The 230,686-nt window shown below is 33.5% G+C and carries 194 protein-coding genes, 4 tRNA genes and 1 pseudogene; 120 read left to right on the top strand and 79 right to left on the bottom strand.

The window, feature by feature from the left end; translation table 11 throughout:
• The first annotated feature begins 249 nt into the window (after nucleotides 1-249).
• Together RT99_RS03860 and RT99_RS03855 are read left to right on the top strand one after the other, a co-directional pair.
• Entirely contained in the window at nucleotides 250-1,746 is a 1,497-nt protein-coding gene (locus RT99_RS03860; protein WP_042563405.1) for an MFS transporter, read from the top strand.
• Between the two features lie 11 nt (nucleotides 1,747-1,757).
• Complete coding sequence (locus tag RT99_RS03855; protein WP_042563404.1) at nucleotides 1,758-1,982, top strand: DUF6814 family protein; 225 nt, start codon at nucleotides 1,758-1,760, stop codon at nucleotides 1,980-1,982.
• A gap of 76 nt (nucleotides 1,983-2,058) precedes the next feature.
• Here the strand turns inward: RT99_RS03855 and RT99_RS03850 are convergent, their stop codons facing one another.
• From RT99_RS03850 to RT99_RS03835, 4 genes are all read right to left on the bottom strand, one after another.
• Entirely contained in the window at nucleotides 2,059-4,935 is a 2,877-nt protein-coding gene (locus tag RT99_RS03850; RefSeq protein WP_042563403.1) for an alpha-amylase family glycosyl hydrolase, read from the bottom strand.
• Between the two features lie 76 nt (nucleotides 4,936-5,011).
• Entirely contained in the window at nucleotides 5,012-5,833 is an 822-nt protein-coding gene (locus RT99_RS24570) for a SusE domain-containing protein (protein ID WP_052483536.1), read from the bottom strand.
• Between the two features lie 17 nt (nucleotides 5,834-5,850).
• The gene (locus tag RT99_RS03840) at nucleotides 5,851-7,476 is read right to left on the bottom strand and encodes a RagB/SusD family nutrient uptake outer membrane protein (protein ID WP_042563402.1); all 1,626 of its coding nucleotides are present in this window, start codon (nucleotides 7,474-7,476) and stop codon (nucleotides 5,851-5,853) included.
• Nucleotides 7,477-7,512: 36 nt separating this feature from the next.
• On the bottom strand, nucleotides 7,513-10,488 hold the full coding sequence (locus tag RT99_RS03835; RefSeq protein ID WP_042563401.1) for a TonB-dependent receptor: 2,976 nt from the start codon (nucleotides 10,486-10,488) through the stop codon (nucleotides 7,513-7,515).
• 234 nt (nucleotides 10,489-10,722) lie between these two features.
• Here RT99_RS03835 and RT99_RS03830 point away from each other — a divergent pair, with 234 nt between their 5' ends.
• The 12 genes from RT99_RS03830 (at nucleotide 10,723) to RT99_RS03775 (ending at nucleotide 26,934) form a co-directional block, all read left to right on the top strand.
• A complete protein-coding gene (locus RT99_RS03830) occupies nucleotides 10,723-11,754 on the top strand; it encodes a LacI family DNA-binding transcriptional regulator (protein ID WP_042563400.1) in 1,032 nt (343 codons plus the stop codon).
• A 179-nt stretch (nucleotides 11,755-11,933) separates the two neighbouring features.
• On the top strand, nucleotides 11,934-13,286 hold the full coding sequence (locus RT99_RS03825; RefSeq protein ID WP_042563399.1) for an MFS transporter: 1,353 nt from the start codon (nucleotides 11,934-11,936) through the stop codon (nucleotides 13,284-13,286).
• A 21-nt stretch (nucleotides 13,287-13,307) separates the two neighbouring features.
• Complete coding sequence (gene pgmB, locus RT99_RS03820) at nucleotides 13,308-13,961, top strand: beta-phosphoglucomutase (protein WP_042563398.1); 654 nt, start codon at nucleotides 13,308-13,310, stop codon at nucleotides 13,959-13,961.
• Nucleotides 13,962-14,205: 244 nt separating this feature from the next.
• Nucleotides 14,206-16,509, top strand: a complete 2,304-nt coding sequence (locus tag RT99_RS03815) for a glycoside hydrolase family 65 protein (protein WP_042563397.1) — start codon at nucleotides 14,206-14,208, stop codon at nucleotides 16,507-16,509.
• A 23-nt stretch (nucleotides 16,510-16,532) separates the two neighbouring features.
• Nucleotides 16,533-18,647 carry a glycoside hydrolase family 97 protein gene (locus tag RT99_RS03810; RefSeq protein ID WP_042563396.1) on the top strand — a complete coding sequence of 705 codons (2,115 nt, stop codon included), beginning with the start codon at nucleotides 16,533-16,535 and terminating at the stop codon, nucleotides 18,645-18,647.
• A gap of 175 nt (nucleotides 18,648-18,822) precedes the next feature.
• Complete coding sequence (locus RT99_RS03805; protein ID WP_052483534.1) at nucleotides 18,823-19,530, top strand: prolyl oligopeptidase family serine peptidase; 708 nt, start codon at nucleotides 18,823-18,825, stop codon at nucleotides 19,528-19,530.
• A 4-nt stretch (nucleotides 19,531-19,534) separates the two neighbouring features.
• Nucleotides 19,535-21,406, top strand: a complete 1,872-nt coding sequence (locus tag RT99_RS03800; protein WP_042563424.1) for a glycoside hydrolase family 13 protein — start codon at nucleotides 19,535-19,537, stop codon at nucleotides 21,404-21,406.
• 247 nt (nucleotides 21,407-21,653) lie between these two features.
• On the top strand, nucleotides 21,654-23,243 hold the full coding sequence (locus RT99_RS03795; RefSeq protein ID WP_082036908.1) for an alpha-amylase family glycosyl hydrolase: 1,590 nt from the start codon (nucleotides 21,654-21,656) through the stop codon (nucleotides 23,241-23,243).
• A gap of 225 nt (nucleotides 23,244-23,468) precedes the next feature.
• Entirely contained in the window at nucleotides 23,469-24,146 is a 678-nt protein-coding gene (locus tag RT99_RS03790; RefSeq protein ID WP_042563395.1) for a glycerophosphodiester phosphodiesterase family protein, read from the top strand.
• 84 nt (nucleotides 24,147-24,230) lie between these two features.
• Complete coding sequence (locus RT99_RS03785) at nucleotides 24,231-25,439, top strand: NAD(P)/FAD-dependent oxidoreductase (protein WP_042563394.1); 1,209 nt, start codon at nucleotides 24,231-24,233, stop codon at nucleotides 25,437-25,439.
• Nucleotides 25,440-25,445: 6 nt separating this feature from the next.
• Nucleotides 25,446-26,093 carry an HAD family hydrolase gene (locus RT99_RS03780; protein ID WP_042563393.1) on the top strand — a complete coding sequence of 216 codons (648 nt, stop codon included), beginning with the start codon at nucleotides 25,446-25,448 and terminating at the stop codon, nucleotides 26,091-26,093.
• Between the two features lie 94 nt (nucleotides 26,094-26,187).
• Complete coding sequence (locus tag RT99_RS03775) at nucleotides 26,188-26,934, top strand: hypothetical protein (protein ID WP_042563392.1); 747 nt, start codon at nucleotides 26,188-26,190, stop codon at nucleotides 26,932-26,934.
• A 3-nt stretch (nucleotides 26,935-26,937) separates the two neighbouring features.
• On the opposite strand, the gene RT99_RS03770 is transcribed toward RT99_RS03775, so the two are convergent.
• The gene (locus RT99_RS03770) at nucleotides 26,938-27,414 is read right to left on the bottom strand and encodes a TspO/MBR family protein (protein ID WP_042563391.1); all 477 of its coding nucleotides are present in this window, start codon (nucleotides 27,412-27,414) and stop codon (nucleotides 26,938-26,940) included.
• Nucleotides 27,415-27,556: 142 nt separating this feature from the next.
• On the opposite strand from RT99_RS03770, the gene RT99_RS03765 reads away from it, so the two are divergent.
• The 7 genes from RT99_RS03765 to RT99_RS03735 all read left to right on the top strand — a co-directional run bounded on the left by RT99_RS03765 (nucleotide 27,557) and on the right by RT99_RS03735 (nucleotide 33,094).
• On the top strand, nucleotides 27,557-28,672 hold the full coding sequence (locus RT99_RS03765) for a diphosphomevalonate/mevalonate 3,5-bisphosphate decarboxylase family protein (protein ID WP_042563390.1): 1,116 nt from the start codon (nucleotides 27,557-27,559) through the stop codon (nucleotides 28,670-28,672).
• Nucleotides 28,673-28,702: 30 nt separating this feature from the next.
• Nucleotides 28,703-28,924, top strand: coding sequence for a hypothetical protein (locus RT99_RS03760; protein ID WP_042563389.1), 222 nt, complete (start codon nucleotides 28,703-28,705; stop codon nucleotides 28,922-28,924).
• The gene (locus tag RT99_RS03755) at nucleotides 28,921-29,226 is read left to right on the top strand and encodes a type II toxin-antitoxin system RelE/ParE family toxin (RefSeq protein WP_042563388.1); all 306 of its coding nucleotides are present in this window, start codon (nucleotides 28,921-28,923) and stop codon (nucleotides 29,224-29,226) included. Before RT99_RS03760 ends, RT99_RS03755 begins: the two co-directional genes overlap by 4 nt.
• A 2-nt stretch (nucleotides 29,227-29,228) precedes the next feature.
• Complete coding sequence (locus RT99_RS03750) at nucleotides 29,229-30,167, top strand: mevalonate kinase (RefSeq protein ID WP_042563387.1); 939 nt, start codon at nucleotides 29,229-29,231, stop codon at nucleotides 30,165-30,167.
• A 74-nt stretch (nucleotides 30,168-30,241) separates the two neighbouring features.
• Complete coding sequence (locus RT99_RS03745) at nucleotides 30,242-30,832, top strand: DUF502 domain-containing protein (RefSeq protein WP_042563386.1); 591 nt, start codon at nucleotides 30,242-30,244, stop codon at nucleotides 30,830-30,832.
• 63 nt (nucleotides 30,833-30,895) lie between these two features.
• Nucleotides 30,896-31,852 carry a geranylgeranylglycerol-phosphate geranylgeranyltransferase gene (locus RT99_RS03740; protein ID WP_042563385.1) on the top strand — a complete coding sequence of 319 codons (957 nt, stop codon included), beginning with the start codon at nucleotides 30,896-30,898 and terminating at the stop codon, nucleotides 31,850-31,852.
• A gap of 333 nt (nucleotides 31,853-32,185) precedes the next feature.
• Complete coding sequence (locus tag RT99_RS03735) at nucleotides 32,186-33,094, top strand: pseudouridine synthase (RefSeq protein ID WP_042563384.1); 909 nt, start codon at nucleotides 32,186-32,188, stop codon at nucleotides 33,092-33,094.
• Nucleotides 33,095-33,173: 79 nt separating this feature from the next.
• On the opposite strand, the gene RT99_RS03730 is transcribed toward RT99_RS03735, so the two are convergent.
• Nucleotides 33,174-33,770: a DUF937 domain-containing protein gene (locus RT99_RS03730; protein WP_042563383.1), complete on the bottom strand. Its 597-nt coding sequence runs from the start codon at nucleotides 33,768-33,770 to the stop codon at nucleotides 33,174-33,176.
• Nucleotides 33,771-34,048: 278 nt separating this feature from the next.
• The gene (locus tag RT99_RS03725) at nucleotides 34,049-34,549 is read right to left on the bottom strand and encodes a DUF456 domain-containing protein (RefSeq protein WP_042563382.1); all 501 of its coding nucleotides are present in this window, start codon (nucleotides 34,547-34,549) and stop codon (nucleotides 34,049-34,051) included.
• Nucleotides 34,550-34,622: 73 nt separating this feature from the next.
• Between RT99_RS03725 and RT99_RS03720 the strand changes: the two genes are divergently transcribed.
• Nucleotides 34,623-34,979, top strand: coding sequence for a hypothetical protein (locus RT99_RS03720; protein ID WP_124020494.1), 357 nt, complete (start codon nucleotides 34,623-34,625; stop codon nucleotides 34,977-34,979).
• 44 nt (nucleotides 34,980-35,023) lie between these two features.
• Nucleotides 35,024-35,512, top strand: coding sequence for a hypothetical protein (locus RT99_RS03715; protein WP_042563380.1), 489 nt, complete (start codon nucleotides 35,024-35,026; stop codon nucleotides 35,510-35,512).
• Between the two features lie 3 nt (nucleotides 35,513-35,515).
• On the opposite strand, the gene RT99_RS03710 is transcribed toward RT99_RS03715, so the two are convergent.
• Nucleotides 35,516-36,619: a glycosyltransferase gene (locus RT99_RS03710; RefSeq protein WP_042563379.1), complete on the bottom strand. Its 1,104-nt coding sequence runs from the start codon at nucleotides 36,617-36,619 to the stop codon at nucleotides 35,516-35,518.
• Nucleotides 36,616-37,542 (bottom strand): lysylphosphatidylglycerol synthase domain-containing protein, encoded by a 927-nt coding sequence (locus RT99_RS03705; RefSeq protein ID WP_042563378.1) that lies wholly within the window; start codon nucleotides 37,540-37,542, stop codon nucleotides 36,616-36,618. Before RT99_RS03705 ends, RT99_RS03710 begins: the two co-directional genes overlap by 4 nt.
• Nucleotides 37,543-37,653: 111 nt before the next feature.
• Between RT99_RS03705 and ruvC the strand changes: the two genes are divergently transcribed.
• The 9 genes from ruvC (at nucleotide 37,654) to RT99_RS03660 (ending at nucleotide 45,569) form a co-directional block, all read left to right on the top strand.
• Nucleotides 37,654-38,208 (top strand): crossover junction endodeoxyribonuclease RuvC, encoded by a 555-nt coding sequence (gene ruvC, locus RT99_RS03700; RefSeq protein ID WP_026982724.1) that lies wholly within the window; start codon nucleotides 37,654-37,656, stop codon nucleotides 38,206-38,208.
• Between the two features lie 39 nt (nucleotides 38,209-38,247).
• Complete coding sequence (locus RT99_RS03695; RefSeq protein ID WP_042563377.1) at nucleotides 38,248-40,428, top strand: P-loop NTPase fold protein; 2,181 nt, start codon at nucleotides 38,248-38,250, stop codon at nucleotides 40,426-40,428.
• A gap of 19 nt (nucleotides 40,429-40,447) precedes the next feature.
• The gene (hemW, locus tag RT99_RS03690) at nucleotides 40,448-41,605 is read left to right on the top strand and encodes a radical SAM family heme chaperone HemW (RefSeq protein WP_042563376.1); all 1,158 of its coding nucleotides are present in this window, start codon (nucleotides 40,448-40,450) and stop codon (nucleotides 41,603-41,605) included.
• Nucleotides 41,606-41,678: 73 nt separating this feature from the next.
• Complete coding sequence (locus tag RT99_RS03685) at nucleotides 41,679-42,464, top strand: cyclase family protein (protein ID WP_042563375.1); 786 nt, start codon at nucleotides 41,679-41,681, stop codon at nucleotides 42,462-42,464.
• Between the two features lie 64 nt (nucleotides 42,465-42,528).
• Complete coding sequence (locus RT99_RS03680; RefSeq protein WP_042563374.1) at nucleotides 42,529-43,587, top strand: DUF4421 family protein; 1,059 nt, start codon at nucleotides 42,529-42,531, stop codon at nucleotides 43,585-43,587.
• Between the two features lie 94 nt (nucleotides 43,588-43,681).
• Nucleotides 43,682-44,086 carry a GNAT family N-acetyltransferase gene (locus RT99_RS03675; protein ID WP_042563373.1) on the top strand — a complete coding sequence of 135 codons (405 nt, stop codon included), beginning with the start codon at nucleotides 43,682-43,684 and terminating at the stop codon, nucleotides 44,084-44,086.
• Nucleotides 44,083-44,433 (top strand): DUF4260 domain-containing protein, encoded by a 351-nt coding sequence (locus RT99_RS03670; protein WP_042563372.1) that lies wholly within the window; start codon nucleotides 44,083-44,085, stop codon nucleotides 44,431-44,433. The genes RT99_RS03675 and RT99_RS03670 overlap by 4 nt, the downstream gene beginning before the upstream one ends.
• A gap of 7 nt (nucleotides 44,434-44,440) precedes the next feature.
• Nucleotides 44,441-44,812: an MmcQ/YjbR family DNA-binding protein gene (locus RT99_RS03665; RefSeq protein WP_042563371.1), complete on the top strand. Its 372-nt coding sequence runs from the start codon at nucleotides 44,441-44,443 to the stop codon at nucleotides 44,810-44,812.
• Nucleotides 44,813-44,861: 49 nt separating this feature from the next.
• Complete coding sequence (locus RT99_RS03660; protein WP_042563370.1) at nucleotides 44,862-45,569, top strand: PH domain-containing protein; 708 nt, start codon at nucleotides 44,862-44,864, stop codon at nucleotides 45,567-45,569.
• Nucleotides 45,570-45,691: 122 nt separating this feature from the next.
• Here RT99_RS03660 and RT99_RS03655 read toward each other — a convergent pair whose 3' ends face one another.
• Nucleotides 45,692-46,792, bottom strand: a complete 1,101-nt coding sequence (locus tag RT99_RS03655; RefSeq protein ID WP_042563369.1) for a DUF4407 domain-containing protein — start codon at nucleotides 46,790-46,792, stop codon at nucleotides 45,692-45,694.
• A 231-nt stretch (nucleotides 46,793-47,023) separates the two neighbouring features.
• Between RT99_RS03655 and RT99_RS03650 the strand changes: the two genes are divergently transcribed.
• Complete coding sequence (locus RT99_RS03650) at nucleotides 47,024-49,834, top strand: TonB-dependent receptor (RefSeq protein WP_042563368.1); 2,811 nt, start codon at nucleotides 47,024-47,026, stop codon at nucleotides 49,832-49,834.
• 73 nt (nucleotides 49,835-49,907) lie between these two features.
• Nucleotides 49,908-50,963 (top strand): phytase, encoded by a 1,056-nt coding sequence (locus RT99_RS03645; protein ID WP_042563367.1) that lies wholly within the window; start codon nucleotides 49,908-49,910, stop codon nucleotides 50,961-50,963.
• Nucleotides 50,964-51,087: 124 nt separating this feature from the next.
• On the opposite strand, the gene pckA is transcribed toward RT99_RS03645, so the two are convergent.
• Together pckA and RT99_RS03635 are read right to left on the bottom strand one after the other, a co-directional pair.
• Nucleotides 51,088-52,692 (bottom strand): phosphoenolpyruvate carboxykinase (ATP), encoded by a 1,605-nt coding sequence (gene pckA, locus RT99_RS03640; RefSeq protein ID WP_042563366.1) that lies wholly within the window; start codon nucleotides 52,690-52,692, stop codon nucleotides 51,088-51,090.
• 204 nt (nucleotides 52,693-52,896) lie between these two features.
• Nucleotides 52,897-53,283 (bottom strand): DUF423 domain-containing protein, encoded by a 387-nt coding sequence (locus RT99_RS03635; RefSeq protein WP_042563365.1) that lies wholly within the window; start codon nucleotides 53,281-53,283, stop codon nucleotides 52,897-52,899.
• 193 nt (nucleotides 53,284-53,476) lie between these two features.
• Between RT99_RS03635 and RT99_RS03630 the strand changes: the two genes are divergently transcribed.
• Nucleotides 53,477-54,841, top strand: coding sequence for a saccharopine dehydrogenase family protein (locus tag RT99_RS03630; RefSeq protein WP_042563364.1), 1,365 nt, complete (start codon nucleotides 53,477-53,479; stop codon nucleotides 54,839-54,841).
• A 183-nt stretch (nucleotides 54,842-55,024) separates the two neighbouring features.
• Here the strand turns inward: RT99_RS03630 and RT99_RS03625 are convergent, their stop codons facing one another.
• From RT99_RS03625 to RT99_RS03605, 5 genes are all read right to left on the bottom strand, one after another.
• Complete coding sequence (locus tag RT99_RS03625; RefSeq protein WP_042563363.1) at nucleotides 55,025-56,251, bottom strand: M56 family metallopeptidase; 1,227 nt, start codon at nucleotides 56,249-56,251, stop codon at nucleotides 55,025-55,027.
• On the bottom strand, nucleotides 56,248-56,622 hold the full coding sequence (locus RT99_RS03620; RefSeq protein WP_042563362.1) for a BlaI/MecI/CopY family transcriptional regulator: 375 nt from the start codon (nucleotides 56,620-56,622) through the stop codon (nucleotides 56,248-56,250). The genes RT99_RS03625 and RT99_RS03620 overlap by 4 nt, the downstream gene beginning before the upstream one ends.
• Nucleotides 56,622-57,581 (bottom strand): DUF6624 domain-containing protein, encoded by a 960-nt coding sequence (locus RT99_RS03615; RefSeq protein ID WP_042563361.1) that lies wholly within the window; start codon nucleotides 57,579-57,581, stop codon nucleotides 56,622-56,624. The genes RT99_RS03620 and RT99_RS03615 overlap by 1 nt, the downstream gene beginning before the upstream one ends.
• 20 nt (nucleotides 57,582-57,601) lie before the next feature.
• Nucleotides 57,602-58,024 (bottom strand): hypothetical protein, encoded by a 423-nt coding sequence (locus RT99_RS03610; protein ID WP_042563360.1) that lies wholly within the window; start codon nucleotides 58,022-58,024, stop codon nucleotides 57,602-57,604.
• A gap of 496 nt (nucleotides 58,025-58,520) precedes the next feature.
• Nucleotides 58,521-59,909 carry a dipeptidase gene (locus RT99_RS03605; RefSeq protein ID WP_042563359.1) on the bottom strand — a complete coding sequence of 463 codons (1,389 nt, stop codon included), beginning with the start codon at nucleotides 59,907-59,909 and terminating at the stop codon, nucleotides 58,521-58,523.
• A 109-nt stretch (nucleotides 59,910-60,018) separates the two neighbouring features.
• Here RT99_RS03605 and RT99_RS03600 point away from each other — a divergent pair.
• Nucleotides 60,019-60,100 (top strand) — tRNA-Leu (locus RT99_RS03600).
• Nucleotides 60,101-60,362: 262 nt separating this feature from the next.
• Here RT99_RS03600 and RT99_RS03595 read toward each other — a convergent pair.
• The 12 genes and pseudogenes from RT99_RS03595 to RT99_RS03540 form a co-directional block, all read right to left on the bottom strand.
• On the bottom strand, nucleotides 60,363-60,596 hold the full coding sequence (locus RT99_RS03595) for a hypothetical protein (protein WP_042563358.1): 234 nt from the start codon (nucleotides 60,594-60,596) through the stop codon (nucleotides 60,363-60,365).
• Nucleotides 60,597-60,987: 391 nt separating this feature from the next.
• Nucleotides 60,988-61,515: pseudogene (locus RT99_RS03590) on the bottom strand (HAD family hydrolase); the annotation flags it as partial.
• Between the two features lie 285 nt (nucleotides 61,516-61,800).
• Nucleotides 61,801-63,384: an MFS transporter gene (locus RT99_RS03585; protein ID WP_042563356.1), complete on the bottom strand. Its 1,584-nt coding sequence runs from the start codon at nucleotides 63,382-63,384 to the stop codon at nucleotides 61,801-61,803.
• Nucleotide 63,385: 1 nt separating this feature from the next.
• A complete protein-coding gene (locus RT99_RS03580; protein ID WP_042563355.1) occupies nucleotides 63,386-64,438 on the bottom strand; it encodes an HlyD family secretion protein in 1,053 nt (350 codons plus the stop codon).
• A 98-nt stretch (nucleotides 64,439-64,536) separates the two neighbouring features.
• Nucleotides 64,537-65,892, bottom strand: coding sequence for a TolC family protein (locus RT99_RS03575; RefSeq protein ID WP_042563354.1), 1,356 nt, complete (start codon nucleotides 65,890-65,892; stop codon nucleotides 64,537-64,539).
• 266 nt (nucleotides 65,893-66,158) lie between these two features.
• On the bottom strand, nucleotides 66,159-66,980 hold the full coding sequence (locus tag RT99_RS03570; RefSeq protein ID WP_042563421.1) for an AraC family transcriptional regulator: 822 nt from the start codon (nucleotides 66,978-66,980) through the stop codon (nucleotides 66,159-66,161).
• Between the two features lie 178 nt (nucleotides 66,981-67,158).
• Nucleotides 67,159-67,232, bottom strand: a tRNA-Asp gene (locus RT99_RS03565).
• Nucleotides 67,233-67,808: 576 nt separating this feature from the next.
• A tRNA-Asp gene (locus tag RT99_RS03560) sits at nucleotides 67,809-67,882 on the bottom strand.
• 86 nt (nucleotides 67,883-67,968) lie between these two features.
• Nucleotides 67,969-68,895 carry a DUF58 domain-containing protein gene (locus RT99_RS03555; RefSeq protein WP_042563353.1) on the bottom strand — a complete coding sequence of 309 codons (927 nt, stop codon included), beginning with the start codon at nucleotides 68,893-68,895 and terminating at the stop codon, nucleotides 67,969-67,971.
• On the bottom strand, nucleotides 68,892-71,465 hold the full coding sequence (locus RT99_RS03550; RefSeq protein ID WP_042563352.1) for a M1 family aminopeptidase: 2,574 nt from the start codon (nucleotides 71,463-71,465) through the stop codon (nucleotides 68,892-68,894). Before RT99_RS03550 ends, RT99_RS03555 begins: the two co-directional genes overlap by 4 nt.
• A 208-nt stretch (nucleotides 71,466-71,673) precedes the next feature.
• The gene (locus tag RT99_RS03545; RefSeq protein ID WP_042563351.1) at nucleotides 71,674-72,267 is read right to left on the bottom strand and encodes a DUF4082 domain-containing protein; all 594 of its coding nucleotides are present in this window, start codon (nucleotides 72,265-72,267) and stop codon (nucleotides 71,674-71,676) included.
• 69 nt (nucleotides 72,268-72,336) lie between these two features.
• Nucleotides 72,337-72,882: a hypothetical protein gene (locus tag RT99_RS03540; protein WP_052483532.1), complete on the bottom strand. Its 546-nt coding sequence runs from the start codon at nucleotides 72,880-72,882 to the stop codon at nucleotides 72,337-72,339.
• Nucleotides 72,883-73,086: 204 nt separating this feature from the next.
• On the opposite strand from RT99_RS03540, the gene RT99_RS03535 reads away from it, so the two are divergent.
• Complete coding sequence (locus tag RT99_RS03535) at nucleotides 73,087-73,794, top strand: LytTR family DNA-binding domain-containing protein (RefSeq protein WP_042563350.1); 708 nt, start codon at nucleotides 73,087-73,089, stop codon at nucleotides 73,792-73,794.
• Entirely contained in the window at nucleotides 73,791-75,872 is a 2,082-nt protein-coding gene (locus tag RT99_RS24565) for an ATP-binding protein (protein ID WP_052483530.1), read from the top strand. The genes RT99_RS03535 and RT99_RS24565 overlap by 4 nt, the downstream gene beginning before the upstream one ends.
• Nucleotides 75,873-76,145: 273 nt before the next feature.
• Here the strand turns inward: RT99_RS24565 and trxA are convergent, their stop codons facing one another.
• Nucleotides 76,146-76,463, bottom strand: coding sequence for a thioredoxin (gene trxA, locus RT99_RS03525; RefSeq protein WP_042563349.1), 318 nt, complete (start codon nucleotides 76,461-76,463; stop codon nucleotides 76,146-76,148).
• A 245-nt stretch (nucleotides 76,464-76,708) separates the two neighbouring features.
• Between trxA and RT99_RS03520 the strand changes: the two genes are divergently transcribed.
• From RT99_RS03520 to RT99_RS03500, 5 genes are all read left to right on the top strand, one after another.
• Entirely contained in the window at nucleotides 76,709-79,168 is a 2,460-nt protein-coding gene (locus RT99_RS03520) for an AsmA-like C-terminal region-containing protein (protein WP_042563348.1), read from the top strand.
• 271 nt (nucleotides 79,169-79,439) lie between these two features.
• On the top strand, nucleotides 79,440-80,513 hold the full coding sequence (locus RT99_RS03515; protein ID WP_042563347.1) for a DNA cytosine methyltransferase: 1,074 nt from the start codon (nucleotides 79,440-79,442) through the stop codon (nucleotides 80,511-80,513).
• Complete coding sequence (locus tag RT99_RS03510; RefSeq protein ID WP_042563346.1) at nucleotides 80,500-83,370, top strand: ATP-binding protein; 2,871 nt, start codon at nucleotides 80,500-80,502, stop codon at nucleotides 83,368-83,370. The genes RT99_RS03515 and RT99_RS03510 overlap by 14 nt, the downstream gene beginning before the upstream one ends.
• Before the next feature lie 10 nt (nucleotides 83,371-83,380).
• The gene (locus tag RT99_RS03505; RefSeq protein WP_131494894.1) at nucleotides 83,381-85,090 is read left to right on the top strand and encodes a response regulator receiver domain; all 1,710 of its coding nucleotides are present in this window, start codon (nucleotides 83,381-83,383) and stop codon (nucleotides 85,088-85,090) included.
• A gap of 133 nt (nucleotides 85,091-85,223) precedes the next feature.
• Nucleotides 85,224-86,882 (top strand): hypothetical protein, encoded by a 1,659-nt coding sequence (locus RT99_RS03500; protein ID WP_042563344.1) that lies wholly within the window; start codon nucleotides 85,224-85,226, stop codon nucleotides 86,880-86,882.
• Here RT99_RS03500 and RT99_RS24560 read toward each other — a convergent pair.
• Entirely contained in the window at nucleotides 86,826-87,878 is a 1,053-nt protein-coding gene (locus RT99_RS24560) for an HNH endonuclease (RefSeq protein ID WP_052483525.1), read from the bottom strand. The genes RT99_RS03500 and RT99_RS24560 overlap by 57 nt on opposite strands.
• 60 nt (nucleotides 87,879-87,938) lie before the next feature.
• On the opposite strand from RT99_RS24560, the gene RT99_RS03490 reads away from it, so the two are divergent.
• Nucleotides 87,939-88,361, top strand: coding sequence for a very short patch repair endonuclease (locus RT99_RS03490; RefSeq protein ID WP_042563417.1), 423 nt, complete (start codon nucleotides 87,939-87,941; stop codon nucleotides 88,359-88,361).
• A 48-nt stretch (nucleotides 88,362-88,409) separates the two neighbouring features.
• On the opposite strand, the gene RT99_RS03485 is transcribed toward RT99_RS03490, so the two are convergent.
• A complete protein-coding gene (locus tag RT99_RS03485) occupies nucleotides 88,410-88,643 on the bottom strand; it encodes a hypothetical protein (protein ID WP_042563343.1) in 234 nt (77 codons plus the stop codon).
• 512 nt (nucleotides 88,644-89,155) lie between these two features.
• On the opposite strand from RT99_RS03485, the gene RT99_RS03480 reads away from it, so the two are divergent.
• Nucleotides 89,156-89,470 carry an HPF/RaiA family ribosome-associated protein gene (locus RT99_RS03480; RefSeq protein ID WP_042563342.1) on the top strand — a complete coding sequence of 105 codons (315 nt, stop codon included), beginning with the start codon at nucleotides 89,156-89,158 and terminating at the stop codon, nucleotides 89,468-89,470.
• A gap of 289 nt (nucleotides 89,471-89,759) precedes the next feature.
• On the opposite strand, the gene RT99_RS03475 is transcribed toward RT99_RS03480, so the two are convergent.
• Nucleotides 89,760-90,428 (bottom strand): hypothetical protein, encoded by a 669-nt coding sequence (locus RT99_RS03475; protein ID WP_042563341.1) that lies wholly within the window; start codon nucleotides 90,426-90,428, stop codon nucleotides 89,760-89,762.
• 313 nt (nucleotides 90,429-90,741) lie between these two features.
• On the opposite strand from RT99_RS03475, the gene RT99_RS03470 reads away from it, so the two are divergent.
• The 5 genes from RT99_RS03470 to RT99_RS03450 all read left to right on the top strand — a co-directional run bounded on the left by RT99_RS03470 (nucleotide 90,742) and on the right by RT99_RS03450 (nucleotide 94,901).
• Nucleotides 90,742-91,233, top strand: coding sequence for a nuclear transport factor 2 family protein (locus tag RT99_RS03470; protein WP_042563340.1), 492 nt, complete (start codon nucleotides 90,742-90,744; stop codon nucleotides 91,231-91,233).
• Between the two features lie 262 nt (nucleotides 91,234-91,495).
• Nucleotides 91,496-92,878 carry an ammonium transporter gene (locus RT99_RS03465; RefSeq protein ID WP_042563339.1) on the top strand — a complete coding sequence of 461 codons (1,383 nt, stop codon included), beginning with the start codon at nucleotides 91,496-91,498 and terminating at the stop codon, nucleotides 92,876-92,878.
• Nucleotides 92,879-93,046: 168 nt separating this feature from the next.
• Nucleotides 93,047-93,724, top strand: coding sequence for a tRNA (guanosine(46)-N7)-methyltransferase TrmB (trmB, locus tag RT99_RS03460; protein ID WP_042563416.1), 678 nt, complete (start codon nucleotides 93,047-93,049; stop codon nucleotides 93,722-93,724).
• Nucleotides 93,725-93,766: 42 nt separating this feature from the next.
• Complete coding sequence (locus tag RT99_RS03455; protein ID WP_042563338.1) at nucleotides 93,767-94,405, top strand: LysE family transporter; 639 nt, start codon at nucleotides 93,767-93,769, stop codon at nucleotides 94,403-94,405.
• Nucleotides 94,406-94,571: 166 nt separating this feature from the next.
• Nucleotides 94,572-94,901, top strand: coding sequence for an MGMT family protein (locus tag RT99_RS03450; protein ID WP_042563337.1), 330 nt, complete (start codon nucleotides 94,572-94,574; stop codon nucleotides 94,899-94,901).
• 234 nt (nucleotides 94,902-95,135) lie between these two features.
• On the opposite strand, the gene RT99_RS03445 is transcribed toward RT99_RS03450, so the two are convergent.
• Both RT99_RS03445 and RT99_RS03440 read right to left on the bottom strand, forming a co-directional pair.
• A complete protein-coding gene (locus tag RT99_RS03445; RefSeq protein ID WP_042563336.1) occupies nucleotides 95,136-96,461 on the bottom strand; it encodes a PAS domain-containing sensor histidine kinase in 1,326 nt (441 codons plus the stop codon).
• A gap of 134 nt (nucleotides 96,462-96,595) precedes the next feature.
• A complete protein-coding gene (locus tag RT99_RS03440; RefSeq protein ID WP_042563335.1) occupies nucleotides 96,596-97,942 on the bottom strand; it encodes a sigma-54 dependent transcriptional regulator in 1,347 nt (448 codons plus the stop codon).
• 156 nt (nucleotides 97,943-98,098) lie between these two features.
• On the opposite strand from RT99_RS03440, the gene RT99_RS03435 reads away from it, so the two are divergent.
• The 3 genes from RT99_RS03435 to RT99_RS03425 all read left to right on the top strand — a co-directional run bounded on the left by RT99_RS03435 (nucleotide 98,099) and on the right by RT99_RS03425 (nucleotide 102,704).
• Nucleotides 98,099-99,349, top strand: a complete 1,251-nt coding sequence (locus RT99_RS03435; RefSeq protein ID WP_042563334.1) for an efflux RND transporter periplasmic adaptor subunit — start codon at nucleotides 98,099-98,101, stop codon at nucleotides 99,347-99,349.
• Nucleotides 99,350-99,453: 104 nt separating this feature from the next.
• Nucleotides 99,454-100,161, top strand: coding sequence for an ABC transporter ATP-binding protein (locus RT99_RS03430; protein WP_042563333.1), 708 nt, complete (start codon nucleotides 99,454-99,456; stop codon nucleotides 100,159-100,161).
• Between the two features lie 104 nt (nucleotides 100,162-100,265).
• A complete protein-coding gene (locus tag RT99_RS03425) occupies nucleotides 100,266-102,704 on the top strand; it encodes an ABC transporter permease (RefSeq protein ID WP_042563332.1) in 2,439 nt (812 codons plus the stop codon).
• An 87-nt stretch (nucleotides 102,705-102,791) separates the two neighbouring features.
• Here the strand turns inward: RT99_RS03425 and RT99_RS03420 are convergent, their stop codons facing one another.
• Nucleotides 102,792-104,414 carry a murein L,D-transpeptidase gene (locus RT99_RS03420; protein WP_042563331.1) on the bottom strand — a complete coding sequence of 541 codons (1,623 nt, stop codon included), beginning with the start codon at nucleotides 104,412-104,414 and terminating at the stop codon, nucleotides 102,792-102,794.
• Nucleotides 104,415-104,838: 424 nt separating this feature from the next.
• Here RT99_RS03420 and RT99_RS03415 point away from each other — a divergent pair, with 424 nt between their 5' ends.
• From RT99_RS03415 to RT99_RS03400, 4 genes are all read left to right on the top strand, one after another.
• Nucleotides 104,839-105,966, top strand: a complete 1,128-nt coding sequence (locus RT99_RS03415) for an Mrp/NBP35 family ATP-binding protein (RefSeq protein ID WP_042563330.1) — start codon at nucleotides 104,839-104,841, stop codon at nucleotides 105,964-105,966.
• Nucleotides 105,967-106,077: 111 nt separating this feature from the next.
• Nucleotides 106,078-106,317, top strand: coding sequence for a NifU family protein (locus tag RT99_RS03410; RefSeq protein ID WP_026982674.1), 240 nt, complete (start codon nucleotides 106,078-106,080; stop codon nucleotides 106,315-106,317).
• 213 nt (nucleotides 106,318-106,530) lie between these two features.
• Complete coding sequence (locus tag RT99_RS03405) at nucleotides 106,531-107,016, top strand: hypothetical protein (protein WP_042563329.1); 486 nt, start codon at nucleotides 106,531-106,533, stop codon at nucleotides 107,014-107,016.
• A 63-nt stretch (nucleotides 107,017-107,079) separates the two neighbouring features.
• Nucleotides 107,080-107,397, top strand: coding sequence for a 2Fe-2S iron-sulfur cluster-binding protein (locus tag RT99_RS03400; protein ID WP_042563328.1), 318 nt, complete (start codon nucleotides 107,080-107,082; stop codon nucleotides 107,395-107,397).
• A gap of 284 nt (nucleotides 107,398-107,681) precedes the next feature.
• On the opposite strand, the gene RT99_RS03395 is transcribed toward RT99_RS03400, so the two are convergent.
• The 3 genes from RT99_RS03395 to RT99_RS03385 all read right to left on the bottom strand — a co-directional run bounded on the left by RT99_RS03395 (nucleotide 107,682) and on the right by RT99_RS03385 (nucleotide 111,761).
• Nucleotides 107,682-108,671: an aspartate-semialdehyde dehydrogenase gene (locus RT99_RS03395; RefSeq protein WP_042563415.1), complete on the bottom strand. Its 990-nt coding sequence runs from the start codon at nucleotides 108,669-108,671 to the stop codon at nucleotides 107,682-107,684.
• Between the two features lie 173 nt (nucleotides 108,672-108,844).
• Nucleotides 108,845-109,225, bottom strand: a complete 381-nt coding sequence (gene mscL / locus RT99_RS03390; protein ID WP_042563327.1) for a large conductance mechanosensitive channel protein MscL — start codon at nucleotides 109,223-109,225, stop codon at nucleotides 108,845-108,847.
• Nucleotides 109,226-109,292: 67 nt separating this feature from the next.
• Nucleotides 109,293-111,761 carry a bifunctional UDP-N-acetylmuramoyl-tripeptide:D-alanyl-D-alanine ligase/alanine racemase gene (locus tag RT99_RS03385; protein WP_042563414.1) on the bottom strand — a complete coding sequence of 823 codons (2,469 nt, stop codon included), beginning with the start codon at nucleotides 111,759-111,761 and terminating at the stop codon, nucleotides 109,293-109,295.
• Nucleotides 111,762-112,333: 572 nt separating this feature from the next.
• Here RT99_RS03385 and RT99_RS03380 point away from each other — a divergent pair.
• Complete coding sequence (locus tag RT99_RS03380; protein ID WP_042563326.1) at nucleotides 112,334-112,939, top strand: hypothetical protein; 606 nt, start codon at nucleotides 112,334-112,336, stop codon at nucleotides 112,937-112,939.
• On the opposite strand, the gene RT99_RS03375 is transcribed toward RT99_RS03380, so the two are convergent.
• Entirely contained in the window at nucleotides 112,934-113,668 is a 735-nt protein-coding gene (locus RT99_RS03375) for a porin family protein (RefSeq protein WP_371197934.1), read from the bottom strand. The two genes, RT99_RS03380 and RT99_RS03375, sit on opposite strands and share 6 nt — an antisense overlap.
• A gap of 192 nt (nucleotides 113,669-113,860) precedes the next feature.
• Between RT99_RS03375 and RT99_RS03370 the strand changes: the two genes are divergently transcribed.
• The 4 genes from RT99_RS03370 to RT99_RS03355 all read left to right on the top strand — a co-directional run bounded on the left by RT99_RS03370 (nucleotide 113,861) and on the right by RT99_RS03355 (nucleotide 120,152).
• A complete protein-coding gene (locus RT99_RS03370) occupies nucleotides 113,861-114,214 on the top strand; it encodes a hypothetical protein (RefSeq protein ID WP_042563325.1) in 354 nt (117 codons plus the stop codon).
• Nucleotides 114,215-114,366: 152 nt separating this feature from the next.
• Nucleotides 114,367-116,574 (top strand): TonB-dependent receptor, encoded by a 2,208-nt coding sequence (locus tag RT99_RS03365; protein WP_042563324.1) that lies wholly within the window; start codon nucleotides 114,367-114,369, stop codon nucleotides 116,572-116,574.
• Nucleotides 116,575-116,801: 227 nt separating this feature from the next.
• Nucleotides 116,802-118,910: a prolyl oligopeptidase family protein gene (locus RT99_RS03360; RefSeq protein ID WP_042563323.1), complete on the top strand. Its 2,109-nt coding sequence runs from the start codon at nucleotides 116,802-116,804 to the stop codon at nucleotides 118,908-118,910.
• Nucleotides 118,911-119,159: 249 nt separating this feature from the next.
• Entirely contained in the window at nucleotides 119,160-120,152 is a 993-nt protein-coding gene (locus tag RT99_RS03355; RefSeq protein WP_042563322.1) for a Gfo/Idh/MocA family protein, read from the top strand.
• 288 nt (nucleotides 120,153-120,440) lie between these two features.
• On the opposite strand, the gene RT99_RS03350 is transcribed toward RT99_RS03355, so the two are convergent.
• Together RT99_RS03350 and dnaE are read right to left on the bottom strand one after the other, a co-directional pair.
• Nucleotides 120,441-121,373: an outer membrane beta-barrel protein gene (locus RT99_RS03350; RefSeq protein ID WP_042563321.1), complete on the bottom strand. Its 933-nt coding sequence runs from the start codon at nucleotides 121,371-121,373 to the stop codon at nucleotides 120,441-120,443.
• A 178-nt stretch (nucleotides 121,374-121,551) separates the two neighbouring features.
• Nucleotides 121,552-126,096, bottom strand: coding sequence for a DNA polymerase III subunit alpha (dnaE, locus tag RT99_RS03345; protein WP_042563320.1), 4,545 nt, complete (start codon nucleotides 126,094-126,096; stop codon nucleotides 121,552-121,554).
• A gap of 328 nt (nucleotides 126,097-126,424) precedes the next feature.
• On the opposite strand from dnaE, the gene RT99_RS03340 reads away from it, so the two are divergent.
• The 6 genes from RT99_RS03340 to leuB all read left to right on the top strand — a co-directional run bounded on the left by RT99_RS03340 (nucleotide 126,425) and on the right by leuB (nucleotide 133,755).
• Nucleotides 126,425-127,228, top strand: a complete 804-nt coding sequence (locus RT99_RS03340) for an SDR family oxidoreductase (RefSeq protein WP_042563319.1) — start codon at nucleotides 126,425-126,427, stop codon at nucleotides 127,226-127,228.
• Between the two features lie 71 nt (nucleotides 127,229-127,299).
• Nucleotides 127,300-128,220, top strand: a complete 921-nt coding sequence (locus tag RT99_RS03335; RefSeq protein ID WP_042563318.1) for an AraC family transcriptional regulator — start codon at nucleotides 127,300-127,302, stop codon at nucleotides 128,218-128,220.
• Between the two features lie 526 nt (nucleotides 128,221-128,746).
• On the top strand, nucleotides 128,747-130,141 hold the full coding sequence (leuC, locus tag RT99_RS03330) for a 3-isopropylmalate dehydratase large subunit (protein ID WP_042563317.1): 1,395 nt from the start codon (nucleotides 128,747-128,749) through the stop codon (nucleotides 130,139-130,141).
• A gap of 162 nt (nucleotides 130,142-130,303) precedes the next feature.
• Entirely contained in the window at nucleotides 130,304-130,900 is a 597-nt protein-coding gene (leuD, locus tag RT99_RS03325) for a 3-isopropylmalate dehydratase small subunit (RefSeq protein WP_042563316.1), read from the top strand.
• 115 nt (nucleotides 130,901-131,015) lie between these two features.
• On the top strand, nucleotides 131,016-132,536 hold the full coding sequence (locus RT99_RS03320; protein WP_042563315.1) for an alpha-isopropylmalate synthase regulatory domain-containing protein: 1,521 nt from the start codon (nucleotides 131,016-131,018) through the stop codon (nucleotides 132,534-132,536).
• Between the two features lie 157 nt (nucleotides 132,537-132,693).
• On the top strand, nucleotides 132,694-133,755 hold the full coding sequence (gene leuB, locus RT99_RS03315) for a 3-isopropylmalate dehydrogenase (RefSeq protein ID WP_042563314.1): 1,062 nt from the start codon (nucleotides 132,694-132,696) through the stop codon (nucleotides 133,753-133,755).
• A gap of 139 nt (nucleotides 133,756-133,894) precedes the next feature.
• Here the strand turns inward: leuB and RT99_RS03310 are convergent, their stop codons facing one another.
• Entirely contained in the window at nucleotides 133,895-134,254 is a 360-nt protein-coding gene (locus RT99_RS03310) for an RNA-binding protein (RefSeq protein ID WP_026982652.1), read from the bottom strand.
• Nucleotides 134,255-134,403: 149 nt separating this feature from the next.
• Nucleotides 134,404-134,880 (bottom strand): DUF6252 family protein, encoded by a 477-nt coding sequence (locus RT99_RS03305; protein ID WP_042563313.1) that lies wholly within the window; start codon nucleotides 134,878-134,880, stop codon nucleotides 134,404-134,406.
• A gap of 194 nt (nucleotides 134,881-135,074) precedes the next feature.
• On the opposite strand from RT99_RS03305, the gene RT99_RS03300 reads away from it, so the two are divergent.
• The 4 genes from RT99_RS03300 (at nucleotide 135,075) to RT99_RS03285 (ending at nucleotide 137,525) form a co-directional block, all read left to right on the top strand.
• Nucleotides 135,075-135,647, top strand: a complete 573-nt coding sequence (locus tag RT99_RS03300) for a 30S ribosomal protein S16 (RefSeq protein WP_042563312.1) — start codon at nucleotides 135,075-135,077, stop codon at nucleotides 135,645-135,647.
• Between the two features lie 15 nt (nucleotides 135,648-135,662).
• Nucleotides 135,663-136,187 (top strand): ribosome maturation factor RimM, encoded by a 525-nt coding sequence (gene rimM / locus RT99_RS03295; RefSeq protein ID WP_042563311.1) that lies wholly within the window; start codon nucleotides 135,663-135,665, stop codon nucleotides 136,185-136,187.
• Between the two features lie 137 nt (nucleotides 136,188-136,324).
• Nucleotides 136,325-136,675, top strand: coding sequence for a four helix bundle protein (locus RT99_RS03290; protein ID WP_042563310.1), 351 nt, complete (start codon nucleotides 136,325-136,327; stop codon nucleotides 136,673-136,675).
• 142 nt (nucleotides 136,676-136,817) lie between these two features.
• A complete protein-coding gene (locus tag RT99_RS03285) occupies nucleotides 136,818-137,525 on the top strand; it encodes a tRNA1(Val) (adenine(37)-N6)-methyltransferase (RefSeq protein ID WP_042563412.1) in 708 nt (235 codons plus the stop codon).
• Nucleotides 137,526-137,573: 48 nt separating this feature from the next.
• On the opposite strand, the gene RT99_RS03280 is transcribed toward RT99_RS03285, so the two are convergent.
• The 10 genes from RT99_RS03280 to RT99_RS03235 form a co-directional block, all read right to left on the bottom strand.
• The gene (locus RT99_RS03280; RefSeq protein WP_042563309.1) at nucleotides 137,574-139,217 is read right to left on the bottom strand and encodes a S41 family peptidase; all 1,644 of its coding nucleotides are present in this window, start codon (nucleotides 139,215-139,217) and stop codon (nucleotides 137,574-137,576) included.
• A 43-nt stretch (nucleotides 139,218-139,260) separates the two neighbouring features.
• Nucleotides 139,261-140,550: an HlyD family secretion protein gene (locus tag RT99_RS03275; RefSeq protein WP_042563308.1), complete on the bottom strand. Its 1,290-nt coding sequence runs from the start codon at nucleotides 140,548-140,550 to the stop codon at nucleotides 139,261-139,263.
• A 2-nt stretch (nucleotides 140,551-140,552) separates the two neighbouring features.
• Complete coding sequence (locus RT99_RS03270) at nucleotides 140,553-142,745, bottom strand: peptidase domain-containing ABC transporter (RefSeq protein WP_042563307.1); 2,193 nt, start codon at nucleotides 142,743-142,745, stop codon at nucleotides 140,553-140,555.
• Between the two features lie 232 nt (nucleotides 142,746-142,977).
• Nucleotides 142,978-143,157 carry a hypothetical protein gene (locus RT99_RS03265; protein ID WP_042563306.1) on the bottom strand — a complete coding sequence of 60 codons (180 nt, stop codon included), beginning with the start codon at nucleotides 143,155-143,157 and terminating at the stop codon, nucleotides 142,978-142,980.
• A 367-nt stretch (nucleotides 143,158-143,524) separates the two neighbouring features.
• The gene (locus RT99_RS03260) at nucleotides 143,525-143,716 is read right to left on the bottom strand and encodes a hypothetical protein (protein WP_042563305.1); all 192 of its coding nucleotides are present in this window, start codon (nucleotides 143,714-143,716) and stop codon (nucleotides 143,525-143,527) included.
• 14 nt (nucleotides 143,717-143,730) lie between these two features.
• Nucleotides 143,731-143,979, bottom strand: coding sequence for a hypothetical protein (locus RT99_RS03255; protein WP_131494893.1), 249 nt, complete (start codon nucleotides 143,977-143,979; stop codon nucleotides 143,731-143,733).
• Between the two features lie 29 nt (nucleotides 143,980-144,008).
• Complete coding sequence (locus RT99_RS03250) at nucleotides 144,009-144,227, bottom strand: hypothetical protein (RefSeq protein WP_042563303.1); 219 nt, start codon at nucleotides 144,225-144,227, stop codon at nucleotides 144,009-144,011.
• A 39-nt stretch (nucleotides 144,228-144,266) separates the two neighbouring features.
• Nucleotides 144,267-144,446, bottom strand: a complete 180-nt coding sequence (locus RT99_RS03245; RefSeq protein WP_042563302.1) for a hypothetical protein — start codon at nucleotides 144,444-144,446, stop codon at nucleotides 144,267-144,269.
• Nucleotides 144,447-144,498: 52 nt separating this feature from the next.
• A complete protein-coding gene (locus RT99_RS03240) occupies nucleotides 144,499-144,696 on the bottom strand; it encodes a hypothetical protein (RefSeq protein ID WP_042563301.1) in 198 nt (65 codons plus the stop codon).
• Nucleotides 144,697-144,786: 90 nt separating this feature from the next.
• Nucleotides 144,787-146,340 carry a vitamin K epoxide reductase family protein gene (locus RT99_RS03235; protein WP_042563300.1) on the bottom strand — a complete coding sequence of 518 codons (1,554 nt, stop codon included), beginning with the start codon at nucleotides 146,338-146,340 and terminating at the stop codon, nucleotides 144,787-144,789.
• Nucleotides 146,341-146,600: 260 nt separating this feature from the next.
• Here RT99_RS03235 and RT99_RS25105 point away from each other — a divergent pair, with 260 nt between their 5' ends.
• Nucleotides 146,601-146,744, top strand: coding sequence for an rSAM-modified peptide (locus tag RT99_RS25105; RefSeq protein WP_117614791.1), 144 nt, complete (start codon nucleotides 146,601-146,603; stop codon nucleotides 146,742-146,744).
• A 58-nt stretch (nucleotides 146,745-146,802) separates the two neighbouring features.
• A complete protein-coding gene (locus tag RT99_RS25100) occupies nucleotides 146,803-146,937 on the top strand; it encodes an rSAM-modified peptide (protein WP_117614790.1) in 135 nt (44 codons plus the stop codon).
• Between the two features lie 10 nt (nucleotides 146,938-146,947).
• Here RT99_RS25100 and RT99_RS25900 read toward each other — a convergent pair whose 3' ends face one another.
• A complete protein-coding gene (locus RT99_RS25900; RefSeq protein WP_371197935.1) occupies nucleotides 146,948-147,355 on the bottom strand; it encodes a helix-turn-helix domain-containing protein in 408 nt (135 codons plus the stop codon).
• Nucleotides 147,356-148,865: 1,510 nt separating this feature from the next.
• Between RT99_RS25900 and RT99_RS03225 the strand changes: the two genes are divergently transcribed.
• The 6 genes from RT99_RS03225 to RT99_RS03200 all read left to right on the top strand — a co-directional run bounded on the left by RT99_RS03225 (nucleotide 148,866) and on the right by RT99_RS03200 (nucleotide 154,191).
• A complete protein-coding gene (locus RT99_RS03225; protein WP_042563298.1) occupies nucleotides 148,866-150,044 on the top strand; it encodes an acyl-CoA dehydrogenase family protein in 1,179 nt (392 codons plus the stop codon).
• Between the two features lie 86 nt (nucleotides 150,045-150,130).
• Nucleotides 150,131-150,913: a DUF3050 domain-containing protein gene (locus tag RT99_RS03220; protein ID WP_042563297.1), complete on the top strand. Its 783-nt coding sequence runs from the start codon at nucleotides 150,131-150,133 to the stop codon at nucleotides 150,911-150,913.
• Nucleotides 150,914-150,976: 63 nt separating this feature from the next.
• A complete protein-coding gene (locus RT99_RS03215; protein ID WP_042563296.1) occupies nucleotides 150,977-151,717 on the top strand; it encodes an SGNH/GDSL hydrolase family protein in 741 nt (246 codons plus the stop codon).
• 34 nt (nucleotides 151,718-151,751) lie between these two features.
• On the top strand, nucleotides 151,752-152,576 hold the full coding sequence (locus tag RT99_RS03210) for a helix-turn-helix domain-containing protein (protein ID WP_042563411.1): 825 nt from the start codon (nucleotides 151,752-151,754) through the stop codon (nucleotides 152,574-152,576).
• 69 nt (nucleotides 152,577-152,645) lie between these two features.
• Nucleotides 152,646-153,605, top strand: coding sequence for a nitrilase family protein (locus RT99_RS03205; RefSeq protein ID WP_042563295.1), 960 nt, complete (start codon nucleotides 152,646-152,648; stop codon nucleotides 153,603-153,605).
• A gap of 79 nt (nucleotides 153,606-153,684) precedes the next feature.
• The gene (locus tag RT99_RS03200; RefSeq protein WP_042563294.1) at nucleotides 153,685-154,191 is read left to right on the top strand and encodes a GNAT family N-acetyltransferase; all 507 of its coding nucleotides are present in this window, start codon (nucleotides 153,685-153,687) and stop codon (nucleotides 154,189-154,191) included.
• Nucleotides 154,192-154,262: 71 nt separating this feature from the next.
• On the opposite strand, the gene RT99_RS03195 is transcribed toward RT99_RS03200, so the two are convergent.
• Together RT99_RS03195 and RT99_RS03190 are read right to left on the bottom strand one after the other, a co-directional pair.
• Nucleotides 154,263-154,349, bottom strand: a tRNA-Ser gene (locus RT99_RS03195).
• A gap of 59 nt (nucleotides 154,350-154,408) precedes the next feature.
• Nucleotides 154,409-155,284, bottom strand: a complete 876-nt coding sequence (locus tag RT99_RS03190) for a LysR substrate-binding domain-containing protein (RefSeq protein WP_042563293.1) — start codon at nucleotides 155,282-155,284, stop codon at nucleotides 154,409-154,411.
• A 90-nt stretch (nucleotides 155,285-155,374) separates the two neighbouring features.
• On the opposite strand from RT99_RS03190, the gene RT99_RS03185 reads away from it, so the two are divergent.
• A complete protein-coding gene (locus RT99_RS03185) occupies nucleotides 155,375-156,607 on the top strand; it encodes an MFS transporter (RefSeq protein WP_042563292.1) in 1,233 nt (410 codons plus the stop codon).
• Nucleotides 156,608-156,825: 218 nt separating this feature from the next.
• Here the strand turns inward: RT99_RS03185 and RT99_RS03180 are convergent, their stop codons facing one another.
• From RT99_RS03180 to RT99_RS03155, 6 genes are all read right to left on the bottom strand, one after another.
• Nucleotides 156,826-157,857, bottom strand: a complete 1,032-nt coding sequence (locus tag RT99_RS03180) for an asparaginase (protein WP_042563291.1) — start codon at nucleotides 157,855-157,857, stop codon at nucleotides 156,826-156,828.
• Nucleotides 157,847-158,983: a 1-acyl-sn-glycerol-3-phosphate acyltransferase gene (locus tag RT99_RS03175; RefSeq protein ID WP_042563290.1), complete on the bottom strand. Its 1,137-nt coding sequence runs from the start codon at nucleotides 158,981-158,983 to the stop codon at nucleotides 157,847-157,849. The genes RT99_RS03180 and RT99_RS03175 overlap by 11 nt, the downstream gene beginning before the upstream one ends.
• A gap of 61 nt (nucleotides 158,984-159,044) precedes the next feature.
• Entirely contained in the window at nucleotides 159,045-159,824 is a 780-nt protein-coding gene (locus tag RT99_RS03170) for a TatD family hydrolase (RefSeq protein ID WP_042563289.1), read from the bottom strand.
• Nucleotides 159,825-160,097: 273 nt separating this feature from the next.
• A complete protein-coding gene (locus RT99_RS03165; RefSeq protein ID WP_042563288.1) occupies nucleotides 160,098-161,750 on the bottom strand; it encodes a S41 family peptidase in 1,653 nt (550 codons plus the stop codon).
• A gap of 120 nt (nucleotides 161,751-161,870) precedes the next feature.
• Complete coding sequence (locus RT99_RS03160; RefSeq protein ID WP_042563287.1) at nucleotides 161,871-162,590, bottom strand: hypothetical protein; 720 nt, start codon at nucleotides 162,588-162,590, stop codon at nucleotides 161,871-161,873.
• Between the two features lie 2 nt (nucleotides 162,591-162,592).
• On the bottom strand, nucleotides 162,593-163,177 hold the full coding sequence (locus RT99_RS03155) for an RNA polymerase sigma factor (protein ID WP_042563286.1): 585 nt from the start codon (nucleotides 163,175-163,177) through the stop codon (nucleotides 162,593-162,595).
• A 130-nt stretch (nucleotides 163,178-163,307) separates the two neighbouring features.
• On the opposite strand from RT99_RS03155, the gene RT99_RS03150 reads away from it, so the two are divergent.
• The 7 genes from RT99_RS03150 (at nucleotide 163,308) to RT99_RS03120 (ending at nucleotide 175,574) form a co-directional block, all read left to right on the top strand.
• The gene (locus RT99_RS03150; RefSeq protein WP_042563285.1) at nucleotides 163,308-163,607 is read left to right on the top strand and encodes a hypothetical protein; all 300 of its coding nucleotides are present in this window, start codon (nucleotides 163,308-163,310) and stop codon (nucleotides 163,605-163,607) included.
• A gap of 67 nt (nucleotides 163,608-163,674) precedes the next feature.
• Nucleotides 163,675-164,259 carry a hypothetical protein gene (locus RT99_RS03145; protein ID WP_042563284.1) on the top strand — a complete coding sequence of 195 codons (585 nt, stop codon included), beginning with the start codon at nucleotides 163,675-163,677 and terminating at the stop codon, nucleotides 164,257-164,259.
• Nucleotides 164,260-164,441: 182 nt separating this feature from the next.
• Entirely contained in the window at nucleotides 164,442-165,431 is a 990-nt protein-coding gene (locus RT99_RS03140; RefSeq protein ID WP_042563283.1) for a hypothetical protein, read from the top strand.
• 186 nt (nucleotides 165,432-165,617) lie between these two features.
• Nucleotides 165,618-167,570, top strand: a complete 1,953-nt coding sequence (locus RT99_RS03135; protein ID WP_042563282.1) for a PKD domain-containing protein — start codon at nucleotides 165,618-165,620, stop codon at nucleotides 167,568-167,570.
• 141 nt (nucleotides 167,571-167,711) lie between these two features.
• Nucleotides 167,712-170,378 (top strand): CHAT domain-containing protein, encoded by a 2,667-nt coding sequence (locus tag RT99_RS03130; protein ID WP_042563281.1) that lies wholly within the window; start codon nucleotides 167,712-167,714, stop codon nucleotides 170,376-170,378.
• Nucleotides 170,330-170,767 carry a retropepsin-like aspartic protease gene (locus RT99_RS03125; protein WP_042563280.1) on the top strand — a complete coding sequence of 146 codons (438 nt, stop codon included), beginning with the start codon at nucleotides 170,330-170,332 and terminating at the stop codon, nucleotides 170,765-170,767. Before RT99_RS03130 ends, RT99_RS03125 begins: the two co-directional genes overlap by 49 nt.
• Before the next feature lie 160 nt (nucleotides 170,768-170,927).
• Nucleotides 170,928-175,574: a T9SS type A sorting domain-containing protein gene (locus RT99_RS03120; protein WP_042563279.1), complete on the top strand. Its 4,647-nt coding sequence runs from the start codon at nucleotides 170,928-170,930 to the stop codon at nucleotides 175,572-175,574.
• A 153-nt stretch (nucleotides 175,575-175,727) separates the two neighbouring features.
• Here RT99_RS03120 and RT99_RS03115 read toward each other — a convergent pair whose 3' ends face one another.
• The 5 genes from RT99_RS03115 to RT99_RS03095 all read right to left on the bottom strand — a co-directional run bounded on the left by RT99_RS03115 (nucleotide 175,728) and on the right by RT99_RS03095 (nucleotide 182,625).
• Nucleotides 175,728-178,904, bottom strand: a complete 3,177-nt coding sequence (locus tag RT99_RS03115) for an efflux RND transporter permease subunit (protein WP_042563278.1) — start codon at nucleotides 178,902-178,904, stop codon at nucleotides 175,728-175,730.
• A gap of 71 nt (nucleotides 178,905-178,975) precedes the next feature.
• A complete protein-coding gene (locus RT99_RS03110) occupies nucleotides 178,976-180,043 on the bottom strand; it encodes an efflux RND transporter periplasmic adaptor subunit (protein ID WP_042563277.1) in 1,068 nt (355 codons plus the stop codon).
• Between the two features lie 9 nt (nucleotides 180,044-180,052).
• On the bottom strand, nucleotides 180,053-181,387 hold the full coding sequence (locus tag RT99_RS03105) for a TolC family protein (RefSeq protein ID WP_042563276.1): 1,335 nt from the start codon (nucleotides 181,385-181,387) through the stop codon (nucleotides 180,053-180,055).
• A 10-nt stretch (nucleotides 181,388-181,397) separates the two neighbouring features.
• A complete protein-coding gene (locus RT99_RS03100) occupies nucleotides 181,398-181,997 on the bottom strand; it encodes a TetR/AcrR family transcriptional regulator (RefSeq protein ID WP_042563275.1) in 600 nt (199 codons plus the stop codon).
• A 106-nt stretch (nucleotides 181,998-182,103) separates the two neighbouring features.
• Nucleotides 182,104-182,625 carry a YceI family protein gene (locus RT99_RS03095; protein ID WP_042563274.1) on the bottom strand — a complete coding sequence of 174 codons (522 nt, stop codon included), beginning with the start codon at nucleotides 182,623-182,625 and terminating at the stop codon, nucleotides 182,104-182,106.
• 269 nt (nucleotides 182,626-182,894) lie between these two features.
• On the opposite strand from RT99_RS03095, the gene RT99_RS03090 reads away from it, so the two are divergent.
• A complete protein-coding gene (locus RT99_RS03090; protein WP_042563273.1) occupies nucleotides 182,895-183,869 on the top strand; it encodes a polyprenyl synthetase family protein in 975 nt (324 codons plus the stop codon).
• A 152-nt stretch (nucleotides 183,870-184,021) separates the two neighbouring features.
• On the opposite strand, the gene RT99_RS03085 is transcribed toward RT99_RS03090, so the two are convergent.
• The 3 genes from RT99_RS03085 to RT99_RS03075 all read right to left on the bottom strand — a co-directional run bounded on the left by RT99_RS03085 (nucleotide 184,022) and on the right by RT99_RS03075 (nucleotide 189,831).
• Nucleotides 184,022-185,890 (bottom strand): alpha,alpha-trehalase, encoded by a 1,869-nt coding sequence (locus RT99_RS03085; protein WP_042563272.1) that lies wholly within the window; start codon nucleotides 185,888-185,890, stop codon nucleotides 184,022-184,024.
• Nucleotides 185,880-187,100: a sugar MFS transporter gene (locus RT99_RS03080; RefSeq protein WP_042563271.1), complete on the bottom strand. Its 1,221-nt coding sequence runs from the start codon at nucleotides 187,098-187,100 to the stop codon at nucleotides 185,880-185,882. The genes RT99_RS03085 and RT99_RS03080 overlap by 11 nt, the downstream gene beginning before the upstream one ends.
• Nucleotides 187,101-187,191: 91 nt before the next feature.
• Nucleotides 187,192-189,831: a TonB-dependent receptor gene (locus tag RT99_RS03075; protein ID WP_042563270.1), complete on the bottom strand. Its 2,640-nt coding sequence runs from the start codon at nucleotides 189,829-189,831 to the stop codon at nucleotides 187,192-187,194.
• A gap of 165 nt (nucleotides 189,832-189,996) precedes the next feature.
• On the opposite strand from RT99_RS03075, the gene RT99_RS03070 reads away from it, so the two are divergent.
• Both RT99_RS03070 and RT99_RS03065 read left to right on the top strand, forming a co-directional pair.
• The gene (locus RT99_RS03070; protein ID WP_042563269.1) at nucleotides 189,997-191,022 is read left to right on the top strand and encodes a LacI family DNA-binding transcriptional regulator; all 1,026 of its coding nucleotides are present in this window, start codon (nucleotides 189,997-189,999) and stop codon (nucleotides 191,020-191,022) included.
• Between the two features lie 40 nt (nucleotides 191,023-191,062).
• Nucleotides 191,063-191,416: a hypothetical protein gene (locus RT99_RS03065; RefSeq protein WP_042563268.1), complete on the top strand. Its 354-nt coding sequence runs from the start codon at nucleotides 191,063-191,065 to the stop codon at nucleotides 191,414-191,416.
• A 32-nt stretch (nucleotides 191,417-191,448) separates the two neighbouring features.
• On the opposite strand, the gene RT99_RS03060 is transcribed toward RT99_RS03065, so the two are convergent.
• Nucleotides 191,449-191,961, bottom strand: coding sequence for a hypothetical protein (locus RT99_RS03060; RefSeq protein ID WP_042563267.1), 513 nt, complete (start codon nucleotides 191,959-191,961; stop codon nucleotides 191,449-191,451).
• A 66-nt stretch (nucleotides 191,962-192,027) separates the two neighbouring features.
• Nucleotides 192,028-192,579, bottom strand: a complete 552-nt coding sequence (locus RT99_RS03055) for a hypothetical protein (protein ID WP_052483523.1) — start codon at nucleotides 192,577-192,579, stop codon at nucleotides 192,028-192,030.
• 117 nt (nucleotides 192,580-192,696) lie between these two features.
• On the opposite strand from RT99_RS03055, the gene RT99_RS03050 reads away from it, so the two are divergent.
• From RT99_RS03050 to RT99_RS03025, 6 genes are all read left to right on the top strand, one after another.
• Nucleotides 192,697-195,471, top strand: coding sequence for a 2-oxoglutarate dehydrogenase E1 component (locus tag RT99_RS03050; protein ID WP_042563266.1), 2,775 nt, complete (start codon nucleotides 192,697-192,699; stop codon nucleotides 195,469-195,471).
• Between the two features lie 82 nt (nucleotides 195,472-195,553).
• Complete coding sequence (gene odhB, locus RT99_RS03045; protein WP_042563265.1) at nucleotides 195,554-196,795, top strand: 2-oxoglutarate dehydrogenase complex dihydrolipoyllysine-residue succinyltransferase; 1,242 nt, start codon at nucleotides 195,554-195,556, stop codon at nucleotides 196,793-196,795.
• Between the two features lie 192 nt (nucleotides 196,796-196,987).
• A complete protein-coding gene (locus RT99_RS03040) occupies nucleotides 196,988-197,320 on the top strand; it encodes a hypothetical protein (protein ID WP_042563264.1) in 333 nt (110 codons plus the stop codon).
• Between the two features lie 15 nt (nucleotides 197,321-197,335).
• Nucleotides 197,336-197,638 (top strand): hypothetical protein, encoded by a 303-nt coding sequence (locus RT99_RS03035; RefSeq protein ID WP_042563263.1) that lies wholly within the window; start codon nucleotides 197,336-197,338, stop codon nucleotides 197,636-197,638.
• Between the two features lies 1 nt (nucleotide 197,639).
• Nucleotides 197,640-199,193: a PepSY domain-containing protein gene (locus RT99_RS03030; RefSeq protein WP_042563262.1), complete on the top strand. Its 1,554-nt coding sequence runs from the start codon at nucleotides 197,640-197,642 to the stop codon at nucleotides 199,191-199,193.
• A 61-nt stretch (nucleotides 199,194-199,254) separates the two neighbouring features.
• Nucleotides 199,255-200,370 carry a PepSY domain-containing protein gene (locus tag RT99_RS03025; protein WP_042563261.1) on the top strand — a complete coding sequence of 372 codons (1,116 nt, stop codon included), beginning with the start codon at nucleotides 199,255-199,257 and terminating at the stop codon, nucleotides 200,368-200,370.
• Nucleotides 200,371-200,664: 294 nt separating this feature from the next.
• Here RT99_RS03025 and RT99_RS03020 read toward each other — a convergent pair whose 3' ends face one another.
• The gene (locus tag RT99_RS03020) at nucleotides 200,665-201,012 is read right to left on the bottom strand and encodes a toxin-antitoxin system YwqK family antitoxin (protein WP_042563260.1); all 348 of its coding nucleotides are present in this window, start codon (nucleotides 201,010-201,012) and stop codon (nucleotides 200,665-200,667) included.
• A gap of 209 nt (nucleotides 201,013-201,221) precedes the next feature.
• A complete protein-coding gene (locus RT99_RS03015; RefSeq protein WP_042563259.1) occupies nucleotides 201,222-202,217 on the bottom strand; it encodes a TlpA disulfide reductase family protein in 996 nt (331 codons plus the stop codon).
• A gap of 157 nt (nucleotides 202,218-202,374) precedes the next feature.
• Between RT99_RS03015 and aspS the strand changes: the two genes are divergently transcribed.
• The 18 genes from aspS to RT99_RS02925 all read left to right on the top strand — a co-directional run bounded on the left by aspS (nucleotide 202,375) and on the right by RT99_RS02925 (nucleotide 222,615).
• Complete coding sequence (aspS, locus tag RT99_RS03010; protein WP_042563258.1) at nucleotides 202,375-204,126, top strand: aspartate--tRNA ligase; 1,752 nt, start codon at nucleotides 202,375-202,377, stop codon at nucleotides 204,124-204,126.
• A gap of 361 nt (nucleotides 204,127-204,487) precedes the next feature.
• Nucleotides 204,488-204,682 carry a cold-shock protein gene (locus RT99_RS03005; protein ID WP_007137066.1) on the top strand — a complete coding sequence of 65 codons (195 nt, stop codon included), beginning with the start codon at nucleotides 204,488-204,490 and terminating at the stop codon, nucleotides 204,680-204,682.
• A 244-nt stretch (nucleotides 204,683-204,926) separates the two neighbouring features.
• A complete protein-coding gene (locus tag RT99_RS03000; protein WP_042563257.1) occupies nucleotides 204,927-205,292 on the top strand; it encodes an NADH-quinone oxidoreductase subunit A in 366 nt (121 codons plus the stop codon).
• A gap of 162 nt (nucleotides 205,293-205,454) precedes the next feature.
• Nucleotides 205,455-206,003 carry an NADH-quinone oxidoreductase subunit B gene (locus RT99_RS02995; RefSeq protein ID WP_042563256.1) on the top strand — a complete coding sequence of 183 codons (549 nt, stop codon included), beginning with the start codon at nucleotides 205,455-205,457 and terminating at the stop codon, nucleotides 206,001-206,003.
• A gap of 1 nt (nucleotide 206,004) precedes the next feature.
• A complete protein-coding gene (locus RT99_RS02990; RefSeq protein ID WP_042563255.1) occupies nucleotides 206,005-206,526 on the top strand; it encodes an NADH-quinone oxidoreductase subunit C in 522 nt (173 codons plus the stop codon).
• Nucleotides 206,527-206,551: 25 nt separating this feature from the next.
• Nucleotides 206,552-207,790 carry an NADH-quinone oxidoreductase subunit D gene (locus RT99_RS02985; RefSeq protein ID WP_042563254.1) on the top strand — a complete coding sequence of 413 codons (1,239 nt, stop codon included), beginning with the start codon at nucleotides 206,552-206,554 and terminating at the stop codon, nucleotides 207,788-207,790.
• Between the two features lie 171 nt (nucleotides 207,791-207,961).
• The gene (locus RT99_RS02980) at nucleotides 207,962-208,492 is read left to right on the top strand and encodes an NAD(P)H-dependent oxidoreductase subunit E (RefSeq protein ID WP_026982598.1); all 531 of its coding nucleotides are present in this window, start codon (nucleotides 207,962-207,964) and stop codon (nucleotides 208,490-208,492) included.
• A gap of 1 nt (nucleotide 208,493) precedes the next feature.
• Nucleotides 208,494-209,864: an NADH-quinone oxidoreductase subunit NuoF gene (gene nuoF, locus RT99_RS02975; RefSeq protein ID WP_042563253.1), complete on the top strand. Its 1,371-nt coding sequence runs from the start codon at nucleotides 208,494-208,496 to the stop codon at nucleotides 209,862-209,864.
• A gap of 92 nt (nucleotides 209,865-209,956) precedes the next feature.
• Complete coding sequence (locus RT99_RS02970; RefSeq protein ID WP_042563252.1) at nucleotides 209,957-210,988, top strand: 2Fe-2S iron-sulfur cluster-binding protein; 1,032 nt, start codon at nucleotides 209,957-209,959, stop codon at nucleotides 210,986-210,988.
• On the top strand, nucleotides 210,988-212,046 hold the full coding sequence (nuoH, locus tag RT99_RS02965) for an NADH-quinone oxidoreductase subunit NuoH (RefSeq protein ID WP_207384878.1): 1,059 nt from the start codon (nucleotides 210,988-210,990) through the stop codon (nucleotides 212,044-212,046). Before RT99_RS02970 ends, nuoH begins: the two co-directional genes overlap by 1 nt.
• Before the next feature lie 88 nt (nucleotides 212,047-212,134).
• A complete protein-coding gene (locus RT99_RS02960) occupies nucleotides 212,135-212,680 on the top strand; it encodes an NADH-quinone oxidoreductase subunit I (RefSeq protein ID WP_042563251.1) in 546 nt (181 codons plus the stop codon).
• Nucleotides 212,681-213,220, top strand: a complete 540-nt coding sequence (locus RT99_RS02955) for an NADH-quinone oxidoreductase subunit J (RefSeq protein ID WP_042563250.1) — start codon at nucleotides 212,681-212,683, stop codon at nucleotides 213,218-213,220.
• On the top strand, nucleotides 213,220-213,540 hold the full coding sequence (gene nuoK, locus RT99_RS02950) for an NADH-quinone oxidoreductase subunit NuoK (protein WP_026982591.1): 321 nt from the start codon (nucleotides 213,220-213,222) through the stop codon (nucleotides 213,538-213,540). The genes RT99_RS02955 and nuoK overlap by 1 nt, the downstream gene beginning before the upstream one ends.
• Before the next feature lie 6 nt (nucleotides 213,541-213,546).
• Complete coding sequence (nuoL, locus tag RT99_RS02945) at nucleotides 213,547-215,430, top strand: NADH-quinone oxidoreductase subunit L (RefSeq protein WP_042563408.1); 1,884 nt, start codon at nucleotides 213,547-213,549, stop codon at nucleotides 215,428-215,430.
• Between the two features lie 10 nt (nucleotides 215,431-215,440).
• Complete coding sequence (locus RT99_RS02940) at nucleotides 215,441-216,880, top strand: NuoM family protein (protein WP_042563249.1); 1,440 nt, start codon at nucleotides 215,441-215,443, stop codon at nucleotides 216,878-216,880.
• A gap of 64 nt (nucleotides 216,881-216,944) precedes the next feature.
• The gene (locus RT99_RS02935; protein ID WP_042563248.1) at nucleotides 216,945-218,336 is read left to right on the top strand and encodes an NADH-quinone oxidoreductase subunit N; all 1,392 of its coding nucleotides are present in this window, start codon (nucleotides 216,945-216,947) and stop codon (nucleotides 218,334-218,336) included.
• A gap of 163 nt (nucleotides 218,337-218,499) precedes the next feature.
• Nucleotides 218,500-219,273 (top strand): Bax inhibitor-1/YccA family protein, encoded by a 774-nt coding sequence (locus RT99_RS02930; RefSeq protein WP_042563247.1) that lies wholly within the window; start codon nucleotides 218,500-218,502, stop codon nucleotides 219,271-219,273.
• Between the two features lie 582 nt (nucleotides 219,274-219,855).
• Nucleotides 219,856-222,615 (top strand): T9SS type A sorting domain-containing protein, encoded by a 2,760-nt coding sequence (locus tag RT99_RS02925; protein ID WP_042563246.1) that lies wholly within the window; start codon nucleotides 219,856-219,858, stop codon nucleotides 222,613-222,615.
• A 68-nt stretch (nucleotides 222,616-222,683) separates the two neighbouring features.
• Here RT99_RS02925 and RT99_RS02920 read toward each other — a convergent pair whose 3' ends face one another.
• Nucleotides 222,684-224,237, bottom strand: coding sequence for an aldehyde dehydrogenase family protein (locus RT99_RS02920; RefSeq protein WP_042563407.1), 1,554 nt, complete (start codon nucleotides 224,235-224,237; stop codon nucleotides 222,684-222,686).
• 181 nt (nucleotides 224,238-224,418) lie between these two features.
• Here RT99_RS02920 and RT99_RS02915 point away from each other — a divergent pair, with 181 nt between their 5' ends.
• Nucleotides 224,419-225,378, top strand: coding sequence for an MBL fold metallo-hydrolase (locus RT99_RS02915; protein WP_042563245.1), 960 nt, complete (start codon nucleotides 224,419-224,421; stop codon nucleotides 225,376-225,378).
• A gap of 45 nt (nucleotides 225,379-225,423) precedes the next feature.
• Nucleotides 225,424-225,714 (top strand): type II toxin-antitoxin system RelE/ParE family toxin, encoded by a 291-nt coding sequence (locus RT99_RS02910; RefSeq protein WP_042563244.1) that lies wholly within the window; start codon nucleotides 225,424-225,426, stop codon nucleotides 225,712-225,714.
• A 3-nt stretch (nucleotides 225,715-225,717) separates the two neighbouring features.
• Here the strand turns inward: RT99_RS02910 and RT99_RS02905 are convergent, their stop codons facing one another.
• The 3 genes from RT99_RS02905 to RT99_RS02895 all read right to left on the bottom strand — a co-directional run bounded on the left by RT99_RS02905 (nucleotide 225,718) and on the right by RT99_RS02895 (nucleotide 227,962).
• Entirely contained in the window at nucleotides 225,718-226,029 is a 312-nt protein-coding gene (locus RT99_RS02905) for a hypothetical protein (protein WP_042563243.1), read from the bottom strand.
• Nucleotides 226,030-226,194: 165 nt separating this feature from the next.
• Entirely contained in the window at nucleotides 226,195-226,734 is a 540-nt protein-coding gene (locus tag RT99_RS02900) for a 3-hydroxyanthranilate 3,4-dioxygenase (protein WP_042563242.1), read from the bottom strand.
• 121 nt (nucleotides 226,735-226,855) lie between these two features.
• Nucleotides 226,856-227,962, bottom strand: coding sequence for an endonuclease (locus RT99_RS02895; RefSeq protein ID WP_042563406.1), 1,107 nt, complete (start codon nucleotides 227,960-227,962; stop codon nucleotides 226,856-226,858).
• A gap of 132 nt (nucleotides 227,963-228,094) precedes the next feature.
• Here RT99_RS02895 and RT99_RS02890 point away from each other — a divergent pair, with 132 nt between their 5' ends.
• The 3 genes from RT99_RS02890 to RT99_RS02880 form a co-directional block, all read left to right on the top strand.
• Nucleotides 228,095-229,171, top strand: a complete 1,077-nt coding sequence (locus RT99_RS02890) for a serine hydrolase (RefSeq protein WP_042563241.1) — start codon at nucleotides 228,095-228,097, stop codon at nucleotides 229,169-229,171.
• Nucleotides 229,172-229,334: 163 nt separating this feature from the next.
• Nucleotides 229,335-230,234 (top strand): LD-carboxypeptidase, encoded by a 900-nt coding sequence (locus tag RT99_RS02885; protein WP_042563240.1) that lies wholly within the window; start codon nucleotides 229,335-229,337, stop codon nucleotides 230,232-230,234.
• A gap of 84 nt (nucleotides 230,235-230,318) precedes the next feature.
• A partial coding sequence (locus tag RT99_RS02880) for a YraN family protein (protein WP_042563239.1) occupies nucleotides 230,319-230,686 on the top strand: 368 nt, incomplete at its 3' end.

Genomic DNA, 230,686 nt, shown 5'->3' with positions numbered 1-230,686 from the left:
AATTATCAAAGCTTTGCGAACCTTTGCTTTTATATGAGCTTAATAAAATCTTTGCGAACTTTGCGCTTTTTCTTTGCGCCTTAGCGGTAAAAAACACCCCAATTTGTAAACTTTCAATTACCAAAAAGTGTAAATTAAACAATTATATGATTTTGTTAAAAAAGTATCAATTAAATAAAAAAATATCTTTTATATTCGTAAAATAATACTTTATACTTTTCTTTACTAATAAGAACACAAGAGCTATTTATGGGTAAAACTTCTACAAAAGGCATTTGGAAAGTAATTTCTGCCTCATCAATGGGTACAATGATTGAATGGTATGACTTCTACATTTTTGGAAGTTTAGCTGTTGTAATTTCAACAAAATTCTTTCCAAGCGATAATCCAACTGCAGCTTTTTTATCTACATTGGCCACTTTTGCGGCAGGATTTGTAGTTCGCCCGTTTGGAGCATTGTTCTTCGGAAGACTTGGTGATATTATTGGTAGAAAATATACTTTTATGGCTACCTTATTATTGATGGGTGGTTCTACTTTTTTAATAGGCTGTATTCCAAGTTATGAAACGATCGGTTTTCTAGCCCCTTTATTGGTTTTAATTCTTCGTTTATTACAGGGTCTCGCACTTGGAGGAGAATACGGTGGTGCCGCGACGTATGTAGCAGAACACGCTCCCGCCGGACAAAAAGGATATTGGACATCATGGATTCAAACCACGGCTACAGTTGGTTTATTCATTTCATTAATGGTAATTCTGGCTACAAAAAATGTGCTTTCGGCTGAAGATTTTGATTCTTGGGGATGGCGCGTACCTTTTTGGGTTTCGATCGTAATGGTTGGAGTTTCGTATTTAATTCGAAAAAATATGGATGAATCTCCTGTATTTGCAAAAGCTAAAAAAGAAGGTACAACCAGTACAAATCCTCTAAAAGAGAGTTTTGGAAACCGATATAATTTAAAATTTGTCTTATTGGCTTTATTTGGCGCCACAATGGGACAAGGTGTTGTTTGGTACACCGGACAGTTTTACGCAATGAGTTTCATGAAAACGGTAATGAATGTTGATTCCTCACAGGTTGATGAATTACTTGGAATTGCCTTATTATTAGGAACTCCGTTTTTTATTGTTTTTGGATGGCTTAGCGATAAAATAGGACGAAAATATATTATGATGGGCGGAATGCTGATTGCTGTTTTATTATATAGGCCTATCTATAAAATGATGTACGAAACAACCGATTTAAAAAATAAAACTGAAATTGTACAGAAAACGAAACAAGTTGTTGAAACCAGTAAAATCAATGATTCTATAGTTACAAATCAAAAAAAATATACTGACGGCACAACCTTAACAGAGAAAAAAACGTATACTAAAAACAAAAAAGAAGCTCAGGTTAATACATCAATTAGTATCAATACAAATGACGAATGGACTTTGATTTTTTTAATTTTCGTTCAGGTTTTATTTGTTACGATGGTGTATGGACCAATTGCGGCATTTTTAGTAGAAATGTTTCCAACGAAAATCAGGTATACTTCGATGTCTCTTCCTTATCATGTAGGAAACGGAATTTTTGGAGGTTTGCTTCCGGCAATTTCAACCTATTTTGTAACGCATTCTAAAGAGGCAGGAAAACCGGAATTTTATCTTGACGGTCTTTGGTATCCTATTATAATTGCTTCGATATGCTTTGTAATTGGAATGGTATATATTGATAATAAAAACAAAACGAATCACCTTTAATATAAATAATTATGAATGCAATCAAACAAATTTTAGGTGTTTTATGGGTTATTTTAGCTGTGGCTGCAGCTTATTTTTGTGTCTTTGAATTTGGCTTACCCAAACTATTATCAGACAAACAAGACGATTTAGTCTTTGGAATCATCATTTTATTTATTCTGACACCTTTAATTGTTTTAGGTCTGGGAACTTTTGGTTATTTTGCCGTAATTGGCGAATACAATGAAAAGAAATGAAAGAAAAATAAAAGGGTTGCCTGTTTCCAGACAACCCTTTCGCATTACTAACAAAACCAAAATCTTGTTGTGAAATTTATTTTTTAATAAACTTCATCACCTGGATTTTACCATTTTGATCAAAAGCTTTTACCACATACAGTCCCGCTTTTAAATCGCTTACACCAAATTGAAAATCAATATTTCCATTAGGCACAAAACTTTTTACCAATTGCCCGGATATTGCGTAAACCTGAACTTTTGCTGCAGCAATATTTAAGGTAAAATAATTAGAAACCGGATTTGGATATAATCTCACAACATTTCCTTTTTCGAAATTTTCTATGGCCAGGCTGGCTTCTTTATTTCCATAAATTCTATATTCGCCGGCAGGTAAATTTAGGGTTGCGTTTACATCTGTAACTTCTATAGCGCTATTATCCATTAAATTATACCATGTTCCTGTGTATTGAAAACCTGTTGCAACATTTTGAGCCACAACATCAAAATTGGCAATGATTAAAACATCTTTTAATTGTGTGGAAGGTAAATTACTGTTGTTGATTTTTATATTTACAGATAACGAATTTACGCTTGCTATTGTTGGTGTTCCTAAAAATACCGGCTCGGTCGTTTTAAGGGTTATCATTTTTGCCCAATCGTTGTAAATTTTATTCCGATTTGAATTTCCTAACCAATTATTTGCCCATTGCGGTTGTGGTTTTGTATCTAATTTACAATCTCCGGAAATTGCATCGAAATCATTATTTACAGAATTATCATTGCAGGTAAAAATGGAGTTTTCCCAGCCTAATTCTCCAAAATGCCAGATCATTTTTGGCCCGGGAACTAATAGCGAAACTGCTCCAATGGCGGACATTCTTGATAAAGCTGTATTTAGATCTTTTACATTATATGTTCCGCTTGAAGCTCCGTATTGTACATTTTTATACATCAGGCGTTCTTCATCATGACTTTCGGCATAACCCATTAATCGGTTTGCCACAAAACCGTGATTCGAACTCGCCATTCTTGAAATATCACTTTCAGATGCATATCCCATAGACAATTGATTATAAGGCCCGGTCATTTTGCCCCACATCATAACTCCTTTGCTTGGCGTTTCGGTAATTTTATAATTGGCCCATTCTTTCTCTTCTGTATCACTTCCTAAATGTTCAAAAATAGTATAATGTGTAGGATCAAGACTCCATGAATAATCAGCATATTTCTTTAATATATCTACCCTGTCCTGCTGATAACTATCTGTACAACCACCATCAGAAGCTGTACAATTTTGGGTAAATCCTTTGGTTAAATCCCAACGGAAACCGTCAATTTTGTATTCTTCAATCCATTGTTTGATTACGCGATTTACATAATTCTGCGTTTTTAAGGATTGATGATTAAAATCTTCACCCACATTATAAGCATGTTTGGCAACGGTATTAAAATAAGGATTCTCCTCCGTTGGCGAACCAAACCCATCTCCATCAGGATCGTTCATCCACATTCTTACCATCGGGTTTCTTCCAAAAGCATGATTTAAGGCAACATCAAGAATAACCGCAATTCCGTTTTGATGATATAAATCAATGAGTTCTTTTAATTTATCCGATGTTCCGTAGAATTTATCCAACGCCATATGGAAAGAAGTATTATAACCCCAGCTTTCATTGCCTTCAAACTCCATTACCGGCATTAATTCGATTGCATTTATTTTTAGGCTTTTAAAATATTCAATTCGATCAATTAAACTCTGATAATTTCTGGCTGCATCAAAATCACGAACCAAAACTTCATACACTACTAATTTCTCTTTTTCGGGTTTTGTAAAATTCGTAACCTGCCAATTGTATGGGGTTTGCCCTGTTTTTAAAACAGAAACTTCAAAATTTTGTCCTGCAGGATAAACTGGCATATTGGGATATGAAGTTGCAGGAATCCACGGATCATCATAAGGTGACAAAACCAAAGTTGAATAAGGATCTGCTGTTTTTACTAATGAAGGCGAATTGGTAAGCGGTGTCGCATCAACCACCCAATATTGATAGGTGTTATTTTCACCGGAAATTAATCCTGTTAATTCCAACCAAAATTTACCCGAATCGAGATCTTTTTTCATGGCATACACCGATGAAGGCTGCCAGTTATTAAAACTTCCGGCAACGTAAACAAAATCTTTTAAAGGTGCATCCAGAACCAAGGTTGCTTTTGTTGCATCACCCGAATTGTAATTAATTCCATCAACTAAACCAATTGGCATTGTCTGAGAAATTGTATTGGGATTTACAACAACCGCAAACTTTTTGACTATTGTTGTCGCTCCCTGAACAATACTCAGCTCATAACTTTGATTACTCAATATATTGGTATGATTAAACGAATAAGAAGATGTACTCGCATTTGTATCGATTGTAGTTCCGTTTGCTTTAAGCGTATAGCTTGCTGCTCCGTTTGTGTTGGATGCGGTAATATTAAAATTTGCACCTGAAGTTATAATTGTAGTACTATTTTCAGATGGTGCAGTTAAAGTTGCCTGAAAAGAACCAACTTTAATAAAAAAATCTGAACAAGATGGCACTTGCTTTAATGTCTGAGAACCATTTGCATTTCTAAAAACCAGACCCATTTTTGTAGCATCTGTTTGTTGCGTTGCAGTAAGTCCAAAATAGATACTTGGCGTAATGGTAATACTCCACGTGCCATTTCCATTGTCGTTCATTAAGCCAATTCCGTCATCATCTCCCCAATTTCCTTTTGCAGTTGCCCAGGGATTAGCTTCTGTTCCAATTCCTGAATGCATATATACTTTTGAAGGATTGGTACCCATTTCATTACAAGTTGGTGATGCAAACGAAGCCGTAATTGTTATCGGTTCATTTACCTGAAATATAGCAGGAGACACTGTTATTTGCTGAGCATTGGCAGTGACAAAAAGCAGATATAAACATACTAGTATAATTTTTTTCATAATGTGGTTTTGGTTTAGTTAGTATTATAAAAAAAGGCTATCATAGAGATAGCCTTTTCAGTATGTACATTAAAAATTAATCTAATGTTATTGTTTTTGCAACGTTGTCAATTTTAAAAACTCTAAGTCCGGTTGCTCCGGTATATTTGAAGTTTTTATCTCCATCATTTGCATTTTCTAATTCTGAATCGATAGTATAACCTGCGTTAGCATAATATTCAAAGTTGTGACTATTATCTGAACCCCAGTTGCCTCCACTTGTAAAGTCATTAGATAAAAATTCTCTAAAAGCTTCTCCATTTTTAAGAACAAGACTAACCTCATAGATCTTTGATTGTCCGGCAACTAGTGGAAATTCAGTTTCAGCATCTCCATCCCATGACCATCCACCAGGAGTAGCACCTCCTACTAACCAGTGCGAACTAGCTAGTGGCGCATGATAAGGAGTTGCTTTAAAAGTAACTGAGTTAGAATATTGCGGAAGTCCATCTGCACCTATCACAGCTTTAATACGAAGATCAACATTGTTTACTTCTTTCTCGATAAAACCTCCATTAACTAAAGCAGAATTTAATTCCTCTACAGTTAGTTCCTGCGAAACTGCAGTAGTATTAGTTACCGTCACTGGGCTCTTAAAATTAGTTCCTGCTTTTGCAATTTGAATCGTATAGTTTACTACTACAGTACTTCCTGCATAAGTTGCTTTGTTCCAAGTAACAGTTGTAGCAATTTCTTTCTCCGTTTCTTTTGAAAGGACAATACTAAAATCAGATTGTGGTGTTAACAATACCGGAGCAGTTCCTACCCCAATAACAGGTCTGTTTTCTACATCATCAGCATTACACGAGACCGCTAATACACCAATAAATGCAATTAAAATTTTATATATATTTTTCATTTTAATGTTTTATAAAATTAGTATCCAGTGTTTTGCTCTAATGTTGGGTTTGCCTGAATGTTTCTTGCAGGAATTGGCATTAAGTCTCTGTATGACTCTGTAGCATTACCATTGATAGAACCACCTTTCCATTGCCAGATTTTTGATGCTCCTGTAAATTTTCCAAAACGAATTAAATCAGTTCTTCTTTTACATTCCCAAAATAATTCTCTTCCTCTTTCATCTAAAATAAAATCAAGAGTTAATTGAGGAAGTGTAACCGCCTGAGCATTTGCTCTGGTTCTAATTTGATTGATATAACCTAAAGCAGTATTAATGTTTCCAGTAGTAGCTCCTCTAAGAGTTGCTTCTGCATACATCAAATAAGCATCAGTTAATCTAAACATTGGGAAATCGATATCCGGAATATCATTTCTTTGTGCTGCAGAACCATCTGAATTTATATTAATGTATTTTGTAACAGCATAACCGTCTGTAAAAGTCCCTACATTATTAATGTTTTTTGATTGACCATCTGTATAAAATGTTCCTCTATTATCTGCTGTTGCAGTTTCATCTGGAAAAAGGTCTACAAACTCTCTACGAGTTCTGATTCCCTGCCATCCACCATCCATACCTCTGGACGCAGCATTCATGCTACCTCCAATAGAAGCGTGCATAATAAAACTCATTCCTCCACCAGTAGCTCTAATAGCGTTACCATCTCCAACAATTGGGAAAATAAATTCGCTTTGAGCACCATTTCTATTATTATCTGCAGAGAACAAATAACGGTAAGGAACATTTGCAAAAGTATAACCAGAATTAATAACTTCAGAACACATTGTAGCTGCTTCGTTATTTCTGTCTACTCCTGTATATACTTTAGAATTTAAATAAATTTGTGCCAATAAAAATTTAGCAGCCGTTTTATCTACTCTACCATATTCATTTGTTTTTGAAGCAGCTAAACTATTGTCTAAGTCTTTTAATTCTGACTCAACAAAAGCGAAAACTTCTGCTCTTGATTTTTGTACCGGATAGAAGAATCCAACAGGATCATTTTCTGTCGTGATTGGCACATTTCCAAACAAGTCCATTAAGTTATAATAAGAAAACGCTCTTAAAAAACGAGCTTCAGCTCTAAAAGTAGCAATTTCAGCTTTTAAACTTGCATCAACACCTCTTTCTGTTAATTTCTCATCAGTAGTTTGTCTTAAAAACTCATTGGCAACACTAATGTGGTAAAATGCTCTTGAAAATGTTCCTTCTAAAAATTCATTAGCAGGAGCCCATGTTTGAGCATTTATTGTTGGTAAAGTACCATCTGCCCAAGCAATAATAGCTTCATCTGTAGAAAATTCCTGAGTTACAAAAAGCAATCTTAAGTAACTGCTAAAGTCACCACCAAGTCCTGAAATATCAGGGTTTCTTCCAGGTATCGTAGCATCTCCATCTCCATCATTACCTCCAACATACAAACCTGCGTATAATTTTGCTAATACTTGTTTGTACGATGCCGGATCCTGAAAAAAGGTTTCTGATAAAAATTCATCATCGTCTTTTGGGGTCACGTTTAAATCGTCCGTACACGAAGTAAGCGTCATACTTATTCCTAAAATGAATAGGAAAAAATAAGATATATATTTAAATGATATTTTCATTTTGTTTATTTTTAAATTTTTGATTTCAGTCTACTATTAGAAATTGGCATTAACTCCAAACAAGAACGTTCTTGCTCTTGGGTAAACATTATTATCAATTCCGTTGAATTTCTCAGGATCTAATCCATCATATTTCGTAAGAATGAAAACATTTTGAACACCAGCTGTAAATCTTAAAGAAGCAGCTTTGATAATTGTTTTATCAAAAGTGTATCCAAGTGTAACGTTATCTAATTTGATAAAAGAAGCATCTTTTACAAAATAATCAGACAAGTAACGTTGTGTTCCGTTATCTTCATAAGTAAAACCAGTATTAAAATAATCTGAACTCACGTTTGACAAATCTGTTTGTCTTCTTAAACCTGCATCAGAATATCCTAAATTAGAACTTACGTTGTCAAAAATCTTATTTCCAACACTTGCTCTCCAGTTCATTGTAAAATCAAACTTTTTGTAGTTTAAAGTAGAGAACAAACCGAAAGTGTAATCCGGAGCAGTTTTACCAGCTCTGTAACGGTCACCTGCATCAAGTTTTCCATCTGCATTTCTATCTACATAAGCACCTGCAATTGGTCTTTTGTTTGCATCATATAATTGTTCGTATACAAAAAATGAATTTGGCGCATATCCTACTGAGTTAATCTGGATTTTATTTCCATTTCCACCAGCAATATTATCACCCGTTAAATAACCTTGAAAACCTGGAACTGTAGTTCCTAATTCTGATATCTCCTGATCAATGTAAGTCGTATTGAAAGCTACATTCCAAGTCAAATTATCATTTTTAACAATATCAGAAGCAATACTAAACTCAACCCCTTTTGTTCTTACACTACCAATATTAAAGAAACCTTGATTTCTAATATTTGCACCATCAGGAACCGCAATATCTGCTAATAAATCTGTCGATTTTTTATCAAAGTAGTTAATTGTTCCAGTAATTCTGTCACTGAAAAATCCATAATCAATACCAACGTTAGTCTCAGCTAATTCTTCCCATTTAATATCAGGGTTATAACCTTCCGGTCTCGCTGTTGAATAAACAGTATTACCAAAAACATATTGAGAATTGATTGTTCCTATTGTTACTCTACGTAAATAATCATATTGAGCAGAGATATCCTGTTGACCAGTAGTACCGTAACCAACTCTTAATTTTAAAGTCGAAAAAGTAGCGTTATCTTTCAAGAAAGCTTCTTCAGATAAATTCCATGCAAAAGCAGCTCCACCAAAATTACCCCATCTGTTATCTTCAGAAAAACGAGAAGTTCCGTCTCTTCTATAATTTAAAGTCAATAAATATCTACTGTCATACCCTAAATTCAAACGTCCAAAAAACGATTGTAAATTAACATCCGGCTCAGTAGTAACATCTTCATTAGGATTTGGTTGTCTGGTTTCTCCTGATTGATATTTCTCTCTTTGAAACAATTGGTAGTTATAACCAGCCGTTGCATCAATTTTAATTTTTCCTAAATCTTTAGTATAATTAAAATAAGCATTTAAGTTTTTATTTTGAAGTGCATCTGTATAACTAGAATAGTTTCCTAAGTTTACATAACCTGCCTCAGTAAAAGGCTTTGGCTGATATCCTAAAGCACTTTGTGTACTTACTTCAGTATATCCGCTACTGTCAAATCTATCAATACCTGCTTCTACAACAGCTCTTAAATCTTCAAAGAAATGAAGTTTATAGTCTAATCTAACATTACCCCATTTTCTTGTAGAAGTAGCTCTTCTGTTATCCTGGTTTAACCTTGCTACAGGGTTTCTTGCAGGCAATAATGGTAAGTTTCCACTAGGTTCAAGCCATTCATAATATCCTCCGTAACGAGAACCCGTTTCGTAAACAGATTGTGTAGGATCAAATCCGATAGCACTTCCAATTACAGCACCTTCATCCTGAAATTGGTTTTTACCGAAAGATAAATTTCCGCTAATATCAATTTTTAAATGATTATCAAATAAAACCGGATTTAACGATAACGATGTCGTAGTTCTTTCAAAAGAAGTGTTTCTTAGGATTCCAGGGTTATCAACATTACCAACAGATAAACGTACAGGCAATTTGTTAAACAAAGAACCGCTTACAGAGATATTATTGTTAGTTGTTAAAGCAGTATGAAAAATTTCATCTTGCCAGTTTGTATTTGCAGTACCCAATAAAGCTTGTTGCGCCGGAGTACCTTTTGTATTTACCAATTCACGATATTGGTCTGCATTCATTACATCAACAGTATTCGCAACAGTATTGATACCAACCTGAGAACTAAAGTTAACTTTTACACCACCTTTTGTTCCTTTTTTAGTTGTAATAACAATTACACCATTTGCAGCTCTTGACCCATAGATTGCAGCAGCAGAAGCATCTTTAAGAACTGTAAAAGACTCAATATCATTAGGATCAATTGTAGATAAAATACTTGTAGAACCTTCTGGTTTAGTATTACTTAACGGAAGACCGTCTAGTACAATTAAAGGCTCATTTGAAGCATTTAATGAAGATCCTCCACGAATTCTGATATCCGCTTTTGCTCCAGGCGCTCCTCCACCAGTTACATTAACACCCGAAATACGACCGCTAATTAAACTCTCCGGAGTTACGTTAATTCCTTTATTAAATTCTTTAGCAGAAATTTGAGATACAGATCCTGTCGCATCTTTTTTCTTAACAGTACCGTAACCTACTTGTACAACAACTTCCTTAAGTTGGTTGGTATCTTCTTCTAAAGAAACGTTTAGTGTTTTTTGTCCGGTGAAATCAATCGTTTGCGTTTTATATCCAATAAAAGATACCACAATTTTGTTTCCACTTTTAACATTTGACAATTGGTAATTACCGTCAAATCCAGTTGATGCCCCGCTTGGTGCACCTTGTACATTTACATTTACTCCCGGTATTGGCTGTCCTGTAGTTTTATCTACAACAGTTCCGCTTAAAGTACTTTGAGCTAGTACAGTAAATGGCAACAAGAGGAATAAAAATAACAACTTTTTGTAAATTGTTTTCATACTTTTTGTTTAAATTAGTTTGAGTTTGTGATTGTTAGTTAAGTTTTTAATTTTACTTCGAATTTCAAAATTAGGAATTTATTAACATGAACAACCAGAACCAATTTTTATTGAGTTACGAAAACGTGGTAGTGTTGAAAACTTTCTATATTTTGTAATCTTTTCAGTCAAAAAATGATAAATCAGAAAATAAAAGATACCTTTATTAATAATTAGATTTTTTTCAATAATACGATGAAACGCAAAATCACCTTAAAACAGATTGCAAAGGAACTCGACGTCTCTATTTCAACTGTCTCAAAATCATTACGAAACAGTCTTGAAATTGGCGAAGAAACACGCTTAAAAGTGCAGGCTTTTGCAAAGTTTTACAATTACAAACCAAACAATATTGCCCTTAGTTTAAAAAACCGAAAAACCAAAAGTATTGGTATTATCATTCCGGAAATTGTACATTATTTTTTCTCTACCGTAATTAACGGAATTGAGCAGGTTGCCAACGAAAATGGTTATAGCGTTGTGATCTGTTTATCTGATGATTCTTTTGACAAAGAAGTCCTAAATATGGAGATGTTGGCAAACGGAAGCATCGATGGTTTTATCATGTCTCTTTCTAAAGAAACTCAATACAAAGGTGATTTTCACCACATTACAGAAGTTATAAATCAAGGAATGCCGGTTGTAATGTTCGATCGCGTTACTAATGATATTTTGTGCGATAAGGTTATTATTGATGATAAAGCAGCAGCTTATGAAGCCGTTCAGAGTTTGATTGATAACGGAAGAAAAAAGATCGCTCTTGTTACAACCGTCGATTATGTAAGTGTTGGAAAATTAAGAACCGATGGTTACGAAAAAGCCTTATTAGACAACGGGTTACCATTCAACGAAGATTTAATCATTAAAATTGAAGACGTAGATACTTGCGAAATAACCATTTCTGAACTTCTGCATGCAAGAGCATTTGATGCTGTTTTTGCAGTAAATGAGCTTTTTGCAGTAACAATTATCAAAACTGCATCAAAGATGGGATTAAAAGTTCCCGAAGATTTAGCTGTAATTGCATTTACGGACGGAATCATCTCAAAATATTCAACGCCAAGTATTACAACTGTAAGCCAAAGTGGTGAAAAAATGGGAAATAAAGCAGCTAAAATGCTGATCGAAAGACTGGAAGCAGAACACGACGATGACGAAGAAGAAAACGAAAATTATACTACTGAAGTTATAGAAACACATCTTATAAAAAGAGAATCTACTGACTAAATTTCTTAAAATCAACATATTCCAAAGCCATAATTAATTTTTATGGCTTTTTTGTTAGCATATATCTAAAAATAATTTATACTTTTACGCCCGTCAAGGCTTTTACTTTTACTTCGAAAAAAACAGTAAGTTTTGATAAGCAAAGCGCTTATCGTCTAATTAATTTTTTAATTACGATAATGGAAAAGCGTAAATTAAGTTTCTGGGAAATTTGGAACATGAGTTTCGGTTTCTTGGGAATACAAATGGGGTTTGCACTTCAAAATGCAAATGCCAGCAGAATTCTTCAAATTTTTGGTGCCGACGTACATGAACTTTCATGGTTCTGGATTATTGCTCCTCTTATGGGATTAATAGTGCAGCCCGTTATTGGTCATTACAGTGATAAAACCTGGAGCAAATTCGGAAGACGAAAACCATTTTTTCTGGTTGGCGCAATCCTGGCTTCGGTTGGATTAATTTTAATGCCGCAGGCTAATATTTTCATTTCTGTTTTACCCGCTTTATGGGTTGGAGCCGGAATGTTAATGATCATGGATGCTTCTTTCAACATTGCCATGGAACCATTCCGTGCTTTGGTTGGTGACAATTTAAGAACAGATCAGCGTACAGCAGGTTTCAGCATTCAAACTTCATTAATTGGTTTTGGAGCCGTAATTGGTTCGGCTTTGCCTTATGTTTTAACCAACTATTTTGACATTTCAAACAATGCCGTTCCCGGAAGTATTCCATTAAACCTGAAATTATCATTTATCATTGGTGCAGCCGTTTTAATTGGTTCTATTTTGGTAACACTTTTTACAACAAAAGAATATACTCCTGAAGAATTAGCTAATTTTGAAGATCCGCAAAGTGAAGTGGATATTCCTTCTGAAGAAAAATCAAAACTTACAGACATTTTTACAGACTTTGCAAAAATGCCAACAACAATGCGTCAGCTAAGTTGGGTACAATTTTTCTCCTGGTTTGGATTATTTGGTATGTGGGTTTTTACAACTCCCGCCATTGCACATCATATTTACGGATTGCCTTTAAGCGACACTTCAAGTCAGCAATATCAGGATGCCGGAGACTGGGTCGGAATTTTGTTTGGAGTTTACAATTTAGTTTCTGCTATCATCGCATTGTTTTTCCTGCCATACATCGCAAAAAAAATCGGACGAAAATCAACTCATGCACTTTCATTAATCATTGGAGGAATCGGATTAATTTCCATTTACTTCATGCCAAATGAAGACTGGGTTGTATTACCCATGATTTTAATTGGAGTTGCCTGGGCTAGTATTCTGGCGATGCCTTACGCGATTCTTGCAGGATCGATTGCTCCTAAAAAAATGGGAGTTTACATGGGAATCTTCAACTTCTTTGTTGTAATTCCTCAAATTGTAAACGCATTAATTGGCGGTCCAATTGTAAAATATCTTTACAATGGCGATGCGATTTATGCCTTAATTACAAGTGGAGTTAGTTTTTTAATTGCTGCTCTTTTAGTTTACAAAGTAAAAGATGTAGACGATACTATTCAAAAATAATAAAGAAGAATTTTTCATATAATGAACAAAAAAGCTTTCATATTCGACCTTGATGGCGTAATTGTCGATACTGCTAAATACCACTTTTTGGCATGGCAGAAAATCGCTCAGTCGTTAAATATAAATTTTACACATGAAAACAACGAACTTTTAAAAGGCGTGAGCCGTGTTCGTTCGTTGGATATAATTCTTGAATTAGGAAACGTTCAGGCTTCTCAGGAAGACAAAGACAAATGGCTAATTCAAAAAAACGAAGATTATTTATCTTATTTAGTTGACATGGACGAAAGCGAGATTCTTCCCGGAGTTTTTAAAATTCTTCAGCTATTAAAAGAAAAAAATCAGGGAATTGCGTTGGGTTCTGCGAGTAAAAATGCCCGACCAATTCTGGAGAAAACAGGAATTCTTTCGTATTTCGATGTTATTGTTGACGGAAACGATGTTACCAATGCAAAACCGGATCCGGAAGTTTTCTTAAAAGCGGCTCAATTATTAAACATTGACCCAAAAGATTCAATTGTATTTGAAGATTCAGTTGCCGGAATCCAGGCAGCAAACATAGCAGAAATGATAAGTGTAGGAATTGGTGAGGAAACAATTTTACATGAAGCTGATTATATTTTTAAAGATTTCACCGAAATCGATTCACAGTTTATCGAGAAACTAATTAATTAGAAAATGTGCCAATTTGATAATTAGATAATTTACATAAATCTGAATTATTTAATTATCAAATAGAAATCATCAACTGATATTTTAAAAATAAAATCATCTAATTAAAAAGTAAAATAGTACAACAACAAGCAATTAAGGATAGAATTAAATTAGAAGTAGCCAAAGACAAGTAATTATCTCATTTTCTAATTGACACATTTTCTAATTACCCTAATTAATTGCCACATTATCTAATTAAGAAATAATGAATCAAGATTATATAAAACCAGACAATTGGTCTATCATAGAAGAAGGATTTGATGTAGAAAGAGTCAAATCGTCTGAAAGTCTTTTTAGTATCGGGAACGGTGCAATGGGACAACGCGCTAATTTTGAAGAAACATACTCTGGAGAAACTTTTCAGGGAAGTTATATTGCCGGAATTTATTATCCGGATAAAACCAAAGTGGGTTGGTGGAAAAACGGATATCCAAAATATTTTGCGAAAGTATTAAACGCGCCAAACTGGATTGGTATCGATGTTCAAATCAACGAAGAAAATCTTGATTTAAACAATTGCACCGAGGTTAGAAATTTCCGCAGAGAATTGAATATGAAAGAAGGATGGTACAATCGTTCTTTTGAAGCAACATTAAAAAACGGAACCGAAATTGCCGTAAACGTTCGTCGTTTTCTTTCTTTGGATTTGGATGAAGCCGGAATTATCAAATTTGAAATTACGCCTTTAAACAAAGACGCCAAAATTGTTTACAAACCTTATATTGATGCCGGAGTTACCAATGAAGACGCCAATTGGGAAGAAAAATTCTGGGAACCGCTTGAAGTAAAAAAATCAAATAGTGAAGCTTTTGTAACCGCTCAGACATTCAAAACGCATTTTAAAGTTACGACTTTCATGCACAATACGATTCTTGCAAACGGAGAAAATGTAAATATTTCACCTTCTACAATCGATTCAACTTCAGATAAAGTTCAGTTTACTTACGGAACAATTATCGCAAAAGGACAAACCTCAGCCATTCAAAAAATTGGGGGATATACCGTTTCTTTAAACCACGAAAATACTTTGGCTGCAGCCGAAAAAACAATAAAAGCTGCCCTTAATTTAGGATACGATGCTTTACTTCAAAATCAAATTGATGCCTGGGCAAAAATCTGGGAAATGTCGGACATTACAATTGATGGCGATGTAAAAGCACAACAGGGAATCCGTTTCAACATCTTCCAATTAAACCAAACTTATTTAGGAAAAGATTCTCGTTTGAATATTGGACCAAAAGGTTTTACCGGAGAAAAATACGGTGGATCTACTTATTGGGATACCGAAGCGTATTGTATTCCGTTTTACATGGCAACTAAAGATCAGCAAGTTGCAAGAAACCTATTAACTTACAGATTCAATCAATTGGACAAAGCGATTGAAAATGCCAAAGATAATTTAGGTTTCAAAAATGGCGCGGCTTTGTATCCAATGGTGACCATGAATGGAGAAGAATGCCACAACGAATGGGAAATCACACACGAAGAAATTCACCGAAACGGAGCGATTGCTTTTGCGATTTATAACTATTACCGTTTTACAGGAGATTACTCTTATATTCCTGAAAAAGGTTTAGAAGTTTTAATCGGAATTGCACGTTTCTGGCACCAAAGAGCTTCTTTCTCTAAAGAAAAAAATCAATACGTAATTCTTGGCGTTACAGGTCCAAACGAATACGAGAACAATATCAACAATAATTTTTACACCAATTATATTGCAAAATGGTGTATTGATTATGCAGCTGAACAAATTAAAAAAGTAGCTGTAGAATATCCTTCAGATCACAAACGCATCTTAGAAAAAGTTAGCCTTTCGGCGAATGAAATTCAGGAATGGAAAAAAGTGGCCGATAATATGTATTTCCCAACTTCAAAAGAATTAGGGATTTATTTGCAGCAAGATGGCTTTTTAGACAAAGATTTAGTTCCCGTAAAAGACTTAGATAAAGCACAAAGACCAATCAATCAAAAATGGTCTTGGGATCGTGTATTGCGTTCGCCTTATATTAAACAAGCCGATGTTTTGCAGTGTTTTTATTTCTTCGAAGATCATTTTTCGAAAGAAGAATTACAACGCAATTTTGAGTTTTATGAATCATTTACGGTTCATGAAAGTTCACTTTCGCCTTGCGTACACTCGATTCAGGCTGCCGTTTTAGACAAAATGGATATGGCATATACGTTCTATTTAAGAACTTCTCGTCTTGATCTTGATGATTATAATAAAGAAGTTGAAGAAGGCTGTCACATCACGTCAATGGCCGGAACATGGATGAGCATTGTAGAAGGTTTTGGCGGAATGCGTGTTAAAAATGACCAGCTTCATTTTTCGCCAAAAATTCCAAAAGAATGGAAAGGTTACTCTTTTAAAATTAATTTCAGAAACCAAATTTTAAAAGTAGCTGTGAATCATGACGAAACAACATTTACTGTAGACGGCGATCAAGATTTAACAATTGTAGTTAACGGAAATCCTGTAATTGCAAGTAAATTTGTACAAATAAATTAAATTACCCTTAAAACTTAAAAAACATGAAAAACTTATTTTTCGCAAGTTTAATCTTGTTTGCATTTAGCTCGATCGCAAATGCACAGCAATTAAAATCACCCGAAGGAAAGTTCGTAATGGAATTTTCGCTGCAAAACGACGGAACTCCAACTTATAATTTAAAATATAAAAATAAAGAAGTTGTAAAAACCAGTAAATTAGGTCTTGAACTTAAAGATGATAAAAAATCTTTATTGAATGACTTTACGATTGTTGATACAAAAACTTCAACCTTTGATGAAACCTGGAAACCAGTTTGGGGAGAAGTTGATAATATTAGAAATCATTATAATGAATTGGCTGTTACTTTAAACCAAAAAGGAACAGAAAGACAAATCGTAATTCGTTTCCGTTTATTTGATGACGGTTTAGGATTTAGATATGAATTTCCTGCTCAAAAAAATCTGACTTATTTTATTATTAAAGAAGAAAGATCTCAATTTGCCATGACTGGAGATCACACCGCTTTCTGGATTCCGGGAGATTATGATACTCAGGAATACGATTATACAAAATCGAAATTATCTGAAATTAGAGGTTTATCTGAAAAAGCATATACAGCAAACGTTTCACAAAAAAACTTTTCGCCAACAGGAGTTCAGACTTCTTTGATGTTAAAAACAAATGATGGAATATACATCAATTTACACGAAGCGGCTTTGATCAATTATTCTTGTATGCACCTGAACTTAGATGATAAAAACATGACTTTTACTTCTTGGTTAACGCCAGATGCAAAAGGAGACAAAGGATACATGCAGGCTCCAAGTCATTCTCCTTGGAGAACGATTATGGTTAGCGATGATGCTAGAGAAATCTTAGCTTCAAAAATGACTTACAACTTAAACGATCCATCAAAAATTGAAAATACTTCGTGGATTAAACCCGTAAAATACATCGGTGTTTGGTGGGAAATGATTACAGGAAAAAGCTCTTGGTCATACACAAACGATTTTCCAACAGTTCAATTGGGAGTTTCTGATTTCTCAAAAGCAAAACCAAGCGGAACGCACGGAGCGACAAATACTAACGTAAAAAAATACATTGATTTTGCTGCTGCAAATGGCTTCGACGCTGTTTTGGTTGAAGGATGGAACGAAGGCTGGGAAGACTGGTTTGGGCATTCAAAAGATTATGTTTTTGATTTCGTAACGCCTTACCCTGATTTTGATGTAAAAGGTTTACATGCATACGCAAAATCTAAAGGTGTAAAAATCATTATGCACCACGAAACTTCAGGTTCTGTTCGTAACTACGAACGTCATATGGACAAAGCATATCAATTCATGAAAGACAACGGATATGATGCTGTAAAAAGCGGTTATGTTGGAGATATTTTACCTCGCGGTGAAAATCATTACGATCAATGGATTGTAAACCATTATCAATATGCTATCGAAAAAGCTGCTGATTACAAAATTATGGTGAATGCTCACGAAGCCGTTCGCCCAACAGGAATTGCAAGAACATACCCTAACTTAATTGGTAACGAAGCAGCAAGAGGAACAGAATATCAAGCTTTTGGAGGTTCTAAACCAAATCACGTTACCGTTTTACCATTTACACGTTTAATTGGAGGTCCAATGGATTATACTCCGGGAATTTTCGAAATGGACATCAGCAAAATGAATCCTGAAAATACCTCGCATGTAAATAGTACAATTGCAAACCAATTAGCATTATATGTTACCATGTACAGTCCGTTGCAAATGGCGGCTGATACTCCGGAGAACTATAACCGTTTTCCAGATGCATTCCAATTCATTAAAGATGTGGCTGTAGACTGGTCAGAAAGTAAATATATTGAAGCTGAACCAGGCGATTTTATCACTGTTGCCCGTAAAGCAAAAGGAACAAACAACTGGTTTGTTGGAAACGTAAACGGAGAAACTCCACGTACATCAAACATCGATTTCAGTTTCCTTGAAAAAGGTAAAAAATACACAGCTACAATTTATGCTGATGCAAAAGATGCGCATTACAAAACAAATCCGCAAGCTTATACTATCAAGAAAATTGCTGTAACAAACAAATCAAAATTATCGCAGTTATCTGCTCCGGGCGGAGGTTATGCGATCAGTATTATCGAAACCAAATAATTTTCTAAAAAGACAGGCAATTTTCCCCGAGATTGCTTGTCTTTTTTTTAATCTGATATATTTATCCTGCAAGGTTTCCAAAACCTTGTAGGTTTAAACTTTTCTCAAATATACCTACAAGGTTTTGTCCCGAAGCTTCGGGATTGCAGGAAATCAAATTATAAAACCGATTAGAATGAATAATTATAAGCTAAAATTTTTGATTCTTTTAATCGTATTTTCAGGAATTAATATTTATTCTCAAACAAAGGCTGTTGCAAAATATAATTATCTCTTGTATTTGCCTAAAGACTATTCAAAAGAAACAAAAAAATACCCGCTTGTAATTTATCTTCATGGCGGAGGACAAAAAGGCAACGATCTAAACAAATTAAAGGCTTATGGATTGCCTTATCTTGTTGAAAAAGGAGAAAATTTTGACTTTATAATTGCTTCTCCTCAATGTCCTGACAATAAATACTGGTCAACAGAAAATTGGTTCAAAACTTTATATGCTGATTTATCAGCAAAATATAGAATCGATACCAGCCGAATTTATATTACAGGAATTAGCATGGGCGGCTATGGTACATACATTACTGCTCTGGATTTTCCTGATGTTTTTGCTGCAATTGTGCCTCTTTGTGGAGGAATTAATGATAGCGATTTATCAAGAATCTGTAATTTGAGTAAAATTCCTATTTGGGCATTTCACGGAACTGCTGATGATAAAATTTCAATTACCGAAACTGAAAGAATCGTCAAAGGTCTTGAATCATGTGAAAACAAAAACAATTTCAAGTTTACTCGTTTAGAAAATGAGGGTCACGGAATTGAATATCTATATGAGAAAAATCCAGAAATATATAAATGGATGCTCAAACAAAAGAAATCAAAAAAATAAAATTATGAAAAACCACAAAATATCACTTATACATCATTCAATCTATACATTAATCTTAATGGTCTTGTTGTTTTCTGCTTCCGCGAAAGCGCAAATCCAAAAAGTAGAACCGCCGTTTTGGTACGCCGGAATGAAAAATCCGGAGTTGCAGATTATGTTCTACGGAAAAAACATTGCTCAATACGAAGCTTCGGTTTCAAACAATGTCGTGATCAAAAATGTAGAAAAAACGGAAAATCCAAATTACCTTTTCGTAACAATTGATACGCAAAACCTAAAAGCTTCTGAATTGGTTTTCTCTTTCAAAACCAAAAATAAAGTTGCATTTACGCAGAAATATTCGCTTAAAGAAAGAAGAGCAAACTCAGCAGACAGAAAAAGTTACGATGCATCGGATATGATTTACTTAATTATGCCGGATCGTTTTGCTAACGGAAATCCGAAAAACGACAGCGATGCCAATTTAACAGAAAAAGGAAATCGCCAGGATCCAAGCGGACGTCACGGCGGTGATATTGAAGGAATTATCAAAAACTTAGATTATATTTCGTCTCTTGGCGCAACTACAATCTGGAGCACGCCTTTATGCGAAGACAATGATAAGCAGCATTCATACCACACTTACGGACAATCTGATGTTTACAAAATTGATCCGCGTTACGGAACTAACGACGATTACGCTCGTTTATCTGCAGAAATGCACAAAAAGAACATGAAACTGGTTATGGATTATGTAACCAATCACTGGGGAATTACGCACTGGATGATGAAAGATATTCCAACTAAAACATGGTTCAATCAGTTCGAAAACTTCACACAAACACATCACAGACGTGAAGTTATTACAGATATTCACGCTTCAAAAACAGATCAGGAAGTTTGTGTTGATGGCTGGTTCGTGCCTTCAATGCCGGACTTGAATTTGAGAAATCCTTTGGTAGCAAAATACTTGACCCAAAACGCAATTTGGTGGATAGAATTCGCCAATCTTGACGGATTTAGAGTAGATACTTATAACTATTCTGATGCAACGGCGATGGCAAATTGGGCAAAATCACTTACAACTGAATATCCGAATTTTAATATTGTGGGCGAAATCTGGATGCACAATCAGGCGAATTTGGCTTATTGGCAAAAAGACAGTAAAATTGGTGCGATCGAAAACTACAATTCGAATTTGCCAAGTGTAATGGATTTTACGCTTCAAAGTCAAGTGGTTTCTGCATTTAGTGAAAGTGAAGGAACCTGGGATAACGGAATGATTAAATTCTACAATAATTTTGCAATGGATTATCTGTATCCAAATACCAACAACATTTTAGTTTTTGCTGAAAATCACGATACAGATCGTATGAATGATAAGTTTAAATACGATTTTGCAAAATACAAACTGGCAATGACTTTATTGGCTACAGTTCGCGGAATTCCACAATTGTATTATGGTTCAGAAATTGGAATGGGCGGTGACAAAAGCAAAGGAGATGCAGACATTCGTCAGGATTTTCCAGGAGGATGGGCAGGTGATAAAAACAATGCGCTAACCGCAGCTGGAAGAACTCCTGAACAAGCAAAATATTTTGATTTTACATCGAAATTATTCAACTGGAGAAAATCAAACGAAGCCGTTCACTTCGGAAAAATGACTCATTATATTCCAGAAAATAACACCTATGTGTATTTCAGATATACAGATACTAAAACGGTGATGGTGGTTTTTAATAATAATGCTACAGCCCAAACTATTAAAACCAATCGTTTCAAAGAAAACATCAAAAACTTTAAGTCAGGGAAAGATATTTTGACTGGAAAAGCATTCGATTTAAGTTCTGAAATTACTTTAGAACCAAAATCGGCTTTAGTTTTAGAATTGGAATAAAACATCAAAGATTTTTTCACACAACGCATATCGTAGAGACGCACAGCAGTGCGTCTTTTTTTATGTTCAAAGAGACCTGACAGGTTTTAAAAACCTGTCAGGTCTAACAACGGTAAAATCTAACACAATATATTTCCGCCACGAATTCACGAATTATTCTTTTATAAATTCGTGAATTCATGGCGGTTTTTTCATTTATATGATTTCCTTTCTTTATCTTTAATATTCTCGCTCAAAATTAATTTTAATGAATAACGAAAATACTTCTAAACCGCCTTTCGTTTGGGAAGGAGCAAATATTTATTTTTTACTTACCGATCGTTTTTACAATGGAAATCCATCAAATGATTTAAACTTCAACCGAATCAAAACTCCGGGAAAATTACGTGGTTTTGAAGGTGGCGATATCATCGGAATTATAAAAAAAATCGACGAAGGTTATTTTGATAAATTGGGAATAAATGCCATTTGGCTTACGCCGATTGTAGAACAAATTCACGATGGCGTTGACGAAGGAACCGGGCTGAGTTATGGTTTTCACGGTTATTGGGCAAGAGACTGGACGGCGTTAGATCCTAACTTCGGAACAAAAGAAGATTTGGCAAATCTGGTTAAAAAAGCACACGAAAAAGGCATTAGAATTATGCTTGACGGTGTTATTAATCACACCGGACCTGTAACAGCAGAAGACCCGATGTGGCCGGAAGACTGGGTTAGAACTGGAATTGTCTGCGATTATAAATCATTCGAAAACACAACGATGTGCACTTTAGTCGATAATCTTCCGGACGTAAGAACCGAAAGCAATCAGGAAGTGGAACTGCCTTCTTTTTTAATCGAAAAATGGAAAAATGAAGGTCGTTATGAAAAAGAAATTACCTCGTTAAATGAATTCTTCAAAAGAACAAATTACCCAAGAACTCCAAAATATTACATCATAAAGTGGTTAACCGATTATATTCTGGAATTTGGAATTGACGGTTACAGAGCTGATACTGTAAAACATACAGATGAAGATATTTGGGTTGATTTTAGAAAAGAATGTGATTACGCATTTGAAACCTGGAAAAAACATCATCCGCTTGAAGTTTTAGATCAGAATCCGTTTTATACGATTGCTGAAGTTTATGGTTATGAAATAAGCAGCGGACTGGATTATGATTTTGGAGATCGAAAAGTAAACTATTTCGAAAATGGTTTTAACTGCATGATTAATTTTGAATTTAAACTCGATGCTCAAAACGATTATGAAGTTATATTTTCAAAATATTCAGCAAAACTTCAAAATGAATTAAAAGGTTTTAGCGTTCTGAATTACGTATCATCCCACGACGATCCCACTCCATTTGATGGAAATCGAAACAGAACTTTTGAAGCGGGAACCAAATTATTGCTCTCTCCGGGAATTTCTCAGGTTTATTATGGTGATGAAACAGGTCGTTCTCTTGTAATTGAAGGTACGGAAGGTGACGCCACTTTACGATCTTTCATGAATTGGGAAGATGTTGAGAATAATTCTGAAACTCAGAGAATACTTTGGCATTGGCAAAAACTAGGACAATTCCGCAGAAATCATCCTGCGGTTGGAGCAGGAATACACAATATGATTTCAGATAAACCGTATATTTTTTCAAGAAATTTTACTAAAGTTAATTATAAAGACAACGTTGTAATTGGTTTAGATTTAGGAACTGGTAGAAAAGAGCTTCCGGTTAATTCTGTTTTTGAAGATGGAACTAAATTAAAAGACGCTTTTTCAGGACAAGAAACAGAAGTTCAAAACGGAAAAGCAATCATCGATTCTGAATACGGTCTTGTTTTGTTAGAACTTGCTTAAAAGCAATGAAACAAAATCGCAAAGTTTGTCACGCAGATTTTGCAGATCTAAGCAGATTTAAATTTTAAAAATTATCTGCGTGAATCTGCTTAAATCTTTTTAAAATCTGCGTGAAAAAAAATCATTGTAATCTGTGAAATCTGTGGCGAACTTTTTTTATATAAATCCTTGCGCACTTTGCGTAAATCTTTGCGACCTTTGCGGTTAAACTTACTCACAAAGAAAATGCTAAAAATAGCACATCGCGGCGCCAAAGGATACGAACCAGAGAACACTTTACAGGCTTTTCAAAAGGCATTAGACTTAAATGCTGATGGAATAGAACTCGATGTTCATTTAAGTTCCGACGGACATATAATCGTAATTCACGACGAAACCATCGACAGAACAACCAATGGAAAAGGTTTTGTAAATACTTTATCTTTAAGCGAATTAAAATCGTTTTTGATTGCGGATCAACTTGAAATTCCAACGTTAAACGAAGTTTTTGATTTAGTGGACAAAAAATGCCTCATCAATATTGAATTGAAAGGCATAGGAACTCCTCATAAAGTTGTTGCTTTAATTGAAGAATATATTTCGGATAAAAACTGGAATTATGAGCATTTTATTATTTCAAGTTTTGACTGGAATATGTTGCAGGAAGTTCACAATTTAAATCCAAATATTGCAATTGGAGTTTTAACAGAAGAAAATATCGATACAGCTTTGGCTTTCGCCGAAAAAATAAAAGCGCGTGCCATTCATCCGGATTATCAATTATTGAATCAGGAAAATACTAAGGAAATACAAAAGAAAGGATTTCTGGTTTTGCCGTGGACAGTAGATTCTGATGAAGACATTCAAAAAATAAAAAGCTATAATGTAGACGGAATTATTAGTGATTTCCCGGATAAAATATAAAGTTTAAAATAGCCACGAATTCACGAATTTTTTCTGAAAGATTGTCAAAAAAATAATTCGTGAATTCGTGGCAAACCAAATAATATGATTCAAAATTTCGACATAATTATTGTTGGCGGAGGCGCTGCAGGATTTTTCACGGCGATTAATATTGCGGAGAAAAATCCAAAACTAAAAATTGCCATTTTAGAAAGAGGAAAAGAAGTACTTTCTAAAGTCCGCGTTTCCGGCGGTGGACGCTGCAACGTTACACACGCTTGTTTTGAACCTAATGAATTGGTTAAATTTTATCCCAGAGGCGAAAAAGAACTTCGTGGCCCGTTTCATCAATTTTGTTCTGGTGATACAATTGAATGGTTTGAAAAACATGGTGTTGAATTAAAAATAGAAGATGACGGGAGAATGTTTCCTGTTTCTAATTCTTCTCAAACCATTATTGATTGTTTCTTAAAAGCAACCGAAAAACTCGGCATAAAAGTCTTAACGGGACAAAGTGTACAATCAATCTACAAAGCAGAAAATCATTGGAAAATTGATACACAAAACGATAAATTTATTGTAGAAAAATTAGTTATGGCGACAGGAAGCAATCCTAAAATTTGGGAAATGCTTCAGGAAAAAGGGCATGCGATTATTAGCCCCGTTCCTTCCCTATTTACTTTCAATATTAAAGATCCTCGCATAAAAGAATTGCCCGGCGTTGCGGCACAAGTTACCGTTAACGTAAAAGATACCAAACTCGAATCGACCGGACCTTTATTAATCACGCATTGGGGAATGAGCGGACCTGCGATTCTAAAACTTTCGGCTTGGGGAGCGCGTATTTTACACGATAAAAATTATCAGTTTACGATTTTCGTCAATTGGTTAAATGATGTTGATACCGAAGATGCCGAAAAAATCCTAAAAGACTTAAAACAGGAACATGCGAAAAAAGCAGTTTCCAAAAAATCACCTTTCGATTTCCCAAATCGTTTGTGGGAAAGTCTGGTTTTAGCTTCGGGAATTGAAATCGAAACAAAATGGGCCGATTTATCTAAAATTCAATTACAGAATTTAGCTTCTCAATTGACAAAAGCAAAATTTCAGGTAAACGGAAAAAGTACTTTTAAAGAAGAATTTGTTACCGCAGGCGGAATCGATTTAAAAGAAATCAACTTTAAAACCATGGAAAGCAAATTACATCAGAATCTATATTTTGCCGGAGAAATTGTAAATATAGATGCCATTACGGGAGGTTTTAATTTTCAAAATGCCTGGACAAGCGGGTTTATTTTGGCTAATAACATATAATATAGAATGAGATTTAAAGGAATTATTTTTGATTTAGACGGAACCTTAGTTAATTCATTAGAAGACATTTCAGATGCCATGAATACTGTACTTACAGGTTTAAATTATCCCACTCATACTTATGATACTTATCAATATTTCATAGGAAGCGGTTTGCGAAATTTGGTCAGCAAAGCGCTACCTGTATCAAACAATTCAGATGAACAAATTGAAATTTGTTTTGATTGTATGATCAACGAATATCGCGAAGTTTGTACTATAAAAACAAAACCATACGAAGGCATTATAACGTTACTGGATAATTTGGTTTCAAGAAATATTAAATTAGCGGTCTTTTCAAACAAAGCAGACGAACTTACCAAAAAAATAGCCGCAGAAATATTTCCTAATTATTTTGACGCTGCCGTTGGTTTAAGTACTGAAGAGCTTAAAAAACCGAATCCGTTTGAAGCTTTAGAAATAAGCAAAACCTGGAATTTAAAACCCGAAGAAATTCTTTTTGTTGGAGATTCAGATATTGATATGCAAACAGCAATAAATGCAAATATGTTTGCTGTTGGAGTTTCCTGGGGTTATCGAACAGAAGAGGAATTAATTGGCAACGGTGCGAAAGTGGTAATAAATAAACCATCAGAATTAATTGAGATATTATAAATACATATACAAACCGAATTAACAAGAATTTACAGGTTTGCTAAGTTTTCCTTAAGACGATTCTAATAATTTTACTTCAACTAAAAACCATTAGATGAAAGTAAAGTTACTTACTATAATTTCTTTTTTGACTTACCAATTTTCCATTTCCCAAACAGAAAAATTACTACACGGAAGAGTCTTTTCCAACAATTATCCACTTGATAAAGTAGAAGTTATAAATAAAACAGCCAAAACAAGTACCAGAACAAATAAAATGGGAGAATTTTCGATTGTTGTTCAGGCAAAAGATAGTTTATTGTTTTTCGCAAAAGATTACTTTTTTACACGATTGAAAATATCACAGGAAAATATTGAACAAAACAATATTACCGTCAATATGAATATAAAAGCGGAGGAATTAAATGAAGTTGTAGTAACAAATATAAAATTTGATAAAATAAACACTTCTCAACAAGATATTGACGATATAAAATTTGATAAAGACAATAGATCATTGCAAAAATATACCGGTGTTTACGACGGAACTATTGCAAATGGAATGGACTTTACCAGAATGGGAACCGGACTTATAAATTTATTTAAAAAAGATAAAGAAGAAGTCAAAAAGAAAACTAAGGAAACTGTTTTCAAAAAACTTATAGCAGCATCAATTCCTCGTGATTATTTTACCAAAGATCTAAAATTAAAACCCGAAGAAGTTGATTTATTTATTGAGTTCTGTGACGCCGACCCAAGATCAGCGAAACTTATAGAAAACAACAATATCCTAACTACAATGGATTTTTTGTATGCTAAAAATGAAATGTTTAAGAAATTAAAAACAGAATCTAAAAACTAAATCTTATCTATTCAACCACCAAATACTGGCATTCAAAATTGCTGCAAAAGCAACCCAAGCTAAATACGGAATCAATAAATAACCGGCAATTTTATTGATTTTAATAAATTTCAGATACGTTTCATAAATCATCAGCCATAAAAGCGCGATTTCGATTAAAGCCAACATTGGATTTTTAAGTCCGAAGAAAAGATATGACCAAATAGCATTCAATGTCAATTGAATCAAAAAGAAAGCTAATGCCTTTTTTACAGTTTCGTTTTGTTCTTTAATTTTGTCCCAAACTAGTCCCACAGCAACCGCCATTAAAATATAAAGCAATGTCCACATTGGCATGAAAATCCAATTTGGCGGATTAAAAATTGGTTTTACAATTGTTGGATACCAAGTTTCAACACTTGGTCTTGTAACCACGCTTGCAGAATATCCTACCAGTAAACAAACGATTAAAGCTATGGCGATTTTGACAGTTTTGTTCATTCTAATTTATTTTTCATCAAAAATAGTTAAAAGATATTTGAAACCATATAGTTCATTTTAGTTTGAACCTTACTTACATTTTCTTATATAACTTATATGGTGAAATAGTATAAAAACTATCTTTGCCAAAATTTTATAATTCATGTTTACAGCAACTGATTTTATTCCTAAAAAATATACTTCGACAATCGAAAACGGAAATTTTGAATGGAGCGCTCCCAGCAATATTGCATTAGTGAAATATTGGGGCAAAAAAGACAATCAAATTCCGGCAAATCCTTCAGTAAGTTTTACTTTGAATAATTGTAAAACGATTACGAAATTGGGTTTTGAAAAGAAAAGCATTTCTCCCGAAGTTTCGGGACCGCTCAGTGTGACAGATAATGGTTTTTCTTTTGATTTACTTTTTGAAGGAAAACCAAAAGAGGATTTTAAACCAAAAATTCAGAAGTTTTTGGAAAGAGTTGAAGTTTATTTACCATTTTTAAAGGATTATCATTTTACGATTGATACACAAAACACGTTTCCTCATAGTTCAGGAATCGCTTCTTCGGCTTCTGGAATGGCAGCTTTGGCAATGAATTTCATGAGCTTGGAGAAAGCATTAAATCCGGAAATGACAGAGGAATATTTTTACCAAAAAGCATCATTTTTAGCTCGTTTAGGATCTGGAAGTGCTTGCCGAAGTGTAAAAGGAAATGTGGTAGTTTGGGGAAATCAGGCCAACATTCAAGGAAGTACTGATTTATATGGAGTTGAATTTCCGTACGCAATTCATGACAACTTCAAGAATTATCAGGATACTATTTTATTGGTTGATAAAGGCGAAAAACAAGTCTCAAGTACCGTAGGACATGATTTAATGCACAATCACCCCTACGCAGAAAAACGTTTTGCTCAGGCGCATGAAAATCTGGATCAGTTAATTGCCATTTTTGAAAGTGGAAATCTAGGAGAATTCATTAAAGTTGTCGAAAGCGAAGCTTTGACTTTACATGCCATGATGATGACATCTATGCCGTATTTTATTTTGATGAAACCAAATACTTTGCAAATCATAAATGCGATTTGGAAATTTAGAAATGAAACCAAAATTCCGGTTTGTTTTACACTTGATGCAGGAGCAAATGTTCACGTTTTATATCCCGAAAACGTTAGCGAAAAAGTACTTCAATTTATTCAGGACGAATTAGTTGTATTTTGTCAGAATGGTCAGTACATTTGCGACGAAATTGGAAGCGGTGCAATGAAGCAATAATTTTTGTATCTTTAATTAAAATTTTATGTTATGGACATTCAATTAGAGAAACTCAATGCAATGAATATGTTGAAGGAAACTAATGATCCTGCACTTATTATGGCTGTTGCAAGATTGCTAAGACAGGAGAAAAATGATTGGTGGGATGATTTGACAGAAGCCCAGAAAGAAGATGTCGCTCAAAGTGAATTAGAATTTGAAAGAGGAGAATTTAAAAGCTTTGAAGATGTGATGAAAAAATATAAGGAGTGAATCTTAAAATAAATATTTCAAAAACAGCTGAAGAGAATTTAGATGCTGTTTTAAATTTTATTGAAGCAAGATGGTCTAAAAAATCGAAAGAAATGTTTCTTGTGAAATTTCAAAAAGCAATTTCAATAATTAGCATGAATCCAGAAGTTTTTCCAAAATCATCAATAAATAAAAAATATCGAAAATGTGTCGTAACAAAACAATCAAGTCTCTTGTATAGTTTTGGTTCAAATGAAATTAGAATTCATTCCATTTTCGACACACGACAAGACCCAAATAAAATTAAGAAAGACATAAAATAAATATGAAAGGACCATTATTTTACTCAAAAATATTACTCTTTGGAGAATACGGAATTATTCGCGACTCTAAAGGACTTTCTATTCCTTATAATTTTTACAATGGTGCGTTGAAGAAAACCGAAGATCCTTCGGCAGAAGCAATAGCATCAAATGCAAGTTTAAAACGTTTTGTAACTTATCTTGAAACTTTGCAGACAGAACAGCCTGAATTGGTTTCTTTTGATTTGGCAAGTCTAAAAAATGATGTTGAAACAGGCATGTATTTCGATTCAAGTATTCCGCAAGGATACGGAGTTGGCAGCAGTGGTGCTCTTGTTGCGGCTATTTATGATAAATATGCTACTCAAAAAATAACAGTTTTAGAGAATTTAACTCGTGAAAAACTGTTACAGCTAAAAAATATATTTTCTCAAATGGAGAGCTTTTTTCACGGAAAAAGTTCTGGTTTAGATCCTTTAAACAGCTATTTGAGTATCCCAATTTTAATAAATTCTAAAGATAATATTGAAGCAACCGGAATTCCGACTCAAAGTTTTGACGGAAAAGGGGCTGTGTTTTTATTAGACTCCGGAATTGTTGGCGAAACAGCACCAATGGTAAACATTTTTATGGAAAACCTAAAAGACAAAGGGTTCCGTACGATGCTTAAAAACCAATTTGTAAAATATACGGATGCCTGCGTAGAGAACTTTTTGCATGGCGACATGAAATCATTGTTTACCAATACAAAAAAACTTTCTAAAGTCGTTTTAAATAATTTTAAACCAATGATTCCTGAACAATTTCACGGAATCTGGCAAAACGGAATTGATACAAACGACTATTATCTGAAACTTTGTGGCTCTGGCGGCGGTGGTTATATTCTGGGCTTTACAGAAGATTTAGAACGTGCCAAAGCTTCTTTGAAAGATTACAAATTAGAAGTTGTTTATCAATTCTAAAGTATAAATCACTTTAAAAAATTACGCTTATTTGAATATCCTTTTCTAAATTATCACGCTAAAAGTTATTTAATATGAAAAGTATTTTAAAAATTATTAAAGCAACTTTTTTAGGAGGAATTGTATTTTTAGCACCGTTAATTTTATTGCTTATTCTTTTAGAAAAAGGATTTGGTATTATTCAAAAAATTACAAATCCGATTGTTAGTCATTTTCCAAAAGTAAAAGTTTTAGGATTGGCAATAGAAGAAATTGTCGCGATTTTAATTATTGTAATTATTTGTTTTGCTGCTGGTTTGGTTGCTAAAACTACCTACGCACAAAAATTGATTCACAGATTAGAAAACGGAATTTTAAGCTTTGTTCCCGGTTATTCGTTCATGAAAAAAATGAATGAAAACATAATGGGATTTGAATCCAACGAGGATTTAAAAGTCATTTTAGTTCCTACAGATGCAGGCTTGCAATTTGCATTTTTGATTGAACAGATAGATGAAAACAACTCTGTCGTATTTATTCCCGATGCTCCAAATCCGTGGAGTGGTTCTGTGGTTTTTGTAGAAAAAAAAGACATTAAAGAAGTTGGAATCTCACAAAAACAAGCTTTAGCCTGTATTAGAAAATTAGGCTACGGATCTAAGGAATTATTAAAAAATAAACTTTGACCACCTGTTTCCTACGGTAAAAAATCTTAAATTAGACCCCAATTCCAAAATTTAAATCAAAAAATGTTAAGCAGACAGCACAAACTTTTAGTAATGAAAATTGTTGGTCTGTTCTCTGTAGTAAGAGGTTACAACATTCCTATTATTGTCCTGGCACAATATTTATCGGCGATCTTTATATTGGCTCCGGAAAAAAGAGCCCTGGATATTTTACTAGATTTCAACTTGTTTTTAATTGTTTTTGCTTCCGCGGTTACGATTGCTTCCGGCTATATTATTAATAATTTTTACGACAGTCAAAAAGATCTAATCAACAGGCCAAACAAATCTATGCTGGATAGATTGGTGAGCCAGAAAACAAAATTATCGGTTTATTTTAGCTTGAATTTCCTGGCGGTATTAATGGCCTTAATTGTTTCATGGCGGGCTTTTTTATTTTTTTCGGCTTATATTTTCCTGATTTGGTTTTACTCTCATAAAATAAAAAAATACGTGATTATTGGTAACCTAACTTCGGCTTTGCTGGCTGTTGTACCTTTTTTTGCGATTTTATTGTACTTCTATAACAAAATTTTATTTGAAGAAATCGAAAATCACATGAGTCATTTTGCAGTAATTTCGGCACATGCCATGTTTTTGTTTTTGCTGTTGCTAATTCGCGAAATGATCAAAGATCTGGAAAACCTAAAAGGTGATTTGGCAAACGATTATCAAACGATTCCGATATTGTATAACGAAACAGTTTCAAAACAAATTATTACGGTTTTAACTTTTATGACCGTAGTTCCGGTTTATGTTTTGGTTAATATTTATGATGTGGGTTATATGGATATTTACTTTTATATCTGTTTTATTGCCTTGTTGTTTTTTCTGATTTATTTATGGAAATCAAACTCTAAGGAACAATATTTACTGCTTCATAATGTTTTAAAATTCCTGATTGTTTCGGGTGTTTTTTGCATTGTTTTAATTAATCCTAGTGTTTTGTGGCATGGGAAGAATTTGATTTCACGATTTTAGGATTTTAAATGGCACGCGGATGATGCGGATTTAGGCAGATATACGCGGATTTTTTTTAAACTTTGTGAATCTCTGTGAAATTCTTGGCGCAACTTTGTGGAATAAAATGTTCAAAAGAAGCCAAATGCTTGAAATTAGCCCCGATTGCAGCGGAAATCCTTTTATGGCGGGGTTCGCCATAAAAGATTGAAGTGAAAAGCGGGAAACCATGCCTGAAAAAAAGCCAATTGTGCTGCTTCTATAACTTCAATTAAAAATAGCTATTAATCTAAGAACAATGAACTTAGGATTATTTAGCAAGAATAAACTATCTTTGCACAAATTACAGAATTTATGAACAATAAGGAAGGCAATAATAAAAGAGGCGGATCGAGACCAAATAGCTCAAGATCAAACTCTAGCAAGCCAAAACCTCCTATGGCGAAACGTGCGCAAGGGCCAAAAAAAGTGAAACCTGCTGTTAAGGCTGCTGAAGAAGAAAAGGCAGAAAAAATCAAAAAACAGAATCAGGCTCCGAAAAGACAAAAAGCAGCAGACGAAATTCGTTTGAACAAATACATCTCTAATTCAGGTGTTTGTTCACGTCGTGATGCCGATATATATATCCAGTCTGGAAACGTTAAAGTAAATGGCGTTCCGGTTACTGAAATGGGTTATTTAGTAAAATTAAACGATGTTGTAAATTTTGACGGCGTTACTTTGACTCCTGAAAAGAAGGAATATATCTTGTTGAACAAACCTAAAAACTTTACAACTGCTCTTGATGAAGGTCAGGAATATCGTAACGTTCTGGAACTTGTACGTGGTTCTACTACGGCAAAAATTGCTCCGATTGGAAGAATGGACAAGAACACAACTGGTTTATTATTATTTACAAACGATACGGATATGATTCGTAAATTTACTTTACCGAGTCAAAAATCGTCTAAAATTTACCAGGTTTCGTTAGACAAAAATTTAAAATTTGAAGATTTAGAAAAAATCAGCAAAGGTTTAGTTCTTGACGGACATCGTGTGTTTGTTGAAGAGGTTAGTTATATTGATAATGAACCTAAAAGCGAAATTGGCTTAAAACTGCGTTCATCAAATGTAAAAGTGGTTCGAGCTATTTTCGAAAACTTTGACTATGATGTTTTACGTATCGATCGTGTATCATTTGCTGGCTTAACCAAAAAGAATTTACCAAGAGGTAACTGGCGTTTTTTGACCGAGCAAGAAATTATAAATTTGAAGAACGTCTAAGAAACGCTTCAAATTAGGCAATATAAATCCTGTTTTACTTTTGTAAAATGGGATTTTTTTATTTGGGTGATGAAATATTCTAGAAAAAATTATGTCCAAAAAGTGTAAAAACAGATCTTCCCATTGCCTGGTTTTTTTCTTCAACTGTTTCATGGCAAGAGAATCCAAGGATGATTTTTATTCCTGGCTGAATACTGTTTAGAATATCACGTTTTTGATCTTCTAACAATAATTTCAGATTTTTAATTAATTGTGAATTGTTTTTAAGATAAGAAACAACTAATAACGCAGAAAAATTAAGGATTTCGCGTGCTGTTTCACTTTTAATTCCTACTTCGTTTGAGATCATTTCAGAAATTCTTCCTTTTTTATTGCTGAAAATTTCTTTAAGCAACTCGTTTCCTTCGATTCTGTAACAATCATCTACTGATAAAATTCTTCCTGAAGTAAAGTCAACTTCTCCGTAAAATGTTGAATTATCTTCTAATAGTGTGACTATGTTTTTATAAAAACCCGACTCCTCGGCTTTATTGTATAATCCCATTAGAACGGTTCCGATTGAAACATCAATTCCCTTTATTAAGAGGGCATCATTTTCGAAATAAAACTTATTTAATTTAGAAACAACATTAGAAGAAATAAAACGTCTAAGTTCAATTTGTAGGTTAGGAGTCATATGTTTAGTTTTAAAATTATTTAAATCCATTCAAAATAATCGACTAAGTGGGGCTTTTCATCGTTTATCGTGATAAAAATATAAAATATTTTAACATTTCCAAAAAATAAGTTAAAAATGAAGAACGTTTTTTTAACGCTTTTTTTGGCGAAATTCTAAAAGTCTCAATGAACATAACCCTTTCGTTATCAAAAAGAAATAAAAAATATAAATTAAAAAAATGTTATTTTTTAAAAAATACTAAAAATATAGGAAAAATATTAACATAAATTTGACGATTAAAACAATAAAAATCTGTTTTGCCAAACTATATTTAAAAAAACGCCAAGAAAAATAATACAAAAGAGAAAATTAATGAAGCTTGAGGCCAAAAAACCCAATAACGAACCTGTTGCCGCTTTTATTGCACGAGTATGATTTTTAGAATCGTAAATCATTTCTCCAATAAAAGCACCAACAAAAGGCCCAATTATAACTCCAAATGGTATAGGAGCTATGATTCCAACAATCAATCCGATGTTTGTTCCCCAGACTCCATATGAACTTCCGCCAAACTTTTTTGTGCCTCGCGCCGGAATAACATAATCTAAAACTGTAATTATTATTGTAATTAAAAGTGTTATCCCTAAAACCCAATAATTATTTTCGACAGCTTTTGTAAGGTACAATAATAACAAACCAACCCAACAACTGGAAAGTCCCGGTAAAAAAGGTAGAAAACTACCAAAAACACCAACAATTACGCATACAAAACCGAGTATTAACAATAGTAAATCCATTTATTTTTTTGTAAATTTGCCCGTAAACCGTCAGAAAAATTAGACAATGTACAGTGTTTTTAAATTATTTTTTATGTGCACTTTGATCTTTATGATCAATAATAATGCCTATGCGCAAAATAAAAAACTGTCTGTTGACGATCAATTACTTCAGGACAGTATATATAAAAGTAATAAGAAAAAGGTTTTAAATTTCTCGATGAAAGAATTTGATTCTCTTTTTTTTGAATATTTTTCCAGTAAAAATAATCCCGACTTAGTTTTAAGTAAAACAGAATTCTATACTTATACTGTTCAAATTGCTACTTTTTCTGATCGATTGGCGAAGTTATATCCTGACCAAAAAGAAGTTGCAGAACAAAACAAAGAAAAATGGCTTTCTGAAAGCTATGAAGAATATTTAGATTATAAAGCTAACCAAAAAAAATAATCGTATTTTTATAAATATAATTAGTTCAATACAATATCATAATCTTGAAGCAGTTCCCATTTTTTATAATCCTACTATTTATTAGTTCTTGTCAATACTTTGAGAAGCAGATTCCGTCTGAAAAAGAATTACTTCAAAAAGAGCTAAAATCTATCAATTGGAAAGAAGTTGACGAATTCCCATCGGTTGTCGATTGTGAAAAAGTAAACGACAAAAAACTGCGCCAACAATGCTTTTTTGAAGTAATGGCACAGCTAATTCAGGAAAAATTAGATATTGATACACTTTCTATTTTATATCCTGAACTTGATACCATTGAGGTGAAAGTAACTATATTTCCTAACTCTTCAATGAAATTTGAACCTCAGTTTACTAAAGATTCAGTAGCATATGATACAATTAAAATTGATAGTATTTTACAGGCTCGTTTGGTTGATTTTCCAAAAGTAAATCCTGCTATAAAACGAGGAGTTCCGGTAAAAACACAATTGATTTTGCCTATAATTATTAAGGCGAAAGAAGAAAAAAAATAGTTTTTATTTCACAAATCGTCGATCTTTCCATTCATAAGAACCAAACAAACTATACAAAGCTACGCACGTGCTGAAAAAAGGATAGAATAAACTACTCAAAAACAAATAGCGCAATCTTGTATTTGTTAAAAACTGGTTTGTTAGGTAAAGCAAAACAAAGTCAATAATAAATTTAGGGAAAACAAATAAAACTAAAAGTTGCCAGGACCAGATTCCGAAAATCAAGAATATAAATCCAATAACAAAACTTAGATTTCCAAAGAAAACGATTAATCCTAAAGATTTCCCGAAAATGCTTTGATAGGAACTTGTTTTTGCTGCCCAACGTACCCTTTGATGAAACAGGGATTTCCAGTTTTCAGTTGGTTTGGTTAAAACGATTGCTTCTTTAGCTTTTAAATAATGAACTTCATCAGGAAATAAATCTGCGGCTTTCTGCAGTAAAAAAACATCATCGCCACTTGCAATTTTATTATTTCCATCAAATCCATTTAGTTTTTCGAACAATGATTTTGTGTAAGCAAGATTGGCTCCGTTACACATAAATGCTTTTTTAATTCCGAAACTTCCAATTGTGGCTCCTTGTAAACTCGTTAAATCCAATTGCTGAAAATGGTGCAGAAATGAATTTTCGCATTGATAAGAAACGGCTCCTGCCAACATGGAAACATTGTTTTCCTGAATATAATTATCAAAAGTTAAAAGCCAATTTTCAGGCACAATACAATCGGCATCGGTCGTAATAACCCAATTGGTTTTTACGTGCTGCATGGCTGTTGAAATCGCATCTTTTTTAGGTGAATTTGAAATTCTTATATTGTCAATTAAACTAACGTGAAATCTGAAACCTGAAACCTGAAACTTTTTATTAGAACTATCATCCACCAAAATAACTTCGAACAAATTATTTGGATAACTTAGTTTTGCGAAACTATCTAAAAGTTTGGGTAAATTCTTTTCTTCATTCCTGAAAGGAACTATAATTGTAAAACTGGTTTTTGGTTTAAAATCTGTTTTCTGATATTTTTTTATTCGTGTAAAACCATAAACAAGTAAACTGATACTTATTATATAAATTTTTAATATGACAAATAAAATTAAACTCATTCTACCCTTTTAGTTTTGAAATTCAACACATAATAACTTCCTAAAACAACAGGCAAAACTACATTTAAAAACCACATCAACGTACTTATAAAAACGACAATCCATTCGTTTACGTTTAAAATTCCGAAGAAATAAACGGCTACACTTCCTTTTACAGCAAAGTCCAAAAATTGAAAAGTAGGTAATGATGAGGCCAAAAAATAAACAACCGCAATTGTTGCAATTAAAGTAAAATAAGGCAAATCTACATCAAAAGCCAAAAACAAAAAGTAATATTGATGCGAGAAAACCAAATAACGCAATATGCCTAAAAAGATATTTCTTTGATGAATTGGTTTGGGAATTTCATTGATTTTATGAATCAATTTTTCAATGGAATATCCTTTGATTTTAATCTTTTTAAAGAGTACAGAAAATAGAATAAAGAAAAAAGATATTGCGATTATTCCCAAAACCCATTTCCAATATCCGAGAAATAGCAAGCCAATTGTTCCAAATAAAACCGTTAAAATCATCTGGATTCCGTTGCAGATTAAGTTCAGGAAAACTACTCTTTTTGCTTCTGATTTTGGGTAATACAATGCTTTTCCTGCGTACTCTCCTACTCCGTTTGGCGTAAAAATTCCGGCTGTAAGCGCAGCGAGAACTTGTTTTGTAGCTTCGCCTAATGAAATATAATGAATGACTTTGGCCAGATTTTGCCATTTTAAAATTTCGAAATATCGATTTAAAACACTCAAAAGCAATATAAATCCAATTCCTAAAACTGACTGATTTTTACGAAACAGTGTAATGAATTTTTGCCAGTCGAGTTTGTCGTTATTCGCCAACTGATTATAAATAAAGTAAAATGCGCCACCTACAATCAAAAGTTTGACCAGAAGAACAAGGAATTGCTTAGCTTTGTGAGGAATTGAAATCATGCTGCAAAAGTAATCAATTTGAAAATGTGGCAATTTGAAAATTAGAAAATGAATTATAGCATTTTTCTAGCAACTTTCGAACTTGAAACCTGAAACCTGAAACAAAATCACTTGACAAAAGAACGCATCATATTAGGCATCGACCCGGGAACTACAATCATGGGTTTTGGATTGATTAAAGTAATCAATAAAAAAATGGAGTTTTTGCAGCTTAACGAGTTGCAATTGTCCAAATACGATAATCATTACCAAAAACTGAAAATCATTTTTGAGCGTACCATCGAATTAATCGAAACGCATCATCCGGATGAAATTGCGATTGAAGCGCCTTTCTTTGGTAAAAATGTGCAATCGATGTTAAAGTTGGGGCGCGCACAAGGTGTAGCAATGGCAGCTGGACTTTCGAGAGATATTCCGATTACAGAATATGAACCTAAAAAAATAAAAATGGCGATTACCGGAAACGGAAATGCCAGTAAAGAACAGGTTGCCAAAATGTTGCAACAGCTTTTAGGATTGAAAGAATTACCTAAAAACCTCGATTCAACAGATGGTCTGGCAGCAGCGGTTTGTCACTTTTTTAATTCAGGAAAAATCGTAGCAGGAAAAAGTTATTCGGGTTGGGATGCTTTTGTGAAACAAAATGAGGATAAAGTGAGGAAATAGTGGTCAGTGATCAGTTTTATTAATCAGTTAAAATAAATTATGCCAAATAACATCCACTTTTTAGATGATAATCCAATAAACAAACCTGAACAAGATTTATTTAATTTTAAATTTTATGCGGAAAAAGTTCAAAAACTGATACAATTAAATTCTAGCAATCCTGATCCTATTACTATAGGAATTTATGGAAAATGGGGTGAAGGTAAAACATCATTCTTAAATTTAATCGAAGATAAAATTGATCATTTTGAAAAAAGGGACGAAGATAAAGAGTATCTGAAATTTCATTTCAATCCTTGGAGATATTCTAGTGAAGATGAGATGTTATTTGATTTTTTTGATGCTTTATCCAAAAAATTCTACGTACAAGAAAACACAAATCTTCAAGAAGTTGGTAAATGGATTTCAAAATATAGTAAATATTTAAAAGCTGTAAAAATATCTGCAACCGTTGGTCTTCCTAAAATTTTTAATAGTAAAGTTTCATTTGATATTAGTGAGATCTTTCAAGCTTTAGGAGAAGATTTGGAGGGAGACAAATTGACGATTGATTCATTAAAAAATAAAGTTAATGAAACTATAAAAACTGCAAAATTCAAAGTTGTTGTATTTATTGATGATTTAGATAGGCTAGATAAAGAAGAAATTTATACCATTTTAAAATTAATTAAACTAAATGCCAATTTTAGCAATTTCATATTTATTGTTAACATTGATAGCAACCATGTAGCTAAGGCAATTAAAGATCGATACGGAAATGACATTGAAGACGGTCATCATTTTTTGGAAAAAATTATTAACATTCCAATTCATCTACCAAAAATAGAAGATGCTGATTTAAAAGAATTCTTTAGAAAAAAACTTCATCAAGTAAAGGGTAATTTAAATTTAAAGAATAATGAAAAAATTGACGAAGTTTTTAAGGAGATCGATATGGAATTTTCTTCTAATTTCTTTAACTCACCAAGAGAAATAATAAGAACTTTAAATAGTTTTTTTCTTGGGGCATTTGCTATAGGAGATGAAGTAAATTTGAGAGATTTATTTTGGATAGAGTATCTTAAAATTAAAAATGGAGATTGCTATAGCTTTATAAAAAATTATCAAAGTAAATCGACATTTCAATCATTTGATACAACTATCGACTTTAATGATGAGTATGATTCAAATGAAAAACCTAACGGTAGTAGAAAATATATTCTAGAGAATTTCAAAAATGTTAATCATATTGTTAACTTTCTATTTCCTGTATTTAGCGGTCAATTTTCAGTTTTTGAGCAAAAGCCTAATTTAGATTTATTAGATAGAGAATCAAGAATTAATACATTAGGGCATTTTGAAAAGTATTTTTCATTTCATAATATTAGAAAAATATCCGTAATGAAACTTAATGAAATTGAAAAACTAATTAGTCAAAGTAATTCCGAAGGTTTAATTTCATTGTTTAAAGATTTATTTTTAGGTGAAAATCAACATTACAAAATACTTTATAGAATTGAATTGATAATCAAAGAATTGGAAAACAAAAATGAACGCAATTTTTTCTACTCATTTTTATTTAACAATTTTGAAATTATCCCTGATTCACAAATTGATATGTATGGTCTAGATTATCGATTAAGATTAATTGAATTAATAGCATCAACATTAGATAAAGATGTTATTAACGATAATACTGATGTTTCATTATCGCTAGCTGAAAATTTAGATGTTTATCAATTGTCACATTTTACCAGAAAATTCAATGAAAATAAATCGTTTAAAGAATCTTTAAAAAAACTCATTTCATCTAAAGCTGAAACTACTTTTAGGGTTGATAATCCAGTATATATAAATCCACATAATAATTCTAACAAAATGATCATGCATTATTGGAAATTAGGAAATGAGGAAAAATACAATAACCATATCAAATCAACAATAATTAATGAAGAAAACATTAAACTTTTAATAAGAAATTTTCCAAGTTTTTGGAATAATTCTTATTTCGGACCTCTTGAGAAAGAAAATTACGAGTATATGAAAAAACTGATTGATGTTGATTTTATTTATAAAAAATTACAAGAATTCAATCCTGATTTAGTAGATAGAATTAATCCTGATACTTATGAATTTACAGATGTTGAAGTTAATAGTGAAGAACAAAATCTCGAACAATTTATTTTTTGGTATAAAAAAGAGGAACAGGAAAAAAAGAAAAATCTATTATTGATTAAATAAGAATTAGTTAAAACTAAAAATGTCAGGTATCTATATCCATATTCCTTTTTGTAAGCAGGCTTGCCACTATTGCGACTTTCATTTTTCGACTTCGATGAAAAAGAAAGACGAAATGGTTTTGGCTTTAGCCAAAGAAATTGGCATGCGCAAAAATGAGTTTAATCTTCTTGATTCCGCTCAAAGTGACAATCAAATTGAAACCATTTACTTTGGTGGTGGAACGCCTTCTGTTTTGTCAAATGAAGAAATCAACTTTTTAATTGCTGAAGTTTATAAAAACTATACTGTTGTCGAAAATCCGGAAATTACGCTAGAAGCAAATCCGGATGATTTGTCTTCAGAACGAATTTTCGAATTATCAAAAAGCCAAATAAACCGCTTGAGTATTGGAATTCAGTCTTTTTATGAAGATGACTTGCAGCTGATGAACCGTGCGCATAATTCGGCGGAAGCCATACATTGTTTAAAAGAGGCCACTAAATATTTTGACAATATTTCGCTCGATTTGATTTACGGAATTCCTGGAATGAGCGACGAAATGTGGAAACAAAATATTGAAACAGCTTTGAGTTTTGGTATTCCGCATATTTCGAGTTATGCTTTGACGGTTGAACCGAAAACGGCTTTAAGAAAACTAATCGATACCGGAAAAATTGCTGAACCACAAGACGAAGTAGCTTCGAATCATTTTCTGATTTTGGTGGAAACGCTTCAAAAGAATGGGTTTATTCATTATGAATTATCGAATTTTGGAAAAGAAAATTATTTCTCTAAAAATAATTCGGCGTATTGGCTGGGCAAAAAATATATAGGCATTGGCCCTTCGGCACATAGTTATGACGGTGAAAAAAGAGGGTGGAATATTGCCAATAATTCGCTTTATCTAAAATCAATTCAGGAAAATATTTTACCAATTGAAACCGAAATTCTATCGAAATCTGATCGCTATAATGAATATATTATGACAGGATTACGAACTATTTGGGGCGTTTCATTAGACAGAATTGAAAAAGAATTTGGTTTGGAATATCTGGATTATCTAAAAAAACAAGTTCAGAAATTCTTAAATGATGATTTGGTTTTCATCGAAAACTACATTCTAAAACCAACGGCAAAAGGAAAATTTTTAACGGATGGAATTGCTTCAGATTTATTTTATCTAAATTTGGAAGAATAAAATTTGCCACAAAGACACAAAGACGCAAATAAACTTTGTGACTTAGCGCCTTTGCGGCATAAAACCTTAATTTGTGTTAGCAAAAATCAACAACTTCGAAATCGACTTATCAAAACCAATTGATATTTCAATCCCATTAACAAATACAAACGAAAACCCAATTGCCTGGTATATTGAAAAACCGGTTATTGAGCCCGTTGTTTTTGGAGATTGGATCGGAAAGGTTTCTGAAGGGAAATCATCAACTAATTTCAATAACATTTTCTTCAATCCGCATGGGCATGGCACGCACACGGAATGTCTGGGACATATTACGAATGATTTTTATAGCATTAATCAGTCTTTAAAACAGTTTTTCTTTTTTGCAAAACTGATTACAGTTGAACCTGAAAAAACCGGAGATGATTTGGTGATTACAAAAGAACAAATTTTGACTGCGCTCAATGGAATAAGCGTTTCGACTCCGCTTAGCATGACAAACGGGGCTTTAATAATTAGAACGCTCCCAAACCAAAAAGATAAAAAGTCAAGAAAATATTCGAATACAAATCCTCCATATTTGTCTGAAGAAGCGGCAAATTTTATCCGCGAAAGCGAAATTCAGCATTTATTAATCGATTTGCCAAGTGTTGACAAAGAACATGACGAAGGAAAATTATTGGCACACAAAGCTTTTTGGAACGTAAAAGACACGCACAACTTAAATAATGACGCACGTTTTGAAGCCACAATTACAGAAATGATTTTTGTGCCGAATGAAATTAAAGATGGAGATTATCTGCTAAACTTACAAATCGCTTCTTTTGAAAACGATGCAAGTCCGAGTAAACCTGTTTTGTATTCGATCGCAAACTTTTGATAATTAGTTGATAATTGATTTTTAAATTAGTAGCTTTATAATTACTAATGCTTAATTATCTGCATTGAAAACAGCCACGAAACAAAGTTTAGATTTAATGAATCAGAATGCATTTTTTGCATGTGTATTTCTGCTTTTTGTTTTCAGCTCTCCAAAATTATTCAGCCAGAATAAACCTGAAAAAGATACCGCCAATTTTATTTATTATCCCGATAAAATAATGGTTCGCGCAAATGTAAGCACTCAAAATGATGCTTATTTACTGACCAATAAAAACGGTCCGAATCTGGATTTAGAAACCAACAATAGTTACAAACTTTTTTTAAGTATCGATTATAAATTTATTGGTTTTAGTTATGGTTTTTATCCGAAGTTTTTTGGTGGAAATAAAGATGAAGACTTAAAAGGAAAATCTTCTTTCTCTGATTATAATTTTCGTTTCTTTTTAGGAAGATGGCTTCAAACGGCTCAGTTTAGTAAAACGAGAGGTTATTACGTCGAAAACATGTCTGAATTTGACCCGAATTGGGTTGAAGGAAAAGATCCGTATATTCAGTTTCCGGATTTTAAAACCGTGCAATACGGAATGTCAACATCCTATCTTTTTAATCCAAAATTCTCTCTTAAAAGTATAACTTCGTTTACCGAATGGCAAAAAAAGAGTGCCGGAAGTTTTATTCCGTCGCTGATTTACAGCTATAACAGAATTATTTCGAAATTCGACAATCTTAATGGAAAACAAAAAGAATTCGATGTTAGATTAGCCGCAGGATATTATTATAACTTCATTATTCACAAAAACTTTTATATTGCTCCACATTTATCACCTTCGATTGGTGTGAAATTTTTACATGACAAAAGTATTGATTCGGGAGTTGAGACTATTGAAAAGGATACATACTTTACCCGAAACATTGAAGGAGGCATTAAAATAGGCTATAACAGCAATCGGATACTTTGTGGCGCAAGTTTAAACTTCGACGACAGTTCGTATAATCAGGATAAAACAACGGTAATTACAAATGGTAAAGTCTATGGATTATTGTATTTTGGCTACCGTTTTGATGCACCTGATTTTGTTAGTAAACCGATTGAAAAAATTGACGAAAAAATTAAAATGTAATAAAATAGCGGCTAAGGTTCTAAGATACTAAGAAGCTAAGTTTTTTTTAGCACATCAGAACCTAATTATAGATTAATGAAATGCAAAAATTACCATGAATCAGATTACCGTTTCGACAGATAAAACAAAACTTAATGTTCCGTTTATACAAAACTTTCTAAAAGATATTTATTGGGCTGCCGGCCGAACTATCCAGGAAGTGCAGATTACAATTGATGCTTCGGTTTGTTTTGGAATTTATTTAGATGACAATCAAATTGGTTTTGCACGTGTCATTACAGATTACGTGGTTTTTGGTTACGTAATGGATGTTTTCATTACAGAAGAGCATCGCGGTAAAGGTTATTCGTCTGTTTTAATTGAAAAAATGATGAACGAACCACTTTTAAAAGACATTAAAATTTGGCGTCTGGCAACAACTGATGCTCATTTTTTATACGAGAAATTTGGTTTTAAACCTTTAGAACATCCTGAAAAAATGATGGAAAAGAAACTATGAAAACAGTTATTAAATTAGAAGAAGTTGGTTTATTTATTCTCGGAATCTATTTGTTTAGTCTTCTGGATTATCAATGGTGGTGGTTTTTAGTTTTGATTCTCGCACCCGATTTTTCGATGCTGGGTTACGTTTTTAATAATAAAACAGGAGCCTTTATGTATAATATATTTCATCACAGAGGAATTGCAGTTTTAATTTATTTAACAGGCTGTTATCTAAAATTAGCATCATTGCAACTTGTTGGTGTAATCTTATTTTCGCATTCGGCAATGGATCGAATGTTTGGTTATGGATTGAAATATGAACAAGGTTTTAAATACACTCATTTAGGTGAAATTGGTAAATAAATAGAATATGAATTTAGAGACGTTTTATGAATATTGTCTTTCTAAAAAAGGCACAACAGAACATTTTCCGTTTGATGAAGACACTTTGGTTTTTAAAGTTGGCGGAAAAATATTTGCTCTATCTTCCTTATCACAATGGGAGAAAAATGAGCAGGCAGTCAATTTAAAATGTGATCCTGAACGTGCTCAGGAATTGCGAGCCGAATATGATGAGATAAAACCAGGCTTTCATATGAGTAAAGTACATTGGAATACGATTGCTTTAAACGCAAATTTATCGACCGCTTTTGTAAAAGAACTCATTGATCATTCGTATGAATTGGTTTTCAAAAGTTTGACGAAGAAAATTCAGAATGAAATTATTGAATTAGAAAATTAGGCATTACATTTGCAGCGTAAGACAACAAAACTTAGCAATTTATCACCCCATGAAAGAACAATTTAAAAAATTTCTAAACGAAGAACAAGACCCAAAAGCGATTGAAAAAATCACTTCAAAACTCAACGATTTGTTGATGAAAGGTGAAGAAGTTGGATATATTGCGGTTCAAAAAAAACCGGCAATTACTGTTTTTCCTGATAGTATTGTATTAACAAACAAACGAATCATTATTTGTAAGCCTAAAAATTTAGGTCTTTCAATGGATTTTACAGATTACACTTGGGATGATATTGCGGGTGCTTTTGTAAAAGAAAATATTTTAGGTTCTGAATTCTCATTTAACACGAATACAGACTTGTCTATTTCAATTGATTATATTCCGAAAATTCAGGCTCGAAAAATATATACTTACGCAAAAGAACAATTGGATTTACTTAAAAATCCCGTGGTTATTTCTGCTCCAACTATAGAAACTGCCTCATCTGCAGAACCGGAAATCGAAGATACAATTGAGGAAGTAGAAACAGAAGAAGTTACAAATTACGCCGAAATTATGCCGGCAACAACACCTTCTTATACAGAAACTTACGAGCCAATTCAGCCTCAGGCTCCAACAGGAGATCGTAAATTAAGTGAATTATCAAAAGAAGAACTTTTTGATAAATTACAGAATTATAAAAAACTATTGGACAACGGATTAATCATGCAAGGTGAATATGATGCGTTCAAAAAAGAGATATTGAGCTATATGTAAAATTTTCTAACCGAAAGGTTCGCAAAAGATTTACGCAAAGCACACTAAGAAAAGCATAAAAAAAACCATCAGCCAAACTGATGGTTTTTTCTTTTATAGACTTTGCGAACCTTGCGGTTAACCTAAAACGTCGCTTTTTGTTTTTCTACAAAATTATGCGCTTGTAATTCTAGTAATTCCGTTGCTTTTTTGCGTTGCAGATCGTACAGGTTTTTGTCTCCGGAAATATCAGCATACACTTTATCGTGCATTTCGGCGCTGGTTTTTACTAATAATTCACGCTGGTATTTATTTTGTGCCAAAGTCGCTTTCATTGCGGTTTCGGCTTCTTCTTGTTTAAAATCAAATTCGCCTTTTGGAGCTAGTAATTTTGCAATAATCGGAGAAGTTTCAATCGCCAAAAACAGCAGCATAATAAAAAACGAAGGTAGCCAAGGCAATTTATTCAACGCATTTATTCTGGCCATTAAACCTTCAAAACCTTCAATAATAGGCTGTGTTTGCAATACTTTTTTATCTAAATCGGCCTGCAGTTGTTTTCCTGTTTTTTCTTTCTCAGCAATTTTAGCTTCGTTAGTTGTTTTTAAAGTGGCTAATTCTTTTAAAGATGCGTCGTGCTTTTCGCGTTTTTCCTTATAAACCGGACCTTTACCCAATTTTTTTGTTCCCGTAGTTCCTTCGGCTTCGGTAATATAAGTTGAATAAAGTGCGTTTACTTCTTTCTCTTTCGTCAGAATATCGGCTTTTAAAGAAACAATTTCAGCTTTATTTTTATCTAAATCAGATTTGAAATAATTGCCAACTTGTTTTTTGTTCGCCAATTCCATTTCGTTTTTTTCCTTCAATAAAACAGTATTGATTTCTTTTTCGAAAATTTTAATCTCCAAAGGTTTAGAAATTACAATTGCAATAATAATCGCCAGTATAATTCTGGGAGTCGCCTGCAGGAATTCATCCATGAAACGATCTCTTTTTTTAATTGTCGAAACAATAAACCGGTCTAAATTAAAGATTAGTAAACTCCATACAAACCCAAAAATTAAAGCAGGATAAATAGAGTCAAAAACAGTAAAAAGTGCATAAGCACTGGCAAGAAAAGCCATAACGGCAGTAAAAAAAACGGTGGCCCCAATACCAACATATTTGGTTTGCTCGCCTTCTGAGCAGCCTTCGAGTACATCTCTGTCGGCTCCGGAACAAAGGATAAAAAATTGTTTTAACATGATTGATGATTTTTGATTGTGATTGATAAGGCAAATTTAACGCCAAAAATTTAATTCTCATGTAAATAGTTGATTTGTTTTTAGTTGTAAATCAATTATTTGAAGTTTAGATGTTATTTAAAGATTAATAAGATTCTGTTTTGAAGGATTAATCATAACATTATATTAATTTTTTCCAATGGTTTTAGTAATACAAAGGTTCTAGTTTCGCAGCAAAACAAACCAAACACAATGAAAAATTTTTATTTAGTAGTAACATTCTTTGTATTAACCTTGTCAGGTTATGCTCAAAAGGCCATAATATCCGGAAAGGTTTTAGATGCCGATGACAAATTACCTTTGCCAGGAGCAATGATTCAAATTGTTGGTGACAACAAATACACGGTTTCAGATTACAACGGCCGATTTGAATTGCTTAACATTAATATAGGAACTTATCAGGTTACCGTAAAATATATTGGATATACACCAATAACACACGAAATTACGGTTGAACAAGGCAAAAACAACGTTCTTGATTTTGCACTTAAAACTTCAGGAACAGAGTTGAATGAGGTTGTTGTTGGAGACATCTTAAAAGGTCAGGCCAAAGCATTAAATCAACAAAAAAACAGCAAAAATATTGGAAACGTAATTTCATCAGATCAGGTGGGGCGGTTTCCTGATGCCAACGTTGGTGACGCTTTAAAACGTGTTCCGGGTATCACGATGCAAAATGATCAGGGTGAAGCGCGTAATATTATTATCAGAGGTTTGGCTCCCTCCCTGAACTCTGTGACTTTAAATGGAGACCGAATTCCATCTGCAGAAGGAGATAACAGAAATGTACAAATGGACTTGATTCCTTCTGATATGATTTCGACTATCGAAGTAAACAAAACGCTAACTTCAGATATGGATGCTGACGCGATTGGAGGTTCTGTAAATTTAGTAACAAGAGCGACTCCAAACGGAGAAAGAATTTCTGCAACGCTTGCGGGAGGTTTTATGCCAATTCGCGAACATGCAACTTATACAGCAGGTTTGGTTTACGGAAATCGTTTTTTTGATAATAAATTAGGTGCAGTTTTTAGCGGATCATATAATAATGTAAATTATGGTTCTGATGATGTAGAGAACGAATGGGTAAAAGACGATTTTGGAAATGAATTTGTTCAGGCTTCTGAAATTAGAAAATATGATGTACAGCGTATTCGCCGTAGCGGTTCTGTGGCTTTGGATTATAAATTTGATGAAAACAATACCATTTTTGCCAATGCCATTTATAACTGGAGAGATGACAGAGAAAACCGTTTTAGAACAACTTATGACGATATTGAAGCCATTTATGATGGTGAAAATATTACCGGTTTTGAAGGTCGTGTAAAACGCCAGACAAAAGGCGGAGTTGACAACAGCAGAAACAAAAACAGAAGATTAGAAGACCAAAGAGTTCAGAATTATTCTATTCGCGGAGAGCATTTAATCAACTCAAAATTAGATTTAGACTGGTCTGCCAATTATGCAAAAGCCAGAGAATATCGCCCAGGAGAGCGTTATATCGAATACCGTCAGACAGGTTTGGAAATGTCTCAGGATTTATCTGATTTGAGATTTCCTTTGGTTACACCAACCGGAGAAGCGGTTGATCAATTCGAATTTAATTCGGTTACAGAAAATACAGATGAAACTAGCGAAAGTGAATTTGGTGCAAAGGTAAATATCCGTTTTCCATTCTCAATTATTGCTACAGAAAAAGGAAGAATCAGAACCGGCCTTCGTTTGAGAATGAAGGAAAAAGAAAGAAACAATAACTTCTTTTCTTATGAACCCGTAAACGGCGGAATGGATTTATTATCTGAAGTTCCAACTAGCTTTTATGATGGAAAAAACTTCAATCCGGGAAGTAAATATGTTCCAGGAACTTTTGCTTCGGCAAGTTTTTTAGGAAGTCTTGATTTGAATAATTCAGCATTATTTGATAAAGAAGCAGATCCTGCAGAATTTTTAGCAGTAAATTATAATGCCAAAGAAAACATTTATGCAGCTTATGTAAGATGGGATCAGGATTTTAACGATAAACTTTCGATGGTGTTAGGTGTTCGTGTAGAGAATACGCACATCGATTACACCGGAAATCGCGTTTTGGATGAAGAAGAATTAGAGAGCAAAATCAATACTACAAATGCTTATACCAATGTATTGCCAAGTATTTCATTTCAATATAATGCCACAAAAGATTTAGTTTTAAGAGCAGCTGCCACTACAGCTTTGTCAAGACCAAACTATTATGCACTTGCGCCTTACGTAAACAATATTGCTGCTGATAAAGAAATTACAGCAGGAAACCCGGATCTTGATGCAACGTACTCTTACAATTATGATTTCATGGCCGAGAATTATTTCAAATCTGTTGGATTAATTTCCGGAGGTGTTTTCTACAAAAGATTAAATGATTTCATCTACAATTATAGTGACAATCAATATACTGATGCAAAATTTGCTGCAGATTTTCCTAATCAGGCAAACCCAATTCCGGCTGGCGAAAACTGGTCGTTTGTACAGTCAAGAAACGGAGATGTAGTTGATGTTTACGGATTTGAAGTTGCTTTTCAACGTCAGTTAGATTTCTTGCCGGGGAAATTTTTGAAAGGTTTTGGTATTTATTTGAATTATACTTACACCAAATCGAAAGCAAAAGGAATTGCCGATGAAGACGGAAATGAAAGAAACGACATTAGTCTTCCGGGTACAACGCCACATATGTTTAACGGATCATTATCTTGGGAAAACAAACGTTTTTCTGCCAGAATTTCAACCAATTTCACTTCTGATTATTTAGATGAATTAGGTTCAGAATCATACAAAGACAGTTATTATGACAAACAATTTTTCTTAGATGCCAATGCTTCTTATAAAATTACGTCGCACCTTCGCATCTTTGCCGAAGCCAACAATTTAACCAACCAACCATTACGTTACTACCAAGGTGTAGAAGCGCATACTAAACAAGCAGAATTCTATCAGGCGAGATATAATTTCGGTTTGAAGTTTGACTTGTAATAATCAATTTATAAAATTCTTAAATTAGACAGGACTTAACGGTTCTGTCTAATTTTATTAAATGAAAATCATAATGAAACATAAATCTATACTCGCTTTTTTCCTTTTAAGCACTTTATTAATAGCCTGTAAAGACGATAAATTAGCACCCGTTGCCGCAAATGCTGTAAAACCAACAGCCGTTACGGAAGCTTTACCACACGACACAGATGATCCTTCAATCTGGATTCACCCAACAGACGCTACAAAAAGCATAATTGTGGGAACAGATAAAGATACAGACGGCGGTTTGTATGCTTTTGATTTGAATGGAAAAATCCTTAAAAAATCAATCCCTTTAAAAAGACCAAATAATGTTGATATTGCTTACGGTTTACTAATTGATGGAAAAAAAGTAGACGTTGCCGTTACAACAGAACGTGAAAGCAACAAAATCAGAATTTTTAGTTTACCTGATTTAAACCCAATTGACAATGGCGGAATTACTGTTTTTGAAGGTGAAGAATTACGTGACCCAATGGGAATTGCGTTGTACACACGCCCGAGCGATAAAAAGATTTTTGCTATTGTGGGAAGAAAATCAGGACCTTCAGGAAGTTATTTATGGCAATATGAACTTTCTGGCGCTGGAAAATTTGCAACAGCAAAAGTGGTTAGAAAATTTGGCGCTTACAGCGGAAAAAAAGAAATCGAAGCCATTGCTGTTGATAACGAATTAGGAACTGTTTTGTATTGCGACGAACAATTCGGAATCAGAAAATACAAAGCTGATCCTGCTTTAAATGATAATAAAGAATTGGTTCTTTTTGGAAAAACAGGTTTTAAAGCAGACAACGAAGGAATCGCGATTTACAAAAAAACAGATTCTACCGGATATATTTTAGTCTCTAACCAACAGGCGAATACCTTTATGGTTTACCCAAGAGAAGGTGCAAAAGGAAATCCTAACGAATATCCTCTATTAGCAGAAATCCCTACATCAACTATAGAATGTGATGGTGCCGATGTGACAAGTATAAACTTAGGAGGAAAATACAAAAACGGACTTTTCGTAGCCATGAGCAACGGAATGACTTTCCATTATTATGCCTGGGATTTAATGCAAAAACGTATCGACGGGAAGAAATAAGTTGTCTTTTGTTTCAGGTTTCAAGTTTCAAGTTTCAGGTTCAAACTAAAACTTGAAACTTGAAACAAACAAAAAAGCTGTTCATCACTGAACAGCTTTTTTTAGTTTGAATTAGTAATCTTCCTTATTCTGTTTTAGGCGCACCCGCTAAAATTTCAGCGTTGGCGAACTCTTCAAATTTGGCAAAATTCGCTTTGAATTTCTGCGCCAATTCGATTGCTTTTTTATCGTATAACTCAGGATCTTCCCAAGTATTTCTCGGATTTAAAATTTCACTTGGAACATTCGGGCAAGATTGTGGTTTTGCAATTCCAAATACTGCGTGATTTTCGAACGCTACATTATCAAGTTCACCTTTTAATGCAGCTGTAATCATGGCGCGAGTATATTTTAGTTTCATACGCGTTCCTGTTCCGTATGCACCACCTGTCCAGCCAGTGTTGATTAACCAAACTTTTACATCTGCATCTTTCATTTTTTTAGTTAGCATTTCAGCATAACGAGTTGGGTGCAAAGGCATAAATGGTGCTCCAAAACATGCTGAAAAGTTAGGTTGTGGTTCTGTAACTCCCGCTTCAGTTCCGGCAACTTTTGCAGTATAACCTGAAATAAAATGGTAAGCTGCCTGACCTGGAGTCAATTTTGAAATTGGAGGCAAAATTCCGAAAGAATCTGCCGTTAAGAAAAATATATTTTTAGGATTATGTCCTATAGATCCCGGTTGAATATTATCAATATGTGTTATTGGATAACTTACACGCGTATTTTGAGTGATAGAAACATCATCATAATCTACTTCGTTTGTTCCTGCTTTAAAAACTACATTTTCTAAAAGAGCTCCTTTTTTGATCGCTCTAAAAATGTCTGGTTCATTTTCTTCAGATAAGTTAATCACTTTCGCATAACAACCACCTTCAAAGTTGAAAACAGTATTTTCGGCAGTCCAGCCGTGTTCGTCATCACCAATTAATTTACGATCAGGATCTGCAGATAAAGTCGTTTTTCCTGTTCCTGACAATCCGAAGAAAATCGCAGTATCTCCATCTTCACCAACATTGGCGCTGCAGTGCATTGGCAATGTATTTTCGAAAACCGGTAAAATAAAGTTTAATGCAGAGAAAATTCCTTTTTTCATTTCTCCAGTATAACCCGTTCCTCCAATTAAGGCTACTTTTTTAGTAAAATCTAAAATAGCAAAATTCGACTGACGTGTTCCGTCTACAGCAGGATCTGCCATAAAACTTGGCGCACAAATTACGGTCCATTCTGGTGTAAAGTTGGCTAATTCAGAATCTTCTGGTCTTAAAAACATATTGTAACAAAACAAATTAGACCAGGCCGTTTCTGTAACTACACGAACATTCAATCTATAATTTGGATCTGCACAAACGTATGCATCACGAACAAATACTTCTTTATTCGATAAAAATTGAGTTACCTTATTATATAATTTTTCAAAAGCTTCTGATGAAAACGGAATATTTACATTTCCCCACCAAACTTTATCTTCTGTTATGCTGTCTTTTACGATAAAACGATCTTGCGGAGACCGTCCTGTAAATTCACCCGTATTAATTGCCAGCGCTCCTGTAGAGTTCTCAACACCTTGTCCTGATTGCACTGTAATTGCATGCAATTCGTCTGCAGATAATTGATAGTGAATCTTGGCATTTTCAATTCCTAGTCCAGAAAGCGAAATCGATTGCGTGAAAAGTGTGTTAGTGTCCATAAATTTGTAGTTGTGTATATTATTTTTTTATTGCACAAACATATTTTACTTTGAACTTTAAGCAGTTAGCCTAAAGATATTGAATTGTTATATTTTTTATCAATATTGATAAAAAGCAATAAAAACTCACATAAGTAATGTTTTATGTTATTTATGAGACAAAATTAAAGATTAATTTTTAGATAGAATTTTTTATTCGGTATTTTATGATTTTTGCCTCAAAATACTAACAAATAATCCCAACCAAGCAAGAATTAATAAAAATCCACCCAAAGGTGTTGCGAATACGATAATTTTAGAATCGAAAACTGTAAGATTTTTTGTAGCTAATAAATAGATAGATCCGCTAAATAAAATTACACCGGCAACGGCTAAATTATAGATGGTTTTTATCGTTTTTTGAGAAAGTTCTTTTCTTGTAGAAAGAAAAAACAAAAAGAAAGCATGGTACATTTGATAACGAACTCCAGTTTCGAAAGTCACCAATTGCTCGACAGATAAATATTTCTTAAGCAAATGCGCTCCAAAAGCGCCTAAAATAATAGCTAACATTCCTATAAAAGCACCAGTAAGGATAATTTTTCTTTTCATATTTTTCTATACTTTCAATTTACATACAAAAATACTTCAAACTATTGGAAAAGCTTTTCTACTTTCTGAAAATGTTTTCACGAAAAAGAATTCTTTAGTATTTTATCTGAAATAAAAAAGATTTCATTTTTTTGAATTAATTTGATTGTTATATTTATAACAATTTAATATATTTGTGTTATAAATATAAAACATGAGAAGCATTTTAATTTTTGGAGCCGGAAGGTCAGCCTCTTCATTGATACGGTATTTGTTATCAAAATCAGAAAGTGAAAACCTGCATTTGGTTGTAGCTGATTTATCTTTGGCTTTGGCCGAAAAAAAGACACAAAATCATCCCAATGCAACTCCAATTGCTTTAAATATTTTTGATACCGAACAAAGAAAAGCGGCCATAGAAAAAGCATCAATCGTTATTTCGATGTTGCCGGCTCATTTACATATTGAAATTGCAAAAGATTGTTTAGAGTTTAAAAAACACCTTGTAACGGCATCATACATTAGCGATGCCATGCAATCATTAAACGAAGAAGCTATAAAGAATAATTTAATTTTCATGAACGAAATTGGTCTTGATCCTGGAATCGATCACATGAGTGCCATGAAAGTTATTGACGAAATTAGAGCAAAGGGCGGTAAAATGCTACTTTTTGAATCTTTTTGCGGCGGTTTAGTGGCTCCGGAATCAGACAACAATCTTTGGAATTATAAATTTACCTGGGCGCCTAGAAATGTAGTTTTAGCAGGACAAGGCGGCGCGGCCAAATTTGTTCAGGAAGGCACTTATAAATACATCCCGTACGGAACTTTATTTCGCAGAACTGAATTTCTTGAAGTCGAAGATTACGGAAAATTTGAGGCTTATTCCAATCGTGATTCTCTAAAATACAGATCAATTTATGGTTTAGATGATATTCTGACTTTATACAGAGGAACCATCCGAAGAGTTGGTTTTTCGAAAGCCTGGAATATGTTTGTACAATTGGGCATGACGGATGATAGTTACATCATGGAAGATTCTGAAAACATGAGTTATCGCCAGTTTACAAACTCTTTTTTGCCGTATCATCCAACAGATTCTGTTGAAATTAAAACACGATTGATCCTAAAAATCGATCAGGACGATATTATGTGGGATAAACTTTTGGAATTGGATTTATTTAATCCTGACAAAAAAGTAAATCTTCCCAATGCAACTCCGGCTCAAATATTAGAAAAAATACTTTCAGACAGCTGGGCACTTGAACCAGATGATAAAGATATGATTGTAATGTACCATAAATTCGGTTATGAATTAAATGGCGAGAAAAAACAAATCGATTCAAAAATGGTTTGTATTGGAGACGATCAAACATACACCGCAATGGCAAAAACGGTTGGATTGCCTGTTGCAATGGCAACTTTACTGATTTTGAATGGAAAAATCACAACTCCCGGCGTACAGCTTCCTATAAATAAAGAAGTGTATTTGCCTATTTTAAAAGAATTAGAAGGGTATGGCGTTATTTTTAACGAACAAACCATGCCTTATTTCGGCTATAATCCTGATCTATTTTAGTGATGGCTTAGTTTTTTTTTGAGAATTTTTTTTTAGTTTTTAATTGATCCGCTTCCTTTTTAAGAAAGCGGATTTTTTTGTTAAAGCCGCAAAGGTCCATAGCAACAAAGGTTCAAAGGTTTCATGAAATAGCTAAAAACTTTGTCGCTCTGCACCTTTGAATCTTTGAACCTTCCTAAAAAACTATTTATCTGTTTGCACTGTTATTGGCATAGTGTACAAAACACGCGCTGGCTTTCCATTTATAGAACCCGGAATCCATTTTGGAGAAAGTTTTATGGTACGAATTGCTTCATTTCCTATACCGTAGCCCAAATCTTTCACAATTTTAAATTCAGATAAACTTCCATCTCTTTCTACCATAAATTCGATTATAGCTTTACCTTCTAATTTCTGTTTTAAAGCTTCTGCAGGTATTTTAAAATTCATGCCTACAAGTTTATAAAACGCATCAATTCCGCCCGGATATTCTGGTTGCTTTTCAATCGAATCGTTTATGCCTTTCACTATCAGTTTGTCATAATCTGATTTGTCTTTCACCTTCTGCGCAATAGTTTCTGAACTGAAAACAAACAATGATAATACACAAACAATACTTACAATCAATACTTTAAACGTCATTTTAAATCGGGATTCTTTTTTATTCATCATAATAAGGCGTTTTTTGGTTATTAAATAATTAAGATTACTGGCTAATGCTATCGTATTTTTATTGGAAGCAAAATTCAATAGCAGCTTTTGATACCTTGTAACCGACTCAAATTGAGTATTAACCTCTTCATCAGCTAAAAATTCATGATTCAGTTTTATTGCTTTTTTGAATAAAATTATAAGCGGGTTAAACCAAAAAACAATTTGTAAAACTTCTATAAAAAGAATATCCAAAGTATGTTTTTGTTTTAAATGTGCTTTTTCGTGCGCTATTAATTCTAATGGAATTTTACCGGTTTCAAATTCTTCTTTATTGATAAAAACTGAATTCCAAAATGAATGCGGTAATGTAGGTTCTTCTATTAAAACTACTTCTACGTCATTCAATAATTGCTTGCTATTGATTTTAGTTTTATTATAAAAAGAATACAAGTTCACAAAAAACTGAACCGTAAATAACAATACAACAATGAGGTAAATTATACTTAAAACAGAAATCATAAGCTGTTCTGAATTATCATTATTTAAAACTACGTTGCTGGTTCTAATGACAACTCCATCGAGTTGAATTACAGATAATGTATTCCCCAACAAAGGTCTAACCGAAATTAATTGCAACGGAATTACAAAACTAAAAACCAAACTCAACAACAAATAAGCGCGATTAAAACGAAACATTTTTTCGTTTTCAAGCCATAATTTATACACTGCATAAAAAATCAAAAGCAGCATTCCTGATTTTAAAAGATAATTTATCATTTTTTCTTTTTTTGAATTTGCGAATCGATTATTTTTTTGAGTTCTTCTAATTCTGAAGTAGACAAATTGGTTTCTGTAGTAAAAAATGAAGCAAATTGCGATGCCGAATTATTAAAGAAATTGCTAATTAAACCGTTTACATGTTTGGAGAAATAAACAGTTTTTTTTACTAAAGGATAATATTCCCGAGAATTTCCGAATTCATTATACGCTACGAATTTCTTGTCGATCATTCGTTTTAAAAGCGTTGCAACGGTTGTTGTTGCCGGTTTTGGTTCCGGATACGCTTCGAGTAAATCTTTCATAAAAGCTTTTTCAAGCTTCCAAAGATGCTCCATTAATTGTTCTTCTGAGTTTGATAATTGTGTCATTATTTAATGTTTTCAAGTTTTTCAGTTTCAGGCAATTCCTTTTTATAAGCTTCTAAATTCCAGTCAATATTCATTTTTGCCGCATATTCAGCCATAGTACCAAGCCCAACTTCAGCACGTCTCTTATCTACATTATCCGGATCTATCATCGGCGATATGTATAATTTATTAGTCGTTTTATTTTTCGAAGACTGGCTTCCATAAATTTGTCTTCTTCCTTCTCTTAAGGCTACTCTATCTTCCAGGTATGCCAGATTTCCTGGATTTGCATTACCTTTCTTAACAGCCTCTCGCATCATTGGCAAATATTTTTGCTGATATTTTAAATCAGAATGTTGTATAACCAAAAACAAGGTTTGATTGGCCTGTGCTCCAACAACATCTTTTCCAACCCAGCCTTTTTCACCTAAAATCTTTATGACCTTAATGAGATTAATGCTGTCTTTTTTTCTCATTAATTTGCCAATGCTGTCGATTTTCTTTTTATCCGAATTAGGGTCTTTATAAATTTTCATAAAATCTCCACGAATACCCTGATCCTCTGTATAAATATCCAAAAGTTCTTTTTGCAGCGGTTTATCATAATTAGCACTCAGAATATCCATTCTCTTCTGAAGTTTATCAATTGTCACTTTCCACTCTTTTTTATCATGCAAAGCTTTTAAATCACTATCGATTTTTATATGAGCAATGTTTTCATAACCATTATCAATTGCTAAATCCAGCCACTTAAAAGCTTTATCTTCATCATTGCTTAAAGCTGCAGCGCACGCACCATTATATAAATCTGAAGATGATTTGTGTTCAATTTTAAATGCCTTTTCATAATAACCAACAGATCCTTTATAATCTTTCGCTTTATAACAATCATCACCTTTTGCTACAAATTCTTTATAGGTTTGAGACTGCATCAATCCAATATTCATAGTAATAAAAAAGAAAGCAATTAGTTTTTTCATAGGTTTAAATCGATTAGTGGTTATTTTATTTTTTGTTCCGAGATTAATTCACCGTTATTATACTTTTTGATTTCGGTTAGTTTTCCTTTATCTGAATAAAATTTCCAATCTCCAAAATAAAACCAATGCATTTCTACAGAATTAGATTCTAATTTTGTTTTTCCCTTAGATTGTACTTTTCCGTTTTCATAATAATATTTAACCGTGCAAATTCCGTTTTTGTATTTTTCGATTTTATAGATTTTCCCGTTTATGTAAGATTTCCATTTTTTTACGGGTTTATCGTGTTTGTAATATTCAAATGATTTGTATTGAATACCGTCTTGTGTATAATCATCAATCCAAACACCTTCTTTTTTCTTGTCAATCTTTTGATTAATTGGCTTGCTTTTGCAATTTGAAAGCATCATTCCAAAAAACAGTACGATTAGAAATTGTTTCATTTGAATATTTAACTCTACAGTTATAGTCGTTGTTCTACAAATGTAGAGATTAATTTTTAATATGCAAGAAAAAAGAAACAAAGTTGCAGAGGTACAAAGGAACACAGATGGAAATCGGCTAGTTTTTTTGAATTGCCCCCAGCTTTAGCCGGGTTTATAATAAATGCAAAAAAATGGCTTTAGCCAAATAATTATGTTTTAGGAACTAAAAAATTTCGGCTAAAGCCAATTACTTTCTATAAATAAACCCCTATCTAAAGCTAGGGGCTATTCAATTTTGATGCTAAAAACCTTTGTAGCTTTGAGCCTCTGGACCTTTGAGCCTCTCTTTGCGCGTTAGGGATAGGAGCGGTATCCTTTTTTGTGGCAGAAAAAGCCACAAAAAAGATATAGCGGATAGCCCGACCGAAGGGAACGCCCATAAAAAAATCCGCTCATTGCTGAACGGATTTAATATTGGAAAATCTTTGTGCCCTAGTGCCTTCGTGGCAAACTCTTACTTACTTAATTCTACAAAATACTTGTAAAACAACGGAATAGTCTCAATTCCTTTTAAGTAATTGAAGATTCCGAAATGTTCGTTTGGCGAGTGAATCGCATCTGAATCTAAACCAAAGCCCATTAAAATGGTTTTACTTTTTAATTCTTTTTCGAACAAAGCCACAATCGGAATACTTCCGCCTGAACGAACTGGAATTGCAGGAACTCCAAACGTTTCTGTGTATGCTTTGTTTGCCGCCTGATACCCAATACTGTCAATTGGCGTTACATAACCCTGGCCTCCGTGATGTGGCGTTACTTTTACGGTAACTCCTGCCGGTGCAATGCTTGTGAAATGTTTCGTGAAAAGATCTGTAATTTCATGCCAATCCTGATTTGGAACCAAACGCATCGAGATTTTAGCAAATGCTTTACTCGCAATAACCGTTTTTGCTCCTTCACCCTGATATCCGCCCCAGATTCCGTTTACGTCTAATGTTGGACGAATCGAGTTGCGTTCGTTGGTTACATATCCTTTTTCACCATAAACATCGTTTAGGTTTAAGGCATTTTTATATTTTTCTAAGCTAAAAGGCGCTTTTGCCATTTCGGCTCTTTCTTCTGTTGATAATTCCTGAACTTTGTCGTAGAATCCCGGAATTGTAATATGATTGTCTTCGTCATGAAGTGAAGCGATCATTTTGGCCAAAACATTAATTGGGTTCGCCACTGCTCCACCGTATAAACCTGAATGTAAATCACGATTTGGACCTGTAACTTCAACCTCAACATAACTCAATCCGCGTAAACCTGTCGTGATAGATGGTTGTTGGTTAGAAATCATTCCGGTATCTGAAATTAAAATAACGTCGTTTTTCAGTTTTTCCTGATTGCGTTCTACAAACCAGGCCAAACTTGCAGAACCTACTTCTTCTTCACCTTCGATCATAAATTTTACGTTACAAGGCAACGTATTGCTTTGCACCATATATTCTAAGGCTTTTACGTGCATGTACATTTGTCCTTTGTCGTCACAGGCTCCACGGGCGAAGATTGCGCCTTCAGGATGAATTTCTGTTTTTTTAATAACCGGCTCAAAAGGTGGCGATGTCCATAATTCGATTGGATCTGGCGGTTGAACATCATAATGACCGTAAACAAGAACTGTTGGTAAATTTGGGTCGATTATTTTCTCTCCATAAATAATTGGATAGCCCGGAGTATCGCAAATTTCGACTAAATCGCAGCCTGCTTTTGATAAACTTTCTTTTACGGCCTCGGCAGTATCGATAACATCTTGTGAATATGCAGTGTCGGCACTTACCGACGGAATCTTTAATAATTCGATCAATTCGTTGATAAACCGATCTTTATGTTGTTGAACGTACGACTTAATATTTTCCATTTAAATTATTTTTATAGAAATTCAAAAATACAAAAAAGAGAATTAATATTTTTTTTCAAAAAATGCTTTGAAATTTAGAAGTTATGATTATCTTTGCACCCACAATTGAGCGGATATGGTGAAATTGGTAGACATGCCAGACTTAGGATCTGGTGCCGCAAGGCGTGTAGGTTCGAGTCCTATTATCCGCACGAAAAAAGCTTCTGAGAAATCAGAAGCTTTTTTGTTTTTGGGATCTCGTCGAATTTAACTACGAATGATGGATTAAAATCCATCCCTACAATATGATCCGTTCCTCCGGAACTCTTTATAAAATTCCATAGGAATGATTTATTTTCTAGCCAGGGATTTTAATCCCTTGAAACACAAGCTAACCCCAATATTATTAAACCCGACAGGTTTTAAAAACCTGTCGGGTTTAACGCAAAACTTGTGATCAATAACTAACGGATTTCACTCCACATCCAAATAAGGATCTAAAACCTCAGCTAATTTATTCAGCCAATAAAAATTATCTTCGAGATTGTTGAATTCAGTTTCTACAGTTTCGCAACCTCTCATGGCGCATAAAGAAAGAACATAATTTACTTGTCGAATTGTCTTTGCCATATCTTCAGAATCAATTGTCTTTCTGAAAAAATCTATTAATCTGGTTTCGGTTTCTTTTGAAAAGCTGTTTTCACTCATAATTTCAATTTTTATATTACAAAAATCATGAGATTTACTTTTCAATTGAACCCATATATGAGTTCAATTTTATTTTAATTTTTCTTATACAGAATCAAATTTCGGCTAAAGCCTTTTTTCTTTCAAAACATAAAAAAAACCTCCAGCTAAAGCAGGAGGCAATTCACTTAGCACAAAAAAACCTTTGTCAAAGTTTGAAACTTTGACAAAAGTTTCTCATATTTTAAATGAACTTATATCTCTTATATGGTTTAAAATTTTAGCTATTCAATAATTCTAAAACTTTATCAACATTAACTTCACTATAATCATTTATGTAAAAACTACATGGTGGCAATTGCTCTTTTGTATGCGTACTCAAAACGCCAACCACTTTCATTCCTGCATTTAAGCCCGCTGTAACGCCCGAAAAAGAATCTTCGAAAACAATACAATCAGACGGAGAAATACCTACACGTTTGGCAGATTCCAGATAAACTTCGGGATTTGGTTTATGAGCTTTCACGTCTTCGCTAGACATCATAGAATCCATTTTATCACCTATTTTTAATGTGCTTATAATCAAATCCAGATTCGCACGCGGCGCCGAAGTTGCAACGGCTGTTTTAAAACCACGAGATTTCAATTCGTTTAAAAACTCCAAATAATGCGGAATCGTTTCGACTTTGTCTTTATACACTTCACGAAACATGGCTTCTTTTTCGTCTTCCAATAAGGTAAGTTCCTCTCCGGCAATAGAACGTTTGAAGAAATGCGTCATAATATAACCGTTATGTTTTCCGTACATATGTTCCTCAAACTCTTCGTTTGTATACGGAATTTCATATTTATTAAAAAATGCCTCGAAAGCCTTTACATGATGCGGATTCGTGTGACAAATAACGCCATCCATATCAAAAATAACACATTGCTGTTTCATTATATATTTTGTTTTTAACGGTTCGCAAGATACTTAATTTCCGCAGAGTTGCACGGAGGTTTTTCGCGGAGATTCGCTAAGATTTATTTTTGAATCTCGCAATCCCGATAGCTATCGGGAGCAGAGTCGCAAAGTTTTTTATTTATTGCCACAGATTAAAAAGATTTTTCACGCAGATTTAGCAGATTACGCAGATTATTGATGCTTTTAAAAAATCAGCCAAATCTGCTAAATCTGCGTGAATCAAAAATCTTTGCGACTCTGCGCCTTTGCGCGATTAATTTTCTACCCTATCCAAATCTTGCTCTTAACCAAAGTCATCGTTTGTCTTAAATGCTGATTACACGCAATCAAAATAATCAAAATCACCAAACCATACCCAACGATGGTATAAATTTCCATATCGGCCAATAAAGTCGATTGTTTGGTAACGGTGCTAAAAAGTTTTTTTAACGCCAAAGTATTAGAATCATCAGCTGAATATCCTTTTGCCATAAAACTTTGTGCTGTTGTGGCTATGGTTTCCTGCGCTTCGGGATTTTCGCCGGTCACAAACTGACTTAGCTTTAAAAAGTGTTTTTTATTTAAAAATACCATGGCATTCTGCATCACACAAAACCCAATTGTGCTTCCCCAAAAACGTCCAGAAACACCAACAATCCCGGAAGAAACCGCCATTTTTGCCGGAACTGACGATGTGGTAAACAAAATCAACGGAACAAATAAAAATCCAACACCAATGCCTTGTAAAACATACGGAATAATAATATCTGATAAAGCTACATCTGGCACAAAAAGAAACGTAAACCAAAAGTGAAACAACGCAATTAGCGAAAAACCAATGATAAAAATAATTTTGGTCGAAACCGATTTCATCAGAAAATAAGCGGCGAGAATCAGACCAATTACATTTCCTAATCCGTTGATATATTGTACGCCCGCAACGCGCGACGGATCCCAATTCCAAATAGAAAACATTGCCGAATGACAAAGACTCAACGTTGCTCTGCTGATGTAAAAAAGGAAGAACAATAAAAACCCGATACGCAAATTGGCATATTTAAAAACTTCGAAATTAAAGGTTGGTCTTTTTACCAAAAGTTCTTTAAAAATGAATAATCCGCCCGTAATCAAAGCAATCATCAGCATTAAAACCATTTGAGAAGACTCGAACCAATATTTTTTTTCGGCATAAACAAAAAAGTAAGCACCACAGAGAATTGCCGTTAGAACCAAAATATAACTCATCCAATCGATTTGATACAGCGGAATTTTCTTTGTAATTCTATGTCCGCGAAAAGTTACCAAGATCAAAAAAACATTCAAAACCTGAAGTCCGCCCGAAACATACAGCATGTATTTCCAATCGTAATGATCCAGAAACCAAACGGCAATATTCATGATAAATGGCGTTGATAATAATAACGAACCATAATAAAAGGAGAAACCAATTATTATAGCGTTTTTAGAATGAAACTGCTCAATCAATAATTGTCTGATCGTAATTACCGGAAGCGCCATTAAAATTCCCTCGAGAACGCGCAGTAATAAAAACACATAAAAATTAGTAATATACGCCGATGAAACAATCGTAATTCCGATTAAGGAATACACCGCCATCAGGTAATTTTTTGCAGGGAAAAAACTCGAAAATCGGCTTTCTATTAAAATCGTGGCCAGCAAAGTTCCGTACGTTACGCACATCGCAAACTGCAAATCTTCGGGCTCAATATCCAGAAAACTAGCCGCGTACGTTACGTTTGAAGTATAAACTCCCAATAAAATCATGGAATGCAACAAACAGACAAACAAAATAATAATGATTGCCCATTTTGGAACCCAGGATTTAAAAATACTTTTATCTTCCATTTTATTGGTGTTCTGCGATAACCGTGATGTTCATTCCGGCTCTTAAAAAATCGGCTTGTTTATCGGTTTCTTTCAACTGAATTCGAACCGGAATTCTTTGTTCGATTTTTACAAAGTTTCCTGTTGCATTATCCGGAGGCAATAACGAAAATCTCGCGCCACTTGCCGGAGATAATGATTTAATAACTCCCGTAAATTCTTTATTATTTACAGCATCGGCCTGAATTTTTACTTCCTGACCAACGGTTAAATACTGCAATTGTGTTTCTTTAAAATTGGCCGTAATCCATTTTTCTTTACTTACTATAGAAAGCAGCGATTGCCCTTCTTTTACCATTTGTCCCGGCTGCAAGATTCTTTTCCCAACCCAGCCGTCGTAAGGGGCGGTAATTATAGTATATGAAAGAAATAATGCCGCATTATCTGCCACAGCTTGTTTCGATTCTATAATCGTTTGCGCCGTAGGAACATTGGCCTGCGCTTGCGAAGTACTTAAATTAGAAGACTGAATTCGGTCCTGCATTTCTTTATAATGCGCTTGCGCCGATTCGTAATCTGCCTTAAATTTTTCTAATTGCTGAGACGTTGCCGCTTCCTCTTTTACCAAAGCCTGATAACGCTCGTATTCTAATTTTGTTTTCCAAAGATTGGTTTTTGCCGCCGCCAATTGCGATTCGCCAATAACTGTTGAAATTGCCGTAGTCGCCACATTTTTTTGAGCCACAACACTGCTTTGTTTCGCACTTTGAACATCGGCAAGAGCCACATTCAGTTTTGATTTGTATTCTCGATTATCAATTACAACCAAAGTATCGCCTTTGTGCACAAACTGATTTTCTTCAAAACGAACTTCCTGAACATAACCTGTAATTCGCGACATAATTGGCGTTACATATTGTTCTACCTGCGCATCATTGGTTTCTTCGTGATTGCTATTAAACACATAAAACCAAATTCCTAAAATGATTCCGCTTATTATAAGCGTACACGCAATAATTGTTATTATGATATGAAACGTTCTGTTTCTTCTAGTTTCATTCTTTATCTTAACCATAAAATCTATATCTTTTGTTGTCTATTTTCTATTCTCTAAATTCTATTCTCTTACCTCTTTCTTTTAACTTCTTTCTTCTTGCCTCTAAATTCTAAACTCTAACTCTGAGGCATAATCCCAGCCGTATGAAGCAATTCGTAATGTTTTAGAATCGCATCAAGTCGTGTAGAAATTTTATTGTATTTTGCCTGAAGCAATGCATTATCGGCATCCACCATTTCGGTAATTAAAACCAATTGGTTTAGGTATTTCAGTTTTACGATTCGGTAATTTTCATTCGCCAAATCCAAAGCTTTATCCACAACCACAAATTTTTCAAGGATTTCCTGATATTGTGTATGCTCCTTAAACAGCTTATCCTGAATTTCATCTTTTATAATTTCAGACTGCATTTTCTGCCATTCGATTTCTGTACTGGCTTGTTGTACTTTGGTTTTGTTTTTATACAAAGCCGAAATATCAAAATGTGCTTCAATACCAATTTGCCCTAAAGTGTACAAATACGGGTTTGGCGGGAAGAATTTGTAATTTGGATAATAAAAACCATAATTTCCAAAGAAGTTTACCGTAGGCAGATAGTTTCCTTTAACTAACTTTAGTTCTGTTTTTTTGATGTTTAATTCCTGGCTCGCCATTCGCATCTCTTCATTCTGAAAAGCTTTTTCCAAATAAAAATCATACGGATCTAAGCCATTCAATTCATCCATATTCGCTGTTGTATCGATGGTAATTTCTTCTGTTTCCGGAAGCTGAATCAACGTTTTTAAATCGTGAAGGGCGATTTTTATGTTTTTAGAATTTGTCAGCGAATTTAATTCACGGTCCGAAAGCTGTAATTCAGCTCTAATAACTTCGTTTTTGGTTATTGTTCCGTGTTTTTGCAATGATTGCACTTCTTTTAATCGGCTTTTTTCTTCTTTGATATTTTCTTCAAAAATTTTCTGAAGTTCCATCATTTTATAAATCGCCAGATAATTCGCCACCACTTCAAGCTCGATATCATTTTCGGTTTTTTCCGTTTTTATTTTGGCGATTTCACTTTCCTGATTGGCAATTTTGATGGCATTATTGATTTTATTTCCAGCATAAATTGGCATTTTAAAGCTTGAATTAACCTGATAAATTTCAGGAATTGCCTTTGTTACTTCTTTGCCATTCAAAAAACCATTGCCTTTAAATTCGGTAATATTGGTAATTCTGGAATATTCGCCGTTTAATTCGATATCCGGCAAACGGAGTTCTTTTCTTTCTTTGATATTTTGCTCTGAAAGCGTAGTCTCTAATTGAGATCTAAGGATTTTTTTATTGTTTTCTTTCGCCAGTTTCAACGCTTCATTTAACGAAACGGCATGAATTTCCTGAGCCTGTAAACTATTAAATGTCAATACAATTAGAAATAGCAACACGATTTTGAGAAAACAATCTTCTGTAGAATTTGTTATTTTAAGGAACATGAATATATAAATATTTTGATACTGCAAAGTTCCTGCATTTTTCTCGTGACTGATAATTCCAAAAAGTCAATAACATATTCATTTCGGACAAGAATATTTGTTTTGATTGCCCACAGATTTTACGGATTTAGACAGATGTGCACGGATTATTTTTAGTAAATAAAATCATCAAGTAGGTTTTTGGCTTCAGACAATCGCATGATTTTTAAACAAAACCTGTGTAGATCCGCTCAAACCCGTCAAATCCGTGTGCCATTATTCACTTTCTATTTTTTCCTCAAAACATCCTCTCCATTTAAATAATCCGAAGGACGTTGACCGAGGATTTTAAAGAAAGTATTACTAAATGTCGGTACGCTGCTATAGCCAACTTCCTGCGCAACTTCTTTAACCGAAAGTTTTCTGTCAAGCAAAAGTTCAATCGCTTTCAAAATTCTGCGAATAGTATAATATTGGATGAAAGACATTTTAAGATCTTTTTGAAACAAGCGATACAAAGAGCGTTCGCTATAACCAAATTCATGCGCCACATCGGCAAACAGAATTGTTTCTCCAAGATTATTTTCAATATGTCGCAGGATTTTACCCAAACGCGGGTCTTTTGGTAAAGGCAATTCAAGTGGTAAATTGGTCAGGCATATTTGAGGAAGAATCGCTTTTATCGCTTTTGCAATCACAAAATTCGGACTTCCTTTCTTCAAATCGCCATTCCATTGATTGGTAAAAAGCATCATTTGAAGCAGTAAATTATTCACCGGATAAATACCTTCGTTTTGATAAAATTCATCTTCATTTTTTTCAACCGGAAAATACAAATTTCGCATCATCACATTTTCAGATTTTGGATGAATGCTGTGTGCCACATTCGCCGGAATCCAGATAAAATGCCGTGCCGGCAAGAAATAGGTTTTGGTTTCTGTAGTTACAAAAACAACATCGCCTTCGGCATACAGCATTTGTGCTTTATCATGTTTGTGTGTCGGAACCAACAATTCTCCCATCAAATCATGATGACAGTAAATGCTTTTTTTATCGGCATCTACTTTTTTGATGTAATACTTGTCTACTTTAAAAGTTGATTGTTCCATTGAAAAAATTTCTTGGGATATATAAATGTAGGGAAATTTAAATTCCAAATAAAAAATTCCAAACTCAAACTGAATATGTTTCATTGGAATTTGGAATTTAAAAAGATTGGAATTTATTTTAGAAAACTTTCTAAAACAAAAAAGCCTTTCCGTTAAGAAAGGCTTCTCCCAATATTTGCGGTCTGGACGGGACTCGAACCCGCGACCCCATGCGTGACAGGCATGTATTCTAACCAACTGAACTACCAAACCAACTGCGTTATTGTGACTGCAAAAATACAATAGAACTTTGATTCTGCAAGGGTTTTTACGAATAAAAATTGATAAAATTTTAAAAGGTTAAATCCCAATATTTTATCCCGAGACTTCGGGACCAAATTCCAATTAAATGCGCAGATCTTTGTCAAATTCACGAACTTTGACAAAGATTTTTCATACAAAAATATTCATCACCTTGCTAAACATAGCCCGTGGTTGAAACCACAGGCTATGTTTAAATCCAATTCAATAAATCATTATAAGCGCAAAGGTTCGCAAAGCTATGAATAAACTTTGCGAACCTTTGCGTTCCCGATAGCTATCGGGATAGCGCTCTTCGCGGTTAAACCAAACAAAGAATATAAAATTGGAATTGGGAATTTAAAATTTTGGAATTTACCAAATAGCTATAAATCAAAAAAGCCATCCACAAAAGTGGAAAGCTTTTCATTGGTCTAACTACTAAACCAGCTACGAGTTACAAATTCGTAGCAAAACAACACAACTAATCTTAGATACCGTATTTGGGCAAAAAAGCCTTTCCGTTAAGAAAGGCTTTTCCCAATATTGCGGTCTGGACGGGACTCGAACCCGCGACCCCATGCGTGACAGGCATGTATTCTAACCAACTGAACTACCAAACCTCTGCGTTATTGCGGTTGCAAAGATAGTACAGAATTTCATTTCTGCAAGTGTTTTGATAAAAAAAATTAAATATATTTTTAATTCCTTAGCCAAAGTTTTGTTTTTCAACTAAATATGTAGTCAATATTTTTTCAAAATTGTCGCCCACATTTACCGGAACGTACTTAATTTGGTTCTTCGCGCAGGTTAAAGCGAGTTCTTTAAAATAACTTTCTGCCCTTTTTTCATATTCTGCTTTTACATTATCGGCAAAAATAGATACTTCTTCGCCAGATTCTAAGTCAATGAACTTTCTTGGCGTGTTATCAAAATCAAATTTTAACTCTGTTGCATTATCAACAACATGAAACAAAATCACTCTGTGTTTGTTGTGTTTTAAATGTTGTAAAGCATTAAATAACTTCTCATCATCTTCTGACTGAAACATATCTGTAAACAAAATAATCATCGAACGACGATGCATTTTCTCTGCAATTTGATGCAAATACGTAATCGTATCGGTGGTTTTTTTGACTTTTGGCTGTTCTAATAATTGTTCTAATTTATTGAGCAGCATTCTATGATGACGATCGCTTCCTTTTTCGGGAGCGTAATATTCGTAATTATCTGAGAAAACGCTTAAACCAACGGCATCGCGTTGTTTCTTTAAAATATTCATCAAAACTGCCGAAGCCAAAACGGCAAAACCAATCTTTTTTTCATAAAAAGGCTGATTCGATTTTAGTTCCGGATAATGCATCGACGACGAATTATCGACAATAATATGACAGCGCATATTGGTTTCTTCCTCAAAACGTTTGGTATACAAACGATCTGTTTTGGCAAACAATTTCCAGTCGATATGTTTGGTGCTTTCTCCTGCATTATAGACTTTATGCTCGGCAAATTCGGCAGAAAATCCATGAAACGGACTTTTATGCATTCCGGATATAAAACCTTCCACAACCTGATTTGCCAGCATTTCGAGATGCTGAAAACTCGAGACTTTCTCTATTTCCGTTTCAATTTTCATTCGGTTTCTTTTTTAATATTTTGGGCGCGATACAAAGCGTCTGTCGCCTGAAATAATTTTCGTTTTAATATCGGACTAAAATTAGGGTTTTCTTTTAAGAATTGCTGTACTTCATCAAAAGCATATTTCGAAGAATAACGACCAATGGTTCCACTTAGCCAGTCTTTCGGAAAAAATATATCTCCGGTTCGCTGAATTTCATCGGTCAAATCCAAACAAAATCTCAAATGTTTTTGAGCGCTTTCCTGACGCAAAGGGTGAAAAACATTTCCTAAAGCAGATGAAACCCACGATTCTTTTTCTCTGTTTTTCTCTTCTTTTAAAGATTGAATAAAAGCATCACGAACAGATTCTTCTTTTGATAATGAAGGTAATAAAAACTCAAATCGCTTTTGCCTGTCCGGATTTGTGATTGCTGCTTTCGCTTTATTCAGGATTTCATCTGCTTTTTCATGCTTAAAGATAGCCAAATTCATAGCGATATTGGTATAATCGTCTTCGTTTAATTTCAAATTTGCGATCACAATTTCCTTATTCCAAATCTGATATAATTTGGCTTTCGCCGGATCTGAATACGCAATTGAGCTAAATAAATTAAACAAAGTCTTTTTAATATTCCCCGTTAAATTGGTCTGTAAACGATTGTAAACTAAATCTTCAAATTGTTTTTGAGTGGCGTTTTGTTGTTTTTCAGTTAGAAATCTCCAAAAAATACTGCTTGCATTATTTGTCAGTATTTTTAAAACTAATTCGTTCTCTTCGAGTTGAATTCCTTTTAAAAAACAATCAAAAGCTTTAGTTGGTGCAATATTTCCCTTTAAGGTATTTTCATAAAGATTACTATAACTCGATGCTCTTGCAACCTCATCTTTTAAGTTTGAAATAAAGTTTAAATTATTCCCGTCAAGCGGAAAAACACCGTAACCAAAACCATTATAATTGTAAATAATACTCAATGGTTTTTCAAGTCCGATTGCCTCTTTTAAGATCGTTTTTTTATCCTTTATGGCAACATCAATTACTTTTACATTATCAGCATAAATCAACCCTATTTGAAAAACCTGCGGCCAGATATTATTCGATTTATCTTCGGCTTGTTGATTGATTTCGAACTTTTTGATTCGGTTTTTAGCATCATATTCTACTTTATCCGAAAAAATCGCTCTTCCTGATTTATTCACCCAAACTTCACTCCATTTTTTCATATCGAGCGGTGTTTCAGCATCCAGAATTTCTACAAGATTATTCCAGTCAGCATTGTCATTGGCGTATTTTTTAATGTATTTTTCAATTCCTTTCTGGAAAGCTTCCTTGCCCATTGTAGCTTCTAATTGACGCATCATTATTGGCGCTTTGTTGTAAATAATGCTTCCGTAAAGCGATCCGGCGTCTTTTAAATTGTCTAAATGTTGTCTTATCGGATGTGTACCCAAAGAACGATCTTCGGCGAAAGCCCCTGAATAATGCGTTGTAAAAAACTGCAGATTATGATTGATTTTCGGGAAAATCGGATTCATGATTTTGTCTGCCATAAAATTCGCAAACACTTCTTTCATCCAGACATCATCAAACCATTTCATGGTCACTAAATCGCCAAACCACATGTGCGAAGTTTCGTGAGCGATTAATTTGGCACGGCTTAATTTTAATTCGTCTGTCGCGGTATTGTCTAAAAACAAAGCCGATTCTTTGTACTGAATAGCTCCAACATGCTCCATTCCGCCATATTGAAATTCAGGAATCGACGCAAAATCCAGCTTCTGAAACGGAAACGGATAATTAGTATATTTTTCTAAGAATTCTAAAGATTGTTGGTGTAATTTAAAAATAGTATCGGTACTTGTCTGAAGTTTTTCGGGATTGTTTTCGCGATACAGCATTGTCATTTCTCGATTACCAGGCTTTTGAGTAACACTTTTGAATTTCCCGGCAACAAAGGAGAACAAATACGTACTCATTTTATCTGATTCATTAAAAGTGTAATTGACAAAATCACCTTTTTCAGATTTGTTTTTTACATCGGCCCCAGCCAAAACTGACCAATCTTTTGGAACTTGTAAAGCCATATTATAAGTCGCCTTAATATCCGGCTGATCTAAACACGGAAACAACGTACTTGCGCGATCCGGAACTAGTAAAGTATATAAATAATCATCGTTTCGGTTTAATGATAAATTACCGGCGATAAATGAAATTGCAATTTTATTTTTCCCTAAAATCAAACTTTCAACAGGAATAATAATATGCCCTTTTTCGTGTAAAACGGTAATACTTTTTCCGTTTGCTTCAATTGATTTTATGTTCTGTGTTTTCTCCTTAAAATCCAAATACAAAGGCTGACTTATATCTGATAAAGTCAAATGCAGCTTCATTTCCGATTTAATATCTTCATTTTTTTGATATGGAATTTCGAATAATAAATCATAAGAAACATCCGAGATTTGATGTTTTCTAAAAATAGCCAATTGTTCTGAAACGCCATTTTCTAAATGAACGCCTTCTTTTTGTTTTTGAGAAAAACCAATTGTTACAATCGTAAAAATGCAAAGAAAGTTATAGAAGATTTTCATTTTTAAAGGAATATAAGATTCGTTAAAAATAAAAAAAAGGTTTGGGTTTAGAAGGTTTTCTTTTAATCTGTTTCAAAAAATCGCCATGAATTCACCAATTATTTTTCATTATAAAGATCAAATAAAAAAATTCGTGAATTCGTGGCAAAAAAAAAGCCCGACTAACGCCAAGCCTTTTCAAAACTTACTAAATCAAACTATTCCAAAATTATTCTGTTTGCTGAAATTTAAATGTCATGTCTCCAGCGTAATACGTGTTACGTGCATTCGTTGGGAAAAGCGTTTCTGTAGCAGTGCTTGAGATATATGCATAACCTGTAATGGTAATATTTCCGGCTACGATAGGATAAGTTGCTGCAGATCCGTCGGCTTTTGTTCTGTTGATCCAGTCATCGCTGTTTACCGTAAAAAAGTACTCTTTGTCTTTGGTAAGCGAGATTGGTGTAATCGTTTTTTCGACTGTAACATTGGCGGTAGCTACATTTACCATTTCAGATTTGATCACTGTTTTAGTCGCTGCATCCCACAAAGTCACTCTCAACGTTGAATTCACATCCGGAATTTTCACAATAATAGCATTGATTTTTCCGGTTACAGTTGGTTTAAAGCTGAAACCGTATTCATAAATTCCTGCATTTTTTTGATCTGCTGCTTTCTGATAAAATCCTGAGGTCGACATATAAGCCTCAAGCGGATTTTCGGAATCATACATAACCGGATCTGGTTTATCATTATCACTGCTGCATGAAACTGCAAAAATTGAGATTGTAAAAAGAGTTAAAATGGTTTTTAAAGTTTTCATAATAATAGTATTTTAAAAATTGTATTGAATTGGTTTTATTGGTTTAAAAGCTAAATGATGCCTTTTTGGTTATTGCTGAATATTAAAATGCGCGCAAACTTCTTCATAACTCATTTTAGAATAATCCACTTTTGCCATTTTTGATGTCGCAGCTGCAACACCTCCGGGAATCAAAATATATCTCCATGTAAGCGATGTTGGAATATTTACAGTTCCTCCCTGATCATGTCTAAATCTGAAAAGTTTGATTTTTTTTAGCGTAGAAACAGCTGTAATTGTATTTACAAATCCACCTGCTGTTGATGTATAAGGCAATGAAAATGTACCAGATCCAAAAGACACATAAACTAATACAGTTCCTTTTGAAAGTATATCATCTGTTAATTGTGGTACATTAAGTGTTGTAGACATTCCCGAAGTACCATCTACCGTTTCTGCAACTGCAGTTGGGGCAGTTAACCATGCGCTGTAAATAACATTTGCCGTTCCGGTTGCGCCCGTTGCTCCGGGTTGTCCATCAACTCCATTAATTCCGTCGGTTCCGTCATCACTGCTGCATGAAATTGTAAAAAGGGCAAGTAATAAAAGAGTAAAAATGGTTTTAAAAATTCTCATAATAATTTGGTTTTAAAAAATTCATTAAATAGTTCTTATTTAGGTCAATAACATTATTTTTGTAAAAGTCAGCCGAGTAACAAATTTGTTTATTTTTGGCTGATGAATTATTTACAGGACAAATTTGCGTGATTAAAACAGGCCTGAAAACAGCTAATAGACAGACGACATTTTAAATAGACAGACGACGTAAAATCAACTTAAATGACCAACAAATACACTTGTATTATTATCGATGACGACGAAATTGACAGGCTAACGGTGATTTCGTTTGCCAAGAAATTTCCCATTCTGGATATTTTAGGTGTTTTTGAATCGGCTGAAGAGGCACTTTCGATTATCGAAAAAGAAAAAATCGATGTTTTGTTTCTGGATATTGATATGCCGGGTTTAAGCGGCATTGAGTTTCGAAAAAAAGCGCTCGAAATTCCGGTTTGTATTTTTATCACCGCACATCCGGAACATGCCGTTGAAAGTTTTGAAATTGAAACGCTCGACTTTATCGTAAAACCTTTAAAACTGGATCGCTTTGCACAAACTGTAAGCCGCATTGAAGAATTTATAGAAATCAAACTCAAAGCGTCTCTTTTTGAAGCAAGTATTGGCGGCGATACCATTTATATTAAGGAAGGTCACGAACAAACGAAAGTAAAGCTTCATGAAATTTTATATCTCGAAGCATTAAAAGATTATACCTTAATTATTACCGATAAAAAAAGACACTGCGTTTTATCGAGTATCGGAAATCTTCTGAAAGAAAATCATTTTCAGTCTTTTATTAGAATTCACAGAAGTTTTGCGGTTCAGAAACAGTTTATCCAAAAAATAAATTCTTCTGAAATTCTTCTTAATAATAACATTACAATTCCTGTTGGCAGAAGCTATAAAGACAATCTAAACCTTTTGGCATGAAACGAATAGGGATTTTGTTTTTGTATTTTATTACTTTCTCTGTTTTGGCACAACAAGAACCCAATTTATCCCGCTATAAAACCATTCCCGAAAAGCTGCAGGCACAATTAAATTACACGCGCGATATCTTGAATTTAGATGAATATTCTAAAGTTATATCCAGTACACAAAAAGGCATTAATCTCTCTCAAAACCATCCGGCTTATTTAAGTAAATTCTATTTTTTTAGAGGAATGGCTTATGAATTCAATAACAACCAATATCAGGAAGCATTGGTTAACTATGAATTAGCCTGGAAATATGCTAAAAAAGCAAGGCATCTCAAGAACGAAACTTCTGCTTTAATGCGGCTTAATTACATCTATTATGCATTAAATGATACCACAAAAAGAAAATCTTTGGTACTCTATATCAAAAATGTAGTTGACACCACAAAAAGCGTTTACACAAAAGCCGTTTTATATGGAAGTCTGGGAGAATATTATTTAGATTATGCTCAATACGAAACGTTTATTGGATATCAGTTAAAAGCGATAATTTACAAAAAACAAATTCCAAAAAGCGTTGCAAACGACGAGAATATTGGAGTTTCTTACTGCCAGATTGCAAGTGCCTATATCAAAATGAAACAATTTGATAAGGCAATTGAATATTTAAAATATTCTAAACCTTATATAAAAACGTCTGCGTATATAATGGCTTTTTGCAGCAATTATTATATTCAGTGTTTTGTAGCCGAAAAAAAAATAGACAGCATTCAAAAATATTACAAATTAATCTACAGCTATCCTTCAGAAAAAGACTCTTTATTTCTCAATTTAAGTTTTGCAAACCGAAGCATGTCTGAATATTACGTAGATAAACACCAGCTAAATACAGCCCATAATTATGCTAAAAAAGCAGTTTTATTAGGCAAAAAATCAAATGATGATGACATAATTATGGAAGCCAATACCGTTTTAGGAAGAGTTTTATATGAAAAACGGGATTACAAAAAAGCAATCGAAATCCTGAAATCGGCCTCAAAAAACGCTTTGACTTATGATAAGGAATCATATGTTATGATCAATAAAAAATTATCTGAAAGTTACGCTGCACTTGGACTTTGGCAAAAAGCCTACCAATACAACGAAATCTACAGCAAATATAATGACGAAATGATGCAGGAATCAGCTAAACAGAATATTGCCAACGCCGAGGCTCGTTATCAAAACAAAACCAAAGGACAGGAAATTAAAAATCTTTCGGCTCAAAATACCATTAAAAACATTCAGATTGCCGATGCTAAAAAACAACGTATCTATTTAATTTCAGGAATGATTTTGGTTGGAATTATCGGATTGTTGCTTTTTCTACAAAACCAAAATAGAAAGAAAACCAACCAGAAATTACAGCTTTTAAATAAGGAACTCGACGAAGCCAATAAAATCAAGGCGCGCTTTTTTGGCATTTTGAATCATGATTTACGAAGTCCGGTTTCGAATTTGATTCACTTTTTACATCTTCAAAAAGAAAGTCCGGAATTAATTGACGAAGCTACCGCTTTACGAATGCAGACCAAAGTGATTTCCGGAGCCGAAAATCTGTTGTCATCCATGGAAGATATTTTGTTGTGGAGCAAAGGACAAATGGAAAGCTTTAAACCTCATCTTCAAAAAATAGAAGTTGCCGCTTTATTCGAAGAAACAAAAAAGCATTTTGCAAGTGTAGAAAACATTCAGCTTTTATTCGAAAATATGGAAAATAGTATTATAAATACCGATGAAAATTACCTAAAAACCATTATTAGAAACCTAACCGGAAATGCCATAAAAGCATTAGCAAAAACCTCCAACGGGAAAATAATCTGGAAAGCCTGGCACGAAAACAACCAAACCTATCTTTCGATTACAGATAATGGCACGGGCGGAACTCAGGAACAATTCAAAGCGCTTTACGACGATTCACAAGTCATCGGAATCAAATCTGGTCTCGGATTGCATTTAATTCGGGATTTGGCTACAGCCATAAACTGCAAAATCGAAGTTTGCTCAAAACCGGATTTAGGAACTACTTTTACGATTAAATTTTGCCACTAATTACACGAATTTTCACGAATTAAAATAATCAAATTTTTGCAACGAATTTAAAAGATTTTTTCACGCAGATTTGGCAGATTTAAGCAGATTTAATTTTGATATTACTCATATATAAATCTGTGTAAATCTGCTTAAATCTTTTAAAATCTGCGTGAAAAATTTAAGCACAATTAAAATAAATAATTTGTGAAATTTGTGGCAAAAAAAACTTTATTCCAATAAAAAAGGCTTGACTTTCGTCAAACCTCTTTTATATAAATCATAATCTTACGATTACAACAAAGCGTCTAAACTATCAGAGTAAGTTTGTTTCGGAGCAACTCCTACTTGTTTACCTACTACTTCACCGTTATGAAAAACCAAAACGGTAGGTATGTTACGCACACCATATTTTGCAGCAAATTCCTGGTTAGCATCTACATCTACTTTACCAACCACTACTTTACCTGCATATTCTTCGCTGATTTGGTCAATAATTGGACCAACCATTCTACAAGGACCGCACCATGCTGCCCAAAAGTCAACCATTACTGGTTTATCTGATTTTAAAACTACTTCGTCAAAAGTAGCATCTGTTATTGCTAATGCCATAATATCTATCGTTTTTAAATTTATCGTCTGATTAACTTAAGTATCAAACTAGAGTACAAATTTAAAAATTAAAAACCAATCAAACACCATTACCAAATTAGTTTTCATTATAAATGCATTGTCATTTATTATATTAATCCCATGTTTTAAAATTGTGAGATTTAACTTAAACTACAGAATGACGTATTTTAAAAATAACGTCAGTTTTTTATGCTATCTTTAATGTTCCGGAAACTTCATTTATTATGAAAGCACTTTTACACCACATAAAAAGCTTTTTACAATCCTCTCATTTTAAGATATATGCCAAACGATTTGGCTTTTTTATTTTAGGATGCATTGCGTTTGTGATTATTGCATCGGGCGCATTATCGTTTTATTTTAATCAAAATAAAACCGAAATCATTGCTAAAATCAACACAAAAATTAATGAAAACATAAATGGGAAATTTCATGTTGGCGATTTTCAATATAAATTTTTAACCGGTTTTCCGAATTTTACTTTGGCTTTAAAAGATGTCGAAATCAAAGACAATCAATGGCATATTCACAAACATACTTTATTGAAAGCCAAAGAAATCGAAGTCCGTTTAAATGTTTGGAGTTTACTGCAAAACGAAATCAACATTCATAAAATGCTCATTAACGACGCCGATATTTATGTGTATAAAGCCGAAAACGGATATTCGAATGCTAATCTTTTTAAACCCAAGAAGAAAAAATCGGCAGGAGATAAATCTGATACCGAAACCAGCATTGATCAAATCGACCTCAACGACGTTCATTTTACATTAGACAATCACGTTGGACATAAATTGTTTGATTTTGAAATCGAAAGTTTAAAATCGAAAGTTGATTTTGACGGAGACAACTGGGAAACCGATGTTTACCTGAGAACCAATATTGAAAGTCTGGCTTTTAATACCGTTCACGGCAGTTTTGCGAAACAAAAAATTCTCGAAGGCACATTTAATGTTTCTTATTCTGATGAAAAAGAAAAGATTGACGTTGTCACCAAAAACCTGAAAATCGGAACTGACTCTTTTGACATTATTGCTTTTTTTAATCTTACTGAAGGAAAAGCCCTTTTCGGAATCAATATTTCAACAACAATTTTATGGCAAAATGCATCCAATTTATTATCGGCAAACATTAGTTCGAAACTTAACCGATTTGATTTGAAAGAAGAAATCGATGTGAATTGCGACATTAAAGGCGATTTTAATCAGGAAGGCGATCCGAAAATTGTCGTTCAGGCCGAAGTAAAAAATAACGAACTCAGTATTCCCGATGGATTAATTACCGATTGTGGTTTTAAAGGCATTTTTACCAATAATTTCAAGCCAAAAGACGGTTTTAACGACGCCAATTCGGCCGTTATTTTAACCCGATTTTCGGGTAAATACAAAAATATTCCGCTTACAATTCCGCAGGCTGTGATTAATAATTTAGAAAAACCACTGGCAACCGGAATTGTAAATTCTGATTTCGATATTGAGAACCTCAACGAAGAAGACACCGAAAAATGGATTCATTTTACCGAAGGTCACGCTTCGGCCAACTTAAAATTTCAGTTTGATATAGTCGATTTATACATTACAAAACCGCGATTTATTGGCAATGTAAACGTAAAAGATGTTTCTTTTCATTTTATTCCGAAGAATCTTCACGCCGAAAAAGTAAACGTTCAGCTCGACTTTACCGAAAAAGCGTTATTGATTAAAAAAATCGCTTACAAACACAACAAAAACATCATTTATCTGGAAGGCAAAATCGATAATTTCCTGAATTTATATTACGACGCTCCCGAAAAAATGATTGTAAACTGGGATATTTATTGCCCAAATATCGACTTAAAACAGTTTTTGGGTGTTTTGGCGAGTTCTCAAAAAAAGAAAGTCACGGCCAAAAAAGCCACCATGTCTGACCAATTGCGAAACGCTATCGAAAAATGCGTGGTAGACATCAACATCAAAGCCGATAAAATAAACTACAATAAACTGACCGCCACAAACACAAAAGCCGAAATCCAGATGATCGATTCGCACCTTGTAATTAAAAACGGTTCACTGCAAACTTCCGGCGGGAGCATTACTTTTAATACTACAATTTCGCCAAATGGCAAGAACTATAATTTTGTCTCCAACGCGCAGGTAAATCGTGTTGATATTGCGAGTTTTTTAAAGTCTTTCAACAATTTCGGAATCACCTCTTTTAGTCCCAAAAACATAAAAGGCAGATTGAGCAGTCACGCCAATGTGAGTGGTTTCATAAACAGTCGGGGTGAATTACTGACCAATTCGATGCACGGAAAACTCGATTTTAAGGTAACTCAGGGCGCTTTACTCAATTTTGAACCGATTGTAAAAGTGGGCAAATTTGCTTTTCCGTTTCGCGATGTTCAGAATATAACCTTCAGCGATTTGTCCGGAAACCTCAACATGCGCGGCGAGCAAATCGATATCAACAACCTACTGATCAGTTCTAATGTGCTAAACTTAGACATTAACGGAATTTATTCTTTTGGCCGAGGCACCAATCTCGCCCTCACCATCCCACTCCGAAACTCTAAAAACGACGCCAAACTTGCCAGTCAGGAAGAACGCGACGCCGTTCGCGATCGCGGGATTGTGCTGCATTTGGTTGCGGTCGATGATGAAGGGAAAATGAAAATTAAGTGGGGGAAGAAGGGGAAGGAGAAATAAAGTTCTTTTTATAATAAAAACACGTATATATACTCTACTATGTTTTTTTATTTATTGATATACTTGCCTATATTAATTTTAATGTATTATGGTTTTCCATAAAATGTAATTAGTTAATAAAGTATATTTGTTTTTGAATTGTATATTAAAACAATTTGAGAGAAAAATTTTACTAATATTGCAAATGAAACGAATATTCTAAATAGAGAAGTATTTCGTTCTAATAATTGCAAAAGCACTTGAAGTAAACATTCAGGAACTATTTTTAATTATGGAAAATAAAACTAATACTTTAAAAGCAGTAGACTTTTTTTGTGGCGGCGGCGGTATGAGTTATGGAATGTTAGAGGCAGGTATAAATGTTCTAGCAGGAATTGATAATGAAGAAAATTGTAGAAGGACCTATGATGCAAATATTGGTGAAAATAAGTTTATTAATGCTGATGTTTTTAATCTAAAGGAAGATGAGCTTGAAGCAAAATTAAATTTAAATAAGAATGATGATGATTTAATTTTGATTGGTTGCAGTCCTTGTCAATTTTGGAGTATCATAAATACTAACAGAAATAAATCTACAAAATCCGCAAATCTTTTAATTGAATTCGCAAGATTTGTAAAATACTTTAATCCAGGATATGTCGTAGTAGAAAATGTCCCAGGTGTTCTTAGAAAGAAAAATGAAAGTGGTTTAGAAGATTTTATAATTTGGTTAGAGAAAAACAACTATGTAGTTCATTTTGAAGTTCATAATGTCTCTGATTACGGAGTTCCACAAAGTAGAAAAAGATTCACCCTAATCGCAAATCGAGTAACTACAGAAAAGATAAATCCAATAAAGAAAGAAGGAAAAAAAGTTACTGTTAGAGATGTTATAGGAGAATCAAATGGTTTTGCTAAAATTAATGATGGCCATAAAGACAATACAGAATTTATTCATACAGTTCCAACTGTCTCTAAACTCAATAAAAGGAGATTAGAGAAAATTAAAAAAGACGGCGGTGACAGACTTGGTTTTGCAAATGATCCAGAATTACAGTTGCCATGTTTTATAGGAAAAGATCACTGGTTCAAAGATACTTTCGGTCGTTTATGGTGGGACAAACCCTCACCTACAATAACTACAAAGTTTTTCAGTATATCAAACGGTCGTTTTGCACATCCCGAAGAAAACAGAGCTTTATCTTTACGTGAAGGAGCAACATTACAGTCATTTCCAAAAAATTACAAATTTCACGGTTCAAGTACTGCTGCTATTGCCAGATTAATTGGTAATGCAGTTCCTCCAAAATACGCAAAATGTATTGGAGAATCAATAACAAAAAATCATCTAAATGGCAAAATTTAGAGCAAAAGCAAGAGCTGTAGAATTATTAGGTAAGGGACAAATTGCAGATCTACCTACTGCAATTTCAGAATTATGGAAAAACGGTTATGATGCTTATGCAAAAAACCTAATTTGTAAACTATTCTTAGATACTTATAAAGATAATGAAAAACCAATTTTTTTACTTTCTGATGATGGCTTCGGGATGTCTGAAATCGATATTGACAACAAATGGTTTGTCTTAGGAACAGATTCTAAAGCAAGAAATCAAAAAATACAGGAAGAATTTGGATTAAATAGAAGAACTCCTATGGGAGAAAAAGGTATTGGTCGACTTTCAGTATCTTTTTTAGGATCACAAATGTTAATGATTTCAAAGAAAAAAGGAGAAAAGGCAAATGCTTTATTAATGGATTGGAGAATTTTAGATAATTATGATTTTTTTCTCGAAGATTTAAATATACCTATGTTCTCTTTTAATAGTGTAGATTCATTTAAAGCCAATATTGAAAAAGCCAATATCGAATTTGAATTAAATTTAGAAGAAAATAAATGGAAAGAACAAATTAAGCTCAGAAGTAAAATTCTTGAAGATTGGAAAACTTTAAAAATTCCTAATTTTATTAATGATGAAATTGTTCAGGTTTTTTGCGAAGATGAGTACCATGGAACTTCTTTTTTAATTTTCACACCCCACGAACAACTATTAGAACTTTCCGATAAGGATAGAATTACTTTACAAAAAGACAATTCTCTAACTTATTTAAGAGCCTCTTTGAGTGGGCTACACAATGACCTAAAAGACAAAAATAAAGATTTCACAACAAACTTTCTAATTTATGACGCTACAGGAAAATATGATTTAATCGATGATTTTTTCACAAAGGAAGAAATGCGTGATGCAGATCATTGGCTTAATGGTGAGTTTGATGAAAATGGTTTTTTTAGTGGAGAAATTAAAGTCTTTAACAAAAGAGAAAAATATATTTTCAAACCAAACAGACCACCCGGAAAAACGGCATATGGCCCTTTTAGTATTGAATGGGGATCATTTGAAGGAGAACAAAGAAGCTCCACTTTAAATTCAGAAGAATATACAATAATTAATAAAAAATTAGAAGCTTTTGGCGGATTGTATATTTATCGTGATGATTTTAGAGTTCTACCTTACGGCAGAACAGAACATGACTTTCTAGAATTTGAAAAGAGAAGATCCTTAAGCGCTGGTACTTATTTCTTTAGCCATAGAAGATTCATTGGTTATATAGATCTTCAGAGAGAAAAAAACCCAAATCTAATAGACAAAGCGGGAAGGGAAGGTTTTATTCAAAACAAAGCGTATAGAGAATTTAAAGAAGATTTGATTGAATTTTTTACTGATATCGCAAAACGTTACATGCGTGCTGGAAAAGATGAGAAATTTGACACATTTAGAGAGAATCAGCTGGGCGAAATTAACGCTAAGCATCTAAAGCAACAACAAGCTGCTAAAAAGAAAAATTCAAAAACAAAAAAAGCATTTCTCGAAAATTTAAAAAACAACACTTCTGTAATTGATAATTTAGGTATTGAAATTGAAAACCTAGAAATAGAATTGAGAGATGAAATTTCTAAGATTGAGATCAATTACAACAATTATAATGGTTTACTTGAAAAATTAGACCTAAAAAAAAGTGAATTACGAAGTATTAAAATCCAAAAGCCTCAGGGAGCAAAAATAACAAATAGACAAGAGCAAGAATATTTAGATTATCAAAAAAAATATTACGCTACAGATTCTAAAGTTCAAACATGTATAGAATTAGTTGACAAAACTAGAGATAGAATTAATGTCGAAAACCTAAAGCTAGAATACAATGATAAATTTCGCTCTCACATCAGGTATTTAGAGAAGCAATTTTCTAATTTTCAATCTATATCAAAAGATTCTTTTAATAGAATCGACCGATTATTAATTGAAGAAAAAGAATCTCAAATAAATTCATTTGTACAACAATCGGAATCTTATAAATTAATTGACTCTGATAAAAAAAATGACATTTCATCAAAAATTATTAGTCTTAATATTTTAATTGATGAACAGAAAAAAACAATTGAAAATTCATTTGAAGGATTTATTAAACATATCTCAAATTTACAAATTGATGTTGATGATGATTTTCTTAGAGGCTGGTATGAAGAACAAAATGAAAAACTTGAAGCTAAATTAGAAGATTATGAAGAATTAGCACAACTTGGAATGTCTATCGAAATAATAGATCACCAATTTAATGTTATGTATTCTCAAATGAACGATGCAGTCAATGAAATTGAAAAATATTCTAAAAGAAATCTAGGTATTGAATATAGTTTTAAACAACTAAAAAGTGCTTTCCAGCATTTAGAAGGAAACTATAAACTATTAAAGCCTTTATATAGAACAAGTAGAAGAACTAAAGAAATCATATCTGGGTTTCAAATTCAAAAATATGTACAGGAATTTTTTGAAAATGAATTTAAAAGATATAGAATTGATTTTGAAATTGATGATGCATTTAAAGAATATGAATTTTTCTCATATGACTCAATTGTAAAGCCTACGTTCCTTAATATTATAAACAACGCAAATTACTGGCTTATTCCATCTTCTGAAAGAAAGATAAAAATAGAACTTATTAATGAAGAAATACGAATTATGAATTCAGGTGAAAAAATAGATGATTCACAACTTGAAGATATTTTCAGTTTATTCTATACTAGAAAAAGAGATGGAAGAGGAATAGGTTTATACCTTGCCAAAAAAAATTTAAATGCTATAGGTTATGATATATATGCAACGAATGATAAAGACTATAACAAACTTAAAGGAGCATGTTTTGTTATTTCTAAATCTAAATAATATTGAAAATATGATGAAAAATATAGATCCGTCAAATGAAAAAAAAAATATAGAACCAGTTGCTCAAATGGCTTCAGTATCTCATAATTTCAGTGTAGTAGCTAATAGAGTTATCAAAAATTCAATTAGAAGCGCTATCTGTATTGATGATAATTATTTAGCACCATATGCCGATAAAAATCAACAATTTAATGAGGAAGACCCTAAAAAATTATATCATTCTTTTAGAAAGAACGGAAATTGCGATCTTGATATATATCAATTTGAAAATATTGAAAAATGGGCTGAATATGATTACATGACACATAATAAAGATCTAATGGTATTAGATTGGGAATTGGATCAAACAGGAATAAAATATGAAAGCACTTTAAAAATTCTTGATAAAATAATTCCAACAAAAAGGATTCCATTTATTGTAATATACACACATACTGAAGATCTAAATTCAGTATCAAAGGTTTTATGTCAAAAGTATAATCATTTTTCCGAAAATGATTATAATACTTTGGTGAATTCTTTAAAAGAAAAACTTAAAAATCTCTCGGACGAAGCTGAAGATATAGAACACTTTTTAGAAGAAGAGGAAGAATCATTTTATACTTTTTTTAAGTTTTACAGCAAGCGACAGGAAACTTTGAATGATATATTTAAAAATTTATCTTCTTTTTTACAATATGAAGATGTTAGAAAATTAGAAAATAAAGTACATAATATATTCAAAGAAAAATATAATACAAAAACACCTATAGAATCTTTATTAATCATGTCTCAAATCATATTAAGCAATAAGATTAAAGATGATTCTTATCGAACAAAAAACATCCGAATAGAAATAGAGAAAGATTGTTTTTTGATTAACGGGGTTATTGTATTAATTATACATAAGAAAAATGACTCCGATGGAGTTAATCCTGAAGATCTATTTAGCGTATTTAGTGAAGTCCTTTCATCAAATCCGCATAGTATTATAAATTTATTAGGACTAGAACTTAAGGACAAGCTAAGAGAAGATTTTTCTATGATTGGAACAAAATTTAATATGATTAATAAAAAAGCGTTTCTTTATCATGCTAACAATTATAAAATTAAAAATGGTGATGATTTTATTTTTGATAAAATTTCATTTCAAAACTTTGTTATTCAATCTTGGATGAATGAACTTACTCAATATAATTTAGATTTAGAACTCGAGTCGACTAATCTTTTAGAAGATTTATTAGAAGAAATTGATGTTGATATTGATTTGCAAGAAAAACTTGTACAATATGCATCTATGGTTTCGTGTGTTAACCTCGATAAACGCAAAAGTAAAAAATTAATTTTTGGAGACATTTTTAAATCTAACGGTAAATATTATTTATGCATAACTCCTCTTTGTGATTGTTTGAATCCTAGCAAAATTAATAATCAATTTTATTTTGTTACTGGTGAAAAAGTAAATAATAAAACATCATTGGAAGAAGCTGAAAAAGGCTATTATTCATTTCTAAAAAACGATGATAATTATATTGCCATTGAATGGAAATGCAAACCATTTACTTCTTACATCTCTGATGATAAAAATAATATAGAAAATATCAACTTAAGCTATATGGGGGAAGATAAAAACTTAATCCATTGTACTATTCTTAAAGAAAACTACACCCAGAGAATTGCAAATCAATCATTTGGATATGGCTACAGAGTTGGTGTTGATTTTCCTCATCTTAAATCATAATTCCCAATATTAGTTAAAAACAACTTCTTACAATCAGAAAGTCCATTATAATCTATTATTTTATAAAAATAATTTTTAATTATGTTTAGTATTCCAGTGAGAGATAGATTTTGATTTTTTTGAAAAATAATAAATGAAAGCACTAGAATCTTCTTTAGACAAAGAATTAAATACTTTAGACTCTCTTTTAGACAAAACTATTAGTATAGATGCATTGATAGATTTCGTTAGAACTCTAGACTTTGTTTATATAATATCCTATCCTGATAAAATCAAATGGGATATGTATATGAATTATGGATTTCCTCTTATCTTATTTAAAGCATATCAAAAGTTAGATTTAAATATTGATTCAATCCCCCTAAAATATGTAGAGCAACACCAAATCGATTACTGTTTCAATAATTTAAAATATTATGGACAGTATAGATGTGTTGAGAGATATTTGCAAATGTCGTATCTTAATTTAGTTGCAATCTCAACAATTGATCCTAATAATCATTTTGTTGAAGTCGATATCAAAACCGGTATGGCCGATAGATATGAACTTCTAAAAATAGAACAGTTTTTCGAAATGATGAAAGGAGTCGTTAAAGAAAGACAAAAACATATTACACAGCGTACAAAACGTATACAAAACCAGTTCAGAAAAAAAATATATTTAACAACTCATAAACTGTTAGGGTATGATACAAATCCTGAAATTGATAAATTTTACAGTGACAAAGGCTTTATAAGATTAGTTACTTCTCAAATTTATGATGATTTCGACGAAAATTTTGAATTCGGAAAAATACCTTATAGACAACATTTAAATATCATTGAGGAACTAATGGGAGTAGCATTAAAACATATTGATGCGTGTGTATATCTGTCAAAAAAAGAATCTCTAAATCCAATTAATTTATTTTCAGGATGTTTTTCCATGGAAGAAATGGCCATTAGTTACTCGAATTACTTAGACATTCCACTAAAAAATGTTACAGAGATTTTTGACCTTTTAACTATAACGAAAGATAATATTGATATTTATCTTAAAACCGATAAAGCTTTTTCGCCTCCATTTATCAAAATTGGTAATAAACATGTAATGCGTTCACTTAAAGGTATCCTCCATCATCCCGTGCAATTTTTACATAAATCACTGCAAAATAAATATCCTAATGAATATCAAAAAGGATTACTTGAACGCGAAGCTTTATTTAGAGATCAACTCTATTCATTATTTCAAGATCAAAGAATAATAAAAATTGATCGTAGCGTAAGAATTAAATTAAAAGCTGCAGGAATAGAAACAGATATTGACGCCGTGTTATTTGATACGAAAACGCAAAATCTAGCTTTAATTCAATTAAAATGGCAAGACAAATATTCAACAGATCTTAAAGAAAGAAACTCCAAAGCAAATAATTTTTATAACAAAGCAAACGAATGGGTTGAAAAAATGATCCGTTGGCAAGAATTAACATCTCAAAAACAAATCTTGAATGCTCTTGGTATAATTGATTACGGTTCTTTTAATGAATGTTATATATTTGTAATCGGTAGATATAATACACATTTTCCAGAAAAGACTCCAGACAAAAGGGCTACTTGGGGTTCTTGGTATCACATTTTTGATTTAAATTGGAGATTTAAAACAGATTTCGATGATCCAATAAGAGAATTACAGTTTAAACTACAATTTGATTCACCGCTAAACAAAAAATCTAAAATTCCTGACGAAGAAATCAATTTACGTACTTTTAATATGAAGTTTAAACAAAAAGTCGTTCTCTATAATATTACTTAATTTAAATTTCTCCCATCTCAAATTTAATGCTTCTTTACTCGGTCTTTTATCTTCAAATATTAATTGTAAATATTTGTTTTCCAAAACTTGATAACCATCTTTTTTAATGGTCTCACTCAAATATATTCTTAATTCATTCGGTTCAATCCCAATCAAATCTAAATCAAAAAGAGTATGAATATCGGTTCTAAGCAGCAAACCATTTGTAGCATGATTATCTTTTTCACCTTTGTAAGGATTAATATGAGCTGCTTCTAATATATCGAGTATTTCGCAACCTGTAACAACGCATTTATTACCGTACATTTCCCTTACTGCATCTCTAAATTTCTTTTGACCTCTTCGCTGCACAATAGACTGATATACTTTTGCTCTTTCATCATTTTCACTTGGAACATAATCATCAGATAAAATTTCACTTAAATAATTTTCAGAATCTTCTGCATCCGGATAGCTCAACTCTGATTTTAATTGTTGAAGTTCAGCTGGAAAATAATCTTCAAAAAAAGATTCAGATAAACTTTGCATCGACATATTTCTGTTGTAGTTTTTATGAAAATATGGTCTTAGTTTATTTACCGGAACTTTTATATTTGGAAGAATAAAAGTATTACTATAAAAAGCTTCATATCTTACAACTTCGATAGTTTCTGAAATAGGGGCTTCAAATTCATGCCCTTGATTGCATCTATATTTTGGTAACTTTGTTTTCCTTTCTTCATAATTTGTGTTTCCACAAACTGGGCATCTTCTTCTGTCTTTAGTAGAATTATATAAAATGATCCTTGATATTTTAGCTAATCCTAAAACTTCTTTTTTATTTACAATTGCGACAATATCACCAGTTTTAATTTGCTTATGATTTGGAACAAAATCATCATAAACATATTTACTTTTAAATTCATCTGCATAACCGTCATTACTTTTGTATGACTGTTCTTCATCTGAAACTGATTTTAAAGCCCAATACGATGTGGTATTTTCTTTCTTAGGCATTTGTTTGTTTTAAGTAAAAATAAGTTTTATATTTTTATCTCTGTTGATTATCTTTATAACATGGACAAATTAACTCCAGAACAAAGATCCAAAAACATGAAAGCTGTTCGAAGCACAAACACCAAAGAAGAAGTTCGTTTGGCAAAAGCATTATGGAATCTAGGTTACAGATATAGAAAAAACAATAAAACAGTTTTTGGCAAACCGGACATTACTTTCAAACAATTAAAAATTGCCGTTTTTGTAGATTCAGAATTCTTCCACGGAAAAAACTGGGAAACTTGTAAAAAACCACAAACCAATCCTGAATTCTGGATCAAAAAAATCGAACGAAATATGCAAAGAGATATAGAAGTCAATGCCTATTTAGAATCTCAAAACTGGAAGATTCTTCGTTTCTGGAGTAATGATATCAAAAAGAATTTGGATTCGTGTATTCTTGAAATTGAAAAAGCAATACACGAAAAACAAATCAAAAAATAAAAAAAGCCACTTCTACAGTGGCTTTTCCATTAAATATCAAAATCTTAACTATTCAACATCCAAATAAGGATTTAAAATCTCGGCTAATTCATTAAGCCAGAAGTAACCTTCTTCAACTGATTTTTGATCGATTTGCAGCGTTTCGCATTCTCGCATTAACGACATCGCGAGAAGGTAATTTACTCTTCGAATTGCTTTTGCGAAACTTTCGGGGTCAGTTGCCTGGTTGAAAAATTCGTTTAACCGTAATTCTGTTTCTTTTGAAAGGGAGTTTACACTCATAATCTTAAAGTTTAGGGAAATATAAAACCCGAACGGGTTAGCTGTCCTACGCCTTTAAGAGCGTTGCAGTTGTTTCCAATACCGCCAGCATACCGCACGGGCAAAAGTTTTGTCAAGTTCATAATCTTAAAGTTTAGGACTGCAAAGATACCAAAAAACGTGGGGTTTCGGCATTGATTGAAAAAGTTAATTCTTAGTTTATTTGCTTATTGTTGCATGGGCTTCTCCCGTCCCGAAACTTCGGGATCGAGGACGCTCAGCCTGACAATATTGTGAAACTTCCAATTCAAGCAGGCGGAAAAATCACAAATAAAAAAAATCTGTTTTTATCCGCGTTTTCACGAAGTGAATCCGTTAAATCTGCGTTCCATAATAACATTTCGACATCTGTCAAGTCTAACAAAAAATACGATCAATTTTTCGCAAAAAAATTTCATAATGTTTTATTAACTCACTTGGCTTTTCAACCTAAATAAAATAGCTTTGAGAATAATCATTAAATATAAACCAATATGAAGATTCAAATCAATACCGACAAAAACATTGAAGGACACGAAAGATTAGCCGCTTATTTTTCTGAAGAATTAGAAAAAGGCTTAACTCGTTTTGAAGAAAAAATAACCCGCGTTGAAGTACATTTCGGAGATGAAAACGGAGAGAAATTCAGCCTTAACGATAAAAAATGTGTAATCGAAGTGCGTACTGCAAAATTACAGCCCTTAACGGTTACAGAACACGCCGATACTATAGAAAAAGCCTTTAGCGGCGCTTTGGCAAAAGCAAAAAAATCATTGACTACTACTTTCGAAAAAATGAAAGAACACTAAATATGTCCTGAACGTTTTTTTTAACCATATAAGCTATATAAGTTCATATAAAGTTTGTGGTTATATAACAAGCCGGTAAATTTTTAAACCATATAAGTAAATCATATGAGTTCATTTAATTTAGTAGCGCATAACGCAAAACTAATTTGAACTTATATGACTTACATATATGGTTTGTTTTTTTTATATAGCAGGCTTAACACAAAACTAACCTGAACTTTAATTTTTTATTCCGCAAAGCTTACCACAAAGTTTATATGAACTTATATAACTTATATGGTAAAAAAAATTAAGATTTTGGCAGAGGCGCTCCTACTGCGATATCGCAACGGTGTCCGGGTTGTCCGTGAGCCGGATTCATTCCTTCGGCTACAGTTGGGGTTTCGGTACTTAATAAAGCCGGAACATTATTGTTTGCTGGCGGTGTAACGGTAAAACTTTGCGAAGTGCTTCCGCTTTGAGCTGTATTTGTTGTCGTTTGTTTTGCTGCAACTGGCGAATTTAAAGGTGATCCAACCGGAATATCACATCTGTGTCCGGGTTGTCCGTGCGACGGATTCATTCCCTTTCCTACTTTTACAGGTGCTGCAGTTGTTGTTGTAGTCGTAACCATCTTTTGTTGCTGAGTCGGGTTTACCTGAACGGTTTGCGTTGGCTGAGCCGTTGCCGTTTGCCCTTGCGTTGGAGCCGAATTTAATGGCGCGCCAACAGCAATATCACATCTATGTCCGGGTTGTCCATGTGCAGGATTTAGTCCGGCATTAGAACTCAAAACGGTATTTGGATTCGTTTGAACCGGAGTTTGAACAACCGAATTTACTTTTGTGGTATCCTTCATCAATCCTAATTTTACTAATTCTGATGTTGGTGTATTTTCCTGAGGTTCTAATTCTTTTTTGCAAGAAGTAAAAAGTATTGAAGTAAGAACTAACGAACTGATAAGTATTTTTGAATTCATGATTGTAGATTTTAAAAGCCCTCAAATATAGTGGTTTTTGACGTTTCACCATATAAGTTATATAAGATAATTTAAGTTTGTGTTTTGTGTTTAATCTCGCAAAGTCGCAGAAGCGCAAAGTTTTTGTTTCACGCAGATTATGCAGATTTGAGCAGATTTTTTTTAATTAAAATCATTTGCAAAAAAATCTGCGCATATCTGCTTAAATCTTTTTAAAATCTGCGTGAAATAATTTACAGCAAAAAACTTTGCGCTTCTGCGACTTTGCGAGATTATTATAATATTTGCTAACTTTAACCAAAACAAACTTTATATGAAAAAATCAATCCTGCTTCTATTATTCGTTACCGCTTTTACAAATGCGCAAAACGTTGAAAAAGACAAAATCAATCAAACACTAGACGCCTGGCACAAAGCCGCTGCCGATGTAAAATTCGACGCTTATTTTTCTGCTTTAAGCGAAGATGCGATTTATATAGGTACTGATGCAACAGAAAACTGGACCAAAAAAGAATTTCAGGTTTGGGCAAAACCATTTTTCGACAAAGGAACAACGTGGAATTTTACGGCTCTTGAACGTCATATCTTTTTTGATAATTCGGGAAAAATTGCCTGGTTTGATGAATTGTTAAATACACAAATGAAAATCTGTCGCGGATCTGGTGTTTTAGTAAAAGTGGGGAAAGAATGGAAAATTCAGCATTATATTTTATCCATGACAATTCCGAATGATGAAGTTGACGCTGTAACTAAAATAAAATCTCCGGTTGAAGATGTTTTAATTGACAAGCTTAAGAAAAAATAAACAATTTTAGCGTTTCTTATTATAATCCTAACTTTTCTAGCGTTTTACAAAACCCAATATCAAATTAATTATAATATAATTGACAATTTTAGTTGTAAATTAGAAGTTCAAAATAAGATTGTCTCAAAAAAAGAGATCGAATTTTACAAAATCAACTAAAATAAACATCAAGCCTCTATTTTTTGAGCCCTAAAAATCTAAATATTGATTTTTTTTTAACTTTGACCCCAAAAAAAATAGGGTTCAATAAAGTATTTGAAAAATGAAAATAGAAAAACGCTGGGTCATCTCCTTTATTATTATAAGTATTGTTTGTATTACAGGTGCATTTTGGCCAACAGTTACCGAAAATAGCTATGTAGCATCAGAATTTGGAACAACAGATCATATAGTTCCTGCCGATGTTGCCTGGATGTTAACTTCGTGCTGTCTGGTTTTAATTATGACGCCGGGGTTATCCTTTTTTTATGGCGGAATGGTAGGTCGAAAAAATGTGATTTCGACCATGTTGCAAAGTTTCATTTGTTTGGGCGTTGTTACGCTTTTATGGGTTGTAGTTGCTTTTAGTCTGGCTTTTGGAGAACCCGTTGGTTTTGGGTCCGGAGATCATTTTTATAGTTTCTTCGGGAACCCGACAACTTTTGCTTTTATGGATTATGTGGGAGTTTTGCCTCATAAACAATTGGCAAACACGATTCCGTTTATGTTATTTGCATTGTTCCAAATGAAATTCGCGATTATTGCTCCGGCCATTATTACGGGTTCGTTTGCAGAACGCGTTCGATTTATCTCTTATTTACTTTTCATTAGTTTATTCACGATTTTCATATATGCGCCTTTGTGCCACTCTGTTTGGTATCCAACAGGCGTTTTAGGAAGTTATTTTGGCGTAAAAGATTTCGCCGGAGGAACGGTAGTGCACATGAGTTCAGGATTTGCTGCTTTGGCAGGAGTTCTCGTTTTAGGAAAAAGAAAAAACAGCGATCATATACCAACCAATATTCCGTTTGTATTATTAGGAACCGGAATGTTATGGTTTGGATGGTTTGGTTTCAACGCCGGATCTGCGCTTGCCGCGAATGGAACGGCAGCAATGGCTTTTGCTACAACAACAACTTCATCGGCTGCAGCCATGTTAACGTGGGTTTTCTTTGATCGAATGAACGGCAGAAAAGTTTCGGCTCTTGGCGCTTGTATTGGTGCTGTTGTTGGTCTTGTTGCCATAACGCCTGCTGCAGGTTTTGTATCGGTTCCGGAAAGTATGTTTTTCGGATTCGTCACAGCTTTGGTTTCAAACTCAGTTGTAAATTGTCGTTTATCTAAAAGATTTGATGATACGCTTGACGTTTTTGCCTGTCACGGTGTTGGCGGAATTATGGGAATGATCTTAACTGCGATTTTCGCTCACGGTGAAGATGCGAGTTTACTTCACGGTGGCTGGAACGTATTTGCACATCATATGATGGCTTTAGTTTTGGTTTCGATATTTACTTTCTTTGGTGCTTATTTCTTGTTTAAAGTGACGAATTTCATTATTCCTCTTCGAGTTTCAGAAGAAAACGAACATATTGGATTGGATTTATCTCAACACGATGAAACACTCGATCCAAAATTGAAACCAATTACGGAAGCGCATTACGGGTAATCATATTTTATTCGCCACGAATTCACGAATTTTATTTACAGTATGGGCAAATTAAAAATTCGTGAATTCGTGGCTAAAATAAAAATATAGCGACTAAAAATTTTAAAAGCTAATTCAGCTATTTTCATTCGTTTATATTCCTTAATTTTGCCGAAAATTTTTGTACAAGTGGGAAGTAAAAATAAACTAAAAAGATTCAGAGAAAACGAAACATTTGAAAACGTTTTTCAACCAACAAGAGAAGAAGTTGTAGGCGATTTAATGCCTTTAAAAGGAAAATGGAATTCTGATTTCTTTAAAAATGACAATCCTTTAGTTTTAGAATTAGGATGTGGAAAAGGAGAATATTCTGTTGGTTTAGCAGAAAGATATCCAAACAAAAATTTTATCGGAATTGACATCAAAGGCGCGCGTTTCTGGAGAGGAGCCAAAACTGCCGTTGAAACCGGACTGCACAATGTTGCTTTTATTCGAACTCAAATCGAATTGATCGATCATATTTTCAACGAGAATGAAGTAGACGAAATCTGGATTACTTTTCCGGATCCGCAAATTAAATACAAGAGAACAAAACACAGAATGACAAATTCTGAATTTTTGAAATTGTATAAAAAAATCCTTAAAAAAGATGGTGTTGTAAACCTTAAAACCGACAGCGAATTTATGCACGGTTATACGCTGGGATTGCTTCACGGAGAAGGACATGAAGTTTTATATGCAAATCATAATGTGTACACAAATGAAGGAAGTCCGGAAGAAGTTACTGCTTTTCAAACATTTTATGAAAAACAATATTTAGAAATTAATAAGGCAATTACGTATATTCGCTTCAAAATTAAAGATTAATTTAATTTTGAAAACAAATTTACGAACATATTAAACAACTGAATGGCCTTACTTACTCCATTACTTTCAGGTTTTATTGCCGCTTTCATTGGAATTATTCCGCCTGGTTTGATTAACATGACGGCAGCCAAAATAAATTTGAAAGAAGGAAAAAAGAATGCCTTGTGGTTTGTTATTGGTGCTGTTTTAGTCATATTTTTTCAGGTTTTTGTAGCGGTTTTATTTGCGCAGGTAATTGATAACCGACCAGATGTTGTAACTTTATTACGCGAGGTTGGTTTTGTAATTTTTGCTTTTTTAACGATTTACTTTTTATTTCTTGCCAAAGAACCAAAAACCAAAAAAAAATCGAAGATTAAAAAAAGCAGTAAAAAAAGCCGTTTCTTTTTAGGAATGTTACTTTCGGGATTGAATTTTTTCCCGATTCCGTATTACGTTGTCGTGAGCATTACTTTGGCTTCGTACCATCTTTTTGTGTTTGAAAACAACATTATTTTTACTTTTGTTTTAGGATCTGTTTTAGGGTCTTTCGCAGCTCTTTACAGCTATGTTGCTTTCTTTGGAAGAATCGAGAAGAAAACCGATTATCTAATGCGCAACATGAATACTATTATTGGAAGCATTACAGGTTTAATTGCCGTCGTAACACTTTTTAATATTCTGAATTACTATTTCGGATAACTACAGATTAAAATTAAAAATTTAGGTTTTATAAAAATTGAACCATTAAGAGATTAAGAAAAATTAAGTTTCGCTTTGTAACTTCACTTTCTTAATTACCTTTTAGATAAAATTTAAGTTTCTACTTAATGAAATTTAATGTCTTAATGGTAAATAATTTAAACTTATGGCTGAGGATAATTTTTTTGAAAAAGTTTATGCGATTGCTAGACAAATTCCGTACGGAAAGGTTACTTCTTATGGCGCTATTGCAAAAGCTTTAGGAACCGCACGCTCTGCCCGAATGGTCGGCTGGGCCATGAACGCCTGCCATAATATGGACGATGTTCCTGCACATCGCGTTGTCAATAGAAAAGGACTTCTTACTGGGAAACATCATTTTGACGGAACCAATTTAATGCAGCAGCTTTTGGAAAACGAGGGCATTGAAGTTATCGATAATCAAATTATAGATTTTGAGAAACATTTTTGGCAGCCGGAAATTTCTACCATATAAGTAATATAAGTTCATTTTAAACAAGGTTTTCGTGTACGTGTTGTTTGTCATCCCGAGGAACGAGGGATCTCCACAAGTAGCTCGATAAAGATTGGCGATTTTGTTTGCGGAGTTTCTTGCGGAGTTTCTTGCGGAGTTTCTTGCGGAGATCCCTCGTTCCTCGGGATGACAAGATTGTGTTGAAACTTTGACAAAGGGTTAAATGAACTTATATCACTTATATGGTGAAAAAAATCAAATCAGGCAAATCACAAAACTCGTTTTATCTTCATCCGTTTGGTAGCTTAAATAACCTCCGTGTGCTTCGATGATGTTTTTAGAAAGCGTTAATCCAATTCCGGCGCCATCTTTTCTGGTGGTGAAAAATGGCAAAAATACCTTATCCCGAATTTCAGAATCGATTCCTTTTCCGTTGTCTGAGATTGTGATAAAAAAACGGTTGTTTTCTGTATAACTTGACAGAAACATTTTCTTTTCCTGTTTTTCTTTCAATGCATAAATACTGTTCGTAATCAAATTGATAATAACCTGTTCCATTTGGTTTTTATCAATTAAAATCGAACGCGAACTGTTGATATCATTTACCAATTCGATATTCTCAGCTTTTAAAATCGGATTCATGATTCGTAAACAATCTCCAAAAAGAGCATTTATTGGCGTCATTACTTTTGTTGGCGTTGGCAGCATGGCGAGTTTTCGGTAATTTTCGACAAAAACCTGCAAATGATCGCTTCGGTTTATGATAGTCGAAATACTGCTTTTAATATCGTCAAAATCATCTTCTTCGAGTTTTTCCTGATCGACAATCTGGAGTAAATTCTGCGAAAGCGCACGTATTGGCGTTAAGGAATTCATTAATTCGTGCGAAATAATCTTCATCAAATTGATCCAGGCTTCTTTTTCCTTTTTTTCAATTACACGCTGAATACTATCCAATAAAATGATGAAATATTCTTTGTTATAGGTTTTTGTAAGAGAGGTTTGCAAAATAAAAGTCTGCACATCCTGTTCTTCAATTTTAATCGAAATCGCCGATTTTAGTTCTGAAAATTCTGTTTTTTCAATTTCGCTGCAAAGCGATGGCAGATAATTTTTAAGGTATTTCCAATGACTCACTTTTGGAACTTTGAATAAATCTGAAAAACAATCGTTCATCAAAAAAATATTCCACTCTTCATTGTCTTTTTCGAGAATTAAAACGCCTGTTTCTATATTATTTAAAATCGATTGGTAAACAATTTCTTTTGATGTTTGTTCCTGTTGCTGCACTTTTAAACTTTCATATAAAAAATACATACTTTTAAAATTTTCGTTTTTATTTTCTTCCGGGAAATTGGTCGAAAAATCGTTTTGAAGCATCGAGAGCAATGTTCTGTCGTAAAAAAGCAATTGATTTTTGACATAAAAATACATTTCAAAAAGCATTACTAGGGCAAAAAGCCCAATCAAAATAGCATTGTAATAAAACATTTTATAAATTAAAAACACACAAATGAAAAAGAGAATCATAACAAATAAGATTCTCACAAACAAGGCGTTATAAAACTTCCAATTTTTCATATTTTATTTTTTATTGCCACAGATTAAAGGATTAAAAATAATTTCAAATAAAAAATCTGCTTAAATCTGCAAAATCTGCGTGAAAAACAAATTTTAAAAATCATTTCAATCCTTTAATCTGTGGCAAAAAACTATTATGTGTTTTTTAAATCGTATTTCTCAATTCTTCGATACAAAGCGGCTCTTGATAAACCTAGTTCTTCGGCGGTTTTGCTGATATTTCCGTGGTGTTTGAATAATGCTTTTTCGATGGCGGTTTTTTCCATTTCTGATAACGGATTTTCGTCGTTTTCCTGAATTTCTTCAAAATCAAGAATATCCAGATCCTGCACAGAAATCGTATTATTATCGGCCAAAATCAAAGCGCGTTCGATCTTATTTTCCATTTCGCGGATATTTCCTTTCCACGGATATTTTTCTAAATATGGCGCAACATTATCCTCAAAATGCCAATCGGTTTGATTGTATTTTTCAGCAATTTGCTCTAAGATAAAATCTGCCATTGGTACAATATCATCTTTTCGCTCACGCAATGACGGCAAATGAATTTCCATTGTATTAATTCGATACAACAAATCTTCACGAAAGGTTTTATTTTTTACCTCAGCTTTAATATCGCTGTTTGTTGCTGCAATAATGCGAACATTCAACGGTCTGGCTTTGCTTTCGCCCAAACGTGTTACGGTTTTGGTTTGTAAAACATGCAATAGTTTTGATTGCAAATGCAACGGAATATTTCCTATTTCATCCAAAAAAATAGTGCCGTTTTGTGCGGTTTCAAATCTTCCTGGTGTATCTGTTTTTGCATCTGTAAATGCGCCTTTGACATAACCAAAAAGTTCGCTTTCGAATAAATTATCACTCAAAGAACCCAAATCTACATGCACAAAAGGCTGATTTTTTCGTTCTGAATTTTGATGAATAAACTCCGAAAAAACATATTTTCCTGTTCCGTTTTCTCCCAAAATCAAAACATTGGCGTCTGTTCTGGCTACTTTTTCTGCCATAGAATAAGCTTGTTTTATTTTGGTGGAAGTTCCGGTAAAATAACGTTTTTCTGCTTTTTCAATTATTGTCTTCTTGGTATTCTTTCTGCTTTCGGCGACAGCCTTATCAATAGTTTCGAGTAATTTTTCGTTGTGCCACGGTTTTAAAACATAATCAAAAGCGCCAATTTTTATACCTTCAACTGCGGTATCAATTTTACCAAAAGCAGTCATTAAAATCACAATGGTTTGCGGCGAAAGTGTTTTTATTTCTTTTAGCCAATGAATTCCTTCGCGCCCGTCTTCAAAACCAATTCGGTAATTCATGTCTAACAAAACCACGTTTATTTCATTTTCATTTAAAATAGAAATAATCTTTTTGGGACTATTCGCTGTAAAAATGGTTTCAAAATGTTTTTTGAGAATCATTTTTGCCGAAAAAAGAATTTCTTCCTGATCGTCAACAACTAATATTTGGGCTTGTTTTTTTCGCATGTTGTCTTTTTTGTCCGATTTTGAACGGTCAACTGTTCATTATCGAACACTATTTTTTTGATTGTTTTTTAAAGCCTCTTTAAAATCAATGCTTTACAAATAATACTTTTTGTGGCACAATATTTCCCTATTGATTATCAGTAAATTATTTAAAAAATGGACAAGGTAATTCCTCGTAAAAATAGAAAATTTAGGTATCTGACAATAGCAATTGCTGTTTTTTTAGTTTTGGCTGTGATCGTCTTTTTTTCTTTTAGCACTAAAAGAAGTTTAAATGTAAAAGCAGAAGAACTTACGGTTCAAAAAATTGAAAAAGAATTTTTTGAAGATTTTGTGGTTTTTCAGGCCAAAGTAGAACCTTTGAATGTAATGCTTGTAAATGTTACAGAAGGTGGTTCTGTAAAAGAAATTTTTGTAGAAAATGGTGCCATGGTAACTAAAGGGCAATCGCTGGCTCGTTTGTATAATCCGAATACGGAACTGAATTATCTGACTCAGGAAACAGCTATTATCGAGCAAATCAACAACTTGAATACCGGAAAACTGAACATTAGAAATCAGGAACTGAACTTAACCAAAGACTGGGTTTTGATAGAACACGATTATAATGACGCCAAAAGATTGTACGACATGAACTCGAAATTGTTTGCTAAAGATGTGATTTCGAAAAATGACTGGAATACTTTTAAAGAAAGTTTACGTTTTCAGGAAGAACGCAAAAAAACGATTCAGCAAAGTATTCAAAAAGAAAAACAATCTAATCAATTGCAAATTTCTCAAATCAACCGTTCTATTCAGACAATGGAAATGAGTTTGGATATTTTGAGAAATAACAAAAAGAATTTTTTGATTACTGCTCCGGAATCTGGTCGATTAACATCATTTGAACCTGTTTTGGGAAAAACATTCCAGGCGGGAGAAAGCATCGGGAAAATCGACTCTAAACAAGGTTATAAACTGATAGCCGAAGTAGATGAATTTTATTTGGAAAAATTAAGAGAAGGCTTAAAAGGACAGGTAGAATTTAAAGGAAAAATACTTGAAGTTTTGGTTACTAAAGTAATTCCGGAAGTAAAAAGCGGTCATTTTACAGTAGAACTGGCTTTTACATCAAAAGAAAACATCACTTTGCAAGACGGACTTAGTTTTGGCGTAAAGTTGATTTTATCGGAGAAAAACAAAACGTTGGTTGTTCCTAAAGGAAGCTTTAATCAGGAAACCGCCGGAAAATGGATTTTTGTTGTAAAAGGCAATAAAGCGGAAAGAAGAAATATAAAATTAGGACGAGAAAATCCTTCGTATTATGAAATTCTTGAAGGTTTAAAAGAAGGCGAATCTGTGATTACTTCATCGTATTCTGATTATAAAGATATTGAAGAATTGTCGATTAGTAATACGCAGCAATAGTTTTCAGTCACAGGCACAATTCATAATTAATAATTCACAACTAACAATTAATAATACGTTTCAATCATCAATCAAAAAACAATAACATTAAAACCTTAAAAAATATGATAACCATTCAAAATTTAACCAAAGTTTTTAGAACTGAAGAAGTAGAAACTTCTGCTTTAAGCGGGATTTCTTTAGAAATTAAAAAAGGAGATTTTTTAACGATCATGGGGCCTTCAGGTTGTGGAAAATCTACTTTATTAAATATCATTGGGCTTCTTGACAGTGCTACTGACGGAAATTATAAATTATTAGACCAGGAAATGGTGGGTTTAAAAGAAAAAGGAAGAGCTAATGTTCGAAAAGAAAATATCGGATTCATTTTTCAGAATTTTAATCTAATCGATGAACTTTCTGTTTATGACAATATTGAATTGCCTTTGCTTTACAATAATGTAAAAGCATCTGACAGAAAACAAAAAATTGAAGCGATTGCTGAGAAACTGAATATTTCACACCGATTAAAACATTATCCGCAACAGCTTTCGGGAGGACAGCAACAACGTGTTGCGGTTGCAAGAGCTTTGGTAAACGACCCGAAAATTATTCTTGCCGATGAACCTACAGGAAATCTGGATAGTAAAAATGGTAATGAAGTAATGGAACTTTTAACGGATTTGCATGCTAAAGGTGCCACAATTTTGATGGTAACGCACTCTGATTATGATGCTTCGTTTTCGCAAAAAACAATTCATATGAAAGATGGTGTAATATTCTCTGAAAAACTAAACCAGAGAAATGTAGATGTTTTTATGGACGCTAAATAATTATAAAATGATCAAATTTATTGTAACCGCAATCGTAATTCTGGTGGGATTTGTTTGCAAAGTATTGTCAATTATCTAACTAACCGTTTCTAAAATAATAAACTATGATTTTTAACTGGTTTAAAATATTTATATATCATTTAAGGCAAAACAAATTGTTTTCGTTTTTAAATGTTTTGGGATTAAGCATTGGGATTGCCGGAGTAATTTTTGCCATTTTATATTGGAATAATGAAAATGCATACGACCAATGGAATCCTGAAAAAGAGAATTCTTATCAGGTTCTAAACAAAATTGGCGGCACCGGAAATACATGGGCATCCAATTCAATACCTTTTGGAGAAACCTGCAAAGCTACCATTCCTGAAATTGAATCTGTTTGTTTCTTTAATAATACATGGTATGACAATGCTCCAATAAAATATCAGAATAAAAAGATAATGGCTGAAAAAATCACGATGTCTGACAATGGTTTTTTTGATGTTTTTCCGTTTCCGATTGTAAAAGGAGCCAAAACTAATATACTTAAAGAAGACAGCAGCGTTGCCATATCTGAGGAAACTGCAAAATTACTTTTTAATGATCAGGACCCAATTGGTAAATCACTGTCATATAACAATAAGGTTTATACTGTAAAATCGGTTTATCATTTGATTAGACCATCTTCTATAGAACCAAATTACGTTTTTGGCGGTGTTAAGCGTGAAGGTGATAAAACAAGCTGGGGAAATTTCAATTATGGCCTTATGATTAAAGCCAAAAAAGGCACTGATCCTAATGCACTTGTAAAGAAAATGCAAAATGTAAATTTTGTCAACAGAACAGTAAAAGATGCCAAAGAAAGTGGTCAGACGGTAGCACAATACGTTAAGGAAAATGGCGAAACAACTGTTATAATCGATCAGTTAAAAACGGCGCGTTTACACGGAACAAAATCTTCGCAAGGAATTAATTTTCCTGAAGGAAAAGGTAATTTACAATTGCTTTATATCATGGTTGGGCTTTCAATTTTGATTTTGGTTTTATCATTAGTAAACTATATTAATCTGGCAACAGCTTCGGCTATAAAACGCGCTAAGGAAGTTGGAGTCCGCAAAATTGTAGGCGCTACAAAAAGCCAGATTGTTACCCAGTTTATTTTTGAAACTGCCATAATTGTAATTTTAGGCATACTCTTCGCTTTGGCCATTGTTGAACTTTCCCTGCCTTATTATAATGTCTTTTTAAAGAAAACTTTGACTATGAATGGCAGTGAATTTTACCTGCAGCTTATTTTTATATTTGGATTAGTAATCGTTCTTGCCGGTATATTTCCTGCTGTTTATATCTCAAATTTTGAAACTTTAAAGGTTTTAAAAGGGAATTTCTCAAGAAGTAAAAGCGGAATCTGGATTCGAAATTCGATGTTGATTTTTCAATTCGGAATTGCTGCCTTTTTTATCATTGGTGCATTGATTGTAAACTCACAGGTAAATTATATGATGAATAAAGATCTTGGTTTTAGTGGCGATCAGGTAATTAGGGTTCCTTTTAATACTCCGGAACGCATAAAAAGAACAAGTCAATATCTGACCATGAAACAAGAAATTAAGAAGATTTCAGGAGTTCAGGAAATTTCTACTTTTGCAGGAACTTTTGGTAACAGTACCAATTCGAGTTCCGGGTTTACGCACAATGGTATTCATGTACAGCCAAGAAATGTTGAAATGGATTTTGGTTTTCTTGAAATGATGAAGATTAAAATTGTTCAGGGTCGCGATTTGTCACCGAAGTTTGCATCAGATACTGTTAGTAATATGCTAATGAATGAAACATTGGTTAAAACTTTAAATCTTAAAAATCCAATAAATACGATTATAACATCTGGCTGGGGAAAAGACAGTGATGAGGAAAATATGAAATTTAAAATCGTGGGTGTTGTCAAAGATTTTCATATTACAGGACTTCAGGATAAAGTTCCTCCTATGGTTTTTATCAATCTTAAAACTTTACAATGGAATAATTTTAATAATGTTTATTTAAAAGTTTCTCCAAATAATTTAACCGAAACTTTGGCAAAACTAAAAACCTATTGGGAGAAAAATGTAAATCCTGATTATCCTTTTGATTATGAATTTGTCAATAAAGGATTTGCTAAAACCTATCAGGAACAAGTTAAACAGAAGGATTTGTTTTTTATTTTAAATCTTGTTGTAATCATTATTGCCATTTTTGGATTGTTTGCTTTGGCCTCTTTTTCTATGGAAAGACGATTGAAGGAAATCGCTATCAGAAAAACTTTGGGTGCAGAAACAGATGCTTTATTGAAAGAATTATCAAAACAATATGTTATTTTTTGCTTAATTGGTTTTGCGATTGGCGTCGTTCCGGCTTATATTTTATTGCAAAAATGGCTGGAGAATTTTGCTTTCAGAATTGGAGTTTCGGTAGTCCCGTTTACTATTGCGTTTATATCATTATTGGTTCTGACCTTATTAATTGTTTCGGCAAAAGCGTATCAGGTAACTAAAATAGATATTTTAAAGTATTTAAAATATGAATAAGAACTTGTAGACCATTTTTTTTAAATACCCGTTAGATTTTATAAATCTAACGGGTATTTTTTATTCTTCTTAAAAATGAATATTGATCTATTTCATTACAACATCAGAATATAATAGTTTATCAAGTTGTTTGTCTCTATCGTAAACATCTGCAAAAAAACTAATTTCGCCGGTTTCATCATTTACCCATGCGGTAAAATATCCGATATAAATTGGAATTTTGTTTTTAAGAACACAAGGCGTTTCTTTTTCTCCGCTCATTGCTTTGTCTATTTTTTCAACCGGCCAGTCAGGATTGTCTTTTAAAATTGCCAATGCTAATGGTTTTGCTTCTTTTACGTTTATACATCCATGACTAAAGGTTCGTTTCTCAAATTCAAACAAACTCTTCGCAGGCGTATCGTGCAAATAAATATCATTGGGATTCGGGAACATAAATTTTACTAATCCCAGAGAATTTTTAGGCCCTGGTTTTTGTCGCACGCGACCTCCATTCCACTCCATATTATTTTCTTCCAGATAGTTTTTATCGCCCGCAATTTTGAGTTTTAATTCGTTATCTATTATACTCTGCGGGACATTCCAATATGGGCTAAAAACTATTCTGTCCATCATTCCGCTAAAAATAACCGTTTCTGTCATTCTGGTACCCACAAAAACATCAGACACTATTTCGTATTTGCCATTTTTGACATAAAACAGCCTAAACGACGGAATATTAACCATTATATATTCATTTGCTTTTGCCAGTTTTGTTGGTATCCAGCGGCAGCGTTCCATATTGAGCATAATAGTTCGAATTCTATTCGAAACAGGTTCATTCATTTGATCGATATGCTCTCTCGTTAATGTGTAATTTAATTTAAGTCCATATCTTTTTTTATAATTTAATATGCCCGCCATCATTTCTTCATCATAAACATTTCTTTTAGAGTCTTGTTTTAAATCTCCCACAACAAACAAACGTGTCCTGATTTGTCCTACCATTGCTGAGCTATCCATTGGTTTTAGCTCCTTGTAAGTTGCGCTATCGATATCAATTTTATTCCATAAGTTGTTCTTTTCGATAGTTCTGTACTTTTTCAATACATCCTGAAGTTTATAATATTGACCAAATAAAAGATGTTCGTCCTGATTAAGTCGCGCGGGATCAACAATAAGAGAATCTAATATTCTGGAATACGAAATGTTTTTGGTTGGCAAGTACCATCCTATTTTTTTCAGGGTTGCCGCATCTTCGCCAGAATAAACATTACTCGCGTAAAACACATACATGCTTGTTAATAGTAATTCGGTATTGATTTGAGAAGGTTTATCGGTAACATTTTCATTAAAAATCTCATCGATTTCATCTTTATAAGGCATCTTTTTCTCGATTCCCTGCTCTTTCAATAAATCGACTTTTTCATACAGCAAATGTCCAAATTCGCTAACTCTTTTATCGTCGTACCAAATTGTATTGTATTCTCTTTTTTTATAGAGTTCTAAAACATCTTTCTGGTATTTTTTTAACTTAGAATAGGTTTTGAAAAATTGCATAATAGAAACACTATCAACATTGAATCTTGTAAGTGATTTTTTAGGAAGCAAAGTATTCCCGATTAAAGGCAATTTATGAGGCAGATTCGGTTTTTCATTATTAGCAAAACCGGAAGAAGAAAATAAAAACCCCGCTACGATAAATAAAAATAAGAAGGTAGAATTTCGCATCGTTTTATCTTTTTAAATTTTAGAAATAGATCTTATTTAAAAAACAGCGAAAACTATAGAACACCATAAAATAAGCTTCCGTCTATCTTTTATAATAGTAGGAAAAACAAAAATTCAGGGTACTCAAAGATACAAAATAAATTGAAGAGCATTTTACCGACAACTACAAAATTATACGAAAATTCACATTTATTAACATTTATAATCCATTACAAAATAATTTAAATTATGATCTTCTTTTTTCTTACAATTCAAAACCAAAAATAAAAAATTCGATTGTATTGGTTTGAATAATCTCTATATCAACAAATCCAATACAAAAAAGCCAAAATCCGAACAGAATCATTTATCTTTGCAGTCTGAAATGAGTTTAAATAAAAACAGTATTTAAATTAATTTCAGTCCATACAAACACGACAATAAAATGAAATTAGACAGAAAAGAAATTCTTAAAGCTTTGGAAACAATTACCGTAGCTGGAGAAGGAAAAAATATGGTTGAAAGTGGAGCTGTTGCCAATGTATTAACTTTTGGTGACGAAGTTGTAGTCGATTTAGTATTACATACTCCGGCAATGCACATTAAAAAAAGAGCTGAAGACGATATCAAAAAAACAATTCTTGAATTGGTATCTCCAGAAGCAAAAATTAAAGTAAACATTAAAGTAGAAACTCCCGAGAAAAACGAAATTAAAGGTCGTGCCATTCCGGGAATCAAAAATATAATTGCCGTTGCCTCTGGTAAAGGTGGAGTTGGAAAATCTACTGTTACGGCAAATTTAGCGGTAACATTAGCAAAAATGGGATTTTCAGTTGGAGTTCTTGATGCGGATATTTACGGGCCATCTATGCCTATTATGTTTGATGTCGAAAACGAAAAACCGACTTCGATTATGGTTGATGGAAAATCTAAAATGAAACCTATTGAAAGTTATGAGATCAAAATACTTTCTATCGGATTTTTTACAGCTCCAAGCCAGGCTGTAATCTGGAGAGGACCAATGGCAGCAAAAGCATTAAACCAAATGATTTTTGATGCAGATTGGGGAGAATTAGATTTCATGTTAATCGATTTACCTCCGGGAACAGGAGATATTCATCTTTCGATCATGCAGTCATTGCCAATTACAGGAGCAGTTGTTGTAAGTACACCACAAGCGGTGGCTCTTGCCGATGCTAAAAAAGGAGTTGCCATGTTTATGCAGGACAATATTAATGTTCCTGTTTTGGGAATTATAGAAAATATGGCTTACTTTACACCAGAAGAATTACCTGACAATAAATATTATATTTTTGGTCAGGAAGGAGCTAAAAATCTTGCAGAAGATTTAGATGTTCCTTTCTTAGGAGAAGTGCCAATTGTACAATCAATTCGTGAAGCAGGAGATTATGGTCGTCCGGCGGCTTTACAAACAGCATCAGTAATTGAAACTATTTTTGAAGAAATTACCCGTAATGTTGTACAGGAAACAGTAAACAGAAATGAAAGCTTACCTGCTACCGAAGCTATTAAAATTACGACAATGGCAGGTTGTTCAGCAGTAAAGAAATAATTAGATAATGAGAAAATTAGATAATTAGATAATGATATTTGGAGGATTTAAAATTTTCTAATTGACACATTATCTAATTATCTAATTCGCTCTAATTGACACATAAATATTATGACAACAGAAGAATTAACAAGCAACGTATTATTGGCTCTTGACGAAATCAGACCTTTTTTAAATTCTGACGGAGGAGACATTACACTTATTTCTATAGACGACGACAAACATGTTAAAGTTCGTCTGGAAGGAGCGTGCATTAGCTGTAGCGTAAATCAAATGACGCTAAAAGCGGGCGTTGAAACCACTATAAAAAAATATGCTCCACAAATAGAAACTGTGGTAAATATCATGTAATAAACATAATTTTAAGGGTCACTAAGAAAATTCTGATTTAACAAGAATATTTGACCTTTAATGATTTTGATTTCGAAAAACTCAAAAAACATTCAAAAAAAAGCGTGTTTTTGCGATTTTATCAAAAAAGTATCTAAAGTTTTAAGATATTTCAGTAAGGTATTGTTACATTTTTAACTTAAATTTGTGACGTAACCCCTTAAACCGAAATATATGAAGAATTTTTACGCTCTACTTTTATTAATGTTTTTTGTTTCAGCGAGTTATGCTCAACAAAATGTAACAACACTTGTTGTTGACAAAGCTTATCTGAACGAAGCAGAAGAATGGTCTGATTTTACCTATTCAGGAAAAATTGTGTTCTCGACAAATTCAAATGAAGAAGAAGGAACTTTAAGAATTGGTAATTACGATTTTTTATATGATTTCTGCGACGGAAAAGCTAAATTTGCCAATAAAGCAACTTACAGCTCTGCAGAATTTTCACACCCAAGAAAAGTTTCTGTTAGCACCGATAAACAAGGTGTTGTAAACTCAACTTATGAAGGAACGCTAATTTTCCAGGCTGATAGAGATTATTACTCAGTGATAGCTGTTGTAACTTTATTAGAAAAAAACGGTTATATTCTGGGTGTAAAAATGCGCCAAAAAGAAGGAAACAAAAAAGAATACGCGTTTAGTACAAAACCAGGCAGTTAAAATAAACAAAAAGGATTTTTTCACGTTATTAAATCCTAAATCAGAAAAATTCCAACATTAAAAATGGATGTATTAATAAAGATTAAAGATCGAGAAGGAGTTATACACGAGTTACAAGCTCCAACTGATATGGCAATGAATATAATGGAGTTATGCAAGGCATACGAACTTCCTGTTGAGGGAACCTGCGGAGGAATGGCCATGTGTGCTTCTTGCCAGTGTTACGTTCTAAATGATGTTGCATTACCTGAAATGGGAGATGAGGAAGAAGCCATGCTTTCGGAAGCGTTTTATGTTAAATCTAATAGCCGTTTAGGTTGTCAGATTCCAATTACGGAGCAATTAGAAGGTCTGGAATTAGAACTGGCACCTGAATATTAAGAATAAATTGCAATATTTTAAAATTCCAAATTCCAATAGTACTGGTCGTTCTATTGGAATTTTTTATTTGAAACTAATTCTAGAATATTTAAAAAAAGCGGGGATTTATACTTCTCGCTTTTTTTTTGTCTGTCAATAAGTTAAACCGGACAGTCCCGAAGCCTCGGGATAAAAACCTGTCCGGTTTGCCAAAGAAACTGAACTTTTATTTCTCAACAAAAAAACCGTAATCACATTGCTGCAATTACGGTCTTTCCTTTATAACAATTTTCTTTAATCTCGAATTATACCAAACCTGCCTGAATTAAATATTCAGCAATTTGAATTGTGTTTGTTGCAGCTCCTTTTCTTAAGTTATCAGCAACAATCCACATGTTTAATGTATTTTCCTGGCTTTCGTCACGACGAATTCTTCCAACAAAAACATCATTTTTACCTTCTGCATACAATGGCATTGGGTAAGTAAATGTGTCCAAATTATCCTGAACCACTACTCCATCAGTATTGTGTAAAATTTCGCGAACTTCGTTTACATCAAAATCATTTGTAAACTCAACATTTACCGCTTCACTGTGTCCACCAACAACTGGTACACGAACTGCAGTAGCCGTAACTCTGATGGTATTATCACCAAGAATTTTTTGAGTTTCGCGAACTAATTTCATTTCTTCTTTAGTGTATCCGTTCTCTTCGAAACTATCACAATGTGGAATCGCATTTCTGTGAATTGGATATTTATAAGCCATTTCTCCCTGAATTCCTGCGTATTCATTTTCTAATTGCCTTACCGCTTTTACACCCGTTCCGGTGATTGATTGGTAGGTAGAAACAATGATTCTTTTAATGTTGTATTTTTTATGCAAAGGTGCCAATGCCAAAACCATTTGAATAGTAGAGCAGTTTGGATTTGCAATAATTTTATCCGCACTTGTCAAAGTATCTGCATTGATTTCCGGCACTATTAATTTTTTAGTAGGATCCATTCTCCATGCCGATGAATTATCAATAACGGTTGTTCCGGCTGCAGCAAATTTTGGAGCCCATTCTAATGATGTATCACCTCCTGCAGAAAAAACAGCAATATCAGCTTTCATATCAACTGCTGTTTGCATTCCTACAACCTTATATTTTGTTCCTTTATATTCAATTTCTTTTCCTATTGATTTTTCAGATGCAACAGGAATCAATTCTGTAACAGGAAAATTTCTTTCTGCCAACACTTTAAGCATTACTTCGCCAACCATACCAGTGGCACCTACAACCGCTATTCTCATTTTTATATTTTTAGTATGAATTAAATCTAATTTATAATGCAAAAGTATACATAATAAAAGTCAAAACAAGGCGCTTCACAAAAAATAACAAAATGTTACAAATTAAACAAAAATAAAAAAACCGCCTCAATTAAGAAGCGGTTAAGTTAGACTTAGTGTAGCGGTATATTATATTATTGTTTATTTTTTAATAAATCCCTAATTTGAATAAGAAGTTCTTCCTGCGTTGGTCCGGCTGGCGGTGGTGGTGGAACATCTTTCTTTTTAATACTATTAATTCCTTTAATAATTAGAAATAAAACAAATGCAACAATTATAAAGTTAATTACTGCTGCAATAAAAACACCATACTTTACACCTCCAAAAGCCGTAAGCTCTTCTATAGAAGATAAATGTGCAGCATCCAGAGCGGGTTTCAATATTAAAGGCGTTATTACATTGTCAATTAATGAACCTACAATTTTATTAAAAGCAGCTCCAATAATAACACCGACAGCCAAGTCAATTACGTTGCCTTTGGTCGCAAATTCCTTAAATTCTGAAAAAAATCCCATAATTGTTCGTTTTATTTATAATTAATAGATATCGAAAATACGGAATTTTCCTGAAAATTCCTCAAAACTATCTAAAAAATACCCTTTTTACACGTTGCGAAATACTGGTTAGAATTTCATACGGAATTGTTTTTAAAGCATTTGCAATCTCCGTTACTGTTGGGCTTTCGCCAAAAATAATAACTGAGTCTCCTTCTTTGCAATCAATTTCGGTTACATTAACCATTAACATATCCATACAAACACTGCCTACAATTGAGGCTTTTTGATTTTTAATGACAACATAACCTACCTCATTTCCCCACAAACGTGAAATTCCGTCGGCATAGCCAATTGGAATTGTCGCAATTTTGGTGGGTTTCTCTGCCATAAAACGGCGTCCGTAGCCTACGCTATCGCCTGCCGGAATCGTGCGAACCTGAGAAATAATCGATTTTAATGTTCCAACATTTTCCAGATATTTTTGTTCTGCAGGATCGTTTGAAACCCCATATAAACCAATTCCTAAACGAACCATATTAAATTGCGCATCAGGAAAATTGCTAATTCCCGAAGTATTCAGAATATGACGAATTGGATTAATATTTAATTCTGAAATTAATTTTGATGATAATTTTTCGAATAACTTAATCTGAGAAATCACAAAATCATAGTGATTCATATCGTCGCTTGTTGCCAAATGTGATAAAACACTTTGCACTTTAACGGTTGTGTTTCCTTTTAAGGTTTCAATTAATTCGGTTAATGTGTTTTCTTCAAAACCCAAACGATGCATTCCTGTATCCAGTTTTATGTGAATTGGAAAATCTTTTAGATTCTTTTCTCGTGCAATTTTTAAAAAGGCATTTAATCCTTTTACACTATAAATTTCAGGTTCTAACTGATATTGAATAATCGATGGAAAACTCGTCGATTCCGGATTTAAAACCATAATTGGCAATTTAATTCCACCATTTTTAAGCGAGATTCCTTCATCGGCGAAAGCCACACCCAAATAATCGACTTTATGATGTTCCAGCAATTTGGCAATTTCCAAACCACCGTTTCCATAACCAAACGCTTTTACCATTACCATGATTTTCACATCATTGGCCAGTTTTGATTTAAAGAAATTTAAGTTATGACTAATAGAATCGAGATTAATTTCGAGAATCGTTTCATGTGTTTTCTCTTCTAATAAAGTCACGATTTCTTCAAACTGAAATGATCTTGCCCCTTTTATTAAAATAGTTTCATTGGCAAAATTCAGGCTTTCAAAATGCGCAATAAACTCTGCTGTATTTTGAAACGTTATGCAATTTGAAAACTTGTCTGCAAAAGATGAAATAGTCGAACCAATGCCAATTACGTGATTGATTTTATTGTCAGAAATAAGCTGGGCAACTTTAGAATATAATTCTTCATTTGAAAATCCGCTTTGAAAAATATCTGATAAAATAACCGTTTTTGAAGCGTTCTTTTTTTGACTTTCCAGAAAATCCAACGCGATTTTCAACGATTGAAAATCGGAGCTGTAACTATCATCAATAATACTGCAGTTGTTGATTCCATTTTTAACTTCCAGACGCATTTCTACTGGGTACAACATTTGCATGCGATTTTGAATTGTTGCAGAATCATATTCAAAATGAAGCAAAACCAGCAAACAAGAAATAGCATTTTCTATAGAAGCAGAATCCTGAAACGGAATTTCAAGATCGAAAATTTCATTTTTATATTGATATTCAATACGTGTTTTATCGTTTCTGTTTTCTTTTTTCAGAATAAAAACATCAGCCGTTTGATCCCTGAAGCTCCATGAAAAAAGTTTTCGTGGATGAAGCATATATTCTGCCGCAAATTGTGACATACAGGAATCAACAGTTTCATTTTTTTGATAAATAATTACCGGACAATCTTTAAACAAAAGCAGTTTTTCGTCAATCTTTTGTACTAAATTCAAAAAACCTTCATCATGCGCCGTACCAATATTGGTCAGCACGCCAATTGTTGGTTTAATAATTTTTTCGAGTTTGTCCATTTCGTTAACCGTCGAAATTCCAGCTTCGAAAATACCCAGGTTGTGTTTTTCGTTTATCGCAATTACAGAAAGCGGAACGCCAACTTGTGAGTTATAACTTTTTGGACTTCTGATAATATTATAATCCGGACTTAGTAAAAAATTAAGCCATTCTTTTACAATCGTTTTTCCGTTGCTTCCGGTCAGGCCGATGATTGGAAAATCAAAAAGATGTCTGTAATAAGCCGCAAAATGCTGAAGTGCATTTAAAGTGTTTTTTACAACCAGAAAATTGGCTTTTCCCTCGCAATTTTCAGGAATATACTGCACAACAAAATTCTGGACGCCTTTGTCTATAAGTTCTGAAATATATAAATGAGCATCATTATTTACGCCAGATAAGGCAAAAAATAAAGTTTGTGATCCGTTTTGCAACGAACGGCTGTCAATCGAAATATGATCGATAAAAATAGCAGCTTCAGCGCCAATCCATTTGGCTTCAAGAACTGATACAAGGTTTTTTAAATTTATGCTCATTTTGGAAATTTCTTTTGTCAAATTTAAAAAAAGGTTTGCCACTAATTTCACAAACTAGCACGAATTATTTTTTACGCAGATTTAAAAAAAGATTTTAGCAGATACACGCAGATTTTTATTTATTAAATCTGCCAAAATCTGCAGAATCTGCGTGAAACAAATATTGAAATAGGTTCGCCACGAATTTCAGAAATTTTCACTAATTATTTTTCACGCAGATTTAAAAAAGATTTTAGCAGATGCCCACAGATTTTTATTTATCAAATCTGCTAAAATCTGCAGAATCTGCGTGAAACAAATATTGAAATAGAATTGCCAGGAATTGCATAAATTTTCACTAATTGTTTTTAGTTTTTTTTACTACAGATTAAAAAGTTCGCCACGAATTTCACGAATTAGCACGAATTTTTATTTGCCACAGACTAAAGGATTAAAAATGATTTTCACAATCTGTGAGAATCTTTTAATCTGTGGCTAACATTTTTTAATCGCAAAGAATTAGTGAAAATTCGAGTAATTAGTGACAAAAAAAAATATTTCCCTATATTTGTGAAGACTTCAAATTAAAGATTTTGAAAAAAATACTGCCTATATTCTCCTATATATTGCATCCGATTTTTATATCGATGTATGCTACTTTATTTTATTTGTTTTGTAAAGGTGACATTTTTACAAACCAGGAGAAATATTATGTTTTGTTTCAAATTCTGATTATTACGATTTTGGTTCCCATATTATTTTTTATGCTCCTTCGCTCAACGGGACATGTAAAATCTGTAATGGTCCATGAAACTTCGCAGCGCAAAATCCCGCTTATTTTACAATGTTTTCTTTATATTTTATTGGTAAAAAGAAGTATTGTTATTATACGTTATCCAGAATTACATTTCTTTTTTCTTGGAGCTTTGTTCAGTACAATTTTGGCTTTAATAGGATCCCTTTTCAAAATAAAGGCAAGCTTGCACATGATGGCAATCAGCGGATTTACTGTTTTTGTTATCGGGTTAAGCATTCACTTGCAAATGCAAAATCCTTATTGGACTGCGTTGATGGTTTTCCTGACGGGAATTGTAGCATCATCAAGATTAGTTATGGAAGCGCACACAAATAAAGAGCTGCTTATTGGTTTGGCACTTGGTATATTTCCGCAAATGCTCTTTTTATATCTATGGCTATAAAATATAAAATATCAATCCCGCATTTAAGGTTCTAACATCTATTTTTTGTCCCGAAGTAGTAATGACGTCTTTAAACAAAGGATTTAATCCGTAATTAAGGTAAACATTCCAGGTATTGTAACCTGCAGCGAGATAAACGCCATATTGAACTTTATTTATATTCGGATTATTTTTAACTACATACTTCTCTTCGCCATTGTCTAAAACAGATTTATTAGAAAAGACATAACTAATTTTAAATCCTCCATAAATTCTCCAAAATCTATAACTTTCATAAGTCGAATTTCTCCATCGAAATTCTATTGGAAGATCGACCAAATACTGCCTGTATCTATTGGAACTAATATCATTATAGTCACTTACGGCATAAGCCAAACCTCCGTCGGGCAGTTTAGAAATAGTAAGATTTTGAAAATAATTCTGATAGCTTAATCCTAAACCAGTAGCAATTGCAACGGTTCTTTTTTTATTAATTGGCATGTCGCGCAAAAATCCTGCAGAAAGTCCTGCAGAAAATTTATTTTGTTTAAGGCCTTCCGGGATCTGGGTTAACAAATTATAAGTGATCGAAAAATAAAACTGATCTTCACGATATAATGAATCGATTTTTACAATCGGTTCTATTTTAGGTTTTGTTTCTTCCTGAGAAAAAACACTAAAAAACGACATTATAAATAAACAACTAAAAAGGAATCGCATATCGTATTTTGGTTTTAAGGATGTTCTCAAGTAAACGTTTTTTAGAGTTGATTTATTTCACTTACAAATATAATATAATGCTGGCTCAAGAAGTGAATTAACACGAAATTATTCTTTTTTTCGCTACGAATAAATTCTTTCATTGCACTATTTTCAATAAATCAGTAATAGAATCAAAAAAACAAATCGATTATTCATTGCTCTTTTATACCTTTGTCATGCATGAAAAAAAAGCAGCTCATATTAAGTGTTTCTTTGGCGCTGACAGTATTGTTCTCAATATTGTTTCAGTCGATACACAGTTATGAGCATATTGTAAAGCAGCTTTCAGAGAAACAATGTCATCATGATTATAGTGATCCAAACGGAGAAATAACGCATCAGCATCATGATTATGATTTGTGTTATGTTTGTCATTTTGCTTTTGGAAGTTATATTATTCCCGAAGAATTTTCATTTCAACTTTATACTTTACACAAAGAAATTCCTTATTTCTTTACACGTTCAGAAAAAATATTTTCATTTTCAGAAAGTGCTTATTTATTACGTGGTCCGCCCGCAGCTTTAGTTTCTTAATTTCGATTATTCGAAAAAATCAAAAAAGTCTTTATTCTAATGCGAAACAGGCAAGTTTTCCATCTTGAAAATGTATCAGGATTGGCAAATTTACTTTGATTTCATGTTTTTAGTTTAAAGAAAAAATCAATTAACTATAGCATCATTTTCAAATGAAAAAAATAATATTAGCTCTTATTTTAGGGTTTTCGAGCCTGCTTTCGGCTCAAAATTCTGTTTCAGGAACCGTAACAAATCTTGAAAACCAAGCCATGCCCGGCGTTTCTGTATATGCGCCTGAATTGCACAGAGGAACAACCACTGACGAAAACGGAAAATACGAATTTAAAAATCTTCCAAACGGAAGTTTACGACTTGCTTTTGCTTTTGTTGGATATACAACTCAAAACAAAACCATTTCCAAAATATTAAAAGACAACACTTTAGATATAATCCTTACCGAATCTATTTTTGAAATGGATGAAGTAGTCGTTTCAACTCCTTTCAACAAATTGCAATCGCAAAACGTTATGAAAGTCGAGCATGAAAGCATCAAAACATTACAGCAAAAAGGAACTTCGACGTTAATCGAAGGTTTGGCAACGATTCCCGGAGTTTCTCAAATTTCTACCGGAACTTCTATCGGAAAACCGGTTATTAGAGGTTTAAGCGGAAATCGTGTTTTGGTATATTCTCAAGGTGTAAGAATTGAAAATCAACAATTTGGAGACGAACATGGTTTAGGTTTAAACGATGCGGGAATTGAAAGTGTTGAAGTTATCAAAGGACCGGCTTCTTTATTATATGGCTCTGATGCTTTGGGAGGAGTTTTATATTTTAATCCTGAAAAGTTTGCTGATGCCGGGACTTTTAAAGCGAATTTCAGTCAAAAATATTTCACGAATACACAAGGAAGCAATTCATCTATTGGATTAAAAACTTCTACAGACAACTGGAAATTTTTAGCTAGAGGAAGTTACAACACACATTCTGATTATAAAATTGCCGATGGCGATCGCGTAACAAATTCACGTTATAATGAAACCGATTTTAAAACCGGAATTGGATACAGTAATTCCAGCTTTTCTAGTGTTTTAAGATACAACTACAATAAACTGGATATCGGAATTCCGGAAGACGGAATTGGTGAACAATCTTCAAGCAAAGACACACAATTTCCAAGACAGGGAATTTTCAATCATTTGTTGAGTTTAAACAATGTAATCTTTTTCGAAAATTCAAAACTAGATGTTGATTTGGGCTACATTTCAAATGACAGAAGTGAATTTGAAGATAGCAACGAGGCTTCTTTACACATGAAACTGAATACTTTAAATTATAATGCAAAATATCATTTTCCGAAATTTGGTAAAATTGAAACGATTTTAGGTGTTCAGGGAATGCATCAAACGAACAAGAATTCTGGTGAAGAATATTTGATTCCGGATGCTACAACAAATGATTTTGGTGTTTTTGGAACTGCAAACTACGAATGGGATAACAGCGTTTTACAAGCCGGATTGCGTTTTGACAACAGAAACGTAACTTCTGAAGCACACGGAACGGAAGGTGAAGAAGGTTATTTTCTTCCTTTAGACAAATCATTTGACAGTTTTAATGCTTCTTTGGGATATAAAACAAAACTGGCTGAACCGCTTACACTTCGATTAAATGTTGCGACTGGTTTTAGAGCGCCAAATTTAGCTGAGTTGACTTCAAACGGTGTTCATGAAGGAACAAACCGTTATGAAATTGGAAATGCTAATTTGAAAACTGAACAAAACGTTCAGACTGATTTGAATTTAGAATATAAAAATTCGCATTTTGAATTCTTCATCAACGGATTTTACAATCACATCAACAATTACATTTATACTTCGCCAACCGGAGATGTTTTAGACGATAATGATGTTTTTGCCTATATTCAGAATAATGCACAATTATACGGTGGTGAAGTTGGTTTACATTTTCACCCTCATCCTTTAGACTGGCTGCATTTTGAAACTAGTTTTGAAACGGTTACGGGTAAAAAAGACAACAATGATTATTTGCCTCTGATTCCGGCAAACAACTGGAACAATACGCTAAGAACGGAATTTAAAATCAAAAATTGGTTCGAAGAAGGATATGCTTCTTTAAACGTTTCTTCGACATTTGATCAAAGTAATGTAAGTGGTTTTGAAACGGCTTCAAAAGGATATACTTTAGTAAATTTAGGTTTTGGAGGAACAGTAAAATTGGGTAAAACTGCTTTTGATGTAAACCTTAACGGAAACAATTTATTCGATAAAAAATATATCGCACATCTTTCGAGATTAAAAACTGACGGTGTACCAAATATTGGAAGAAATATTGTGTTAGGAGTAAACTTCAACATATAGTTTTTATTTAACCGCAGAGTTCGCAAAGTTTTTTCGCAAAGTTCACAAAGTTTAGTTTAAGTTGATTCTCAAGCAAAGTTCACAAAGCTTTGTGTTGATTTCTAACTTTGCGGACTTTGTGTTTTCTGAAGATAATCCTGGAATAAAATCTTAGCGTACTTTGCGGTTAAATCTTCACCATTCTTCACAAAAAGTACTATTTTTGTTACAACTGACAAACCTAAACTATGAAAAAAACAATTCTTATAATGGCTATTACTACTGCAGGGATTTCATTTGGGCAAAATAATATTAAATATCCCGAAACTAAAAAAGGCGAAACTGTTGATGTGTATTTCGATACTAAAGTTAGCGATCCGTATCGTTGGCTTGAAGACGATAAATCTGCTGAAACCGGTGCCTGGGTAAAAGCCGAAAATGAAGTTACGTATGGCTATTTGGATAAAATTCCGTTTCGTGAAGAGTTAAAGAAACGAATGGAAAAACTTTGGAATTATGAAAAAATAGGCGCTCCGTATACAGAAGGAAAGTTTACTTATTTTTCTAAAAACAACGGACTTCAAAATCAATCGGTTATTTATAGAAAAGATGAAAAAGGCAAAGAAGAAGTTTTTCTGGATCCGAATACTTTCTCTAAAGACGGAACAACTTCACTTGGCGGTTTAGATTTTTCTAAAGATGGAAATAAAGCTGCATATTCTATTTCCGAAGGCGGAAGCGACTGGAGAAAAGTAATCATTATTGATGCTTTGTCTAAAAAAGTCCTTGAAGATACTTTAGTTGATGTAAAATTTAGCGGTGTTTCATGGTTAGGAAACGAAGGATTTTATTATTCTAGTTACGACAAACCAAAAGGAAGTGAATTATCTGCCAAAACAGATCAGCATAAATTGTATTTCCACAAGTTAGGAACTTCTCAAAAAGAAGATAAAGTCATTTTTGGTGCCGATCAAAAACGTAGATATGTGGGCGGATATGTTACCGAAGACAATCATTATTTGGTAATTACAGCAGCCAATTCTACTTATGGAAATGAGCTTTACATAAAAGATCTGACCACTCCAAACAGTCCAATTATAACTATTGTGGATAATTTTAACAGCGACAATATTATTATTGATAATGATGGAAGTAAATTATTCATCGAAACCGATTTTAATGCACCAAACAAACGCGTTGTATCTGTAGATTTCAGCAATCCGAAACCTGAAAACTGGAAAGATTTCATCAAGGAAACAGAAAATGTTTTAGCACCTTCAACAGGCGGCGGATATTTATTTGCCAATTATACAAAAGATGCTGTTTCATTGGTTTTGCAATATGATTATAACGGAAAATTAGTTCGCGAGATCAAACTTCCGGCCGTAGGAACTGCCGGGGGATTTGGAGGTAAAAAACATGAAAAAGTATTGTATTACAGCTTTACCAATTATACAACTCCGGGAAGTATTTTTTCTTTTGATCCAAAATCAGGCAAATCAGAAGTATATCAAAAACCTAAAGTAGATTTTAAAAGCGAAGATTATGAATCTAAACAGGTTTTCTACACTTCAAAAGACGGAACAAAAATCCCGATGATCATCACTTATAAAAAAGGAACAAAACTAGACGGTAAAAACCCAACGATACTTTATGGTTACGGTGGATTCAATATTAGTTTAACTCCGGCATTTAGTATTGCAAATGCTGTCTGGATGGAAAATGGAGGTGTTTATGCGGTTGCCAATTTAAGAGGCGGTGGCGAATACGGCAAAAAATGGCATGACGCGGGAACAAAATTGCACAAACAAAATGTATTTGATGATTTTATCGCTGCTGCGGAATATTTAATTGCACAAAAATATACCTCATCTGATTTCTTAGCGATTCGCGGAGGTTCTAACGGAGGTTTATTAGTGGGCGCTACAATGACACAACGTCCTGATTTAATGAAAGTAGCATTACCAGCCGTGGGCGTTATGGATATGCTGCGTTACCATACTTTTACTGCCGGTGCGGGTTGGGCTTACGATTACGGAACAGCACAGGACAATAAAGAAATGTTTGAATATTTGAAAGGATATTCGCCAGTACAAAATGTAAAAAAAGGTGTAAAATATCCGGCAACAATGGTAACAACAGGAGATCATGACGATCGCGTTGTTCCGGCACATAGTTTTAAATTTGCTGCAGAATTACAAGACAAACAAACCGGAGATAATCCTGTTTTGATTCGTATTGATGTAAAAGCGGGTCACGGAGCAGGAAAATCTGTTGCAGCAACAATTCAGGAAAATGTAGATATTCAGGCGTTCACGCTTTACAATATGGGATTTAAGGCTTTACCGAAAAAGTAAACTTTAGTCTATAATTTTTATAGCCACGAATTCACGAATTATTTTGTGAGTTCGTGGCTGTTTTTTTAAAGATTTGTTTCACGCAGATTCTGCAGATTTGAGCAGATTTATTTAATTTGAAAAATAAGATCTGCACGAATCTTTTTAAATCTTTTTAAAATCTGTGTGAAAAAATAATTCGTGAATTCGTGGCGAACCTTTTTTAAACAATTCTTTTCTCTTAAATTTGAGAAACTAAAAAACCAACAAATGAAAATTGTAAAATGGGGAATAATAGGTTGCGGAAATGTAACTGAAGTTAAGAGCGGACCAGCTTTTCAGAAAGCTCCAAATTCTGCCTTAGTTGCTGTAATGCGAAGAGACGCTGCTCTTGCAGAAGATTACGCCAAACGCCATAATGTTCCCAAATGGTATTCGAATGCCGTAGATTTAATAAATGATCCTGAAGTCGATGCTGTTTATATTGCTACTCCTCCATCTTCTCATAAAGAATATACCATTTTGTGTGCCAAAGCCGGAAAACCTGTTTATGTTGAAAAACCAATGGCTTTGACATTTGAAGAATGCAACGAAATGATCAGCGTTTGCAAAGAACATAATGTTCCGCTGTTTGTGGCTTATTATAGAAGAAGTTTACCGAGATTTTTAAAAATAAAAGAACTAATCGATCAAAAGAAAATAGGAACGGTCAGACATGTAAATTGTGTTTTGTATCATCCGTTTGAAGAACGTTACGACGACGAAATCAACTTGCCATGGACTGTTTTACCTCATATTTCGGGCGGTGGAATTTTTGTCGATTTGGCTTGTCATACTTTAGATTTTCTTGATTTTGTTTTGGGTCCGATTAAATCGGTTCGCGGACATGCAAGTTCACAGCTTCAGGCGTATCCTGCAGAAGATTCTGTTTCTATGTCGTTTTTATTCGAAAACGGAATTCACGGAACGGGTTTATGGAATTTTGCCAGTTTTGAACGTTATGATAATACTGAAATTGTAGGTGATAAAGGAAAAATTTCTTTCTCTACTTTTGGAAATGACCCAATACATATTCAATATGCAAACGGCGAAAAAGAGAGTATTACAATTGAAAATCCATTACATATTCAGCAGCCCTTTATTGAAACTGTTGTCGCAGAGCTTTTAGGTAATGAAGGAGTTTCTCCTTCTAAAGGAACTTCGGGAGCAAGAACAAGCTGGGTTATTGATGAAGTTTTGAAGGAGTTTAGAGGTTTGAAATAATCATTACATTTTTTTGAATTGCCTCCAGCTTTAGCTGGAGGTGAAAGAATTAATATTAAAAGGCTTTAGCCAAAAACCTTGTATTTTTTGGCTAAAGCCTTTTTTATCTTTTACAATTTATACCTCCAGCTAAAGCTGGAGGCAATTCAAATGCTGTAGATGGATTAAAATAAACCAACAATTCTTTACACAGTTTTATCATTCGACGAAATGACAAAAAAGCACAAAAAAAGAGGATACCCTAACGAATATCCTCTTTTTTATAAACTATAAAATTTCTTTAGAAAATTATAGGCTGTATCTTAAACCTAAAGTCAAACCTAAACCAGAAATTCCAACATAAGAACTAATATCATCTGTAGCTCTTGTATTATCAAATCCTGCAGCATTAGTTACTTTACTGTTTGAAGTTGTATTAATTTGATCAACATATTTCGTATGACTTGCAGAGTATGAAGCGTCAGGACGGAAATTAGTAGGTGTATTTAATTTATCTACACCATTTTCAGTATATACCTCAGTTTCTTTAGTTTTACCATGAACGGTAAAGTTACGGTATTCTAATTCTCCAAAAATAGCAATGTGTGTACCTAATTTGTAAGATGTTCCTAATGAAGCTAAAAATCCAACTGTTGGATTAGGCTTTACTACATCTTTAGCATAACTAGTCACAACACCTGCCGGGGTTGTATAAGTTCTATTTGTTTTAATTGTCAAATCTCCATGAACAGGAACAATAACTCCTACTTTTGTGTAAGGTTCAAAACCGTGAGATTCACCTAAAAACAAAACAAGAGCTGGAGCAACATCAAAAGCCTGAATTTTTCCAACTGCGCTACCAGTAGCAAATACAGGACCCGCAGCAACTAATCTGTTAGTAGTTTCAACCATAGTTTTACTAGCACTACTGAAATAGTTAAATCCTACTTCTACACCTAAACGAGTTGAAAAACGATATCCTGCAGTTAGACCTGTACGAAATCCTTCTCCAAATGAACCATGATTTGTTTCTCTTGAAATTAAAGTTGTACCATCTGCTGCATAAACATCTGTATTAGGTAATGCACCATTTACAATTGGAAATTCTGTAGCAGCTGTTTGAATAAAATATGATCCTCCTAATTTAAAATACCAGCTTTCTGGTTTATCTGCTGTTTCTGTTTGCGCCATTGTGGCCATAGAGCAAACTAATAATCCTAATAAAAATAGGCTCTTTTTCATAATTCTGATTTTAATTAATTTATACAAACTTATAATAATTTAACATATTCCTGTACGCTGTGATACTTCCCTTTGTACGAAAACGTTGTAATTTTGAGCAATATTACTAAAAAACTATTATGCACGCATAATTTTAACTTAAAAAAAATGCATTCTTCTAAATTTTAACTGTTAAAATTTAATTCAGCTTAAAATTTACCTGCATTTTTTCTAATTCCTGCAATAACTCTGTCGAAATCCTGATCTTTAATCGTCGGCTCGGCATTGTTAATTTGGTTACAACCTTTATTTCCTCTACTTCTTTTACTTCCTGCATTTTAGTTTCACTTAATGCTACTTCGTTATCGTCATTTTCACTTTCATCAACAAAAACGGCATCTTCTGTTTCTTCAAACTCATTAGTTGTTTCTACCTCAACTAAACGCTTGATTTTTTCTAATTCCATGATTTCAAAAGTCACTGAATTATCTCCTTTATTATCATTAAATAAATGGCTTAGTTTATGGATAAATTCTGTTTGAAGATCTTTTATATTCAACAATACAACTAATTTTTTAGCAAAGGCTTCAAGTATGTCCTGCAGCTGTCTAATTTCAACAAACTGCATTCTTGGCTCTGATTTTTTACCTGTATCGTGATTTACCCATCCGTCTTTAATCAATATTTTCAGGAATGCAAAATTGTTCTGAATCAGGAAGTGACGGAACTTTAAATATTCTTCACCAAAAATCTTAAACTCAAAACTTTCATCGTAACCTTCTAAATTAAATACTGCCCAGCCTTTTCCGTTCTTTGCTACACGATGTTGTACGTTATGAATGATGCCTGCAAAAGTCAGGTTTTTGCCCACATATTCGTTCATACTCTTCAACGCTTCCAATCGTGCATTGCAGAAGTATTTCATTTCAAATCTAAAATCATCAAGCGGATGTCCGGAAAGATAAATTCCAACTACCTCTTTTTCTTTTGCCAGTTTTTCCATCGTACTCCAGTCTTCACAAGGAGGCACAACCGGTTCTGCAATTTGCACTTCACTGGTTTCTCCAAACAAACTTACCTGCGATGAATTTTCGTTTTCCTGAAACTTCGATCCGTAACGCATCGCTTTTTCATAAAACGTAATTCCGTCGCCATCATCATGAAAATATTGTGCTCTGGTCGTTCCTTCAAACGAATCAAAACCTCCGGCAAGAGCCAGATTTTCAATTGCTTTTTTGTTAGCAGCACGCAAATCTATTCGCTTCGCTAAATCAAAAATCGATTTATATCTTCCGTCTTTTCTGCATTCTACAATTGTCGCAACGGCTCCCGAACCTACACCTTTAATTGCGCCCATTCCAAAACGAACGGCGTAATTATCGTTTACCGTAAATTTATAATACGATTCATTAACGCAAGGGCCTAGAACTTCAAGCCCCATACGTTTACATTCTTCCATAAAAAACGATACTTGTTTAATATCATTCATATTATTCGAAAGAACCGCTGCCATATATTCTGCAGGATAATGCGCTTTTAAATATGCCGTTTGATAAGCAATCCAGGCATAACAGGTTGAGTGGGATTTGTTGAAGGCGTAACTAGCAAAAGCTTCCCAGTCTTTCCAGATTTTCTCCAGAATTTTTGCATCATGACCTTTTTTTGCCGCTTGCTCGACAAACTTAGGTTTCATTTTATCAAGTACATCTTTTTGTTTCTTACCCATCGCTTTACGCAAAACGTCGGCCTCACCTTTTGTAAAGTCTGCCAGCGATTGCGACAAAAGCATTACCTGCTCCTGATAAACCGTAATTCCATAGGTTTCTCCTAAATATTCCTCACAGGCATCCAAATCGTATTTGATTTCTTCTTCTCCATTTTTTCTTCGAACGAAAGATGGAATATACTCCAAAGGTCCAGGACGATACAAGGCGTTCATGGCAATTAAATCTCCAAAAACCGTTGGCTTTAGATCTTTCATGTATTTCTGCATTCCGGGCGACTCGTATTGGAAGATTCCAACCGTTTCTCCTCTTTGGAAAAGCGCATAGGTTTCAACATCATCAATTGGAAAAGTATCCGGATCCAGATCAATATTTGTTCTGTATTTTACCAGTTTTACGGTATCTTTTATTAAGGTAAGGGTCTTCAGACCCAAGAAGTCCATTTTTAGCAATCCTGCACTTTCTGCAACCGAGTTATCAAACTGTGTTACATATAAATCAGAATCTTTTGCTGTGGTTACGGGAACGAAATTCGTAATATCCGATGGCGTAATAATTACACCACAGGCGTGAATTCCCGTGTTTCGCATGGATCCCTCCAGGATTTTTGCCTGTTGAATTGTTTCTCCGGCCAAATCGTCTTCATTGGCAATGGCGATTAATTCTTTTACGTTATCAAATTCATCAGATCGAAGGGCTTTTTTAACATCCTCTTCGTTTTCAGAAATAAAACGCGCCAAATTCCATTTTGAAGGCATCATTGCCGGAATCAGTTTTGCAATTCTATCGGCTTCAAATAAAGGTAAATCCAATACACGCGCCGTATCACGAATCGCCGATTTGGTTGCCATTTTACCATACGTAATAATTTGAGCAACCTGATTTTTACCGTATTTATTGATTACATAATCCATAACTCGGCCACGACCCTCATCATCAAAATCGATATCAATATCGGGCATCGATACACGATCCGGATTCAGGAAACGCTCAAAAAGCAAATCGTACTTAATCGGGTCAATGTTTGTAATTCCTAAACAATAGGCAACGGCAGAACCCGCTGCAGATCCACGTCCAGGTCCTACCGAAACGTCCATATTTCTGGCCTCGGCAATAAAATCCTGAACGATCAAAAAGTATCCCGGATATCCTGAATTCGAAATCGTTAACAACTCAAAATCCAGACGTTCCTGAATAGATTCTGTGATTTCGCCATATCGTTTTTTCGCTCCAACCATCGTTAGGTGTCGCAGGTATTTATTTTCACCTCGTACACCTCCGTCAGCTTCATCTTCGGGAACAACAAATTCTTCGGGAATATCAAATTTTGGAAGCAATACATCACGATAAAGTGAATAACCTTCAACCTTATCTACAATCTCCTGAATGTTGATAATGGCTTCCGGCAAATCGGCAAAGAGTTTTTTCATCTCTTCTTCCGACTTATAATAGTATTCCTGATTTGGCAATCCGTAACGGTAACCACGACCACGACCAATTGGCGTTGCTTGTTTTTCACCGTCTTTTACACACAATAAAATATCGTGTGCATTGGCATCTTCTTTATTTAAATAATAAGTATTATTTGTTGCGATTAATTTGACATTGTGTTTCTGAGCAAAATCAATCAGGGTTTTATTTACACGATTTTCATCTTCCTGATTGTGTCGCATGACTTCCAAATAAAAGTCATCGCCAAATTGTTCTTTCCACCAAATCAAAGCTTCTTCGGCCTGATTTTCACCGACATTCAGAATTTTACTCGGAATTTCCCCGTATAAATTCCCGGACAAAACCATGATGTCTTCCTTGTATTTTTCGACGATTTTACGATCAATTCTTGGAACATAATAAAACCCCTCTGTAAATGCAATCGACGACATTTTTGCCAGATTATGATAACCATTTTTGTTTTTGGCTAATAATACAACCTGATTTCCGTTGTCTTTTTTGCTTTTATCTAAGTGATTATCACAAACATTAAATTCGCAGCCTACAATTGGTTTTATTTCGGTCTCTGTTGGTTCTTCTCCGGCTTCAACCAGGGCTTTGTTTTTCCCGGAAGCCGCTTTGTTATGATTCATTACGGCGCTCACAAAATGGAAAGCTCCCATCATGTTTCCGGTATCTGTCATGGCTACTGCCGGCATTTTGTTTTTGGCTGTAGCCGCAACAATATTTCCAATACCTATAGTCGACTGAAGAACCGAAAACTGCGTATGGTTGTGTAAATGCGCGTATTTTGCAGCTTTAAAATCGGCTCTTTCTGAGTCTGAAACCGTAGTTTGTACCTCATCAACTTGTAAAGCTTTTATTTGCTCTCTGATTTTATCAGAAGCTGCTTTTAAATTGATGTGTTTTAATCCTATTAACGGAAATTCCTGTGGATTTCTCTCTTGAAATTCCTTAAAATATTCTTTTGGAACATCCAGTTCTTCTTTGGTAAAAACTTCTCTTCTAATTAACTCTAAGAAACAACGCGTCGTTGCCTCAACGTCGGCAGTTGCATTGTGCGCTTCTGCAAAAGGTTTATCAAAAAGATAACTGTGTAATTCTGTTAAGGTTGGCAGTTTAAATTTTCCTCCACGACCTCCGGGAAGTTGTAATAACGAAGCGGTAACTTCGGTACAAGTATCTAATACCGGCATTGTACTCATTGGAGAATCAACACCCATTCTATGGAATTCGGCTCCCATAATATTAACGTCGAAACCTAAATTCTGACCAACAATAAATTTGGTTTTGCTTAAAGCGATATTGAATTTCTCCAGCACTTCGGCCAGCGTGATTCCTTCAGCTTCAGCCAATTCAGTTGAAATTCCGTGAATACGTTCGGCATCATAGGGAATATTAAATCCATCAGGTTTAACCAAATAATCCTGATGTTCGATAAGCTGTCCCATTTCGTCATGCAGCTGCCAGGCGATCTGAATACAGCGAGGCCAGTTATCAGAATCGGTAATGGGAGCATCCCAGCGTTTTGGTAATCCGGTTGTTTCGGTATCGAATATTAAATACATAGAGTTAAAATACAAAAATTAAGCTCCAAATTCCAAATTTTTTCCATATAAATAATTGATTATATGGAGGATATAAATTTGCCTTATAGAAAATGGAGGAAGTTCAAATTTACGTTTTTTTTAGGCTAATGAAAAACGAATTATCAACAAAAAGCATTAATCAAAATCATTATTAGAAACTGTTAAAAACCAATAAAAATGATAAAATTTCGGTTATTTGATGTTAAAAACTTCGATTATTCATTTTGGATACTCATTGGTCCAAAATGAACACTTTTAACCGCTGCTCTCGCCTGAACTTTGCTTCATCAAATTAAAACAAATTATTATGAAAACAATTTTTATCACAGGCGCTTCATCCGGATTAGGAAAAGCTACAGCAAAATTATTCCACAACCAAGGATGGAATGTAATCGCAACAATGAGAAATCCGGAAAAGGAAGAAGAACTTTCGGGTTTAAAAAACGTGACCTTATTACCATTAGATGTTACCAATTATGACCAAATACAAAGCACGGTTCAAAAAGCTATTGAATTGGGTGATATTGATGTTGTTTTTAACAATGCAGGTTATGGATTGATTGGCCCTTTGGAAAGTTTTAACGACGATCAGATTACCAAACAACTTAATACTAATTTGTTAGGGGTAATTCGTGTTACGAATGCTTTTATTCCGTACTTCAGAGAAAGAAAAAGCGGATTGTTTATTTCAACAACTTCCATCGGCGGATTAATTTCTTTTCCGTTAGGATCTGTATATCACGCTACTAAATGGGGATTGGAAGGCTGGAGCGAAAGTATGGCTTATGAATTAAATCCGTTTGGGGTAAATATCAAAACCGTTTCTCCAGGCGGTATTAAAACAGAATTTTTACACGGCTCACTTGACACCGGGGTTAAACCTGAATATGAAGCAATGGCAAATAAAATGTTTGAAAATGTAGATGTAATGTTTGAAATGGCATCGACTGCTGAACAAATTGCCGAAGTTGTTTTTGAAGCAGCAACGGATGGAAAAACCAAATTGAGATATGTCGCCGGAGAAGATGCCAAAGCGCTTTACCAACAAAGACTGGAACAAGGCGACGAAGTTTTTCGCACCGCTTTTGGCAAACAAATTTTGGGAGCATAATTTATACTGATACCGCTCAGGTTTTAACAATCTGTGCGGTATTCGTTTTTGATTTTTTATACCTTTATATCATGGAAAAGAAAAATAATAATCCGTCAAAACTTTCTTCTATATCGCAGTTTCATAGTTTATTTAATCTGCCAAAACCATTACATCCAATGATTAGTCTGGTGGATAATACCAAACTGGTCATCAATGCTGAATTGACAAATAATGCCTTTTTGCTTGATTTCTATAAGATATCTTATAAATATTCGACCAACGGAAAAATGGGATACGGTCAGAGCTATTATGACTTTAATGAAGGCGGATTAATGTTTACATCGCCCAATCAATTGATTTTTACCGATAATGAAGAAGGAGCCGAATATTTCGGATTTACGCTGTTTTTTCATCCTGATTTTATTAGAAATTATCCTTTGGGAAAAAACATCAAAAAATACGGTTTCTTCTCTTATGATACCAATGAAGCGCTGCATCTTTCTGACAGTGAAAAAACAACTATTATAGGGTTATTAACAAGCATTGATAACGAACTTCATACCGCAATAGACGAAATGAGCCAGGATGTTATTGTTTCGTATATTGATGTTTTGCTTAATTACAGTAATCGCTTTTACAAACGTCAATTCATCACCCGAAAAACAATCAGTAGTGATTTATTAATTAAAGTAGAAGACACTCTCGATAATTATTTCAATAATGCCGAAACCTTAAAAAACGGATTACCAACAGTCGATTTTCTTGCTTCACAAATTAATGTTTCTACACATTACCTTAGCGACATGCTTCGCAATTTAACCGGGCAAAATGCACAGCAGCACATTCATTCCAAACTAATTGAAAAATCAAAGGATTTTCTGATTTCTACGAATCTTTCAGTGGCAGAAATTGCTTATCAATTGGGTTTTGAATATCCTCAATCGTTCAGTAAATTATTTAAAAAGAAAACCAGCCTGACACCTTTAGAATTTAAAAATTCACTGAACTAATCTTCAAAATTATCCTAAAAACTATTCTCGTCAAAAACATAGTTTTTATTTTAAAAAACATAAAATTTCACAAAAATACACTTCTTGGATGTCGTAGTATTTAGACATTTTATTGAGTCTAAATAGTGGCTTAAAAAACAGCTTAAAAGCATTCATAATTCATAAAAGCATCCATTTCAAAAAGAAATCAAAAATAACAATTATTACTATTTTTATTCATTTTGTTACATATTTTCAAATTAATTATTATATTTTATAGTGATTATAAGATAAATTTGCAAACTATTAAAACAAAGAGCAATTAACCAAAATTAAAGCTAAAAAAGAAAATCAAAATCAATTTCTAAATCATTTTTCTGCCAAAATTTAATACACAAAAGCCTATTCGCAATTTGTATTTTGCTTTGGGTATCGTATATAATGAAATATTGAAATTGACGCATTTGTATCTTTTTTTACTTTTGTTTTGCTATTTAATAAACAGGAATTGCTGTGATTATAGAAATTACAATTAAAAAAAATAAAAATGAGTAAGACATTATTTGACAAAGTATGGGATTCACATGTAGTGCGTAAAATTGAAGATGGACCAGATGTGTTTTTTATTGACCGCCATTTCATTCACGAAGTTACGAGTCCTGTTGCTTTTTTAGGATTAAAAGCAAGAGGTGTTAAGGTTCTTTACCCTGAGCGTACTTTTGCAACTGCAGATCACAATACACCAACCATAAACCAACATTTACCAGTTGAAGATGCGCTATCTGCAAATCAGCTTAAAGCGCTTGAGGATAATGCTGCCGAATACGGTATTTCGCACTGGGGATTAGGTCACATTAAAAATGGAATTGTACACGTAGTTGGTCCTGAAAACGGAATTACTTTGCCAGGTGCTACTATTGTATGTGGAGATTCTCACACGTCTACTCACGGAGCTTTTGGAGCGATTGCTTTTGGTATCGGAACTTCTGAGGTGGAAATGGTTCTTTCTACGCAATGTATTATGCAGCCAAAACCAAAGAAAATGCGTATTAACGTAAACGGTCAATTAAGCAAAGGTGTTGGTCCAAAAGACGTTGCACTTTATATTATTGCACAATTAACTACTTCTGGAGGAACCGGATATTTTGTTGAATACGCCGGAGATGTTTTCGAAAACATGTCTATGGAAGGCCGTATGACGGTTTGTAACTTAAGTATCGAAATGGGTGCCCGTGGTGGAATGATTGCTCCTGACCAAAAAACTTTTGATTTCCTTGAAGGAAGACTTTACGCTCCAAAAGGCGAAGCATGGACGAAAGCTGTTGAATATTGGAAAACTTTAAAAACTGATGCTGATGCTGTTTTTGATGCTGAATTAAACATCAACGCTTCAGACATTGAACCAATGATTACTTACGGTACTAACCCAGGAATGGGAATTGGTATCTCAAAACATATTCCTAACGCCAATCAGGTTGAAGGCGGTGAGGAAACTTACAAAAAGTCGCTTGCTTATATGGGCTTTCATGAAGATGATGTGATGATTGGAAAACCAATTGATTATGTTTTCTTAGGAAGTTGTACAAACGGTCGTATTGAAGATTTCAGGGCTTTCGCCGAAATTGTAAAAGGAAGAAAAAAAGCAGATAATGTTACCGCTTGGTTAGTTCCGGGTTCTCACGTTGTTGAAGCTCAGATTAAAGAAGAAGGTATTTTAGATATTTTGACAGAAGCTGGGTTCGTATTACGTCAACCGGGTTGTTCTGCTTGTTTGGCTATGAATGATGATAAAGTTCCTGCTGGAAAATATGCAGTAAGTACATCAAACAGAAACTTTGAAGGTCGTCAGGGTCCAGGTTCAAGAACGCTTTTAGCAAGCCCAATTATGGCTGCGGCTGCGGCTGTTACAGGAAAATTGACAGATCCGCGCGAGTTATTTTAGATTGGAGATTTTAGATTTTAGATTTCTTGTTGCGAGTGATCTTCATCTAAATTTCTTCAAATAAAAATTCATTTACATTATTTAATACAAAAATTTTAGCGGTTAGAAATTCATCTCAGAGAGAAAAATCTAAAATCTAAAATCCAAAAATCTAAAATTAAAATGGCATACGATAAATTTAATATACTTACCAGCAGCGCAGTGCCGTTGCCAATTGAGAACGTAGATACAGATCAAATCATCCCGGCACGTTTCTTAAAAGCTACAAAACGTGAAGGTTTTGGAGATAATCTTTTTAGAGACTGGAGATATAACGGAGATGATACTCCAAAAGCTGATTTCGTTTTAAACGATTCAACTTACAGCGGAAAAATCCTGGTTGGAGGAAAAAACTTTGGTTCAGGATCTTCTAGAGAACATGCTGCATGGGCTGTTTACGATTATGGTTTTAGAGCTGTAGTTTCTAGTTTCTTTGCTGATATCTTTAAAGGAAACTGTCTAAATATTGGTGTTTTGCCAGTTCAGGTTAGCCCTGAATTTGCTGATACTATTTTTAAAGCCATAGAAGCTGATCCTAAAACAGAATTGGAAATCAACTTGCCAAACCAAACGATTACTTTATTGGCAACTGGTCAGTCAGAATCTTTTGCAATTAACGGATACAAAAAGAATAATATGATTAATGGCTTTGATGACATTGATTATCTACAAAATATTAAAGAAGATATTGTGACTTTTGCCGATAAACTTCCTTACTAAAAAATCAGGTTCAGTCCTATGAGACCCGGCAGGTTTTTGAAATCTGTCGGGTCTTTATAAGTTAAACCAAAGCAACACAACTAAAATTACTTCTAAAGAAATTTAGAATATCAATATGGAAAAAAGAAAAATTGAAATAATGGATACGACGCTCCGTGATGGTGAACAAACCTCGGGAGTATCTTTTTCTGCTGCAGAAAAACTGACCATTGCACAATTGTTGTTGGAAGAATTAAATATTGATAGAATCGAAATTGCATCTGCCCGCGTGAGCGAAGGCGAATTTCAGGCCGTAAAAGGCATTACATCCTGGGCAACCGAGAGAGGCTATATTAATCGTATTGAGGTGCTTTCGTTTGTAGACGGAGGTGTTTCTATTGACTGGATGAAAAAAGCCGGAGCAAAGGTGCAGAATTTATTGACCAAAGGTTCAATGAATCACTTAACACATCAATTGAAAAAAACTCCGGAACAGCACTTTTCTGAAATTGCCCAAATCATTGCTTTAGCAAAAGAAAACGATATTGAAACCAATGTTTATCTGGAAGACTGGAGCAACGGAATGCGAAATTCTCCAGATTATGTTTTTCAATTTCTGGATTTTTTAGCAACACAACCTGTTAAAAGAATTTTACTTCCGGATACTTTAGGCGTTTTAATTCCTTCTTTAACTTTTGAATTTCTTTCAAAAATCAGAGTTAAATACCCGAATATTCATTTTGATTTTCATGCACATAACGATTACGATTTGAGTGTTGCCAATGTTATGGAAGCTATAAAAGCTGGAATAAACGGACTTCACGTTACCGTAAACGGAATGGGAGAAAGAGCCGGAAATGCGCCGCTCGAAAGTACGGTTGCTGTCATAAACGATTATCTGCCAGAGGTAAGCATCAACATCAAAGAAACTTCTCTTTATACGGTAAGCAAATTGGTAGAAACTTTTACAGGCTATAGAATTCCTGCAAACAAACCAATTGTTGGCGATAATGTTTTTACGCAAACTGCCGGAATTCATGCCGATGGTGACAATAAAAATAATTTATATTTTAATGATTTGCTTCCGGAACGTTTTGGAAGAAAAAGAAAATATGCTCTCGGAAAAACTTCTGGCAAAGCCAATATCGAAAAAAATCTTCAGGAATTAGGATTAAAATTAAATCAGGAAGATTTAAAATTGGTTACGCAAAGAATTATAGAATTAGGCGATAAAAAAGAAACCGTTACTAAAGAAGATTTGCCATACATTATTTCAGATGTTTTGGACAGTCATACTTATCAGGATAAAATTACAATTGAATCTTATGTATTAATGCATTCAAAAGGAATGCGTCCGTCTACAACTTTGCTGTTAAAAATTGACGACGAAATTATCGAAGAAAGTGCTCAGGGCGACGGTCAGTTTGATGCTTTTATGAATGCTTTGTCTAAAATTTACAAAAGTAAAAAACTAACGCTTCCAAAATTAATTGATTATGCAGTAAGAATTCCGCCCGGAAGTAGCTCTGACGCCTTATGCGAAACGATTATAACCTGGACAAACAACGGAAAAGAATTCAAAACCAGAGGATTAGATTCTGATCAAACAGTTGCTGCAATTATTGCAACTCAGAAAATGCTGAATGTAATAGCCTAAGGTGCTAAGTTGCTAAGATTCTAAGTTACTAAGATTTTTCTTTGTACTTATAGTCTTAAAAATTAGAACCTAAAAAAATAAATTAAGCCAATAAGAATAAAAACCTTAGTAACTTAGAATCTCAGAACCTTAGAATCTTAAATAACACATATAAAAAATGAAATTTAACATAGCCCTTTTAGCCGGAGACGGAATCGGACCAGAAGTAATTAATGAAGCGGTAAAAGTATCTGACGCTATTGCCGAAAAATTCAATCACGAAATAACATGGACACCAGCTTTAACCGGAGCTTGTGCAATCGATGCAGTTGGAGTTCCTTATCCTGATGAAACTCATGAAGTTTGTATGAAAGCCGATGCTGTTTTATTTGGAGCAATCGGACATCCAAAATACGATAACGATCCAAGTGCGCCAGTTCGTCCGGAGCAGGGATTATTGTTAATGCGTAAAAAATTAGGATTGTTTGCAAACGTTCGTCCAACTTTTACTTTTCCTTCTTTAATTGATAATTCTCCTTTAAAAAGAGAAAGAATTGAAGGAACTGATCTAGTTTTCTTAAGAGAATTAACAGGCGGAATTTACTTTGGAGAAAAAGGAAGAAGAGACGGCGGAGAAACTGCTTTTGACAATTGTGTTTACACAAGAGCCGAAGTGCAGCGCTTGGCTAAAAAAGGTTTTGAATTAGCCATGACAAGAAGCAAAAAATTGTGTTGCGTTGATAAAGCAAACGTTTTGGAAACTTCACGTTTATGGAGAGAAACAGTTCAGGCAATGGAAAAAGACTATCCTGAAGTTACGGTTTCATATGAATTTGTTGACGCTGTTGCAATGCGTTTGGTTCAATGGCCAAACTCTTATGATGTATTGATTACTGAAAATTTATTTGGAGATATTTTAACTGACGAAGCTTCTGTGATTTCGGGTTCAATGGGATTAATGCCTTCTGCGTCTGTTGGAGAACACACTTCATTATACGAACCAATCCACGGATCTTATCCACAAGCAACAGGATTAAATATTGCAAATCCGTTGGCAACTATTTTATCTGCAGCAATGATGTTCGAAGATGCTTTTGGTTTAAAAGACGAAGCCGAAGCGATAAGAGCAGTTGTAAATAAATCACTAGAACAAGGAATTGTTACAGAAGATTTAGCACCAAAAGGATCAAAAGCTTACAAAACCAGCGAAGTTGGAGATTGGCTTGTAGAAAATCTATAGATTATTTGTTTCAGGTTTTATTTTGTTTCAAGTTTCAGGTTATTGGAACGTGAAACAAAATAAACTTGAAACAAATTTCACCGCATAAAAAAAAGGGATCAACTTTCGTTGATCCCTTTTATATATTTAGAAAAAAATATTAATATCCTCCTCTGTTACCACCACGGTCATTTCCACCACGGCTGTTTCCTCCACCATAACCTCCGCGTGAATCTCCACCACGACTGTTATTGTTGAAGCTTCTTCTTTCACCTTCAGGTTTCGGTTCAGATTTATTAACCACAATTGCACGACCTTGAACAGTAGCTCCGTTCAATTCATCAATTGCTTTTTGAGCTTCAGCATCGTTTGGCATCTCAACAAAACCAAAACCTTTGCTTCTTCCTGTAAATTTATCAGTAATGATCTTAACTGAATCTACTGCTCCGTAAGCCTCGAAAGACTCTCTTAAATCTGCTTCCTCAATACTGAATGGAAGACTTCCAACAAAAATGTTCATATGTACTTATTTATAATAATGTAGCAAATGTAGTCTTATTTTTCTCTAATCTACTATATATTAGTTTATTTATGTTTTTATTTTGATTTTAAAAAGCAGAATTCAATAAAAATGGCTACTGATTATTAAAATGTTAATTAGCATTAAAATTAGGAACTAACAGAAACAGGCACTTTATAAAAAACCCCTTCAGAAAAATTGATCTGTGTTTTTTCAGTGTTTTCGGCATTAGTATTTACTGCGGTAAATTTAAATGTTCCTGAAATAGTGTTATTTTCAGTATTATACTCAGTAATCACAATCTGGCCATTTCCTATATTAGTACCTGTGGTAAACTCTTCTGTTTGTGTTGAAAGAGTATTAGAATAAGATGCTTTGGAAATATCATTTTTGCCAAGAGTATAGGTTTGCGGTGATAGAGAATTAGTTTGCAATGTTACTTTTTCAAATCCTAAATATCCTTCTATAATTAAATTACCTGTCGTTGTTGTATATGCTTTATAGTCTTGGGCTCTCCAAAAAACATTATCTTTTAAGGTTTGAAATGCCGGATTATTGAATTTCACATCTTCGGTACAAGAGGTGATCATAAAAATTAATGAAAACAAATAAAGGTACTTTTTCATAGAAATGAATTTATAAGACAAAAATATTGCATTGGATATAAATATTTTAAAAACCTCATTAAATACAACAAAAAATTAAGGAAATTTACTTTAACATATTTAATACTCTTTCGAACGCACAATTCAGAAAAAAATTATATCTTTGCGCCCTTAATTAACAGAGGTCGAGTACCTCAAAATTTAATCATACGATTATGTCAGTAAAAATTAGATTACAAAGACACGGTAAAAAAGGAAAACCTTTTTACTGGGTTGTAGCTGCAGATGCACGCTCAAAAAGAGATGGTAAATACTTAGAGAAAATCGGTACTTACAATCCAAACACTAACCCGGCAACTATCGACTTAAACCTTGATAGTGCAGTTAAATGGTTACACAATGGTGCACAACCAACTGATACTGCAAGAGCAATTCTTTCTTACAAAGGTGCTTTATTGAAACACCACCTTGATGGAGGTATTCGTAAAGGTGCTTTAACTCAAGAGCAAGCTGATGCTAAATTATCTGCTTGGTTAGATGCTAAAGCTGGAAAAGTTGATGCTAAAAAAGACGGTTTAACAAAAGCGCAAGCTGATGCTAAAGCTAAAGCTTTTAAAGCAGAGCAAGAAGTTAATGCTAAACGTTTAGCTGCTGCAGCTCAGGCTGAAGCTGATGCTATCGCTGCTGAAACTCCTGCAGTTGAAGAAGAAGTTGCTGAAGTTGAAGCAGAAGCTACAACTGAAGAAGCTCCTGCTGCTGAAGAAAATAACGAAACAACTGAAGCATAATTTTAGCTAGCGAGAATGCGTAAAGAAGAATGTTTTTATTTAGGTAAAATCGCTAAAAAATTTAGTTTCAAAGGTGAAGTTCTGGCTTATTTAGATACGGACGAACCTGAGTTATACGAAAATCTGGAATCAGTGTTTATTGAATGCAATAAACATCTGGTTCCTTTTTTTATTGAAAAAAGTTCATTGCATAAAAACGACTTTCTAAGAATTCGTTTTGAAGACATGAATACAGAAGAAGATGCAGATGCCATTATGGGAAATGCTATTTATCTTCCTTTAAGTATGTTGCCAAAACTTTCCGGCAACAAATTTTATTTCCACGAAGTTATTGGTTTCGAAATTGAAGACCAGCGTTTAGGCGTTTTTGGAAAAATTGCTGCCGTAAACGATACTACAGCCCAACCTCTTTTTGAAGTTTTAAATGGAGAAGTAGAAATGCTAATTCCGATGATTGATCATTTTCTTGTAAAAATTGATCGCGAGAATAAAAAGGTTATTATGAATTTACCTGAAGGTCTTGTTGAAATGTACCTTTAATAAGAAATTCCAATTTTTTAAATTCCAAATTCCAACCTTGAAAGGAAAATTTTATTTTCAATTAAAATGAAAGAAAAAACTTTCAAAATATAAAGTATTCAAACTATCTTTGAACTCTATATATTGGAATTTATACTATGACTAAACCTTACGATTTAGAGGAAAGAACTTTTTTATTTGCAAAAGAGTGTCGAGCATACATTAGAACTTTATCTAAAACAACATCAAATATTGAAGATGGAAAACAATTAATAAGATCTTCAGGCTCTGTTGGGGCGAACTATATTGAAGCGAACGAAAAGCTCGGAGACAAAGATTTAATATTTAGACTTAAAATATCCCGAAAAGAAGCCAAAGAATCCAAATTTTGGCTACGATTACTTCATGAATTAAATCCAGACCAAAAAACACTTTCAGATTCCTTATTATTTGAAGTAGAAGAATTACGAAAAATTTTATCTGTAATAATCACTAAAACTTCAAAATAATTATTGAGATTTTAATCTTACTTTTGCAATTCAAAAACACATAGTTTTACTCCTTTTGCAATTGGAATTTGGAATTTCTTTTTTTGGAATTTTGCCTTTTCAGAGTTGGAATTTGGAATTTAAAAAATTGGAATTTAATATTATGTTTTCATTCAAGCAATTTTCTATCGAACAAGACAAAACCGCTATGAAAGTCGGAACAGATGGCGTTTTACTAGGTTCTTGGACTCCAATTCATCACAATCCATTTAGTGTTTTAGATATTGGTGCAGGAACCGGGATAATTGCTTTAATGCTTGCTCAGCGCACTTCTGCTGAACAAATTGATGCTCTTGAAATTGATGAAGAAGCTTACGAACAAGCCGTTGATAATTTTGAAAACTCGCCTTGGGGAGATCGTTTATTTTGTTTTCATGCAGGTTTGGACGAATTTATCGAAGAACCGGAAGACGAATATGATTTGATTGTTTCAAATCCTCCTTTTTATGCCGAAGATTACAAAACAGAAAATGAGCAACGAGATTTGGCACGTTTTCAGGACGCAATGCCTTTTGAGGAACTAATTGAAGCTGCTGATTTATTACTTTCTGAAAATGGAATTTTTGCTTTAATCATTCCATTCAAAGAAGAAAAAAACTTTATTGCTTTAGCCAAAGAATCTGAATTATATCCTGTTAAAATTACCCGTGTAAAAGGAACTCCAACTTCTGAAATCAAACGTAGTTTATTAGCTTTTAGCCGAAATGAAACTTCAGAAATTGAAATCGATGAATTAATTATCGAAATCAACAGGCATGTTTATACTCCTGAATATATTGAACTTACTAAGGATTTTTATTTGAAGATGTAAGCAATTTTTTCAAAGTTTTGAACTTTGAAAAAGATTAAACATGTCTTATTATTTACCACTTTTCGCGAAAAACATTGCTCTCTCCAAAATCTCATCTTTTCCTTGTTGAATTCCTAAAATAGTAGGTTTTACTTCAATATCCGGAACAATCCCAATTCTTTGTGTTTCTTTTTTATTTGGGTAAAAAACGCCGTAACAAGTAAACGATGTAGAAAATCCTTTAATGATAGGAAATCTATAATTTGCACCATCGGCACCACCGGTCTGGCTTCCTATTAAAGTTACATTCGGAGCTGTTTTTAAACTCATAGCCGTGAATTCAGCATGGCTAACGGCTTTTTCATCTATTAAAACAATAACTTTCCCTTTATAATAATCCGGATTATTTTTTCCGCATGCCTCCCCTTCATTTCTCCAAAAGTATCGTCCCGGATAGCTAACATCGGGATCAAGAAATCTGGCGAACTTTTTTTGTTGAGGATTTAGCCAGTCTGAAATTGCAAACATGACATCATGGGGACTTGTTCTATCATCAAAAATAACTGCATTTGTATTCTTAAGTTCTACTATTAAATTTGGAACATCTTCTGCATCAAGAGCATCAAAATCAACATATCCAATATTACCTTCCAAAATTTTCCACTTTTCTTTTTGTAGAAACTGAATTTTTAAATCCTGGTATTTATAACGATTTACAGCTTTTACCTGTGTTTTTCCATCTCTAACAAATTCAATTTCGAAAGAAGGTGATTTTCCATTAAAAATGGCCCAGTAAGCGTTTTTCAATATTGAAGGATTATTTGATCCTTCAATATATTTCCAATTTTCTTTTAGAATTTCAGCAATTGTTTTTCCTTCAACTTTTGTAATTACATCACCAATTCTTATATCACTGATTTTTGCCAATGAGTCATTTTTCAGATCAACAACAATTGCTTTATCATCAATAATTTTAACATCTGCGGGAATAAATTTATCTCCAAAATATTCAAATAATTGAGGCATTTGTGTTGAAGCATGAGTGTCATTCAGCTTTATAGAAATTTCACGCATCGCTAAGACAAAATCTTTTTCAGATTCAGGAGCAAAAAATCTGGGCAGCATTTCAACCAATACTTTATCCCAATTTTCATCCATTTGATATTTGTAAGGAAAAAAATATTCTATATAATTCCAATATCTAAATAGTGCTAAAAGACGTAAATTTTTATCAGTCCATTTAAAATCAGTATATTTTACTTCATTATTAAACTGTAAAGGCATTCCGCCATTATGAACAAAATCTACATAATACTGTTTACCTTGAATTCTGTTTTCTTCTATAAATTTTAATTTTTTAGAAAGTGATTTAGAAAACAAATCATTTTTGTTTATCCACGACAAATCAAAGTTTTTGTCAAAATACTCTCTTTTTGAATTTATTACTTCATATATTTTCACTTCCCCTAATGAAGCAATCCAATTCTCTATCACTAAAGAAAATGCTTCTGCAGAGTTTGCTTCTTCTACTTTGGGCAAAATCTGAAACAATTGATCATCCCAATTTTTGCTTCCATCAGCAACATTTGGATGATAATATTTTAGAAATCCCCAAATTTTTGCAGTTGTAGCTAATTTTTGAGTTTCGCTGACAGGCTTTGAAAAGGAATATTGGCATAATAGAAAAAAAACAATCAATAGAATCTTTTTCATATGAAAAATTGGTTTGGTTAGTCAATAGTTTGGGGAAATAATTCTACACCTGCTCGAAAATACTTTTAAACTGATACAGTATTCTTTCGAGTAATCGTAAATCTTCGGTTACAATTTCTGCGCTTCCTTTCATTTCCTGTTGAAACACAATTTGTTTCTTATAAGAGGTTTTTAAACCGTTTGGAAGGGCAACATCCAATAATAAATTTCCGTCTTTATCCGGAACCAGCGAAATATTCTGAATTTTGCCATACAATACACCAAATTCCCTATCTGGAAAATTTGCCAGACGGATATTTACTTTCTGCCCTACTTTTATTTTTCCTGAATTCAGAGCCGGAGCTTTTACTTTTCCGACAAAACCATTTTTAGCGTCGGGAATTATCGAAAACACATTATCGCCTGTATTTATAGTTTGATTTTCTGTCCAAACCTGCAAAAAAGTAACAACACCGCTAACCGATGATTTCAAGGTATAATTAAGTTCCCAGTCTTTTATTACTTTTTTGAGCTGATAGAAAGACTGCGCCATACCGCGTTCCAGATTAACTTCTTCTTTAGTGCTGTTTATATGAGAACTCTGGCTCGATTTTGTATTATCGATCAAAGCAGATCTTAATTGAGAAATAGACGTTAAAAGGCTCTTATAACTCTTTTGAGCCTGCAGATAACCTAATTTTTTGGCCTCCATTTCCTGTGCCGAAATAATTCCTTTATTGAATAAAGTTTCAAAACGTGCAATTTCATTTTTTTGAAGCTGCAACTCGCTTTCATTTAATATTTTTTGCTGCTGCAGAATATCCAATCTTTCTTTTATCTGAATTTTTTCAGAAATCTGCGCTCTGTTCTCTACTTCATATGGATGTAAATTTTTATTTAATTGCTGCGCCTGATAATCTTTTTGAAAAACAGCATAAGCGCTTTCAATTTCTCCTAACTGTGTGTTTTTTAGTAAAGCAAATGGAAATTCTTTTTTTGAATCGTTGATATTATATTCATCAACTATTTTTTTCAATAAAAACACATTTTTATAATTGGCTGTATTTTCGATAATGGCAAGTGTTGTATTTTTTTCTACTATCGATTTATCTTTAACCAAAATCGCTTCAATTCGCCCCGAAGTTTTTGAGACTATTTTTTCTGGTGGAATATTGGTTGTAATTACAATTTCGGTATTTACAACATCCGGATATTTAATAAACCAGGACACAAAAAACAACATGAAAAGTATCACGAATATCAAAACTGTTCCCCAACGTATCATCCAATGTGGTACTTTGGTGAGAATGTCCTGAACTTCTTCACTTCTTAATTCAAATGTATCTTCTGCCATGATTAATTTCCTAATTGCAATTGATTTCTAACCAACTCAAAATAATTTCCTTTTTGTTCTACTAAAGCCGAATGTGAACCAATTTCAATGATTTTTCCTTTGTCTAAAACCACAATTTGATCTGCGTTCATAACCGTACTTAATCGGTGCGCAATAACAACTACGGTTTTATCTTTAAAAAAGATATCAAGTTTTTGCATAATTTCTCTTTCATTATTGGCATCCAAAGCCGAAGTTGCTTCATCAAAAAACAAGATTTCAGGGTTTTTATAAACGGCTCTGGCAATCAGTAATCGCTGTTTTTGCCCGGTGCTCATACCTAAACCTTCAGAACCAATTTTTGTATTATAACCCAGTGGTAAACCGCTTACATATTCTTTTATATTGGCTACGTCTGCAGCATAAACCAATCTTTCTTTATCGACTTTATCTACTCCAATAGCAATATTATTGGCTATGGTATCACTAAAAATAAAGCCTTCCTGCATTACGGCTCCAATATTAGATCGCCATGCCTTTTGAGAAATATTTTTTAATTGTGTGTTTCCAATATTGACTTCCCCCGTATTAGGCTCATAAAATTTGAGTAATAATTTCATGAGTGTTGTTTTTCCGCTTCCGCTAACGCCAACTATTGCGGTGACTTTATTGGCCGGGATTACCAAACTTAAATTCTCCAATACCGGAATATCAGATCCTAAATATCGGAACGAAAGGTTTTTTATATCAATATCAGCATCATAAGGAACATCACTTGTTTGATTTGTTTCTTGCTGGATTTCATCTTCCTTTTCATGGATTTCAGATAATCTCGCTAGTGATATTTTGGCATCCTGAAGTTCTCTGACAAATTCAATAAGCTGCGTAATTGGCCCGTTTAAACTTCCAACAATCGAGCTGATGGCCAGCATCATCCCAAGGGTAATTGAACCATCTATAACTAATTTTGCAGATAAAAAAATGATGAAAATATTTTTCAATTCATTGATCACAGAAGATCCAATGGTTTGTGTTTGTTCTAAAACCAATCCTTTAATCGAAACCCTGAAAAGTCTTGCCTGTACATACTCCCACCCCCAACGTTTTTGTTTTTCGGCATTGTGCAGCTTAATTTCCTGCATTCCGTTAATAAGTTCCATTACTTTGCTTTGCTCTTGAGAAACTTCGGCAAAACGTTTATAATCCAGCACTTCTCTTCTTTTTAAGAATAAAGTAATCCATCCAAAATAAAGAATACTTCCGGCAAAAAACACAAAGAAAATCTGGAGATTAAAGTAAGCCAAAACACCTCCCATTACAAACATATTAATTACAGAGAATAATACATTTAAGGATGATGTCGTCAGAATTCGTTCAATTCGTCGATGATCATTGATACGCTGCATGATATCGCCCGTCATACGTACATCGAAAAATGAGATTGGAAGATTCATCAGTTTAATGAAAAAATCCGATATTAATGAAATGTTTATTCGGGTAGAAAGATGGAGTAAAATCCAGCTTCTAATGAGTTCTAAACCTGTTCTTCCGGCAAAAAGAAATAACTGCGCAAAAAGGATCAAATAAATAAAATGAATATTCTGGTTTTGTATCCCAATATCAACAATACTTTGGGTTAAAAACGGAAAAATAAGCTGTAATAAACTGCTGGCCAATAAACCGATACTTAATTGGACCAAAAATGATTTGTAGCGCAAAACATATTGTGCCAATAATCCAAATCCTAGCCCTTTATTTTCTTCTTTATCAAATTCTGATTGAAAAAATTTCGGAGTTGCTTCCACCAGTAATGCGATTCCTTCCTGAGTTGATTCATCTGCATTATTTCCTATCCAAAATTTAAGGAAGTCTTTTTCATTATATTCTATCAATCCAAAACCCGGATCAGAAACATAATATTTCCCTTTTTTAATTTTATAAAGAACCACATAATGGTTTTTATTCCAATGCAAAACACAAGGCAATGGAGCTTCTTCCAGCCTTTTTACATTTAGTTTTACTCCCAAAGTTCTAAAACCAATTTTCTCGGCAGCATCGCTCAGAAAAAGCAAATTACTTCCTTCACGAGTTGTTTCGCTACTATCGCGTAACTCCTGAATATGGATTGTTTTGCCGTAATGCTTTGCTATTATTTTTAGACATGTAGGGCCACAATCTTTATAATCTGCTTGTTTGTAATTGGTGAATTTTTTCAATTATAAATTTGGTTTATTTAAAGCAATATTATACAAAAATTCTTAAAAAAAGAAAAATAATGATCTGAAATGTATTAAATCACAATTTCAATTTTAATCAAATTTACTAATTTCAAAAAAAATATAATTGTTTATATATCAGAATATTATATGAATAAAAAACAAAAAAACCTTGTTAACTAAATAACAAAGTTTTTATTCTTACACTTAAAATATTTATTCTTTTAAATATTTATGATTCTAATGGGCAATTGTGGTCAATAACACCTCCACAACCTTCACCTTCTGTAGCTATCCCTGCAAAAGTACCATCAGGACAATAACAAGCTATGGGACCACCTCCTCCTGTTATACTTTTTTGTTCATTTTTACTTAAAACTTCAACACCTTTTAAATCTTTTAGGTTTTTCATAATTAGGTTTTTTTGATTTTGATTAGTACTTCAATCCTTTTAAGACAGTTGAAGTTTCTGTCTGTTTTTTTATTCTACAGATTAATTTATCTCAAAAAAAAACAGAGAGAAATAATCCTCTCTGTTCTTTATCTAAAAAAGTGTAAAATTTAAGTAATACAATTTTCTCTAGGATATGGCACTGGTTAGCCCTAACCAATTAAAACCAACTCAGTGGCCACCTTTCCTGAGAATCCCGACACCAATCATCAATGTGGGGATATTTGCTCAATGTTCCACGATCGAGCGCCTACAAATTAAAAAAAACATGACTAAATTCTAATAAGGCTTTATCGTTATTACTTGTTTATTGTATTGTTTAATAAAACTAGCAACAAAGTCTGTTTGATTCGCAAATACCTGACTCCATATCCAAAGGACAATTTTCGCCAACCGACATTAGTAAACATCCTGCTTCAATTGCATAAACCCAGCATTCCGGAATTCCTCCCTTCATTGATTTTTGCTCCATTTTGGTTATTTTTTGAGCACTTTCCAAGTTTAAAATTTTCTTTAACATGATTTTATTTTAAATTATTCTATTCCCGGAGGCGCTGGTGGCAAAGGAAAAGGGTAACCACAATTTCCGGTGCTGCCTTCTGTTATCCCAGGGACTGATCCATTTGGACATAATGAATAGCAATATGCATTAACATTTTTATTTCCAATGTAACAAAAGCAGGCACAATTAGCTGGCTGAACAGGTAATCCTCCAAAAATGTTCTTTTGCTCTATTGTACTTAACCTTTGAACTCCTTCCAGATTTATAATATTTTTTAACATAACACTATAGTTTATATTATTATCATTAATTACGATCCACATGGTGGTCCAAAAACATTACAAACTCCGCCTGTCCAATTTATCTCAAGAGGAAAATAAGCTCGACATTCAACATAAGTCTTTAAACCTACAGAATTCCATGCATCACATTGTAAGTTGTTATTAGGCTCTGAACCTCCTTTAATCGATTTTTTTTCTCCAGTAGTTAATTCCTGAACGCCAACTAAGCTTAAAAGTCTTTTCTTCATGATTAAAGGTTATTAGATTCGTTAAATTTTTTTATTATTTTAACAAGCAGTAGTACCAATTGGTACACAAAGCCAAAAAGAAGGCACCGTTCCAAACTCTGTACATCTTTTTGCTACAAAACCTTCTTCGCAAACAGGTGCATTACCACCAGTAATTGATTTTTGCTCATTAGCACTTAATTCTTTAGCTCCTTTAAGGTTTAAAATGTTTTTTAGCATGATATTTAGGTTTTTATTGTTACTTGTTTTTTGTTTAACCTCAAATGATTCTTTAATCTATACCTCCACAGCAACATCCTCCGCTAGTAGCATTAGGAAAATCTGCGGGGCAGGCAGTATTGCCTTTTCGAACACAAATTCCAGCAAAAATTGCATCAGCACATTCTTTTGTTATTCCACCATTAATACTTTTTTGCTCCATTTTTGTAAGCTCATAAGCTCCTTCTAGTTTTAAAATCTTTTTTAGCATAACAATAGTTTTTTGTTTGGATAAATATCTTCAATCAGTTTTAAGACATTTGAAGCTCTGTCTATCCATACCAATGGATATTGTTAGGGGCTAAGCTATTTTTTCTAAAACTTCTACTTCTTCAACAAAATCGTTTAAGAAATATTTTAGTTCACTCAATTCGTATTGTTCTGGATATATTTTTTCATTTACAATTTTAACTGGCGTATAATTAAAATTGTTTTTTGAACACCATTCATATTGTTTTTGTATTTCCTGATTGATCATCATACTAACTGGTTCGGTATGCCATTTTTTCAACCATTTTTTAAGCTCCATTTTTTTTATATGCCAATCTGAAATTGCTTCCACAATTTTGCCGGGAGTTGCTCTATTTATTGTTAAAAGCCTTTCGACAACAATTTTATATGGATTCTCAGCATTTTCGGGATTAACATTAAATAATATATTTAAAAATATTCTGTCCGGAAATTTCAAAACCAAATCAAATGCCTCCTGAAATGTTTTATGACAATGTCCACAACTAGGGCTTAAAACTATCGAAAGTTTAACTCCGGCATTTCTGTTTCCAAAATTCAAACCTCTTAAGTCTTCTAATCCATTTACATTAGGTATTTTTTTAGATAAGAAATTCAATAATGAATAATTTCTTTTAAATTTTTTAAGCTCTTTTACATTGTTATCGCTATTCAATACATTCCTTACAACAGGTTTTATTAATAACCAGGCTGATGTTAAAAGAACCAATGCAAATAAAAACGGAAATATACTAGTCAAACTAAAACTTAGTGTAAACCAATCTGAGGAAAACCAAATAATACTTTGCGAAAAAATCAGAAATGAAACAACCAAACACATTACACACCATTTTTGAATTTCAAATTTTTGTATCCAAATTGAGGTTACAATAATAGGTATCGCCAATAAACTTAAAAAACCTATAAAAATTGTCGAATCTAAAGGTCTCAACAAAATAGCAAGGAAAGATGAACCAAAGAAAATCAAAGGTAAATCTGAAAAATTAATCCATTTATTAGTATTGCTATCAAAATTAATAACTGAACTGCAAGATGTATTAGTGGTTAAATTGCAAAACTTTGAAATAATATTGGTTTTAAAACCTAATTTTTCCTGAACAATAAAAACACTAACGATCAATCCTAAAAGTGAAGTGATCAAAAATACAAGACTAAATACACTATAAGTATTGTAGAAAAATGAAAATCCAAATAAAATCAATAAAGGCATAAAGTATTTTACATCTTTATATTCACTTCTAAAGTTATCTCTTGCTACAACATTATTAGGTTCAATTGCAACGATTACACCATTCCAGTCCAAAAGGAAATTATCGTATGATATTTTTTGACCTGTTTTTTTATTTGTATCAATTCGAACAAATTCTTTTGTTCTTTCAACCAAAGTCAGTTCATCTTTAAAATAAGCCAAAAAATTAGATGGTAAATTTTCGATTTGTTCTTTCGAAACTCTTACAGCAGCATTCTCCACAGACAACAAATCTAACGAGTCTGTTATCGCAAATAAGCTTGGATAGTTTGGATGAGAAAGAAACAAATCTTTGAACTCATTTTTCACCTCCGAATACTTATTAATTTGAAGAAATTTCTGTACTAATTTTAACATCGTTTTGTGCCTTTTAAATCGTAATGACAATGCAAATATTGTTGTTTTTATTGGAAAAAAATCACCGAAGGCACACATTTTATTAATTATACTACATACAATTTATAAATTATATCAGTCAGAATAAATCTACCAAAGCATTGTATATCAAATAATTATACTAAATTTATGTTCATAAAATTCTCCAAAAGTCCATTTTCGATTAAGGGTTTTGCTTTTTGCCTAGTTTTGAAATATCAATAACCATAACACGTAAAAACATGACACGTACGACATTAAAATTAGAAGATTTTGCAGTAGAGAAATTGACAAAAAAACAGCAAAAAACCGTTCAAGGAGGAGATGAACCAGCTATTGTTGATCCAACAAAAGGTGGAACTATTGGTAATGGTGGAAATCCATAATACTTACAAAAAAAAATACCTAAAAACATACAAAACAACCCTAATAACATAATAAATCATGACAAATAAAAAATCAAAATTCGAAGATTTTAGAACTGAAAAAATATCTAAAAATCAACAAAAAGCAGTTCGAGGCGGCGACGGTGAGGACGTAGATCCAACAAAAATAAAAGGTTTGGATGGAAATCCTTAATTGAAAAAAATTAAATATTATTCGCAAACTGAGCTGGAGATACTCCAGTTCTTTTGCGAAATGATTTGGCAAAAGACACTGCGTTTTTAAAACCTACACTTTCTGCAATAGCCTGAGTAGAGTATTTACGATACATGTGATTTGTAATCATTTCATTGATTACGTAATTAATTTTAAGTTCATTTGAGTATTCTCCAAAAGATTTACCAAATCGTTTATTTACAACATAGGATAAATAAGTAGTATTGGTTTTAATTTTTTTAGCAACATACGATAAAGTAAAATCGGGATTTAAATACTCCAATTTATTCTCAAGTGCCAACAATTTTTCGACTATTTTGTTTTCTTTGGCTTCGTCAATACTCAAATTGACATTTTCTTTTTTAAAGAGAACATCTTCTATTTCAGGCTCATACACTTCATTTTGAGCAATTATTTGATTTTCTTTCTTTTCTAAATTGGCTTTAAATTCTTCAATTAAAGCATTCATTTTCTTATGCGCTTTGTTTTTATCCCTTATGTTTTTTATCAATAAAAACACAATTCCTATTACCAATAAAACGTAAAATACTCTTAATGCTTTGTTTAATAGTACTTCATTTTCAAACTTTTCCTGAATACCAACCATTTCATCGCTCAAATCTACAGTGCCAAGTTTGTAATTAACTTCTAAAGCCTCATTATTTAACTTTGCTTCTGATTTTTCGTAGTTGTCAAGATAAATTTTAGAATATTTATAAGCTAATTCAGGTTCTTTCTTTATATTATAAATTTTAGCTAAATAGTAATTTGCCTTTAAAAAATTTTCGTCTTTAATATTGTCGGCCTGAGCAATGGAATCCACCCGATTTAAAAAAACGAGTGCTTTATCATACTTTTTTGTTTCGTAATATAAATTGCCAAGATTATAATTGGCAAATGTTATTCCTCTACTAATATTGTTTTGTTTGGCAATGAATATAATGTCGTAATAGGTTTTTTCAGCATTTTTAAAATCTCCTTTCAAATTGTAAACATTACCCAAACTTGCTTTAGCAGCTATTTTATTAAGTGGAATATTCTTTGAGTATGAAATTGTTTTTTTGTAAAAATAAGCAGCAGAATCTAACAAATATTTTTTGTTTTGATTTTTCATATAACTGCTTTCGTACGAACCTCCTAAAGTAATATTATTATTACTTTTTATAGTATTGAATTGTTCTTTTGAATAAAGATTTTCATTTTGATCGACTACAATATCAAGTTGTCGTAAATTTTTAATCGCCAACTGGTAATTACCAACAGCTTCATTAACAAAAGCAATATTACCTTTAAACTTTACAATCTGAATAATATCATCCAGCTCCATGGAGAGTTTCATTCCTTGCTGATAATTTTCAAGTGCTCTGCTATAGTTACCTCTCCTGTACTCTGTTAATCCCCCGTAATTATATAAATAAGATTTAAGACGCGTTTTGTCTCTGGATTCAGGCATTTTATCCAAATATTTAAATGCCAAAAGATATCTTTCTTTAGATTTTACTGTATTATCTTTGAGTTGAAATAAATAAGAAAGTGAAGCATTAGCAAAAGCCAAATGCTTATTATTATTAGACTTTTCCATTCTATATGCATATATAAAAGAGCTGTCTACGTTTCTGTTTGTATTGAGCCGAATTTTATCCTGCAAGAGCAAATATTCCTGTTCTGTTAATTCCTTCTTTTGTTGGGCAAAAGAAGTATTGAGAACAAGAAAAAGTAAAAAAGAGATGATCAGCCTCATTTATTATGTTTTTGGAATTCAAAAATAGTGCATATATTTTCAATAAGCTACATTTAAATTGCCAATTTCCTAATAATTTTATTTTATGAATAAAAAAATATAACAAAATGTTTTTGTTTTGTTATATTTTTATTGCGTAAATTTGTTTTAGTAAAACTACCAAAAAATGAAACCAGACTTATTTCAAGCTCCAGATTACTACAACCTTGACGATTTATTAACAGACGAACATAAATTAGTTCGCGAATCTGCTCGTGCCTGGGTTAAAAGAGAAGTTTCTCCTATTATAGAAGAATATGCTCAAAAAGCAGAATTTCCAAAACAAATCATTAAGGGACTTGGAGAAATAGGTGGTTTTGGCCCTTATATTCCGGTAGAATATGGCGGTGCTGGTTTAGATCAAATTTCTTATGGTTTAATCATGCAGGAAATCGAGCGTGGCGATTCTGGTGTAAGATCTACTTCATCGGTGCAATCTTCCTTAGTTATGTATCCTATCTGGAAATATGGAAACGAAGAACAACGAATGAAATATTTACCTAAACTAGCTACTGGAGAGTTCATGGGCTGTTTTGGTTTGACAGAACCAGATCACGGTTCTGATCCCGGAAGTATGATTACCAACTTTAAAGATATGGGAGATCATTATCTTTTAAATGGTGCCAAAATGTGGATTTCGAATGCTCCATTTGCAGATATTGCCGTTGTTTGGGCAAAAAACGAAGAAGGAAGAATTCACGGTTTAATTGTAGAACGTGGAATGGAAGGTTTTACAACTCCTGAAACACATAACAAATGGTCGCTTCGTGCATCATCAACCGGTGAATTGATTTTTGATAATGTAAAAGTTCCTAAAGAAAATCTTTTACCAAATAAATCCGGATTGGGAGCTCCGCTTGGCTGTTTAGATTCTGCCAGATATGGAATCGCCTGGGGAGCAATTGGTGCTGCAATGGATTGTTACGATACAGCTTTACGCTATGCAAAAGAGAGAATTCAGTTTGGAAAACCAATTGGAGGAACACAATTGCAACAAAAAAAATTAGCCGAAATGATTACCGAAATCACAAAAGCACAATTACTAACCTGGCGTTTAGGCGTTTTAAGAAACGAAGGAAAAGCAACAACATCTCAAATTTCGATGGCGAAACGTAATAATGTAGACATGGCAATTCATATTGCCAGAGAAGCCAGACAAATGCTGGGCGGAATGGGAATAACAGGCGAATATTCGATTATGCGTCATATGATGAACCTTGAAAGTGTGATTACTTACGAAGGAACCCACGATATCCATTTATTGATAACCGGAATGGATGTAACTGGAATTCCAGCATTTAAATAATAAACAACTATTAAAATATTTGCAAAAACAATACGAAAAGCTTCTTCTTACCGAGAAGCTTTTTATCTTTGCAAAAAATTCTACAAATGAATATTGAAACTATAAACAATAGCATTCAACCACAAAAAAATCAATTATTAAGACATTCCTTATATAATAAAATTCAAAGCATTGATGACTTGCACAGCTTCTTAGAAAGTCACGTTTTTGCAGTTTGGGATTTTATGTCATTATTGAAAGCTTTACAAGCTAAACTTACGTGTACTACTACACCTTGGTTTGCAACAAAAAATCCTGAAACCAGATATTTAATCAACGAAATTGTCCTGGCAGAAGAAACAGATTTGACTATTGACGGAAGAAGACAAAGTCATTATGAAATGTATCTTGAAGCCATGGAAGATTGCGGCGCCGATACAAACGGAATCAACACATTTCTATCTGAAGTAAACTCATTGCACAATATTTTTGTCGCTATAAAACAAAGTTCTTTACATCCTGATGTAAAAGCATTTTTAGATTTTACATTTAGAGTTATCGAGCAAGGTAAACCACACGAAATTGCAGCTGCTTTTACTTTTGGAAGAGAAGACCTGATTCCTAGTATGTTTACTGAAATCCTGAAAAACTTTCAAAAAAATCTTCCTGAAACAGATTTAAGCAAATTGCTTTATTATTTTGAAAGACATATCGAACTTGATGCCGATGAGCACGGACCAATGGCGATGCAAATGATTTCTGATTTATGTGAAGATGATGCCCAAAAATGGAAAGATGTTGAAGAAATTTCGATTTTAGCTCTGGAAAAACGAATCGGACTTTGGAATGCCATTGAAGAACAAATTCTGCTAAAAACAGAAATGGTATAAAACCAAAACAATATATTTAACGTAACTATTTGTTTAGAATGAACCATCTAATTTATACAAATTATGAAGCCACAATTCAAGCAAATAGTTACCTTTATTTTTTCTATTTTCCTTTTAAGCTGTAGTTCTGACGAAATAAGTTCTGAAACTTCAGATTCTCCAATAATTTCAATTCCTAAAATTCCCCTTTCAAGTTCTATAAAATATTTGGCTTTGGGCGACAGTTATACTATCGGACAAAGTGTTTGTGAAACTTGTAATTATCCTCAACAATTAAACACTAGTTTAGAAGCAATATATCCGGAAACTAAATTTTCGTTAAAAATAATTGCCAAAACAGGCTGGACAACTTCAAATTTGATTTCGGCAATAAATGATGACAATCCACAATCAAATTACGATTTGGTGACACTTTTAATTGGAGTAAACAATCAATATCAGGGCATAAATTTTTCGGTTTACGAAAAAGAATTTCCCGAATTATTGAACAAAGCTATTGCTCTGGCAAAGGGTGATAAAAAAAATGTTGTAGTACTCTCAATTCCTGATTATGCCTTTACTCCTTTTGGAACCATGTTTGGAGGAACTACAAAAATTTCAACTGAAATAGCACAATATAATTCCTTCGCTGAAAATTATTGCAAAGCAAACGAAGTTACTTTTGTTTCTATCACAGACATTACACAAAAAGGAATTCAAATTCCTTCCTTAGTCGCAGGAGATGGTTTGCATCCGTCAAAAGAAGCTTATACTTTATTTGTTGAACGTATTTTACCAAAAATTAAAGTGGCTTTGCAGAATTAAATTTTTTAAGGGGGGAAATAACTATTTTTATAACATGCAAGTTTCACCATCAAAAGAATTATCGCCTTATATCAAACATTATCTGTTTTTAGACAATAAAGAAATTGCTATTCAAAAACTTAGACTATTTTCTGATGGTAATACGGGTGTGGTATTTTCTTTAAAAAGTAAACTTATATCGGAAATCAGTAACGATGAAGTAAAAAAATATTTACCAACTTCTTTTTTATACGGACAGCTTCATGGTTTTAAAGATATTTATTCTGAAAATGAAACATCCTTAATCATTGTCGTTTTCCAGCCTAATGGAATTTACCAATTACTAGGAATTCCTGCCACTGAATTTCAGGATTCTATTATTCCTGTTGAAGAAGTTTTTGACCAAAAAGTTACTGCTCTTCAGGAAAAATTATTCCAGCAAAATAATCAAACACGTGTTGAACTTTTAAATCATTTTTTTAGAAACTTAATTAATAACAAGCTGGTTTCGAATCAATCTATAATAAATAATTCCTTGCATTTTATCCTTACAAACAAAGGAGATTTCTCTGTAAAACAACTAGTTGAACACACCGGCTATACCGAAAGACATCTTGAAAGAAAATTCAAAGAAAGTATTGGTCTAAATCCGAAGAAATTTGGTAACGTTATAAGACTACATCATTTTCTAAAATTATTAAAAAATAGATCTGACGCTACAAACCTGACGGCAATTTGTTACGATGCCGGATTTTCAGATCAGTCGCATTTAATAAAAGATTTTAGAAAACATACCGGAATATCACCCCGGGAATATTTATTTAATAGTAGAAAGCTAGCCAACAATCTTATCAAAACATTTCCTGTTTCAACATTTTAAAATGTCGGTTTTATACAATTTATAAAATATTGCTAATGCTATTTTTGACCTAAATAAATAGCATAATCTATGAAAAATCTAAAAATAGCAACCGCTCAGTTTGAGAATAAAAGTGGCGACAAAAACTATAATTTATCTGTAATCGAACAACTTTCAAAAAAAGCGGCCAATGAAGGTTGCGATATAATTTCGTTTCATGAATGTTCAATCACCGGATATACCTTTGCTCGACACTTGTCAAAAGAACAAATGCTGAATTTGGCGGAAATTATTCCGAATGGGGAAAGTATTCTAAAACTCACTGAGATTGCAAAAAATAATGACATCATAATATTAGCAGGTCTTTTTGAAAAAGATGAAAACGATAATTTATTCAAAGCTTATGTTTGTGTTGACAAAAATGGATTAGTCGCAAAATATAGAAAATTACATCCGTTTATAAATCCATACCTCATCCCCGGAGATAATTACTGTATTTTTGAAATTAAGGGCTGGAAATGCGGCATTTTAATTTGTTACGACAATAATATTATAGAAAATGTTCGGGCAACAAAACTTTTAGGTGCCGATATTATTTTTATGCCACACGTAACTATGTGTACACCTTCTACCCGACCAGGAGCTGGTTTTGTTACACCTCAACTTTGGGAAAACCGTGAAGCTGATCCAACTTCTTTACGATTAGAATTTGATGGAATGAAAGGTCGGGATTGGTTAATAAAATGGTTGCCTGCAAGAGCTTACGATAATGCTATTTATGCCGTATTCTCGAACCCAATTGGTATGGACGACGATCAATTAAAAAATGGCTGTTCGATGATTATTGATCCATTTGGAGATATTTTGACCGAATGCAGAACTTTTGATGACTCTTTTGCTACAGCAACAATTACTCCCGAAAAGCTAAGTCAGGCTGGAGGAAATCGTTACATAAAAGCAAGAAGACCAGAATTATATCGGGATATTATTGGGCAAAATCACGAATCTCAACAAAACGTGGTTTGGTTAAAAGCTGATGAAAAAAGTTAAAACTAATAATTTTTAAAACTTTAAATACACGAAGATTTATCTTTACAGAATACATAAATCTACAGAATACACCCAAATAATGGAATTTTTTAAAACTAAAAATGAAGATATCGATGCTGTTTTTGATATCTACAATGCAGCAACGTCTTATCAAAAAACAGTGAACAATAAAAGCTGGAGAGGTTTTGAAAGAGCACTTATCGAAAAAGAAATAGCCGAAAATCGACATTTCATAATCAAAGAAGGAAATGAAATTGCCTGTACATTTGTTATTACTTTTAATGATTTAATAATCTGGAAAGAAGCCAGTTTAGATCCCGCTATTTATCTTCATAGAATTGCAACAAACCCAAAATTCAGAGGGCAATCGTATGTCAAAAAAATCGTTGAATGGGCAAAAACGTATGCCAAAGAAAATAACAAATCATACATAAGACTCGACACACATAGCGGAAACGAGAGAATAAACAAATACTATATGAGTTGTGGTTTTGAGTACAAAGGCATAAGTACCATAGAATGGACAAGCGAATTACCGGAACATTATAAAGAAGGTTCTTTTAGTTTGTTTGAGATTAAGGTTTAGATTTTAATCTTATCTAAAAAACAAAACCCTTGTGGAGTTATTCACAAGGGTTTTTTATAAAATCATTTTCGCAGAGAGGAAGGGATTCGAACCCTCGATACAGTTACCCATATACTAGCTTTCCAGGCTAGCTCCTTAAACCACTCGGACACCTCTCTATTTTGGTTTGCAAAGAACACAAAAAAAACTGAGTTAGAAAAACAAAATCAAAGATTACTTACATGCTTTTTCTAAATTCTTCCATAAACAGTTTTACGGCTTTCTTTTGATACGCACCTTCAATCGTTAACATAAACGAATCCCTTTGCGTTGTAACTCCCGTAATGTTAATTGCCTTTATATTATTCCACCCTTGTAAAGCTTTCTCTGTCACAATGGTAGCCCAATAATCACTATCGCCTACCAAACGTAATAAAGCATGAACTGCGTTTAATTCTATCGAAACTTTTGGTTTCATATTATTTTTTAAAAACAATTCATCCAAAAACTCTCTCGAATTAAATCCTTTTACGGGTAAAATAAGTGGGAGATCTTCTATTTTTTTAAAGGTTATTTTATCTAAAACGGCTAATGGATGTGCTTTTGAAACAGCCAAAACCAATTTTGACCTAAACAACGGCTCTTTTTGAAAAGGAAGTTCAATTTCATTAGAAGAAATTACCAAAACCAAATCTAATTCGTTGTTTAATAGTTTTTGTTCCAAAGGTTCCGTTGTGCCATATTCAACAACAATTTTTAAATGCGGATATGTTTTAGCAAACAAATTTACAACCGGCAAAACTAAAAGTCCGAAAATATAGGTTACGCCAATTCGCAATTCGCCACCAATCATTTGGTTCAAATCGTCAATCGCCTGTTTGCCGCTTTGTACATTTTCTATAATTTGTTTGGCATGAACCAGGAAAACAGAACCAGCTTCGGTAAGTTGAACTTTCTTCCCAATCCTTACAAACAAAGGCATTCCCAGTTCTTCTTCAAGCTTTTTTATTTGTTGAGACAAACCGGATTGCGTTACAAAGCATAATTCGGCAGCTTTTGTAAAATGAAGAACTTCGGCTGTTTTAATAAAATATTCTAATTGATAAATCTCCATATCGATAAGTTTAAATACTTATTATCAGTAAAATTATTAATTTTTCTAATGAAATCATAATCCCGAACTTTGTAAAAAATATTTAAGGTTATGTTTAAAGCGTTAAGATCAAAAAACTTCAAGTTATTCTTTTACGGACAATCTGTTTCTGTTGTTGGAACGTGGCTACAAAAAACCGCTGTAAGTTGGATGGTTTACAGTGTTACAGGTTCTGTTTTCTTATTAGGATTAACGACCTTTTTAAGCATGATTCCATCTTTATTTTTGGCACCATTGGCAGGAAGTATTATTGGGCGTTATGACAAACACAAAGCCATGATTTTATTACAATCTCTCGCAATGCTTCAGGCTGGAGCTTTGGCTTTATTGATTTACTTAAAAATATATAATATCAATTTTATTTTAGCATTAAGTCTTTTTCAGGGAATTATAAACTCTTTTGATATGACTTGCAGACAAACGATGATGATTGACATTGTGGACAATAAAGAAGATTTATCAAACGCGGTTGCCCTAAATTCTACTTTGAATAATTTTGCCCGAATTGCAGGTCCGGCTCTCGCCGGAATTATTTTACACCAATATGGCGAAGACATTTGTTTTATTGGAAATTTCCTTAGCTACATTCCCGTTTTGATTTCGTTATTAATGATGAAAATAACTCCACATATTAAAGCAACAGATAAATTTAAAATGCTGGAAGATTTTATCGAGGGTTTTGATTATGTAAAAAAAGAAACTGAAATGGCAAAAATGCTTTTGATGCTAATGTGCAGTAGTTTATTTGTCATTTCATTCAATACTTTAATGCCTGTTTTTGCAAAAGATATTTTTAGCGGAAACGCCCAAACCTTCAGCTGGTTTGAAAGCGCAGCCGGAATTGGTTCTATTTTATCAGCCATTTATCTGGCAAATCTTAAAAGATCTGATATTATGGGCAAAATAATGATTGCTGCGAGCTTATTATTAGGTTTTAGCATCATTATACTAGCCTATTCAAATAGTTTAACTGTGGCGCTTATTTGCATGGCTTTGAGCGGTGTAGGGATGATGGCACAAACCTCATCTATAAACATTTACATTCAAACGCAAAGTGCTGTTAATATGCGTTCAAGAAGTATTAGTTATTATTTAATGGCCTATCAGGGGATGATTCCGGTAGGAAGTTTAATTATTGGCTACGTTTCTCATATCATCGGAACAAGAAATACAGTTGCCATTCAGGGAATTATCTGTATTATTTCGGTAATTGTTTATGTGTATTATAAAAAACAGAGTACTGAAGAAGAGTTGGAAACTTGTGCTGTTCGGTATAAAGATTAAAAATTCCAATTTTTTTAAATTCCAAATTCCAATCGTCTATCTATAATCTTGTCATTTCGAGGAACGAGAAATCTCCACAAGAAACTCGACAAGGACTGGAACATTAGGAACGGAGCTAGTTGCGGTATCTCGACTCCGCTCGATGTGACAAACGAAATCAATTCATTTTTTAAACTTCTTCTAAAATGAACTTATATCACTTATATAGTGAAATAATTTTATAACGAAATTTCCCCTCGCAACGCTGTTTCAAAAACATCTTTAAATTCAGCTGGCGGAATATTATGCCCCAACAAATACATCAATTTTGTAATTGCGGCTTCTGTAGTAATATCTTTTCCTGAAATAACGCCCAGAGATTTTAGTTTTGTGCTGGTTTCGTATTGTCCCATATTTACACTTCCGCCGGAGCATTGTGTAACATTTACGATATGAAGGCCGGATTGAATGGCTTTTTGTATTAAATTTAAAAACCAATCTTCGGTTGGAGCATTTCCTGAGCCATAAGTTTCTAAAACAATTCCTTTTAAATCCTTAATTTCAAGAATTGAAGACAAAACAACTTCGCTCATTCCCGGAAACATTTTTATTATGGCAACATGATTGTCTAATTTTTTATGGACAATTAGTTTCGCATCTTTTTTTACAGGAAGAAATAAATGTGAGTTTAATTTAAGATGAACACCGGATTCTACCAATTCAGGATAATTAGGCGCTGTAAAAGCTCTAAAATGTTCTGCATTTACTTTTGAAGTTCGGTTTCCGCGGTACAATTTATATTCAAAATACAAGCAAACTTCTTTGATAACCGGTTCTCCGTTTTCCTGAAGAGAAGCAATTTGAATTGCCGTTATCAGGTTTTCTTTTGCATCGGTACGCAAATCACCAATTGGCAATTGAGAGCCCGTAAATACAACAGGTTTTGCTAAATTCTCCAGCATAAAACTCAATGCAGATGCCGAATATGACATTGTATCTGAACCATGCAATACTATAAATCCATCATAAGAATTATAATTTTCTTCGATGATTTCAGCAATTTTCGTCCACATTTCAGGATTCATGTTCGATGAATCTATTGGGTGTTCGAATGAAACTGTTTCTATTTCGCAATCTAATTGTTCAATTTCAGGAATGTTCTGCAATAGTTTATCAAAGTTAAATGCTTTGAGTGCTCCAGTTGCAAAATCCTTGCTCATACCGATAGTTCCGCCGGTATAAATTAAAAGTATTTTAGCTTTAGATGACATCCTGATATTTTAATTTATTGACAACAGGATTGGCATACATTGATAAAAATCCTTGTCTGGTAACAGGATTATCGCTTCCGATACGCATTTCTAAACGACGCTCAAAAAGTGATTTCTCAGTTTCTTTGTACAAATGAGAGAACTTATCGGTTTCGTTTAAAATATCGTAAGCAATAAAATTTGTTGGCCACAATTGGTAATTCTTCAAAATAGAATCATCAATTACTTGTGCCAACGCCTGAACTTGTTTGTTGGCATTGTCATTTTCAGCCACAATCTTATCTATTTCTGTATCCAGAACATCACCAACAGAAATATGTATTCTTTTTTTGGTTCCCATAATACCACTCAAAATGGTCATGAAATCCTCATTTTTATCTTTAATATAAACTTCGTTGTTTGCTTCTGCCATTAATTGCGGCATTTTCAAAACATCCGTAGGATCATATTCGTATGAAATTGAAACCGGAATGATTCTTAATTTCTTAAAATAATCCATCAAATTGGCTTCATCAGAACCCATACCAATCATTTTTAAAACGCCTGGATTAGTTTCGTCGTTTCCGTCTTTCGTACGTCCTTCTCTTTGAGCTATCCAAACCGAACGATTTTCGCGAAGCAATAATTGTCCCATATATTCTGCCAGCAATTTAGAACTCTGCAACATTTCTCTTGGCGTTAATCCTCTTAAAACCAAAAAGTTTCTATTCAGTTTTGCCAATGTGCTTAAAAATGCTTTTTTAACCAGATTGTCTCCAATTGCAGATGCTGTCATTACCAAACCATGCTCGAACAAACAAACATTTAATAAGGTTGTATCTAAAAGAATATCCCTGTGATTCGAAATAAATAGGTAAGAAGTATTTTTTTCAAGTTTCTCAAATCCTGAAGTTGTTAGCCCTTCAGAACTTTTTTCAAGAACCTTTTGGATGGTATTATAAATAAAGTTGCATTGAAAATCACGAATCGAATGTGTTTTCTTAAGCTGCTCTTTCCAAACCTCATCTTCTACTTCCGGAAAAGTAAAGTTCATCATGGTTTTCATCATCGGATGATTGACAACATCATGAAGTGCTTCATTTATTTCAGAATCATAAAACGGTCGAATGGCATCAAATTTCTGCATTAATATCTATTTTTAGTGGGCAAAAGAACAAAAAAAAAACTAAAGTTAAGTAACTATAGGGTTAAATCCCAAAAACGTCTTCTGAATTTTGCGTTGTAATTGTCGCTATTTCTTCTTCAGAAACATCATATATATCGGCTAATTTGGCAATAACATTTACCAAATAACCGCTTTCATTTCGTTTTCCGCGATACGGAATTGGTGCTAAATACGGCGAATCAGTTTCAAGAACAATATGTTTTAATTCGATTTGATTTAAAAATTGATCAATTTTTCCGTTCTTAAAAGTTACAACTCCGCCAATTCCCAGTTTCATATTATAGGATATTGCCTGTAACGCTTGTTCATGAGTTCCGGAGAAGCAGTGAAAAATCCCAAACAAATCATCTGATTTTTCTTCTTCCAAAATTGCAAAAATTTCATCAAAAGCTTCGCGACAATGAATTACGATTGGCAGTTTGTATTGTTTTGCTAATTGAATTTGTCTTTTAAAAGCAATTTGCTGCTCTTTTAAATGCGTTTTATCCCAATACAAATCAATCCCGATTTCACCAACGGCGTAGAATTTTCTTTTGGCCAGTTCAGCTTCAACGTGCTTCAACTCGTCCAGATAATTATCTTTCACGTAAGTGGGATGCAAACCCATCATTAAAAACACATTATCCGGATAATTTTGCTCTAAATCGTACATTGATTGTGTTGCAGCGGCATCTATTGCAGGAATAAAAAAGCGGGTTACACCGGCATCAATGGCTCTTTGAATCATTTCGTCGCGATCCTGATCAAATTCTTCAGAATATAAATGGGTATGTGTATCGGTAATTATTGTCGTTGAATTCAATTTTCTAATTTTTAAAGGTTCAAAATTACGACAATATTAAAAACTTTCCCAATTTGAATGTTATGACGAAAATGGCACACGGGTGACACGGATTCACTTCGTGAAAACGCGGATTGGGCGCGGATTTTTTTCTCTTTGCCTCTTAATAATAAAACCTTTGTCAAAGTTTAAAACTTTGACAAAGGTAACTCTGATGATTCTCTTTGTGGGACTTCTCCCGAAGCTTCGGGATCGCTCAGTCTGACAAAGCAAGCGAGAAATTAATACTAACTTTTATTTCCCGTTTTTAGCAAACAATTTAGCTCTATCCAATACTTCGTCTTTTCCTTGTTGAGCACCAAAAATAGTTGGTTTTACCTCAATATCAGGAACAATACCGATGCGTTGTGTTTCTTTTTTATTTGGATAAAAAACACCTGCTGAAGTAAAAGAGGAATCAAAACCTTTGATAATCTTAAAGTAATAATTTGGCCCGTCAGCACCAGAAGTTTGACTGCCAATAACAGTAGCATTTGGCGCGGTTTGCAAACTCATTGCTGTTTGTTCTCCAAAACTATGAGTTCCCGAATTTACCAAAACAATTACTTTACCTTTATAATAATCTGTATTGATTTTACCACATTCTTCCATCTCATCACTAAAATAGTAACGTCCAGGATAACTCAAATCCTGATAAAGTAATCTCAAAATAGGTTTCGGTTCCGGATTTAAATATTCACTAACTAAAAAATCGGTGTATGTAGGTCTGTTTCTAACATCGAAAATTATAGCTTGTGTATTCTTTAATTTCTCCATCATTTCCGGCACTTCTTCTTTTGGTACTTTATTCATTTTCACGTAACCAATGTTGTTTTCCAGAATTTCCCAATTTGGACTATTTTTTGGCGGTGATCTTTTAATTTTTCCATTCGGATAACGATGTATTCTTTTTACCGAAGTGACATTATCTCTAATAAATTCAACTTCAAAATCATCTGTATTTCCTGTAAACATTACAAGGGCCCCATTTAATATAGCAGCTGGCCTATTAGAACCCTGCATATATTTTAGGAGTTCATCTAATTTTTGAGCGACCGTTATGCCGTCAATTTTAGTGATAACGTCTCCTATTTTTAAATCGTCAATCTTTGCTAAAGAATCATTTGCTATAGTAGTAATTACGGCTTTATCATCTATGAATTTAGTCCCAAAAGCAGTATATTTTTCTCCACCTAAATACTGCATCATTTGCATATTAAAAGTCGCTGCATGAGTATCGTTAAGTTTTATAGATATTTCGCGCATTGCTAACAAAAACTCTTTTTCAGAAGCCGGGGCTATAATATGAGGCAGAATTTCAACCAAAGCATCATCCCATTTTTGATCCATTTTATATTTATATGGAAAAAAATATTCTACATAGTTCCAAAAACGGAATAAAGTAAGAAGACGTAAATTTTTATTTGTCCATAAAACTTCTGCATATTCCGGCTCGTTAACAAACTGAAATTTGACTTCTTTTCCGTCACGGTTTACATAATAATTTGTTCCTTGAAATCTATTTTCTGTAATAAATTTCAATTTCGTAGAAAGACTTTTAGAAAACAATTTGTCTTTTTGTGTCCAGTCTAAGTTTAGATTTTCATTAAAAAAATCTTTTTTAGGATCATCTGCAAGAGGTTTGTTTGTGGGTACAACTCCTAGATCATCTATCCATTTTTCTATTACTGCTGAATATTCTTCTTTGTTTTTTGCGCTTTCAATTTTTGGCAAAACCTCAAAAAGTTTTTCATCCCAATTAAAATCGCCATTGGCGACTTTTGGGTGGTAATATTTTAGATAACCCCAAACTTTGCAGGTTGCAGCAAGTTTTTCGGTTTCGGTAATTTTAGCACCAAAGATGGTTTGAGAAAGAACAAGAAGAAATAATAAAGTAATATTTTTCATTCGTTAATTTGGATTAAAATTATAAAGGTATCGTGGTAAATTCTTAATAAAAAAATCGAATTTAGATATTAAAATCTAAATTCGATTACGGGTTTACGTAAAGTGACAAAAATTTATCGCTTATTCCAATTCTCTCAACAAAATCTGAACCTCAACATAATCTTCATAATCCTCAGGAATTGTAAGCAGGATTTCTCTACAAGCATTGTAATTTTTTTGTTTCAATTTAATTAAGGCTAAATTCCATGTTGCTTTATCTTTATAGGCCGAAGTTCCTGTTTTTAGTTCACTAAAAACATTTTGGGCTTTTATGATTTGATTGTCTTGTAATAATGAAACTCCGTAAAAATATTGAATTTCCGGTGTATGATTTTCTTTTAAAATAGATTCAAAAAGCGGAATTGCTTTTTTATATTCCTTTGAATTAAATGCTGTTTCTGCTTGTTTTAGCGTTGCCTCAATATTGCCTCTTTCTGTAAAATAAGCCGATTCCGGATGATTAAAATCTTCAAAAGAAGGCTTTTGACTATAATTATAAAAAAATAATCCCATCAAAATTACTGCAGCTGCCGCAGCACCATAATACCAAGGTTTTAGTGCAATTACTTTTGGTTTATTGAAATGTTTATCCGAAACTTTTATTAGATTTTCTTTGAAAGCTTCTCTTTCCTGTTCATATCCAAATTTAGTTTCCAGCTGAAGATGTACGTTCTTAAAAGTTTCAAATTCTGAAGCAAATTCGGGATCTTCCGCCAATTGTTTTTCAAAACTATTTTTCTCTTCAACAGTCATTTCATCCTGAAGATATTGATCGAATTTTATGTAACGTTCTTCGTTCATGACTAATTATTTTTTAGCGATTTAAAGTTGTTGTTTTCCTGAATCCATTGTGTTAACTGGCCAATGCATAACGATTTTTTCTTGCGAACATAACCGTATGTTACATTGAGTTTTTCGGCGACTTCCTCCATCGACTTAATGGTAAAACTCAACTTTAATAATTCCTGACATTTGTCTCCCAATTTTAGAAACATAGCGTCAAAAAGCTGTTGTTTTTCATTAAATTGTTCGGTCTGCTCTACCAATTCCACTCCGCATTCATTTATAGATCCCACATCTTCATGAATTGTTACCCCTTTATTAGATGTTTTTTTCAATTCGTTGAGCCATTTTCTTTTGCATAACAAGAAAAAGTAAGCATCAAAAGGACAAGTGAGTTCCAGCGTTTTGTTTTTTGCCTGATTAAAAAGCAAAATCATGATTTCCTGAACCACATCCTGAGCATGATCCTGATCTCCGGAATTGTTCTTTATATAAAAAACAACCTTGGGAACGAACTTTTTATAAATCTCCTGAATGATTGCCGAATTATTAGCCGCAAGTCCTTCGATATATTTTTGATCGGGATGAATTTTGATTTTGCCCATAAAAACAACTTTTAAATAGCTAATGTAAAAATAATCTCAAAATAAATTCTCAATAATGGGGTAACAATTATAAAATCAAGTTGATATAGCAATATAAAACTCTTTTAAAAACAATTAAAAATTAAAAGAAATGGAAAGTTACCAATTAATAAATCAAAAAAATCTGGATCAGTTTCATAAAACCCTTTCTTCTAAAATCAGAAACGGTTTTGTGATTATCGAGCATAACGAAAAACTGCCGTATGCTGTTTTATCCAAAGAAAAAAAAGAAATCAATCATCCGTTTCATTTCTTCCTTACAGTTATCACATTCGGAATTTGGTCTGTTGTGTGGATCTGTTTAATTGTTTCGCTTTCGCGGAAAAAAGACATACTCGTCGCACTTGATGAAGACGGAAATTTATTCGAAGAAAAATGCCTTTCGAAATAAATCAAAAATTTAGGGTAACAATTTTTCATCAAAAAACATCTATTACTAAACTATAAAATTAGAAATCATGAAAACAATTAAAACTTTGATATTTTGTTTTGCGGCAACTTTAATAATTAGCTGCGATAACGACAACAACCCAACAAATAATGTATGTGATACAACTTATGTTTCAACATTAATTACAAATGCTTTTACAGCTGCAAATGGCTATAACGACCTTACAACAATGGATTTGGAAACGCATGAATATACGATCCAGATTAATGCCAATGGAGAAATTTGCAGCGTAGGATATCAAAACCCATCCACTTACACCGGCGGTTATACGATGGAGGTAATCAATACAACGACCAATACAAGCTATAGTGGGGTACATACTTTTTCGCAAACTACTTTAGATTATCAATCGATAACACCTGTGCTGGTAAACTCGGGCGATATTATTAGGGTAAAAAGAACCATACTTCCAGGATATACGGCGCTGAACCAAACTGTGGGACGTTTATTGAGAGAATCAAATAATACAACCGTTCCCTATCCTGTTACTCAAGGAAATGCCGTTTTTTTAAGTTCCAACTTTTATGGTGCCGGAGGTCCTGCTCCCGATTTTGCACAACCCTATATTGCATTGGGTTTTAAAGTAAATTAAAATTTAGGTTAACAATTTAAGCGCACAATTGATATATCTACTGAAAATAAGTTGAGAAATAAATTTTAAAAATAAGGGTAACAATATCAAACCTTAATTGATATAAGAATATAAAAACTATAATTAACCAGAATCTGAAACCACTTGAAATAATCAGGGCAGATTTATAAAAATTAGAAATCATGAACACAAATTTTAAAAAATTAGGACTTTTATGCTTAGCACTATTTTCATTTGTAAGTTGCGACAATAACAGCGACGGCGAAGATAATATTGTTCTTCCGCCAACTTCTGGAGCTTTTAAAAGTATTAGCGAAAAAGGGGTTAAAAGAAATACACAAAATTTTACTGCAACGGCCGGAAATGGTCTAATCACGTTAACTTCTGCAAAAGGTGTAAAATTAAACATTAACGGAGACTGTTTAACCAAAAACGGAAATGCGGTAACCGGAACTATTGAAATTGAATATATCGAACTTTTTGATAAAGGAAACATGCTGGTTACCAACAAACCAACAATGGGAGTTACTGCTGACGGAAAGAAAAATTTATTAATTTCCGGTGGAGAATTCTTTATCAAAGCCACTCAGGGCGGAGTTGAACTTCAAACTTCTTGTACAATGAATTTAATTGTTCCGACTGCTTTAACTGACGGACTTGATAATGCAATGACATTATGGAACGGTACAATTGACGACAAGGGAGAATTGGCCTGGAGAGAAAATAAACCAAATGCTGACGGAAATGGCGGAGGAAAAGGAGGCGTGCAAGGCGAAGGTGCAAATTATTATGTAACATTCGGGAATTTTGGCTGGACAAATGTTGACCGTTTTTACAGTGATCCGAGACCAAAAACAACACTACTTGTTGATGTTCCAGAAGGTTACGACAACGAAAACAGTGCTGTTTATCTTTCTTATGATGGTGAAGGAACAAATGCACTTGCAAAATTGGATACTTATACTCCACAAGGATTGTTTAGCGAACATTACGGACAAATTCCAATTGGTTTAGCTTGTCACGTGATTTTTGTAACCGAAGATAATGGTCAATGGCGATATGCAATTAAAGCGGTAACCGTTGCTGCAAACGACATTTATACCTTCACACTTTCCGAAACAACCGTTGGTACCGAAGCACAACTGGTAGCCTCAATCAATGCTATTCAGTAAGTTAGAAAATACTTTTTAAGAAAAAGTGGTGATTTGCTCATCACTTTTTTTTACATTTAATCCAGTTTTAAAATTAACTCTGATGATTTTCAGAAGCTAATCCTGCTATTCGTTTCAATCTTTTCCTGGCTAAAGAAGCCAGAAAAAGGATTTCCACTACTATCAGGGCTAAAAAATTACCTAGTTATGAAACCACTATCATCTATCCTCTTTATTCTTTTTTCTATAATCTCTTTCTCGCAAACAAAAGTAAAAGACACCATAGCCCGAAGAGCCAATATTAGTTTTATCCAGAACGGAAACGCCATTACTTATAAACCCGAAACACCGCCTTTGATTCCGATTGCGGGTGCACCAAAACCTAGTTATTCCTATTTATGGGAACTTGGCGACGGTCATTATAGTAAAGAAGCCGAACCTAAACATGTGTATAAAAATAAAGGAACATACACGACAAGACTTGCCGTAACCAACAATTACGACAACGGAAAACCACCGGCAACACGTCCGAAAAAAGTGGCTGTTAACGACATTACAGATACCAATTATAAAGACATTGCATCCATCGCAGACCAAAACGGATTCGCCATTATCAAAAACTGCGACCCGATTCCAGAACAGGAAATGGTAGTTGTAGTGGGTTATCAAAATCTGGAGAATTATGTATCGGGCGGAAAGCTGTATTTGTTTTATAATGAGAAACAATTCAAGAACAATAATTTCGAATTGGTCGATTTTAGAACTTATGCAAACGAACGCGAAGTAAAAGAAAATACCATCGCTTCTGTCGACGATCTTGATGATTCTAAAAATTATCTGGCTTCCGCCGAAAACATTCTGAATCTTAAAAAATACCGAAACACAACTTCTGAAGAAGATCTTGATGCTTCGTTATTAGACGCAAATAAAACGTATCATAATGTTTCGGTTTTAGAATTTGATGATCAAAATCCCGGTGAAACGCACAATGTTTTTTATACTTTTAAAACGACTCCGGAAATGATTAAAGATACGAGCGCAACAGTTACAATGCGTGGAATTTTTGTTCCGAATCGAAGTTATAAAAACCATAAAATAAAGAACCTTGAAATGGAAATTGTAACTTCTCACGACCCAAACAAAATGGGATCGAACGGAAGTTTTATGAATTACAGACTCGTTCGTTTTAAACGAGTGAATTTTAAAACCCGTTTTCAAAACAACGGCGAAGGCCCTGCGAGAATGATTCGGTTGGAAACTGATATTCCGGATATGTTCGATAAAAAAACTTTTCAGATCGAAGACATGTATCCAAAGTGCCCGATTTGTCCAAAAGATGAGGTTCCAACCGTAAGTTGTTTAGATACAATTATTAAACAAAAACAGATTTTCTTTACTTTCAAAAATATTTATTTGCCTGGAAGCGAACAAAAAAATGTACACGAAAAAGATTCTACAAAAGGTTTTGTAAAATATTCGATGAAGTTTGCCGAAGACTTTCACAAAGTAAAAACCCGAAGCAGAACAGCCATTATTTTTGATAAAAATGAACCTATAATTACCAACTACGCCACGACCCGATTTTTACCCGGAATTTCGATTGGCGCAAAAGCAGGTTATAATCTCTATTCTGATCTGGAAAAATCGACGAGTTATTTTGTGGGCGCAACGATTTCGCCTTTTAAATCGTATCGTTTTTATTGGCAGGCTGAATGGCTCAATGCTTTAAACAAATACGATAATGCTATTAATGTCGTCGATCAGATAAACACAAACGCAAACGGAGTGAGACAATTGGTGCGCACAACCACCACAGCAGAAAACAAGAATGTGAATTGGGAAGTTCCTGTTTTAATTCGGTACAACATCAATAATTATATCGGAATTGGCGCGGGAATTCAGGCGAATATAAATGTCTCTGAAGAACAAAATCAAAACATAAAAATCGAAACTTACGAAGGCGATAAAGAAAACTTTTTAATCAATACAACGACAACATCCAATACGGTAAAAAACTCCTTTTCTGATTTTAAAACTGGATTATTATTTGATTTAACAGCTGGTTTTGCCAGAATTGGTCCGAGTTTGGGCGCACGTTATGTCATCAACTTTGAGCAAGGTTTTAATTATTTTCAGCTTTATGGGATTTGGAAGTTTTAGGAAGTTATTCCTCAGAGATTCACAAAGGTTTTTCGCAGAGATGCGCGGAGGTTATTAAATAAATAGCCACGAATTCACGAATTTTCTTCATTAAAAAGAAGAAGAATAATTCGTGAATTCGTGGCGAAAAATTTTAAACAAATGACAAAACTGTATTGCTATATTTTTATGTTCTCAACTCTAATTTTATTCGGGCAGAAAACTGTTTCCCAAGAAGATAAAATATACAATTCAATTGATGTTTTTGTTGCAAATCCTTCCGCGAAAGCGTTACAAAATTTAACGAAAACAGAAACTGAGTTTTGGAGAAATCCTAAACCAAAAACCAAAGATGAATTATTAGCAATTGTGGTTTTAAACTGCAACAAAGCGTATTATGAAAACCAATTTGGACAAACCGAAAAAGCGATTGCGAGCTACGAAAAAGCCTGGCAAATTTATCAGAAAAACAAACTGAGCAATTATGACATTATTGAATTTTGCCTGAAACCTTTGGGGAATTTATACACGGTTTTAGGTGATTATGACAGTGCCGAAAACACTATCAAACAATATTTTTTTATTATAAATACTACCAAAAATTATCCTGACGCGGCGAAACAAAAATTTGCAGCAATCTTAAATTTATCAAATGTTTATCAGAGTTCGGGGAAGATTTCTTTGGCTATAGATTTGCTAGAAAGTACTTTAAAAACGGAGAAATTATCGAATGTGCAAAAAGGAATTTTATTGAATAATTTGGGGAGTAATTATATATTGAGTTCGTCCGGAAATTTAATGCATCCGGAAATTTATCAAAAAGCTGAAAATACTTTTGAGTCGGCGGTTCATTATCTGAAAAATGAAAAAGAGCAATCAGAAACTTTATCTAATTCTTATCGAAATCTGGCAACTCTTAATCGGCAGAGACAGCAATTTGAGGTTGCGAATTTGTATTTAGCAAAAGCTGAAAAATTGTTTTTCAAGACTACAAATCAACAGCCACGAAAAGTAGCAAAACTCTATTATGAAAAAGCTTTATTATTATTTGATGAGCAAAAATATGATGAAAGTGAGAAAGAGATTTCTGCCGTTTTTAAAATTCTAATTCCTAATTATTCTTCAAAAAACATTTCTCCCAATCAAAATCAATTGTATGCTGAAACGGTTTTAATTGATGTTTTAGATTTACAAGCAGAAATTTTATTCAAACAAAATCATCCAAAAAAAGCTCTTGACGCCTTTAAACTTTCTTTTTATATCGAAGATCTTTTGATGAATGGATTAATTTATGAAAATTCTAAAATTATAACCCAAATCAGAGCTCGCAATCGTACCGAAAAATGTCTTTTGATTTATGATCGATTGTATCAGGAAGACAGTAAAATACAATATTTAAACGACGCTTTTCAATTGGCCGAAAAAACAAAATCCGGAATTTTAAAAGGTTATCGTTCAAATATTAAAGACGCTTCCGCAAAAGAAAAACAAATTATACAGCAATTTCAGAATGTCAATAACACTATTATAAAAGAACAGCAAAAAGGCGATTTAGCCAATATTTCAAAAATAAATCAGCTTATAAAAAAGCAAAATGAATTGATGCTTTTGCTGAAAAATATTCAATCTGAAAACCCGGATTATATTCCTGAAAACTGTAATTTAAAACAATTATTTTCAAAGTTAGAAAAGGATAAAGCTGTTTTGGTTTATTATTTTATCGGAAATGAAAATCTGTTTTATTTCACTTTACAAAATAATAGAATCAATTTTAGACATATTTATACTGCACACAGATCTATGCTTGAAATTATGAAATTTATTGATTATTTTAGTTCTGCTGATGCAATTACAAACGATATTTCGGGATATAATTATTATGGAAAAAGAGTTTATGATTTGTTGAAATTACCTTCAAATGTCATCTATAAAAACCTCATCATTGTTCCTGACGGAATTTTGAATTTCCTGCCTTTTGAAGCTTTGATTACCACAGAATCAAAAACAACAAATTTTGCCAAAATGCATTATTTACTGAATGATTTTAAGATTGGTTATAATACTTCGGCCAATATTTATATGAATTCAAAACCAATTTCAAATTCAGAAAAAACAGTTTTAGGAATCTTTCCGGTTTTCGAAAGCACACCTTTTGAGTTGAGTTATTCTAAGAAAGAACTGGAATCTATTCGAAGTAATTTTAAGGGGAAATATTTAGAGAATTCAACAGCAAGTTTTTCTAATTTTAAAAAAAATGCAAACCAATATTCGATTTTGCACTTAAGTACACATGCTTCTTCGGGCGATATTGAAACTCCGGCCAGCATTAAATTTTATGATCAGGAAATATTATATTCTGAATTGTATAATCTCAACATCAATCCTGATTTAGTGGTTTTAAGCGCTTGCGAAACCGGAATTGGAAAATTATACAAAGCCGAAGGTGCGATGAGCGTTGCGAGGGGTTTTCAGTTTGCGGGCGCGCAGAATTTATTGTTTTCGTTATGGAAAGTCAACGATTATACAACGTCGGTTTTTATGGCTGATTTCTATAAAAACATTAAAAATGATGTTCCTTATTTTGAAGCAAATGCCAATGCAAAACTCGATTTCCTAAACGATAAATCGATTCCGAATGCGAAGAAATCACCTTATTATTGGAGTTCTTTTGTGTATTATGGTTCTATTTCTGCTGAAGAAAAAGCAACAAATTATATCTTTTACATCATTAGTTTATTGACTCTAATTGCCTTATTTTTGATTTTCAATCATTATCAAAAATGGAAAATCTTCACGCGGTTCTCAAAAAAGAGAAATACAAAAAAATAAAATTCAAGGTTACCAAAACTCAGCATCTTCTAATAAAAGCCAAAATAAATGGCGTTTCAGGAAATTTTATTTTAGATACCGGAGCATCGAACACCTGCATTGGTTTTGAAAGTATGGAACGTTTTGAAATTTCATCAAAAAAATCAAAAACAAAAGCTTCGGGAGCGGGCGGAACGGGGATGAAAACAGAAGTTTCGGCTCACAATAATTTACAAATCGGGAGTTGGAAAAACACCAATTTTGGTTTGGTAATTTTTGATCTTTCTCATGTAAATGAAGCATTGGAATCATACAAAGCCAAACCTGTTCATGGCATTATTGGTGCCGATGTTTTACTTGAGGGGAAGGCGATTATAGATTATTTTAATCATTATTTATATTTGAAATAAATTCCAATTTTTTGAAATAACAAATTCCAATTTTGGGAAAGTTCAGCTGGTATTTGGGATTTTATTTATTGGGTTTTTTTGCATGTTTTTTGTATATATTTGTTAAAACAAATTAACAAACCTATACGTATGAAAAAAAACTTTACTTTTTTTTCTTTTATTGTTTACTACACTCTTTTATGGTCAGGTAACACATATTACCACTTGCTCAAGCGAACCTTTTGATTTGACTTCGCTAAAAAATGATTTTATTGGTAATTTAGATCCTGCCGAAACAAACGTTACTTATTTTTTAAGTCTTGATGATGCATTAAATAATGCAAATATAATTGCAGACCCTACGCATTATTTTGGTGTGATAGGTCTCTCAAATATTTATGGACGAATTGATTATAACGGAATTATTTCGACTAATTATTTTAATTTGAGAACCATCGAGTCTTTAAAGATAACAGCTTCACATACCCCAATAATATGCAGTGAAGAAACCTCTTCGCTGACCATAAATACCTCAGGAGGAATAGGTTCATATCAATATTCAATAAACGGAGGTCCTTTTACCAGCAATAATTATTACAAATATTTACTCTCCGGAACCTACCATATAAAAGTAAAAGATGGCAGCCAAATGTGCATTGCTTCAATTGACCACGTTATTACAGCTCCTGCAACTTTCACTGCAACATCAATAACAGTAAATCAAAACACAACCATTACCCCGACAGGTGGTACAGAACCATATCTATATTCTTTAGATGGGGCTACTTATCAAGCAAGTAATGTTTTTTCAGATTTACCTGTTGGTTTTCAGCCCATATATGTAAGAGATGCTAGAGGGTGTAGTGTTTTTACTACCATTGTTGTTGGGGATTCTGAATTTCCCTTAAGCTCTGGAGGAATGACACTAAAACATGTAACCTGCTGGGGAAATGCTGCGATTCGTGCTTTTGGTTATGGAGGTCACCCTCCTTATTTATATTCTATAGATGGAGGAACAACATTTCAAACAAGCGATACTTTTGATAATTTAAGTGCGGGAACTTATCCTATTGCTATAAAGGATAGCGAAAATACAATCGTTAATAATCTTGCTATAGAATTACTCCCATATATCCCTGTAAACTGCACTACTATTGTCACAAATACATCAAGTTGTATAAATAATGGAGGCATCAACATTGTTGCAAATGGAGGGCAAATCCCTCATTATTATTCAATTGATGGTGGAACAACTTTTTCTGCAGAAAATACTTTTTCTGATTTACCTGCAGGGAATTACACTGTGTTAGTGAAAGATAGTAATGATTGTATTTCTCCGGCAATTACAGCCAAAATACAACAAGCTTCACCATTATCTGCCACAGCTTTACATACGGAGTTATTGTGCGCCAAAGATAAAACCTCAATAACTATTAATGCTGTTGGAGGAGAAGCTCCGTATCAATATGCTATTAATAATAGTATATATTCACTTAATAACACTCACACTGATCTTAGTCCTGGAACATATCAAATTAAAGTTAAAGATGCTGTTGGTTGTATCGCTACTTTCGAACATATCATTGCACAACCAACACCTATATATGCTGATATTCTTGCAGAAGGTCAAACTGTAACTTTAAATGGTCAGGCAGGAACTGCTCCTTATCAGTATTCTATTGATGGTGTTGCTTTTCAAGCAGAAAATGTTTTTACAAATTTGTCTTCTGGAATTCACACTGTAAGAATTAAAGATTCAAAAGGCTGTGAGTCTTATGATTTTAGTATTACCATTGAAGACCAAAAACCTTTAGCTTCTGCTGTTGCAATAACTAAAGAGATGGACTGTTTAAGTAATGCATCTATAGCTGTAAATGCAACTGGCGGAAAACCTCCATATTTATATTCCATAAATGGTGGGTCAAATTATTTTTCATCAAATATTTTTTCTGACCTAACGGCTAATACTTATACGGTCAAAGTTCAGGATGCAGATCATAATTCGACGACAAATACTGTTGTTATAAATCCTCCCACTTTTCCAATAATTACATTAACAACAATCAATGCTACTTGTAATGGGCGAAACAATGGTTTAATAAAAGCAACCGTAATTGGCGGATCTGCTCCATATTTGTATTCATTAACCGGAACATTTCAAACCGGAGATACTTTTAACAACCTCGCTTCTGGCATCTATGATGTAACGGTAAAAGATAATAATGGCTGTACATCAGTTGTCTCTGTCGCAATAACAGAGCCAACACTTTTAACTGCAACTGTTTCAACTTTTGAGCAAAGTATAGCTACTAATGCATTGGGAGGAAATCCACCTTATTCTTATTCTTTGGAAAAAGAAGGAATAATAGTCGCTGCACCTCAAAGCAATAATACGTTTACTAATTTACCAACAGGAATTTATAGTGTAAAAATTGCAGACGCTAATTCTTGCACTTTATTATCCTCTGAAATATATGTAGCACCACCACCAACACTTTCAGCTACTGTTGTTACAAATGCTGTTAATTGCTTTCAGCCGACAGGAACAATAACAATAAATGCAACCGGCGGAATTGCTCCTTATTTATATTCGATAAATAATGGAAATAATTATGTACCCTCAAATGTCTTCTCAAATTTATCTGCAGGTACTTATATAATAAAAGTTAAAGATACCCAGAACGCTACAACTACCCTTGCAGCTACTATAAGTCCTTCTTTAGCAGCAACTGCTGTTGTTATGAAAGGTATAGATTGTGTTAGCAATGGTTCAATAAATGTTACTGCAGCCGGAGGAAGTGGCAATTATCAATATTCTTTAAATGGAGGTTCTTTTCAGGCTTCTAACATTTTTAATAATTTAACTGCAGGAACATATCATTTTACGATCAAAGATTCTAATAATTGTACTGTCCTTACAAATGATATTGTGTTTGTACAACCTGTTCCATTGACTGCCACAATTAGTTATCAACCAATTACCGATTGTTCAACTAGCCCTATTACCTCTATATCAATTAGTGGTGTTGGTGGTACCGCTCCATATCAGTATTCGATCAATAATTACAATTATCAATCAACTGGTTCATATGCGGGTGTTTTTCCAGGAACACATATTATTAAAGTCAAAGATGCAAGTGGATGCGTTTATACAACACCATTAATAATAGCATCTCCTACATCGTTACGAGCAACAGCAACAGTTAATAAAGCTACTGAATGTGGTATTAAAGATTCTGTAACTATCAATGCTACTGGAGGTCAGGCACCATATACTTATTCTTTTACTGGTGGCGTTTCTTTTATTAACGCAAATACATCAAGTGATTTAATAGCTGGAAATCATACCGTATTTGTAAAAGACAGCAATGGGTGCAATTACACAACATATGTTACTGTAGAACAATCTATCCTATCAGCAACAACTACAACAGATGTTTATAATAAAACAATAAGGGTTAATGTTACGGGAGGCAAAACTCCATATAAATATACGCTCAAGAAAAATTCAGAAATTATTATAGGTTCTCAAAATGAGAATATTTTCAATAACGTAGCATTTGGAAGTTATGTTGTAGAAGTTACAGATGCAAATGGATGTGTAGTTTCTTCCGATACTGAATTATATTCACCTTTAATCATATCAGCAGTTATTACCAGACCAACAGCTATCGAAAATTTTGGTACAATAAAGGTAGTTGCCACAGGTGGCTTAGCTCCGTATAAGTATTCAATAAACGGAGACAATTATACAGCAAACAATATATTCACTAATCTGGTACCGGGTATATATATAATAGACGTAAGAGATAGTTCAAATAATATAAGTTCATTATATGTTGTGATAGAACCTCTTAATCCATTAACAGCAACAATAGCAAATACAAACATAAGCTGCTACGGAAGTCAGGACGGTGCAATTGTAGCAAATGCATCTGGAGGATTAGCTCCTTACACTTATTCTCTTTATAATAATGGAATTCAAATTACTGCTAATTCTAGTATGAATTCGTTTTCTAATTTACCCGCTGGTTCTTATAAAGTAAAAATTGATGATTCTGCTGGTTACACCTTTCTATCAAATAATATATTTATATCACAACCTGCGACATTAATGGTTTCATCCGCTACTGTAGAAAATCAAACAATAACGGTTACTACAACTGGTGGAAACGGATTATATGAGTATAGTTTTGATGGAGCTTCTTTTCAATCGAGTAATATTTTCAATAGTGTACCTTATGGAATTCATGAAATATATGTAAGAGATCAAAATGGATGTGCTGCAGTAATGTCTGTTAATTTAGACCCGCCGGCACCCTCAATAGAAGGTAAAAATTCGCTGGCTATAGAATTTACTCCAGGACAAACTTTAGCAGATCTTGTTGTAGAGGGTCAAAACATTAAATGGTACAGCAACCCAAATTCCTTATCTGGTAAAACAAATAAAACTGCTGAAACAACTTTGCCTTTAACAACGGTTTTAGTTAATGGAACAACATATTATGCCTCACAAACCATTAATGGAATTGAAAGTAAGGAACGCCTTGCTGTTACAACAAAAGCAAAAGGTACTCTTTCTAATCCTGATTTTGTTTTACCTGATTTCACTTATTATCCAAATCCGGTGCAGCATAGTTTAAGTATTCATAATACTTCAAATATTGATGAGGTTGAGATATTCTCTGTTGCAGGAAAATTTATTTTAAGTAATAAAGTAAATAGTGATCATTCTGAAATTGATTTATCTAATGTTTCTTCCGGAGTTTATTTCTTAAAAGTAAAAGCGGAAGGACAGACGAAGACAATCAAAATTGTGAAGAAATAAAGGTTGTTAAATTCCAATAAAAGAAATTCCAAATTCCAACTTAGGAACTTCTTATAAATCAAAAATCCCAAACTCCTTAATTGGAGTTTGGGATTTTTTATGTTCAAGATTCAAGCTCCTTTTGGAATTTGGGATTTTAAATATTGGAATTTCTTAATGCGTGTGCTTAGGATTAAAACCGTCTTCGCTTAATTCGGTGTGCACATAATCAGCAACCATTTCTGCTTCGTAATCGATTTTTTCTCCTTTGCTAACTCTCGCAATGATTTTCTCCATGATGTTATAAATAACCGGAACTACAATCAAGGTTAGGAATAAAGACGAAATTAATCCCCCGATAATTACCCAGGCCAATCCGTTTTTCCACTCAGCTCCTGCTCCAGATGCTAATGCAATTGGGAACATACCAAATACCATCGCAATTGTTGTCATCAAGATCGGACGTAAACGAGCGTGATTCGCCTGAATTAATGCCGTTCTGATTGATTCACCTGCTGCTCTTCTTTGGTTGGTATAATCGACAAGCATAATCGCGTTCTTACACACCAGACCAATCAACATGATGATACCCAAAATCGTAAAGATGTTTAATGAGTTATTGGTCAAAGCCAATGCCAGCATCGCACCAATAAACGAAAGCGGAATTGCAAACAATACTACAAACGGGTGAGCAAAACTGTCATACAAACTCACCATTACAAGGTAAACCAAGATAATAGCAGCTAATAAAGCGATTCCTAAAGTACCAAAACCTTCAGATTGGTTCTCCTGGTCACCACCCCAGATATAGTTTACACCTGTTGGTTTTTTAAGCTTATCTAATTTTGCCTGCCATTGCGTTACAATTGTTCCTGAAGGAACCCCAACGTTTTGTCCTTTTACTGTTACCGAAGCAGATTTGTCTCTACGCTCTAACTGGCTAGGTCCTGATCCTTCTGTTATATCAGCAAATTGAGATAACTTAATTTGTTGTCCTGCAGAGTTGATGAAAATCAAATTACTAACGTCAGTGATACTTTTTCTATCAAATGCATTATATCTAATGTTGATATCGTACTCATATTCTCCAGCTCTGTATTTACCGTCTGTATTTCCACTAAAAGCAGTTTGCATCGTTAAACCAACAGTTTGAAGTGTTAATCCTAAAGCTGCCATTTTATCACGATCAACTTTAACATTTACCTCTGGATTTCCGTCTTCAACAGTTAATTTAATCTCTGTTGTTCCAGGAATTGTACGTAATTCAGCTTCAGCTAATTTAGCAAATGCCATAGCACTTTCTGTAGATGGACCTGTTACGATCAATCCTAAAGTAGCATCCTCAGCAGTTCCTAAGATACCTACAGGAACCGTTTTTACTTTTGCTCCAACTAATACTTTTTCTAATTTACGTTTGATTTTTGCTGCGTAAACGTTAGCATCATCGGTACGATCTTTTTGCTCGATCATTTTTACGTCGATCTCTGCTTTGTAAGCCGTTGCTTGAGATGCACCAAAACCTTCACTGGTTTGTCCCACAGTTGTAATCTGACTGTGAACATATTCCTGAGATTTCAAATAAGCTTCTGCTTTTTGTGTCATGAAGTTGGTTTGTTCTAACGAAGCATCTTTCGGCATTTCGATTTGAACTAAAAACTCACCACTATCAGAAGATGCAAAGAATTCTCCTCCAATGAAACCTCCACCCATTAATCCAATTGTTGATCCAAAGAACAACACAAGAACAACTAAAATGGTTTTAATATAATGATCTAAACACCAAGTCAATAAATCAGAAACCCAGTTTGTAAAACGAGTTAAATAACTTTCGAAACCAAGAATAATTCTTCCAAATAAATTCTTTCCTTCAATATGCTCTAATTTACCATAACGAGATGATAACCAAGGGATAATTGTAAATGAAGCTAAAAGTGACAGTAAAGTTGAAATAATTACGGTAACACAAAATTGTGTAATAATATTAGAAACCAAACCAGAACTCATTGCAATTGGCAAGAATACCACCACAATTACTAATGTGATCGAAGTTACAGTTCCACCAATTTCTGCAGTTCCGTCGTAAGATGCACGAATTCTGCCTTTACCCATTTCCATATGTCGATAAATATTCTCGAGGACCACAATCGCGTCATCGACCAGAATACCTACAACAAGAGATAATCCTAATAAACTCATTAAGTTTAATGTATATCCCATTAAATAAATACCAATAAACGTAGCGATCAACGATGCCGGAATCGAAACCATTACGATCAATGAGTTTCTAATACTGTGCAAAAAGAACAACATTACAAAAGCTACCAGAACAACTGCAATTAATAAATCGTGAACTACAGAATCTGCAGCTTCAAGAGTAAAGATTGTACTATCTTTTGCTACTTCTAATTTTAATTGATTTGCTTTATAATCATTTTCAAGAATAGCAATTGTTTTTAATAATTGCTCACTTACCGCTACTGCATTTGCATCAGATTGTTTTACGATTTGTAAAACAATAGCACTTTTTTGATCTACACGTGATATTTTTTCTGCTACTTTTTGAGTATCCTGAACATCGGCAATATCACCTAAACGAACCTGAATTCCGTTTTGAGAAGAAACAACCAGGTTTCTTAATTCCTGAACACTTTTATATTTACCCGCTAAACGAATTAATATTTTTTGATTACGTGTTTGGATATTTCCTGTTGGGAAATCTAAATTCGAAGTCAAGATATTTTGCTGTACCTGTGGAACAGATAATCCGTAACCCTGCATTTTAACAGCATCAAGATTCACCTGAATTTCACGTTCAGAACCACCAATAATATTTACCTGGGCAACACCTTGTACACGAGATAAAATAGGAGCAATTTTTTTGTCAATTAAGTCATAAAATTCAGCTTCGTCCATTTTTCCATTAGCACCAAGTGTCATAATTGGTAAATCACTTAGGGAGAATTTCGTCAGCGAAGGTGTTTCTGCGTCATCTGGTAAATCACTAATAATAGCATTGATTTTACGCTGTGCATCATTCAAAGAAAAATCGACCTTTGCATTTGATGTTAATGTAATCGATACAATAGATAAACTTTCGTATGATTTTGAGTCGATTTTTTTGACATTCTCTAAGGATGCGATCGCATCTTCAATTTTCTTGGTTACTGTGTTTTCTACCTCACTTGGAGAAGCTCCCGGATAAATTGTAGAAATTGTAATAACGTTTTGTTCAAATTTTGGGATCAGCTCATAACCTAATTGGCTGTAACTGAACAATCCACCAAGTGTTAGAATTGTAAACAATACAATTACCAACGACGGACGTTTTATGGATATTTCGGCTAATTTCATATTTTTTGCTTTAGGCTGTAGGCTTTAGGCAATAAGCTTAATGCTTACGGCCTATAGCTTATCGCTTTAAATTATTTAATAATTTCTACTGTATTACCGTCTTGTAAGTTAATTTGACCTGTAGTAATTACAGTTTCTCCGTCAGATAATCCATTGATAACTTCTACTTTATCACCTAAAATTCTTCCAGCAGTTACTTTTCTTAATTTTGCAATACCATTTTCAACTACAAAAATCTCGTTGCTGCTCACACTTCCTACGAATGCATTTCTAGGTACAACCATCAAATTTTGTTTTTGTTGGTTTGATGCAAAAATTGCAGTTCCGTACATACCTGCTTTCAGGTCGTTATTTGAGTTGTTTGTAATTTCAATTTCAACAGGAAAGTTCAAAGACTCATCTGCTTTTGAAGCTATAAAAGTAATTTTCCCAGAAAAAGTTTTATCAGGATAAACACTTGCAGTTACTTTAATTTGGTTTCCTAATTTTAAACTGGCAACCTGATTTTCGTTTACTGTAACAACTAGTTTTAATTTCGAAACATTTACGATATCAAATAAAGCTGTTGCTGGCGTTGCTGCTAAAATAGATCCCGGCTCAATATATTTTTTATTGATAAATCCGCTTATTGGCGCTTTAACTTTTGTGTCTCCAACATTAATGTTTGCTTGTGTTAAGCTAGACTGTGCATTTGTTAAAGCTAACTTAGCCTGATCTAATTGTTGTTTTGTAACACCACCTGTTTTAAAAGCATTTTCATATCTTTCATAATCAGATTTTGCATTTTGATAAACTGCCTGCGCTTGTTGTGCACTAACATTAATTACATCACCTCTAACTGTCAATAAAGTTTGACCTACTCTTACATAATCACCTTCTTTAGCTAAAACGCTGATTACTTTTCCGGATTTTTCAGCAGAGAAAGTTAATTCCTGAATTGGTTGAAAATTTCCATTTGCAACGAAATCCAAAGAAACTTCTTCTGTTTTTACAGGAGAAACTTTAACCGAAACTGCAGCATTTTTTTCTGCTACGATATCTGTTTTTGCTTTGTTCTCCTTCTTATTATTATTTAAGACATATCCAATCACACCCAGTGCTGCGATTATGATTACGATTGTTATAATAGTTTTCTTCATTGTAATTAGTTATTTAATAAGAGTTTTTAGTTCGCCTTTTGATTTGATTAGTGCTATTTCGGCAATTTTATAATTTAAAACTGCTCTGGTATAATTATTTTGAGCTTCAAGTGATGCATTTTCTGCATCTAATAAATCTGTTAAAGATGCCAGTCCCTGAAGATAATTGTTTTTTGTATTGCTTAGAATCTCTGATGCCAATTGCATATTTTCTTTTTGATTCTGAATAGTCACAATGTTATTCTCGATGTCAGCCATTGCATTTCTATAGTCTAAATCAAGAGAAAGTTTTGTGTCTTTAATATCTTCTTGTAAAGATCTGATTTCTACATCGGCTTGTCTTACTTTAGCACGAGTTCCGAAACCTGTAAAAATTGGCACATGTAAGTTTAATCCAATTGCTGAGTAATCAGACCAGTAAACTCCGTCTTTTGGTTTTGCAAACCAAGGCATTTCAGGCCCCTGACCAATGTAATTGTAACCTGCCGTTAATGAAAGCGTAGGATAATATCCAGCTTCAACAGCTTTTTTATTGTATACTAAAAGCTCTTCTTGTTTTTTCAAAAGCAGATATTCTGTTCTGTTTTCAACTGTTGGCTGTTCTGTTAATGCTGCAGGAACTACTTCAAATTCTTCTTTTGGCATATCAATTTGAGTTTCAATAGGCATTCCCATATAAAACTTTAAAGCATTTTCCTGTAAAGTAATTTGATTTTTAATTTGCTGACGCTCTGTATCTATATTTGACATTTTCACAACGATACGGTCTAAATCAATTTTTTTAGCTAAACCATTATCAAACTGCCCTTTTACGATATCACGAACTTTTGTTGTGTTTACATAATTACTGTCTAAAAGAATCAATCTTTCTTTTTGTACATAAACAGAATAATAGTTATTTGCAACTCTTTCAATAACCTGCTCTTCTGTTAACTGATTGTTTATTTGATAAAACTCACGTGTTGATTTTGCTGCTCTTAATCCTGTAAAAACAGATTGATCAAAGATTGTCTGAGTTAAAGAAAGTCCTGCTGTCGATGTCCATTTTTGACCAAATGCTGCCTGAATTGTAGTTCCCGGTGCACCAAATCCTGCTCCGTCAATAACTGTCGTCTGAATTACGGGATTGTAAGTTAAATTTCCGTTTGCAGAAATTTGAGGCAATGCTCGTGAACGTACTTCCTGAATTTGATACTCACTGTTTTCAACCTGTAGTTTGGCCTTTTTAGCATCCGCTTTGTTTTGAAGCGCATACGTAAGAGCATCTCTTAAGGTTAATGTTTGGACTTGTGCGTTGGCAGCCAAGCCAATTGTACACAAAAATATAAGAATTATTCGTTTCATAGATTGATGATTAAGTAATAATTTTTTTAAGTTGTTTTTCTAATTCTAGTATTCCATCTGGTGTTGCCATTGCTCTGGTGTGATATTCCAAAGCTTCTAATTCTATTTCCTGAGCCTCTCTTTCAGAAATTGTATTTTCGTTAATGTGAAAAATTAAAGTGTAATAAAATTTCACATACACATCAATATTTATATCCGGGCGATAAAGTTTCTCGCTAATTCCTTTTTTAATATTTTCTCTAAAATACTGCGTACACTGCTCTATTTCGTGAGACAATACATTTTGATATATTTCGGGATAATGTTTTTTTAACTGATAAATCGGCGAAGTATCCATATTATTTTTAAACATGTCTCTGAACATTTCTCTGATCTCAAAATTTTCCATAATTGCATTGTAGTTTTTAGCCACAATAGAATCAATTATTTCGTGTACTTGTCTGTGAACCATCGAGGTACTTTCTTCAATTAAAACCTCTTTGTTACAAAAATATTTGTAAATCGTTTTTTTTGAAATACACATTTCACCTGCAATATCATCCATCGTAACACTTTTAAAGCCTAACTTTAAAAATAAATCGCTTGCTTTTGCTATGATTTTTTCTTTCATCTTAATTTTCAAATTGCCTTACAAATATAATTCGGAAACTTTTTTAAAAAAAATAGTTTCCAGTATTTTGTAATAATTTTACATTAACTTATTCATCAAATAAGTATTATATACTAAATTCCAGATTAGCGATCAGCTTAATATCTTTTCCAAGTGCCAATCCGCCATTATGATTGTATGAATTATAATCCAGACCAAAATCCTGACGTTTGATATCGCCCTTAATTTCAAAAGCAACTTTTCTCTCTCCGTTATAAGAATTGATTCCAATAAATTCTGCATCAAGTTCTACAACTTTGGTTACGTCTTTTATAGTTAAATCACCTTTAAAGAAATTGATATTATTATTTACTTTTTGAAATGAAGTCGATTTAAAACTAATAATTGGATGTTCGTTTACATTAAACAAATCATTCAGTTGCAAGTGAGTATCAATTTGCTGAAAACTATCTGCCTTGTTATTTATATCTAACGAAAATTCAACCGAAGCATCTTCAATTTCATTGTCTTCAATATTTACATAACCATCGAATTTATTTTCAGTTCCTCCTAAATAAGCAAGTATAGAATGTCTCATTTTAATTAAAACATCTGATTGGCTAGAATTTATGGTCCATGTTGTTTTCATAATTATCTGATTTAATGAGTTTATAATTTACTCAAACTCGCCATGGAAACTTTTCAAGTGTTGTAAGTTTCCATTTTGAAAGTGCAAATATAAACAGGAAACTTTAAACACCAAGAAAGTTTCCAAGTTTTTTCAAAAATAATTTTAACACATTAAAAATGAGCGGCTTTAATACCCATTTTTATGGAAACTAAATTCCTTTTAAATTTTTAAAATTATAATTCACATTTGAATCGTATCTTTGAGGCTCGTTAATCAGAATTTCATTTATGCACGATATTAGTCAGTACCAGGATTTTTTTATTACTTATTTAGAAAGCCAGAGCATTACCAAAGAACCCAAAAACCTTTACGAACCTATTGAATACATTTTAGGTCTTGGCGGAAAACGCATGCGTCCTGTACTAACCTTAATGGCGGCAGAAGTATTTAATACTGATTATAAAATCGCACTTCCGGCGGCAATGGCGGTTGAAGTTTTTCATAATTTCTCGCTGGTTCACGATGACATTATGGATGATGCGCCTTTAAGAAGAGGTAAAGTAACCGTACACGAAAAATGGAATATTAATACCGGGATTTTATCCGGAGATGCCATGCTTATCCTGGCATATCAGTATTTTGAACAATACGAACCAACCGTTTTTAGGGATTTGGCAAAATTATTTAGCAAAACAGCTCTTGAAGTTTGCGAAGGACAGCAATGGGATGTTGATTTTGAAGAAAGAAACAATGTAACGATTCCCGAATATCTAAAAATGATCGAATATAAAACAGCTGTTTTAGTTGCCGCAGCCATGAAAATGGGTGCAATTGTAGCGAAAACTTCTGAAAAAGAAGCCGATTTAATTTATGATTTTGGACTCAATTTAGGTTTAGCTTTTCAATTACAAGATGACTATTTGGATGCTTTTGGAGATCCTAAAACTTTTGGAAAACAAGTTGGCGGCGATATTATCGTAAATAAAAAAACGTATTTATATCTAAAAGCTTTAGAATTTTCTTCTGCTGAAAAAGCAGCAGAATTACAACAGTTATTCGGATTGCAGTTAGACGATAATACAGCAAAGATAGAAACTGCAAAAGCAATTTTCAACGAATCCGGAGCATCAAAAGCTACTCAGGAAGCAATTGAAATGTATACTTTTAAAGCTTTTGAAACTTTAGAAAAAATGGAAATCAACGCTGAAAAGAAAGGTATTCTTAGAACTTTTGGCGAGAATTTAATGGGAAGAAAAGTTTAAAATTTTATGCCACAGATTAAAGGATTAAAAAAGATTAATCAGTGAAAATCTTTTAATCTGTGGCTATTTTTTGCGCATAGTAAACCCGACAGGTTTTGAAAACCTGTCGGGTTTGTCATTTTAGAAAACTATAAAAAAAGTCGAAGGCTAGTTTATCCAAAAAGTTCATCCGGATCAACTAAATCCGATAATTTTTGTTTTAGATCTTCTTTTAAAATCGTTAATCCATATTGATAAGAAGCGTTCATCCAGCCGAAACCTTCTTCTGTTATATAATTAAACTCCGTTCCTACGTTTCCGTATTCTGCGAAAATTTTGTGTGAACTTATCGATAAATCAAACTTTTCGGGAATTGTTCCGTTATAATCTACGGCATTTCTGGTAATCAGCCAAAGCCATCGATACACCATTTCCTGCGTTTCTTCCTGAAAATTATAATTCAGCAAACCTTCCCACAAAAGCATTTGATGCGGTGCCCAGCCAAACGGATAATCCCATTGGCGTATTGGCGAATTTTCGTCTACGGCAGCAATAGATTCTTTGGTACTTCCGGCAATTCCGCCTTTCATTTTAAATTTTGGAAGCGTGTTTTTTACCAGAATTTCAGCTTGTTCCGGCGTACTTATTTTCGCCCAAAGGGGATAAAACGTCGGGGCAGCTTCAAAAACATGTTGTTTTTCATTCACAAAATCGTAATCAAAATAGATTCCGTTTTCCTCATTCCAACACATTTTGTTGATTTTCTCTTTTCTCGAAGACGCTTTCGAAATCCAATATTCACTCGAAAAAGATTTGTCTTCAAAATATTGAAATTCATTTTTAAAATATTTCTCAATCAAAAAAGCAATATCCGTTTCGTATTTATAAAGCAGGCTATTAATCGCAACCGTATTTAAATTGGCACAAATTCCGACCAATCTGTTTGTGGTATCGTGGCCGCTTTCACGCATGCTTCGATCGTGAATAAAATATTTATCGAGTTCAGCATCAACAACTTCTCTTTCGAGATATTTTTTTTCGAATTCTCGCGTTGAGAGATTATATTTTGGCGCATATTCTTCCAGAATATCATCAAAATGCCCTTCTTCAACCTCAAACGGAAGCCCAATTCCTTCTGCTTTATAACGATTTAATCCATTTGCTGTAAGTCGTTTTCCTTCTTCCATCCAAACAGTTTGATATTCTTTTATGGCGGTTTTTAAATGTCTTTCTATCCAGAAAATATCCGGATTTGACTTTTCTAAAACATCCATTATTAAAGACGTATAAAGCGGCGGCTGCGTGCGGGTTAAATAATAACTTCGATTGGCATTTAGAATTTTTCCGTAATGATCGATTTGATATTTAAAGTTTTCGGCAATACCCAAAGCAAGCTCTATCTTGTCATCAATCAAAAGTCCTTTGGCAATAAAATAACTGTCCCAACCGTACATTTCGTTAAATCTTCCGCCGGGAACAACGAAAGGAACTCCGGAAATTTCATTGTTTTTTATTTGAAGTGCTAATGCTAAAATTCCCGGTTTTTTGTTCAGTGATAAAACATATTCCGGAGAGATATTTTTTGGCATTTGCACCACTTTTAACTTTGGTGTTGTGGCTTCTAATTTTTTGAAATAATCAAAAACAATTTCATCACCAAACGGCACATACAAATACGCGATTTCATTTTCGATTTTATCGTCTTCCAGAATTTTCTTTACACCAATGGCATCAATAGTTCTGGTGAGACCTTTCCAGTATAAATCTTTTATTTTTCGTGAAATTCTTTTTACAGGATCTTCGGTAATTTCATTCAGATCTATTTCGGCGAATTCAACGTTTTCTTTTTTGGCTAAAGCCAATTCCTGTAACAAATTCGAAAGCTGATAAGTTCCTTTAATTTCTGCTGAATTTCCGTTTTCATCATTCAGCAAAAAACTTTTTGGACCGTTATCATCAATCGTTATTTTTTTATCGCCGTCAGTATCTTCCTGAGCCAATAATTTTTCGATGGTTTGGGTTATATGTAATTTAAATTTCATCTTTTGCAGTTATTTTTTTAAGAATAAAAAAGGAAATCAGTAATAAAGTCATCGGGATTAATGTAAAATAAAATGCTTTTTCAGGCCCTTCATTTTTAAACAGCCAGCCTGTAATTCTGGATCCTAAAGTTCCGCCAAGTGCAGAAAAAATCACAATTAATCCCGTCATGGAACTTTGCAGATTTTTAGGCAAAGCGCTCAAAACAATCGAATTTAATAACGGATAAATAGGCGCAATAAATAATCCTATTAACGGAAAAGCAAAACCAATTAACGGAATATCTGAAAATGTATTGATGTTTTTCACTTCTAATCCAACGGTTTTTGGAAGTACAAAAATGACCAACAACATCGCCGAAATAATGCAGAAACTCAAAACCCAAATCCAGTTTACTTTTTTGGTTACAATGCCGGCAATTAATCTTCCAATTGCTAATGAAATGGCCAAAATACTAGCCATCATAATGCTGATATTCTCTGGTAAATGAAGCACTTTTGTATTGAATGTTGGTAACCACGAAAGAATTCCCTGCTCAATCATGACAAACAAAAACACGCTGATTACAAAAATAACGGTCAGCAATTTTGCCATTAATTTAAACATTTGCAAAAAATCATCTTTGAGATTTACTCCAGCTGAAACTTCGGCTTCTTCAAATTTTACAAAGAATAAAAACAAGAACGAAAGCAGTGATAATCCTGCCAAAAACCAATACACATTCAACCACGAATTCGGATCATTTTCGTTATTAAAAGCGGGAAATAAAAAATACGCCAAAGCAATTCCCACCATAAAAAAACCTTCAATGCTGCTCATTAAAGCATTGTGTTCTTTTTTGGTTTCGGTCACGGTTCCTATCAACGAATAAACAGAAACTTTGATCAAAGCAAATGAAACTCCAACGGTGGCAAAAAGGATTTTAGCATTGTCAAATGAATTTCCAAAATACATCGAAATACAAGCCAAGGTCACCAAAGCCAAACCTGTAAGCATCGCTTTTCTATAGCCAATTCTTGGTAAAAAAGAAGCTATAAAAAAAGATACAATTGCAATTGGCATGTCTTTAAAAGCTTCTAAAATACTGGCCTGAACCTCATCGACTCCGTAGTTTTTTTGCGATTTTAAAATCACAATTCCTACGCTGTTTAATAAAATAGCAAAGACAAAATAATTAAGGTAAAGCGAGATTTTAATTCCTATGTTTTTCATTTGTTTTTATTTGCTTTGCTTTGTGGTTACGGTGCGGAGACGCACTGCTGTGCGTCTCTACAAATACCGTATGTATATTTTTTACGTTGAATTAAAAATTAACCGCTACAGAAAATCTAAAGGCGCGTCCTAAAATTGGTCTTGCCATAAATACATCGCTTGCTGCAGATGTTGTTTGTCTTGGATCTCCTTCGGTTAAACCAATTTCGTTAAATAAATTCGAAGCATCAACAGCAAAACGAAGATTGTTATAGGTATAATTTAAACCTGCTCCAACTTCTTTGTAAGCTGGTAAAACTTGTCTGTTATCCTGATTCGTGAATTTTTTATCGTAATATGAAAACTGAACATAAGCTGTAAAATCTTTTGTGATATCAACTTCTGGTCTTAAGTTACAGAAAAATTTAGGAATTCTTCTGGCTGTGTTTCCGTTAAAATCAAAAGTCGAACCGTCTGCATTTGTTCCGGTGAAATTATCATATTCCGGTTTTTGAACGGTAAATGTAAAGTTCAGTTTTACAAATTCATATCTGGCGTTTGTTTCAACTTCAAGTCCAATATTGTTTACGTCGGCAAATTTATTTTCTGAAGATCCATCAGATAAAATATCTGTGAAAGCCACATTTTTTAAATTCATATGAAACAAATTCGCATTTACAGAGAAGAAAGAACCTGAATATTTATAACCCAATTCGAATTGATTTACTTCTGTATTTTCCAGTTTGCTTAAATCGGCTGCATTGTCATAAAATGATTCTTCAATTGGCGATCTAAAACCATGGCTGTAACGAACATACGAAGCCATATTGTCGTTGAATTTGTAGTTTCCAGCCGCAGTATACGACCATTCGCTTACATCATATCTCCAATAAGTATACGGATTTCCTTTTACCGTTGTCACCGCATCATCTGCCGTATTGTTGTCTAAAATTCCTAAATCTTCGGCAAAAAATCTAGCGTTGTCTCTGTATCCTGAATATTTGTCTTTGTTGTATCTTAAACCTGCGTTGAAAGTCAAATTATCTGTTGCTTTAATTTCAGCATCGGCATAAATATCATTCAAAAGTCCTTTGGTTTGCGCATCTCTTTCCAACCATGTAATTCTTTCTACACCGTTAAAAGTATGTTCAACTCCGGTTGTATTATCGGTTACATTTAATAATCTTGGATTGTCTGAGACACTTACTAAATACGAATTCCAATTCCAGTATTGATTTGATTTCCAGTTTGAATAATAATAACCTGCTGTTAATTGTACAGGATCCAGATCAAATGTAAAAGAGAAATTATTCGCAAAGTTGTTCATCTTTTTCTCAATGTGCCAAAGATCTGCTCTCATAATCAAAGCATTTGGATCTAAAGCCGCGCCATTATCTACATAAGAATAAGCAAGGTTTCCGGCAGTAGTGTTTTGAATATCTGTTGCATAAGCATCTTGTGTCCAGGGTCCGCCGTTTGGAAAAATAGCGTTGTAGTTCAAGTCAATTGAAGTTTGTTTGAAGGCATTTTTGAAAGTTACTTTCTCAGAGATTTTCTTTTTAAACTCCGCTCCAATCGAGTTGATTACCGGATGAGAACCATCTTCTAAATCTGCACTAAAAGTTCCTCCTCCATATTGAGGCACGTTTAAATGACTGAAATTTACTGATGTCAACGTTCCGTAATTTGGATTAAATCCATCGATTCCTTCAATTTTTCCGTTATTGCTTTTTAGCGGAATTGGTAAATAGAACGTATTTCTGTCGTCAAGATGTTTAAAGTTTATTCTCAAATAATCGCTGTCATCAAATTTATAGGTAATGTTTCCTTTTATTTGTCCGCCTTTGTTTGCTGTAAAACCAGTATTTCTTACACCATTATCGGCTCTGTAAAATCCTCCAACATTAAAAAATAATTTATCCTGAATTAAAGCACCAGATAAATTAAGATCTGTTCTGAACATTCCGTAATCTGAAGTCGTGAATTTGGCTCTTCCCATAAATTCATTCTGACCCGTTTTCGAAATAAAATTGATAATTCCACCCGGAGCATTGTTGGCAAAAATTGATGCAGAACCTCCACGAACGGCTTCCATTTTGCTTACTGTTTCGTCTAATCTGTAAAAAGTATCTGCGTTGGCAAATTGTAGTGCGCCATCTTCAAAAACCGGCAAACCATCTTCCTGAATTTGTACATATTCATACGCTCCGGCAGACGGAATTCCTCTTGCAAAAAGGTTATTTCCTATTTCTCCTCCAGAAGCTTCCACCACAAATCCGGGAATCGTCTGCAATAAAGCTGCTGTGCTTGACGGCGCTCTGTCTTCGATTGCTTTTGCGCCCATTGTAGTAATGGCAACGCTCGATTCTAGTTTAGATCTTGGAGTTGACGATCCTGTAACCACAACTTCCTTAAGGTTTTGCGATTCACCTTCCAACAATAAATTTACTTGTAAAGACTCGCCTTCTTTTACTGTAATTGCTTTTGTATAGGTTTTGTAACCCACATTTGTAGCTTCTACAATATAATTTCCTGCGATAACATCAGAGAAAACATAAGCACCGTTTTCATCTGTAATTGTATTTTTTCCCGTGTCTTTTAAAGATACGTTTGCCCCCGGAACGGTTTGTCCCGTTTCGTCTAAAACTTTCCCGGAAACTGTATTTTTTGCCTGAGCAAATACATTATTTGGAGCAAAAATCAAGCACAATAATAAAAATAGTATGCTTAAATACGAATGTTGCTGTTTCATGATTTTTTGGTTTGGTTAGTAAAGTTTTTATTTATTGAATGTAAACTTAATTACTATTTAACTTCAATTTCAGAATTCGGAATCGAAAACGTTTTCGAAATGACCTAAAACGTTTTCGGAAGTTAATATTTTACCAATACATTTTATTTTTAGTACATTTATTTCATGAATGACACAAAACTAATTGATATTGCTTCGGCATTAGGAATTTCAGTCACAACGGTTTCAAAAGCGCTAAAAGGATATACCGATATCAGTAAATCGACGCGTGCAAAAGTGATCGAAATGGCCGAAACGATGAATTATATTCCTAATTCTGTCGCTGTAAATCTTCGAACCAACGAGACCAAAACGATTGGTGTGATCATTCCTGCAACGGTTCATCACTTTTTTTCCAGTGTTTTGAATGGTATTTTGGAAGAAGCTGAAAAAAGAGGTTATCTGGTTATTATTTTACAATCAAACGAAAAGTATGAACTGGAGAAAAAACAGCTTGCCTTATTGATTCAGAAACGTGTTGATGGTGTTTTAATGTCACTTTCGAATGAAACAGACGATTTCTCTCATATTAATGAAGCCATTCGAAAAAATACTCCGGTTGTTTTATTTGATAAAATTGCCAAAAGAGTAGATTGTTCAAAAGTGGTTATCAACGATGCAAAAGCGGCTTTTGATGCTGTTTCGTATCTTATTAATAAAGGTTTCAAAAAAATCGCGCATTTCAGAGGTTCGTATGTCCCTCAAAATTCTATCGATCGCTTTTTAGGTTATAAAAGAGCGCTTGAAGCGCACGGAATTGAGTACGATTCTAAGTTGGTTTATGTTTGCGATAATAATACCGATTTTGAAGACGGTTACGAAAATGCCCAGAAAATCATGAACGAGCATCCCGATATCGACGCTATTTTTGCGATTACGGATTTGGTCGCAATCGGAATTATTAAATATTTTAATGAAGCCGGAATAAAAACACCGGATCAGGTGGCTGTTTTCGGGTTTAGTAATTGGTTTATGAGTACGGTTATTTCACCTAAATTAACCACAATTGATCAGCCCGGATTTGAAATGGGACACACCGCGGTTTCTATTTTAATTGATGAAATTGCCGACATAAAAGAACATCGACCGGTTACGCATCAAATTATAGAACTTCCAACAAGAATCATAGAACGAGAATCGACTGTTAAATGATTTTTTAGTTTTAACTTTGCTTCAACTTTAAAAAGCATCAATGTTTCCGATTCCTGAAAATACCGATATTTTATTGGCTGATGCCGAAAATGGAAATTTATATTTAAGTTTGATTGAACAAATCAATAAGGATTTTAATCTGGCGAATGAAGGAATCGATTTTCCGCTAAGTATTTCTCCGGAAGAATTAAAAATTCAACTTCACGAAAAAATCTACCGAATGATTCAGTACAAATTTGCTGAATATTTGAATCTCCTTTATATCATCGATGTTTCTGAAATCGAAATCAAAAAACTCGATGGTTCTGATTTGGTGATTTTGGCTGAACAGGTTTCTTTTTTGATTTTAAAAAGAGAATGGCAGAAGGTTTGGTTTCGGAATCATTACAGATAAGGTTCTGAGATGCTAAGATTTTTTACTCAATATTATTTTGCAATTTCGACTTTTAAAATATTATGATTCGTTTTTTCAAAAGTTATTCTAACATTTAAACCATCTTTAAATACTCCATTATTGGTTTTGGTGAATCTATTAAAACGGCCAAGTAGCGCATCTTCATATTGAAATTCAATTGAATCAACTTTAAAACTTTCAACGGTTACATTTCCTCTTCGAGAAACTGGTTCAAAACTTTTAAAATCAGAAATTTTTCCCTCAACTTTTGAAACATATGACGAATGAAGAAGTTTTTGTATTCTCTCTTCTGAATAATCTATTGTCCAAAATTTTAAATAAAAAAACATAACAATTGAAAATGAAAAAACAATTCCTAATAACCATAGCAATATTGATTTTTCGTAATCCCCATTATTCTTTTTATATTTTTTGGTAATAATCCAGATTATTAAAGATATAATACTAATCCAAAGGAAAACTTCAAAAGATTTGATAGAATTTGTTGGCAAGTCCGAAATAGACCAATAAGTATGATAATTCATGTAATCTATTTTCCGTAATTTAAAAACCTTAGCAACTTAGTATCTCAGAACCTTAGTACCTAAAAATTAAAAATAAACCCTCACAAAAGGCATAAATCCGGATCCATAAAGACTTTTATCCGGATCATATAATACGTCGTATCGGGCGCCGATTGTCACATTTCCTGTTCTGTAACCAGCTCCAAGATATAAAGCGGTATTCCAATAACTATCAGAAAAAGCAGGTCCGTTGACGTTGGCTTCATATCTTGTATCCACTCTTACTTGTTCTAATTCTGCCGACAATTGAACTTCGGGAATTGGGTTTACAAGCGTAATTAAACTTCCGCCATAAACATAAGATTCATAATAGTTTTTTGAAGATAAATAACCAAATTGCAAACCAACTCCAACGGCAACAATTTCGTTAACATTGTAAATGGCACTTGGCATAACCGAAATATCAGTATATCCTGAACCAATTCCCAGACCAAGTCCGCCACCAAATTGAACTTTATCCCAAAAATTAGTAGTACTATCTACTGCTGAAATTTCCTGTGCCATTGAATAACTTGAAAACAAGACTGTCAAAATCACAAATAATGATTTGAAAACGTTTGAAATTTGATTTTTATTCATAGGTTAACACTATTTTTAACAAATTTTTACGTAAAAGTAAGCAAAAAAACGATTTAAATAAATGTGATTGTTGTACTTTTGCCATTCTATTTAACAAAAAGTATATTCACTAATATTATGGATAGGTTTTCATTTTTAAATGCAGCACATACAGAGTTTTTTGCACAATTATACGATCAATATTTAGTAAACCCAGACAGCGTTGAGCCTAGCTGGAGAAGTTTTTTTCAAGGTTTCGACTTTGGAATGACTACTTATAATGACGAAAATCCGGTGCAGCAAATCGTTGAGTACGTGACTAGCCCCAACACAGATTACAGTCAGGTTTCAGAAAAACTGCAAAAAGAATTCAACGTACTAAAATTAATCGATGGTTACCGTACACGTGGTCATTTGTTTACCAAAACAAATCCGGTTCGTGATCGTAGAACGTCATCTCCAACTTTAGATATCGAAAATTTCGGCTTAACATCTGCCGATCTTTCAACGGTTTTTGATGCAGCTCAGACTATCGGAATCCCGCCTTCATCACTAGAAGCTATCGTAAATCGTCTTAAAGCTATTTACTGCCAGCATATTGGTATTGAATATATGTACATCAGAAATCCTGGTGTTGTAAAATGGATTCAGGAAAAACTGGCTGTTAATGTTAACCAGCCTAATTTTTCTACAGAAGAAAAGAAAATAATCTTAAATAAATTAAACGAAGCCGTTTCTTTCGAAAACTTCCTTCATACTAAATATGTGGGTCAAAAACGTTTTTCATTAGAAGGTGGAGAATCTATCATTCCGGCTCTTGACGCTTTAATCGAGCAAGCTGCTGAAAAAGGTGTTGAACAATTCGTAATGGGAATGGCTCACCGTGGTCGTTTGAACGTTTTGGCAAACATCTTCGGAAAATCTACTCAGGATATTTTTGGTGAGTTTGACGGTAAAGATTACGATCAGGAATATTTTGATGGAGACGTAAAATACCACTTAGGTCTTACGGCTGACAAAAAAACAAGATCAGGAAAAAACATCAATATCAATTTAGCACCAAACCCTTCTCACCTTGAAACGGTTGGAGCTGTAATTGAAGGAATTACAAGAGCAAAACAAGATAAATATTATGCTGACGATTTCTCTAAAGTATTACCTATCGCCGTTCACGGAGATGCTGCAATTGCAGGACAAGGTATCTTATATGAAATCATTCAGATGGCACAGCTTGACGGTTACAAAACCGGAGGAACAATTCATATCGTAATTAATAATCAGGTTGGTTTTACAACCAATTATTTAGACGCACGTTCTTCTACTTATTGTACAGATGTTGCCAAAGTAACGCTTTCACCGGTATTACACGTAAATGCTGATGATGCTGAAGCTGTTGTACATGCTATGTCTTTTGCATTAGACTACAGAATGCAATTTGGACGTGACGTATTTATCGATTTATTAGGATATAGAAAATACGGTCATAACGAAGGTGATGAACCTCGTTTTACGCAACCAGTATTATATAAAATCATCGCAAAACATAAAAATCCAAGAGATATTTATGCTGAAAAATTATTGTCTGACGGCGTAATCGATGCCTCTTATGTTAATGCTTTAGAAAAAGAATACAAATCTGATTTAGAGCAGAATTTAGAAGCTTCCCGTAAAAAAGATTTGACTATTATAACGCCATTCATGAAAAACGAATGGGATGGATTTGTTCAGGTAACTGATACTCAAATGCTTCAAAAAGTTGACACTACTTTTGATAAAAAAGGATTAGATTCTATCATCAAAACAATTTCAACATTACCGGAAGTCAAAAAGTTCATCAACAAAATAACAAAAATTGTTACGGACAGAAAAGCTGGATACGACAATAATACTATTGATTGGGGAACTGCAGAAGCACTTGCTTACGGTTCACTTTTAACAGAAGGATTTGATGTTCGTATTTCTGGTCAGGATGTTGAGCGTGGTACTTTCTCTCACCGTCATGCTGTTGTAAAAGTGGAAGATTCTGAAGAAGAAGTAATCTTATTAGATGCAATCGAAAACAAAAAAGGAAAATTCGGTGTATTCAATTCACTTTTATCTGAATACGGTGTTCTTGGTTTTGATTACGGATATGCATTAGCAAATCCAAACGCATTAACAATTTGGGAAGCACAATTTGGAGATTTCTCTAACGGAGCTCAAATTATGATTGACCAATATATTTCATGTGGTGAAGATAAATGGAACAACCAAAATGGTATTGTTTTATTATTACCTCACGGATATGAAGGACAAGGTGCAGAACACTCTTCTGCAAGAATGGAGCGTTATTTACAACTTTGTGCAAGACAAAACATGTATGTTGCAGATTGTACAACTCCAGCGAACTTCTTTCACTTGTTGAGAAGACAAATGAAAACAAATTTCCGTAAACCTTTGGTGGTTTTCTCTCCAAAAAGTTTATTGAGAGACCCAAGATGTGTGTCTACAGCTGAAGAATTAGCAACAGGAAGTTTCCAGGAAACAATTGATGATAATACAGTAGATAAAAAGAAAGTAAAAACTTTAGTTTTCTGTACTGGTAAATTCTATTATGACATCGTTGCAGAAAGAGAAATCAACGGAAGAAAAGACGTTGCCGTTGTTCGTATCGAGCAATTATTCCCATTGCCTGTTGAGCAATTAAAAGAAATCATTGCAAAATATCCAAATGCTGATGATTATGTTTGGGCTCAGGAAGAACCTAAAAACATGGGAGCTTACAGCTTTATGCTAATGAACTTTGATCTTGTAAAATGGAGATTGGCTTCATTAAAAGCTTATGCTGCTCCGGCTTCAGGAAGTTATACAAGAGCTAAACGTCGTCATGCAGATGCGATTAGAATGGTATTCGATAAAAATTTATTCAGATAAAAAATTAGTTTAACGTTTAAGACTTAAAGTTAGACCAAACACTTTGCGCCTTAAACAATATAAACCTTAAACAAAAACAAAGATGATTTTAGAAATGAAAGTCCCATCACCAGGGGAGTCAATAAAAGAAGTTGAAATTGCAACTTGGTTAGTAAAAGACGGAGATTATGTAGAAAAAGATCAAGCCATTGCTGAAGTTGATTCAGATAAAGCTACTCTTGAATTGCCTGCTGAAATGAGCGGAATTATTACGTTAAAAGCTGAAGAAGGTGATACAGTTGCAGTAGGAGCTGTCGTTTGTTTAATTGATACAGATGCAGCAAAACCTGCAGGTGACGCAGCAGCTCCGGCGGCTGAAGCACCAAAAACTGAGGCTCCGAAAGCTGAAGTAAAAGCTGAAGCGCCAAAAGCGGCTCCAGTACAGGCTCCGGCAGCTACAAGTTATGCAGCTGGAACTCCATCTCCTGCAGCAAGAAAAATATTAGACGAAAAAAATATAGCACCTGCAACAGTTTCAGGAACTGGTAAAGGTGGAAGAATCACTAAAGATGATGCTGTAAATGCAGTACCTTCTATGGGAACTCCAACTGGTGGAAGCCGTGGAAGTGAGCGTACAAAATTATCAATGTTACGTCGTAAAGTAGCAGAAAGATTGGTTTCGGCTAAAAACGAAACTGCTATGCTTACTACTTTCAACGAAGTAAACATGACGCCAATCAACCAAATTCGTAATGAATACAAAGATGCATTCAAAGCAAAACATGGTGGTTTAGGCTTAGGTTTTATGTCATTCTTTACAAAAGCAGTTACAAGAGCTTTACAATTATATCCGGATGTTAACTCAATGATGGATGGTGACTACAAAATCGCTTATGATTTTGCTGATATCTCTATCGCAGTTTCAGGACCAAAAGGATTAATGGTTCCTGTTGTTCGTAATGCTGAATTATTAACTTTCCGCGGAATTGAAGCTGAAATTAAAAGATTAGCACTTAGAGCTCGTGACGGTCAAATTACTGTTGATGATATGACAGGTGGAACTTTCACGATTACAAACGGTGGTGTTTTCGGATCTATGTTATCTACACCAATCATCAACCCTCCTCAGTCAGGAATTTTAGGAATGCACAACATTATCGAGCGTCCGATTGCTGTAAACGGTAAAGTTGAAATTCATCCAATGATGTATGTTGCTCTTTCTTATGACCACAGAATTATTGACGGACGTGAGTCTGTTGGTTTCTTAGTGGCTGTAAAAGAAGCTTTAGAAAACCCATTAGAATTATTAATGAATGGCGATGCTAAACGTGCTTTAGAATTGTAATATTTAATAATTTTCAATTTATATCAAAAACCTGCTCTTTAATTTGAGCAGGTTTTTTTTATGTTTTAAATTATTTCAAGAATCTTACTTAGAATAAATAAAAATAATTTGCTTTGTTTGGATTCTTAACTTAGATTTGCGCTATTAAAATCTATTCTAAATAACCTCTGGTTTTTTAAATCATTAAGAATTATGATAACAATAGCAAGTCTTATCGTTTTTTTAGCTTTTTATACTTTGTACTACACCTCAAAAAGAGCGGCTTTATCGTATGATTTAGGTTTTGAAAAATGGATGAAGAACAATCCGAAGCAAACCAAAATCACGGGTCTGGGTTTACTTTTAACTGCTTATGCATTTTGGTTATTTACCCAATCTTTAGGCTGCGGAACTTTAATGTTCTTTATTCAGTTAATGACAATTGGAAGTTTGATTATCATTTTAACTCCATTGAAAAAAGTAAGTTCTAAAGCACTATTGGCATTATTTGTAATTGTTGCGTTATTAGAAATCTATTACAACTAAACATTCCTCACTTATATGCCCGCAAATCCTAAATATTTAACCCAATCTAAGTGGCAACGATTTGCCAAAATCACAGCTGCTATTTTAGGTGGCTATTTTGTTTCTGTCACTTTTCATCTGGCTTTGGCATCCTGGTTTAATCGCGCCAATGTTTTAATGACAATGGCTTTTAGCGGTTTCATACTTTGGGTAGCACTTATGGTAGTTGCCTTTTTAGCAAAAAGCGGATGGAAAATCTGGGGAATTTACATACTTCTTACCTTAGTTTTTTCTCTTTTTATTTATTTGGGTCAAACCTATAATCCAACGGCACAATAACATGAGTAACCGTAATTACAATATCTATTTTCATACACATACCGTAAGCGGAATCGTTATTAGTGTAGTTCTTTTTGTGATTTTCTTCGCAGGATCTTTTTCTTTTTTTAGAGATGAAATCATCAATTGGGAAAGAAGCGAATCTACTTCAAATACAAAAGAAATTCAATTAAACTACAGCACAGCTTTAGATACACTTGACAAAAAATATGTTTTACACGGAAGAAACATTACGATTTCTAAACCAAGTACCGAAAGAAGAGTTGCCATTTATTTAGAAGGTACCAAAGATACTTTGGCTCCAGCCAAACAAAAAGAGGGAACATTTTTTTATCTGGATACTCAAAATTACAAGTCATTCACTTATGAAGAATCTTATTCTTTAGGTGAATTTTTATACCGTTTGCACTTTTTAGCGCAAGTACCTTACCCAGTTGGATATTATCTTTCAGGATTTATTGCTTTATTCTTTCTATTTGCAATTATAACGGGTGTTTTATTACATTGGAAAAAAATTGTATCCAACTTTTATGTTTTCCGCCCAAAGGAAAAATTAAAAACATTGTGGACAGATGCGCACACGGCATTAGGAATGATTGGTTTGCCTTTTCAGTTTGTATATGCCGTAACAGGAGCTTTCTTTATGATTAAGCTTTTGATCGTTGCTCCGGCTGTAATGGCTTTGTATAAAGGCGATCAGGATAAATTATATAAGGAATTAGAATATAAAGACCCTGAGTATAAATTTGATAATAAAAAATTAGCAACTCCTTTTAATATCGATCAGTTGGTTGCAAAAGCAAAAAGCAATTGGTCAGATTTTGAAATTACACGTGTTTTCATCCAAAATTATGGTGATGCGAATATGCATCTTGTTGTAGAAGGTGAAATGCCACACGATAAAAAATTCACAGGAGTTGGAAAAGTAGTTTACCGTATCGCTGACGGAAAAGAAATCGCCAGAAAAAATCCTATTACGCAAAATAATTATTTGGATGTTGTAAAAAACGTATTGTACCGAATTCATTATGGTGATTATGGAGGTTATCCATTAAAAATTGTGAGTTTCATTTTAGGAATTATCACTTGTTTTGTAATCATTTCAGGTGTTATGATTTGGTTGGTTGCAAGACAAAAAAACAATATGCCCGAAAAGAAAAGACGTTTCAATGCAGCTGTTGTCCGCATTTATCTGGCTATTTGTTTAAGTATGTACCCTATAACTGCCTTGGCTTTTATTGCTGCTAAAGTTTTTCATCCATTAAGTCAATCTAATTTATTTACACTTTATTTTGGCGGATGGCTGTTGCTTGCGGTCTTTTTTATCATTAAAAAAAATGATGACTTCACGAATAAATTTTGTTTGATTTCAGGAAGTATTTTAGGATTTTTAATTCCAATTGCAAATGGAATTGTTTCCGGAGATTGGTTTTGGAATTCTTTTATACAAAATCATATTCAGGTTTTTGTTATAGATGTTTTTTGGATTGTTCTTGCCTCGATATCACTTTATGTTGCTTATCATTTAAAACCTAAAACTGTCACAAAAAACTAAAAACACTACAAATTATTTGCCCCTTATGGATTAACCGTATACATTTACGCTTTTATTCAAAATGGGATTCAAAAAGAAAATACGTTTTATACACAAATGGCTCGGATTAATTTCCGGGCTTATTGTTTTTATTGTCAGCATTACCGGCTGTATTTTTTGTTTTCATGACGAAATAAAAGATATTACACGAAAAGAATGGCGTTTGGTAGAACCTCAAAACAAACCATTTTTAATGCCTTCGGTTCTACAGGAAAAAGCCAAAGCAATTCTTCCGAATTACAAATCAAGCATGGTTTCTTATTACGGAAAAAATCGATCTGCAATTGTTTATACATATTCTGACACAGGAAATTTATATCTGTACTTTAATCCATACACCGGAAAATATTTAAAAACAGAAAATCCGGAAACCGATTTTTTTATTATTGTCGAATACATTCATTTATACTTGCTTCTGCCCGATTATATTGGCAAACATATTGTTGGTGGCGCAACAATCATCTTTATTATTTTACTTATAACGGGAATAATTCAATGGTGGCCAAAACGAAAAAGTGATATTAAAAGAAGCTTCTCCGTAAAATGGTCGGCCAAATGGCGCCGTGTAAACTACGATTGGCACAATACATCGGGGTTTTACATTTCTATTATCGCTGTTATTATTGCTATTACAGGTTTAACTTTCACTTATGAATGGGTTGGTGACGGAATTTATAAAACTTTCAATTTTGGCGGAGATAAAGCTTTAGAAACAAAAGCACCAACAATAGACACAACAAAATTCAAAGCAAATAAAATGATCGCTACCGATCGTGCTTTTATGCAAACCATGAAGTTGCAGCCAACAGCCGAAATGTTTTATGTAACAACTCCGCAACAAAAAGGTGATATTATTAATACCGGAGCTTACCCGCATACTTTGCGATACGATCATCAAACGAATTACTATTTTCATCCTGAAAATGGAGAATTAATACAAAGCGAGCCTTACGATAAAAAAAGTTTAGGTTTACAGGTAGTCGAAATGAATTACGGAATTCACACCGGACAAATTTTAGATTTACCGGGAAAAATTATTGCTTTTACAGCAAGTTTAATTGCAGCAGCTTTGCCTGTAACGGGCTTTGTAATTTGGTACGGACGAAGAAAAAAGAGCTGTAAAAAATTGAAGGCATAAAAAAACCGCTTAATGCTAAATATTGTGGAGAAACATTAAAAATTTTACACTCCTTAATTATTTTTTAACGCAGAGAACACAAAGTTTTTTCGCAGAGTTCGCTAAGATGTAAGTTGTCTTTACACAATCGAAGTTCGCAAAGCTTTGTGAACTTTGTGTTTTTACTAAACTTAATATATTCAAAAAACTTTGCGTTCTCTGTGGTAATTTTTTTTCTCTCTCCAATCGTTTTCGTATTGATCCAAAAAAAAACCGCTCCTAAAAGCGGTTTTGTAAACTATAGTAGAAATTACCTTAGTTTCTATTTGCTAAAGCATTCTTTTGTAAATTTTTAACTGATGCTACCTGGCTGTTTTCAAAGGCCACTTCACAAAGATTATTCGCATTAAAGAAAATCCATTTTCCAGTTTTCATTCCGTTTGTGTATTCTCCAACGGCAAGTTTATTTCCTTTTTCGTCATAAGATACCCAAGCACCATCTAATTTACCATCTTTATAGAAACCTTCTTGTTGTACTCTGCCATTATCATAATAATAAGTAGCTTTTACTTTGTTTCCAACAGCTTCTAATTCTGGTTTTACCTCTTGTGCAACTAAAATTCCAGAGAACATCATTGCAACTAAAATCACACACTTTTTCATATCTTTAGGTTTTAATGTTATCAAATCGTTATCAAATATAATTAATTGTTTACATTAAACAAACTTTTACTTAACAATTTGGTAACATTGAATAAAAACTTAACATTGGAAATTATATACATACAAAAAAACCAGTGCTGAGGCACTGGTTTTACTGGTTTTTTATAAAAAATATAAATTCACGATAACGTTGTAAATTTGACACTAAATTACTTTAATAATGCATCCAACTGCGTTTGAAGGTCTTGAGAAGAGGGTCTATCAGCATCTGAATTCAAAATATTACCCTTTGGATCAATCAAAATAAATCTCGGAATTCCAGTTACTTCATAACTAGTTACAAATTCTGATTTCCATTCATTATCAGAGAATAACTGAATTCCGCCTAATTGCTTATCTGTTACAAACTTTTTCCATTTATCATGATCTTTAGGAACATCAACAGAAATGCTTACAAACTCAATATTTTTGCCATGATATTTCTCTTCAATTTTTTGTAAATAAGGAATCTCAGCTCTACAAGGTCCACACCAGGTTGCCCAAAGATCAATATAAACATATTTTCCTTTTAAATCAGAGAGTTTTGTTTTTCCTCCTTTATGATTTTCATAATCAAATATTACAGAAGGTTTCCCGTTCAGCTTTTTAGCTTTTGATGTTCTTTCATAATCTTGTACGGCATATTGATTAAATTCTTCAAAAGATCTTTTTAAAGCGGCTTTAAATTCAGGATCATAATCTCCTTTTTCGATATTTTCTAAATCCGTTTTTTTCTTTGTTTCTAATGATGCTGCAAATTCGGCTGCTTCTTTACCAGAAGCTTCATTAATAAACTTTTCGTTCGATAAAGCATATTGCGCAAGAAAGTTACTTTCATTTACGCCTTTACCTTTATATACAATCGTTTCGTCAAATTCTTTGGCATTCATCGTCAGATTTACTTCAGAATTTGGTTTTAAATAAAAATTAGATGATTCTACACCATCAGAAAACATATAAAATCCTTTTGGAGCCTCGAAATTGGCAACAAATAATTCTTTTTTATTAATGGGAATTATTTGTTTAAAATTATTCGCTCCTTTAATTACTAAGGTATCGCTATTTCTATTGGTAATTTTGGCCGTAAAAGCAATTTGACTTTTGGCTTGACCTATAATATTCATAGTGCTCAAAATCAACATTCCGGAAACGAAAAATTTCTTCATATACATTAAAGTTTGTTTTTAGTAATTCAAATCTAAAGAAATTCATGGTTTGAAATTTAACAATTAACAAAATATTTCAAATTATTGAACATCAAGTTATCACTTTACTATATTATTTTGAATTTTGTGTTTACTTTTGCAGTCTAAAATTTAGATCATGTATAGAAGTCATAATTGCGGCGAGTTAAACGCTTCAAATATTAATACCGAGGTTACACTTGCAGGTTGGGTTCAAAAATCACGCGATAAAGGATTTATGAATTGGGTTGATTTACGCGACCGTTACGGAATTACGCAACTTATTTTCGACGAAAGCCGTTCTGATAAAAATGTTTTTGAACTGGCAAAAACACTTGGTAGAGAGTTTGTGATTCAGGTAAAAGGAACTGTTATTGAGCGTGAAGCCAAAAACAAAAATATTCCGACTGGTGAAATCGAAATTTTAGTAACCGAATTAACAATTTTAAATGCAGCATTGACGCCTCCATTCACAATTGAAGATGAAACTGATGGCGGTGAAGATATCAGAATGAAATACCGTTACTTGGATATTCGTCGTAATCCTGTAAAAAACAGTTTATTATTCCGTCATAAAGTAGCGATGGAAGTTCGTAAATATCTATCTGATTTAGATTTCTGCGAAGTAGAAACTCCTTACTTAATTAAATCGACTCCGGAAGGTGCAAGAGATTTCGTTGTTCCAAGTAGAATGAACGAAGGACAATTTTATGCATTGCCACAATCTCCACAAACTTTTAAACAATTGTTGATGGTGGGCGGAATGGATAAATATTTCCAAATCGTGAAATGTTTCCGTGATGAAGATTTACGTGCAGACCGTCAGCCTGAGTTTACACAAATCGATTGCGAAATGGCTTTTGTAGAGCAAGAAGACATTTTGAATGTTTTTGAAGGTTTGACAAGACATTTATTAAAAGAAATTAAAGGTATTGAAGTAGATAAATTCCCTAGAATTACCTACGATTATGCCATGAAAACATATGGAAATGACAAACCGGACATTCGTTTCGGAATGGAATTTGGAGAATTAAACGAATTTGTAAAACATAAAGATTTTCCTGTATTCAACGCGGCAGAATTAGTAGTTGGAATTGCAGTTCCGGGAGCAGGAAATTATACCCGTAAAGAAATTGACGGATTAATTGACTGGGTAAAACGTCCGCAAGTTGGAGCATCAGGAATGGTGTATTCAAAATGTAATGAAGACGGAACTTTTAAATCATCTGTAGATAAATTTTACGATCAGGACGATTTAGCACAATGGGCAAAAATTACTGGAGCAAAACCCGGAGATATGATTTTTGTACTTTCGGGCCCTGCCGATAAAACTCGTGGACAGCTTTCTGCTCTTCGTATGGAATTAGCAACTCGTTTAGGATTGCGTAAACCAGAAGAATTTGCTCCTTTATGGGTTGTAGATTTTCCATTATTAGAACTTGATGAAGAAAGTGGCCGTTATCATGCGATGCACCACCCGTTTACATCTCCAAAACCAGAAGATATGGCTTTGTTAGAAACAGAACCAGGAAAAGTTCGTGCAAACGCTTATGATATGGTTTTAAACGGAAATGAAATTGGCGGAGGTTCTATTCGTATTCACGATAAAGCTACACAACAATTGATGTTTAAATATTTAGGTTTTACCGAGGATGAAGCAAAAGCACAATTTGGCTTCTTAATGGATGCGTTTCAATTTGGAGCACCGCCACACGGAGGTCTGGCTTTTGGTTTAGACAGATTAGTTGCCATTTTAGGAGGACAAGAAACTATTAGAGATTTTATTGCTTTCCCAAAAAACAATTCAGGTCGAGATGTAATGATTGATGCACCAGCCAAAATTGATGATGCTCAATTAAAAGAACTACATATTAAAGTAGATACAATATAATTTCTAAAGAAATTTAAAATTAAAAAACTGCAGTTAAAAAATTAGCTGCAGTTTTTTTATGCTTGATAATGAAGCAATACCTATTTTAAAGGAGAAACACGATTTGTAAACTTAAGATTGATGATGAGAAAGCGAATTGTTCTATTAAAAAAATAATTTTGAAGATAATTTAAAAATTTCCTACTTTTTATTCTTACAATAAATGATTCTCAATTAAAGCATATCCATATGTAAATTGATGCAATATAAATAGCGAAAACACTGTGAATCAATAATTTTTACAAAAAATTAACACCTTATTGTCTTTTGTATGAATTTATATGTTACATTTGCTACATTATAAATTATTATTACAATTACAATGCGTACAGGTACAGTAAAATTTTTCAATGAATCTAAAGGTTATGGATTCATTACAGACGAAGAAACAGGAAAAGATATCTTCGTTCACGCTTCAGGAATTAACGCGGAAGAATTACGCGAAGGTGACCGTGTAAGCTATGAAGAAGAAGAAGGAAGAAAAGGGAAAGTTGCTGCTAAAGTAGCAGTAATCTAAGAAAAATATAGCAATTTATTTTTTTTGCCTCTGAATGGTTTTAAAACGTCTCGATTAATTTCGAGACGTTTTTTTTTGCTCAAATCTTAAAAAAAACATAAAATAGGTTCTTGTTATTTATAATCAATAAAAATTACAAACAATCACCCTTTTGTTACACACTTAAATCCTTTTTTAGCTTGTGATTTACAGAGTTGAAAGCTATCTTTGTGGCTCATTTTTTAAGTAAAAAACCCCCAAGATTATGCAATCTGATCAATACAGTTATCTTCCTATTTTAATGCAGTTTATTTTAGCTGTAGGTTTTGTGGTAGGAACCATCATTGTTTCTGGAAAATTAGGCCCAAAAAGAACTTCAGAAGTTAAAGATAAAAACTTTGAGTGCGGTATCGAATCTGTTGGTAACGCCCGTATTCCTTTTTCTGTAAAATACTTCTTAGTAGCCATTTTGTTTGTCTTGTTTGATGTAGAGGTAATTTTCCTTTATCCTTGGGCAGTAAACTTTAAAGAACTTGGTGTTGAGGGAATGCTTAAAATGATTGTCTTTATGGCTTTGCTTTTAGTTGGCTTCTTCTATATCATCAAAAAGAAAGCTTTAGACTGGGAATAATAATTTATGATTTCAGATTTTAAATTTTAGATTTTAGATTGTTTGATTTAGAATTTTAGATTTGAAAAAATAAGTTTCTTAAAAATATAATCGATTTTTAAAATTGATTTCGATTTTCAGGTTTACAAAATCTAAAATCAGAAATCTAAAATCTAAAATAAAATGAGCGATTCAAATGTAAATATGGTTGCAGCGCCAGAAGGAGTTGTAGGAGAAGGTTTCTTCGCTACAAAACTAAATGATGTTGTAGGTTTAGCAAGAGCCAATTCATTATGGCCTTTGCCTTTTGCAACTTCATGCTGTGGTATCGAATTCATGGCCACAATGGCTTCACACTACGATTTAGCACGATTTGGTTCTGAGCGTGTGAGTTTTTCTCCTCGTCAGGCAGACATGTTGCTGGTAATGGGAACTATTTCTAAAAAAATGGCACCTATCTTAAGACAAGTTTACGAACAAATGTCTGAACCTCGCTGGGTAATTGCAGTTGGAGCTTGTGCTTCATCAGGTGGAATCTTCGATACATATTCTGTTTTACAAGGAATTGATAAAGTAATTCCTGTTGACGTTTACGTTCCGGGATGCCCTCCAAGACCAGAACAAATTGTTGATGGAGTAATGAAACTTCAGGAATTGGTAAAAAGCGAATCTGTGAGACGCAGAAGTTCTCCAGAATACCAAGAATTACTAGCTTCATATAACATTTCATAAGATGGCTTTAGAAAATACCCTAATTCAAGATAAACTTACAGAAACATTTGACACAAGTGTTTTTAACTTTCAACAAGAAAGAGATATTTTTTCACTAGAAACTACTGCTGACAAAATCACAGCCTTGATTCTTTTTTTGAAAAACGATTCTGATTTACGATTCCATTTTTTAACCGATTTATGCGGTGTTCATTATCCGGACAACGAAACAGATCGTCAGTTTGCAATAGTATATCATTTGCACAATTGGTACGAAAACAAACGTATTAGAATCAAAGTATTCTTAAACGGTGAAAAACCAGAGATAAAAACCATTTCAAATATTTTCCTAAGTTCAAATTGGATGGAAAGAGAAACATACGATTTCTATGGGATCAACTTTATTGGACATCCGCAATTGAAACGTATTTTGAATATGGATGAAATGATATCGTTCCCAATGCGAAAAGAATTCCCAATGGAAGACAGCGGAAGAACAGATAAGGATGACAGATTCTTTGGAAGAACAACAACAAATTGCTAAAAAATAAATAATTCAACATTATAAAATGTCAGAACTATTATTACCACCAGAGCATAGATATGCTAAAATAATAAAGGAGAAACTAAACGAAGACGGAAGCGAGCTTTCTGTCCTAAATTTAGGGCCAACGCACCCAGCTACACACGGTATTTTTCAAAATATCCTGTTGATGGATGGAGAAAGAATCCTTGAGGCTGAACCAACGATTGGTTACATCCACAGAGCTTTCGAAAAAATTGCCGAAAATCGTCCTTTTTATCAAATTACGCCACTTACAGACCGTATGAACTATTGCTCCTCTCCTATAAACAATATGGGATGGTGGATGACATTAGAAAAATTACTTAATATTGAAGTTCCTAAAAGAGCTCAATATTTAAGGGTTATCGTAATGGAGCTGGCACGTATTACAGACCACTTAATCTGTAACTCGATTCTTGGTGTTGATACTGGTGCGTATACAGGTTTCTTATACGTTTTTCAATTTAGAGAAAAAGTTTACGAGATTTACGAAGAAATTTGTGGTGCTCGTTTAACAACAAATATGGGAAGAATTGGTGGTTTCGAAAGAGATTGGTCACCAGAAGCATTCCGCAAATTAGATGTGTTTTTACAAGATTTCCCTGTCGCTTGGCAAGAATTTGTAAACTTATTCGAAAGAAACAGAATTTTCCTTGACAGAACCGTAGACGTAGGTGCAATCTCAGCAGAGCAAGCAATGGCTTACGGATTTACGGGTCCAAACTTACGTGCTGCCGGAGTTGATTATGACGTTCGTGTTGCACAGCCTTACTCTTCTTACGAAGATTTCGATTTTGCTGTTCCCGTTGGAAAATCAGGTGATACTTACGATCGTTTCTGTGTTCGTAATGCTGAAGTTTGGGAAAGTTTAAGCATTATTCGTCAAGCGTTGGATAAAATGCCGGCAGGAAACGAATATCATGCAGAAGTTCCAGATTACTACCTTCCTCCAAAAGAAGATGTTTATACTTCTATGGAATCTTTGATTTATCACTTTAAGATTGTAATGGGAGAAGTTCCTGTACCAGTTGCAGAGATCTACCATCCTGTTGAAGGTGGAAACGGAGAAATCGGATTTTATCTGGTTACAGACGGAAGCAGAACTCCATATAGATTACATTTCAGAAGACCTTGCTTTATTTATTACCAAGCATATCCTGAAATGATTAAAGGTTCTTTACTGTCAGATGCAATTGTTATCCTTTCGAGTTTAAATGTAATTGCAGGAGAATTAGACGCCTAAAGAATTGTAGAGTTTAGATTTTAGAATGTAGATTGGAAAACCTAAACTAAACATTAAGAATTGAAGAATTCAGATTGGAAAATCTAAAAACTAATAAAAGATTGCAGAATGTAGATTATAGGTTGCAGATTGAAAAATCTAAAATCAGAAATCTAAAATCTAAAATTAAGAATGGAAAGAAAACATTACAAACAAGAAATAAACATGACTGAAGCATTGATGACTCGCATCAATGAATTGATCAGTCATTATCCTGAAGACAAAAGAAAATCAGCTTTGTTGCCTGTTTTACACGAAGTGCAGGACGCACACGACAACTGGTTAAGTACTGAGTTACAGGATAAGGTTGCTGAAATTTTGCACATCAAACCAATTGAGGTTTACGAAGTGGTTACTTTTTATACCATGTACAACCAAAAACCAATTGGAAAATACATGTTCGAATTCTGCCAGACATCTTGTTGTTGTTTAAATGGTGCCGAAAATTTAATGGATTATACTTCTGAAAAATTAGGCATTAAAATGGGAGAAACAACTCCAGACGGAATGTTTACCATTGCCGGCGTAGAATGTTTAGGTGCTTGCGGATATGCTCCGATGATGCAATTAGGCGATTTCTACAAAGAAAAATTGACAGAAGAAAAAATCGATCAGTTAATTGCTGATTGCAGAGATGATAAAATAATATTACACGATAAATAATATGTCACAAAAAATATTATTAGATAAAATCAATATTCCAGGAATTAAAACCTACGAAGTATATCGTCAAAATGGTGGTTACGCTTCTGTAGAAAAAGCTTTGAAAACACTTACGCCAGACGAAGTCGTTGAAGAAGTAAAAAAATCAGGACTTCGTGGTCGTGGTGGTGCAGGTTTCCCTGCCGGAATGAAATGGAGTTTTATTGATAAAAAATCAGGAAAACCAAGACATTTAGTTTGCAATGCCGACGAATCTGAACCAGGAACTTTTAAAGATCGTTACTTGATGGAATTTATTCCTCACTTATTGATCGAAGGAATGATTACTTCAAGTTTTGCCTTAGGTGCTAACTTATCCTACATCTACATTCGTGGAGAATATATGTGGGTTTTCAAAATTTTAGAAAGAGCAATCAACGAAGCAAGAGCTGCGGGTTGGTTAGGAAAAAATATATTAGGAACAGGTTACGATTTAGAGTTACACGTTCACTGTGGAGCCGGAGCTTATATTTGTGGAGAAGAAACTGCACTTATTGAATCTTTGGAAGGTAAAAGAGGAAACCCTCGTATTAAACCGCCATTCCCGGCAGTTTCAGGACTTTGGGCAAATCCAACAGTGGTAAACAATGTTGAAACTATCGCAACTGTGCCTTGGATCATCAACAATTCTGGAGATGATTATGCAAAAATCGGAATTGGACGTTCAACGGGAACTAAATTAATTTCTGCTTCAGGACACATTAAAAATCCTGGTGTTTATGAAATTGAATTAGGATTGAGTGTTGACGAATTCATGAATTCTGATGAGTATTTAGGAGGAATGTCTTCGAGCAGACCTTTGAAAGCGTTTGTACCTGGAGGATCTTCAGTGCCAATTTTACCTGCTGAATTAATTTTCAAAACAGCAAATGGTGAAGATCGTTTAATGACTTACGAATCTTTAAGTGATGGTGGTTTTGCTACCGGATCTATGTTAGGTTCAGGAGGATTTATCGTTTACAATGATACTGCTTGTGTAGTAAGAAACACTTGGAATTTTGCACGTTTTTACCACCACGAATCTTGTGGACAATGTACACCTTGTCGTGAAGGAACAGGCTGGTTAGAAAAAATATTGTGGAGAATCGAAAACGGCCAGGGCCGTGAAGAGGATATCGAATTATTGTGGAGTATTCAAAGTAAAATCGAGGGTAACACAATTTGCCCACTTGGAGATGCAGCATCTTGGCCGGTAGCAGCAGCCATTCGTCATTTTAGAGATGAATTTGAATACCATGTTCGTTTCCCTGAAAAAATAAAAAATAGAGATCACTTTGTTGCTGAACCTTTCTCGCAAGTGAAACATTTAGTAGGCGGTAAAGTAATCGTATAAAAATATAAGCAGAAAGTTATAAAGTTAATAATATCAAAAAGGACAGCAATTCTTTTCAATATTCCGACTTTCAACATTCAAATCAATAAGAGATGAAAGTAACCATAGACGGTCAAAGTATAGACGTAGAGCCAGGAACAACGATTCTACAAGCTGCACGTATGATTGGTGGAGATTTGGTACCGCCAGCCATGTGCTATTACTCAAAATTAAAAGGCAGCGGCGGTAAATGTCGTTGTTGTTTAGTTGAAGTTTCTAAAGGAAGCGAAGCTGACCCAAGACCAATGCCAAAATTAATGGCATCTTGTGTAACAGGATGTATGGACGGAATGGAAGTAAACAGCAAATCTTCTGACAGAGTAACGGAAGCCCGTAAATCTGTAACAGAATTTTTATTGATCAATCACCCATTAGATTGCCCCGTTTGTGATCAGGCCGGTGAATGTGATTTACAAAACTTAAGTTTCGAGCACGGAAATCCGAAATCACGTTTTATAGAAGAAAAAAGAACATTCGAGCCAGAAGATATTGGTCCGAATATTCAATTGCATATGAATCGTTGTATTTTATGTCAAAGATGTGTACAAGTTGCAGATCAGTTGACTGACAACAGAGTACATGGAGTATTAGATCGTGGAGATCATGCTAATATTTCTACTGGTATCTCAAAAGCTATTGATAATGAGTTTTCTGGAAATATGATCGATGTTTGCCCGGTTGGAGCATTAACCGATAAAACTTTCCGTTTCAAATCAAGAGTTTGGTTCAACAAACCTTATAATGCTCACAGAGAATGTACAACTCCGGGATGTTGTGGAAAAACAACAGTTTGGATGTTTGGAGGAGAAATTCAGCGTGTAACTGGTCGTAAAGACGAGTATCATGAAGTGGAAGAATTCATTTGCAACTCTTGTCGTTTTGATCATAAAAATGTAAACGATTGGACAATTGAAGGACCAAGAGAATTTGAAAAAGATTCTGTTATCAACCAAAATAACTACACTCAAAAATTAGAGAAAGTAGAAATCGATACTGAAAAAACTATCCTTATGGGTAGAGACATAGACCGTAAAAAAATTAGTATGGCTGAAATTCCATTAAACACTAACAACAAAATTTCTTAATGATGGTAGATGGTACGTTTATTATAGAGAAAAGTGTTGTAATTGTTGTGGTTTTTGCCATAACAATGATCATGGCAATGTATTCTACCTGGGCTGAACGTAAAGTTGCGGCTTTTCTTCAGGATCGTGTAGGACCAAACCGCGCCGGATGGGGAGGGTTATTACAACCGCTTGCAGATGGTATGAAATTATTCTCAAAAGAAGAGTTTTTTCCAAACACACCTAACAAATTTTTATTTGTTGTAGGACCGGCAATTGCCATGAGTACAGCTTTAATGACAAGTGCGGTAATTCCTTGGGGAGACAAATTACACATTTTTGGTCGTGATGTTCTTTTACAAGCAACTGATATTAATATTGGTATTCTATATATTTTTGGAGTACTTTCTATTGGAGTTTATGGCATCATGATTGGTGGATGGGCTTCTAACAATAAATTCTCTTTAATGGGAGCTGTTCGTGCAGCATCTCAAATGGTTTCTTACGAAGTCGCAATGGGATTATCAATGATTGCTTTGTTGATGATGACCGGAACTTTAAGTTTAAGAGAAATTTCTCTTCAACAACAAGAAATGAACTGGAACGTATTTTACCAACCTTTATCTTTCTTGATTTTCCTGATTTGTTCGTTTGCAGAAACTAACAGAACTCCTTTTGATTTAGCAGAATGTGAAAATGAATTAATCGGAGGTTATCACACAGAATATTCATCAATGAAAATGGGATTCTATTTATTTGCTGAATACGCGAGTATGTTTATCTCAGCTACTATCATATCTGTTTTATTCTTTGGAGGATATAACTATCCTGGAATGAGCTGGATGGTAGAACATGCAGGAGTAAATATTGCTAATATATTAGGAATTGCAGCATTGTTTGCAAAATTATGTTTCTTCATATTTTTCTATATGTGGGTACGTTGGACAATTCCAAGATTTAGATACGATCAATTAATGAATTTAGGGTGGAGAATTTTAATTCCGCTTTCAATTATTAATATCATGATTACGGGTGCTGTTATTTTAAGACACGATATAGCTGCCGCTTTAGGATTCTAAAACCGTATTGTCAGCTTCAAATAAAAATAAATAGATTTAGAATTTGATTTTACCGTCAAATTGCGAATCGTAAATCATACATTATAAAATGTCAATAGAAACTATATCATTATCGGGTAGAAAAAAGATGGTCTCTAATAAAGAGATGACTTTTTGGGAGCGATTGTATCTTGTGGCGATTGTGAAAGGATTATATATCACCCTTAAACATTTATTCAGAAAAAAAGTGACGATTCACTATCCTGAGCAAGTGCGTGAAATGAGTCCAGTTTATCGTGGTCAACACCAGTTAAAACGTGATGAACAAGGTCGTGAAAACTGTACAGCTTGTGGATTATGTGCTTTATCATGTCCTGCTGAAGCAATCACAATGAAAGCTGCAGAACGTAAAGCAGATGAAAAACATTTGTATAGAGAAGAAAAATACGCATCTATATATGAAATCAATATGTTGCGTTGCATTTTCTGTGGTTTATGTGAAGAAGCATGTCCGAAAGATGCAATTTACCTGACTACTTCAAAAGTTTTGGTTCCATCAAGCTATGAAAGAGAAGACTTTATTTTTGGAAAAGACAGATTAGTGATGCCTCTTGATGTGGCAATCAAAAATGCCCAACTTAATAATGCTAACTAAATGATACATATTCCTGATTTTGCACACGCAACAACTGTACAAATTATATTTTGTTTCTTAGCGTTTATTACGGTAATCACCGCTTTCCTGACCATTTTTAGCAGAAACCCAATTCACAGTGCTATTTATTTAGTGATTTGTTTTTTCTCGATTGCTGGTCACTATTTACTATTAAATGCTCAATTTTTAGCTATAGTACATCTTATAGTTTATTCCGGAGCAATTATGATTTTGTTCCTGTTTACGATTATGTTGATGAATCTTAACGAACGCCATCAAGTACACAGACCTAGAATTACACGTTTAGGCGCAATTGTGTCTTTCTGTTTGATTTGCATTGTATTGATTGCAATTTTCATTAATTCAAAACCAATTGTTGGTGATTACGATTCGACCGGAGAAGATTTCCAATCTATTAAAGTATTGGGTAAAATATTGTTGAATGAATATATGGTTCCGTTTGAATTTGCTTCAGTTTTACTTTTAGTAGCGATGATTGGAACTGTACTATTGTCTAAAAAAGAAAAATTAAATAAATAATGGGTAATATATTAAATCAAATAGGTATTGAAAACTACATCTTTTTAAGTGTTGTACTTTTCTGTATTGGTGTTTTTGGTGTATTGTATAGACGAAATGCAATCATTGTATTCATGTCTATCGAAATCATGTTGAATGCTGTTAACCTTTTATTTGTTGCTTTTTCAACTTATCATCAAGATGCGCAAGGACAAGTTTTTGTATTCTTCTCGATGGCAGTTGCTGCGGCAGAAGTTGCAGTTGGATTGGCTATTTTAGTTTCGATCTTTAGAAATTTAGGTTCGATTAGTATCGATAATTTAAAAAATTTAAAAGGATAAATGGAAATGGATACCAATTTAGCTTTAGTTTTAGTATTAGCTCCTTTTTTAGGATTTTTAATCAATGTTTTCTTTGGAAAAACTTTAGGGAAAACAGCTTCCGGAATTATTGGAACTGTTTCTGTTTTAGTTTCTTTTCTTGTTACAATTTTCTTTTTCAATCAACTTGCTCAAACTGAAAAAGCCATTCAAATAACTTTATTTGACTGGATTCAGATCAGTAACTTACATATCAATCTTGGATTTTTATTAGATCAACTATCTCTGCTTTGGTTGCTTTTTGTAACAGGTATTGGATCTTTGATTCATTTATATTCTATTAGTTATATGCATGATGATGAAAATATGCACAAATTTTTTGCTTATTTAAATCTGTTCGTGTTTTTCATGATTACTCTTGTAATTGGAAGTAACTTACTAGTTTTATTCATTGGTTGGGAAGGTGTTGGACTTTGCTCGTATTTATTAATTGGATTTTGGTATAAAAACCAGGATTATAATGATGCTGCGAAAAAAGCTTTCATCATGAACAGAATTGGAGATTTAGGTTTATTAATCGGAATGTTCATTATTGGTTCAATGTTCTCAACTTTAGATTATGCTACTTTAAAAACAGCAATTGCGGGAGCAACAAACTTGAATTTACCATTGCTTTCATTGGCAGCTTTATGCTTGTTTATTGGAGCTTGTGGTAAATCAGCACAAATTCCGTTATATACTTGGTTACCTGATGCTATGGCAGGACCAACACCGGTTTCAGCATTAATTCACGCTGCAACAATGGTTACTGCCGGTATTTTTATGGTAACGAGATTAAACTTTGTATTTGATTTAGCACCAGACGTTCAAACTGTAATTGCAGTTGTTGGAGCTGTAACTTCATTAGTTGCTGCAACAATTGGTTTAGTTCAGACAGATATTAAAAAGGTTTTGGCCTACTCTACCGTTTCTCAATTAGGATTAATGTTTTTAGCCTTGGGATTAGGTGCTTATGAAGTTGCCGTTTTCCACGTAATCACTCATGCATTCTTTAAAGCTTGTTTGTTCTTAGGTTCAGGATCTGTTATTCACGGTTTACACGGAGAACAGGATATGCGCAAAATGGGTGGATTGCGTAAAGCAATGCCTGTAACTTTCTGGACGATGTTAATTTCATCATTAGCCATTTCTGGTGTTCCATTTTTCTCAGGTTTCTTTTCTAAAGATGAAATCTTAATGACCGCTTTCCACAATAGTATTCCATTATATGTGATTGGATCTATTGCTTCAATCATGACGGCTTTTTATATGTTTAGATTAATGTTTTTAACTTTCTTTAAAGATTTTAGAGGAACTGAAGAACAAAAACATCATTTACATGAAAGTGACGGTTTAATTACTTTTCCTTTAATGATTCTTGCAGTCTTAGCTACTTTTGGCGGATTAATTAGTTTGCCTGGAAATAGTTGGTTAAACGAATATTTGGCTCCACTTTTTACAAAAGCTGCAGGCGAAGAACATCATTTGGGAACTACAGAATATACCTTAATGGGAGTTGCTGTTTTAGGCGGATTATTAGGAATCTTAATTGCTTACATCAAATACTTCAAACAAGATAATGTTCCTGAAGCAGATGAAAACATTACTGGTTTAACAAAAGTACTTTACAACAAATATTATGTAGATGAAATTTACGATGCCATATTTGTTCGTTCTATCAACGTATTGTCAAGATTCTTCAGAGACTATATCGAGACTGGTCTATCATCACTTGTATTCGGATTAGGAAAAGTAACCAATGAAATAGGCTTTCAAGGTAAAAAATTACAAAACGGAAGCATCGGATTATATCTTTTTGCCTTTGTTTTAGGTCTTTGCGCCATTGTTTCCTATATATTTTTAGCTAAATAATTTAACAACTATGAACGTTTCTCTTATATTAATTATTCTTTTAATTGGTGCATTTGCCACTTATTTTGTTGGTGACAAACTAGCTTCAAAAGTTGCTTTGTTCTTTAGTTTAGCGGCTTTAGGCTGTTCTTTAGTATTGTTAAGTCATTTTAATGCAGGCGAAAACATTAGTTTCATCAACGCCTGGATTACACAACCTAAAATTTCATTCGTTTTAAATGCTGACGGATTAGCAATTGCAATGCTTTTGTTAACTGTTGCACTAACGCCAATCATTATATTTTCCTCTTTTGGAAATGAATATAAAAATGCTAAAGGTTTTTATGCTTTAATCTTATTTATGGCCTTTGCTATGACAGGAACTTTCCTTGCGGCAGATGGACTTTTATATTATATTTTTTGGGAATTATCACTTATTCCTATATATTTTATTGCCCTTATTTGGGGGAATGGTGATGCTGAAGAACGCAGAAAAGCAGTTGTAAAATTCTTTATTTACACACTTGCAGGATCTTTATTTATGTTGATTGGTTTTATCTATTTATATACAAAAGCAAAAAGCTTCCTTATCGAAGATTTATACAAATTGAATTTATCTGCTTGTGAGCAATTATGGATTTTCCTTGCATTCTTTTTAGCTTATGCTATTAAAATTCCAATCATTCCATTTCATACATGGCAGGCAAGCGTTTACCAAAAAGCACCAACAGTTGGAACAATGCTTTTATCTGGTATTATGCTAAAAATGGGATTGTATAGTGTTATTCGTTGGCAATTGCCAATTGCGCCACTTGCAGCAAAAGAATATATGAACATTTTTATTGCTTTGGGAATCGCTGGAGTTATCTACGGATCTATTGTTGCTTTAAGACAAAAAGATTTAAAAAAATTATTGGCTTATTCATCATTAGCACACGTTGGGTTAATTGCTGCCGGAACTTACACTTTAACAATTGACGGTTTACGCGGAGCAGTTTTACAAATGATTGCTCACGGTTTTGTTGTAGTTGGTTTATTCTTTGCTGCTGAGATTATCTTTAGAAGATTTGAAACAAGAGAAATTGGTGCAATGGGCGGAATTCGTATTCAATCTCCAAAATTCACTTCAATGTTTTTGATTTTGGTTTTAGCCTCAGTTGCTTTACCAAGTACTTTTAACTTCGTTGGAGAATTTACAGTTTTGTATAGTCTGTCTCAAATTAATGTTTGGTTTGCTGTTTTAGGCGGAACAACAATTATTTTAGGAGCTTATTATATGCTTAAAATGTTTCAGAATGTAATGTTGGGAGATACAAATTCTAAAACTTTTGCAGATGTTTCTGTTAATGAAGGAATATCATTTGTAGTAATTATTGCGGTTTTAATATTCTTCGGATTTTATCCAAAACCAATTACAGATTTGATAACACCAAGTTTAGAAACTATCTTAAACGTTATCAATAAAAATTAATATTTTAAATAAAAATAAATTAGGGCATCATTAGTTTTCGGTTTCCTAAATCAAAAAAACAAAAATGAATACATTAATAGCTATAACAGGATTGGGTATTTTCTGCCTATTATTTGAAATTCTTAATTTAAGAAAAGCCATTATTCCATTTACGATAATTGGATTACTGGCTGTTTTGGCACTTAATTTTTCAGAATTCGGCACAACAGAAAGTTATTATAATAACATGATTACAGTGAGTAAATTCTCTACTGCTTTTTCATCGTTGTTTATTATTCTGACCATTTTCCTGGTAGCGCTAAGTCATAATTTTTATGAAAACCATCCCACTAAAATCTCAGATTTTATTGCTATAAAAATATTTTTATTAGCTGGAGGTGTAGCAATGGTATCTTTTGGCAATCTGGCTATGTTTTTCTTAGGAATCGAAATTCTATCTATTGCATTATATGTTTTAGCAGCAAGTGACCGTTTGAATTTAAAGAGTAACGAAGCTGGTATGAAATACTTTTTGATGGGATCTTTTGCATCAGGAATTATTTTATTTGGAATTTGTTTGATTTACGGAGCAATGGGAAGTTTTGATGTTGCCGAAATTCACGAGAGTTCATTGTCAGCAGAATTACCAATCTGGTTTCCTATCGGAATGATCTTAATGATTATTGGTATGTTCTTTAAAATAGCAGCAGTTCCATTTCACTTTTGGGCTCCGGATGTTTATGAAGGTTCTCCTGCCCTCACAACTGCTTTAATGAGCACACTTGCAAAAGTTATTGCCATCGCAACATTATACAAATTAATTGAAGGATTGAATTTAATTCCGTCGCTTGAAAATCAGGAACTTTTAGGAACCTTTGAAAATATCGTCGTAATTGTATCTATTGCATCAATGACTGTTGGAAACATTATGGCGTTACGCCAGGTAAATGTAAAACGTATGCTTGCATTCTCAGGAATTTCGCATGCCGGTTTCATGTTAATGACTTTCTTGAGTATTTCAACTTCTGCGGGTGTATTATTATATTATACTGCAGCCTACGCTTTAGCGGGAATTGCATCTTTTAGTGTTATCTTATATGTTTGCAAAAATCAGGATAACGAAGATATTACCAACTTCCACGGTCTTGGAAAAACGAATCCATTATTGGCTGCTATTTTAACAGGATCATTGTTATCTATGGCTGGTATTCCAATTTTTTCAGGTTTTTTTGCTAAATTATTCTTGTTTGACCAAACAATTCAGGCTGGTTATATAGCATTGGTAATTGTAGCAGTTATTAATTCAATTATTAGTGTTGGATACTATTTTAAACTAATTCTGGCAATGTATTCTAAAGAAGCTAATGAAGAACGTACAGGAAAACCATTTCTTATATATGCTGTTGCTGTAATCTCTATTGCATTAAACATTGTACTTGGATTATTTCCTTCATTAGTTTTAGATTTATTGAGATAAAAAATTCATTAAAAAATATATAGAAAATCCATTCTCTTAACGAATGGATTTTTTATTTTAAGATAAATTTATTCCGAAGAAAAAATCATGTTAAAAAAAATGAAGAACTAATTGCACATCAAAAAAACTCCATATATTTGGGGTCAATTAAATGTATTAAAATATGAACTTCAATTCAAAAAATCCATTTTTAAGCAACAAGCGTTTTTCATCAAATGCTGTGTCAAAAGCTGAAGAGGTACACCAAGCACAAATTATTGATTACAATCAGGAAATGAGTGTTTCGGGTACAATCAATAAAACAGCAATTTTATTTTTAATTTTATGCGGAGCTGCTATGGTAACATGGTGGATGGCGTTTAACGGAATTAATATTATGCTGCCAGCGATTGGTGGTGCCGTTGTTGGACTTATTTTAGTTGTAATTTCTGCATTTAAACCACATCTTTCTCCTTATCTGGCTCCCGGATATGCCTTGTTTGAGGGACTATTCATTGGAGGTATATCCGCTATTTTTGAAGCAATGTATCCTGGAATTGTGATTAACGCTGTTGGTGCAACTTTAGTTACTTTTTTAGTTTGCTTAGGTTTATATAAATTTAGAATCGTAAAAGTAACAGAACAATTCAAGTCAGTAGTGGTTGCCGCTACATTAGCAATAGCAACTTATTATTTAATTTCATGGCTGGTATCTATGTTTACAAGCTTTACTCCTGTACATCATGGAAATTCTATGATGAGTATTGGAATTAGTGTTTTTGTTATTATTATTGCTGCTTTGAACTTATTTTTAGACTTTGATCAAATTGAAAAAGGAGTACAGCAAAGAATGCCAAAATTTATGGAATGGTACGGTGCAATGGGTTTAATGGTAACATTAGTTTGGTTATACATTGAATTTTTAAGATTATTATCAAAATTATCCAGTAAAGACTAATCTCTTTTTTAATCATAAAATCTAAGGCCTTTTTGAAAATTCAAAAAGGCCTTTTTTATTGCAAAATATTAGTTCTCCACATCTTTTTTTAATTGAAATTATGTTGTGAATTAACTTTTCACAATACTATTATCAATAAAGTTTTTAACGCCAAAAAGCAAAACTCCATTCTTGTTTATCAAAATTTAAGTCAAAATTGAGACAAAAAACTCATTGCAGTTATACTATTTAAAACAAATTAACAGTCTTTTTCTTTACTTTATTCCTTTTCTTTTATTACTCTAAAATCTCCTATTTATAATTAAAATAATTTGATTATAAAATTTAACCCGTACTTAAAAGTGTAGTAAAAATAATACTTAAGCAATATTTTTCATATTATGTAATAAATTACAATTAATGCAATTTATTACATAATACATAATTTAACATAATATTTTTTATTATATATGTTTTTTTATGATAAAAATATTTTGAATATCGAAATTTTATTTATTTTTGTGTAATCGATTACAATAAAACCACTTTTTGTAATTAGTAAATAACCACAAATTATTCTTTACTAACCTTAAACCAACTATTATGAAAAAAAACTTACTAATTTTGATTTTTTTGCTATCTATGCAATCATGGGCGCAACAAATTACCGAATCTACAGGATGGCTCGAATCTGTATTTGTAAAATGGCAACCTGTAAACAATGCTCAATCGTATAATGTATACTATACAGGCGAAGGAATTACTGATCGAAAAATTGACAATCAGCTTATTCGCAGTTATGGATCTTATTTCCGTGCGGACATTCCCGGGCTAAAAGCCGGCACCTACACCGTAAAAATAAAACCTGTAATTTCAGGAACAGAAGGAACAGGCACAACAACAGGCTCACTTACTGTGAAAGCACAGGATCGAACTGGCTTCGCTTTTTCAAACGGACGTGTGCCAGGTGGTTACAATGCTGATGGTACGATAAAAAGTAATGCTGTAATCCTATACATTACAGAACAAACAAAAAATACTGTATCACTAAATGTTACGGGAGCAACAACAAATCCCTGCGTAGGTTTACAAACTATTTTGGATGGATACAAGAAAGGCCAGGATTTACGCCCACTAATTGTTCGTTTGGTTGGACAAATTACAGATCTATCGTATATGCAAAGTGGCGATATAGCGATAGAAAATAATAAAAACGCATCCAGCTATATTACTCTTGAAGGTATTGGAAACGATGCGGTAGCTGACGGATGGGGAATAAGAATTAAAAACGCTTCTAATATCGAAGTTAGAAATATTGGAACTATGAACTGTAATAGCAGCGAAGGTGACAATATCGGATTACAGCAAAACAACGATTATGTTTGGGTACACAACTGCGATTTATTCTATGGAGATGCAGGAAGTGATGCTGATCAGGTAAAAGGAGACGGAGCAATGGATTGCAAAAAGTCAACTTATGTAACGTTCTCATATAATCACTTTTGGGATTCGGGAAAATCAAATCTATTAGGATTAAGCGAAGGAACTACCGCGGGATTATACATCACATATCATCACAATTGGTACGACCATTCTGATTCTCGTCATCCTCGTGTACGCTATTATTCAGCTCACGTTTACAATAATTATTATGACGGAAATTCAAAATACGGCGTAGGATCAACATTAGGTTCATCTGTTTTTGTTGAAAATAACTTTTTTCGTAATTGCAAATATCCAATGCTAACTTCGATGCAGGGAACTGATGTATATAACGGGGCTGAAGGAACTTTTTCAAGTGAAAATGGCGGAACAATAAAAGCATTCAACAACACGATGAGCGGGCAAACACGTTTTGTGGCTTATGATGCAAGTGCGTATCCGGTAGAATTTGATGCCTATGTCGCAGCTACAAGAAATGAAACTATCAGCAGCAGTATAAAATCTAAACAGGGCGCTAATACTTACAACAATTTTGATACTAATTCGAGTGTTATGTATTCTTACACTCCTGATAGCCCTGAAGTTGCCAAAACTAATGTAATGCAATATGCAGGACGCGTTTCTGGTGGAGATTTAAAATGGACTTTCAACAATGCTGTAGATGATACTGCTGATGCCGTTAATACAGGCCTTAAAGCTGCCCTTGTGAATTATCAGACAACTTTAGTATTTGTTCAGGATGGCACGAATAATCCTCCTGTAAGTTCTCAAACTTTAACTTCAACTTCAAACAATAACCAAACTGTTACAAGTGGCACAGCAATAGGTTCTATTGTATTTACATGGGGAGGAGATGCAACTGATGCAACTGTAACCGGTTTACCTGCATCAGGAATAAGCTTTGTGAAAAACACAACAGCAAAAACAATCACAATTACAGGAACACCAACTGCAACTGTAACCTATTCTATTGCTACAACAGGAACAGGAACACCAGCAACGGGATCTGGAACTATAACTGTTACAGCAGCTTCAACACAAACTTTAACTTCAACAAGTAATAATAATCAAACAGTTGCGAGCGGAACTGCAATAGGTTCAATCGTATTTACATGGGGAGGTAGCGCAACAGATGCAACTGTAACAGGATTACCGGCATCGGGAATTAGTTTTGTAAAAAATACAACAGCAAAAACAATCACAATTACCGGAACACCAACTGCAACATTATCTTATTCAATCGCTACAACCGGATCATCCGGCTCAGCTGCAACTGGATCTGGAACAATAACGGTGACAACAAATAATCCTGGTGGAAATGAAATACACAATTTTACAGCTTCAGGAAAAACGAGTTCTTTCTACAATATAACAGGAAATCTATCTACAACAAAAGGAACAGTAACATACAACGGCTTGACATTGACACAATGCCTTAAAATTGAGTCATCTACAAGTATAACTTTCACAACAACTCAGTCAAGCACTTTGACTTTGGTATTTGTTGAAGCGGCAGCAACAATTAAAGTGGACAACGTAGATAAAACTGCTTCAGGAGGAATTGTGACTGTGACACTTGCTGCAGGAAACCATACAATAACAAAAAAAGATACAGCTAACTTATTCTATATGAACACGCAATATAGCGGAAGCACTTTACGTATAGCACAAATACCAACTGCAGAAACAGAAACTGCAAAAGTTGTTTTATACCCTAATCCTGTTACCAATGTATTATACCTTTCTAATTCAGACCAAACAGTAGAAAAAATCGAGATTTATAATATTTCGGGAACATTGGTCAATTCATCAGGGAAAAATACCGAAAGTATCGATATAAGCAAACTTATTCACGGAACATATCTTGCGAAAATTTACACATCCAATGGTACAATTAATCAAACCATTCTAAAGAAATAATTGCAAACTAAATTTTAAAAGAAAGGCTTCCAAATATGGAAGCCTTTTTTCTTAATCATTTAATTTAATTACAAATCAAACTTTATACCTTGTGCCAACGGCAAACTTGTCGTGTAATTAATGGTATTGGTTTGTCGACGCATATAAATTTTCCAGGCATCAGAACCTGATTCACGTCCGCCTCCGGTTTCTTTTTCTCCACCAAAAGCTCCACCTATTTCAGCTCCTGAAGTTCCGATATTTACATTTGCAATACCACAATCAGAACCAACTACCGATAAAAATCTCTCCGCTTCACGCAAATTATTTGTCATAATAGCCGAAGACAATCCCTGACCTACTCCATTTTGAATTTCGATAGCACTATCTACATCACCCGAATATTTAATTAAATATAAAACCGGAGCAAATGTCTCATGCTGTACAATTGCAAATGAATTTTGAGCCTCGGCAATTGCAGGTTTTACGTAACATCCACTTTCATAACCTTCTCCTGAAAGAACTCCACCTTCAACCAGAATTTTTCCTCCTTCGGCAACAACTTTATTTAATGCAATTGCATACATTTCAACTGCATGAGTATCGATTAACGGTCCAACGTGATTGTTTTCGTCAAGCGGATTTCCTATTCGTAATTGCTTGTAGGCCGCAACCAAAGCATCTTTTACTTTATCATAGATACTTTCGTGAATAATCAAACGACGCGTCGATGTACAACGTTGTCCTGCCGTTCCTACAGCACCAAAAACAGCACCAATTACGGTCATTTTAATATCTGCATCCGGAGTTACAATTATGGCATTATTTCCTCCTAATTCTAAAAGCGATTTCCCTAAACGTCCGGCAACTGCCTGAGCTACAATTTTCCCCATTCGGGTTGAACCTGTTGCAGAAATTAACGGAATTCGTGTATCTGCCGTCATTAATTCTCCTATCTTGTAATCGCCATTAATCAGGCACGAAATACCTTCTGGTAAATTGTTTTCCTTGATAACCTGAGCAATAATATTTTGACAAGCGATTCCGCATAAAGGTGTTTTTTCAGAAGGTTTCCAAACACAAACATCACCAGAAATCCATGCCAAAGCTGTATTCCAGGCCCAAACTGCAACCGGAAAATTAAATGCCGAAATAATCCCTACAACCCCCAATGAATGATATTGCTCATACATACGGTGTCCTGGTCTTTCTGAATGCATCGTTAATCCATGTAATTGTCGAGATAACCCAACCGCAAAATCGCAGATATCAATCATTTCCTGAACTTCTCCGTAACCTTCCTGCAATGATTTTCCCATTTCATAAGAAACCAATTTACCAAGAGCTTCTTTATTCTGACGTAATTTTTCTCCAAACTGGCGTACAATTTCTCCACGTTGCGGAGCCGGAATTAAACGAAATGTCTTGAAAGCTGCTGTTGCAGCCTGCATTACTTTTTCATAATCATCCTGAGTTGACATTTTTACCGAAGCAATCAATTTTCCGTCAACAGGTGAAAAACTATCTAAAATTTCTCCTGATGAAAAATTATTGATCCCTGTTGATGTTCCTTCATTTATCAATTTGATGCCCAATTTATCCAGAGCCTCATTCATTCCAAATTGCGATGCTATTGTTGTCATTGTAACTTTTTTAGTTAAAATTGTTATATTTTTATGTAAAGATATTGTTTTCGAATTAAAATACAATTTAAATGATATTTTAAAATAAACGTAAATTTAGCGTTATTTCATATGAATTTCAGGAATAAGCCTCTATTTATTCACTTTAATTAATGAAATTTGTATCCTAAAAAATCCAGATATGACCACTTTCAACAGGCTTTTACTTTGTTTCCTTTTAATCTCATTTAATGCATTTTCTCAAAAAGAACAAAAAGCTTCTTTTCAAGTTGTTCCATTGGGAATAAAAGGTGGAATTGACGAAAAAAATCTTTCTGCATATTTATTGGCTCCAATAAATACAAAGGATTATATCTGCCTTGACGCCGGAACTGTAAATGCGGGAATCGAAAAAGCAATTGAAAACAAGGTTTTTAAAGTTTCCACAAGTGACGTTTTACGAAAATATATAAAAGGATATTTGATTTCGCATGCACATTTAGATCACGTTTCAGGTTTAATCATTAATTCTCCTGCCGATTCATCAAAAACTGTTTACGCAACTGACAAATGCATGCAAATGATGGAAAACCATTATTTTAACGATCAAACCTGGGCAAATTTTGGAGATGCCGGAGTTGGTTTTCCTTTGAAAAAATACCATTTTCAAACTTTAAACATTGGCGAAGAAACTCCTTTAACGAACACAAAAATGACGGTAAAAGCTTTTCCGCTAAGTCATGTAAACCCTTTTGAGAGCACGGCTTTTCTAATTAAAAATAATGAAGATTATGCACTATATCTCGGCGATACAGGACCTGATACGATAGAAAAAAGCAACAATCTAAGTGATTTATGGACTGCAATTGCACCTTTGGTTAAAAGCAAACAGTTGAAAGGAATTTTCATTGAAGTTTCTTTTCCAAACGAGCAGCCTGACAAGTTTCTGTTCGGACATTTAACTCCTAATTACTTAATGCAGGAAATGCATGTTTTGGAAGAATTAGCCGGAAAAGATACTTTGAAAGGTTTTAAAATTATCATTACACATTTAAAACCTCCAACAAAAAACATCATTAAAATTAAAGAGCAAATCAAAGATCAAAACGATTTAGGATTGAAAATTATTTATCCTGAACAAGGGAAACGTTTTGAATTATAAATTTGTAAGTTAATTTTTATAATTTAGCCAATAATTAAAATTTGAATGGAAATTATTTGGTCTAAAAAAGCAAAATATAACTTTGATAGTATTCAGAATTATCTTGAACACTATTGGACTCCTTTGATTGCTAAAAAGTTTATAAAAAATGTTATGCACATTACTAAAATACTGGAAAACAACCCTCAATTAGGAAAATACAGGCCCGATTTGGAATGTCGAGAAATATTGATTTCAAAACAAATTACCCTATATTACGAAGTAGAAGAAAACTTTATTACGTTAATTGCTTTTTGGAATAATCGTCAACAACCAATAGACATGTTTAATTTGTAAAATTTATATCAGTTTTTTTCTTTTCAATTCCTCTAATACTTCCTCATGGGTTATAAAATCCCCATTCTTTAGATCAAGTTTACCTTGTTCGATTTCTGCTTTTAGTTCTAATCGGAAATTTTCTACTGGAGAAAGTATTTTTGCTATAGAAAGCATCTCATCCGGAGTGAAGGTTTGGGTTTTTAGCTTTCTATAAAAAGTAGGACTTGGTATACCTGCTTTTTCAATAATATAAGCTTTTTTAAATGGAGACTTATCAATTAAATCCTCAATACTATTAACTATATTTTTATATGTGATAATTTCTTGTATCATTTTTGGTTTAATTTTATTTCATTTATGATACAAATATAGTATTATTCTTTCTTAAATAAAAATATTACTATAATGAATTAGCCCAGATAGAAGTGGAAATCCTTTTGTGTTAGTTGCGACGGACACAACAGATTGGAACGAATAGCTAGATTAGCTCCTAAAAAACTATTTCTTCGCAACAAATCTAGGATCACTTTCCATTACAGTTCCGCAATTATCGCAGGTTCTTAAATCTTCAGAGTTATAGAAATGTTCAAAATGTGGCAGGAAATCTTTCTCTATATTATGCAATTCAAAAAACACTTCATATAATTTATGATTGCAATTATCACAATGCCAAAGCAATCCATCAGTATACCCTTTTCCGGCACGTTTGCGCTCGATTACCAAACCTATTGAACCTTCGGAACGAACAGGAGAATGTGGGATTTTTGCAGGATGAAGATACATATCACCCGCATGTAATTCCATTTCTTTGCGTTCACCATCTTCCTGAATAACCACTTTTATACTTCCTTCAAGCTGATAAAAAAGCTCTTCGGTTTCATTATAATGATAATCTTTTCGGGCATTTGGACCTGCAACAATCATTACAATATAATCACCGGAATCTACATAAAGATTTTTGTTTCCAACAGGCGGTTTAAGTAAATGACGGTTTTCGTCGATCCATTTAGTAAGGTTAAAGGGTTTTGCTATTGACATTTTCTTTCAGAATTTTATGAAAAGCTAAGATAGTGAAATTTGTAGAGACGCACCGCAGAACACCTTATCAGATTTTATTATAGGAACGTAGACGCACTGCGGTTCGCCTCTACAATTACCCCTAGAGATGCATTTCTTTTATCAAATAAATATAAACAGGAAAGTGATCACTAAAACCAACTTCTGTCAATGTATGCCGCAATGGATATCCTTTGTATTTTCCGGAAGTCTGGATAAGATAAGATCTGTTAAAAATACCGGCTTTCCAAAATTTAAAAGAATCAAAATCAGGATCAATCAATGATTTTGATATTATAATCTGATCAAAAATATCCCAGGAATCCCGAAAAGCCAAAGTACCCATTCCTTTATAAAACATTTCTTCAAAAGGATTATAAACTCCAAATTCAGGAACATCAGCCTTTTTTGCTTTTGCACCCAAAGCTTCTTTTACACTTTTATTATAAGGGCCATCATTTAAATCTCCCATCGTAATTACCTTCGCATTTGGATTTATACGCTGTAGCGAATCGATAATTCTTCTGTTTAATTTACCCGCTTCTTCCCGAAATTTACTCGAAGCTTTTTCTCCGCCAGAGCGCGACGGCCAGTGATTGACTATAATGCTTATTTCTTCACCATCTAAATATCCAGTCACTAAAAGCTGATCTCTTGTAAAAACCCTATTGTTTTGAGGTTTTATTTTTACTTCCTCGTTTTCAGTTTCTTCCTTTTCATCTTCTTTGATAGCCTCTTTATTTTTGAAAATATATAAAGGTATGTTTGAATAGGATGTTGGCTTAAAATTTTTTTTCTGATACAATAATGCCACATCAATTCCTCGTTTATCCGGAGAATCAAAATGAATGATTCCGTAATCGAATTTAAGCAATTTGGGTTCTTTGATTAAATCTTCTAAAACACCTCTGTTTTCAATTTCAGAACCACCAATTATTGTTGGTGCGTTTGGGTTCTCCGGAGTTCCAATATCCGATAAAACGATTGAAAGGTTTTTTAATTTTTGCTGATATTTTTCTTTCGTCCAATTTTGAACTCCAGCTGGCGTCCATTCGTCATCATTTGTACTTGGGTCATTTATAGTATCAAATAGATTTTCGAAATTATAAAAAGCTACGGTGTGAATTGTGTACTTTTTAGATTGTGCAAATAAACACGAAATTGAAAAAAAGAATACGAATAAGAACTTTACTTTACGCTTATGTGTCATTGGTGTTGAATAAAAATCTAAAGTAAAGCATTTAATTATTTGTAAGAAAATTATATTTATTTTAATTTTCGTTTTGTGTTTTTTTATTGCAATTTGTCTTGTAACTTGCTGACTCAATTCCTTTATTAAAAAATGAAAAAAAATCTTTTTGCTGCTGTTTTATTTATTGTTTTCAACCTTTCTCATAGTCAGCAAAAAAGTTCATTTGCAGATAGCATCAGAATAAAATATCATATTCCCGAATTGGCTTATGCCGTTGTTTCATCTGATTCAATTATAGAAATCGAAGCTTTGGGATATCAACGAATTAACACCAATTTTAAAGCAAATCTGGATGATAAATTTCGTTTAGGATCGCTTACAAAAACTATTACAAGTTATATTGCTGCTGTTTTGGTTAAAGAAGGAAAAATAAAATGGGATACAAAATTCTTTGATTTATATCCGGAATTAAAGGCAAAAAGTAATCCTGCTACTTACGATTTTACTTTACAGGATTTTATCACTTTTAGAGCCCACATACCGACATGGTCTTACGGAAATGAAACGCCGACCCAAAAAGAAATTATGGGAAACGATCAGCAACAGCGTTATAAATTTATCGCCTGGTTTTTTAAACAAAATCCGGTTATTTCAGAAAAACAAGATGTTTATTGGTCAAATCCAAGTTATGTTGCTGCCGGACTAATGCTCGAAAAAGCAACAGGCAAAGCTTATGAAACTCTGGTAAAAGAATTAGGCAAAAGTTTAAATATCGATTTTGATTTTGGTCAGCCAAATTTAAAAGACATCAAACAGCCTTGGGGACATGATGAAGATTTAAAGCCCGAAGCTCCGGCATTAAATTATAAACTCAACTGGCTTTCATCGGCAGGAAATGTAAATGTTAGTTTGCCTGATTATTGTAAATTTACGCAAATGCAATTGCAGGGTTTATTGGGAAAATCAAAACATTTTACCGCAAAAGAATTTAATTATATGCATTTTGGTTTATTCGAATTTTCGTTTGGATGGGAATCTGAAATTAAAAAGAATAATGAGTTACAATATTCTTTTCACAATGGAAATCCGGGAACTTTTTTAACCAAAGTGTATATTTGCCCTGCAATAAACAAAGCTTTTATTCTGTTTGCAAATGTACAGTCTGAGGAAGCCGACAAAGGGCTAATGCTGCTTTTAGAAAAATTGCAAAACCAATATGGCGGTTAATTATTTAACGAAAATCTGATTTAAAAAATAATTTATAATTTTAAGCAAAAGAAAAAATATGAAAGCGAACTTTTTCTATCACTTCAGGAAACACTTTACTTGGTGCAAATTCGTATTTCTTATCTTTGCCTTACAATCATTCACCTGTCAATCTCAACAAAACATGATAACACCGCCTTATTTACAAAAAGGAGATACAGTAGCCATTTTAGCAACTGCCAGAAAAAATATCGATGACAACCTAAAGCCTACAATCGATTTATTGCATAGTTGGGGTTTAGAAGCTGTTGTAGGAACTACAATTGGACTTGATTATAATCAACTTGCTGGAACTGATGAACAGCGTGCCGCTGATTTTCAAAAACAATTAGACAATCCAAATATCAAAGCAATTTGGTGTGTTCGTGGTGGTTATGGAACCGTTAGAATGATTGATCTTTTGGATTTTACCAAATTTAAACAACACCCAAAATGGATTATTGGTTTTAGCGACGTTACTGTTTTACACAACCATTTAAATACGATGGGTTACAAATCAATTCATGGTGTAATGCCCGTAACGATCCCGCGTGCGACTCCTGCAGCTATTAGCTCAATGAAATCGAGTTTGTTTGGCGAACCTCTTTCCTACTCTGTTGGGCCGGATAAAATGAACCGTTTTGGAACTGCAACCGGCGAATTAGTGGGTGGAAATCTGTCTATTTTATACAGTTTATTAGGTTCACAATCGGCAATAGACTGTAAGGATAAAATTTTATTTATTGAAGATTTAGACGAATATCTATATCATATTGATCGTATGATGATGAATTTACGCAGAAATGGCTGTATCGAAAACCTAAAAGGAATTGTAGTTGGCGCCATGACCAAAATGAAAGATAACGAAGTGCCATGGGGGAAAAATGCAGTTGAAATTGTGGATGACGTTACTAAAAAATACAATATTCCGGTAATTTTTAATTTCCCGGCAGGTCATATTCAGGATAACAGAGCTTTAATTATGGGAAGCACCGTTACAATTGATGTAAACGCATCCGGAAGTACACTTACTTTTAAGAAATAATATAAACTCAAAATAGCCACGAAGTCGCAAAGACACAAAGAAATTAACTTTGCGTCTTTGCGACTTCGTGGCTAAAAAGCAAAAATGGCAGAACACAACGAACTCGGGAAAAAAGGAGAAGAACTTGCGGTAGAATATCTTCGAGAAAATGGTTATAAAATACTCGATAGAAACTGGGTTTTTCAGAAGGCAGAAATAGATATAATCGCTCAAAAAGATAATTTTTTAGCTGTAATAGAAGTCAAAACAAGATCAAGTACCGATTTTGGGTTGCCACAAGATTTTGTCAAGCAAAAAAAAATTCAATTACTGGTAAAAGCAATAAATGCCTACATAAACTATAGGGAAAAGGATTTTGAAGAAGATTTAGAAATTCGTTTTGACATAATTGCCGTACAAAAAAAGGATGAAACATTTGCAATTGAACATCTTACAGATGCCTTTTACCATTA

Origin of the sequence: Flavobacterium sp. MEB061 (assembly GCF_000834715.1) — a bacterium.
Taxonomy (GTDB): domain Bacteria; phylum Bacteroidota; class Bacteroidia; order Flavobacteriales; family Flavobacteriaceae; genus Flavobacterium; species Flavobacterium pectinovorum.
Note: the sequence above shows the minus strand (reverse complement) of the source record. Positions and strands in the feature narration are given on the sequence as shown.

Bases quoted from the DNA above. Each gene is read 5' to 3' on its own strand.
- RT99_RS03860 (WP_042563405.1), top strand. From the start codon at position 250: ATGGGTAAAACTTCTACAAAAGGCATTTGGAAAGTAATTTCTGCCTCA.
- RT99_RS03855 (WP_042563404.1), top strand. From the start codon at position 1,758: ATGAATGCAATCAAACAAATTTTAGGTGTTTTATGGGTTATTTTAGCT.
- RT99_RS03850 (WP_042563403.1), bottom strand. From the start codon at position 4,935: ATGAAAAAAATTATACTAGTATGTTTATATCTGCTTTTTGTCACTGCC.
- RT99_RS24570 (WP_052483536.1), bottom strand. From the start codon at position 5,833: ATGAAAAATATATATAAAATTTTAATTGCATTTATTGGTGTATTAGCG.
- RT99_RS03840 (WP_042563402.1), bottom strand. From the start codon at position 7,476: ATGAAAATATCATTTAAATATATATCTTATTTTTTCCTATTCATTTTA.
- RT99_RS03835 (WP_042563401.1), bottom strand. From the start codon at position 10,488: ATGAAAACAATTTACAAAAAGTTGTTATTTTTATTCCTCTTGTTGCCA.
- RT99_RS03830 (WP_042563400.1), top strand. From the start codon at position 10,723: ATGAAACGCAAAATCACCTTAAAACAGATTGCAAAGGAACTCGACGTC.
- RT99_RS03825 (WP_042563399.1), top strand. From the start codon at position 11,934: ATGGAAAAGCGTAAATTAAGTTTCTGGGAAATTTGGAACATGAGTTTC.
- pgmB (WP_042563398.1), top strand. From the start codon at position 13,308: ATGAACAAAAAAGCTTTCATATTCGACCTTGATGGCGTAATTGTCGAT.
- RT99_RS03815 (WP_042563397.1), top strand. From the start codon at position 14,206: ATGAATCAAGATTATATAAAACCAGACAATTGGTCTATCATAGAAGAA.
- RT99_RS03810 (WP_042563396.1), top strand. From the start codon at position 16,533: ATGAAAAACTTATTTTTCGCAAGTTTAATCTTGTTTGCATTTAGCTCG.
- RT99_RS03805 (WP_052483534.1), top strand. From the start codon at position 18,823: ATGAATAATTATAAGCTAAAATTTTTGATTCTTTTAATCGTATTTTCA.
- RT99_RS03800 (WP_042563424.1), top strand. From the start codon at position 19,535: ATGAAAAACCACAAAATATCACTTATACATCATTCAATCTATACATTA.
- RT99_RS03795 (WP_082036908.1), top strand. From the start codon at position 21,654: ATGAATAACGAAAATACTTCTAAACCGCCTTTCGTTTGGGAAGGAGCA.
- RT99_RS03790 (WP_042563395.1), top strand. From the start codon at position 23,469: ATGCTAAAAATAGCACATCGCGGCGCCAAAGGATACGAACCAGAGAAC.
- RT99_RS03785 (WP_042563394.1), top strand. From the start codon at position 24,231: ATGATTCAAAATTTCGACATAATTATTGTTGGCGGAGGCGCTGCAGGA.
- RT99_RS03780 (WP_042563393.1), top strand. From the start codon at position 25,446: ATGAGATTTAAAGGAATTATTTTTGATTTAGACGGAACCTTAGTTAAT.
- RT99_RS03775 (WP_042563392.1), top strand. From the start codon at position 26,188: ATGAAAGTAAAGTTACTTACTATAATTTCTTTTTTGACTTACCAATTT.
- RT99_RS03770 (WP_042563391.1), bottom strand. From the start codon at position 27,414: ATGAACAAAACTGTCAAAATCGCCATAGCTTTAATCGTTTGTTTACTG.
- RT99_RS03765 (WP_042563390.1), top strand. From the start codon at position 27,557: ATGTTTACAGCAACTGATTTTATTCCTAAAAAATATACTTCGACAATC.
- RT99_RS03760 (WP_042563389.1), top strand. From the start codon at position 28,703: ATGGACATTCAATTAGAGAAACTCAATGCAATGAATATGTTGAAGGAA.
- RT99_RS03750 (WP_042563387.1), top strand. From the start codon at position 29,229: ATGAAAGGACCATTATTTTACTCAAAAATATTACTCTTTGGAGAATAC.
- RT99_RS03745 (WP_042563386.1), top strand. From the start codon at position 30,242: ATGAAAAGTATTTTAAAAATTATTAAAGCAACTTTTTTAGGAGGAATT.
- RT99_RS03740 (WP_042563385.1), top strand. From the start codon at position 30,896: ATGTTAAGCAGACAGCACAAACTTTTAGTAATGAAAATTGTTGGTCTG.
- RT99_RS03735 (WP_042563384.1), top strand. From the start codon at position 32,186: ATGAACAATAAGGAAGGCAATAATAAAAGAGGCGGATCGAGACCAAAT.
- RT99_RS03730 (WP_042563383.1), bottom strand. From the start codon at position 33,770: ATGACTCCTAACCTACAAATTGAACTTAGACGTTTTATTTCTTCTAAT.
- RT99_RS03725 (WP_042563382.1), bottom strand. From the start codon at position 34,549: ATGGATTTACTATTGTTAATACTCGGTTTTGTATGCGTAATTGTTGGT.
- RT99_RS03720 (WP_124020494.1), top strand. From the start codon at position 34,623: ATGTGCACTTTGATCTTTATGATCAATAATAATGCCTATGCGCAAAAT.
- RT99_RS03710 (WP_042563379.1), bottom strand. From the start codon at position 36,619: ATGAGTTTAATTTTATTTGTCATATTAAAAATTTATATAATAAGTATC.
- RT99_RS03705 (WP_042563378.1), bottom strand. From the start codon at position 37,542: ATGATTTCAATTCCTCACAAAGCTAAGCAATTCCTTGTTCTTCTGGTC.
- RT99_RS03695 (WP_042563377.1), top strand. From the start codon at position 38,248: ATGCCAAATAACATCCACTTTTTAGATGATAATCCAATAAACAAACCT.
- hemW (WP_042563376.1), top strand. From the start codon at position 40,448: ATGTCAGGTATCTATATCCATATTCCTTTTTGTAAGCAGGCTTGCCAC.
- RT99_RS03675 (WP_042563373.1), top strand. From the start codon at position 43,682: ATGAATCAGATTACCGTTTCGACAGATAAAACAAAACTTAATGTTCCG.
- RT99_RS03670 (WP_042563372.1), top strand. From the start codon at position 44,083: ATGAAAACAGTTATTAAATTAGAAGAAGTTGGTTTATTTATTCTCGGA.
- RT99_RS03665 (WP_042563371.1), top strand. From the start codon at position 44,441: ATGAATTTAGAGACGTTTTATGAATATTGTCTTTCTAAAAAAGGCACA.
- RT99_RS03660 (WP_042563370.1), top strand. From the start codon at position 44,862: ATGAAAGAACAATTTAAAAAATTTCTAAACGAAGAACAAGACCCAAAA.
- RT99_RS03655 (WP_042563369.1), bottom strand. From the start codon at position 46,792: ATGTTAAAACAATTTTTTATCCTTTGTTCCGGAGCCGACAGAGATGTA.
- RT99_RS03650 (WP_042563368.1), top strand. From the start codon at position 47,024: ATGAAAAATTTTTATTTAGTAGTAACATTCTTTGTATTAACCTTGTCA.
- RT99_RS03645 (WP_042563367.1), top strand. From the start codon at position 49,908: ATGAAACATAAATCTATACTCGCTTTTTTCCTTTTAAGCACTTTATTA.
- pckA (WP_042563366.1), bottom strand. From the start codon at position 52,692: ATGGACACTAACACACTTTTCACGCAATCGATTTCGCTTTCTGGACTA.
- RT99_RS03635 (WP_042563365.1), bottom strand. From the start codon at position 53,283: ATGAAAAGAAAAATTATCCTTACTGGTGCTTTTATAGGAATGTTAGCT.
- RT99_RS03630 (WP_042563364.1), top strand. From the start codon at position 53,477: ATGAGAAGCATTTTAATTTTTGGAGCCGGAAGGTCAGCCTCTTCATTG.
- RT99_RS03625 (WP_042563363.1), bottom strand. From the start codon at position 56,251: ATGATAAATTATCTTTTAAAATCAGGAATGCTGCTTTTGATTTTTTAT.
- RT99_RS03620 (WP_042563362.1), bottom strand. From the start codon at position 56,622: ATGACACAATTATCAAACTCAGAAGAACAATTAATGGAGCATCTTTGG.
- RT99_RS03615 (WP_042563361.1), bottom strand. From the start codon at position 57,581: ATGAAAAAACTAATTGCTTTCTTTTTTATTACTATGAATATTGGATTG.
- RT99_RS03610 (WP_042563360.1), bottom strand. From the start codon at position 58,024: ATGAAACAATTTCTAATCGTACTGTTTTTTGGAATGATGCTTTCAAAT.
- RT99_RS03605 (WP_042563359.1), bottom strand. From the start codon at position 59,909: ATGGAAAATATTAAGTCGTACGTTCAACAACATAAAGATCGGTTTATC.
- RT99_RS03595 (WP_042563358.1), bottom strand. From the start codon at position 60,596: ATGAGTGAAAACAGCTTTTCAAAAGAAACCGAAACCAGATTAATAGAT.
- RT99_RS03585 (WP_042563356.1), bottom strand. From the start codon at position 63,384: ATGGAAGATAAAAGTATTTTTAAATCCTGGGTTCCAAAATGGGCAATC.
- RT99_RS03580 (WP_042563355.1), bottom strand. From the start codon at position 64,438: ATGGTTAAGATAAAGAATGAAACTAGAAGAAACAGAACGTTTCATATC.
- RT99_RS03575 (WP_042563354.1), bottom strand. From the start codon at position 65,892: ATGTTCCTTAAAATAACAAATTCTACAGAAGATTGTTTTCTCAAAATC.
- RT99_RS03570 (WP_042563421.1), bottom strand. From the start codon at position 66,980: ATGGAACAATCAACTTTTAAAGTAGACAAGTATTACATCAAAAAAGTA.
- RT99_RS03555 (WP_042563353.1), bottom strand. From the start codon at position 68,895: ATGAAAATTGAAACGGAAATAGAGAAAGTCTCGAGTTTTCAGCATCTC.
- RT99_RS03550 (WP_042563352.1), bottom strand. From the start codon at position 71,465: ATGAAAATCTTCTATAACTTTCTTTGCATTTTTACGATTGTAACAATT.
- RT99_RS03545 (WP_042563351.1), bottom strand. From the start codon at position 72,267: ATGAAAACTTTAAAAACCATTTTAACTCTTTTTACAATCTCAATTTTT.
- RT99_RS03540 (WP_052483532.1), bottom strand. From the start codon at position 72,882: ATGAGAATTTTTAAAACCATTTTTACTCTTTTATTACTTGCCCTTTTT.
- RT99_RS03535 (WP_042563350.1), top strand. From the start codon at position 73,087: ATGACCAACAAATACACTTGTATTATTATCGATGACGACGAAATTGAC.
- RT99_RS24565 (WP_052483530.1), top strand. From the start codon at position 73,791: ATGAAACGAATAGGGATTTTGTTTTTGTATTTTATTACTTTCTCTGTT.
- trxA (WP_042563349.1), bottom strand. From the start codon at position 76,463: ATGGCATTAGCAATAACAGATGCTACTTTTGACGAAGTAGTTTTAAAA.
- RT99_RS03520 (WP_042563348.1), top strand. From the start codon at position 76,709: ATGAAAGCACTTTTACACCACATAAAAAGCTTTTTACAATCCTCTCAT.
- RT99_RS03515 (WP_042563347.1), top strand. From the start codon at position 79,440: ATGGAAAATAAAACTAATACTTTAAAAGCAGTAGACTTTTTTTGTGGC.
- RT99_RS03510 (WP_042563346.1), top strand. From the start codon at position 80,500: ATGGCAAAATTTAGAGCAAAAGCAAGAGCTGTAGAATTATTAGGTAAG.
- RT99_RS03505 (WP_131494894.1), top strand. From the start codon at position 83,381: ATGATGAAAAATATAGATCCGTCAAATGAAAAAAAAAATATAGAACCA.
- RT99_RS03500 (WP_042563344.1), top strand. From the start codon at position 85,224: ATGAAAGCACTAGAATCTTCTTTAGACAAAGAATTAAATACTTTAGAC.
- RT99_RS24560 (WP_052483525.1), bottom strand. From the start codon at position 87,878: ATGCCTAAGAAAGAAAATACCACATCGTATTGGGCTTTAAAATCAGTT.
- RT99_RS03490 (WP_042563417.1), top strand. From the start codon at position 87,939: ATGGACAAATTAACTCCAGAACAAAGATCCAAAAACATGAAAGCTGTT.
- RT99_RS03485 (WP_042563343.1), bottom strand. From the start codon at position 88,643: ATGAGTGTAAACTCCCTTTCAAAAGAAACAGAATTACGGTTAAACGAA.
- RT99_RS03480 (WP_042563342.1), top strand. From the start codon at position 89,156: ATGAAGATTCAAATCAATACCGACAAAAACATTGAAGGACACGAAAGA.
- RT99_RS03475 (WP_042563341.1), bottom strand. From the start codon at position 90,428: ATGAATTCAAAAATACTTATCAGTTCGTTAGTTCTTACTTCAATACTT.
- RT99_RS03470 (WP_042563340.1), top strand. From the start codon at position 90,742: ATGAAAAAATCAATCCTGCTTCTATTATTCGTTACCGCTTTTACAAAT.
- RT99_RS03465 (WP_042563339.1), top strand. From the start codon at position 91,496: ATGAAAATAGAAAAACGCTGGGTCATCTCCTTTATTATTATAAGTATT.
- RT99_RS03455 (WP_042563338.1), top strand. From the start codon at position 93,767: ATGGCCTTACTTACTCCATTACTTTCAGGTTTTATTGCCGCTTTCATT.
- RT99_RS03450 (WP_042563337.1), top strand. From the start codon at position 94,572: ATGGCTGAGGATAATTTTTTTGAAAAAGTTTATGCGATTGCTAGACAA.
- RT99_RS03445 (WP_042563336.1), bottom strand. From the start codon at position 96,461: ATGAAAAATTGGAAGTTTTATAACGCCTTGTTTGTGAGAATCTTATTT.
- RT99_RS03440 (WP_042563335.1), bottom strand. From the start codon at position 97,942: ATGCGAAAAAAACAAGCCCAAATATTAGTTGTTGACGATCAGGAAGAA.
- RT99_RS03435 (WP_042563334.1), top strand. From the start codon at position 98,099: ATGGACAAGGTAATTCCTCGTAAAAATAGAAAATTTAGGTATCTGACA.
- RT99_RS03430 (WP_042563333.1), top strand. From the start codon at position 99,454: ATGATAACCATTCAAAATTTAACCAAAGTTTTTAGAACTGAAGAAGTA.
- RT99_RS03425 (WP_042563332.1), top strand. From the start codon at position 100,266: ATGATTTTTAACTGGTTTAAAATATTTATATATCATTTAAGGCAAAAC.
- RT99_RS03420 (WP_042563331.1), bottom strand. From the start codon at position 104,414: ATGCGAAATTCTACCTTCTTATTTTTATTTATCGTAGCGGGGTTTTTA.
- RT99_RS03415 (WP_042563330.1), top strand. From the start codon at position 104,839: ATGAAATTAGACAGAAAAGAAATTCTTAAAGCTTTGGAAACAATTACC.
- RT99_RS03410 (WP_026982674.1), top strand. From the start codon at position 106,078: ATGACAACAGAAGAATTAACAAGCAACGTATTATTGGCTCTTGACGAA.
- RT99_RS03405 (WP_042563329.1), top strand. From the start codon at position 106,531: ATGAAGAATTTTTACGCTCTACTTTTATTAATGTTTTTTGTTTCAGCG.
- RT99_RS03400 (WP_042563328.1), top strand. From the start codon at position 107,080: ATGGATGTATTAATAAAGATTAAAGATCGAGAAGGAGTTATACACGAG.
- RT99_RS03395 (WP_042563415.1), bottom strand. From the start codon at position 108,671: ATGAGAATAGCGGTTGTAGGTGCCACTGGTATGGTTGGCGAAGTAATG.
- mscL (WP_042563327.1), bottom strand. From the start codon at position 109,225: ATGGGATTTTTTTCAGAATTTAAGGAATTTGCGACCAAAGGCAACGTA.
- RT99_RS03385 (WP_042563414.1), bottom strand. From the start codon at position 111,761: ATGAGCATAAATTTAAAAAACCTTGTATCAGTTCTTGAAGCCAAATGG.
- RT99_RS03370 (WP_042563325.1), top strand. From the start codon at position 113,861: ATGAAAAAAAAGCAGCTCATATTAAGTGTTTCTTTGGCGCTGACAGTA.
- RT99_RS03365 (WP_042563324.1), top strand. From the start codon at position 114,367: ATGAAAAAAATAATATTAGCTCTTATTTTAGGGTTTTCGAGCCTGCTT.
- RT99_RS03360 (WP_042563323.1), top strand. From the start codon at position 116,802: ATGAAAAAAACAATTCTTATAATGGCTATTACTACTGCAGGGATTTCA.
- RT99_RS03355 (WP_042563322.1), top strand. From the start codon at position 119,160: ATGAAAATTGTAAAATGGGGAATAATAGGTTGCGGAAATGTAACTGAA.
- RT99_RS03350 (WP_042563321.1), bottom strand. From the start codon at position 121,373: ATGAAAAAGAGCCTATTTTTATTAGGATTATTAGTTTGCTCTATGGCC.
- dnaE (WP_042563320.1), bottom strand. From the start codon at position 126,096: ATGTATTTAATATTCGATACCGAAACAACCGGATTACCAAAACGCTGG.
- RT99_RS03340 (WP_042563319.1), top strand. From the start codon at position 126,425: ATGAAAACAATTTTTATCACAGGCGCTTCATCCGGATTAGGAAAAGCT.
- RT99_RS03335 (WP_042563318.1), top strand. From the start codon at position 127,300: ATGGAAAAGAAAAATAATAATCCGTCAAAACTTTCTTCTATATCGCAG.
- leuC (WP_042563317.1), top strand. From the start codon at position 128,747: ATGAGTAAGACATTATTTGACAAAGTATGGGATTCACATGTAGTGCGT.
- leuD (WP_042563316.1), top strand. From the start codon at position 130,304: ATGGCATACGATAAATTTAATATACTTACCAGCAGCGCAGTGCCGTTG.
- RT99_RS03320 (WP_042563315.1), top strand. From the start codon at position 131,016: ATGGAAAAAAGAAAAATTGAAATAATGGATACGACGCTCCGTGATGGT.
- leuB (WP_042563314.1), top strand. From the start codon at position 132,694: ATGAAATTTAACATAGCCCTTTTAGCCGGAGACGGAATCGGACCAGAA.
- RT99_RS03310 (WP_026982652.1), bottom strand. From the start codon at position 134,254: ATGAACATTTTTGTTGGAAGTCTTCCATTCAGTATTGAGGAAGCAGAT.
- RT99_RS03305 (WP_042563313.1), bottom strand. From the start codon at position 134,880: ATGAAAAAGTACCTTTATTTGTTTTCATTAATTTTTATGATCACCTCT.
- RT99_RS03300 (WP_042563312.1), top strand. From the start codon at position 135,075: ATGTCAGTAAAAATTAGATTACAAAGACACGGTAAAAAAGGAAAACCT.
- rimM (WP_042563311.1), top strand. From the start codon at position 135,663: ATGCGTAAAGAAGAATGTTTTTATTTAGGTAAAATCGCTAAAAAATTT.
- RT99_RS03290 (WP_042563310.1), top strand. From the start codon at position 136,325: ATGACTAAACCTTACGATTTAGAGGAAAGAACTTTTTTATTTGCAAAA.
- RT99_RS03285 (WP_042563412.1), top strand. From the start codon at position 136,818: ATGTTTTCATTCAAGCAATTTTCTATCGAACAAGACAAAACCGCTATG.
- RT99_RS03280 (WP_042563309.1), bottom strand. From the start codon at position 139,217: ATGAAAAAGATTCTATTGATTGTTTTTTTTCTATTATGCCAATATTCC.
- RT99_RS03275 (WP_042563308.1), bottom strand. From the start codon at position 140,550: ATGGCAGAAGATACATTTGAATTAAGAAGTGAAGAAGTTCAGGACATT.
- RT99_RS03265 (WP_042563306.1), bottom strand. From the start codon at position 143,157: ATGAAAAACCTAAAAGATTTAAAAGGTGTTGAAGTTTTAAGTAAAAAT.
- RT99_RS03260 (WP_042563305.1), bottom strand. From the start codon at position 143,716: ATGTTAAAGAAAATTTTAAACTTGGAAAGTGCTCAAAAAATAACCAAA.
- RT99_RS03255 (WP_131494893.1), bottom strand. From the start codon at position 143,979: ATGTTAAAAAATATTATAAATCTGGAAGGAGTTCAAAGGTTAAGTACA.
- RT99_RS03250 (WP_042563303.1), bottom strand. From the start codon at position 144,227: ATGAAGAAAAGACTTTTAAGCTTAGTTGGCGTTCAGGAATTAACTACT.
- RT99_RS03245 (WP_042563302.1), bottom strand. From the start codon at position 144,446: ATGCTAAAAAACATTTTAAACCTTAAAGGAGCTAAAGAATTAAGTGCT.
- RT99_RS03240 (WP_042563301.1), bottom strand. From the start codon at position 144,696: ATGCTAAAAAAGATTTTAAAACTAGAAGGAGCTTATGAGCTTACAAAA.
- RT99_RS03235 (WP_042563300.1), bottom strand. From the start codon at position 146,340: ATGTTAAAATTAGTACAGAAATTTCTTCAAATTAATAAGTATTCGGAG.
- RT99_RS25105 (WP_117614791.1), top strand. From the start codon at position 146,601: ATGACACGTACGACATTAAAATTAGAAGATTTTGCAGTAGAGAAATTG.
- RT99_RS25100 (WP_117614790.1), top strand. From the start codon at position 146,803: ATGACAAATAAAAAATCAAAATTCGAAGATTTTAGAACTGAAAAAATA.
- RT99_RS03225 (WP_042563298.1), top strand. From the start codon at position 148,866: ATGAAACCAGACTTATTTCAAGCTCCAGATTACTACAACCTTGACGAT.
- RT99_RS03220 (WP_042563297.1), top strand. From the start codon at position 150,131: ATGAATATTGAAACTATAAACAATAGCATTCAACCACAAAAAAATCAA.
- RT99_RS03215 (WP_042563296.1), top strand. From the start codon at position 150,977: ATGAAGCCACAATTCAAGCAAATAGTTACCTTTATTTTTTCTATTTTC.
- RT99_RS03210 (WP_042563411.1), top strand. From the start codon at position 151,752: ATGCAAGTTTCACCATCAAAAGAATTATCGCCTTATATCAAACATTAT.
- RT99_RS03205 (WP_042563295.1), top strand. From the start codon at position 152,646: ATGAAAAATCTAAAAATAGCAACCGCTCAGTTTGAGAATAAAAGTGGC.
- RT99_RS03200 (WP_042563294.1), top strand. From the start codon at position 153,685: ATGGAATTTTTTAAAACTAAAAATGAAGATATCGATGCTGTTTTTGAT.
- RT99_RS03190 (WP_042563293.1), bottom strand. From the start codon at position 155,284: ATGGAGATTTATCAATTAGAATATTTTATTAAAACAGCCGAAGTTCTT.
- RT99_RS03185 (WP_042563292.1), top strand. From the start codon at position 155,375: ATGTTTAAAGCGTTAAGATCAAAAAACTTCAAGTTATTCTTTTACGGA.
- RT99_RS03180 (WP_042563291.1), bottom strand. From the start codon at position 157,857: ATGTCATCTAAAGCTAAAATACTTTTAATTTATACCGGCGGAACTATC.
- RT99_RS03175 (WP_042563290.1), bottom strand. From the start codon at position 158,983: ATGCAGAAATTTGATGCCATTCGACCGTTTTATGATTCTGAAATAAAT.
- RT99_RS03165 (WP_042563288.1), bottom strand. From the start codon at position 161,750: ATGAAAAATATTACTTTATTATTTCTTCTTGTTCTTTCTCAAACCATC.
- RT99_RS03160 (WP_042563287.1), bottom strand. From the start codon at position 162,590: ATGAACGAAGAACGTTACATAAAATTCGATCAATATCTTCAGGATGAA.
- RT99_RS03155 (WP_042563286.1), bottom strand. From the start codon at position 163,177: ATGGGCAAAATCAAAATTCATCCCGATCAAAAATATATCGAAGGACTT.
- RT99_RS03150 (WP_042563285.1), top strand. From the start codon at position 163,308: ATGGAAAGTTACCAATTAATAAATCAAAAAAATCTGGATCAGTTTCAT.
- RT99_RS03145 (WP_042563284.1), top strand. From the start codon at position 163,675: ATGAAAACAATTAAAACTTTGATATTTTGTTTTGCGGCAACTTTAATA.
- RT99_RS03140 (WP_042563283.1), top strand. From the start codon at position 164,442: ATGAACACAAATTTTAAAAAATTAGGACTTTTATGCTTAGCACTATTT.
- RT99_RS03135 (WP_042563282.1), top strand. From the start codon at position 165,618: ATGAAACCACTATCATCTATCCTCTTTATTCTTTTTTCTATAATCTCT.
- RT99_RS03130 (WP_042563281.1), top strand. From the start codon at position 167,712: ATGACAAAACTGTATTGCTATATTTTTATGTTCTCAACTCTAATTTTA.
- RT99_RS03125 (WP_042563280.1), top strand. From the start codon at position 170,330: ATGGAAAATCTTCACGCGGTTCTCAAAAAAGAGAAATACAAAAAAATA.
- RT99_RS03115 (WP_042563278.1), bottom strand. From the start codon at position 178,904: ATGAAATTAGCCGAAATATCCATAAAACGTCCGTCGTTGGTAATTGTA.
- RT99_RS03110 (WP_042563277.1), bottom strand. From the start codon at position 180,043: ATGAAGAAAACTATTATAACAATCGTAATCATAATCGCAGCACTGGGT.
- RT99_RS03105 (WP_042563276.1), bottom strand. From the start codon at position 181,387: ATGAAACGAATAATTCTTATATTTTTGTGTACAATTGGCTTGGCTGCC.
- RT99_RS03100 (WP_042563275.1), bottom strand. From the start codon at position 181,997: ATGAAAGAAAAAATCATAGCAAAAGCAAGCGATTTATTTTTAAAGTTA.
- RT99_RS03095 (WP_042563274.1), bottom strand. From the start codon at position 182,625: ATGAAAACAACATGGACCATAAATTCTAGCCAATCAGATGTTTTAATT.
- RT99_RS03090 (WP_042563273.1), top strand. From the start codon at position 182,895: ATGCACGATATTAGTCAGTACCAGGATTTTTTTATTACTTATTTAGAA.
- RT99_RS03085 (WP_042563272.1), bottom strand. From the start codon at position 185,890: ATGAAATTTAAATTACATATAACCCAAACCATCGAAAAATTATTGGCT.
- RT99_RS03080 (WP_042563271.1), bottom strand. From the start codon at position 187,100: ATGAAAAACATAGGAATTAAAATCTCGCTTTACCTTAATTATTTTGTC.
- RT99_RS03075 (WP_042563270.1), bottom strand. From the start codon at position 189,831: ATGAAACAGCAACATTCGTATTTAAGCATACTATTTTTATTATTGTGC.
- RT99_RS03070 (WP_042563269.1), top strand. From the start codon at position 189,997: ATGAATGACACAAAACTAATTGATATTGCTTCGGCATTAGGAATTTCA.
- RT99_RS03065 (WP_042563268.1), top strand. From the start codon at position 191,063: ATGTTTCCGATTCCTGAAAATACCGATATTTTATTGGCTGATGCCGAA.
- RT99_RS03060 (WP_042563267.1), bottom strand. From the start codon at position 191,961: ATGAATTATCATACTTATTGGTCTATTTCGGACTTGCCAACAAATTCT.
- RT99_RS03055 (WP_052483523.1), bottom strand. From the start codon at position 192,579: ATGAATAAAAATCAAATTTCAAACGTTTTCAAATCATTATTTGTGATT.
- RT99_RS03050 (WP_042563266.1), top strand. From the start codon at position 192,697: ATGGATAGGTTTTCATTTTTAAATGCAGCACATACAGAGTTTTTTGCA.
- odhB (WP_042563265.1), top strand. From the start codon at position 195,554: ATGATTTTAGAAATGAAAGTCCCATCACCAGGGGAGTCAATAAAAGAA.
- RT99_RS03040 (WP_042563264.1), top strand. From the start codon at position 196,988: ATGATAACAATAGCAAGTCTTATCGTTTTTTTAGCTTTTTATACTTTG.
- RT99_RS03035 (WP_042563263.1), top strand. From the start codon at position 197,336: ATGCCCGCAAATCCTAAATATTTAACCCAATCTAAGTGGCAACGATTT.
- RT99_RS03030 (WP_042563262.1), top strand. From the start codon at position 197,640: ATGAGTAACCGTAATTACAATATCTATTTTCATACACATACCGTAAGC.
- RT99_RS03025 (WP_042563261.1), top strand. From the start codon at position 199,255: ATGGGATTCAAAAAGAAAATACGTTTTATACACAAATGGCTCGGATTA.
- RT99_RS03020 (WP_042563260.1), bottom strand. From the start codon at position 201,012: ATGAAAAAGTGTGTGATTTTAGTTGCAATGATGTTCTCTGGAATTTTA.
- RT99_RS03015 (WP_042563259.1), bottom strand. From the start codon at position 202,217: ATGAAGAAATTTTTCGTTTCCGGAATGTTGATTTTGAGCACTATGAAT.
- aspS (WP_042563258.1), top strand. From the start codon at position 202,375: ATGTATAGAAGTCATAATTGCGGCGAGTTAAACGCTTCAAATATTAAT.
- RT99_RS03005 (WP_007137066.1), top strand. From the start codon at position 204,488: ATGCGTACAGGTACAGTAAAATTTTTCAATGAATCTAAAGGTTATGGA.
- RT99_RS03000 (WP_042563257.1), top strand. From the start codon at position 204,927: ATGCAATCTGATCAATACAGTTATCTTCCTATTTTAATGCAGTTTATT.
- RT99_RS02995 (WP_042563256.1), top strand. From the start codon at position 205,455: ATGAGCGATTCAAATGTAAATATGGTTGCAGCGCCAGAAGGAGTTGTA.
- RT99_RS02990 (WP_042563255.1), top strand. From the start codon at position 206,005: ATGGCTTTAGAAAATACCCTAATTCAAGATAAACTTACAGAAACATTT.
- RT99_RS02985 (WP_042563254.1), top strand. From the start codon at position 206,552: ATGTCAGAACTATTATTACCACCAGAGCATAGATATGCTAAAATAATA.
- RT99_RS02980 (WP_026982598.1), top strand. From the start codon at position 207,962: ATGGAAAGAAAACATTACAAACAAGAAATAAACATGACTGAAGCATTG.
- nuoF (WP_042563253.1), top strand. From the start codon at position 208,494: ATGTCACAAAAAATATTATTAGATAAAATCAATATTCCAGGAATTAAA.
- RT99_RS02970 (WP_042563252.1), top strand. From the start codon at position 209,957: ATGAAAGTAACCATAGACGGTCAAAGTATAGACGTAGAGCCAGGAACA.
- nuoH (WP_207384878.1), top strand. From the start codon at position 210,988: ATGATGGTAGATGGTACGTTTATTATAGAGAAAAGTGTTGTAATTGTT.
- RT99_RS02960 (WP_042563251.1), top strand. From the start codon at position 212,135: ATGTCAATAGAAACTATATCATTATCGGGTAGAAAAAAGATGGTCTCT.
- RT99_RS02955 (WP_042563250.1), top strand. From the start codon at position 212,681: ATGATACATATTCCTGATTTTGCACACGCAACAACTGTACAAATTATA.
- nuoK (WP_026982591.1), top strand. From the start codon at position 213,220: ATGGGTAATATATTAAATCAAATAGGTATTGAAAACTACATCTTTTTA.
- nuoL (WP_042563408.1), top strand. From the start codon at position 213,547: ATGGATACCAATTTAGCTTTAGTTTTAGTATTAGCTCCTTTTTTAGGA.
- RT99_RS02940 (WP_042563249.1), top strand. From the start codon at position 215,441: ATGAACGTTTCTCTTATATTAATTATTCTTTTAATTGGTGCATTTGCC.
- RT99_RS02935 (WP_042563248.1), top strand. From the start codon at position 216,945: ATGAATACATTAATAGCTATAACAGGATTGGGTATTTTCTGCCTATTA.
- RT99_RS02930 (WP_042563247.1), top strand. From the start codon at position 218,500: ATGAACTTCAATTCAAAAAATCCATTTTTAAGCAACAAGCGTTTTTCA.
- RT99_RS02925 (WP_042563246.1), top strand. From the start codon at position 219,856: ATGAAAAAAAACTTACTAATTTTGATTTTTTTGCTATCTATGCAATCA.
- RT99_RS02920 (WP_042563407.1), bottom strand. From the start codon at position 224,237: ATGACAACAATAGCATCGCAATTTGGAATGAATGAGGCTCTGGATAAA.
- RT99_RS02915 (WP_042563245.1), top strand. From the start codon at position 224,419: ATGACCACTTTCAACAGGCTTTTACTTTGTTTCCTTTTAATCTCATTT.
- RT99_RS02910 (WP_042563244.1), top strand. From the start codon at position 225,424: ATGGAAATTATTTGGTCTAAAAAAGCAAAATATAACTTTGATAGTATT.
- RT99_RS02905 (WP_042563243.1), bottom strand. From the start codon at position 226,029: ATGATACAAGAAATTATCACATATAAAAATATAGTTAATAGTATTGAG.
- RT99_RS02900 (WP_042563242.1), bottom strand. From the start codon at position 226,734: ATGTCAATAGCAAAACCCTTTAACCTTACTAAATGGATCGACGAAAAC.
- RT99_RS02895 (WP_042563406.1), bottom strand. From the start codon at position 227,962: ATGACACATAAGCGTAAAGTAAAGTTCTTATTCGTATTCTTTTTTTCA.
- RT99_RS02890 (WP_042563241.1), top strand. From the start codon at position 228,095: ATGAAAAAAAATCTTTTTGCTGCTGTTTTATTTATTGTTTTCAACCTT.
- RT99_RS02885 (WP_042563240.1), top strand. From the start codon at position 229,335: ATGATAACACCGCCTTATTTACAAAAAGGAGATACAGTAGCCATTTTA.